The sequence below is a fragment of the Burkholderia ambifaria AMMD genome (assembly GCF_000203915.1).
Classification (GTDB): Bacteria; Pseudomonadota; Gammaproteobacteria; order Burkholderiales; family Burkholderiaceae; genus Burkholderia; species Burkholderia ambifaria.
Genome location: NC_008391.1, coordinates 56,300 through 284,476 on the forward strand (window position 1 = coordinate 56,300; position 228,177 = coordinate 284,476).

A 228,177-nucleotide genomic window follows, 5' to 3' on the forward strand; every position below is an offset into this window, starting at 1 on the left:
GTATCAGAAGACCTACAACGCCAGCGCCTCGCAACATGCGGAGACGGCGATGGGCGGGGCAACGTGGCAGCTCGGGCCGACCCGGATGTATTTGAGTTACAGCGCACTGAAGGTTTCCGCGGCGACCGCGGCCGGCGCGGAACGGCGCGATCATGTTCCGTCGATCGGGCTCGTCTATCGGGTAACGCCCACGCTGCAGTTCACTGGGGCGACCTATTACGACATCGCCACCAACCTGAAAAATGTCGCGGGCGCCGACGGCCGAAAAATGACGACGTATGCGATGGTCGAATATTTTCTGTCGAAGCGCTCAGAACTCTATGTTGAATTCGACCGAAACGGGTTTTCCGGTGCTTACAAGAAAGATCCCACGAACGTGTCGGCATTGAATCTTCGTCCGGACGGGCGCGCGGTGACCGGTGTTTCGATCGGGATGATCACGCAATTCTAGATACACATTCGATTGCAAGGTCGTGCTCGAACACGAAGCACGATCGGCGCATCGATTCGACGGGGAGGATGTATGCATGTTCGAGTGATGGTGTGCCGGGCAGCTGTGGCAACGGCACTGACGGTGCTGGCCGCGAGCGCGGCGGCGCAGGAGCGGCAGGCGGAACCAGCGCTTTCTTCAATGCCCGCGGCGGCGCCCACCAAGGCGCAAAAGGCGGCGGATCGCCAGTTGAGGAAGCGCGTTGCGCGTGCGCTCGGGCGAGCGAAGCGACTCGATGCGAGTCGCTTGCTGATCTTCGTGCGCGGCGATGTCGTGACGCTTTCCGGCGATGTAGCGGATTCGGAACAGAGCGCGTTGGCTATCGCTACCGCGCAGCGCGTGCCGGGCGTCGGCGAGGTGCGCAACCAGCTTCGTATCCGTACACGAAACTGATGAGCATTAATTCTGGAGTGAAATGAGCGAATCATGAAAGCAATTCTTGTGATGTACGACAGCCTCAATCGGCACATGCTCCCGCCTTATGGCAACGAGTGGGTCAAGGCGCCGAATTTCCAGCGGCTTGCCGAGCGGAGTGCGACGTTCGACAACTGCTATATCGGCAGCATGGCGTGCATCCCCGCCCGCAGGGAATTGCATACGGGGCGCTACAACTTCCTGCATCGAAGCTGGGGGCCGCTCGAGCCGTTCGACGATTCGATGCCGAACATGCTTCGACGCGAGGGCATCCACACGCATCTGGCCAGCGATCATCCGCACTATTGGGAAGATGGCGGTGCGACTTATCACACGCGGTACAGCAGTTGGGAGTTCTTTCGCGGGCAGGAGGGCGACCCGTGGAAGGGGCAAATCCGGCAGCCGCCGATTCCGGCACGGCTCAAGGGGGCGCTGAACGAGAAGGCCGCGCGACAAGACTTCGTCAACCGCCAGTACTATCCGACCGAAGATCTCCATCCGCAAACGCTGACGTTCGACGCAGGCGAGGCGTTCATCCGGGAAAATCACGATGCGGATTCGTGGTTGCTTCAGATCGAGACTTTCGATCCACATGAACCATTCACCAGTTATCCGAAGTATCGCGATCTCTATCCTCGAACGAATACGGACGCGCATTTCGACTGGCCACCATACGGTCCGGTATCCGGCAACGAAACCGACGACGACATTCGGCACGCGCGATCCGAATATGCCGCGCTTGTATCCATGTGCGATCACTCGTTGGGGCGGATTCTCGACCTGATGGATGAACTGAATCTGTGGCAGGACACGATGCTCATCGTATGCACGGATCATGGCTATATGCTCGGAGAACACGGTTGGTGGGCCAAGACGGCGCAACCCTGGTTCGACGAGCTCGCGCATACGCCGCTTTTCATCTGGGACCCGCGTTCCCGCCGTGCGGGCGTTCGGCGCCAGTCGCTCGTGCAGATGATCGACATCGCGCCGACGCTGCTCGATTTCTTCGGCGTGCAAGCGACGCCGCGCATGCAGGGCGTGGCGCTCGCGAAAACCGTCGACGAGGATCTGCCGGTTCGGGAGGCGGCGCTGTTCGGCATGCATGGCGAACACGTCAACGTGACGGACGGGCGTTACGTATATATGCGGTCAGGGCCCGACCCGGACCGCAACGTGCCGGTGTATGAATACACGTTGATGCCCACGCACATGCGCGAGATGTTCAGCGTCGACGAACTGCAGGATATCGAGTTGGCACCGCCGTTTCCGTTTTCACAGGGCGTGAGCATGATGAAGATCGCGAGCCGGCCCATTGGATATTCGTATCGTGCCGGAACGCTGCTGTTCGACTTGCAGACGGATCCCGGACAGGCGCAACCGTTGTACGACGCCGCCGTGGAGCAGCGCATGGCGACACTCGCCCGGGATCTGATGCGTGCCAGCGACGCACCGGCCGAGCAGTATGAACGTTTGGGTTTGCCGGCCGCGGGCCCGATCGACCACGATCAACTGCTTGCCCGTGCCCACGCGGATCGATCGGAGGCGCTACGTCTGCATCTGGCCACGCGTGCGCAAGCGATGCGCGCTGAAGTGGAGGGCCGGCGCGTTCGCGCCGAAGCATCGCCGGACCATTGAGCCGTATATAAAGGCTTTGCCGTCCGCAAGAAAGTGCGGCGGCAGCGCGCAACGCACGGTCGTCTGTCGCGGCCCGGCGTGGAATGGGAAAAACCCGCGAGGGCTTCACGGCCTTCGCGGGTTTTGTCTTTTCGCGGGGCAGCGCCAGGCTCCGCCGACAGGCGCGGAACCTCGCGCGTCATCCGGCCATCAGCGCGCGAAATCCGACGTGCTCTGGATGAACGTGTTCAGCTTCGAGATGTTCACGCTGCCGAAGCCCGTCGTCGCGTCCCAGCCGGCCTTTGCGTTGTAGCCGTACGTCCCGCTGCCGTTGTTGCCGGACGTCACGTCGTGGAGCACGGCCGCGTTGCTCGGAAAGTACTTGTAGATGCTCGACGCCGGGAAGCCGAGCGCGTTGTTGTTTGCCGATTGCAGCCGCGCCCAGATGCCGGTGAAGATCGGCGCGGCGAGGCTCGTGCCGCCTTCGTTGTTCAGGTAGCCCGAGCCCCACAGCGTGTCGGACGTCTGGCCGTTCACCACCAGGATCGCGCCGGTGCGCAGGTCGGCGTCGAAGCCGACGTCCGGCAGCGCGCGCTTGGTCGACCCGGTGACGCTCGACGATTGCCACGACGGCGCGGCTTCATACTTGCTGTAGCCGCCGCCCGTCGACCACACGGTGCCTGACTGCCAGCTCGGATCGTTCCACACGATTTCGCTGTTGTACGCGTTGGTCGACGTATTGGTGAACAGCGTCGTGCCGCCCACTGCGATCACGTAAGGCGACGTCGCGGGTTCGCTCACCGTGTAGGTCGAGCGCGATGGCTTGCCGCTCGCGCATTCGTATGCGCCGTGGTCGCCGGCCGACACCGAAAAGGTCTGCCCCTGCGCGACGGCCTGCTTGAAGATGGTGTCGTCGGTCGCCTGGGAGCCGGTGCTGTACGCGGACGATTCGCACACGCCGAGCGACACGTTGATGACCTTCGCGACGTTGTCGCTCACCGCCTTGTTGTACGCGGCGGTGATCGCCGTGAGCGTCATCGACGGCGCCACGTAGAACAAGACCTGTTTCACGCTGCCGCCGGCAGTGCCGACGATCGACTGGCTGTCGAGGTTCCATTCGACGGTGCCGGATGTATCGGTGTACGAACTGCCTGAGGGCCCTGTGTGAACGACGCTGCTACTGATCGTGCCGAGGCCGTTGTTCGCGGCGAACGTGTTGAGGTCGCTGACCGTCTGCGACAGGTCGCCTTCGGAGATGATGCCGACCGTGGTCTGCGAGGCCGTCGGCGTACCGTCGCCGCCATAAAGCGACGAGAATTCGGTCGGGTTGTGAGGCACCGCGGATGCGCCGGCGGGAATCGTCAGGTTGCTGGTGTTGCCTTGCGGCTTGCTGCCCGCGCCGGTATGCATGAGCTCGACGTTCTGGAGGCCAAGCACGGCGCCGACGATGCCGCCGATCGCGTTCGGCACCTGCGCCGCGTCGGTGTTCGCGTAGACGCTGCGGCCGTTGTGCGTGAAGCGCTTGAGCGTCGTGCGGAACGCCGACTTGATCGTTGCCGCGGTGCCGGATGCGGACACGAGCAGGCGGTTCGGCGCGACCACGACGTTGACGAAGCCGGCCTTGCGCAGGTGCTCGACGACGGAGGCGACTTGCTGGTCGGTCGGCGCGTACTGCGCGGCGAACTGCGCCGGCGTGAGGAACTGCTTGTAGTGCGGCGAGCCGGGCGTATGCAGGTCGCGCAGGTATTGATCGAGTTGTGCTTCGTTGCGCAGGTTCAGCCCGAGCACGATGTCCACCGATTCGCCGGGCGCCATCTCGGTGGCAGTTGCCGCAGCGGCGGCGGTGCTGGCCGCCGGTTCACCGGTGGTACTGCTGCTTTCACCCTGCTGGACGAGCGGCAGGAATCCCTTGGTGCGCGTTTCCGTCCAGCCGGCGGCCGGTGCGGCATGGACGGCCGTCATGCCGAACGAAGCGGCTGCCGCGGCGGCGAACGCGAGCTTGACGATGCGGATGTGCTTTTGTTTCTTGTCTGCAACCTGATTCATTTTGAATTACCCCTCCGGTTGAACATCGAACGGCATGAACAACAACAGTCGACGGCGGCTCGGATCGTGTGCCGCCGATATCCGCCGCGCTCGCGCGGATGGCGCGGACGCGACGGGGCCTTTCGCCCGAGCCGGAAAGGTGGTGACCTCCGGGAGCGAAATGCTTGAATGCCAGGTAGTGGTGGCGCTGCGCCGCGTTGCGCGTCGGCCGCGCGAGCAGGCTTGATGCAGGCGGGATGGCTAGAGCAACAGCTTCGGTGTTCTGCTCATTCGGTTCGGTCCTTCGGCCCGCTGCCGGACGGCAGCTGCCCAATGAATTGCATCGGGATGTTGCATGCGCCGACGGATGAGACGCGGTCGGCGGCGAGAACTTCGGTGCGGCGGAAGCGAAATGCGTCGAGCGGAATCGATTGCGTGGTTTGCAATGTGTCAGATTGCTTGCATCGGACGGTATCAAGAACGAAAGTTGGGTGTCAAACTTTTTCTGATTATATGAAACAAAATTAAATGAATTAAGCTGAAATGCTTTTGAAAAGATCGGGGGTATTTTGTAATTTTCGAAATCCGATTTGGTTGTAATCGCAACTTCATCGGCCCGATCATTCGCGGTTCGAATCGTAATGGGCGAACCGTTGTGGAAGAAACATTCGAATCGTCGATGCCGGCGCCATCAACGAACTTTGCCGGGCGAGCGCCCGGCGCATGTCACCCCGCGTTCGTCTGCCACCCGAGCCCGAGGCTCTTCTGCAGCGACACGTAATCCTTGACGAGTTCGGCCTTTCCAGCGATCACGTTCTGCTGCGCGGCGAGCGCCTCGCGCTGCGTATCGAGCAGATCGATCGTCGATGCGACGCCCGCGCGATAGCGCTGGTCCATCAACGTGGCCGAATGCGTGGCCGACGTCTGCACCTTGGCGAGCGCGATCACATGTTCGCGCTGGTGTCCGTAGCGCTGCAGCGCCGTGTTCGCGTCCTGCAATGCGCCGAGCACCGCTTTCTGGTAATTCGCCTCCGCTTCGTCGCGCGACGCTTCGGCCGCCCGTATCGCGCCGCGCGTGCGGCCGAAGTCGAGAATGTTCCATTGCAGGTACGGTGCGCCGATCCACGTGAAGTTCTGCTTGCGGAACAAATGGCCGGGGTCCGTCGCGCTGAAGCCGAGATCGCCGAGCAGCGTCACCTTCGGGAAATAGTCGGCGATGTGCTCGCCGACCTGCGCATTGCTCGACGCGAGCCGACGCTCGGCCGCGCGGATGTCGGGGCGCTGCTTGAGCAGCGCGGCCGGATCGCCGACCGGCACGCTGCCGGGTAGCGTCGGCAATGGCGTGCCCGATGCCGACAGCGCGGCATCGAGCGCACCGGGCGCGCGTCCGGTCAGGATCGCGAGCCGGTCGAGCGACTCCGTCACCTGCGCATCGAGCGGGATCAACGACGCGCGCGTGTTTTCGACCTGCGTCGTCAGGCGTTCGATGTCCACATCGGCCGCGACGCCGCGCGCGCGGCGCTGCTGCGTGAGTTCGAGCATCTGCTGTTGCAGTTCGGCCGTGCGCTGCGACAGCGCGAGCCGTTGCTGCTGGTCGCGCAGGTCGACGTACGCGGTCGCCACTTCGGCCGCGATCGACACCTGCGTGTCGGCGAGGTCGGCGTCGACGGCTTCCGCCTGCGCGGACGCGGCTTCGACCGCGCGACGCGTGCCGCCGAACAGGTCGATTTCCCAGGTCGCGTCGAAGCCGGCCGAATAGAGCTGCAGCGGGCCTGAGCCGCCCAGCGACGGCGATGAACCGCCCGACTGGTTCGAGTTGCCGGACGGCAGCATCGAGCCGAGCGCGCTGACGTCCGGTTCGCGCGCGCGGATCGCGGCGACTGTGGCCGACGATTTCGGCAGCTGCGCGGCGCGCTGTTGCGACAGCTGCGCGCGCGACGCGCGCAACCGGGCCTGCGCGGCTTGCAGATCGGGGTTGTGCGCGAGCGCGGCGGCGATCAGGTCGTCGAGCTGGCGATCGCCGAGCGCATGCCACCACGCACTCGGCGCGGGGGCGGTGGAGTCGACGCCGGTGGCGGGCGCACGCACGAAGGTCGGCGCGTCGGGGGCCGCGGGTGCGCCGCGGTAGTCGGGGCCGACGGTACAGCCGGCGAGCAGGCAAGCGGCTGCGCACAGCGTGAGCGCAGGGCGGCGGGGCAGGGAGAAGGGCTTCATCGTGTAAGACGGTTCAATGGCCGGACGACATCGGCTGCGGACCGCGCGGCGTCTTCAGCAGCAGCGCGAGCGGCACGCACGCGAGCAGCGCGAGACCCAGCAGGTAGAAGGTTTCGGAATAGGTCATCACGATGGCCTGGATCTGGATCTGCTGCGCGAGCTGACCGAGCGCGCGCAGATGCGAATACGCGAGGTCGCCGGTGTTCGCGAACCAGTTCGCCGCGTACGCCGACAACCGTTCCTGCCCGATCAGCGAATTGGCGCTGACCGATTCGCGCAGCGCGGCCGCATGGAAGGTCGTGCGCCGGTCGATCACGGTGCCGATGATCGCGAGCCCGATCGAGCCGCCGAGGTTGCGCGCCATGTTGTAGAGCCCGGCTGCGTCGCCCGAGTCCTCGCGCGCGACGGCGGCCATCGACGCCTGGTTCAGCGGCATCATCGCGAGCATCTGCGCGACGCCGCGAATCAGCTGCGACCACACGAAATCATGGCCGACGCTCTGCGCGGTCAGGCCGATGTCGAGCATGCAGCTCAGGCAGAACAGCAGCAGCCCCGAGATCACGAGAACGCGGAAGTCGACCTTGCCGAGCAGGCGCGGCAGGATCGGCATCACGAGAAACGCGGGCAGGCCCGACAGCAGCATGATCGCGCCCGCCTGCTCGGCGTTGTAGCCCGCGACGATCGCGAGGAACTGCGGCAGCAGGTACGACACGCCGTACAGCCCGGCGCCCACGGCGGACACGATCACGATCACGCTCGCATAGCGCGGATTGCGCATCAGCGACAGGCGCATGATCGGCCGCTGCGCGAACCGCTGCGACAACGCGATCAGGATCATGCCGGCAAGCGACACGCAGCTGAGCGTGACGATCATCTGCGACTCGAACCAGCGTTCGCGCTGGCCTTCCTCGAGCACGACGGTCAGCGAGCTCAGCCCGATCGCGAGGCCCGCGATCCCGAGCCAGTCGGCGTTGAAGAACGTGTTCCATTGCGGACGGTCGGAAGGCAGCCCGAACACCAGCAGCGCCATCAGCAGCAGGCACACCGGCAGGTTCAGGAAGAAGCACCAGCTCCAGCTGACGTTCTCCGCCAGCCAGCCGCCGAGCACGGGGCCGAACAGCGGGCCGAGCAGCACGATCAGCCCGAACAGCGTCATCCCGACCGGCAGCTGCGACAGCGGCAGCCGCGTGCGGATGATGGTTTGCGCGGTGGGGATCAGCGCACCGCCCGTGAAGCCCTGGCCGATGCGTCCGGCGATCATCATCGCGAGCGAATTCGACCAGCCGCACATCATCGAGAACGCGATGAACAGCGCGGCATTCGTCAGCAGGAAGTTGCGCAGCCCGAACACGCGCGTGAGCCATGCGGCGAGCGGGATCATCACGATTTCCGACATCAGGTAGCCGGTCGAGATCCACGTGCCCTCGGTGCCGGTCGCGCCGATTTCGCCCTGGATCTGCGGCAGCGCGGAGTTCGTGATCGAGATGTCGAGCGTCGCCATCAGCGCGCCCAGCGCGCCGGCGGCGACCGCGATCCAGTCGGTGACGCTCGCGCGGCCTTCGTGCGGCGGCGCGGGCGGGGTGGCGGCGGTATCAGCCATGGCGTTTCTCGTTGCCGTCCGGGCGGGTGTCGACGTCGACGGTCACGGACAGCCCCGGCACCAGCATGCGTGGCGCGCGCGCGTTCGCGGCGAGGCGGATGCGCACCGGCACGCGCTGCACGATCTTCGTGAAGTTGCCGGTCGCGTTTTCGGGCGGCAGCAGCGCGAATTGCGCGCCGGTGCCCGGTGCGAAGCTGTCGACGGTGCCGCTGAGCGTGTCGTCCGGCAGCGCGTCGACGTGCAGCTCGACGGGCTGGCCGATACGCATCCGGCCGATCTGCGTTTCCTTGAAGTTCGCGACGAGGTAGATCGCGTTCACCGGCACGACGGTCAGCAGGCGCGTGCCGGGCTGCACGTACTGGCCGACGCGCACCGTGCGGTCGCCGACGCGGCCGTCGAGCGTGCTGCGCACGATCGTGTTGTCGAGGTCGAGCCGTGCCTGCGCGGCGCTGGCCTGCGCGGCTTCGAGCTGCGCGCGCGCCTGCTGCAGCTGCGCGGTAAACGACGCGATCTGCGTGCGGGCGGCGGCGATCGACGCAGTGTTCGCGGCGAGCGTCGCGGCGGCCTGGTCGCGCGTGCTCTTCAGGTCGGCCACGCGCTCGTGCGTCTCGGCGCCGGTCGCCGCGAGCGGCGCGTAGCGTGCGTATTCGTCGCTCGAGTGCCGTGCGTTGATCTGCGATACCTTCGCCTGCGCTTCGGCCTGCTCGAGGTTCGCGCGCTGCTGGCTGATGTCGGCTTCCGCGCGCGCGATGTCGGCGCGGCGCGCGTCGACGGTCGCGGTCGACTGCGCGAGCGCCACCTGGTACTGGCGGACGTCGAGCCGCACGAGCGGGTCGCCGGCCTTGACCACCTGGTTGTCGCGCACGTAGACGTCGGTCACGTAACCGGCGACCTTCGGCGCGGCCGTCATGTTGTCGGCCTGCAGATAGGCGTCGTCGGTGCTTTCGATGAAGCGGCCGACCGTCCACCAGCGGCCCAGCGCCACGGCGCCGCCGATGGCCGCGACCACGGCGACGGCGGTCAGGATGCGCCGCCGCCTCGAACCGACGTTGCGTGGCGATGCGGTTCCCTGACGATTTTCTTTCAGTGACGGGGGGTGCGACGTCGACATGAGGTCATCCAATTTATTCCAGGCGGACGAATTATTCCAGTCGGTAAAAATCTGTCAAGTAGAATGTGGCTCGATCGAGTGACGAGGAAGGCATGAACGAAGCGAAGAAGCTGCGCCGTACGTCGACGGGCGGCTACGCGCGCGGCGACGAGACGCGTCGGCGAATCATCGATGCGGCGATCGAGCTGTTCGGCGAACACGGATTCGCGGGCGCGTCGACGCGCGACATCGCAGCGAAGGCCGGCGTGAACGCGCCGGCGCTCCAGTACTACTTCGAGAACAAGGAAGGCGTGTACCGCGCGTGCGTCGAGGCGATTGCCGAGATCGGCTGGAGCGTGCTCGGGCCGGCGGTCGAGCATGCGCGTGCGGCGCTCGACGCGGAGGCGGACGTCGACGCGCTGATCGACGCGTTCATCGTCATCCTGCGCACGCTGGCCGACCGGATCTTCACGGTGCCGAAGACGCTGGGGCAACGGATGTTCTTCGCGCGCGAGCAGGTCGGGCAGGAGCCGGCAGGCGCGACCGACATTCTGATGAAGCGCGTGCGCAAACCGTTGAACGACGTGAGCGCCGAACTGGTCGGCCGGATCTCCGGGCGGCCGGCCGACGACCCCGTCACGCGGTTGCGCACGATGAGCCTGTTCGGGCAGTTGACGGTGTTCCACCTCGTGCAGCGCTCGGCACTGCAGTTGCTCGACTGGGACGGGTTCGACGGTGAAGGCGGTGCGCTGCTGATGGGGACGATCGCCGATCAGACGCGCGTGCTGCTCGAACACTGGCATGCGCAGCGCGGTGCCATTGTCGACGAAGCGCCGGTCGCCTTACGGCGCGGTGCGGGCGTGAAACGCGCGGCGAAGCCTGCTGCATCGACCGCCGCCGCGAAGCGCGTGCCGCGCGCGAAGAAGCCGGCGGCACGCTGAACGGCACGCGCGATCAGTTCGGCTTGCGCTCCGGCGGCGGCGCGGGATGCGTGTCGGCGGCAGGCATGTCGGCGGCATCGCCATCGTATTCGGGGCCCACGGGTCGCGAACCTTCGTCATACGCGACGAGGCTGCGCTGCGGATTCGCGATCCGGATCCCGCGTTCGCGGAACATCACCGCGATCCGCCGGTTGAACTCGCGCTGCACGCCCCAGCGTGCCGAGTCCTTGCACTGGATCTGGCCTGCCAGCGCGATCATCGCGCCGTCGACCTGGTCGATGCCCCAGTAGCTGAAATCCGACAGGATGCCGTCCTTGTAGTTCGGGTCGTCGCGCAGCGCGGCGCCAATCTCTTTCAGCGTCGCGATCGCGAGATCGATGTCCTGGCCGTAGGCGATGCTGACCTTGACGGCCGCGTTGCCGAGGCCGCGGTTCGTGTTGTTGACGGTCGTCACCGAGCTGAACGGAATCGTGTACAGCGACCCGTCGCCCCCGCGCAGCCGCACGGTGCGGATCGACAGGTATTCGACCGTGCCCGACACGCCGGCGAGCGTGACCCAGTCGCCCACCTGCATCGCGTTCTCCATCAGCAGGAAGATCCCGGTGATGAAATCCTGCACGAGCTTCTGCGAGCCGAAGCCGAGCGCGACGCCGAAGATGCTGGCACCGGCGAGCAGCGGGCCGATGTTCACGCCGATTTCGCTGAGGCCCGTCAGCACGACGACAAGCGCGATCAGGATGAACAGCAGCGAGCGCAGCATCGGCAGCAGCGTGCGCAACCGCGCCGCGCGCACGAGGTTGCCTTCGCGCGTCCATAGCTGCAGGCGCCGCTCGATCGCGATGTTCGCGGCTTCCCATACGAGCAGCGCGACGACGGCCGCGATCGCGATCGTGATCAGCGCCGATGCGAGCCGATGGCCGATCGTGCCGGTCCCGAACGCATGGAAGATCGGCACGCCCCAGGTCTGCAGCAACAGCACGACGGTCACGACGGCGATCACCGCCGACACGATCTGGCGCATCAGCGGATAGTAGCGGTACGCGTGCAGGTGGACGAGCGTGCGATCGTCGTCGCGGCGCTGGAACAGCCGCGCGAGCGCGCCGAACACGACGATCGACACGATGCGCATGCCGACCATCACGGCGATCGAGCGGCCGCCGAGCGTGATCAGCACGCGGTAGCCGTTGTGGACGTCGAGCGCCCACACGAACCACAACGCCATCACGACGAACACCGACACGGGTGCCCACGCGTCGGCGAGCGCATTGCTGATCACCGCGAAGGCCGGCCGCTCGTCGCCGGCCGCGCGGATGCGCGCGGCGACCGGCTGGCGGCACCGCAGGATCAGCGCCGAGATCATCAGGTGGCCGACGAGCGCGACGGCTTTAAGCAGCGCGACGTGACCGGCGTCGCTGAGGCCGAAGCTTCCGGCGAGTTCGACCGCGGAGGTGCAGGCGCCGAGGACGATCGCGATCCGCGCGATCGAGCGCTGCGCGAACGCGGCCCAGGCATCGCTGATGTGCAGCAGCCGCAGCTGCGGCGCATCGGGCTGGAAGAACAGCCGGCTGACGATCGTCACGAGGCGGCAGATCACGTAGATGTCGATCAGCGATTCGAGTGCGATTTCGGTCGGCGTGCCGGCGTCGTCGAGCAGCGACATCGTCAGGCTCGCGACGCCGACGAACACCAGCAGCGGCACGACCCGCAGCGCGAGGCTGATCAGCGCGCGCGGCATCCGGCGCAGCAGCGTGGTGTTGCGCCGCGCATGGCCGCGGCCTTGCGACGACGTATCGGGCCTGCCGGTGCCGTCCGCCCGGGCGGCGGCGTCGATCGTCGAGGCTGGCGGTGTGTGGTCGTCCGGGCCGGGCGGCTCGGACCCGGCGGGTTCGGCTGGCCCGGCTGGCTCGTCTTCGGCCACGCGCGACGATTCGGCGCGACGCGCGCTCAGGGCCGCCAGCGCGCGCCGCAGCAGCCGCCTTGCGAACCATTCGATGACGAACGCCGGCACGAGCACGGCGAGGATGATCCCGATCGCGCGCGTGAGGTCCGCCCGTGCGTCGGGGCGGACCAGCCGCTCGTGCCACCAGTTACCCACCGAGCCAACGTCGAGCAGCGAGCTTAGCGATTCGCGCAGCGCGCCGCCGATTTGGGCGGCCCAGCGCGATCCCTGCCGGACGACCAGCGACGCGAGCCCGTTCGTCGTCAGCGCGGCGGGGGTGGCGGCAGCCGATGCCGCGCTGGCCGGCACGGCGCCGCTCGCCGGCAGCGCGGGCGTGCTCAGTACGCCGACAGCCGCGATCGCGCGCAACGTGGTTTCGACCTGTTCGCGCTCGCGCGGATTCTGCAGGACGGAGAGCGCCTGCTGCGCCTGTTGCGGCGTCAGCGCGGGCACGGCGCCGGAGGCGGCCGATGCGGCGGCATGGGCGGGAGCGGCCGCGTGGGCGGCCGAGACGACGGCGGCGAGCAGCCAGCCGAGCAGGAAATGTCGCATGAGTAGGCGTGCGGGCGCGCGTCGAAGCGTGGCCCGCCGGTCTGGACGATGGACGGAAGTTAACATGATCGCGCGCGCCGCCGAATAGTTCCGTCGATGAATATTCGATTCGGGCATACCGCATCGGGCATGCTGGATGCGGATTCCTGACGAATCAGCCTGGCTCATCGTGAAAGACCGGCAGCACGTACTCGGCGATTTCTTCGATGACCTCGCGCACGGGCCGGTCCGAGCCGGGATTCAGCGTGACATGGTGCGTGCCGGCCGCGCGCATGTCGCGGAGAATGCCGATCAGCGCGTTGCGTCCGGTTGCGTAACCGAGCGACAGCGCGATGGCCGGTGCATCGCGATTCGCATCGAGATCGAGCCGCATCGACACGCCGAACGCGCGAAAGGCCGGTTGGGCGAGCCGCTCGACCGCCGCGCGCCACATCGAATGGCGCGCCCGCTGCGTGTCCGGATCGCGGTGGTAGGTCATCCAGCCAATCGCGTTCCGTGCGATCCAGTCGACGCTTTGTCCGCCGGAGCCGACCGCGAGCATCGGCACCGCGTCGTCGCCGCGCGGCAGCAGCGTGAACTCGGGTGCGTCGGGCGGCGTTTCGTCGGGCACCACGCGGGACGGCACGGCGAGCGCGGCCGCGACGATGTCCCAATGCCGGCGATACCGGTCGCGCCGCGTTTGCGCGTCGACGCCGAACGCCGCATATTCCGGCGGCCGGTCGCCGGAGCCGAGACCGAGGATGAAGCGTCCGCCGGACAGCGTCGCGACCGACAGCGCGCCCTTCGCGACATGCAGCGGATGACGCAGCGGCAGCACGATCGCGCCGCTCGCCAGCACGATCCGGCGCGTGCGCGCCGCGAGCGCGCCGAGCAGCACCCACGGATCGAGATGCCCCACCGGGTCGGGATAGTCGGCGCTGTTCAGCGGCACGTCGCGAATCCACAGCGCGCGAAAGCCGAGCGAATCGGCGAGCGCCGCGAGTTCGAGCTGCTCGTTGAAATCCGCGACGGTGTGACCGCTGCGCAGCAGCGGCAACGTCAGGCCGATCGACAGTCGCTCGGCCGAGAAGACGCGATGCGCGACGTCGGCGCGGTCGAAGGCGGGCAGGGGCATGTCCATTCTTTGAAGACGGGGCGACGCGCTCGCGTGCCGTACGGTGTCCGAATGCTAACGTGTTCGCGATGTTCGCGACGCGTCGATCTGCAGCGTCGTGCCCTGCGGCGCGAGACCGAGGCGCTCCGCCACGTGCCGCGACGCCGGGTCCGGTGCCGGCGACCAACCGCCGCGCGATGAACGCGGCCAACGTCGGGCGATTGTAAGCAGACCGTCGGCATCGTGCGGGCGCGAGCGTACGGCAGGCGCATGCGTCCCCACCCCTGCAACTTCGCCGTCGCTCTCCCGGGCCGTTTCCCGTCGTTTCACTTTCGAAACATTCACGCATTGCCATTGCCGCGCGATTTGCATCGGGGTCATTTCATCGGCCCGCGCAGCCTTGCGCAGTGAAGCATGGTGCGCTCCTTGCATATCTGTATTTGCCGTGAGCGCGATCGCGGGTGCAGCAGGGGCCGGGCGATCGCTTCAGTGGGTCGGACGTACAGAAGACGGGGACAACAGAATGAAAACAGACCGAATCGCAACGCGCCGTGTTGCAAACATGAATCGCCGACCTGCCCGTGACTTCGCGTCGCCGTTGATTGCGGCGACGTGAGCGCGCGGCCTTCCATTCCATCCGAACCCACCGGATTCGTTCTGAACGACGACGTGCACGCGTGACGCGCGAGGCCGACGATTGCCGGTCGGTCGTCGGGGATGAACCGCCGGTGCATGCAGATGGCGACCATGACTTCCGGATCATCATGCCGACGCGCGAAACGCGGGCGCACCGCGCCCGACGCTTGCGCCTGCGTGCCGCATGCGGTCCAGCGCGGCGATCCGCGCACCAAACAGGAAATAGAAGGTGTAGTTCCGGGGGAAGGTCCGCCGGCCGTGCCGCGGCGGATCCGATGACATTGTGCTGTCAGTTGATCCACTACCCCGATGGATCAATTGTTGAAGCGCCCGTCACCATGTGGTCGATGGGCGTCTTTTTTTGCGCGCCGGTCTCGCGCGCGGACCGCCGGCCCGATCGCGCGGCGTTCTGTATCATGTGCTGGCGCGCTGGCCGCCCGTGCGGTGCACGATCTGCCGCCGCACCCGAACACGCGCCGCCAACATGAACGACACCACCTTGCACGACCCCTCATCCGCCAGCGTCGATCCGGCTGCGCTCGATGCGCTGCACACGTTCGTCGAGCGCCATCCGCGGCTGCTCGTGCTGACAGGTGCGGGCATCAGCACGGATTCCGGCATTCCCGGCTATCGCGACCACAACGGTCAATGGATGCGCTCCCCGCCGATCCAGCTGCACGAATTCCTCGGTTCCGACACGGCGCGCCGACGCTACTGGGCGCGCAGCATGATCGGCTGGCCGGTGGTCGGGCGCGCGCAGCCGAACCGCTCGCACGTCGCGCTCGCGCGGCTCGGCGGCGCGGGCCGGATCGAGCGCCTCGTCACGCAGAACGTCGACGGCTTGCACCAGCGCGCGGGCAGCGGCGACGTGATCGAACTGCACGGCGGCATCAACCATGTCACGTGCCTCGATTGCGGCGCGCATCACGCGCGCGCGACGATCCAGACCGTGCTCGAAACGGACAACCCGGAACTGCTGGGCGCGCAGGCGGAGCCCGCCGCCGACGGCGACGCGCACCTCGAATGGGCCGCGCTCGACACGTTCCGCATTCCGGCCTGCCCGGCCTGCGGCGGGTTGCTGAAGCCGGCGGTGGTGTTCTTCGGCGAGAACGTGCCGCGCGAGCGCGTCGCGCTGGCGTCGCAGGCGCTCGATGCGGCCGATGCGCTGCTCGTCGTCGGCTCGTCGCTGATGGTGTATTCCGGCTATCGGTTCTGCGTGTGGGCGCAGGCGCGGAACAAGCTCGTCGCCGCGCTGAACCTCGGCCGCACGCGCGCCGATCCGATGCTGACGCTGAAGGTCGAGGCGCGATGCGCGCCCGCGCTCGACGCGCTGAATGCGCGGCTGGGCGTGTGCGGCGGTGCACCGGAGCACGCATCGTGACCGGGCCGACGTCTTCGCCCGATCCGTCCGCGCGGCTGTCGGCGCCGGCCGCCGAGCGCAATCGCGGGCCGATCCTCGACGTGCTGCGCCGCGTGCTGCCGGCGAGCGGCAGTGTGCTCGAAATCGCGAGCGGCACCGGGCAGCATGCGGTCCATTTCGCGCAGGCGCTGCCGGGGTTGCGCTGGCAGCCGAGCGATCCCGACGCGCACGCGCGCCGCTCGATCGCCGCGTGGGTCGCGCATGCGGGCCTCGCGAACCTGGCCGAGCCGCTGGCGTTCGACGTGCGCGATGCGTCGTGGCCGGCCGCGGCGCTCGACGCGATCGTCTGCATCAACATGATTCATATCTCGCCGTGGGCGTGCACCGACGCGTTGTTCGACGGCGCGTCGCGCGCGCTGCGCCCCGGCGGCGTGCTGTTCCTGTACGGCCCGTATCGCCGCGAAGGCCGGCACACGGCGCCGTCCAACGCAGCCTTCGACCAACAGTTGCGCAGCCGCGACCCGTCGTGGGGCGTGCGCGATCTCGAGGCGGTCGTGGCGCTCGGCCTCGATCGCGGGCTCGACTGCACCGAGGTCATCGAGATGCCGGCGAACAACCTGAGTGTCGTGTTCCGCCGGCTGCCGCACGCGGAGCAATGACACGCCGGCGCGCATCGCGGCCGGGTTTCCACTATCCTTTCGCCTGTGCGCGCGGCCCGGTTCGGGTCGCGCCCCGTTTTTTCCGGAGAATTGAATAATGGGCAAACAAGCCATCGGTGTGATCGGACTCGCGGTGATGGGCCGCAATCTCGCACTCAATATCGAGAGCCGCGGTCATGCGGTGTCGGTGTACAACCGCAGCCGCGCGAAAACCGACGAACTGATCGCCGAATTCCCCGGTCGCAATCTGGTACCGACCTATACGCTCGAGGAGTTCGTCGCGTCGCTCGAAACGCCGCGCCGGATCCTGATGATGGTGAAGGCCGGCGAAGCGACCGATGCAACGATCGCCTCGCTCAAGCCGCTGCTCGAGAAGGGCGACGTGCTGATCGACGGCGGCAATACGCATTTCACCGACACGATCCGCCGCAACCAGGAACTCGCGCAATCGGGCCTGCACTTCATCGGCACCGGCGTGTCGGGCGGCGAAGAGGGCGCGCTGCGCGGCCCGTCGATCATGCCCGGCGGCCAGCGCGACGCTTACGACCTGGTCGAGCCGATCCTCAAGCAGATCGCCGCGAAGGCGCCGTCGGACGGCGAGCCGTGCGTCGCGTACATGGGCCCGGACGGTGCGGGCCACTACGTGAAGATGGTCCACAACGGGATCGAATACGGCGACATGCAGCTGATCGCCGAGAGCTATGCGGTGCTGAAGGACGTCGCGGGCCTGACCAACGACGAACTCGGCGCGGTGTACACCGAGTGGAACCAGGGCGAGCTCGACAGCTATCTGATCGAGATCACGTCGAAGATCTTCGGCAAGAAGGACGACGCAACCGGCAAGCACCTCGTCGACGTGATCCTCGATCGCGCCGCGCAGAAGGGCACCGGCAAGTGGACGAGCCAGAACGCGCTGGATCTGGGCGTGCCGCTGCCGCTCATCACCGAGTCGGTGTTCGCACGCGTGCTGTCGTCGCTGAAGACGGAGCGTGTCGCGGCCAGCAAGATCCTGTCGGGCCCGGCCGCAGCACCGTTCGACGGCGATCGTGCGGCGTTCATCGAAGCGGTGCGCCGCGCGCTGTACCTGAGCAAGGTGATCTCGTACGCGCAGGGCTTCGCGCAGCTGCGCACGGCGTCCGAAGAGTACGGCTGGAGCCTCGACCTCGGGACGATCGCGAAGATCTTCCGCGCGGGCTGCATCATCCGCGCGCGCTTCCTGCAGAAGATCACGGACGCGTACGCGAAGGATCCGGCGCTCGCGAACCTGCTGCTCGACCCGTACTTCAAGGACATCGCCGCGAACTACCAGGCGTCGCTGCGCGACGTCGTGGTGGCCGCGGTGAAGGCCGGCGTGCCGGTGCCGGCGTTCGCGTCGGCGGTCGCGTACTTCGACAGCTACCGCTCCGAGCGGCTGCCGGCGAACCTTGTGCAGGCGCAGCGAGACTTCTTCGGCGCGCACACGTTCGAGCGCACCGACAAGCCGGGCAGCTTCCACGCGAACTGGTCGTAACGGGCTGCGAGGACGGTATTGTTGCGAAATTCTATTCTTTGAGTAGGGTTTTTCGTTCCCGGATCCCGGAATTGTTGGCTCCGCGGAAACAGTGTTTTCGTTCTTTCATGGTTTTCCCTAGGTGATCTCCGGACTAAACTTTGATCAATCGCTGCAGACATGGTGTGTGCGGCGAAGCAAAAAATACCGGAGGTAATCATGAAATCGCTGATCGCAACGTTCGCTGCAGCTGCTGTCCTCGCCGTTCCCGCCGTGTCGTTTGCCCAACAGAACGCGCCCGTCACCCGTGCGCAGGTCAAGGCCGAGCTGGCCGAGCTGCAACAGGCCGGCTACAAGCTGGGCAGCGACCGTACCGACTACCCGGCAGGCATCCAGGCAGCTGAAGCCCGTCTGAGCCCGCAGCAAAACGTCGCCGCTGCCGATACGAGCGGCTACGGCGCGCAATCGGCCGCCCAGCAAGAGTCGGGCGCTCCGGCAGCCGCCAAGACCGGCTGGCAAGTAAAGCGCGTGTCGGATGGCGCACCGGTCTACAAGGGTCGTTAATCGCCTTCGATCACCGGCCGCATGCGCGGCCTGAGCTGATCCCGAGCAGTACACGCAGCCCGTCGTTCCGCATCACGGAACGACGGGCTGTTTTCATTGGCGTCCGCCGCGTCAGTGCAGCGGCCGCGGGCCGCGGCCGATGTCCCGGAACAGCGCCTCGGCCGGTTCGAGCGCCTGCAGCCACGCTTCGTCGTAGCCACTCAGCGTGTCGAGCGCCTCGCGCAGCCGCTCGATCGCGAGCACCGGCAGCTCGACGCTGTGCCGGGTCGCGCCGCTCAGGTGCGCGACGCTCGCCAGCTGGACGAGGGCGTCCGCGGCTTCGGCGACGTCCGTCGCGAACACCAGGTGCCGGTTGAGCAATTCGACGAGGCCGCTGGAACCGGCGAAATCCTCGGCGTTGAGCTGCACGGACAGAAACGTCGCATTGTTCATGTTGATCTCCTCTTTATTGGCGGATCGTGCGGTGCATCTCGGAGTATAGGAGGTGGCCGGCAACGGGGGCGGGGGCCGACCGGCCATCGCGGTCCAGCCGGCAGGAACCCGCCCGGACGCCCGCGCGGCGCGGCTTGCGGACCGCCGGCGCGTGGCCGTGGCGATGCAAGATTGTTGCCGGGTCGGGCGCCTGTCGCGGTCCTGAGCGCGACAAATGGTATCTTTCACGATCGGGACGACGTGCAAATGGCGCGAAAAGAGGGCCGGTGAGCCCCGTCGCGTCGGCGTCCCGCTGTGGAAACTGACGGCCGCGACAGCGGTCGGATACTGGTTGGTCCGGCCGTGCGGCCGGACATCGTGCGTCGCGTGCCGGAGGGCGGTGGGTGGCGCATCGACGCAAATCCGGGAGGACCCTTGAGAGAAACGATTCCGATCCACGAGGCGCTCGCGCGCTGGTTGCCGCAGGCGGCGCTCATCGTCGCGGCCGCCGCGCTGACGGGCTGTACGATGACGCCGTGGACCGACAGCTGGCAGCCGGTGCGGCCGTCGACGCCCATGTCGGCCGCCACGCCGGGCGTGATCGCCGGCTATTACCGCGTGAATCCGGGCGACACGCTCGCCGGCATCGCCGCCGCCTACGGGCAGCGCGTGCAGGACCTGGCCAGCTGGAACCGCATGTCGCCCAATGACGCCGTGTCGCCCGGCCAGGTGCTGCGCGTCGCGCCGCCGCCTGCCGCGACGTCGCTCGGGCAGCCGTCCACCGCGGCGCAACCGGGTTCGCTGGCATGGCCGGCGACGGGAAGCGTCGCCGCGCCGTTCTCGGCCGGCAGGACGCGCGGCATCACGATCGCCGCGTCGGGCCCCGACCATTCGGTGCGGGCCGCGGCAAACGGGCGGGTGGTCTACGCCGGCTCCGGCGTCAAGGCGTACGGCCCGCTCGTGATCCTGAAGCACGACAACGGGCTCATCACGGCCTATGGGCACAACGGCAGACTGCTCGTCAACGAAGGCGACGCGGTGCGCGTGGGCCAGCCGATCGCCGAGATGGGCACCGACGCGAGCGGCCGCTCGACGTTCGAGTTCGAGGTCCGGCAGAACGGCAAGGTCGTCGATCCGATGAACTTCCTGCCGCGCAACGGCGGCTGACGCGCCGCATCACGACGTGTGCGCCTAGCGGCGCACACGTTCCCGCCTTCATCCTTCCTTAAGCTCCGTGGCGTCAGACTGTCTCGCATGATTGCCGAGCCAGCGAATGCCCACCGCGAGCCCCGTCGCGCCGAGCGCGATCAGCGAACACTGGATCGCGACCGGCAGATAGCCGTGCGGCCGCGGATCGACGAACGGATAGGGATACCAGTTCTCCACCGAGCCGCGCACGAGCGTATAGCCGAGATAGACGATCGGAAAGGCGAGCCATGCGAGCGCGCTGCGCCACGGGATCGGCGAGCGCGGCTCCACGTACAGCCAGTCGCACAGCACCACGAGCGGCACGATCCGGTGCAGGACCCAGTTGTTCAGGGCTGGTGTGACGTGCAGCAGCGCATCGAGCCGGGCGAGCAGCAGCTCGTAGACGATCGCGGTGATCAGCATGTAGAGCACGGCGGCGCCGCGCATCGATTCGTAGCGGGCCGAGCCGGGGCGCGTGACGCGCGACAGCCCCGCGATCAGCATGACCGCCGCATACAGGCTGCTCAGTTGGGTGAAGTAGCTGAGGTAGTTGCCGAGATGAAAGGTCGGCATGGCCCAGTAGTCGGCGACGCTGTGCAGCGTGGTCGACACCGCGAGCAACGCGGCGATCAGCCGGTAGGCCGCAACGAAGAACGCTTTGCTCATGATGCCCGCGCAACGTCGCACGAAAGCTTCATCGTGCCACAGCCATCGGCGCGCGCGATGCGGATTTTCCATATGACGGCGCGGTGACGCGTGGCTGCGCGAATTCTTCGGATATTTGATCGGGCCGGGCAACAGCGGCCGCACGCGGGGCTACAATCGGTGCAGCCGCCGGGTACCGCCTGGCGCTGCATCTGCCTGCCCCACATACAAACGAGAAACACGAGACCAAGCATGAGAAACATCCTCGCGAAACAGACGCGCTACAGCTCGCCTGCGATCTTCTTTCACTGGATCATCTTCCTGCTGGTGGTGCTGGCCTACCTCGCCATCGAGATTCGCGGACCGAAAGGCAGCGACAGTCGCGCGTTCTGGATGAACGTGCACTTGCTCGCGGGTACGTCCGTGCTCGTGCTCTCGGTGCTGCGCGTGTTGTGGCGCGTGGTCAGCCGCGTGCCGGAGCCCATCGTGCAGGCGCCGCTGCTCAAGTGGCTGTCGAAGCTCGCGCATTTCGCGCTGTACCTGTTCATCATCGCCCAGCCGCTGCTCGGCATCATGATGATCAACATGGGCGGCAAGCCCGTGTCGCTCGACTGGATCGGCGTGTCGTTCACGCTGTTCGGCCCGGACAAGGCGCTGCGCCCGACGATCAAGGAGGTCCACGAACTGCTCGGCAATGCGTTCTACTTCGTGATCGGGCTGCATGCGCTGGCCGCGCTTTATCACCATTTCGTGCGGCGCGACGACGTGCTGCGACGCATGGCGCCGTGATCGCCGCGTGCTGAAGCCGCGCGGCAGCCGGGGGCACATGGTTGTGTTGACAACCATGTGCCCCCGGTTCGTTTACCGCGATGTGCGGCTGGCCTTCGCGGCGAACCTTCGGTAACATCTCGGCTGTTTTTACATTCCGCTTACGCGTCGCCGCGCATGCTGCATCGACATCGTCATCTGACCGCCTGGCTCGGCGTGTTCGCGATCTGGCTCGCGATCGCGGCGCCGCTGGTGTCGCAGTGGCGACTCGCACGGGTGGCAACACCCGACGCGATTGTCTGCGGTAGCGAGCATGGCGCGCACCGCGCGCCCGATGCAGGCCACGCGCACGATCCCGCGCGCCATCTCGATGCGTGCGGCTATTGCGGCTTCTTCGCGCACACTCCTGCGATCGGCGGCGCGGCCGCCGTATTGTTCGCTTTCGTCCCCACCCAGGTCGTTTCCGCCGTCGCGCCGCATGGCGTCGCGCCGCGTGCCGCCCCCTATCCGCGCGCGTATCCACGCGCACCGCCCGAGCGCGCCTGACGCGCTGTCTTCCGTTTCATTCATCGCCGACATCCGTGCGGTCCATCGAGGCCGCGTGGAGGGCGTCACTCGGGCTTTCGATCATGACCATTCCTTCCTTGCGCGCGCCGAGGGCGTCGCGCCATTGCCGCGCGCGATGCGTGCCGCGCATGCTGAAACTCACCATTCCCGCGCTGGCCGTCGGCGCGATGAGCGCGGCGGCCGCCGCTGAAGCCGCGCGCGCGGCCGGTGCGCCGACGGACGACGCGGCCGTACTGCTGCCCCCCGTCGAAGTCGTCGCGTCGCCGCTGACGACACCGCTCGTCATCGTCACGGATCCGAAGACGCCGCGCCAGCCGCTGCCGGCCAGCGACGGCGCCGACTACCTGAAGACGATTCCCGGTTTCACGTCGATCCGCAGCGGCGGGACGAACGGCGACCCCGTGCTGCGCGGGATGTTCGGTTCGCGGCTGAACATTCTGGCGAACGGGATGCCGACGCTCGGTGCGTGTCCGAACCGGATGGACGCGCCGACTTCGTATATCGCGCCGGAAAGCTATGACAAGGTCACGGTCGTGAAGGGGCCGCAGACCGTGCTGTACGGCCCCGGCGCATCGGCCGGCACCGTGCTGTTCGAACGCGTGACGCCGCGTTTCGAGCGCCCCGGCATGCGCTTCGACGGCAGCGTGGTCGGCGGCTCGTTCGGCCGCAACGACCAGAACGTCGACGTGACGGCCGGCACGCCGGACGTCTATGGCCGCGTGAGCGCGAACCACGCGCACGCGCAGGATTACCAGGACGGCAACGGCAACACCGTGCCGTCGCAATGGGACAAATGGAACGCGGATGCGGCGCTCGGCTGGACGCCCGACGATCACACGCGCGTCGAACTGACGGCCGGCACCGGTGACGGTTATGCGCGCTATGCGGGGCGCGGGATGGACGGCGCGCATTTCCGCCGCGAGACGTTCGGCCTGTCGTTCGACAAGCGGCATCTCGGCGACGTGCTCGAGCGCATCGAGGCGCGCGTGTACTACAACGAAGCCGACCATGTGATGGACAACACCACGCTGCGGCAGCCCGATCCGACCAGCAGCATGCCGATGCGGATGGCATCCGAAGTGCGGCGCCGCACGCTCGGCGCGCGGGCGGCGGCGACGTTTCGTTTCGGCGACGACTTCAAGCTTGTCACCGGCGTCGACGCGCAGTCGAACCGGCTCGACGCGCGCTCGGCGATGGGGCGGCAGAACTACGGCGACCAGCCGTGGGATGCGCAGGCGACGATGTGGAATGCGGGCGCGTTCGGCGAGCTGACGTGGTACGCGAGCGATGCGGCGCGCGTGATCGGCGGCGCGCGGGTCGACTACGCGAGCGCCCGCGACAAGCGTGCGACGACGAGCGGGATGATGGCGAGCAAGCCGAATCCCACCTTCGACGACGATCGCGCGCGCGTGCTGCCGAGCGGCTTCGTGCGCTACGAGCGCGATCTCGCGTCGCTGCCGGTCACGTGGTACGCGGGAGTCGGTCATGCGGAACGCTATCCGGACTACTGGGAGCTGTTCTCCGCGAAGCGCGGGCCGGCCGGTTCGGTCAACGCGTTCTCGGCGGTGCAGCCGGAGAAGACCACGCAGCTCGACATCGGCGCGCAGTACAAGAGCGAGCGGGTCGATGCGTGGGTGTCGGCCTACGCAGGCTATGTGCAGGACTACATCCTGTTCAATTACGCGGCCGGGATGATGGGCCCGACCACGCAGGCGACCAACGTCAACGCGCAGATCTTCGGTGGCGAAGCCGGCGTGTCGTGGCGGCCGGTCGCACCGCTGCGCGTCGAGACGTCGCTTGCTTATGCATGGGGGCGCAACGCGACGAGCGGCGATCCGTTGCCGCAGATGCCGCCGCTCGAGGCGCGCGTTGGGCTCGAATACACGCGCGGCGCATGGTCGGCCGGTGGCTTGTGGCGGATCGTTGCGCCGCAGCATCGCTATGCGCTGAACGAGGGCAACGTGGTCGGCAAGGACTTCGGTCCGAGCGCCGGATTCGGCGTGTTGTCGCTGCATGCGCAGTACAACGTCAGCAAGAAGGTGCAGATTTCGGTCGGCGTCGACAACGTGCTGGACAAGGCGTATGCGGAACACCTGAACCTCGCCGGCAATGCGGGCTTCGGCTATCCGGCGAATGCGCCGGTGATGGAGCCGGGGCGTACGGCATGGGTGCGCGTGAGCGCGAAGCTCTGACGCACGACGCGTGTGCGATGCAGCATGCGCGCGCATCGACGCGACCCCGCCCGAACGGGCGGGGCACGTCAAGCGATTAGAGAACCGTATCTAGTCAGGGCGCAAACGTTGGCGACTCGTGATTCACTCCCGCATTCGACGCACACGATGGCCGCGACTGTCGGCAACGTGCCGTGCGCGTCGATCCGATCTCATTCGCACCGGCAGCACAATAATCAGGAGAACAAGCATGGCCAGATCGATGCGTTCCAGGGTGGTGGCAGGGGCAGTGGCATGCGCGATGAGCGTCGCGCCGTTCGCGGGGACGGCCGCGATGATGACGCTCGCGACGACGCATGCGGCGATGGCGGCGACCGCGCCGTCGGACGACTACGCGACGACGCGTTATCCGATCATTCTCGTGCACGGGCTCACCGGCACCGACAAGTACGCGGGCGTGCTCGAGTACTGGTATGGCATTCAGGAGGACCTGCAGCAGCACGGCGCGACCGTCTACGTCGCCAACCTGTCCGGATTCCAGAATGACGACGGCCCGAACGGACGCGGCGAACAGCTGCTCGCTTACGTGAAGACGGTGCTCGCCGCGACTGGTGCGACGAAGGTCAACCTGGTCGGTCACAGCCAGGGCGGCCTCACGTCGCGCTATGTGGCGGCCGTCGCGCCCGATCTCGTTGCGTCGGTGACGACGATCGGCACGCCGCATCGCGGCTCCGAGTTCGCCGACTTCGTGCAGGGCGTGCTCGCCTATGATCCGACCGGGCTGTCGTCGTCGGTGATCGCCGCGTTCGTCAATGTGTTCGGAATCCTGACGAGCAGCAGCCACAACACGAACCAGGACGCGCTCGCCGCGCTGAAGACGCTGACGACCGCCCAGGCCGCCACGTACAACCAGAACTATCCGAGCGCGGGCCTCGGCGCGCCGGGCAGTTGCCAGACGGGTGCGCCGACGGAGAGCGTCGGCGGCAATACGCACCTGCTGTATTCGTGGGCCGGCACGGCGATCCAGCCGACTATTTCCGCGTTGGGCGTCACGGGCGCGGCCGACACCAGCACGATTCCGCTGGTCGACCCGGCGAACGCGCTCGACCTGTCGACGCTTGCGTTGCTCGGCACGGGCACGGTGATGATCAATCGCGCCTCGGGCCAGAACGACGGGCTCGTGTCGAAATGCAGCGCGCTGTACGGGAAGGTGCTGAGCACGAACTACAAGTGGAACCATGTCGACGAGATCAACCAGTTGCTCGGCGTGCGCGGTGCGTATGCGGAAGATCCGGTCGCGGTGATCCGCACGCATGCGAACCGGCTGAAGCTCGCGGGCGTGTGATCGATGACGGCACGTGAAGGACGCGCGCCGCGGGTGCGGCGCGTGGCGGTCTACGGTGCGGTCGGGCTGGCGGCGATCGCCGGCGTCGCGATCTGGAGCGGGGCGGCGTCGCATCGCGGCGCCGACACGGCGCGCCTGTCGGCCGATGCGGCGGCGCGCGACGGCGCGAGCGCCGCACCGCCGCCGCCCGCACGGCCGGCGAGCGCGGGCATGCCGTCGCCGCTCGCCGGTTCCAGCGCGCCGCGGCTGCCGCTCGATGCCGCCGGCCATCTCGCGAAGTCGCGCGCGGTCCGCGATTTCTTCGACTACTGCCTGAGCGCGCGCAGCGACCTGAGCGCGACCGCGCTCGATGCGCTCGTCGTGCGCGAGATCGCCGCGCAGCTCGACGGCACGATGGCGCAGCCCGAGGCGCTCGACGTCTGGCATCGATATCGCGCGTATCTCGACGCGCTCGCGAAGCTGCCGGACGCCGGCGCGGTCGACAAGTCGGATCTCGGTGCACTGCAGCTCGCGCTCGACCAGCGCGTGTCGATCGCGTACCGGACGCTCGGCGACTGGAGCCAGCCGTTCTTCGGCGCCGAGCAGTGGCGGCAGCGCTACGATCTCGCGCGGCTGAAGATTGCGCAGGACCGCACGCTGACGGAGGCGCAGAAGGCGGAGCGGCTCGCGGCGCTCGCGCAGCAGATGCCGGGGGACGAACGCGCGGCACGGCAGAAGGCCGACCGGCAGCAGGCCGCGATCGACCAGATCGCGCAATTGCAGAAGAGCGGGGCGACGCCCGACGCGATGCGCGCGCAACTGACGCAGACGCTCGGGCCTGACGCCGCCGCGCGCGTCGCGCAGATGCAGCAGGACGACGCGTCGTGGCAGAGCCGCTACGCCGACTATGCGGCGCAGCGCGCGCAGATCGAAGCGGCCGGGCTGTCGCCGCAGGATCGCGACGCCCAGATCGCCGCGCTAAGACAGCGCATGTTCACGAAGCCCGGCGAAGCGGTGCGAGCGGCATCGCTCGACCGCGGCGCGGCGGCTGCGCGATGACGAACGATAACGCGTGATCGCGCACGATGGCGCACGCCATCACGACGCGCGCGTGAAGTGCCGCGGCAGGTGCTGTTCGATGGTTGCCGCGAGCGTGTCGAACGCGGGGCCGATGCCTTCGTGCGCGACGCATGCATAGCCGAGCAGCAGGCCGCGGCGCGCGGTGTCCAGCCGGCTGTAGTAGCTGGTCAGCGGGCGCACGATCACGCCCGCGTCGAATGCGCTTTGCGTGACCGCGCGATCGTCGCATGCGTCGGGCAGGCCGAGCACCAGATGCAGGCCGGCTTCGTCGCCCATCACCGGCAGCGCGTCGCCGAAGCGCGCATGGATCGCATCGATCAGCAATTGCCGGCGCTCGCCGTACAGCGTGCGCATTCGTCTGACGTGCGAAGTCAGGTGCCCATCCATGATGAACTCGGCGAGCACGGCCTGCTGCATCAGCTGGCCCTCGCGATACAGCTCCGACAGCCCGGTGCGGAACGTGTCGACCAGATGCTCGGGCACGACCATGTAGCCCATCCGCAGGCCCGGGAACAGCATCTTGCCGAGGCTGCCGACGTAGATCACGCGGCCGCCGTCGTCGAGCCCCTGCAGCGACGCGAGCGGGCGGCTACCGTAGCGGAATTCGCTGTCGTAGTCGTCCTCGATGATCCAGCAGCGGTGCCGGCGCGCGTATTCGAGCAGCATCCGGCGCCGCGCGAGGCTCATCACCATCCCGAGCGGATACTGGTGCGACGGCGTGACGAGCACGAGCCGCGGCGGCTGCTGCATGTCGGCCGCGCTCGGATCGATGCCTTCCTGGTCGACCGGCACCGGCGTGAGCGTGAGGCCGGTCGCCTGCAGCACGCTGCGCACGCCCCAGTAGCACGGCTCCTCGACCCACGCGCGATCGCCGATGTCGGACAGCAGCCGCACCGCGAGGTCGATCGACTGGTGGATGCCGGTCGTGATGATCACCTGGTCCGGCGAGCATTTGACCGAGCGCGCGACGCGCAGGTAGTCGGCGAGCGCGCGTCGCAGCGGCCGGTAGCCGCCGCCCGGCGCATAGGTCAGTAGCTCGGGATTCGCTTCCTTCCACAGTCGCGCCTGCAGGCGGCTCCACGTGCGGCTCGGGAATTCCGATACGTCCGGCACGCCCGGCATGAACGCGCCCCATTGACGTCGCGATACGCCCGCGTGCTCGATCAGTTGCCGGCCGCGCATCGACAGGCCGCCGTGCGCGTCCGGCAACGGCGCTTCGTCGGCGGCTGACGGCGGCGGCGCGGCGCCCGGCGCGTGGATGACGGCGGCGTCCGGCCGCGTGTCGGCCACGTAGGTGCCGCTGCCGGTCGTCGTCAGCACGTAGCCTTCGGCGGTGAGCTGGTCGTACACGTGCAGCACGGTATTGCGCGCGATCGACAGGTCGGCCGCGAGCGTGCGCGAACTCGGCAGTTTTGTGCCCGGCCCCAATTCGCCGGTCAGGATAGCCTGCTGCATCAGCTGCAGCAACTGCCGGTACATCGGTTCGGGCGAGCTGCGGTCGATTCGGCCGGACAGCCAGTCGGCGACGATGACGGTGTCCAAAGTGGTCCCACGCGGAATATTGAAATGGTTCCCTATTGTAGGACCGTGCGCGCCGTATAGTGAATCTCATCTCATAATCAATTGTCGCGCAGCAAGGGGACAGCCACGATGAAGTCCGATGATGTGATCGTCAGCTTTCGCGGCGTGCGGAAGACCTACGACGGGGAGACGCTGGTCGTCAAATCGCTCGACCTCGATATCCACCGAGGGGAATTCCTGACGCTGCTCGGGCCGTCCGGCTCGGGCAAGACCACCTGCCTGATGATGCTGGCGGGCTTCGAGTTTCCGACGGGCGGTGAAATCTGGCTCGACGGCGAACTGCTGAATACCGTGCCGCCGCACAAGCGCAACATCGGCATGGTGTTCCAGAACTACGCGCTGTTCCCCCACCTGACCGTCGAGCAGAACGTCGCGTATCCGCTGACGGTGCGCAAGCTGTCGGCCGCCGAGCGCGCGGAGCGCGTCGCGCATGCGCTGAAGATGGTGCAGATGGAACGCTTCGCGAAGCGCTATCCGGCGCAGTTGTCGGGCGGCCAGCAGCAGCGCATCGCGCTCGCGCGTGCCCTCGTGTTCGAGCCGAAGCTGGTGCTGATGGACGAGCCGCTCGGCGCGCTCGACAAGCAGTTGCGCGAACACATGCAGTACGAACTGAAGGCGCTGCACGAGAAGCTCGGCGTGACCTTCGTCTACGTGACGCACGATCAGGGCGAGGCGCTGACGATGTCCGATCGCGTCGCCGTGTTCGACAAGGGCATCGTGCAGCAGCTCGATACCGTCGATTGCCTGTACGAATCGCCGTGCAACGAATTCGTCGCGAACTTCATCGGCGACAGCAACCGGCTGCGCGGCACCATCGCGCGCGTCGACGGCGACTTCTGCGAATTCCGGCTCGACGATGGCACGCAGCTCGTCGGGCGCCGCATCGGCGATGCGGCCGAAGGCGCGCCGGCCGTCGCCTGCATCCGCCCCGAACGCATGAGCCTTGCGGCCAACGGTCACGCGAATGGCGCCGCCAACCGCGTGACCGGCGAGGCGCGCAGTCTCATCTATTTCGGCGATCACGTGCGCATGCGCTGCGCGCTGCCGGGCCAGGAGGAATGCTTCGTGAAAGTGCCGCTCGGCACGGATGCGCTCCACGCGTTCGCGCCCGGCGCACCGGTCGCGCTCGCCTTCGCGCCCGAGCACCTGCGCGTGTTCGCGTGACACAGGGTTTCACCGTTTTTCCGTAGCACGTCGTCAACAACAAAGCCCATTTCCACCACGAGAGGAGAGGAACCATCATGAACGGAGCAAGCTCAACCGCACGTCGCACCGCGCTCGCACTGGCACTGGCTGTCGTCGGCGCATCGGCCACGGCGGCCGAACTCACGGTCGTCAACTTCGGCGGCGCGAACGGCGACGCGCAGAAAGCCGCATTCAACCAGCCGTTTGAGAAGGCGACCGGCAACAAGGTCACGGCCGTCGAGTACAACGGCGAGCAGGCTAAAGTGAAGGCGATGGTCGAGGCGAAGCACGTCAACTGGGACGTGGTCGAAGTCGAATCGGGCGACCTGAACCGCGGCTGCGACGAAGGGCTGTACGAGAAGCTCGACTGGTCGAAGATCGCGAAGAAGTCCGACCTGATTCCGGAAGCGCCGCAGGTGTGCGGCGTCGGCTTCTTCGTGTGGTCGACCGCGCTGTCCTATAACGCGGACAAGCTGAAGTCCGCGCCGACCGGCTGGGCCGATTTCTGGAACGTGAAGAAATTCCCCGGCAAGCGCGGGATGCGCAAGGGCGCGCGCTACAACCTCGAATTCGCGCTGATGGCTGACGGCGTCGCGACGAAGGACGTGTACAAGGTGCTCGGCACGAAGGCCGGCCAGGACCGCGCGTTCAAGAAGCTCGACGAGCTGAAGCCGTACATCCAGTGGTGGGAAGCCGGCGCGCAGCCGCCGCAGTTCCTGGTGGCCGGCGACGTCGTGATGTCGACCGCGTACAACGGCCGCATCGATGCCGCGCAGAAGGAAGGCAAGAACCTGAAGGTCGTGTGGAACGGCAGCATCTACGACCTCGACTACTGGGCGATTCCGAAGGGCTCGCCGAACAAGGCGCTGGCCGAGAAGTACATCGCGTACACGCTCACGCCGAAGCCGCAGCAAGCGTATGCGCAGCACATCGCGTACGGGCCGACGAACGTCGCGGCGATCAAGTCGCTCGACGCGAAGACGCTCGCGAACCTGCCGAACTCGCCGGCCAACGGCAAGAACGCGGTGCTGGAGGACATCGGCTTCTGGACCGACCACAGCGACGAGCTCGAGCAGCGCTTCAGCGCATGGGCCACGAAGTAAGCGTCTTCAGGCTGTCCTGATGCAACCTGCCGCGCGACGCGCCGAACGCGTCGCGCGGCATTCCGCCGGATCGAGCCCGGCCGGAGAGAACCGTTGAACACGATGACGATCGCTCCTTCCTCGCCGTCGACAGCCGCGCTCAAGCGCGAACTGAAGGCCGCCGAGGCCCGCAAGCGCACGATGGCGCTGCTGCTGGTCGCGCCGCTCGCGATCTTCCTGCTGCTCATCTTCGTCGTGCCGATCGGCACGCTGCTTACGCGCGCGGTGCAGAACCCCGAGATCGCGACCGCGCTGCCGAAGACGGTCGCCGCGCTGTCGGGCTGGGACCGCAAGGCGCCGCCCGCCGACGCCGCGTACGTCGCGCTCGCGGCCGACATGACGAAGGTCGCCGACAGCGAGGCGATGGGCGCGCTCGCGCGGCGCCTGAACACCGAGATTCCCGGCTACCGCTCGCTCGTCGCGAAGACGGCGCGTGCGATGCCGCTGAAGGGCGACAACGATGCCGTCGCGGCGCTGACGCCCGCGCAAACGCGCGCGAAACTGCTCGACCTCGATGCGCGCTGGGGCGACGCCGCGTACTGGCAGGCGATCGCGAAGAACGGCAGCCAGGTGTCGCCGTTCTACCTGCTCGCCGCACTCGACCACAAGCAGGACGGCTTCGGCCGGATCGTGCAGGCCGATCCCGACCAGTCGATCTATCTGTCGATCTTCGGCCGCACGTTCGTGATCGGCGTCGCGGTCACGCTGTTCGCGCTGCTGCTCGGCTATCCGCTCGCCTACTGGATCTCGACGCTGTCGGATCGGCGCGCGAACCTCGTGATGATCCTGGTGCTGATTCCGTTCTGGACGTCGGTGCTGGTGCGCGTGGCCGCGTGGATCGTGCTGCTGCAAAGCGAGGGGCTGATCAACACGGCGCTGATCGGCAGCGGGCTGATCTCGCATCCGCTGGCGCTGCTGTTCAATCGCGTCGGCGTGTACATCTCGATGACGCACATCCTGCTGCCGTTCATGATCCTGCCGCTCTACAGCGTGATGAAGTCGATCCCGCCGACCTACCAGCGCGCGGCCGTGTCGCTCGGCAGCCATCCGTTCGCGGCGTTCTGGCGCGTGTACGTGCCGCAGACCTATCCGGGCGTCGGCGCGGGCGCGCTGCTCGTGTTCATCCTCGCGATCGGCTACTACATCACGCCCGCGCTGCTCGGCGGGCCGAACGACCAGATGGTCAGCTACTACGTCGCGTACTTCACGAACGTGACGATCAACTGGGGCATGGCGTGCGCGCTCGGCGGGCTGCTGCTCGCGGCGACGCTGGTGCTGTATGCGGTGTACGGGCGCTTCACGCGCTCGAACGTGAGCCTCGGCTGAGCGCCGGGCACAGGGAAACAGGAAGGGGATGTCGACCATGAAACTCGCCAGGCCGCTGTTCGCGCCGCACATGTCGTTCGTCGAACGCGCGTGGTATGTCGCGCTGCGCGTACTCGTCGTGCTGACGCTGCTGTACCTGATCCTGCCGGTGCTCGCGATCGTGCCGCTGTCGTTCTCGTCGAGCACGTTCCTCGTCTATCCGATCCCCGGCTTCTCGACGCGCTGGTACGAGAACCTGATCGCGTCCGACGAGTGGCGGATGGCCGCGAAGAACAGCTTCATCGTCGCGCCGTCGGCGACCGTCGTCGCGACCGTGCTCGGCACGCTCGCCGCGATCGGCCTCACGAAGGCGGACTTCCGCGGCAAGGGGCTGCTGATGGCCGTGCTGCTGTCGCCGATGATCGTGCCCGTCGTCGTGGTCGGCGTCGGCATGTACCTGTTCTTCGCGCCGCTCGGGCTCGCGAATACCTACACGGGGCTGATCGCCGCGCACGCGGCGCTCGGCGTGCCGTTCGTCGTGACGACGGTCGCCGCGACCCTGCAGGGCTTCAACCAGAACCTGGTGCGCGCGAGCCTGTCGCTCGGCGCGAATCCCGTCACGACGTTCTTCCGCGTGACGCTGCCGGTGATCGCGCCGGGCGTGATGTCGGGCGCGCTGTTCGCATTCGCGACGTCGTTCGACGAAGTCGTCGTCACGCTGTTCCTCGCCGGCGCGGACCAGACGACGCTGCCGCGCCAGATGTTCACAGGCATTCGCGAGAACATCAGCCCGACGATCGCCGCGCTCGCGACGATCCTGATCATCTTCTCGACGAGCCTGCTGCTCGTGCTCGAATGGCTGCGCGGACGCAACGCGCGACGCGCGGTGTCGTAGCGCGATCGTTGCGTCCTCAACGATGCCGCGCACCCGACGCGGCATCCCGAAGCTTTCGTTTCGCTGACTGACGGCGCGCTTGCCTGCAGGTTCGATGCGGCTCTGTAACAATACGGGTCGCGACGGTACGTGAACCGGTTTCACCGCATGGCATGCGCCGCCGCGCCGCTCAATTCCGCGACGCCGCGCGTCGCTCGTCAGCCGAGCCTCATCTTGTCCGAATTCGCTTCCTCCGCCGGCGCCCGGGAGCCGGCCGTCAACTGGCGCGCGATGTCCGCCGTGCTGCTGGCCGTCGCGCTCGCGACGCTCGACACCGCGATCGCGAACACCGCGCTGCCCGCGATCGCCGCCGACCTGCATGCGTCGCCGGCCGCATCGGTGTGGATCATCAACGCCTACCAGCTCGCGATGGTCGCGACGCTGCTGCCGTTCGCGTCGCTCGGCGACATCGTCGGCCACAAGCGCGTGTATGTCGCGGGCCTCGCGGTGTTTACGCTCGCGTCGCTCGGCTGCTCGCTCGCGTCGACGCTGCCGCAGCTGACGGCGGCGCGGATCGTGCAGGGCTTCGGCGCGAGCGCGATCATGAGCGTGAACGTCGCGCTGATCCGCAACCTGTTTCCCGCGCACCGGCTCGGGCGCGGCGTCGGCTTCAACGCGCTCGTCGTCGGCGTGTCGTTCGCGGTGGGGCCGACGATCGCGTCGTTGATCCTGTCGGTGGCCGCCTGGCCGTGGCTGTTCGCGGTGAACGTGCCGCTCGGCGTGCTCGCGCTTGCCGTCGCGATTCCGTCGCTGCCGCAGTCGGCGCGCGGCAAGCATGTGTTCGATCCGCTCGCCGCGCTGTTCAATGTGATCACGTTCGCGTCGCTGATCTTCGCGCTCGGCGAATTCGCGCAGCGCGGGCCGCTGTCCGTCGTGCTCGCGGCGGCCGCGGTCGCGCTCACGTTCGGCTGGCTGCTAATCCGCCGCCAGGCCGGACACCCGGCGCCGATGCTGCCGGTCGACCTGTTCCGCCGGCCGGTGTTCACGCTGTCCGCGCTGACGGCCGTATGCGCGTTTGCCGCGCAGGGGCTTGCGTTCGTATCGCTGCCGTTCTACTTCGAAACCGTCCTGCATCGCAGCGCGGTGGAGACCGGCTTCCTGATGACACCGTGGTCGGCGGTCGTCGCGCTCGCCGCGCCGATCGCGGGCCGGCTGTCCGACCGTTATCCGCCCGGCTTGCTCGGCGCGATCGGCCTCGCCTTGCTGAGCGCGGGGATGGTCGCGCTCGCCGCGCTGCCGGCCGCGCCGAACGTCTTCGACATCGGCTGGCGGATGATGCTGTGCGGCGCGGGCTTCGGCTTCTTCCAGTCGCCGAACCTGAAGGCGCTGATGTCCAGCGCGCCGCCCGAGCGCAGTGGCGGCGCGAGCGGGATCATCGCGACCGCGCGGCTGATCGGGCAGGCGACCGGCGCGGCGCTCGTCGCGCTGTCGTTCGGCGTCGCCGGACGTCACGGGCCGACGCTCGCGCTGATGCTCGGTGCAGGCTTTGCCGGCGCCGCGAGCGTCGCGAGCGGATTGCGGCTCTTCGCGCCGTCGCATCGCGTCGGCGCGCCGGTGCCGGTGAAGGAGCGGGCGACGGAGTAGTACACCGAAGCCTGGAAATGCTTCGGCCGGCGCACGCCGAACTTCCGTCGCGCGCCGGCCCTCGCGTCACGCTCAGAAGCCGCCCGTCTGGATCAGCTTGTTGAGGTTCGCGATGTTCAGGCTGCCGAAGCCGGTCGTCAGATCCCGGCCGCTGCCTGCGCTGTAGCCATACCCCTGATAGCCGTTGTTGCCCGATACGACGTCATAGCGCACGAGCGACGGGTTCGACGGAATGTCCGCATAGAAGTTGCCGGCCGGGAAGCCCAGGCCCGTGCCGTTTGCCGCGAGCAGACGCGCCCAGAAGCCGGTGAAGATCGGCGCGGCGAGGCTCGTGCCGCCGATCTGCTGCAACTGGCCGTAGTTGTAGATGTATGCGCCCGTGCCTTGCGCGGCGTCGAACGATACATCGGGCAACTGACGGTTGCTGCCCGACTGCCACGACGGCGCCGGCAGGATCGAGCTGACGCCGCCGCCCGTCGCCCATAGCTTGCCGTTGCCGTCGAGCCCCTCGTTCCACACCGTCTCGTTCGAGAAGGCGCCCGCGGACGTCGTGTACAGCGTCGTGCCGCCGATCGCGAGCACGTGCGGCGACGCGGCCGGCCACGACACCGTGTAGTTCCCGCCGTCCGGATAGCCGCGGTTGTTGCACTCGTACACGCCTTCGTCGCCCGACGATACCGAGAACGTCTGCCCTTGCGCGGCGGCCGTCGTGAAGATCTGCTCTTCGGCGTCGAGCGTGCCGTCCGCGTTCGCATCGGTCTCGCACCAGCCGAGCGACACGTTGATCACCTTCGCGGTGTTGTCCGACACCGCGCGATTGAATGCCTGCGTGAGCCCCGTGTTGCCGGCGGCGTTCAGGTCCGCCATGTAGAACACGAGCTTGCCGACCTGGCCGCCGGCCGAGCCGACGATCGACTGGCTGTCGAGATCCCATTCGCCCTGGCCGTCCTGGTCGTCGCTGTAGCTGCCGCTCGTGCCGGTGCCGTTGGTCTTGACGGTCTGGGTCGTGACCGTGCCGTAACCGTTGCTCGACGTGAACTGCCTCAGGTCCTGCAGCGTCTGCGACACGCCGCCGATCGTGATGATGCCGACGGTCACGCCGGCCGCGGTCGGCACGCCGGTCGCGTTGTAAAGGCCCGGGAATTCCTTCGGATAATGGCCGGTGGCCGTGCCGGCCGCGAGCGCCTGTGGCTTCGCGACGTTGCCGATGCGCAGCATCGGCCGTGCGCGTGCGACGTTCTGCAGCCCGAGCACCGAGCCGACGACGTCGCCGAGCGCATGCGGCACCTGCGCGGTCGACGCGTTCGCGAAGCCGGAGCGGCCCGCGTACTCGAAATGCACGAGCGACGTGTTGAACGCGGTCTTCACCGTGCCGGCCGTGCCGTGCGCGGACACCAGCAGCCGGTTCGGCGCGACGTCGATGTTCACGAAGCCGCTCTTGCGCAGATAGTCGACGACCGATTTGACCTGCGCTTCGGTCGGCGCGTAGCCGGCGAGGAACTGTTCGTGCGTGAGGTACTGGCGGTAATGCGCGTTGCCGGGCCGGTTCACGTCGTGCGCGAGTTGCTTGAGCTGCGCGGCGTTGCGCAGCTTTAGGCTGACGACGATGTCCGTCGTCTCGCCGGCCGCGAGTTCGAGCGACGGCGCCGCGCTGCGCGCCATCAACTGCGGGCCGGTCAGAAAGGCTTTCGTATGGGTATCGACCCAATCCGTCGCCGCATGGGCTGCGGCGGCGGCGAACACGAGCGGGACCGCGCACGCGAGGTGGCGGGGCGACGGAAGGGGCAGCGCAAACCAGGTGTTCCTTTTCATCGGGAGTCCTTTTGAGGAGGGACGACGTTGCTGGAACCCCCGGCCCTTGTGGGGCCGCGAGCGGTCACGAGCGTAGGGCGTCGGTGCCGTTCAGGTAGCTGCCAGTTTCCATAGCTGTCAGATCTGACATCGGCTTGCTCGTGGGGCTGCGCCATGTCGTTCGTGCAGGCGGCCGCAGCCCCGATGAAGGGAACCGGTTCGCGGCGCGCCCGCGCGACGGTCGACGACGTTTGAACGCACGCGTCGTTCGTTGCCGTGCCGGAATGCGCGCGATTACGGAGCGCAGCGCCGCGCGAGCACATTGGCCGCGAGCGGGCCTGCGCGCGTCGTGCGTCGCACTATGTGGTCAAGTGCGGCCGCGGCATCCGTGCGACGACGTCCCGATGGGCGGATTCACGAAAACGGGGCCGGTCGATCGCGCGCCTTTCCCGAACTGTGGAACAGCGCGTTGCCGAGTCTTGCAGCGTGCTTTCGGTTCTCGGGCCGGGTGAGCCGATTAGAGGAAGGGCTCGAATTCATGCGGCGACGCGGGAGCGATGCGCGCGTGAGGTCCGTCGCGCGCCGGTAGGCCACCGTTCGGCTCGCCGCGACGAACACCCACGCGAACGGATCGCACGACGCCCCCCGCGAAATTCCTCCTTGACGCGCACCATTGCGCGGCTATCCTTCAATCCATAACCATCGAGTTATTGATTGAAACATGCAAAACACTCACGACACGCTGTTCAGGACGCTTGCCGATCCGACGCGCCGCGCGCTCTTCGAGCGGCTGTGCGAGGAGGGCGAGCTGACCGTGGCCGCGCTGACGGCCCATGCTGGCGTGTCGCAGCCGGCGGTATCGAAGCATCTGGGTGTACTGAAGCAGGCCGGGCTCGTCAGCGACCGTCACGCGGGCCGGCAGACGCACTACAGCGCGCAGCCGCAGGCGCTGACTCCGTTGATCGACTGGACCAGCCAGATGGCAGGCTTCTGGCAGAACCGGTTCGACGCTCTCGAAGATCTGCTCAACAGGATGGATCAATGAACCAGCCCACTTCCGAAACACGCACCGTCGTCGTCGAACGGGAACTGCCGCATTCGCCTGAGAAGATCTGGCGCGCGCTCACGCAACCGCACCTGATCGAGGCGTGGCTGATGAAGAGCGATTTCGAGCCCGTCGCGGGCCGCACGTTCAGCTTTCACGCGGACTGGGGTTCGGTCGACTGCACGTTGCTGACGATCGAACCGGAGCGCGTGCTGTCCTACACGTGGGCCGCTTATGGCCTGGAAAGCGTCGTCACATGGACGCTCACGCCGACGCCGGGCGGCACGCTGTTGCGCATGGAGCAGGCCGGCTTCCGCGCGGATCAGGAACAGGCATACCGCGGTGCGCAGCAAGGGTGGGTGCGGTTCTTCGACTCGCTCGAACAAGTGGTCGCGCGTGCCGATGAAGACGAGGAGGGCCGGGCATGAGCGCATCCGACCCGGGCCTGCCGCCGTCGGCCCGTATCGACGCGCTGATCGCGGGGATCGCCGACTGGCGCGGCAAGACGTTCGCCGAGGTGCGCGAGACGATCCTCGCCGTCGACGACGGCATCGTCGAGGAATGGAAATGGATGGGCAGCCCCGTGTGGGCGTGCGATGGGATGATCGCGGTCGCGAACGCGCACAAGGGCAAGGTGAAGCTGACCTTCATGCACGGCGCGCACCTGCCCGATCCCGACGGGCTGTTCAATGGGGGCCTCGACGGCAATGCGCGCCGCTCGATCGATTGGTTCGAAGGCGACAAGCTCGACAAGCGGGGGCTGAAGCGCCTCGTTCGCGCGGCGATCGACTACAACCGCGCGCACCTGAAGAAGAACGCGCGCACCGGCGCCGGCGCGAAGGCGCGAGCCGACAAGGCCGCCTGACGCACCGGCACACCGGGCGCACGGCCCGGCCGCCGCCTTCCCGCCGCCGGCGGGCAGGCGAAAAAAAGCCCGACACGAGGTCGGGCATTCAAATCGGCCGCAACCGCCGCGAGGCGGCTGCGGCACCTGCAAAAGCAGGACGCTTACGCTGCCAGCAGCGAGCGCAGCACGAACGGCAGGATACCGCCGTGCTTGTAGTAGTCGACTTCGATCGGCGTATCGATGCGCAGCAGCACCGGCACGCGCTGCGTTTCGCCATTCTTGCGGTGGATCACGAGCGTGACGTCCTGCTGCGGCTTGAAGTCGTCGCCGAGGCCTTCGATGTCGTAGGTCTCTTCGCCGGTGATGCCGAGCGACTGGACGCTGTCCGCACCCTTGAACTGCAGCGGCAGCACGCCCATGCCGACCAGGTTCGAGCGGTGGATCCGCTCGAAGCTGCGTGCGATCACGGCCTTCACGCCGAGCAGTTGCGTGCCCTTCGCGGCCCAGTCGCGCGACGAGCCCGTGCCGTACTCTTCGCCCGCGAACACGACGGTCGGCGTGTCGGCGTCGACATAGCGCATCGCGGCGTCGTAGATCGACAGCTGGTCGCCGCTCGGCTGGTGGATCGTCAGGCCGCCTTCGACGCGCGAGCCGTCTGCCTTCACCGGGATCATCAGGTTCTTGATCCGGACGTTCGCGAACGTGCCGCGCATCATCACGTCGTGGTTGCCGCGGCGCGAGCCGTAGCTGTTGAAGTCGGCCTTCTGCACGCCGTTCTCCTTCAGCCACTTGCCTGCCGGCGAGTCTTCCTTGATCGAGCCTGCCGGGCTGATGTGGTCGGTCGTGACCGAGTCACCGAAGATGCCCAGTGCGCGCGCGCCCTTGACCGTCGGGATCGAATCGGCCGGCTCCATCGAGAAGTCGTTGCCGAAGAACGGCGGCTCCGCGATGTAGGTCGACTTCGGCCAGTCGTAGACCTGGCCCGTTTCGCCCTCGATCTTGCTCCACAGGTCGCCCTTCTTGGTCAGCTTCGAGTAGTTGTCCTCGAACTTCTTCGGGTCGAGCGCGAACTTGAGCAGCGCGTGGATTTCCTCGCTCGTCGGCCAGATGTCGCCGAGGTAGATGTCGTAACCGTCCTTGCCCTTGCCGACCGGCTCGGTCATCAGGTCGCGCGTGATGTTGCCGGCGATCGCGTAGGCGACGACGAGCGGCGGCGACGCGAGGAAGTTCGCGCGGATGTTCGGGTGGATACGCGCTTCGAAGTTACGGTTGCCCGACAGCACGGCTGCCGCGACGATGTCGTTCTTCGTGATCGCTTCGTTCAGCTCCGGCGTCAGGTCGCCCGCGTTGCCGATACAGGTCGTGCAGCCATAGGCCGCGACTTCGAAGCCGAGCTTCGACAGGTAGGGCAGCAGGCCCGTCTTCGTCAGGTACTCGGTGACGATGCGCGATCCCGGCGCGAGCGAGGTCTTGATCTTCGGATCGACCGTGAGGCCGGCCTCGACCGCCTTCTTCGCGAGCAGGCCTGCAGCCAGCAGCACGCTCGGGTTCGACGTGTTCGTGCACGACGTGATCGCGGCGATCAGCACGTCGCCGTTCTTCACGTCGACGCCGTTGCTCGTCGTGTACTGCGTGTTCAGTTCGTCCGCCTTCTTCGCGAAGCCGTTTTCCGCGACCGGCTTCGAGAACAGGTCGGTGAACGTCGACTTGACGTTGCCGATCTCGATGCGGTCCTGCGGGCGCTTCGGGCCTGCCAGCGACGGCGCGACCGTCGCCAGGTCGAGCGTCACCGTCTTCGTGTAGTCGATGTCGCCGGCCTGCGGAATGCCGAACAGGTTCTGAGCCTTGAAGTAGTTCTCGAACGCGGCGATTTCCGCCTTCGTGCGGCCCGTGCCTTCGAAGTAGTCGATGGTCTTTTCGTCGACCGGGAAGAAGCCCATCGTCGCGCCGTATTCCGGCGCCATGTTGCCGATCGTCGCGCGGTCCGGCAGCGACAGCGACTTCGTGCCTTCGCCGAAGAACTCGACGAACTTGCCGACGACCTTCTCCTTGCGCAGCATTTCGGTGATCGTCAGCACCAGGTCGGTGGCCGTCACGCCTTCGCGCAGCTTGCCCTTCAGCTCGACGCCGACGACGTCCGGCGTCAGGAAGTACACCGGCTGGCCGAGCATGCCGGCTTCGGCCTCGATGCCGCCCACGCCCCAGCCGACCACGCCGATGCCGTTGATCATCGTCGTGTGGCTGTCCGTGCCGACGAGGGTGTCCGGGTAGTACACGGTGTCGCCGCCGTTCGCCTTCTTGTGGACGCCGCGCGCGAGATACTCGAGGTTCACCTGGTGGACGATGCCGACGCCCGGCGGCACGACCTTGAACGTGTCGAACGCCTGCATGCCCCACTTCATGAACTGGTAGCGTTCGTTGTTGCGCTGGAATTCCAGCTTCATGTTCAGGTCGAGCGCGTCCTTCTGGCGGAAGTAGTCGATCTGGACCGAGTGGTCGACGACGAGATCGACCGGCACCAGCGGCTCGATCTTCTTCGGGTTCTTGCCCGAACGCTCGGCGACGCCGCGCATGGCCGCGATGTCGGCGAGCAGCGGGACGCCCGTGAAGTCCTGCAGCACGACGCGCGACACCACGAACGGAATCTCGTCGACGCGCTTCGCGGTCGGCTTCCAGTTCGCCAGCTGCTCGATGTGTTCCTCGGTGATCTTCTTGCCGTCGTAGTTGCGCAGCACGGACTCGAGCACGATACGGATCGACACCGGCAGGCGCTCGATCTTCGTCTTCAGTTCCTTGCCGAGCTGCGGCAGCGAGTAGAACTTGCCTTTGCCGGAACCGCTGTCGAATTCCTGGAGGGTCTTGTGGAGATTGTGGGCCATGGTGATTTTCCTGGGTTTAAGGCTAGGAAACAAAGAGTCCTGTAGATGACGGCTATATCACATACAAGTCGACGTATTCATCGACCGGCATTGCTTCGAGCGTTGCCTGGTCCAGCGACACGTCGAGAATCGCTTGTTGCTGCCTGGCCGGGAAGCGACGGGCGAGGTTGGTCCTGAACTTCTCGACCAGCAGCGGGATGCCTTCCGCGCGGCGGCGCCGGTGGCCGAGCGGGTATTCGATCGCCACTTCGGCAAGCTTCGACCCGTCCGCGAATTCGATCGTCAGCGCATTCGCGATCGATCGCCTGGCCGGGTCATGGTAATCCTTCGTGAACTGCGGATCCTCGACGCACACGGTTTTCGCGCGCAGCGCGTCGATGCGCGGATCGGCGGCGACCGCGTCTTCGTAATCGGCGGCGGTCAGCCGGCCAAACAGCAACGGCACGGCGACCATGTACTGAATGCAGTGATCGCGATCGGCCGGATTGGCGAGCGGGCCCTGCTTGTCGATGATGCGCAGCGCGGCCGCGTGCGTGCGGATCGTGATCCGGCTGATGTCGTCGGTCGTGCGGCCCGCCGCGGCGAGCTGCGCGTGCAACTGCAGCGCGGCCTCGGCGGCCGTCTGCGCGTGGAATTCGGCCGGGAACGCGATCTTGAACAGCACGTTTTCCATCACGTACGTGCCGTACGGGCGCTGGAAGCGGAACGGCTGCCCGTCGAACAGCACGTCGTAGAAGCCCCACGTTTTTGCGGTGAGCGCCGACGGGTAGCCCATTTCACCCGTTTTCGCGATCAGCGCGAGGCGCACCGCGCGGGACGTCGCGTCGCCGGCCGCCCATGACTTGCGCGAACCGGTGTTCGGCGCGTGGCGGTAGGTGCGCAGCGCCTGACCGTCGACGAATGCGTTGGACACCGCGTTGATCAGCTCGTCGCGCGTAAGCCCGAGCAGGCGGCCGACGACGGCCGTCGACGCGACCTTCACGAGCAGCACGTGGTCGAGCCCCACGGCGTTGAACGAATTCTCGAGGGCGAGGCAGCCCTGGATCTCATGGGCCTGGATCATCGCGACGAGCACGTCGCGCATCGCAAGCGGCTGCCTGCCGGCCGCGACGGCCGTGCGGGACAGCCAGTCGGCCGTCGCCAGGATCCCGCCCAGATTGTCGGACGGATGACCCCATTCGGCGGCGAGCCAGGTGTCGTTGAAGTCCAGCCAGCGGATCATCGCGCCGATGTCGAACGCGGCCTGGACGGGATCGAGCTGGAAGGACGTGCCGGGCACCTTCGCGCCGTTCGGCACGATCGTGCCGGGCACGACGGGGCCGAGCAGCTTGGTGCAGGCGGGATAGGACAGCGCCTCGAGTCCGCATCCGAGCGTGTCGATCAGGCAATGACGCGCCGTCTCCAGCGCGAGCGCGCTGTCGATGCCGGTGTTCAGCACGTAGTCGACGATATCGACGAGTACCGTATCCGGAGCAGGGCGGACGTTGGAGACCGGGGCGGACATCGAGGGGCCGGGAGCGGAAAAACGCGCGCGCTTAGTTCGTTGCCGGCTTCAGCTCGTTCGACTGCGTCGGTGCCGCGGTGCCTTGCGTCATTTCCGGCGTCACGCATTCGTCCGCGAGGCGCTCGCCGCCGTTTGCGTCGGAGAACAGCATCGCCTTGGTCGGGATCACGACCAGCTTCAAGCCGGCTGCCGGATCGTAGAACGTGTCGGCGCCCGTCGTCGTGGCTTCGCGCGGCAGCTTGTAGTTCCGCTTCGCCCAGTGAACCGTGACGAGCTGGTCGCGCTTCATGTCGCCGGCGAGGTCGAACGACAGACCTTCCTTACAGGACCACTTGACCGCGCCTTCCGGTACCGTGTCGACCTTGGCAGCCGCGCGTGCCTGTGCCTTCTTGCTGCGCGGGATGATGCGCTTGGCCGGCGCCGGGCGCTTGGCCGTCTTCTTCGCGGTCGTCGCCGTACCCTGGGCGAACGCGCTCGGAGCCGACACCAGCATCGTGGCGGACAACGCGCCGATGGCGGTAGCGATCAGGAGTTTCTTCATGGAGTCAGAACCTTTCGATTATCAGTTGACAAGGGCCGGCAATCGAAACCGCCGGCCGGTTTGAAACTGCACGCGCCCCGGAAGCGCGCAGCGGCCGCTATTTTCACCTATTTGGCCGCGCAAATTTCAGGTTTTCGGGCTCCGTTACGTTTTTTGTCGTTTCGCAAACCTGTGTGGGGTTTACGCCCCGGCGATTCGATGAAATGCGTGTGCCGGCGCGGGCTCACCGCGCGTCTCCGGCGGCTGGGCCGAACAGCGGTGCGGCCTCGGCCGGCACCGGCTGGCCGGTCGCGCGCGCGCGGCGCAGCACCGACCAGTAATAGCGGTAGCTCGCGCGGTCGTGCAGCGTATCGCCGTGGCGCGTCGGGCCCCAGTCGGCGGCCTGCGCGGCCAGCAGGATCTCGGCGGCCAGTGCGACTTCATCGGTGCGCGGCGCGAATGCGTCGACGATCGGGCGGATCTGCGCGGGATGGATGCTCCACATCCGCGTGAATGCGAATTCGTCGCGTGCGCGGAGGGCGTCGCCGGCGACGATCGCCATGTCGCGCACCTCGGTTGTGACATTGTGTGACGGTGTCTTGCCGTGCGCGTGGCAGGCCGCGGCGATCTCCAGCTTCGCGCGGCGCACGAGCGGGTGGTCGAACTGGCCGGGCGAGCGCATCGCCGCATCGGGAATCGCGCCGTGATGGGCGGACACGAAGTCCATCAGCCCGAAGCTCAGCGTGCCGACGAGCGGCAGCGCGGCGAGGGCGGCCGCCTGCGCGAGCGCACCGTGCGTCTCGACCAGCACGTCGACGGGAATCGGCTGCGCGAGGCCGAGCTCGCGGCGTGTGCCTTCGATGAACGCGACCATCTCGGCCGCGTCGGCGGCGCTCGCGATCTTCGGCAGCGTGACGTAGGCCGGTGCGCGCGCGGCGCGCAGCACGATGCGCACGTCGTCGCGCCAATGGGGATGGGAAAAGTCGTGGATGCGGACGCCGACCCGCCCGAAGCGGTTCTCGGCGCTGCCGAGCAGCTCGGCGACGAGCTGCGCGTGCGCGGCTTCCTGGCCGACGGCCGCGCCGTCCTCGCAGTCGAGCGTGATGTCGAACACGGGGCCGAGTTCGGCCTGGAGCGCGAGCGACTTGCGCATCAGCTTCTCGCTGCCCGCGTAGTGATCGCAGCAGGGCAGGATCGCGGGCGGCGACGCCCCGTCGTACAGCACTTGTGCAGGAGTGAGCGCGGACATCTCTTCTACGTCAAGGAAGCGGGCAACGTGGAGAAAATCGGATTCGGGCACGTTCTGGGCCGGCGCGCGGGGCGCGTGAGCGGCAAAACGTGCGCGGATCGGATCGGGCGGCGGGACCGGCTGCCGGCCCGCCGCCCGTGCCGTGACCGGCCCGCCCGGAGGCGGCCCGGCCATCATGCAGCCTGCTTAGTTCTTCAGCAGATGGGCGACGCCGTCGCGCTCTTCGAGCAGCTCGGCCAGCGTGCCGTCCATCTTCTCGCGCGAGAACGCGTCGATTTCCAGGCCTTCGACGCGCTTGTACTCGCCGTTTTCGCACACGACCGGCACGCCGTAGATGATGTCTTCGGGGATGCCGTACGAGCCGTCCGACGGGATGCCCATCGTGACCCACTTGCCGTTCGTGCCGAGGACCCAGTCACGCACGTGGTCGATCGCCGCGTTGGCTGCCGACGCTGCCGACGACAGGCCGCGCGCTTCGATGATCGCCGCGCCGCGCTTGCCGACGGTCGGGATGAACGTGTCGCGGTTCCACACGTCGTCGTTGATCAGCTTCAGCAGCGACTCGCCTTCGGCGGTCGCGAAGCGGAAGTCGGGGTACATCGTCGGCGAGTGGTTGCCCCACACGGCGAGCTTCTCGATCGATGCGACCGGCTTGCCCGACTTCGCGGCGAGCTGCGACAGCGCGCGGTTGTGGTCGAGGCGCAGCATGGCCGTGAAGTTCTTCTTCGGCAGATCCGGTGCCGACTTCATGGCGATGTACGCGTTGGTGTTCGCCGGGTTGCCGACGACCAGCACCTTCACGTCGCGGCTCGCGACTTCGTTCAGCGCGGCGCCCTGGACCGTGAAGATCTCGGCGTTCGCCGACAGCAGGTCCTTGCGCTCCATGCCCTTCGAGCGCGGACGTGCGCCGACCAGCAGAGCGACGTCTGCATCCTTGAATGCAACCTTCGGATCGTCGGTGATCACGACGCCCGCGAGCAGCGGGAACGCGCAATCGTCGAGCTCCATCACGACGCCTTTGACGGCGGCTTGGGCTTGCGGGAGGTCGAGCAGTTGCAGGATGACCGGCTGGTCCTTGCCGAGCAGGTCGCCGTTCGCGATGCGGAACAGCAGGGAGTATGCGATTTGACCTGCGGCGCCGGTGACGGCAACGCGCTTTGCGGGCTTAGCCATTGAAAATCTCCAGGACGGGTGAAGCGGTGGACGCTAGGCAAAACGCCATTCTATGCGCGTTACGCGTAGCGTTGCATTGAAGCAGGGCGGAGGACTCGCGAATGGCACACGCGGTGAACCTGGAGACGGCCGTGGCACGTAGCCGGGGACGCATTTTGCACCCGCGAACCCTTGCTCGCCCCGGAGTGTAGGAGCCGGCTGGCCCAAAGTCAAACGGTATCATATGTCTTATATAAGACAGATGTTTTGCGGAATTTGAGTGGACGAAAAAGCGCGGTTTGTGATGAAATGCGCGCCATGACATCGAACCAGGCGAACAACGCGAATCCAACCGGCGCAGGCGGCCCAGGGCAGCCGGGCGCGGGTGATTCCGCGCCGGCGCCTGCCGCTTCGCCGTCCCCGACCTTCAGCCCGTTATACCAGCAGATCAAGTCATTGATCACGCAGAGTCTCGAATCCGGTGAATGGAAGCCGGGCGAGATCATCCCGAGCGAAGTGGAGCTCGCGGCCCGCTATAAGGTGAGCCAAGGCACCGTTCGCAAGGCGATCGACGAACTGGCCGCCGAAAACCTCGTGGTCCGGCGGCAGGGCAAGGGGACGTTTGTTGCAACGCACAACGAGGATCGCGCGCAGTTCCGCTTCCTGCGGCTGCTGGCCGACGACGGTGCCGAGCATCCGCACGTGAGCCGGCTGCTCGAGTGCCGGCGCCTGCGCGCGCCGGCCGAGATCGCGCGGCAGCTCGACCTGAAGCCGGCCGACCCGGTCGTGCAGGTGCGCCGCCTGCTGGAGTTCGATAGCGAAGTGACGGTGCTCGACGAGATCTGGCTGCCGGGCACGATGTTCCGCGGGCTCACGTTCGAGCGGTTGAGCGAGTACAAGGGGCCGCTCTACGCGATGTTCGAGACGGAGTTCGGCACGCGGATGATCCGCGCGACGGAGAAGATCCGCGCGGTCGCGGCGGAGCCGGCGGTGGCCGACCTGCTGCACGTGCCGGCGGGTTTTCCGTTGCTGTCGGTCGAGCGCGTGTCCTACACGTACGGTGACCGGCCGGTGGAAGTGCGGCGCGGCTGGTATGTCACAACCGGGTACTACTATCAGAATGACTTGAGTTGACGGTGTTCGGCTCGGGCCGGGTGCATTCGCGTTCCACACGCGCGCGAAGCACGTTTTGGGCCGCCTTTGTTCGTGTTCGCGCAACTATCCAGAGCAGACTTTCGCTGCAGCGCGATATAAAAAGGCGCTAAAATCGCGGATTAGTGTGACAACATAGTAGGGGTCTAGCATGACTGACGCAGTAAGAAAGCCGAGGCCGGAATACCGGAACATCGGAATCGGCGACATCACGTTGAAATACCGCATGCCTCTGGCTGCGATATTGTCGATTCTCCACCGAGTCAGCGGCGCGCTGCTGTTCCTGTTCCTGCCGTTCGTGCTGTTCCTCTTCGACCAGAGCCTCACCTCCGAGCTCAGCTTCGAAGTCTTCAAGGCTTTCCTCTCCAACATCGTCGTCAAGCTGATCGTCCTCGCGCTGTCGTGGGCGTTCCTCCACCATTTCTGCGCCGGCATTCGCCACCTGCTGATGGACGTCAACCACGACGCCGTCTCGAAGGAAGGCGGCAAGCGGACGGCCGTCGTCGTCTTTGTCGTCTCGATCGCGCTGACGATCGCCATGGCACTCAAACTGTTCGGAGCATTCTAAGAAAATGGCAGCCAATAACCGAATCGGCTCGAAGCGCCTCGTCGTCGGCGCTCACTACGGCCTGCGCGACTGGCTCGCGCAGCGCGTCACCGCCACGATCATGGCAGTCTACACGGTCATTCTGCTCGCGCTGTTCTTCGGCGCGCATGACTTCTCGTACGAAGGCTGGGCGTCGATCTTCTCCGCGCAATGGATGAAGCTCGCGACCTTCGTGACGCTGCTTTCCCTCTTCTACCACGCATGGGTCGGCGTGCGCGACATCTGGATGGACTACGTGAAGCCCGTCGGTGTGCGCCTGCTGCTGCAATCGCTGACCATCGTCTGGCTGCTCGCATGTGCGGGCTACGCCGCGCAGATTCTCTGGAGAGTGTAAAGAATGGCTGCAATCAAAACTTCCCTGCCGCGCCGCAAGTTCGACGTGGTGATCGTCGGCGCGGGCGGCTCGGGCTTGCGCGCAGCGCTGCAACTGTCGCGCGCGGGCCTGTCGGTCGGCGTGCTCTCGAAGGTGTTCCCGACCCGTTCGCACACGGTGGCCGCGCAGGGCGGCATCGGCGCGTCGCTCGGCAACATGAGCGAAGACAACTGGCACTTCCACTTCTACGACACGATCAAGGGTTCCGACTGGCTCGGCGACCAGGACGCGATCGAGTTCATGTGCCGCGAAGCACCGAACGTCGTGTACGAACTGGAACACTTCGGCATGCCGTTCGACCGTAACGCGGACGGCACGATCTACCAGCGTCCGTTCGGCGGCCATACGGCGAACTACGGCGAGAAGCCGGTCCAGCGCGCTTGCGCGGCCGCCGACCGTACCGGTCACGCGCTGCTGCACACGCTGTACCAGCAGAACGTCGAAGCGAAGACGCAGTTCTTCGTCGAATGGATGGCGCTCGACCTGATCCGCGATGCGGACGGCGACGTGCTCGGCGTGACGGCCCTCGAGATGGAGACGGGCGACGTCTACATCATGGAAGGCAAGACGACGCTGTTCGCGACGGGCGGCGCAGGCCGGATCTTCGCGGCATCGACCAACGCGTTCATCAACACCGGCGACGGCCTCGGCATGGCCGCGCGTTCGGGCATCGCGCTGCAGGACATGGAGTTCTGGCAGTTCCACCCGACCGGTGTGGCCGGCGCGGGCGTGCTGATCACCGAAGGCGTGCGCGGCGAAGGCGGTATCCTGCGCAACGCGAACGGCGAGCGCTTCATGGAACGCTACGCACCGACGCTGAAGGATCTGGCGCCGCGTGACTTCGTGTCGCGTTCGATGGACCAGGAAATCAAGGAAGGCCGCGGCGTCGGTCCGAACAAGGACCACGTGCTGCTCGACCTGTCGCACATCGGCGCCGAGACGATCATGAAGCGTCTGCCGTCGATCCGCGAAATCGCGCTGAAGTTCGCGAACGTCGACGCGATCAAGGAACCGATCCCGGTCGTCCCGACGATCCACTACCAGATGGGCGGCATCCCGACCAACATCCACGGTCAGGTCGTCGGCACGTCGCGCGATCACAAGGAACCGGTCAACGGCTTCTACGCAGTGGGCGAATGCTCGTGCGTGTCCGTGCACGGCGCGAACCGCCTCGGCACGAACTCGCTGCTGGACCTCGTGGTGTTCGGCCGTGCGGCCGGCAACCACATCGTCGAGCACGTGAAGAACCAGAAGGAACACAAGCCGCTGCCGGCCGATGCAGGCGAGTTCTCGCTGGCGCGTCTGAACAAGCTCGACAAGTCGTCGTCGGGCGAATACACGCAGGACGTCGCGAACGACATCCGCGCGACGATGCAGAAGCACGCGGGCGTGTTCCGCACGTCGGCGCTGCTGAAGGAAGGCGTCGAGCAGATGGCCGGCCTCGCGGCACGCGTGGAAAGCATCCACCTGAAGGACAAGTCGAAAGTGTTCAACACCGCGCGCGTCGAAGCGCTCGAGCTGGAGAACCTGATCGAAGTGGCCCGCGCGACGATGGTGTCGGCGGAAGCGCGCAAGGAAAGCCGTGGCGCACACGCGCACAGCGACTACGAACACCGCGACGACGACAACTGGCTGCGCCACACGCTGTGGTACAGCGAAGGCGATCGCCTCGACTACAAGCCGGTTCAAATGAAGCCGCTGACGGTCGAATCCGTGCCGCCGAAGCCGCGCACGTTCTAAGCCGAGTCAAAGGAATCCGAAATGGCAAAACGCATTTTTGAAGTCTACCGCTACGATCCGGACAAGGACGCGGCGCCGCGCATGCAGACGTACGAGCTCGAGATCCAGCATGAGCGCATGCTGCTCGACGCACTGGTCAAGCTGAAGGCAGTGGACGAGACGCTGTCGTTCCGCCGTTCGTGCCGTGAAGGCGTGTGCGGTTCGGACGCGATGAACATCAACGGCAAGAACGGTCTCGCGTGCCTGACGAACCTGAACGACCTGCCGCAGAAGATCGTGCTGCGCCCGCTGCCGGGCCTGCCCGTCGTGCGCGACCTGATCGTCGACATGACGCACTTCTTCAACCAGTATCACTCGATCAAGCCGTACCTGATCAACGACGCGCCGCCGCCGGAGAAGGAACGCCTCCAGTCGCCGGAAGAGCGCGACGAGCTCGACGGCGTGTACGAGTGCATTCTGTGCGCGAGCTGCTCGACGTCGTGCCCGAGCTTCTGGTGGAACCCGGACAAGTTCGTCGGCCCGGCCGGCCTGCTGCAGGCTTACCGCTTCATCGCGGATAGTCGCGACACCGCCACCGGCGAGCGTCTCGACAACCTGGAAGACCCGTACCGTCTGTTCCGTTGCCACACGATCATGAACTGCGTCGACGTTTGCCCGAAGGGCCTGAACCCGACGAAGGCGATCGGCAAGATCAAGGAACTGATGGTTCGCCGCGCGGTTTAAAGTTTGATGAGCGACGATTCGCATCAATCCGACCCGCACCGTCGCGCGCGCCTTCGCTGGCGCGCGCGGCGGGGTCTGCTGGAAAACGACATCATCTTCGAGCGTTTCTTCAGCAGATACGAGCATGACCTCACCGATGCAGACGTAGGCGCGTTGTCGCGCCTGCTCGATCTGAGCGACAACGACCTGATGGACTTGCTCCTCGCGCGCAAGGAACCAGAGGGCGACCTAGACAGCCCGGAAATTCACAGGCTGTTGGAGATGCTGCGCAACGTGTAACGCCAAGGTGTCACGCGTTGTGCCCGTTATCGAATCCCGTTTCTTTATTTCGATTGAGGATGTGCCATGACTCCGTCTGATGTTAAAGCCACGCTATCGTTCAGCGACAACTCGCCGAGCGTCGAAATGCCGATCTACAAGGGGACGATGGGCCCGGACGTGATCGACATCCGCAAGCTGTACGGCCAGACCGGCAAGTTCACTTACGACCCGGGCTTCATGTCGACGGCAGCTTGTAATTCGGCGATCACGTACATCGACGGCGACAAGGGCGAACTGCTGTACCGCGGCTACCCGATCGACAACCTCGCGCAGAACGCCGACTTCCTTGAGACCTGCTACCTGCTGCTGAAGGGCGAGCTGCCGAACGCCGCGCAAAAGAAGGAATTCGTCGACACCGTCACGAAGCACACGATGGTGCACGAGCAGATGCACTTCTTCTTCCGTGGCTTCCGTCGCGACGCGCACCCGATGGCGGTGCTGGTGGCGGCCGTCGGCGCGCTGTCGGCGTTCTACCACGACTCGCTCGACATCAACGATCCGCGTCACCGTGAAGTATCGGCGATCCGCATGATCGCGAAGCTGCCGACGCTCGTCGCGATGGCGTACAAGTTCAGCATCGGCCAGCCGTTCGTTTATCCGAAGAACGAACTGTCGTACAGCGCGAACTTCATGCACATGATGTTCTCGAACCCGTGCGAAGAGTACAAGGTCAACGACGTGCTCGTGCGCGCGCTCGACCGTATCCTGATCCTGCACGCCGATCACGAGCAGAACGCATCGACGTCGACGGTCCGCCTGGCCGGCTCGTCGGGCGCGAACCCGTTCGCGTGTATCGCTGCCGGTATCGCATGTCTGTGGGGCCCGGCGCACGGTGGTGCGAACGAAGCCGCGCTGAACATGCTCGAGCAAATCGGTTCGCCGGACAACATCCCCGAATTCATCAAGCAGGTGAAGGACAAGAATTCGGGCGTGAAGCTGATGGGTTTCGGCCACCGCGTGTACAAGAACTACGACCCGCGTGCGAAGCTGATGCGCGAGACGTGCTACGAAGTGCTGAACGAACTGGGCCTGCACGACGACCCGCTGTTCAAGCTCGCGATGCAGCTCGAGAAGATCGCGCTGGAAGACGAATACTTCGTGTCGCGCAAGCTGTACCCGAACGTCGACTTCTACTCGGGCATCGTTCAGCGCGCGCTGGGCATCCCGACGTCGATGTTCACGTGTATCTTCGCGATGGCACGTACGGTCGGCTGGATCGCACAGTGGAACGAAATGATTGCGGATCCGGAGCAGAAGATCGGCCGTCCGCGTCAGCTGTTCATCGGCGACGCGCCGCGCGAAGCGAAGCCGATCAACGCACGTTAAGTCGTGCGCGGCGCGAACGGCCGTCAGGCCGCTCGCGTCCGGCAATCGCAACGCCCCGCACCCCGGTGGGTCATCCCGCCGGGGTGTTTTCATTTGCGCGGCCGGCGTTGGCCATGGGCCGGTCCGGTCCCGCGTTCCAGCGACGGCGGCCGCGTGTCGAGCGGCGGCGCGTCGGCGTCGGGCGCGTGGCCGTGCTGCGCGAAGAACTGCCGGTAAGCGCCGGGCGTCATCCCGCGCGCGGCGAGGAACTGGCGGTTGAAGTTCGCGGCATTCGGAATGCCGCAGCGCGCGGCCACCGTCGCTATCGGCCAGTCGGTGCCGACCAGATGGCGGCACGCATGCGCGAGCCGCAGCCGCTGCACGTAGCGGCCGACGCTTTCGCCGAGGTGCCGCACGAACAGCCGCTGCAGCGTACGCTCGGACATGTGTGCGACCGCGGCCAGCGCGTCGATGCGCAGTGGCTCGTGGAAGTGCCGGTCGATCGCATCGAGCACGCGATCGAGGCGCTCGGCTTCGGGCGCGGCCGAGTCGGCCGATGGCGTCGCCGCGTCGGCCCGCTCGTAGGCCTGCGCGGTGGCGAGCGGCTCGCCGCCGGCTTCCGCAAGGTCGGCGAGCGTGTCGAGCGCGGCCGCGAGGCGCACGCGCGGCGACGGGTCGAGCAAGCGCGGCAGTCGCTCGCGCATCGCGCGGGCCGTCGCGGCGTCGAAAGCGAGGCCGGGCGCCGCGCGCCGCAGCAGCGAGCGCAGCGGCGCGTACTCGGGACAGCAGTCGGCCACGCGCCGCGCCCAGTCGCCGTCGAACCAGACGACGAGCGCGACTTCCGGCGCGTCGCGATCGATGCGCGCGTTCGATGACCACGTATGCGGCAGGTTGGGCGGCACGAGCACCAGGTCGTCGTCCGTGTAGCGGGCGACGTGATCGCCGACGAAGCGTCGGCCGCGGCTGTTCAGTGTCAGCGTCAGTTCGTACTCGGGATGGCGATGCCATTCGAACGGAATGCGTGCGAGCTGGCGGTGGTACACGCGGATCGAACAGCCGGGGGCGAACGCCACATGCTCGTACTGCGGTTTCATTGCGACCTCCGGTCGAGCGCGGCAGCGCGCCGTGGCATGATCGTGATCGATCACCACGACGGAGCGATGCCATGTTTTCACATGTTTGCGTGGGCGTGCGCGATACCGCGCGCGCGTACGACTTCTACGCGCCGCTGTTCGCGGAACTCGGCCTGCGTCTCAAATTCAGCGAACCGGACGGCTGGTCGGGCTGGATGCCGGCCGACGCCGATCGGCCGCTGTTCTTCTTCGGTAGGCCGCTCGACGGCCGCGCGCCGGAACCGGGCAATGGCCACACGATCGCGTTCGACGCGCAAACGCGGGCGCAGGTCGACCGCTGCCATGCGCTTGCACTGCAGCACGGCGGCACCTGCGAAGGGCCGCCGGGCCTGCGGCCGCACTATCACCGCGACTACTACGGCGCGTATTTCCGCGACCCGGACGGCAACAAGCTGTGCGTGGTCTGCCACCGTCCCGAGTAGCGCGCCGGTTGTCAGGATTGTATCGATTGTTGGCCGGATAGTGTCGATCGCGGCCGTGCGTCGGCCGTACGCTGAGCACTCGTCACGACACGATTCCACGAGGAGACAACGATGCACCTGACGATCGACGATTTGCCGGCCGCGATCCGCGCGGCGAAAAGGGCGCTGCGCGCCGACCTGCCCGGATACGCGGCCACATTCCGCGAGCTGGAGGGCGATATCGCGCGGCAGGTCGATGCGATCCGCCGGGCACACGCGCACGGCCATGACGTGATTCCGGTGCTGCGGTTCGCGGATATCGCGAACGGCACCGTCGATCCACAGACGATCGCCGCGATCCGCACGCACGGTGCGGCGGTGATCCGTGGCGTGTTCGACGCGGCGCAGGCGCGTGACTGGAATGACGAGATCGGCGCGTACCTGGACGCGAACCGCTTCGCCGAGCGGCTGCATGCGCGTGCCGAGGACCGCTACTTTGGCAACCTCGCGTCGGGCAAGCCGCAGATCTACGGCGTCTACTGGTCGAAGCCGCAGGTGGCCGCGCGCCAGTCGCCGGCGCTCACGCAGGCACGCGTGTTCATGAACCGCCTGTGGCGGCATGCGGACGGCCAGCGCACGCACTTCGATCCCGACCGGGTGCCGGCCTACGCGGACCGGATTCGCCGCCGGCCGCCGGGCTCCACGTCGCTCGGGCTGTCGCCGCATGTCGACGGCGGCTCGGTCGAACGCTGGCTCGGCGCGAATTTCCGGCAGGTCTATCGCCACGTACTGGGCGGCCAGTGGCGCGATTACGACCCGTTCGACGCCGCGTTTCGTCCCGATGTCGAGGAGATTCCGTCGCCGGCCGTATGCTCGATGTTCCGCACGTTCCAGGGCTGGACCGCGCTGACGCCGCAGGGGCCCGGCGACGGCACGCTGCAGCTGATTCCGGTGGCGAACGCGATGGCGTACGTCGTGCTGCGCGCGCTGCAGGACGACGTCGCCGACGACAACCTGTGCGGCGCGCGTCCGGGCCGCGCGCTGTCGATCCTGCCCGAATGGCATGCGCTGCTGCTCGACGCGCTGGTGCCGATTCCGCACATGGAGCCGGGCGATGCCGTGTTCTGGCACGGCGACGTCGTGCACGCGGTCGAGGATGCGCATCGCGGCAGCGGCGACAGCAACGTGATGTACATCGCGGCCGCGCCCGGCTGCGCGAAGAACGACGCGTACCTGCAGCGCCAGCGGCTCGCGTTCCTGCGTGGCGACAGCCCGCCGGATTTCCCGGCCGATCATTTCGAGGTGGAATTCGACGGACGGGGTGGCGAGGGCGACCTTACGGCGCTTGGCCGTGCGCAAATGGGGTTCGGGCCGCTCGCTGCATGACGGATGCGGCGGCAACATCGGCCGCCGCGGCCGCTGCGTTACGCGGAATCGGTCGATCGCGCTGCTTTCGTCTGCTATCTGCCGAATCCGCTGTGTCTCGGCTTCAATTCGACGCGATCGGCTGCGGGCGTGCCCGAAATCGACGCGAATTGCGCAAATTGGCTTCCGATAATGGTCCGGACACAACGCAGCCGCCCTGTGCACCGCACGGGGGCAGCGTAACCATGGAGGAGTCGATGCAATTCACGCAAGCGATCGTTCGCCGTCCCGCGCCGTCCTGTGGCGCGGGTCTTACCACCGCCACGCTCGGCGCGCCCGACTACGACAAGACGCTCACGCAGTTCCACGCATACTGCGACGCGCTCCGCGGGCTCGGCGTCGAGCTGACCGAACTGCCGCCGCTCGACGCATTCCCCGATGCGCATTTCGTCGAGGACGTCGCCGTCGTGACACCCGAATTCGCGGTGATCACGCGTCCCGGCGCGCCTGCGCGGCGCGGCGAGACGGTGCACATCGAAGCCGCGCTCGGCGCGCATCGCGACCTGCTGCCGATGCAGGCAGGCCGTCTCGATGGCGGCGACGTGATGCTGGTCGGCAAGCGCTTCTACATCGGCCTCACGGGCCGCACCGACGCCGAAGGCATCGCCGCGTTCGAAGCGCTGGTGTCGCGCTTTGGCTATTCGGTCGTCGCGGTGCCGGTCGCCGCGGGCCTGCATCTGAAGTCGGTCGTCAACGCGCTCGGCGACGACACGCTGCTCGTGACCGAGGCGCTGGCCGCACACCCGGCATTCGCCGACTATCGCCGGATCGCGATCTCGGCCGCCGACGAATACGCGGGCAACACGCTGCGCGTGAACGGCACGCTGATCACACCGGCCGGCTATCCGCGCGTGCACGACGCGATCGGCTCGCTCGGGCTGCCGCTGCACGTGATCGACACGAGCGAGTTCCGCAAGATGGACGGCGGCCTGACCTGCCTGTCGCTGAGGTTCTAGCCGATTGGCGCGCGGCCGCTTCGGCCCGATAATGTGGCCCCCGCGCGGAAACGGAGGAGACGCTCCGCGCACCAGCCACGACCCGACCGGAGCGAACGCGGATGACCGACAAGAAGATGCAGCTCGACAAGATCGATCTCCGGATCCTCGACATCCTGCGTACCGACGGACGGATTTCGTACCGCAAGCTGTCGGAGCTCGTGAACCTCACGCCGCGTCCGTGCCAGGCGCGCGTGGAGCGGCTCGAGGCGCTCGGCGTGATCGAAGGCTACCGCGCGGTGATCAAGGCGCTGCGCGCGACCAAGCCGATCGTCGTGATCGCGCAGATCGTGCTGGCCGATCACGGGCGTTCGCAGGCGCCGTTCGAGGAGGAAATGCGGACCAATCCGGCCGTGCTCGACTGCTGGCTCGTCAGCGGCACGTTCGATTTTCTCGTGAGGCTCGCGTGCGAGGATCTCGACGAATACCGGCGGATCGCGAACGTGTGGCTGGAAAGCCCGCGGTTCCGGATCGAGAAGATTGTGACGACCGCCGAGCTGCAGGCGATCAAGCGCAGCATCGTCTGACGCGGCAGTGCGCGTCGGGGGCCGCTGGCATCGGACGCGCGGCCCGGCAGGCAGAACCGGTTCTCGAAGCGAATAACCGGGCCGATCGATTGGTATTCCGAATCAATTCGGGCGGCCCGATTCCAACCAGGGTGAATGCTATGGATGCTTTGCAAGCGGCAGCGCAGACGGCCGCGCCGTCCGGGACGGCGCTCAAGCGTCGGCTGCAGGGCCGCCACATCGCGATGATCGCGATCGGCGGCTCGATCGGCACGGGGCTGTTCGTCGCGTCGGGCGCGTCGGTCGCGCAGGCGGGGCCGGGCGGCGCGATCGCCGCGTATGTCGCGATCGGTCTGATGGTCTATTTCGTCGTCACGGGGCTCGGCGAGATGGCCGCGCTGATGCCGGTGTCGGGCTCGTTCGCGATCTACGGCGAGAAATACGTCGACGAAGGCTTCGGCGTCGCGCTCGGCTGGACCTACTGGTACAGCTGGGCCGTGACGATCGCGATCGAGCTGGTCGCCGCGCAGATCGTGATGCGCTACTGGTTTCCCGCGATACCGGGCGTATGGTGGGGTGCGGGGTTCCTGGTGCTGATCTTCCTGCTGAACACGCTGTCCGTGCGCGGCTTTGGCGAATCGGAATACTGGTTCTCGCTGATCAAGGTCGTCACCGTGATCGCGTTCATCGCGGCGGGGTTGCTGATCGCGGCCGGGCTGCTCGGCAACGGGCAGCCGGTCGGCTGGCGCAACTTCAGGACCGGCGACGCGCCGTTCGTCGGCGGCGTGCACGCGATGATGAGCGTCGCGCTGATCGCGGGCTTCTCGTTTCTCGGCACCGAGCTGGTCGGCATCACGGCCGGCGAATCGGAAAACCCGCGCAAGACGATCCCGCGCGCGGTGAAGCAGATCTTCTGGCGGATCATGCTGTTCTACGTGTTCGCGATCTTCGTGATCGGCCTGCTGGTGCCGTACACCGATCCGAACCTGCTGAAGAGCGACGTGACCGATATCGGCGTGAGCCCGTTCACGCTCGTGTTCAGCCACGCGGGCTTTCCGCTCGCGGCTGGCGCGATGAACCTCGTGATCCTGACGGCCGTGCTGTCGGCCGGCAATTCCGGCACGTATGCGGCCACGCGAATGCTGTACAACCTCGCGGCGGAGGGCCGTGCGCCCGCGATGTTCGCGACGCTGTCGCCGGGCGGCGTGCCGCGCAACGCGCTGTACGCGACGATGGCGGTGGGCGGGCTGTGCTTTCTCACGTCGCTGACCAGCAACCAGAGCATCTATCTGTGGCTGCTCAATACGGTCGGCATCACCGGCTTCATCGCGTGGCTGGGCATCGCGGTCTGCCATTACCGGTTCCGCAAGGGCTTCGTGAAGCAGGGCTACCGGCTCGAGCAACTGCCGTACCGCGCGAAGTGGTTCCCGTTCGGGCCGCTGTTCGCGATCTGCATCGTGATCTCGCTCGGGCAGGATTACCAGGCGTTCTTCGCGGCCCGCATCAACTGGATGGAAGTGCTGTCGATCTATGTGTGGATCCCGCTGTTCGTCGCGATCTGGTGGGCGTATCGCCGCGTGCGCAAGAGCCGGCTCGTGCGGTACGAGGAGATGGATATCGGGCCGTGGCTCACGCGCTCGGTGGAGGCCGTCGATGCGGCGGTCACGCAACACGGGCAGCACGGGCAGTCGCGCTGAGCGGCGGGCGTGCGCCGCCGTTGCGCGAGCATGGCGCACGCGCCGGCCTCGCGATCGCGATCGACGAATGGTGCGAGACACGGACCGACGGTGAAGGGCGGCGCACGGTGCGACGCTCGACGGCCCTGTTCCGGCGTGAAACGAATGGTCTGACCGTGTGGTGTCATCGTCGCGAGACGCCGGTCCGCGCCTGCATCGACGCTATTTGTCGAGCTCCGGATAGTGCCGGAAGATCCCCATGTCGTTGAACGGGATGCGGCGCTTGGACTCGAGATAACGCACGATCGGCGGATGCTGCGCGACGCGATCGTGCAGGCCGACGAGCCCCTCGACCTTGCGCTCCGCGCGCTTCATCGCCTTCGGAAACGCGTAGCGCAGGCCTTCGATCAGCTGGAATATCGACAGGTCCGCGTAACTGAGCGCGCTGCCGGCGAGATAGCCGCCCTTGTGCGGATTCTGCGCGAGCACGCGATCGAAGTAGCCGAGGTATTTCGGCAGCCGGTGCTCGAGGAAGTCGGCCGCGCGCTCGGCGGCCTCGGCCTTCTGGTCTTCGTAGTACAAGCCGCTGCCGATCGGGTGATGTGTGTCGTGGATCTCGGTGACGAAATCGGCGACCGTCAGCTGGAGCTGATGCACCCACAGTCGCCCGGCTTCGTCATCGGGCGCGAGCCCGAGCCGCGCGCCGAGAAACAGCAGGATGTTCGCGACCTGCCCGACGACCACGTCGCCGGCCTTCAGGAACGGCGGCGCGAACGGCACGCATTCGTCCTTCGTGCTGTCCATCATGCGCATCATCGCCGACACGCCCATGCCGCGCCCCGATTCGCGCGCGACGTCGACATAGTCGGCCTCGGCCGCCTCGAGCGCGAGCCGCACGTATTCGCCGCGGCCCTGGATCTCGGGCCAGTAATAGAGTTCATATCGCATGCATTGCTCCTGTCCGGTCGATGCGGCGGGGGGGGCGCGCATCGTGGTTGCGGGGCGGGCGGCCGTGCGCCGCCCGTTGCGAATAGACAGTCTAGGAGATCGAGCGGGAAGTGCCGCGCGCGTCGCGTCAGGTGCTGCGCTCGCCGCTTTCGCCGCCTTCCGGGCCATGGAAGAACACCCAGGTCGAGAAGTCGTCGGAGAAGCCGGCGAAGCGATGCGCCGCGAACGCGGGCACGAACAGCACGTCGCCGGCCGCGACGCCGCATTCGCGTCCGTCGAGGACGAACCGCGACGTGCCCGCGGCAATCACGTAGACCTCGTCGCGCGTATGCGGCGTTTGCAGGTCCTCGCCGCGCGGCCGGTACAACTCGATGTCGAGCGTGCCGTGGCGAAACAGCGTCGTGAACAGCGTGCCTTCAGCGTCGAGGCGGGCGAGCGAGTCATTGATGCCGAGCTTCATCGTCGTGGGCTCCGGATCGTGGTCGTGGGGACGTTCACATGTGCGTCGTCCCATCGTATGCCGGAATCCGGTTTGGGGTGAGCGTCGCGATCGAGAGACGTCCGCATGTCCGGTGCGACCCTGCAAAACTGTAATAGGTCTGGATACAAGTCCCCGATCAGAAACGAATACAAAACAGGCAATTGTTTACAAAAAAGTTCCGATGCTGACAGTTTGACATTATCCAGCGGCCAATTTCTTGTAGATTCGGGCGATGCGGTGGAATGCCTCCTTGGGTTCCCATGGCGGCATCTGCCCGGACTCGCTTTGATCGTCGGGATAAGTCTTGACCAAAGAAAAGCTCATCATGTCGAGATCTCGCGCTCCCTCGCGATACCGATAGCTCGGAAACGAGAATACATAGATGAACACTCCGTCGATACCCGCTTCGTTCAGCAATTCGAGCTGTTCCTCGACGTAAGCGGCCTGCTCTTGCTCGCTGCGTGTCGGAATGATGCCGTCCATGAAAATACCTGTCCCGTCGGGATTCGTTCCCTGCAGGCGCATGAACCCGCCAGCGCCGAGCTTGCCCGCTCCTTCGTAGGCGCAGCAGCCGACTTCCATCACAACCAGCGGCTTGTCGAGACGATACCGATCCAGCGCGCCTACGTACTCCTTGGCCGACTCGTTGCTTCGGTAGTGGTCGATGCCGACGATGTCGAATGCGCGCCAGTCCACCATTTCCCACATGCCGGCTGAATAGGTGACCCGGCCGTTGAAAGCCCCGCGTACCACGGCGACGATTTTATCCAGCGTATCGTTAAGCAGGGTTGCTTTGGCCCGTAACAGTTCACCGTCCCCGGATTTAGCAGCGGCGCCGAGCCCTATCACGCCCTTCACGCGTTCCATCACGGTCGAGCCTTCAAGGATCCCTTCGTTGAACAGGGACATTTCGCACCCGGCGACAAACACGATGTCGGCGCCTTCGCCTCTCAACTGTTCAGCGGCGCGGGCAGCCTGCGCGAAATAGGCGGGCAGCTCAGCGATCGGCACGTTCATCTTCCACGGGTTGAAGAAGATGGACAGGCCGGCGGCATGAGCGATGCGCGATGCGGTCACCAGGCGCTCGATTTCCTCCCCTTCGATCCGAATGGCATTGGCGTGCAACGCGGTCGCGATGGCATTGATATCGTAGGAGACGAGCTCTGGATCGAAGCGATCCACGGAGTACGGATTGTCGGCGGTGAAGCGAAGACCCACGTCGTAGACCACGCCACGATATTTCATGTTCTTGGTTCCTTTCGTTGAAGCAAAACTCGGGAGGCTCGGACGTGCGACCAACGCAGCAATGCCGGCGCTGATTTTGAGTAGAGTCCTTCGCTGCCGCCACAACCTGGGCCTGGAGCTTCTCGCTACATCATCGGTGACACGGCCTCAGGACTGCCCGGACGTGTGGGCTTGGCGATATCGGCGGATTCAACGTCAGAAAAATTTCGCAGGACAGCGACTGAGGCTCGCCACGGATACCGCAGCGACGACGCTATGGGTGACGACACGATTCTGTGCATGGATGGGGAATGTCTACCCCTCGAGCCTCCGTTCCATGTCGCTCGATATTCGATGGCATTTGCTACCCGGGCCGTGTCCGCTTTGGGGCGCGAATCGGCACACGGGGGGTGTGTCGGGACCGACCGGTGCAGCCGATCGTCCCGACGAGGTTTATTAGTCAAACTGTCGAATCGTCGCTTGGTAGGCGCGTTTCGCCATCTCGTCGAGCGGAAGCTTGCGCTCGACCTCGGACAGAATTTCGACGCCCCACGGACCGTCAAAGCCCGTCGCCTGAACTGCCTTGATGAATCCCTTGACGTCGAGTACGCCTTCACCGGGGAGACGACGTTTGTGACAAGTGTCCATCCAGAGCGGTTCGATTGCGTAGCGATCTGCGTCGTCGAGTTCGATGCCTTTGATGAATTCCGGCTTGATCGTTGCGATTTCATCGAAGTTGATGTTGCCGCGCGAGAGATGCCAAATGTCGAGCAGAAGTCCTGCATTCGCCTTGTTGGCCCCCTCGACGATTGCTTTGCCCGTCTCGATGGTCCGTACGTTGCTGAACGGCATGATTTCGAGCATGACCTGGGTACCACGTTTCTCGGCATCTTCTGCCAGCTTGCCGAACTCTTCGACCATGAGCGGAACGATCGCGGTTTCCTCGCCGATGCCGGGGCCGACCTTGACGATGCGCGCGCGCAGCTCTTCGGCGGCCTTAAGGTAGTAATACCGCATGCTGTCGGATGCCCTGCGGCGCTCGCCGGTCTGATACCAGTCGACCAGGAACTCAAATTCGACGTGCTTGATGCCGTTGGCCTCAAGGATGCGACGCATTTCGGGGAAACCGATTTTGTCGGCGGTCGCGTAGATATCCGAATGAATCAGACCGATGCCATCCCAGCCTGCTTTGGCGGCAGCTTCGACGCGGTCTTTGAAGCTGAACGGGCTGATTTCGGTCGGGCCGAATGGATAGACGTCGCCGGACAGCGTGAAGTAGGCGGCAACGAGCTCGACTTTGGACTTGGACATTTGAACCCTCATGAAAGAAGCGGCGACGAGCCCGACGGGGCGAGTCGCATAGAGATGATGTCCGTCACTATCACGCAGAACCTGGACGAGATAAACGGCCCGCAAATCGTCTTTCAGTAGAGTGAAAGTCCACAATCTGGCAGCGCTCGTCAAATCTGCTTGCCGTCCAGATTGTTCGGGCTCCGGAGCCTTTCCATCGGCTGGCCGGGGTGATTTTTCCGCCAGGAGGAAATAGCTTTTCGTTGTGTTGCATTTTTCTTTCTTGCATCAAGCCTTAACGTGCCTCCACCACAACACGGAAACCTGGCTCGTCGATTCGACGCACCTTAAGGAGACACAGCATGAACCTGCGCAAATCCATCCTCTCTTGTCTTGCTCTCGGGACAATCTCCGGTGCGCTCAGCACCGGAGCCGATGCCGCGAATCAGCCGCACGTCGCCCTGCTCATGCCGACGCAGAGCGTTGAATACTGGGCGCTTTATATCAAGGGCTTCCAGAAGGAGGCCGCGGCGGACGGCCTCAAGGTGGATGTCAAGGTTACCAATTACGATGCGAACGAACAGGCGACGCAGGTCGAACAGACGCTCGCCCAGAAGCCTGACGTCATTGTCCTTGTGCCGGTGGACTCGAGCGCAATGGTGCCCTCGATCCGAAAGATCGACCAGGCCAGGATTCCGCTTGTCATCTCGAACTCCATGCCCGACCAGAAGTATTCGCGCTACTGGAAGGTCTTTACCGGCCCGAACGACATCAGCAACGGCGAAGCCGCAGCCAAGGCGATGATTCAGGGATTCAAGGAAAAGGGCTACGGCGACAAGGGAAAGGTCATCGTCATCAATGGGCCGATGGGCACGCCGCCTCAGGTGCAGCGCTATCAAGGTTTCGTTGATGGGCTCAAAAAGAACGCTCCCGGCATCGAGGTCGTTGGCGCGCAGCCAGCCGACTGGGACGCAGTGAAAGCGGAAGCTGCTGCGTCCGCGCTATTTACACAGTTCAAGGACGTGAAAGGCGTCTACACCGAGAATGATTCACAACTTCGCGGCGTGGTGACTGCCGCTCAACGACTGGGACTCGAACCTTCGAAGCTTGTGATTGTGGGACACGGGTGTGATGCCGGCGGCGTCGAAGCCATCTCGGCTGGGAAGGCATACGCGACAGTCGAGCAATCCCCCTTCGATGACGGCGCGTACGCTGCAAAGGCGGCGCTGGAGCTGGCTACCGGCAAGACGCCCCGGGCTGTGCAGTATCTGCCGAACCCTATCGCCACCAAAGCGACCACTAACGTCTGCTATTCGCAAAAGAAATAAGTGCACGTCAGGGCCGACACCATCAGCTAAGCGGTGTGGGACGTACTTGCGACCCTTCGGGGTCGCATTTGTCTGTACATGGAAAAAAGATGAGACAGGAAATCGGTGTGGCCGTCATTGGGACTGGCTTCATGGGTAAAGCGCATGCGCTAGCGTACCGCGCTGTCGCCAATGTCTTTCCGCGCTCCCTGAAGCCGCGTCTGGTGGCAGTTGCCGACGTGAGTGAGGCAGGTGCGCGGCAAGCCGCCGAGCAGTTTGGCTTCGAGCGCGCAACGAGTGACTGGCGGTCGCTGCTTGACGACCCCAGCGTACAGGTCGTCTCCATTACGACGCCGTGCAGCATGCATCGGGAAATGGCATTGGCCGCAATTGCAGCGGGGAAACATGTGCATTGCGAGAAGCCGATTGCGCCGTCTGCTCCCGACGCGCACGAGATGATGAAGGCGGCCGAAGCCGCGAACGTGGTCACGCAAGTCGGATACAACTACATCAAGAACCCAATCCTCAAATTGGCGCAAGCAATGATTGCGTCCGGAGAACTGGGCGAAATCACGAGCTTCCGCGGCATACATGCGGAAGACTATATGGCTGACCCGGAGATTCCCTACGGGTGGCGAGTCGACCCTCAGAACGGTGCCGGTGCGCTGGCTGAAATCGGCAACCATATCGTCGGTATGGCGCGCTTCCTTCTCGGCCCGATTACGCTGGTGAATGCTCAACTCGAGACTGTCAACAAGACGCGCCCCGTCGCTGCAGGGTCGGCCGAGCGACGGGAGGTCAAAGTCGATGACATCGCGCGATTGATGGTGACGTTCGACCGGGGATGCTCCGGCTCGATCGAAGCCAACTGGACCGCGACCGGGCGCAACATGCAACTTGAGTTCGAGGTCTACGGGACCAACGGTGCGCTGCTCTTCTCGCAGGAGCGCTTCAACGAGCTTCAATACTTCAAGGCCGGCGACGACCCGCGGACCACGGGATTTGCTCGAATCGAGGCCGGCCCTGTGCATCCTCCTTATGAACACTTCACTGTAGCCGGCGGGCACCAGCTCGGCTTCAACGACCTGAAAACCATCGAAATGGCGGAGTTTCTTGCGGCGATCGAGCACAGGTCGCCCACATTCCCCGACTTCCGCGAGGCCTGGGAAATCCAGCGGGTTGTCGATGCGGCAATTCGGTCGTCGACGGAGGGGCGGCGTATCCGCCTCTAAGCGACGAGCACACGGTGCGCGCGGTTTGTCGGACATCCAATCCTGACCTCGCGCGCTTTTTTGTGGTGCTAACGAGTGCCTCAGATATTTCCGGTCACCGGAAATATCATTTCGCGGCAGCGCATTTTTCTTTTGCGGGTGAACCAATAACCTTTGAGTCAACAATGGCGAAGCCGCCGAGGCGAGTTTCAGGAGACGACAGGCAATCCCGCCCACGCAGCGATTCTTCGCGAATTGCTCTCCTTGCAGACCAACAGCAGCATCACTGATGCGATAACGCCCAACGCTCGCTGAGCCAGAGGCGCCAACCGCCTCAGGTCGAACAAGGCTTCGTTGTTTCGAGAAGTATGCCGTCACCAAAGCGTGAGAAATCGCACGGGAACAACAACGTGTGACTGTGACAGGCATCAATCCGTGTCAGCGGATGACCGAAGAGAGTCCGCTTATGGAGGAAGACAATGCTGCAAGACGAAAAAAACGGCGCCGATATGCACGCCGCTCAGAGTCTGCTTTGCGCTCGCAATCTGACCAAACGCTATGGTGGCGTAAAGGCGCTCACTGGCGTGAGCCTCGAGCTGGCGCCTGGTGAGATTCACGCGCTGTGCGGGGAGAACGGAGCAGGAAAAAGCACGTTCATCAAGATTCTTGGGGGCCTCGTTCAGCCGGACGAGGGCGAAATCATCGTCGATGGATACCCACTGAAGCTTGGCCATCGCACCGACCCCAAACTCATCTCAATCGTTCACCAGGAGCTTGCTATCGTCCCGACGCTGTCGGTGCTCGACAATATCCTCCTGGGTGGCGCGGACCAGAGCGAAATCTACCGTCGCGGCCAGTACCGTGACGCCGTACGCGAACATCTGGATTCGGTCGGTCTGTCACATATCAAGCTCGAAGCGCCTGCGTCGCGTCTCAGTCTCGCCGAATGCCAACTGGTTGAAATTGCCCGCGGCATGTCGCGGCAAGCGAAGGTGCTGCTCCTCGACGAACCGACTGCAACGCTGTCGGACGCAGAGATTGTTCGCGTGTTCGAGGTCGCACGCCGATTGCGTGACCAAGGGACTGCGATGATTTTCGTGAGCCATAGGCTCGACGAAGTATTCGCGCTGACCGACCGCATTACGGTTTTCCGCAACGGCCAGCATGTTCTTACGCAACGCACGACTGACATGACGACCGCGGAAGTGGTCAAGGCGATGATTGGCCGCGAACTGGTGCATAGCAAGGTCAAACCGCCCGAGCGTCGCGCCAATGTCACGCCGCGTCTCTCGATTGACAATCTCTCCGTCACCGACAAGGTCAAGGACCTCTCGGTCTCGGTCGCGCCGGGAGAAATCCTCGCAGTGGTCGGGCAATTGGGTTCGGGCGCGGAAGTGCTCGTCGAGGCACTGGCAGGCCTGCGTGGCGACATCTCCGGCTCTGTGAAGCTCGATGGCCAGACGGTCAAGCTCGATAGCGTTCGCAACTCGCTGCGAGCGGGTATCGGATACGTCGCCGAAGACCGCGCTGACAAAGGCGTCTTTCTGGACGCGCCGATTGCCGTCAACATCACGTCCTCTGTGATGGCGAAATTCAGCCGGGCAGGTGTGATGCGACGAGCCGGGGAGCAAGAGGAGGCGCGACGTCTCGCGTCGATGTTCGCTATCGACCCGAAACGCCTTCCTCATGAAGTATCCACGCTCAGCGGCGGAAACCAACAAAAGGTTTCTCTGGCGAAAGCCGTCGCACTATCGCCACGCCTGCTGCTACTGAACGAGCCGACCCGGGGCGTCGACATTGGAGCGCGAAGCGAAATCTACGGGACGCTGCGCAGGATGGCGGATGACGGTCTTTCGATTGTCTTCTACTCGACTGACCTCGAAGAAATCCTCGAGCTTGCGGACTCCGTGCTGACCGTCTTCCGAGGCCGGATGGTCCGTCACAAGCCGAGATTTGAGATCGATGGCGACACGCTCCTGCATGACATCGTTGCGGGCGACGGGAGCACATCCCATGGGCATGTCTCATTCCGAAACCATTCTGTGGAGGTGGGCAATGCATAAGACCGCTCTTGAGCCCACTGTGCAAGTCCCTTCAACGGCGCTGAGGCGGTGGGCCGCAGCCTTGCTTGGAACAACCAGTATCCATGCCGCGTCGATTCGAATCGCAACCCTTCTTCTCATTGTCGTTGCCGCGGTCGTCGTTCCGCATTTCACCGAGTTCGGCAACGTTCAATCGTTGATGTACTCGGTCGCGGCGGTCGGCGTTGGGGCCATCGGGATGGCGCTCATCACACTCAGCGGGAATCTGTTCATGCTGTCGATGGGCGCGACGGCGGCCGTCTCGACCGTGATGTTCGCCGCGCTTATTCATCTGGGCCTGGGCGCAACACTGCTGCTCGTCGTGCTGAGTGGTCTTCTGATGGGCGCTATCCAGGGCGGAATCATCGCCATGGGCAAGGCGAACCCCATCATCACCACGATTGCCACTTCGTCAATCATCATCGGTGCGGGTGTCATTTTCACCGGGGGATTGACCGTTATCGGACGGGGCGACGCGACGTGGCTTGGGCAAGGCAAGTTGTTTGGATGGCTGCCGACCCAGATTGTGGTGTTGGCCGTCTTCGGGGCCATCGCGAGCTTCATCCTGCAGAAGTCGCGCATCGGCCGGGAAATTCGACTGATCGGGATGCGTGCCGAAGTTGCGCGCATCGCAGGTCTCCGGTTGATGGCGGCGACACTGGTCTGCTACGGGTTCGCCGGGGCCGCAGCCGCTCTCGCCGGGTCGTTGATTGCTTCGTCGTCGGCACAAGGCAACCTGACTTACGGCGTTGATCTGGACTTCAATGCAATCGCAGCCGTGCTGGTCGGCGGCATTTCGATTCGAGGCGGCCGCGGCCATATCTCGGACGCAGTGACGGGCGCAATCTTCCTCGCCGTCATCAGCAACATCCTCCTGGTCAGCGGAGTGAGCTATGAGTATCAATTGGTAGCCAAGGGCATCGTGGTCCTGGCGGCGGTCGTGTTCGGTGCACTGCTGGCCCGGCTCGGTCCCGGCCGGAAATGACAGGAGATTTGAAAATGGAACAGTCTCAGCGACTTCTCAATCTGGCCATTCGCCTCATACTGCTCGTAGGGATGCCAGTAATTTTCGGCCTTAGCGTCGACCATTATTTTTCGCAAGCGAACCTGTACGCAATCTTCCAGGCATTTGCCTTCCTGGGTATCGTGGCACTTGGTCTGTCGGTGACGATGGTCGCGGGCGAGTTCGACCTGAGTGTTGCCGCTACTGCGACGGTCGCCGGCCTGATTACCGTGAAGTTCGGTGGTGATAGTGCGTGGCTCGGCGTGCTGTCTGCGGTCATTTTCGGGGTGGTGGTCGGTATCGCGAATGCCGTGTTGCTGCCCTGGCTCGGTGTTTCCTCGTTGGTGACGACCGTGGGGTCCATGATGTTCCTCACCGGAGTCGGCTTCTGGCTCGCGGGTGGACGCGTGCTGAGTTATGGCAATCTCGATGTCAGCGACTTCCTCGACCAGAACGTCCTTGGAATCTTTTCGCTGCGTAGCCTCATCACGGTTCTCTGCTTCATCGTGGTAGCGCTCTTCTTGCGCTATACCACCCTTGGGCGGGATATCTACGCGTCGGGGGGCCATCGGAAGGCGGCGATTCAGAGCGGTGCACGGGTAGGCAAGGCACTGACGGTTGGCTTCATCATCTCCGGGGGGCTTGCGTCACTAGGCGGAAGCATGCTCTCCCTCAGCCTCGCGACAGCGTCGGCAACGATGGGAAGCAATATCCTCTTGCAGGCGGCCTCGGCGGCAATTGTCGGTGGCGTTGCGTTGGGCGGAGGCATTGGTTCGCCGCTTGGCGTTGCGATGGGCGTGCTGATTCTCACCGTGCTGAACAACGGACTCGGATTGCTGAATGCAACGTCAACGCAGATTCTTCTCGTCAATGGCCTGTTGCTCCTGATCGTCGTTCTGCTCGACGGGCGTCTTGGATCTGTTCTGGCTGCTCCGCTCGGACGACTCGCGCGACGAAAGGCAGCAGCGTAACCCTCAGGGTGCTCCATGACGGCCGACGCGCAAAGATCGCGTCGGCCGTTTTCTGTTTCTCTGATCGAAATCAGCTTGCTCGAAAGCAACGGCCGTAGCGGTAACGCCCGGCGCGCCTGGCTGGGTTTGCCGCTTGTGAGAGGGGCGAGAGCCATCGTGGTCGCTCGGCGGTGCGATGACTCTCGGGAGCATTACCGTCGATTTCAACAGGAGGATATCGATGCACTCAGCGATCTGGAACACTCGGTGCGTCAGGCCGCAAAGGTCATCCAGCGTTCTTCGAGATTGAGGTTCTTCACGCGCTCGATAAGGAAGTCAGTGAAAACTCGAATTTTCGCCGGCTGGTAACGCCGGCTTTGATACGCCAGGTTAATCGTCAGACGTGGCAGTTGCCAGTCTTCCAACACAGGAACGAGACGCCCCGACACGATATCGTCGTGGATGATGTAGAGCGGCTGCACGACAATTCCCAGTCCCGCACGTCCGGCCGCCACGATGACCTGGCCTTCATTCGAGTCCAGAGCACTGGCGATGGCGATATTGCGCTCCTCCTTTCCCCGACGCAGGTGTAGCAGATACGGGTCGACGGCAAGGTTGTACACGAGCATGTTGTGCTGCGCCAGGTCCTCTGGCTTCTGAGGCCGGCCATGGGTGGCGAGATAGGCGGGCGATGCGGCGAGCACGCGTCGCGTCTCGGCAAGCCTGCGGATCGTGATGCACGAATCACCCTCATGCTCCTTCGTGCGAATGGCGATATCTATCCCGGATTCGATGAAGTTCTGATATTGATTGGTTGCGGTGATCTGAACCGTCAGGTTGGGATAGCGCTTCAGGAATTCGGGAAGTGCTGGTGCGAGGTGCATCATTGCGAAAGATACAGAACTGGTCACCCGAAGTACGCCGCGTGGATTAACGACCTCCTCGGAAGCGATGGCGTCCGCTTCTGCCAGTTCCGCGATCACGGCGGTGCATCGGCGGTGATATTCGCGTCCTGCGTCTGTCAGCCACATTCGCCGCGTTGTCCGTTCTATCAATCTGGCACCGAGGCGCTCTTCCAACGAACTGAGCGTGCGGCTAGCTGCTGCATTTGACATATCGAGCTGCTCGGCGGCCTTTGACAAGCTGCCTAGGTCGGCAGTAAGCACAAACAACTGCAGCTGGGTCCAGCGGTCCATCGTTTTCCACTCCCTTCCTGTCGGAACAATCGAAGGTGATTCTTCCAACCCCTTCGTGGGCAAATATGCCGCAGGAAGTCGGGCAGATAAACCGACTGGATTTCGCAGATTCGTAGACTCAATTTCTACAATCGGCTGAGGCAGGTGCGTGTTTGCCGAGCCAGGCAACCGTGAACCGGCGAGGCCAATCTATTCTTCCGGCACGAGGAAATGTCATTTCACATGGAGGCATTTTATTTACCCAGGTGAAGCTTTACCTTTCGGGTTAAGACGCCTTGGCGCGCAAGGAGACATACACGATGCGCAACATCAACGAAGACACCATCACGCAAGCCGTTATCGCTTCGTTTTCCGACTGCAAGGACGCAAGACTGAGAACGGTGATGACGAGCCTTGTTCAACATCTTCATGCTTTTGCTCGCGACGTCCATCTCACCGAGGACGAGTGGTTCAAGGCAATCAGGTTTTTGACGGAGGTCGGCGATATCACCGACGACAAACGGCAGGAGTTCATTCTGCTGTCCGACACGCTCGGCCTTTCGATGTTGGTCATGTCGCAGAACAATCGGAAGCCATCCAACTGTACGGAAGCAACCGTGTTCGGGCCGTTCTATGTTGAGGGGGCGCCCTTTTACAACAATGGCGATGACATCTCCAACGGTGCAAAGGGGGCGCCCTGCTATGTGAGCGGGCAGGTGCGCGGCGCGGGCGGAGAAGTCATTCCCGACGCGCAAATCGACGTATGGCAATCGGACGAAGACGGCTTCTACGACGTCCAGAACCTGGACGAGGCGGGCAACGCTATCCATCGCGCTCGAGGTCGGCTGAAGGGCGATGCAGAAGGTTTCTTCAACTTTCGCTCGATTCTCGCCGAGGCGTACCCGATCCCGCACGATGGTCCCGTTGGTCGCATGTTGGCGGCCGTCGGCCGGCACCCGTGGCGGCCCGCACATCTGCATTTCATGATTGAAGCGCCGGGATACGAGACGCTCATCACTCATGTCTTCCGTGATGGCGACAAGTACCTCGATTCGGACGTGGTGTTCGGTGTGCGCTCGACGTTGATTGCCGAGTGGAAGCGTCACGAGCCGGGAGTGGCGCCGGACGGCCGGGAAATCGACGTTCCGTGGTACTCGCTCGAGTACGACTTCGTGCTTAACCCTTCGGAGGCGCACGCATGATTCGGCATATCGTGATGTGGCGAGTACGTGGAGATACGCCTGCGGAGCGCGAAACCGCGTCGAACCTTGTCAAGACGAAATTCGAGGCATTGCGTGGCCGCATTCCCGGAATGTTGCACCTGGAAGTCGGGCTTGATTACAGCCGGGTCGATTACGCGTGCGATGTGGTTCTCGTGACTGAGTTCGATTCTCGGGGAGCACTGGAAGCCTATGCGTGTCATCCCGAGCATCTGCGAGTGCGAAATGAACCTGGTGACCTGCGGATAGCAAGATTTCAGGTCGACTATCAGGCGGGTGCAGACTTGGGTTCAGACCATACAGCGGAGCCTCTTGATGCAAAAGCGTGAATTCGTTTACCAGGCACGGGCGGGTAGGGTCGTGTTCGGGCCGGGCAGTTTGCAGCACCTCGAGCGCGAAGTGCTTCAGTTGAACTCGGAGCGGGCACTCATTCTGTGCAGCCCGGAGCAGAAGGAAACTGGTGAAGCCGTTGCCGCGCGCCTCGGCAAGCGCGCCGCTGGGGTGTTCGACCGCGCAGTCATGCATGTGCCACTCGAGCTGGCCAAGGAAGCGCGCGCGCTGGCGCGGGAACTGCACGCTGATTGTGCCATTGCCGTGGGAGGTGGCTCGACTATCGGGCTCGGCAAGGCTATTGCGCTCGAATCGGACCTCCCGATTCTCGCTGTGCCGACGACATATGCCGGCAGCGAGATGACACCGATCTACGGCATCACCGATGCCGGTCTGAAAAAGACCGGTACCGACCTACGGGTATTGCCGAAGACCGTGATTTACGATGCCGACCTGACGATGTCCCTTCCGGTCGCGCTATCGGTTACGAGCGGCATCAACGCGATTGCGCACGCTGCGGAAGCCCTCTATTCGCGTGATGCGAACCCGGTCACCAGCCTGATGGCTGAAGAAGGAATTGCTGCGCTCGCGCGTGCACTGCCCGAAATCGTCGAGGATTCGCAAAACGTCGACGCCCGCTCTGATGCACTGTATGGCGCTTGGCTGTGCGGGACCGTCCTGGGCAGCGTTGGCATGGCGCTTCACCATAAGCTGTGTCATACGCTGGGCGGGAGCTTCAACCTCCCGCACGCGCAGACGCACACCGTCGTCTTGCCGCATGCGCTCGCCTATAACCGGGAGGCTGCGCCGGAGGCGATGCGGTGCATTGCACGCGCACTTGGCTCGGACGATGCTGCGTTGGGTGTCTTCCAACTCGCCAAGCGCTGCGGCGCACCACTTGCGCTCAAAGACATTGGCATGTCCGCCGGAGATGTGTCGAAGGCCGCCGATATCGCCAGTGCCAATCCTTACTGGAATCCGCGGCCAATTGAACGTGAAGCGCTCCTGGCGCTTTTGCAGGATGCTTTTGACGGTGTCGCGCCGCGCGCGGCGACGGCCTGACACCCGACGATTCGAATGCATCGAACCGATGCGCGGAGACAACCATGCACTTCACTGTCTACTGCCTTGACCACCCCGACATGGTCGAGCGTCGCCTTGAAAACTACGATGCTCACAAGGCTTATCTGCAGACTGCGCCTGTGAATACGCTCATTTCTGGTCCGCTGGCAAAGCCGGATGGCCAGACGATGATTGGCAGCTTCTTTCTCTACGAAGCTGATGACATCGGGGAAATAAAAGCATTCATCGAGGCCGACCCGTTCAACAAGGCGGGCATCTGGGCCACGGTCGATATCAGACCGTTCATCAAGCGGGTCGATAACCGCTAAATCCGTCGCCGCGCTGCGGTTTTGAATTTGCTGCTCGCCATGGCGAGCAGCGGGTCGCGCTCGTCCTCGAAAAACAGAGGGCTTCGGTGAAGGGAAGGACCCTTGGATTCCCCGGGCGCTTGCATCAGCACACAACACAAGATCGGAGACGTCATGGAAACAGGCCTTGAAGGGAGGATTGTGCTCATTACGGGCGCTGCGCAAGGCATCGGCCGCGCGACCGCGCTGGGATTTGCGCGGGAAGGCGCGCGTCTTTGTCTTGTCGACATCGACGCTGACGCCCTGGAAGAAGCACAGTCAGAGCTGCGCTCGCTTGGAACGAGCGTCACGATTGCGAAAGCGGACCTGTCCACGATCGGCGGAGTGAAGGGCGGCATTGACACGGTACTGAAGTCGTATAACGGCGAGGTGGACATTCTGGTCAACAACGTTGGTGCCGGGAAGGTCCGCGCGTTCGAAGAACTCTCGGACGAAGAGTGGGACTTCACGCTGAGTCTCAATTTCATGAGCTACGTCCGGACGTGTCGGTATCTGCTGCCGGTGCTGCGTACTCGTGAAAAGCCGGTGATCATCAACAACGCGTCGGACCTGGCGCGCCAGCCCGAACCTGTACCCATCGACTACTCCGCATCCAAGGCAGCAGTCCTCGCGCTCACGAAAGGCCTCGCGCGCGCCGAAGCGCCAAAGATTCGTGTGAACGCAGTGGCGCCTGGCCCGGTCTGGACGCCGTTCTGGACGAAGCAGGGTGGATTTGCAGACACGATGGGCAGGTTTCATGGAATGGCGCCAAAGGAAGCCGTCGAGCACGAACTGTCTCTGCGGCAGTTGCCGCTGAACCGATTGGGGCAGCCAGACGAGGTGGCAAATGTGATTGTCTTCCTCGCCTCCAACCTGGCGTCGTTCGTTACGTCGTCAGTGTGGGGCGTGGACGGAGGCAGCATTCGGAGTCTCATCTGAAGGTGGGCGAAAGCCGGGGCTGGGAGAAACCCGCATCGTTCACGGCCCATCGTTCCGAGGACCAGGATATGTCTGTCTCCGACCAGGTGATTCGCGCGAATGCGACGCAAAGAGAGCGCGCCTTGCTCGTTGAAGCGCTCGAGCTACTGATGCGTGAGCGCTCGAACGCACTTCGCATCGCAACTGCTGTCGCCAAGGCACGGGGAGAGCGAGTCCCTGAGGTGCATGACTTTGGTCTTGACGACATTCTGCGGCTCAGCCGCCGAATAGCTGAGGCTCCTTCTGCTGAAGCAACCGAAGGGCAGCCGAAGGTGATACGGCAGGACTCGAAAAGAACCGGGATGGGCAGACGAACTCTTTCCTGCCAAGTATCAAACCAAGAGTGAATAGCCGGCGCCGACTGATGTGCCGGCGGAATACAGGAGACTTACATGTTGCGTATTGCTGTGCTCGGTGCTGGGCGCATCGGAAGAATTCATGCGTCTAATGTCGCCTCTGACCGTCGAGTGAAACTTGTCGTCGTAGCCGACCCCAACAAGGAAGCGGCTCAGGCGCTTGCAACGGACCTTGAATGCGATGTATCCGTCGACTGCAAGGCGGTCGTCGATCGCGAAGACGTTGATGCCGTCGTCGTAGGCACGCCGACTGACACGCATATCGACCTGACGCTGCAGGCCGTTCGGCTGGGCAAGCCGGTTCTTTGCGAGAAGCCCATCGACCTCGATATCGACCGTGCACTTGCTGCGGTCGAGGAAATCGAGCGTCTGCAGGGGCGAGTGATGCTCGCTTTCAATCGGCGGTTCGACCCGGACGCGATGCGGCTCAAACAGGCCATCGAAGACGGCGAGGTCGGTGATGTTCGACAGGTCATTATCACGAGCCGTGACCCCGGGTTGGCGCCGCGCGAGTATCTTTGGCATTCGGGCGGAATCTTCCGCGACATGACCATTCACGATTTCGACACCGCTCGCTGGCTGCTTGGCGAGGATCCTGTTGAAGTGATGGCGATAGGCAACCGCCTGGTAGATCCGACGCTTGATGAGCTTCCGGACTACGACAGCGTGATGGTGTTGCTGCGTACGGCGTCCGGCAAGCAATGCCATATCAACGGTTCGCGCCAGGCGGTATATGGCTTCGATCAGCGTGTCGAAGTGTTCGGTTCGAAAGGCATGGTGCTCAACGAGAATCATCGCCCGTCGACTCTTCGCCGCTGGACCCGCGATAGCACCGAGGCGCGTGAGCCGCTTCTCAATTTTTTCCTCGAGCGACATGCGGACTCGTACAAGGTCGAGCTGGACCGCTTTCTGACGGCGCTTGAGACCGGCGCGCCCATGCCCGCGACGCCCCGCGACGGCATTCGCGCGCTGCGAATCGCGAACTGCGCCCTTGAAGCGGCTTACACGGGTTGCGCCGTCAAGATTTAAGCGCTGACGGTTGCGGCGGTCGAACCACTTCCGGCCCTTGGCTGGTTGACAATCCCTGATTTTCCGCCCTATATGGAGAATAAAATTCTTCAATAGGGCGGAGGCGACATGGCCCAAGTCGACACATTCAGCGGCGTCGTGATTTTCGTCACCGCCGCAAAATCGCGCAGCTTCACCGATGCCGCGGAGCAACTTGGATTGACCAAATCCGCAGTCGGGAAGGCCATCGCAAAGCTGGAAGACCGCCTCGGCGCGCAACTGTTTCACCGCACGACCCGCAGCATTTCACTCACGGCGGACGGGGAAGCGTATTTTGCCGCCTGCACGTCGGCACTCGACGAAATCGCCACGGCTGAAACTGCAATCGGCCCGGGCAACCAGCGGCCAGTAGGTCGATTGCGTATCGATATGCCAGCTGCGTTCGGGCGACGGATTCTTGTACCCATTTTGCTGGACATTGGTCGCAAGCATCCGGACCTGCAATTCACGATGACTTTCTCGGACCATCTGATTGACCCGATAGAAGAGGGTGTGGACCTTGTCATCCGCTTCGGCGAGCTTCAAAGTTCGGCTGGCCTGATAGCGCGTCGCCTGACCCGCCAGCGCATGTTGATCGCCGCCTCACCTGACTATCTGTCGCGGCGTGGAACGCCAGGTAACCTTGAAGCGCTGGAGCATCACTCGTGCGTCGTCGGCTATCGGCGCGGGCTTCCACTTTCATGGCGCGTGAAGATTAACGGGCAGGCCCAACGCATTTCGCCGCCTGGCACGCATCAAATCAGCGACGGCGACTCGATCGTGCAGGCAGCACTTGCCGGGATGGGGCTATGCCAGATGCCGATGTCGCTGTTGCGACCATACCTGGACTCCGGAGCATTGCTCCCAGTGCTTGAGGACGTTTCGAGCGAGCTGATTGATGTACACGCCGTCTGGCCGAAGGTGGCTCACTTACGACCGAAGGTGCGCCATGTGGTCGACACCTTGGTCGAAATTGCTGAGCAGGGGGGATTGGACTGATCCCTCGGCCGAGAAATTGCGCCGCGCGAGCCAACCATGGGCTTCGAAACGAATCGACCGGGACACGCCGTTTGCCGGGTAATGCCGATACAGGTATTGGCACTACCAGCCAAACCACTGTTTTTAATGGGTTTTTTCGCGTCGCGCCTGCGCCGCGGCGCGTTCTGCGTGGCATAATCGACCGCATCCGCAAGGCTTGTAGTCACAACGACCCCGCATACCCATGGCACAGACTCTCTACGACAAACTGTGGAATACCCACGTCGTCCACACCGAGGACGACGGCACGGCATTGCTCTATATCGACCGTCAGCTGCTGCACGAAGTCACGAGCCCGCAGGCATTCGAAGGGCTGAACGTCGCGCATCGCCCGGTGTGGCGCATCAGCGCAAACCTGGCCGTGTCGGACCACAACGTCCCCACCACCGATCGCAGCCACGGCATCGCCGATCCGGTCTCGAAGCTGCAGGTCGACACGCTCGATGCGAACTGCGATGCGTTCGGCATTACGCAGTTCAAGATGAACGACGTACGCCAGGGCATCGTGCACATCATCGGGCCGGAGCAGGGCGCGACGCTGCCGGGCATGACGATCGTCTGCGGCGATTCGCACACGTCGACGCACGGCGCGTTCGGCGCGCTCGCGCACGGCATCGGCACGTCGGAAGTCGAGCACGTGCTCGCGACGCAAACGCTGCTGCAGAAAAAGAGCAAGAACATGCTCGTGAAGGTCGAGGGCGCACTGCCGCGCGGCTGTACCGCGAAGGACATCGTGCTCGCGATCATCGGCAGGATCGGCACGGCCGGCGGCACGGGCTACGCGATCGAATTCGGCGGCTCGACGATCCGCGCGCTGACGATGGAAGGCCGGATGACCGTCTGCAACATGGCGATCGAAGCCGGCGCGCGCGCGGGCATGGTCGCCGTCGACGACACGACGATCGACTACCTGAAGGGCCGTCCGTTCGTGCCGACCGGCGCGGAATGGGACCAGGCCGTCGAGTACTGGCGCGAATTCAAGTCCGACGAAGGCGCGCAGTTCGACCGCGTCGTCGAGCTGAACGCGGCCGAGATCGTCCCGCAGGTCACGTGGGGCACGTCGCCGGAGATGGTCACGTCGATCGACGGTCGCGTGCCCGATCCCGAGCGCGAGAAGGATCCGGTCAAGCGCGACGCGATGGAACGCGCGCTGGCCTACATGGCGCTCGAGCCGAACACGCCGATGGAGTCGATCAAGGTCGACAAGATCTTCATCGGTTCGTGCACGAACGCGCGCATCGAGGACATCCGCGCGGCCGCGTATGTCGTGAAGAAGCTGAACCGTCGCATCGCATCGAACGTGCGGCTCGCGATGGTCGTGCCGGGCTCGGGCCTCGTGAAGGCGCAGGCCGAGCGCGAAGGGCTCGACAAGGTGTTCACCGATGCGGGCTTCGAATGGCGCGAGCCGGGCTGCTCGATGTGCCTCGCGATGAACGCCGACCGGCTCGATCCGGGCGAGCGCTGCGCATCGACGTCGAACCGCAACTTCGAAGGCCGGCAGGGCGCGGGCGGTCGCACGCACCTCGTGAGCCCCGCGATGGCGGCGGCGGCGGCGATCGAAGGCCACTTCGTCGACATTCGCCAGCTGGGGTAACGCGTGACGGCATCGAAGCTCATCGCGCGGCTGGTTGCCGCGCTGGCGCTCGCGGGGCTGGGCTTCGGCCTTGCGGGCTGCAATACCGTCCGAGGCTTCGGCCAGGACGTCAATGCCGCCGGCAACGCGCTGCAGCGCGCCGCGGACTGACGCCCGCCAGGAATTTGTCGATGTGCGCCGGCTGACTGCCGGCCCTTCAACCGGATAGACGGATCATGGAAAAATTCACAGTGCATACCGGCGTCGTGGCGCCGCTCGATCGCGAGAACGTCGACACCGACGCGATCATCCCGAAGCAGTTCCTGAAGTCGATCAAGCGTACGGGCTTCGGTCCGAACGCGTTCGACGAATGGCGTTACCTCGACCACGGCGAGCCGGGCCAGGACAACTCGAAGCGCCCGCTGAACCCGGACTTCGTGCTGAACCAGCCGCGCTACCAGGGCGCATCGGTGCTGCTCGCACGCAAGAACTTCGGCTGCGGCAGCTCGCGCGAGCACGCGCCGTGGGCGCTGCAGCAGTACGGCTTCCGCGCGATCATCGCGCCGAGCTTCGCCGACATCTTCTTCAACAACTGCTACAAGAACGGGCTGCTGCCGATCGTGCTGACCGAGCAGCAGGTCGATCACCTGTTCAACGACACGTATGCGTTCAACGGCTATCAGCTGACGGTCGACCTCGACGCACAGGTCGTGCGCACGGGCGACGGTCGCGAGTATCCGTTCGAGATCGCCGCGTTCCGCAAGTACTGCCTGCTGAACGGCTTCGACGACATCGGCCTGACGCTGCGTCACGCGGACAAGATCCGCCAGTTCGAAGCCGAGCGGCTCGCGAAGCAGCCGTGGCTCAACAACAAGCTGGTCGGCTGAGATTGCCTTCGGGCGGGCGCGCATGACGCGCGCTCGCCGACCCGCCACCACCACCTACCCAGTCAGGAATAACGCATGAAGATTGCAGTGCTGCCCGGCGACGGCATCGGTCCGGAAATCGTCAACGAAGCCGTCAAGGTGCTGAACGCCCTCGACGAACAGTTCGAACTCGAGCAGGCGCCGGTCGGCGGCGCGGGCTACGAGGCGAGCGGTCATCCGCTGCCGGACGCGACGCTGAAACTCGCGAAGGAAGCGGACGCAATCCTGTTCGGTGCGGTCGGCGACTGGAAGTACGACTCGCTCGAGCGCGCGCTGCGCCCCGAGCAGGCGATCCTCGGGCTGCGCAAGCACCTCGAGCTGTTCGCAAACTTCCGCCCGGCGATCTGCTATCCGCAGCTTGTCGATGCGTCGCCGCTGAAGCCGGAACTGGTCGCGGGCCTCGACATCCTGATCGTGCGCGAACTGAACGGCGACATCTACTTCGGCCAGCCGCGCGGCGTGCGCGCGGCGCCGGACGGCCCGTTCGCCGGCGCGCGCGAAGGCTTCGACACGATGCGCTACTCGGAGCCGGAAGTGCGCCGCATCGCGCACGTCGCGTTCCAGGCCGCGCAAAAGCGCGCGAAGAAGCTGCTGTCGGTCGACAAGTCGAACGTGCTTGAAACGTCGCAGTTCTGGCGCGACGTCATGATCGACGTGTCGAAGGAATACGCGGACGTCGAGCTGTCGCACATGTACGTCGACAACGCGGCGATGCAGCTCGCGAAGGCGCCGAAGCAGTTCGACGTGATCGTGACCGGCAACATGTTCGGCGACATCCTGTCGGATGAAGCGTCGATGCTGACGGGCTCGATCGGCATGCTGCCGTCGGCGTCGCTCGACAAGAACAACAAGGGTCTGTACGAGCCGTCGCACGGTTCGGCGCCGGACATCGCGGGCAAGGGCATCGCGAACCCGCTGGCGACGATCCTGTCGGCCGCGATGATGCTGCGCTACTCGCTGAATCGCGCCGAGCAGGCCGATCGCATCGAGCGCGCGGTGAAAACGGTGCTCGAACAAGGCTATCGCACCGGTGACGTCGCGACGCCGGGCTGCAAGCAGGTCGGCACGGCGGCGATGGGCGATGCGGTCGTCGCCGCGCTGTAACGCGCAGGGCGATGACGTACGGCAATTAATGTAGAAAGGGTGCGAACGGGCCGTGAAATCGGCCGGTTCGCGCAGGGTTGGCCGTTGTGCGGCCAACCGGCTTTGTGTAGACTCGAACGATGGCGCTGATTTCCCTGATCTCCCCGGTCCTGAAACTCCACGGCAACATTGCCCGTGTGGGTACGCGCGCCATCGTCATCACGAAAACCATTACCACGAAAACGATCATTAAACGCTGATCGTCCGTCGTGCCCGCCTGTTTCCCCGCGCGGTCACGCCGGGGGCGGAAATGGCGGGGAAGCTCCATTCAAAGGGTTAGTCATGAACGTAGGTCTCGTAGGTTGGCGCGGCATGGTCGGCAGCGTGCTGATGCAACGCATGCAGGAAGAAGGTGATTTCGACCTGATCGAACCGGTGTTTTTCAGCACCAGCAATACGGGCGGCAAGGCGCCGTCGTTCGCGAAAAACGAGACTACGCTCAAGGACGCGACCAACGTCGACGAGCTGAAGAAGTGCGACGTGATCATCACGTGCCAAGGCGGCGACTACACGAACGACGTGTTCCCGAAGCTGCGCGCGGCCGGCTGGAACGGCTACTGGATCGACGCGGCGTCGTCGCTGCGGATGAAGGACGACGCGGTCATCATCCTCGATCCGGTCAACCTCGACGTGATCAAGGACGCGCTCGTCAAGGGCACGAAGAACTTCGTCGGCGGTAACTGCACGGTCAGCCTGATGCTGATGGCGCTCGGCGGCCTGTTCCGCGAGAACCTCGTCGACTGGATGACGGCGATGACCTACCAGGCCGCATCGGGCGCGGGCGCGCAGAACATGCGCGAACTGCTGTCGCAAATGGGCGCGCTGCACGGCGCGGTGCAGGAACAGCTCGCCGATCCCGCTTCCGCGATTCTCGACATCGATCGCCGCGTGCTCGCGACGATGAACAGCGATGCGATGCCGACGAGCCACTTCGGCGTGCCGCTCGCCGGTTCGCTGATTCCGTGGATCGACAAGGATCTCGGCAACGGGATGTCGAAGGAAGAGTGGAAGGGCGGCGCGGAAACCAACAAGATCCTCGGCAAGCCGGCCATGGGCGAGCCGGGCTCGATCCCGGTCGACGGCCTGTGCGTGCGGATCGGCGCGATGCGCTGCCACTCGCAGGCGCTGACGATCAAGCTGAAGAAGGATGTCCCGCTCGACGAAATCAACGGCATCCTCGCGTCGGCGAACGACTGGGTGAAGGTCGTGCCGAACGAGCGTGAAGCGTCGATGCGCGACCTGTCGCCGGCGAAGATCACCGGCACGCTGACGGTGCCGGTCGGTCGCCTGCGCAAGCTCGCGATGGGTGGCGAATACCTGTCGGCGTTCACGGTCGGCGATCAGCTGCTGTGGGGCGCGGCCGAGCCGCTGCGCCGCATGCTGCGTATCCTGCTCGACAAGTAAGGATTCGCGCGTGAAGCGAGACGCCTGCCAGCCCCTTGCGGGGCGGCAGGCGTTTTTCATTGGGCCGCGCCGGGCAGGGGCGGCCGCATTCGTCGGCGACGAATTCGGCCGGAACGCGATCGTGTGAAGTAAACTATGCGGTTACGACGCGCAGAGTCGCCGAAAGCGTCGCGTTCTGCGCGACGCTTTTGCATTTCTGCGGCGACTTTATTGACGCTTCCCTACGCGAATCCGAGCCGCGCCCGCGCGCGGCGATTGAGCCTACGATGTCCCGAATTTCCTTGTTTCCGCGTCAGTCCCGTCTGTCGCGCGCCGTGCGTGGCGCGCTGGCGATCCTGGCGCTCGGCACGGCCGTGTCGGCCTGGGCGGCCGACACCGGCGAGCTGGCGGCGTCCGCCGCCGGCGGCCCCGCGCCGCTCAATGTGACGGTCCAGCCGGGCCAGTCGTTGAACGACCTCGCGAAAGCGGCCACGCAGTCGCACGACCCGGCCGTGCTCGCGCGCGCCGGCCGTGCGCTGTTCGACGCCAATCCGCAGGCGTTCATGAAGCGCGACCCGAGCCGCCTGAAAGTCGGCGCGACGCTGACGGTGCCGGCGCTCGACGCGACGGGCGCGGCGCTCGTGCCGGCCGGTGCGTCGAGCGCGTCCGGTGCATCGGCGGTGTCGGCGCCAGCGTCGGCGGTGGTAGCCGCGTCAGGCACGGCTGCGGCCGCAGTCGCGCAGCATGGCGCGTCCGCGCCGCACCCAGGCTCGGCGGTGCAAAGCGCGCCGGCCGCATCGGCTGCGCATGCGGCGCCGGTCAGCGGTGCAAGCGTCGCGGTGGCGGCAGGGGCGTCGGCGCCGATCGGCGCATCCGCCGCGCATGGCGCGTCGACGGTCGAGCCCATTCAGCCGGCAGCGCCTGCGGCTGGCGCAAGCGGGCCGCACGTGTGGAGCGGCGCAATCCAGTCCGCACCGTCGTCCGCGAGCGACGCCGCTGCCCAGGTCACACCGGGCGGCGCGGCGCAAGGCATGCACGAACCGTCCGCGGCGGCACCCGTCGCGGGCGCGTCGCAGCCTCGGCCGTCGAGCCTTCAGCAACTGCTCGCCCTGAAGAACCGCGTGCTGATGGAGCTGCAGAAGCACGGGATCGGCAAGCCGGCCGACACGAACAACGTTGCACCGGCGCGCGCGCCGGCTCCGGCGCCCGCTGCGCCGCGCCCCGCCGCGAATGACGCAGGTGCATCGGCTGCCGCGCCTGCATCGGCCGCAAGTGAGGCGTCTGGTGTGGTCGCCAGCGCGGTGCAGCCGGCATCGGCGCCCGTGCAGCCGGCCGTGCCGGTCACGACCGCCGCGCCCGCGCGCGGTGCGGCAAAGATCGACTGGCGTCCGACAGCAATGGCCGGTGGGGCCGTGCTCGTTCTCGCGGCCTGGTTCGCGTGGCGCAAGCGCCGGAAAGCGCGGCCTGCCGATGCGATCGCCCCGGAATCCGGCGGAGCGGCTGCCGTCGATGCCGGCGCATCGTCGTCGCCCGTCGAACCCTTGCCGCCGATCCTTCCCGAGACGCCGCTCGCACGCGACGCGGCGGCCGATGTGAACCTGATCGCGGCTACCGCGGCAGCGGCGGGGGCCGCCGACACGCATGAAGCCGAGGTCGCGTCGCCGCCGGAAACCGCGAAGCCGCACGACGATCAACCGGAAGTACCGCCCGCGCACACCGAGCTCGAGCGCGACGCAGCGCCGGCCTCGCACGACGTGAAGCCCGTTGCGGAAACGGCCGCGGACGAGCCGCTGCAAACGCCTGCGGCGCCGTCGACGAACGACGCGCAGCACGCGGCGCTGATGCAGAACGCGATCAGCGCGCTCAACAGCCTCGACATGCCGTTGCCGCCGCGTCAGGCGGACGAGCCGGCCGCACGGGAAGGGCGAGCCGAAAGCGAAAGCGAGCAAATCGCAACTAACGGTCAATCCGCGTCACACCCGCCAGTTGGCGCGAGCGATCTGTCACCGGAACACCCGGCCGAGCAGGACGACGAGTTCGATTGGGATCCGGATGCGGCGACGCCCGCACCGCACGCGGGCGGTGCATCCGCGCCGTCGTCGCTGCCGCCGCTCGGCGGCGCGCAGTTCGGCGCGTTGAAACTGGATTTCGATCTCGACCTGCCATCCGCGCCGGGCGCCGCGTTGCCCGCGCTGACGCCGGAAGAGCTCGCGCGCATCGCGCGCAACAAGCTGGATCTGGCGTCGGAGTACGTCGAACTGGGTGACCTGTCCGGCGCGCGCACGCTGCTGCAGGAGGTAATCGACGCGAACGATGCCGCGACGCGCGACGATGCGCGTGCGCTGCTCGCGAAACTGGCGGACGAGGCGTAATGAGGATCGCGCTGGGAGTCCAGTACGACGGCGCGGCGTTCTGCGGCTGGCAGGCGCAGCCGCACGGCAAGACCGTGCAGGACGCGCTCGAGCGCGCGCTCGGCGAATTCGCGTGCGTGCCATTGCACACGACGGTCGCGGGGCGCACCGACACGGGCGTGCACGGGCTCGGGCAGGTCGTGCACTTCGACACGGACCTCGACCGCACGGATTTCTCGTGGGTGCGCGGCACCAACGCGTTCCTGCCGTCGACCGTTTCCGTGCAGTGGGCGAAACCGATGCCGGAAACGTTCCACGCGCGTTTCGCGGCATTCGAACGCACCTATTACTACGTGCTGTACGTGCATCCCGTGCGCTCGCCGATGCTGGCCGGCCGTGCCGGATGGATCCACACGCCGCTCGACGACGACGCGATGCGCGCCGCCGCCGCGCACCTGATCGGCGAGCATGACTTCTCGTCGTTCCGGTCGTCGGAATGCCAGTCGAAGACGCCGGTCAAACACCTGTACCAGATCGACGTGCGGCGCTCGGGCCACTTCATTCATTTCCGCTTCCGCGCGAACGCGTTCCTGCACCACATGGTGCGCAACCTGATGGGCTGCCTCGTCGCGGTCGGGCGCGGCCGCTATCCGGCGGACTGGCTCGCCGACGTGCTGGCCGGGCGCGACCGCACGCTCGCCGCGCCCACGTTCATGGCCGACGGGCTGTATCTTGCCCATGTCGGCTACCCGGCGGAATTCGCCGTCCCGCCCGCGCAACTCGGCAGCGTGCCGTGGAGCAGCGTCTGGGCCGATCTGGACCTACCATCATGACGGATCACGCCGTGCCTTCTCCGACCTCCGCCGCGACCGGCCTCGCGCCGCGCACGCGCATCAAGCTGTGCGGCCTGTCGCGCCCCGAGGACGTGCTGCACGCCGCGGCACTCGGCGCCGACGCGATCGGCCTCGTGTTCTACCCGAAGAGCCCGCGCGCGGTGTCGATCGCGCAGGCGGCCGAACTGGCGCGCCTCGCGCCGCCGCTCGTGTCGGTGGTCGGGCTGTTCGTGAACGCGACCGAAGCCGAGATCGACGCAGTCGTGCGCGAGGTGCCGCTCACGGTGCTGCAATTCCACGGCGACGAGACGCCCGAGCAGTGCGACGCGCTCGGCCGCGCGGCCCGCCTGCCGTGGTTGCGCGCGGTGCGCGTCGGCCCCTCGACTCAGCCGTCTGATTTGGTAGAATCGGCACTTCATTATTCGAAAGCGCGCGGCCTCCTGTTCGACACCCTGGTGCCGGACTACGGCGGTAGCGGCAAGGTCTTCGATTGGTCTCTTATTCCCGCAGAGCTCGCGCATCGGGCCGTTTTGAGTGGTGGCTTGAGCGCGCAAAACGTCGGTGATGCGATCCGCCAGTTGCGCCCGTTTGCTGTCGATGTCTCGAGTGGCATCGAAGTGGAGGGCGCGAAGGGCGTGAAGGATCACGCCCGGATGGCGGCGTTCGTACGCGCGGTGCGCGAAGCGGACGCCCGGTGATGCAAGAAGGTGCGCCCCCCGAACGCGGGGCGCGCCGACCAATCGAGAGTGACACCATGTACAACCTTCCTGATGATCACGGCCATTTCGGCCCGTATGGCGGCGTGTTCGTTGCCGAAACGCTGATTCACGCGCTGGACGAACTGCGCGCCGCGTATGAAAAATTCCGGAACGACCCCGATTTCGTCGCCGAATACGAGCGCGAACTGAAGCACTTCGTCGGCCGTCCGTCGCCGATCTATCACGCGCAGCGCTGGAGCGAGACGCTCGGCGGCGCGCAGATCTACCTGAAGCGAGAGGACCTGAACCACACCGGCGCGCACAAGATCAACAACGTGATCGGCCAGGCGCTGCTCGCGAAGCGCATGGGCAAGAAGCGCGTGATCGCCGAGACGGGCGCCGGCCAGCACGGCGTCGCGACGGCGACGATCTGCGCGCGCTTCGGGATGGAGTGCATCGTCTACATGGGCGCCGAGGACGTGCGCCGCCAGGCCGCGAACGTCTACCGCATGAAGCTGCTCGGCGCGACGGTCGTGCCGGTCGAATCGGGTTCGCGCACGCTGAAGGACGCGCTGAACGAAGCGATGCGCGACTGGGTCACGAACATCGAAAGCACGTTCTACATCATCGGCACGGTCGCGGGCCCGCACCCGTATCCGGCGATGGTGCGCGACTTCCAGCGCGTGATCGGCGACGAGTGCAAGGTGCAGATGCCGGAACTCGCCGGCCGGCAGCCGGACGCGGTGATTGCGTGCGTCGGCGGCGGCTCGAACGCGATGGGCATCTTCTATCCGTATATCGACGACACGTCGGTGCAGCTGATCGGCGTCGAAGCGGCCGGCGACGGCCTCGACACCGGCCGTCACGCGGCGTCGCTGATCGCCGGCAGCCCCGGCGTGCTGCACGGCAACCGCACGTACCTGCTGCAGGACGACGACGGCCAGATCATCGAGACGCATTCGGTGTCGGCCGGCCTCGACTATCCGGGTGTCGGCCCCGAGCACGCATGGCTGAAGGACAGCGGCCGCGCGCAATATGTGCCGATCACCGACGAAGAGGCGCTGAAGGCGTTCCACGACTGCTGCCGGATCGAGGGGATCATCCCCGCGCTCGAGTCGAGCCACGCGATCGCGTATGGCGTGAAGCTCGCGCCGACGTTGCCGAAGGACAAGATCCTGCTCGTCAACCTGTCGGGCCGCGGCGACAAGGACATGCACACGGTCGCCGAGCGATCGGGCATCGCGCTCTGACCGACCGATGCGTGACCTGATCGAAGAACCGGGCGGCGGCGCCGCGAGCGAAGCGGAGGCGGGGCAGCCCGCCGTCGCCGTGCCGTGCGCACTGCCGTCCGGGATCGAACTGCACAACCGCGATTTCATGACCGAAGCCGCGCGCCTGCCGGATGCGTCGATCGACCTGATCGTTGCCGATCCGCCGTACGGGCTCGGCAAGGACTACGGCAACGACTCGGACAAGCGTTCGGGCGACGACTTTCTCGCGTGGACGCGCGAGTGGCTCGAGCTCGCGATTCCGAAGCTCAAGCCGAGCGGGTCGATGTACATCTTCTGCACGTGGCAGTACGCGCCGGAAATCTTCAGCTTCCTGAAGACGCAACTCACGATGGTCAACGAGATCATCTGGGACCGGCGCGTGCCGAGCATGGGCGGCACGACGCGCCGTTTCACGTCGGTGCACGACAACATCGGCTTTTTCGCGGTTTCCAAAGCGTATTACTTCGATCTCGATCCGGTCCGCATCCCGTACGACGCCGACACGAAGAAGGCCCGCTCGCGCAAGCTGTTCGAAGGCAGCAAGTGGCTGGAGATGGGCTACAACCCGAAGGACGTCTGGTCGGTCTCGCGCCTGCATCGGCAGCACGCGGAGCGCGTCGATCATCCGACCCAGAAGCCGCTGGAAATCATCGAGCGGATGGTGCTCGCGAGCTGCCCGCCGGGCGGCCGCGTGCTCGATCCGTTCATGGGCAGCGGCACGACCGCGGTGGCCTGCGCACGGCAGGGGCGCGACTTCGTCGGCTACGAGATCAATGAAAGTTATTGCGCGATCGCGCACGAGCGCGTGAACGCGCTCGCCGCGCAGGCGTGCGCGTGAGTCGCGCCGCCGCAATGCCGATCGCAACTAGGAAAATTGCCATGTCCACCCGTATCCAGCAGACCTTCGCCGCACTCGCCGAACAAGGCCGCAAGGGCCTGATCCCGTTCATCACGGCCGGCGACCCCGATCCCGCGAAGACGGTCGAGTTCATGCACGCGCTCGCCGAAGGCGGCGCCGACGTGATCGAGCTCGGCGTGCCGTTCTCGGACCCGATGGCCGACGGCCCGGTGATCCAGCGCTCGTCGGAGCGCGCGCTCGCGCGCGGCGTCACGCTCAAGAGCGTGCTCGCCGACGTGAAGTGCTTCCGCGAGACCAACCAGACGACCCCCGTCGTGCTGATGGGCTATGCGAACCCGATCGAGCGGATGGGCGTCGACGCGTTCGCCACCGAAGCGCAGGCAGCCGGCGTCGACGGCGTGCTCGTCGTCGACTATCCGCCCGAGGAAGCCGGCGTGTTTGCCGAGAAAATGCGTGCCGCGCAGATCGATCCGATCTTCCTGCTCGCCCCGACGTCGACCGACGAGCGCATCGCCGACGTGGGCAAGATCGCGAGCGGCTACGTGTACTACGTGTCGCTCAAGGGCGTGACCGGCGCCGGAAATCTGGATGTTTCGAGCATTGCGGGTAAAATCCCGGCCATCAAGTCGCGCGTGCCGGTTCCGGTGGGCGTCGGCTTCGGCATCCGCGACGCCGAAACGGCGCGCGCGGTGGCCGAAGTGTCGGACGCCGTCGTGATCGGCAGCCGCCTGGTGCAGCTGCTCGAGAGCGCCGCGCCGGAAGGCGCCGCCGCCGCGCTGAAGACATTCATCGCCGAGCTGCGCGCCGCCCTGGACGGCGCCGGCAAGACGGCGCGATAAACACAACACAGGAGGCGGGAACGGGCCGGTCGGCCCGCCCCGCCACGGAACAGGAAACCATACACGATGAGCTGGCTCGACAAACTGTTGCCGCCGAAGATCAAGCAGACCGACCCGAAAAGCCGCAAGGGCATTCCGGAAGGCCTGTGGGTCAAATGCCCGTCCTGCGAGGCCGTGCTGTACCGCAACGACGTGGACGCGAACCTGCATGTGTGCCCGAAGTGCGATCACCACATGCGCATCGGCGCGCGCGAGCGCCTCGACGGGCTGCTCGATCCGGAAGGCCGCTATGAAATCGGCCAGGAAATCGTGCCGGTCGACTCGCTGAAGTTCAAGGACAGCCGCAAGTACCCCGATCGTCTGAAGGAAGCGATGGACGAGACGGGCGAGACCGACGCGATGGTCGTGATGGGCGGGGCGATCCACACGCTGCCCGTGGTCGCGGCCTGTTTCGAGTTCTCGTTCATGGGCGGCTCGATGGGTTCGGTCGTCGGCGAGCGTTTCGCGCGCGGCGCGCAGAACGCGCTGGAACAGCACGTGCCGTTCATCTGCTTCACGGCGTCGGGCGGCGCACGGATGCAGGAAAGCCTGCTGTCGCTGATGCAGATGGCGAAGACCACCGCGATGCTGACCAAGCTGGCCGAAGCCAAGCTGCCGTTCATCTCGGTGCTGACCGATCCGACGATGGGCGGTGTGTCGGCGAGCTTCGCGTTCCTCGGCGACGTCGTGATCGCGGAGCCGAAGGCGCTGATCGGCTTCGCCGGCCCGCGCGTGATCGAGCAGACGGTTCGCGAGAAGCTGCCGGAAGGCTTCCAGCGCGCGGAATTCCTGCTGACGACGGGCGCGATCGACATGATCGTCGACCGCCGCAAGATGCGCGACGAGATCGCGCAGCTGCTCGCGCTGCTGCAGCGACAGCCGGCCGACGCGCTGGCCTGATCGGCGCGGCGTTGTGACCTGCGCGCGTCGCCCGGCTGAACCGCCGGGCGGCGCGTTTCGTTTTTTGGCGTAGTGGCGGTACCGATTCAGATTTGATCCGATGAGCACTTTTCCCACTCTCGACGCGTGGCTTTCGCATCTCGAACGCGCGCACCCGGTCGGCATCGACATGGGCCTCACCCGCATCGGGCAGGTCAAGGCGGCGCTGCAGCTCGAATTCGCGTGCCCCGTGATCACGGTCGGCGGCACGAACGGCAAGGGCTCGACCTGCGCGTTCCTCGAGGCGATCCTCGTTCACGCGGGCTACAAGGTCGGTTGCCACACGTCGCCGCACCTGCTCGAATTCGCCGAGCGCGCGCGTGTGAACGGGCAGCAGGTCAGCGATGCCGACCTGCTGCCGCACTTCGAAGCCGTCGAAGCGGCGCGCACGTCGCTGCCCGAGCCGGTGTCGCTCACGTACTTCGAATTCACGACGCTCGCGATCCTGCACCTGTTCGCGTCGCGCGGGCTCGACGTCGTGATCCTCGAAGTCGGCCTCGGCGGCCGGCTCGACGCGGTCAACATCATCGATACCGACTGCGCGATCGTCACGAGCATCGACATCGACCACACCGAATACCTCGGCGACACGCGCGAGAAGATCGCGTTCGAGAAGGCGGGCATCTTCCGTGCGGGCAAGCCGGCGATCTGCGGCGATCCCGCCGTGCCGAACACGCTGATCGACCATGCCGCGGCGATCGGCGCGGACCTGTGGCTGGTCGGTCGCGATTTTCGCTATGAAGCGCAGCCGGGCGCGGAGCGCCAGCAATGGAGCTACCTCGGCCGCGACAAGCGCTATCCGGCGCTCGCGTACCCGGCGCTGCGCGGCGCGAATCAGCTGATCAATGCGTCGGCCGCGCTGGCCGCGCTCGAGGCGCTGCGCCCGGTGCTGCCTGTGTCCGCGCAGGACATCCGGCTCGGGCTCGCGAACGTCGAGCTGCCGGGGCGCTTCCAGGTGCTGCCCGGCAAGCCGGCGATCGTGCTGGACGTCGCGCACAACCCGCATGCGGCGGCCGTGCTCGAGCAGAACCTCGGCAACATGGGCTTCTTCCCGTACACGTACGCGGTGTTCGGCGCGATGCACGACAAGGACATCGACGGCGTGCTGCGGCACCTGGCGGGGGAGGTCGACCACTGGTGCGTGACCGACCTGCCGCTGCCGCGTGCGGCGAGCGCGGAGCAGCTCGAAGCCGCGCTGCGCAAGGCCGGCGTGGAAGACGGGCCCGATTCGAGCGTCACGCGGTTCGCGTCGCCGGCGGAAGCATTTCGAGATGCACTAAAAAGAGCATCCGAGAATGATAGAATCGTGGTTTTCGGCAGTTTCCATACGGTGGCCGGTGTGATGGCCTACCGGAAATCGCAGCAACACTGACTGTCGGGCAGTTTCGGACTCAGCCATTCATGGGAATTTTCTCGTTCGGCAAGAAAGACGACGACGCGCCCACCCGGCGCGGCGGTCGTACCGGGGCCTCCCGGAACGTGCGCACGGAGCGCACTGAACGCGTCGAGCGACGCACGCGCCGCACCGAGCGTCCGGAATCGGACGCACTGCTTCTCGATCCGACCCTTCCTGAAAAGCAACGCGCCCGCCGGCGTCTCGTCGGCGCGATCGCGCTCGTCGTCGGCGCGGTGATCGTGCTGCCGATGGTGCTTGATTCGCACCCGAAGCCGGTGACGGACGACATCGCGATCGATATTCCGAACCGGCCTGCGCATCAGGCGGTCGCGCCGCGTGACGACGACGTGGCCGACGTGCAGGCGGGCGTCGCGCACGACGAGCCGCCGGCCTCCGATGTCGCGGTGGCGGCCGCGCCCGCACCGGCGCCGAAGGATACGGCCAAGCCGGCCGCGAAACCCGCTGCCACGACCTCGACGACCCCGACGACCACCGCGAGCGTGACGCCGCCGAAGCCCGCTGCGAAGCCGGCCGCCCCTGCGGCGAAGCCGGTCGCGCCGAAGCCGGCGCCGGCCCCCGCGACGGTCGCGAACGCCGACGCCGCGACCGACAGCGGCGACGCGTCGTCGCCCGCATCGCCGGCCGGCGCGCGCTTCGCGGTGCAGCTCGGTTCGTTCAAGGACGACACGACGGCCCGTTCGTGGGCCACCAAGTTGAAATCCGCGGGTGTGCCCGCATATGTCGAGCATCGCAAGCAGGCGGACGGCAGCACGGCTACACTGCTGCGTGCCGGCCCGTTTGCGGATCGCGCGGCGGCGTCAGCCGCGATCGCGAAGGTGCGCGAAGCCGGACTGACGCAGTAACGTGCGATGCTGACGGCTTTCGACTACGCTGTATTGGCGGTAATCGCGTTGTCTGCGCTGCGTGGCGCATGGCGCGGTTTCGTCTCGGAGATTTTCGGGTTGATCGGCTGGATCGTGGCGGTCGTGATCGCCGCACGCTATGTCGGGCTGGTGGTGCCGTATATTCCGGCGAACTGGCCGGGCGGCGCGCTCACCCAGTGGGTGCTCGCGTTCGCGCTGATCGTGATCGGCGTCGTGTTCGTCGCGGGTGTCGCGAACGCGCTGTTGTCGCGGATCGCGCAGGCGACGGGCCTCGGTGGAGTCGATCGCTCGCTGGGCATGATGTTCGGGCTCGTCCGCGGCTGCGTGCTGGTGGTGCTGCTGGTCGCGGCGGCCGGGCTGACCGAATTGCCCAAACAGGATTTCTGGCGCAATGCGCTCTTGCGTCCTTTCGCCGAACAGGGCGTGCACGAGCTGAAGCAGCTCCTGCCCGACGGCATGGCCCAGTACGTGCGCGTGTGACGCCGCGGCCGGGCAGGACGGAACCGATTTTGTCATCTTGAAGGACATGCCATGTGCGGCATCGTAGGTGTTATCTCCCAATCCCCCGTCAATCAGCTGATCTATGACAGCCTGCTGCTGCTGCAGCATCGCGGTCAGGACGCAGCGGGCATCGCGACGGCGGACGGCAGCAATTTCCACATGTACAAGGCGAACGGCATGGTGCGCGACGTGTTCCGCACGCGCAACATGCGCAGCCTGCCCGGCACCTTCGGCATCGGCCAGGTCCGCTATCCGACGGCCGGCTCGGCGTCGAGCGAAGCCGAGGCGCAGCCGTTCTACGTGAACGCGCCGTTCGGGATCATCCTCGCGCACAACGGCAACCTGACGAACTGGGAACAGCTGAAGGACGAGATGTTCCGGATCGATCGCCGGCACATCAACACCAATTCCGACAGCGAAGTGCTGCTCAACGTGTTCGCGCACGAGCTGCAACTGTCGACGACGGGCCTCGAGCTCGATCCGGCCGCCGTGTTCAAGGCGGTCGCGGGCGTGCATCGCCGCCTGGAGGGTTCGTACGCGATCGTGTCGCTGATCGCCGGCTACGGCCTGCTCGCGTTCCGCGATCCGTTCGGCATCCGCCCGCTGTGCCTCGGCAAGCTCGAAACCGAACACGGCACCGAATGGATGGTCGCGTCGGAGTCGGTGGCGGTCGAAGGCATCGGTTTCGAATTCGTGCGCGACGTGCAGCCGGGCGAAGCGATCTTCATCGACAAGGCCGGCAACTTCCACAGCCAGCAATGCGCGGAGCAGCCGACGCTGAATCCGTGCATGTTCGAGTACGTGTATCTCGCCCGTCCGGATTCGTGCCTCGACGGCGTGCCCGTCTACAACGTGCGCCTGCGCATGGGCGACTACCTCGCCGAGAAGATCAAGCGCGAGCTGCCGAACGTGCCGATCGACGTCGTGATGCCGATTCCCGATTCGTCGCGTCCGGCTGCGATGCAGGTCGCCGCGAAGCTCGGCGTCGAGTATCGCGAAGGCTTCTTCAAGAACCGCTACGTCGGCCGTACCTTCATCATGCCGGGCCAGGCCGTGCGCAAGAAGTCGGTGCGCCAGAAGCTCAATGCGATGAGCATCGAGTTCAAGGACAAGAACGTGCTGATCGTCGACGATTCGATCGTGCGCGGCACGACCTCGCACGAGATCGTGCAGATGGCGCGCGATGCGGGCGCGAAGTCGGTGATCTTCGCGTCGGCGGCGCCGCCGGTGAAATTCCCGAACGTGTACGGCATCGACATGCCGACGCGCGGCGAGCTGGTCGCACACGGCCGCACCGACGAAGAAGTCGCGAAGATCATCGGCGCCGACCACCTGATCTACCAGGACGTCGACGACCTGCGCCGCGCGGTGCGCGACATCAACCCGAAGCTCGAACGCTTCGAGGCGTCGTGCTTCGACGGCAACTACATCACCGGCGCCGTGACGCCCGAGTACCTCGATGCAATCGAGCGCGCACGTCTCGCCCCGGCGTCGCAGGCCGATCGCGACACGGCCGGCGACACCGCGCGTTCGCAGATGAACCTGCAGCTGTCGGTCGAGTGATGCCGGCGCACGCTTCCGACGAAGCGTGCTAGGATGTGGCCTTGCGTCGATTTGATTCAGCTTGCGGACGCGGGGCGACTTCCCAAAACAGCTAAAGCGAAGGCCGGCGAGCGCCGGCCCGAGTCGATCGCTGTCGTACCGCACCGAAGCCCGCTGATGCCGACGCATAGCGGGCTTTTTGTTTTGGCCTGGTTTTTGGCTGGGTTCGCGCCCGATGCATGATCCGCGGCGCGCCCTTCGAATACGGAAAACGGAACATGGACGACTCCCTCAATTTCGACACGCTCGCCGTGCGCGCGGGCACGCTGCGCAGCAGCGACTTCAACGAGCACTCGGAAGCGCTGTTCCTCACGTCGAGCTTCTGCTTCAAGAGCGCGGCCGAGGCCGCCGAGCGCTTCGCGAATTCGGAAGACTATTTCACCTATTCGCGCTTCACGAACCCGACCGTCACCATGTTCCAGGATCGTCTCGCCGCGCTCGAAGGCGGCGAGGCCTGCATTGCGACGGCGTCGGGCATGGCCGCGATCATGTCGGTCGTGATGTCGGCACTCCAGGCAGGCGATCACCTCGTCAGCTCGCGCAGCCTGTTCGGCTCGACGCTCGGGATGTTCTCGCAGATCTTCAGTAAGTTCGGCATCACGACGACCTTCGTCGACCCGACCGACCTGAACGCGTGGCAGGAAGCGGTGCGGCCCGAAACGAAGATGTTCTTCCTCGAAACGCCGTCGAACCCGCTGACCGAGCTCGCCGACATCGAGGCGATCGGCAAGATCGCGAAGGCGGCGAACGCGCTGTTCGTCGTCGACAACTGTTTCTGCAGCCCGGTGCTGCAGCAGCCGCTGAAGCTCGGCGCGGACGTCGTGATGCACTCGGCGACGAAGTTCCTCGACGGGCAGGGCCGCGTGCTCGGCGGCGCGCTGGTCGGCTCGAAGGCATTCATCATGGGCAAGGTGTTCCCGTTCGTGCGCAGCGCGGGCCCGACGTTGTCGGCGTTCAACGCGTGGGTGCTGCTGAAGGGGATGGAGACGCTGTCGCTGCGCGTCGAGAAGCAGTCGGCGAACGCGCTGGAAATCGCGCGCTGGCTCGATTCGCATCCGGCCGTCGCGCGCGTCTTCTATCCGGGGCTCGAGTCGCACCCGCAGCATGAGCTCGCGAAGCGCCAGCAGAAGGCGGGCGGCGCGATCGTCTCGTTCGAGCTGAAGGGCGACACGCCGGAGCAGCAGCGCGCGAACGCGTGGCGCGTGATCGACAGCACGAAGCTGATCTCGATCACCGGCAACCTCGGCGACACGCGCACGACGATCACGCATCCGGCGACGACGACGCACGCGCGCATCACGCCGGAAGCGCGAGCGGCCGCGGACATCACCGAAGGGCTGCTCCGCCTCGCGGTCGGCCTGGAGGATGCGGGCGACCTGCGCCGCGATCTCACGCGCGGCCTCGAGGGCTGAGCGCGGCGGCAGGTTTTTTCACGGCCGACATGACAACGGGCCGCTCGACAGAGCGGCCCGTTGTCTTTTGTCCGGCGACGCGCGCGTTGCCGGAATCAGCCGGCCTGCGCGGGCTGCCCCGGCACGTCGCGCATCGCTTCCATCATCCAGCGCAGCGTGTCGTCGAGCGGCGTCACGGGCAGTTCGCCCACCGCGCGCCGCAGCTTGTCGCGCGAGCCGCTCAGGCGCTTGACTTCGTTGTGCCGCACGAAACGCGGGTCGATCGTCACGTCGATCACGTAGCCGGCGATCCGTGACAGCATCGCCAGCACTTCCTTCAGCGAATACGCGCGCTCCGAGCAGACGTTGAACGTCTCGCCGGCCGGGGCCGCGTCGAGCAGCTTCAGGTAGGCGGCCGTCACGTCGCGCACGTCGGAGAAATCGCGGCTCACGTCGAGATTGCCGAGCGAGATGCGCGGCGCATTGCGCGCATAGTGCGACACGAGCTTCGGCAGCAGATAGGCGTCGTCCTGGCCGACGCCGGTGTAGTTGAACGGCCGCGCGATCACGATCGGCAACTGGTCGGCCCACAGCTTCGCCGCGTATTCCATCGCGAGCTTGCTGACCGCGTAGTCGTTCGCGGGCGCGGGCGGGGTCGCTTCGTCGAGCACGCCGGCCGTCGAATTGCCGTAGACGTTCGCGCTGCTGGCGAGCAGGACCGCCGACGGACGGTGGTCGAGGCCCGCGAGCGCGGCCAGCAGGTTGCGCGTGCCGACGATGTTGACCGCGTAGGTTTGCGACGGCTCGTCCTGCGCGACATGCGCACGCGCGGCGAGGTGCACGACCGCATCGGGCCGCGCGTCGGCCGCCGCCGCGCGCATCGCGTTCGCGTCGAGCAGGTCGACCGGCAGCAGCGTGCAGTTCGCGAACGCCGGATCGTCCGGCCGCGCCGCGCCGGGCGCCACGGTGCCCCACACGTCGTAGCCGGCGGCTTCGAGCCGCTGCGCCATGTAACGGCCGGTGAAGCCCGTCAGGCCCGTGACGAACGCACGGCGCGACGGGCGGCCGGCTTCAGTACGTGTCATGGTGACGATTCCGCGTCAGATCGGCTTCGACCATCATCTGGCAGAGCTGCTCGAGCGTCGTCTCCGGCGCCCAGCCCAGCTTGCTTTTTGCCTTGTCCGCGCAGCCGATCAGCAGGTCGACTTCGGCGGGGCGGTAGAACTTCGGGTTCACTTCGACGAGTACGTTGCCGTTCGACGCGTCGATGCCGCGTTCCTGCTCGCCCTTGCCGGTCCATTCGAGCTGGTAACCGGCGGCAGCGAACGCCATCCGCACGAAGTCGCGCACGGTCTCGGTGCGATTGGTCGCGAGCACGTAGGTGTCGGGTTCGTCGACCTGCAGCATCCGCCACATCCCTTCGACGTACTCGAGCGCGAAGCCCCAGTCGCGCTTCGCGTCGAGGTTGCCGAGCTCGAGCTTGGTCGCCTTGCCGAGCTGGATCTTCGCGACGGTGTCGGTGATCTTGCGCGTGACGAACTCGCGGCCGCGCAGCGGCGATTCGTGGTTGAACAGGATGCCGCTGCAGCCGAACAGATCGTAGGACTCGCGGTAGTTCACGGTCATCCAGTGCGCGTACAGCTTCGCGACGCCGTACGGGCTGCGCGGGTAGAACGCGGTCGTTTCCGTCTGCGGGATCGCCTGCACCTTGCCGAACATCTCGGACGTCGACGCCTGGTAGAAGCGCGTCTTCGGGCTCACCACGCGGATCGCCTCGAGCAGGTTCAGCGGGCCGATGCCCGTGACTTCGGCGGTCGTCGCGGGCTGGTCGAACGACACGCCGACGAAGCTCTGCGCGGCCAGGTTGTACAGCTCGTCGGGTTGCGTGCGTTCGAGCAGCCGCAGGCTCGAGCCGGCATCGGTCAGGTCGTGCTCGACGAGCGACAGGTTCGGGTGCGTGTCGACGCCGAGTTCGGCGATGCGCCAGAAGTTCACCGAGCTGGTGCGGCGGTAGGTGCCCGTGACCTCGTAGCCCTTGTCGAGCAGCAGCTTGGTCAGATAGGCGCCGTCCTGCCCCGTGATCCCCGTGATGATGGCCTTCTTGCGGTTTTGGCTCATGGCAATGTCCTGGTCGAAACGATGGATTGAGAAAGTCAGGCGGTCGTGCGCGCGGCGGCGGGCAGCGTGTTGCGCGCCGGGCCGCGTGTCAGGCGTCGCTCGAAGCCGTACCAGCAGAGGGTGGCGTAGGCGAGCGTGATCGCGAGGGCGAGCGCGGCCGTGACGAAGCGGTTCAGGTGCAGCGGCCAGAGCGCATACAGCACGCTCAGGTGAATCAGGTAGACGGTGTAGCTGACGGTGCCGACGTACACGAGCAGCGGGTTGGTCAGTACGCGCTGCACGAGGCCGCGTCCGCGCAGCGCGATCACGACGATCGACGTGCACAGCAGCAGCGAGATGCTGTAGAGCGCGGCGTTCGACATCGGCGTGTTCGCCGCGCGGAAACGCGGGAACGACAGGTGCAGCCAGCCGAGGATCGCGAGCGACACGAGCGCGCCGACGATCGCGAGCGGATAGAACGGGTCCAGCGCGCGCCGGTCGCGGCGCAGCACGATCGCGAGCAGCGCGCCCGCGGCGAGCAGGTCCATCCGGAATGGCGTCAGGTAGTAGATCGGCCAGAACGAATCGAACCACGGCGTCGCGATCGCGCGCAGCACGGGCGCCGCGACGATCAGCGCGGCGGCGATCCACAGCAGCGCGCGCTCCGAACACCACAGCACGACGAACGGCCAGAAGATGTAGAACTGCTCCTCGACGGCGAGCGACCACAGCACGTTCAGGCTGTCGTGCCCGATGCTGCCGAGCGACAGCCCGATGTTGGTCGAGAAGAACGCGAACCACGGCCAGTGCGGCAGCCAGCTCGCGCCGAACAGCAGCGTCGACACGACGAGCAGCAGCACGTACGGCGGCAGGATCCGGCGCACGCGGCGCGCGTAGAAGTGGCTGAAGTAAGACTGCCCGCGCGCCTTGCGATCGAGCAGGATGCCCGTGATCAGCAGGCCGCTCAGCACGAAGAACAGGTCGACGCCCATCCACAGCGGCGCCTTCAGCGCGTGTTGCAGGAACACGGCGCCGACGGCGATCGCGCGCAGCCCGTCGAGCTGCACGATGCGGCCGTGTTGCGGCGGGGCGAGGTCGGCGGTGCGCGAGATGCCCGTCATCGCGCCGCTCCTTCGCGACGCGCGGCCGGTGCCGTGGCGCGTCGTGCATCCGATGCGTGAACGTAATCCATGCGTTTGAATGAAATATTGAATCGAAATCGATTCTAGGGAAAAGAAATCGGCAAAAAAACGCATGTCATTTATCCGGCCGAAAACCTTCAAATACCGGTCGTTTCAATCGCGGCATGAAAGGTTTGCAGGCCGGGCGCTCCGACGGGCGGGCCGCAGCGGCATTTTCTACGGATCGGCGCGTGAAAGGCGGTCGTTATTTCCGCTTTGTGGCGGCTATTTCGCGCTGTTCCGGTGCGATATTTCACGCGGAAACATCCCCAAATATTTCCAAATTTCTTGTGATTATTTTTGCTTGTAACCTGCATCGCGACGTTTGAAACCCATTTAGTGACAGGGCATCCGGGCACGCAGTCCGCCGTGGTGCCCCGTTGCTGTTGCATCGAGTCTGGAGAGCGCATTGCGACGTCTGATTCTGGTTGGCATGACGGTATGCGCGGCGCTGTCCGTGAGCGCCGCCCCGGCTGAAACCGTGTTGCCCGCGACCACGTCGTGGATCGGCAACACGTTCGGCTATGGCGACGGCAGCTGGACGCAGATCGACATCCGCGCGATCGCGGTGACGCCCGACGGCAAGGTGTATACGAACGCGCCGTGGGACGAGAGCGGCGCCGAGGCGAGCGTCTACCAGGACGGCAAGATGCTCGGCTTCGCCGGCGGCACGCACGGCTGGGGCAACCTCGGCGGCAACGCGGTCGCGGTGAACGGCAAGTACGCGTACGTCGCGATCGGCGTCGGCAACGAGCGCGGCCATCTGCAGTCGCCCGGCATCTGGCCGGACAAGGGCAAGCAGTGGTTCGGCATTTCGCGGCGCACGATCGGCGACATGAAGCAGCCGGCGCCGTTTCGCGCGGCGCCGCAGGTCGCACCGGGCGGGCGCGCCGATGCCGGCCGCGCGCGGATGGCCGCGAGCTTCATGGTGATGAATGAGGTGGCGGCCCCCGCACGCTCGGAGGTGGGCGAGGCGAAGGCCGAAGTGGGCGGCCTCGCGGCGGATGACAAGACACTGTTCGCGACGAACCCGTCGCATGACGAAGTCGATGTATTCGACGCCGAGACGATGCAGAAGAAGGGCACGTGGAGCGCGCACGAGCCGGGCCGCATCGCGCTGGCCGGCGACGGCACGCTGTGGCTGCTCACCGACACCATCAGCGGGCCCGCGCGCCTCGTGCACGTGCGCGCGGACGGCCGCAAGCTCGACGACGCGCCCGCGCTGCCCGAAGGCACCGAAGCGGTGGACGTGGCGGTCGATGTGAAAGGGCGCGTGCTGGTGGCGGACAACGGTGCGCGCCAGCAGGTGCTGATCTTCTCGAAAGGCGGCAAGGGCTATGCGCCGTCCGGCACGCTCGGCGAGCGCGGCGGGATTTTCGCGGGCCCGGTGCCGGGACGCCCGGGGCCGCAGCGCTTCAACGGGCTGACGGGCGTGGGCGTCGATCGCGCGGGCAACGTGTACGTGTCGATGAACGGCATCGGGCCGCGTCACGACACGATCGGCGCAGGGCTCGGCGCGGTGCTCGAGAGCTACACGCCGGACGGCAAGCTGCGCTGGCAGGTGCAGGGGCTGCTGTTCGTCGACGGCGCGTGGATCGATCCCGCCCGGCCGAACAGCGTATACACGGGCAACAAGCGCTTCGAGCTCGACCTGTCGAAGCCGCCGGGCCAGGACTGGAAATACGCCGGATTCCTGTCGAACCGCTTCAAGTACCCGGACGATCCCGTGTTCCACACGGATCAATATCCCGGCATGCCGTTCGCGCGGCGCGTGGACGGACGCACGTTCCTGTACCTGACCGACATGTATGCCGACCACCTGAAGATCTACCGCTTCGACGCGAAGCGCGACGGCGAGGTCGCGATTCCGTCGGGCCTGATCGCGGGCCGCGCGCGGCCGGTCGACAAGGTGCCGAACAAGCCGCCGGGCGGCGACTGGCTGTGGCGCGACGCGAACGGCAACGGCCGGCTCGACGCCGACGAATTCACGATCAACACGACCGGCAAGGCAAAGGCGGGCGGCTGGGGCTGGTGGGTCGACACGAAGGGCGACATCTGGCGCACGAGCGACGTGCGCGGTATCCATCGCTTCGGCTACGGCGGCGTCGACAAGGCCGGCAACCCGATCTACTCGTACGACAAGGTCACGACCTATCCGATGCCGCAGCCGTTCACGCAGCTGCGCCGTTCGATCTACGAGCCGCAGACGGACACGCTGTACGTGACGGGCTACACGGCCGACGCCCCGCCGCAGCCGGGCATCAACAAGGAAGTCGGCCGCGTGCTGGTGCGCTTCGACAAGTGGTCGACCGGCTCGCCGGTCGTGCGCTACACGGTCGCGCTGCCGTGGCAGCTCGATGCGAAGCCGATCCTCGACCTGATCGGAATCACCGTCGAGGGGCGCTACATCTTCACGGTGGAGCCGGTCGGCAAGATCCACGTGTATGACAAGGAAACCGGCAAGGAAGTCGGCGTGATGAGCCCGGGCGCCGAGGTCGGCAAGGCGTCGGGCTGGGTCGACGTGCCGTTCGGCATCAGTGCGTTCCGGCGCGAGAACGGCGAATACCTGGTGTTCGTCGAGGAAGACGCGCGCGGCAAGGTGCTGATGTATCGCTGGAAACCGTGACGCGACGCACCGTCGTCGTCGCCGTCACACAAGGTAGAAGCATGGACAAAGGCATACTCAAGAACGTTTCGATCAACTTCATCGGGCTGATCCTGCCGACCTTCGTGTCGCTGGTGACGGTGCCCGCCTATATCCACGCGCTGGGGGTCGAACGCTACGGCGTCGTCAGCCTCGTGTGGACGCTGATCGGCTATTTCGGGATCCTCGATCTCGGGATGAGCATGGCCGCGCAGAACCACATTTCGAAGGCGCTCGCGAGCGGCAACGCGGACGAAAGCGCGCGGGTCTTCTGGAGCGCGTTCTGGCTGAACCTCGGCACCGGCATCGTGGGCGGCCTGCTGATCTATTTCGGCGCGTTCGTCTACACCGCGTATTTCACGAAGGTGTCGGCGGCGATGCAGCACGAGGTGTATCTCGCGCTGCCGTGGCTCGCGCTCGCGATTCCGCTCGCGAACGTGTCGTGGGTGTTCGCCGGCGCGATCAACGGCGCCGAACGGTTCGGCGTGTTCAACACGAACCAGACGATCGGCACGTTCCTGTTCCAGCTGCTGCCGCTCGGCGCCGCATGGTGGATCGCGCCGAACCTGCAGACGGTGCTGGCCGCCGCGGTCGTCGCGCGGCTCGTCGCGGCGGTGATGCTCGGTCACGCGAGCATCAAGGTGCTCGGGATCCGGCGCATCGACCCGCCGCAATGGGGTACCGCGAAAGGGCTGTTCAACTTCGGCGGCTGGATGCTGATCGCGAGCACGACGAGCATGATCGCCGACACGCTCGATCGCGTGATGCTCGGCGCCGGCATGGGCGCGAAGTTCGTCACCTATTACACGGTGCCGCAGAACCTCGTCACGCGCCTGAACATGCTGCCGAACGCGCTGGTGCGCACGCTGTTTCCGCGCCTGTCGGCGGTCGGCCGCGATCACGCCGACACGCTCGCGCGCCAGTCGCTCGAATTCCTGAACGGCGTGTTCACGCCGGTCGGCATCGTCGCGATCTTCGCACTCGCGCCGTTCCTCACGCTGTGGGTCGGCGCCGATCTCGCCGCACATTCCGCGCCGGTCGGCCGCGTGCTGGTGATCAGCGTGTGGCTCGTCGGCCAGGCGAGCGTCACGCGCATCCTGATCCAGTCGCAGGTCAACCCGGCCCGCGCGGCGTTCGCCGGGCTCGTCGAGATGCCGTTCTTCGTCGGCGGCCTGTGGTTCGGCATTCATCACTTCGGGCTGATCGGCGCGGCGGTGGTCGTTGCCGCCCGCGCGCTGGTCGACTACGGCGTGCTGCTTTATCTGTCCGCAATCCGGATGCGCGCGATCTTGCTCGACATGCTCGCGCATCTCGCCTTCCTGCTCGCGAGCCTGTTTCTCGCGCAAGCGTGGTCGGGGCTCGGCGAGTCGATCGGCCTGTGCGCGGTCGTGCTGCTGCTGAACCTTGCGTGGTCGCTCACGATGACGCCGGGGCTGCGCGCGCTCGTGCGCGACCTGTTCGTCCGTCTCAATGCGAGGAAAACCATTTGACGTCCTCTACCGCCTAAAGGCAGCGGATTCCCACAACCGGCGATGCACGTCCGCATCGGAGAATGTTCAGCGCAGCGTTGATATCACGATCATGCACGACACCACAGCCATCGCAGGCCCACTCTCTTATTCGCAGTCCCGCGATACCTTTCGGCCGCGTCGTGCTGGCTTTCGACCCGCACGCCGAACAGGACTGGGTAGAACCGCTTTCGTCCACCTGCTCGAACATGGCTCCGTGCGCGATCGCTTTGTAACGGAGCTTGCTTCGGAAGGACGACCAGGCTGCGTCGTAGACGCTTTTCGCCATCCTGGTTCTGGCGAGTTTGGCGGCCGATACGTTGCCGACCGCGATGTAATCGAACCGCCGCACCAGATCGAGCGCGAGCTTGTGCTGGAAATCGGCGCGGGCATTCGTCACCTTGGCGTGCAGCTTCGCGATATGGCGTTTGTGCTTGCGCGCCCGTTGCGCTTTCGCGAGCTTCTCGGCCGCGCGTCGGCCGAATTGGTCATTAGGCAGCTTCTCGCCGGTCGAAAGTGTGGCGAAGTCTTTCAGGCCGAGATCGATACCGACACCCGAACGGATCGGGCGAGCCTGAACATCGGGCATCTCGATCACGATGTTGAGAAACCAGTTGCCACGTGCGTCCTGCGCAAAGTTGGTTCCGTCCTTGATCTTGCCGTCGGGAAGCGGTCGGCTATTGAATACGCGAAAGGTATTGCCGGCAAAGCGAAACGCATCGCCCTCGCGCTTCAGGTCACGACCCTTCAGCGGCACCCAGCCCAGCGATTTTCTGCCGCGATAGCGCAGGTAAGGGCGCCGGTGCTGGTTGCGCGACTTCGCGTATTGCTCGCACGTAGCGTTGACCGTACCGGAGTGGATGCCGAGCTCCTTGCTGCTGCCGGTCGTCAGCACGTTCAGATCGAATCCCGTCGGCCATTTCTTGCGCCACTTGAGCGCGTGCTTCTGTGTGTCATTGCAGAAATTCCAGACGTAGTTCACCGCTCGGCTCTGCTTGTTGAGCAGTCCGTTGAGCGACTTCACCCGGTAGCGGTAGACAAGAATCATGCCGGTGATCCTAACCCGTGGAAGAAGCTGCCTGTCAACAGCACTCCTTTCCTTCCCGTCATCCGCCCCGAAGGAAGTCCCCTTGGGGGAAATGGCGGCGTTTCATGGAGCGACTGATGAATCGCGATCTGGCGGAACACGCCATCCTGAACGTGGCCACGGCGGATGCCGCCGTGGCCGAAGCCGGCGCCACCGCGCTGCGCCGGACCGAAACGGCCGCGCCGGCGGGCGCACGCGATGCGTCGCGTCCGCTACGCGTGGCGATCGTCCACGACTGGCTCGTCACGTACGCGGGCGCCGAGCGCGTGCTCGAACAGATCGTCGCGTGCTTTCCCGACGCGGACCTGTTCAGCCTCGTCGATTTTCTCGACGATCGCGCGTTCGTGCGCGGCAAGCCGGTGACGACCTCGTTCATCCAGAAACTGCCGTTCGCACGCACCAAGTACCGCAGCTACCTGCCGCTGATGCCGCTCGCGATCGAGCAGCTCGACGTGTCGGACTACGACCTCGTGATCTCCAGCAGCCATGCGGTCGCGAAGGGCGTGCTGACCGGGCCGGACCAGATGCACATCAGCTACGTGCACTCGCCGATCCGCTATGCGTGGGACCTGCAGCACCAGTATCTGGAACAGTCGAACCTCACGCACGGGCCGAAATCGCTGCTCGCGCGGATGATCCTGCATTACATCCGCAACTGGGACACGCGCACCGCGAACGCGGTGGACGGGTTCGTCGCGAACTCCGCGTTCATCGCGCGACGCATCCGCAAGGTGTATCACCGCGACGCGGCGGTGATCTTCCCGCCGGTCGACGTCGACGGCTTCTCGCTGAACGAGGTGAAGGACGATTTCTACCTGACCGCGTCGCGGATGGTGCCGTACAAGAAGATCGACCTGATCGTCGAGGCCTTCTCGCGCACGCCGGAGCGCAAGCTCGTCGTGATCGGCGACGGCCCGGAGATGCAGAAGATCCGCGCGAAGGCCGGCCCGAACGTCGAGATCATGGGCTACCAGCCGTTCGCGGTGCTGCACGACCGGATGCGCCGCGCGAAGGCGTTCGTGTTCGCGGCCGAGGAGGATTTCGGGATTTCGGTGGTCGAGGCGCAGGCGTGCGGCACGCCCGTGATCGCGTACGGCAAGGGCGGGGCGCTCGAAACCGTGCTCGAGCCGCGCTCGCACGCGAACCCGACCGGCCTGTTCTTCGACGAGCAGACGCCGCACGCGATCGTCGCGGCGGTCGACGATTTCGAGCGCGCGCCGCAGCGTTTCACGCCGCACGCGTGCCGCGCGAACGCGGAGCGCTTCTCCGCCGACACGTTCCGCCGGCGTTTTCTCGACTATGTGGAGGCCGCGCTGCCCGGCGCGACCGCGCAGCGCGGCAGCGCCGCGCCGATGCCGGCCGCGCACGGCCCGGCGACGCTGGTGCTGGACCAGAGCGGCGTGCTCGGCGGCGCGGAGCTGTCGCTGCTGGAGATCATGAAGCACATGCGCGCGAACGCCGACGTGCTGCTGTTCGACGACGGCCCGTTCCGTGCGGCGCTCGACGAGATCGGCGCGCGCGTCGACGTGCTCGACCAGGGCGCGCTCGCCGGGGTGCGCAAGCAGGGTGGCGTGTCGGTGGGCGCGTTGAAGCGACTCGCCGGGCTGGTGCGCGACGTCGCACGGCGCGCACGGCGCGCCGAGGTGATCTACGCGAACACGCAGCGCGCGATGGTGGTCGCGGCGCTGGCCGGGCGGCTCGCGCGCAAGCCGGTGGTGTGGCACCTGCGCGACATCGTCAGCGGCGACCATTTCGGCAGCAAGCAGCTGATGGCGATCAAGTACTGCGCGCGGTTCGGCGTCACGCGGGTGATCGCGAACTCGGACGCGTCCGCGCAGGCGTTCCGCGCGCTGACGGGCTTCACGCCGCAGCACGTCGACGTCGTGTTCAACGGCATTTCGGCCGAACCGTTCGATGCGCTGGACCATGCCAGCCAGGCCGCGCTGCGCGCGCGCTTCGGGCTGCCCGAGCACGCATGGCTGGTCGGCTCGTTCAGCCGCCTCGCGCACTGGAAAGGGCAGCATCTGCTGCTGGAGGCCGCCGCACGCCATCCCGACATGCACGTGGTGCTGGTCGGCGCGCCGCTGTTCGGCGAGGACGAATACGCGGCGCAGCTGCACGAGATCGTCGCGCGTCACGGGATGGGCGACCGCGTCCACTTCCTCGGGTTCCAGCGCGACGTGGCCGCGTGCATGAAGGCGGTCGACGTGGTCGCGCATACGTCGATCACGCCCGAGCCGTTCGGGCGCGTGATCGTCGAGGGGATGCTCGCGCGGCGGCCGGTGGTCGCGGCCCGCGCGGGCGGGGTCGTCGAGATCATCGAGGACGAGGAAAACGGGCTGCTCTGCGAGCCGGGCAACGCGGCCGCGCTGGCCGATGCGCTGGGCCGGCTGAAGCACGACACCGCGCTGCGCGAGCGGCTCGTCGCGAGCGGGCGGGCGACCGCGGTGCGCCGGTTCGGCACCGAAACCTATGTGGAGCGGGTCGAGAAGATTCTCGCGGATACGGCGAAGGCCGCGAAGGCCGCGAAGGCGAAGAAGCGGTAGGCGCGGTGCGCTCCGACGCGCGATGCGTCGGGAAACGAGCCCTCATGCGGTGTCGTGCTGCATGGGGGCTTTGCTTTTGGGCGCGTGTCGCGCGGTTGGGCGATGGGGGTCTCGATGGGCCGATGCGGCGTTCGCGCACGGATCACCCGAACGCAGCTGTCGCCCGCGCCGTGATCGCTTGACGGAACGCCCTGAGGGGCGCCGTGCGGTCATGGTGTGGAGCTGATGAGGGGTTGCGCGACGCGACCGTAGTGCAGCCGCCCTGACGGCCGTCTGGCTCGATTGGGATGCTTGCGTACCGGGTACCCTTGCCGCGACCGCGCGGGTGAAGGGATCTCTGCGCCCGTCCCGCCCATGAAAAAGCCCCCGCGCAGCCTGAGGCCGGGCGGGGGCAGGGAGCGCGAGAGTGGCGCCGCTCAGACGGCCCGTTCGGGAGCCGGCGCGACGACGCGAGCGGTGCGCGTCGGCTTCAGGCTCGCCGCCCACATCATCGCCGGGCGTTCGAACAGCCGGTAGAACACGTAGGCGACCGGAATCGCGGCGGCCATGAACGCGAACGACGGCCAGATCGACAGTTGCAGTTCGGAATGGAACAGCACCGAGCCGAGGCACACGAACAGCGGCAGGTGGATGAGGTACAGCGAATAGCTGAAGTCGCCGAACCAGCCGAGCACGCGCAGCAGCGGCGTCGGGCGCGGCGGGCACGCGAGCGCGCGGTACAGGAAGCACGCGAAGCCGGCCGCCCACAGCTGGAATGCGCCGTACTGGCCGATATGGAACGCGCCGCAGCCCGCCGCCAGCAGCACGGCAGCTGCCAGGTACCACGCCCGCGACGGCACCGCAGCCGGCCCGTGTGCCGGCTGCGCGCGCACGTCGGCGATCCACGCGCCGATCGTCCAGGACAGCCAGTACGACGTGAAGAACTGCAGGTCGTGCCGTTCGAGCAGCCATGCCGACGCGACGTTGACGAGCGCGACGGTCGCGACGATGGCCGGCATCCCGATGCGCCGGCGCAACGCGAACAGCAGCGGGTAGATCGCATAGAACTGCACTTCGAGCGACAGCGTCCACAGTGCGCCGTTCGACCCGTACGTATAGCCGGCGACGCCCTGCAGCGAGAACAGGTTCACGAGGAACGCGGTGAGGCCGACGTCGCGGATCTTGTGGCTGACAGGCGCGATCTGCAGGCTGACCGCATCCATCGCGAGCGTGAACAGCAGCGCGGCGAGCAGCACCGGGTAGATCCGCGCGAAGCGGCGCGCCCAGAAGTTCGGGGCGTCGAGCCGGTACGCGGGATTGGCCGCGAGCTTGAGCGCCGCGTTGCGGTGGATGCAATAGCCGCTGATCACGAAGAAGATCGGCACGCCGGCGGATCCCCACGCGAACGGGAAGGTCAGGTAGCCGACGATCACGCTCGGGTCGAGCGCATGACCGTAAGCGCGATGGAAGCTCTGCATGCCGACCCAGACGACCTGGCGGCAATGGAAATAGGCGACGAGCAACGCCGCGAACCCGCGCATCGCGTCGATCACGTGTTCCTTGTGGTCGGCGACGGGCGGCGCGGTCAAAGGCGATCCGCTGGAAGCTTGCATGCGATTCGAGTCCTTGCGACGGATGAAGGGGATGGTCCAATCGTAATGCGCAAGAATTCGATCGAATCAATAAAAAAATCCGGCCGCGAAATAATGGTATTTCAGATAGTGGTTTTAGCCGCCTCTGAAAGCGGTTTGGCAGCCGCTACAATTATTTGCGGATTTTTTTCTGATAGTTTGAAGCTCCAGTTGATTGAAGCAAGGAGCGGCAAGATGGACATGCATTGGATCGCTAGCGCGGCTGTACTGCTGGTCATGGCCGTGCTGTCGGCGTACCGCGAGGCGCTGCAGAACGAGCCGATTCGCCCCGGTCTCGAGCGGGGCGGCGTCCCGTTTATCGAGGAATTCGATTCGTAAGAATTTGTATCCGGAAAATCGGTAATTTGTTTCTGCTTCGGCAATCGGGTCGGCAATATCGACCGAATCAGCGGATTATCTATTATTCCGGAAACATGGGCAATCGTTCCATATCGAAAATGAGCGGAGTGGAATTGGCCGTACCGTCGATTCTCGATATGCCGTTCGGAAAACAATCGCGCCGGGTCGCAGGGCGACGCGGCGCAGTCAACGCAATCAGGATGCGAACATGTTGAAAGTCACCAGGGCCGTGTTTCCCGTTGCCGGTCTCGGCACGCGGTTCCTCCCGGCAACGAAGGCGAGCCCGAAGGAAATGCTGCCCGTCGTCGACAAGCCGCTGATCCAGTACGCGGTCGAGGAAGCGATCAACGCCGGTATCACCGAGATGATCTTCGTGACGGGGCGCAGCAAGCGCGCGATCGAGGATCACTTCGACAAGTCCTACGAGATCGAGGCCGAACTCGAGGCGCGCGGCAAGGAAAAGCTGCTCGAGCTCGTGCGCGGCATCAAGCCGAGCCACGTGAACTGCTTCTACGTGCGCCAGCCGGAAGCGCTCGGCCTCGGCCATGCGGTGCTGTGCGCGGAAAAGCTCGTGCACGGCGAGCCGTTCGCGGTGATCCTCGCGGACGACCTGCTGCACGGCGAACAGCCGGTGCTCAAGCAGCTCGTCGACGTGTTCGACCACTATCACAGCTCGGTGATCGGGGTCGAGACGATCCCGCGCGAGGACAGCCGCTCGTACGGCGTCGTCGAAGGCCGCGAGTGGGAAGAGGACATCATCAAGCTGTCGGGCATCATCGAGAAGCCGGCGCCGGAAGACGCGCCGTCGAACCTCGGCGTGGTCGGCCGCTACGTATTCATGCCGACGATCTTCGATCATCTGCGCAAGCTCAAGCCGGGCGCCGGCGGCGAACTGCAGCTGACCGACGCGGTTCAGTCGCTGCTCGCCAACGAACAGGTGCTCGCGTATCGCTACTTCGGCACGCGTTTCGATTGCGGCAGCAAGATCGGTTATCTCAAGGCGACTGTCGAGCTCGCGCTCCAGCATCCGGAAGTGAGCCGCGAATTCGAGGCGTACCTGCGTACCTGCCTGCCCGCGCTGGCTGCTGTCGCATAAGCAGCCACGCTGCTCCGCTGTTTCAGGTGGTGGTTGTTCCGTTGGCCCCGGCTGCCTTGTGCGCCGGGGCTTTTTTGCGTGTGGGCGAGGTGGGGAGGTGCGGTGCTGCGTAGTTGGCGCGGTCGAATTCGGCGGGATCGAACCGGGGCGCGCGTGGCGATTCCGGTGTGCCGTAACGCGCGAGCCGGTTTTCGCGTGCGCGGTGCGCAGTGCGTTGGCTGCCGGACGCAGTGGCGATGAAACCGGCGCTGACGTGCCGCTTGTGCGCGGCTTCAGGGACGAAGATTGCGCGGGCGATAGCCGTCGTTGATGCTGGGTCGGTGATGTCGACGAAGCGCCACGTTAGCGCAGCGGCGCTTTCATCCGCCGACGAAATGCGTGTTCCCGACGGACGAACGGGGCCGCCGGCCGCACCGTTTCGGTGCCCGGCGTCGTGGGCCCCCAACGCATGTTTTCCGCTTGCGTCGCGCGCGGACGACTGTTCCGCTCAGCGCGGCGACGTGCTCGGCCGCGCGACGAAGTAGCGGGCCAGCATCGCAGCGATCGGCTTCTTGAAGTCGAGCAGACGTCTTTCCAGATAGCGCCACGACAGATGGGCAAGCAGCACGGCGAGCGCGAACTGCAGCAGTTCGGGCAGCGCTTCCCGGACGATGCCGGGCATCGGCACGTGTGCGAACAGCGCGGGCATCTCGCCGAAACGTGTCGGAATCAGGTTGTGGAACAGGTAGAAGCCATAGCTGATCGTGCCGAGATAGACGAGCGGCGCCCGGTCGAGCAGCGCCACGGCCGGATGGTCGGGCTCGGTGACGATCCACAGCATCAGCGCGCCGAGCGACACGGACAGCCCGAGATCCACGAGCCCCGAGACGATGTCCGGCAGCGCCGTGAACGCGGGCAGCGTGAGGAAGAACACGACGCCGACGGCTGCGAGCCAGCCGGGCGGAATGCGGCGGACGACGGTCGGGCCGCGATCGGCAAGCGCCATCGCCCCGACGCCGCCGAGCGCGATCAGCGCGAAATTCCACGGGGAAAACGCGTAGATCAGCACCGGCGACGCGTCGAACGCGTACAGCGCGAGATGCGCGAGCGCGCACAGCGCGACGGCCGCGATGCCGAGCGCGACGTGGCGCGCGGCCGGCACCGCGAGCAGCGTGAGCGGCGCGATCAGATAGAACTGCTGTTCGACCGCGAGGCTCCAGAAGTGCGACGTGGAGCCCGGCCAGCCGTCCTTGACGACGCCGATCCAGTAGTTCGACAGGAACGCGGCGTGCCACGGGAGCCCGAGATTGACGCCGCGCTGGTAGAACAGCGCGTGCGCGATCGCGAGCGCGGCGAGCAGCAGGTAGTAGACGGGAAAGATCCGCAGCGCGCGCTTCGCGAGGAACAGCGCGAGCGCGTGGCGGCGACCCATCGTGCCGCATTCGATCGCCTGACGGTTGCGATGCAGTTCGCCGACGATCAGGAATCCGCTGATGAAGAAAAACGTCCACACACCGAGCTTGCCCACGTCGACAGCGAGGACGTGGCCCTTGTGGGACAGGAAAACGAGGATGACGGCGATGGCTCGCAGGCCGTCGAGTCCTTTGACGTATCTGACTTCGCGCATGAAGACATCCGGGGCACTGAGCGAGGTCAGTATAGGTGTGCAAATATCGAACGTAATTCGCGTTCGGGCGTATACGTAGAGCTGTTTTTCGCTGTTCGAGCGTCGATGAAGTCGGTCGCGCGCAACAAAACCTGCGGGAAACCCCGCGAAAACGCATAAAAGTACTGCACGAAGCGTCGAGGCGCTTGTAGAATCCGGCGTTGAAGCGCGCGCGTTGCACGCTTCGTGTATCCAACGACCACACCTGGTAGGAGAAACATGGCGACTTCCGCAAAAAAGGTGGCCAAGAAGGCTGCCGCACCGGCCACCAAGAAAGTGGCTGCAAAAAAGGCTGCGCCCGCGAAGAAAGTAGTGGCCAAGAAGGCTGTCGCGAAGGCAGCACCGGCTGCTCCGACGCCGCTGAAGGACAAGTTCACGAAGGCATCGCTCGCAACGCACATCGCTGAGCGTGCAGCTGTCGAAGTGAAGGCGGTCAAGGCAGTGCTCACCGCACTCGAGAACGTCGTGCTGGGCTCGGTTCACAAGAAGGGCGCAGGCGAGTTCACGCTGCCGGGTCTGCTGAAGATCACGGCACAAGTCGTGCCGGCGAAGAAGAAGCGCTTCGGCAAGGATCCGTTCACGGGCGAAGAGCGCTGGTTCCCGGCAAAGCCGGCCAGCGTGCGCGTGAAGGCACGTGCGCTGAAGAAGCTGAAGGACGCGGCTGCGTAATGCCGCGTAACGGCCGCCGAATGCAAGTCGGCGACCGTTACGATGTCCGACGGTCCCCGTACGCGAAAGCGTGCGGGGATTTTTATTGCGCTGCGCAACGCGCGCGGGGTGAGGTCGCGCTGTGCGGATGCGGCGTGACATTGGTGCGTATCCCGTGCTGCGGGCCGTTCATGCGGACGGCAGGATCGCTCCGTGCGTCCATGCGTCCATGCGTGCGCGCGGCGCACAGCTTTGCAGCGTTGCGCCTCGCGCAAGTCTCGCGTCATGAACGCGGCGAATCGTTCCCGTCGAGTTGCCGGCCAGATGGCTGCCGCGTGCGCCGCGCTCAAACGGCATTTCGGCGCGACACTGCTGGCGATACATCTGTTGGGCCCGGCGCTCGACGGCGGGTGAAACCGCGCAGCGAGATCGACCTGCTGATGACGATTGCCGCATCGCCGGGCGAAGCGTCGCGGTGTGGTGCGCGCTGATGGTCGACTTGCTCGATGTGTCGGCGTTGCCGGGGAGCACTGCGCACATGCGCCCGCTGGAAGCGACGATCGTCGTGCGCGGTGACGTGGTGTCATGGCGTCATCCGGCCCGCCGCGCGCTGCAGTTGGATGAGTGGCTCCGCCGCGATCTACGCGCGGGCATCGTTGAGTCGCCATCCGTCGGTCGCGATCTCGCGATCCTGTTGACGAAGATCCGGAAGCACGACGTAGCGCTGCTCGGGTCGCGCGCGGCCGCATGGTTCGAGCCGGTGCCCGCGCACGACTTCGTCGCCGCGTCCTGTCCACCGTCGTGCAGTGGCATGCCGAACGGGACTGGCGCGGCGACGAATACGGCGTCGTGCTTGCGCACGCACGCATCCAGTAAAGCGCCGTGACCGGCAAGATCGCGCCGAAGGACTTCGCCGCGGTGCAGGTACTGGCGCCCTTGCCCGACGCGCGCCGACCGGGTCCTGTCGGCGGCACGCAACGTCTATCTGCACGGCGGCGGCGCCGATGAGCCGCCGTCATGCGAACCGGTCGCCACCTTTGCGCTATGCGCGAGGATCATCGAAGCGATGCTGTCGACGTAGCGGTGTGCGCACGGCCGCGGCCTTGCGATTGCGTCGCGGCGCGATGCAATCCGTCGCAGGACGCGATCATTGCGCGCGCCGCACGCGCGCGACGAACGCACGCCACGAGCGCACGCCACGAACGCACACCCCGGAACGCACACCCCGAAGCACACCCCGAAGCACACCCCGAAGCACACCCCGAAGCACACCCCGAAGCACACCCCGAAGCACACCCCGACGCCCCCGCGAACACCGGCGCGACACCCGTACCTTCGTCAGCCCGCCGTGCCCGCGTACGCGGCCTTCAGCGCGGCGACGTCGAACTTCGTCATCTGCATCATGGCCGCGGCCACACGTGCCGCCTTGACCTCGTCGCGGTCGGTCATCATCGGGATCAGCGCGTCGGGCACGATCTGCCATGACACGCCGAAGCGATCCCGCAACCAGCCGCAGCCGTCGGCCGTGCCGCCGTTGTCGAGCAGCGCGCTCCAGTACCGGTCGAGTTCGGCCTGGTCGGCGCAACTGACCATCAGCGAGATCGCGTGATTGAACGTCTCGGTGCGCGGGTGGCTCATCGCGGTGAACGGCTGTCCGAACAGTTCGAACTCGACCATCCGGGTGCCGCTGGTGCCGGGCACCGCCGTGACGCGCACGACGCGCGAGTTCGGGAAAATGTCCGTGTAGAAGGCCGCGGCTTCTTCGGCTTCCGTCGCGTACCAGAGGAACGGCGTGATCTTCTGAATCGTCATGGAGCGTCTCCTGTCTGCTGTCGGTGAGGGACGGCCAATCTGCATGCCGTCATCGATACGACGAATGAAGCGTGTCGAAATCGACATGTCGAAGCATACGTGCTTCACATCGGAGGATCAGGGAATCGGGAAGTCGGGAAAGCGGCGCATCCGAGTCGACAGCGCGAGGCGTCCGGCATGCATCCAAAGGGGGCTTCCCGCGCGCGACAGGGGCTCCAGGTGCCGCTCGCGACCGGTTGCCGTATCCGAGGGCCCGGCAGCGGTCGCAGCCCGTCACGACGCCGCCGGCAACGGACGAAAAAAAACCAGCCAGGGCCGAAGCCGATGACTGGTTTTGCAGTTCGGCGGCATGGCGTCGAAGACGCCATGCACACCGGAAACGTACTTCTTAGAACTTGTGACGAATGCCGAGCGCGACGAGTTCGGCCGAGCTCTTGCCGGCGAAACCGTACGAAGCGATCGACGCTTGCGCGCTTTGCTGCACGCCGTCGACGAGCTGCGTACCGCTCGCGTGCTGGTATGCGCCAACCAGGTAGATGTCCGTGCGCTTCGACAGCGAGTAGTCCGCGCCGACACCGACTTGGTGGTACTTCGCCTTCGTGTCGCCGCTGGCTCGCGTGTACGAGTAGCCGAGGCCCAGCAGCAGCGGCGGCGTGACCTGGTACGTCACGAACGCGCGGCCCGTGTTGTACTTTTCGGTCGAACCGAAGCCCGAGAATGCATCCGGCTTGTACTGTGCGTTGCTGTAGCCGAGGCCGAACGTCACCGGGCCCAGTGCGTACTGACCTGCGACTTGCGCGATGGCGATCGACTTCGCCGTTGCGTAACCCGAGTTGATCGGGCCGTCGAAGATCGCGTCGGACGTCGTCGAACCCCAGCCTGCGCGGCCGACAGCCGTCGTCGGCGACGGGTTGGCTGCGTAGAAGTAGCCTGCTGCAACGCCGACCGGGCCGTTGTTGTAGGCAGCCGCGACCGACCACGTCTGGCCCGAACCCGTCTTGCCTGCAACGCCGCCGAGGGCGTACATGCCTTCGACCTGGAAGCCGCCCCAGACCGGCGACGTGTACTTGATTGCGTTGCTGACGCGCAGCGAGTTGTCGTTGTTGTCGACGTCGCCCGGCGTTGCCATCACGCTGCCGAAGTAGTTGTCAGCCGTCACTGCCTGGACCAGGTCGACCAGCGGGTCGTACTGGCGGCCGAGCGTCAGCGTACCGTACTGGTCGCTCTGGAGGCCGACGAACGCCTGACGACCGAACATGCGACTGCCCTGGTTCAGGTGGCCCGTGCCCGGATCAAAACCGTTTTCCAACTGGAAGATCGCCTTCAGGCCGCCGCCGAGGTCTTCAGCGCCTTTCAGGCCCCAACGGCTGCCTTGCAGGTTGCCCGACAGCATTTGCCACGAGTTGTTGGCTTGACCGTTGTTGCCGTGAACCCATGCGATCGACGTGTCGATCACGCCGTACAGCGTCACGCTCGACTGAGCATGAGCAGCGCCGGCGGCGCCCAGCAGGGCGAGCGAGAGGGTCGAGAGAGCGAGTTTCTTCATCGTTGAGTATCTCCACGCAAATGATTCGTCATTCGTTATTTGTTGCGGATTGGAGAATAGCTCAGTGCCAACCATGCAAGAAAGCTTAAAAAATAAAGTGTCTCGAAAAGGTAACAGCGTGAAAAAGTCTATATATATCAAGCACATCAACGACCGTTCCTCTTTTTGAAACAGTTGACATTTGTTGCGGCGCGATTGTTGCAGTGGGCGATGCGCTCGGCAGCGGAAGGGCGAATTTCGTGGGGTGGCACGCAGAAATCGAGGCGAGCAAACGTTTGCCGTTGCAGCGGCCAAACCGGGCCGATGCAAAAATCGCATCAACACGCATGAACGCGCGGCAGGGCCTGGTGATTGCGAAAACGAACGCGGTCGCGTAGGGAGTCGATGGGACACCCGGCAGCGCGCGCGAGGCGCGCCGCCGCCTGCGAGGCAAGGCGTGGAGAATCAGTCGTCGCGTGTGCGATCCGCGGTGGGATCCATCGGCGCGGGCACGCCGGCAGCATTGCGTGCGCCGCGATGCGCATCACCGCGTGCGGCCGCGAATTCCGCGCCGAGCAGCAGCACGGCTGCCGAGAAGTACAGCCACATCAGCAGGACCGCGAACGATCCGGCCGCGCCGAATGCACTGGCCGTCCCGGCCCGCGCGAGATACAGCGCGAACAGCTTCTTGCCGCCGGAGAACAGGATCGCGGAGACGATCCCGCCGATCACCGCGTCGTGCCATGCGACGTGCGCGTCGGGCAGGAACTTCATCAGCACGGCGAACGCGCCCGCGAGCACCGCGACGCCGACGACGAGCTGCAGCACGTTGGTGATCGCGACGTATGGAGAATCGCCGAGCAGCCATGTGCCGATGAACGTGATCACGGTATCGAGCACGAGCGACACGATCAGCAGGAAGGCGACGCCCAGCACGAGCCCGAACGAGATGAGCCGCACCCGCACGAGCCCCAGCATGCTCGACCAGCGGTTTTCCGAGTTCGGCCAGATCACGCTCAGCGCCGTGTTCAGCGATGCGAAGGTCGCCGATGCGCCGATCGCGAGCGCCGCGAACGAGATCAGCGTCGCGATGCCGCCGCGCTCGCCCGCGCGATGCGCGTTCTGCACGATCGTCTGGATGCTGGCCGCCGCATCGTCGCCGATCAACTGGTGGGCCTGCTCGAACACCTGGCCGCGCGCGGCCTCGTCGCCGTAGAACCAGCCGGCCACGGCGATCACCATCACGAGCGTCGGCGCGAGCGAGAACGCGGAAAAGAACGCGATGCTCGCGGCCATTGCCGAGCAGCGGTGGGAAGAGAAACGCTTGAATGCGTTGAGCGCCCAGTTGGCCTGCTGTTGCGCGAGGCGGGTCGCTTCGGACGTGATCTGTCGTTTCATGACGGTTCGGTTGCGCGCTGATCGCCGGACATCGGTGGATCAGACAAATCGGTATTGATCCGAGGATTGCATCATAGTTGCGCTCAATGTCTATAATCCTTTCAGTTTCTCCTTACCCCACAAAGACGCCGAGACCATCATGCTACAAATGTCACGGCGCCAGTTCCTGAAGGTGACGGCCACGTCGCTTGCCGGTTCGAGTCTTGCCCTGCTGGGCTTTTCTCCGACCGAAGCGCTTGCCGAAGTCCGACAGTACAAGCTGGCGCGCACCGTCGAAACCCGCAACACGTGTCCTTATTGTTCAGTGGGTTGCGGCATCCTGATGTATAGCCTCGGTGACGGCGCGAAGAACGCGCAGCCGAGCATCATTCATATCGAAGGCGATCCCGACCATCCCGTCAACCGCGGCACGCTGTGCCCGAAGGGTGCGAGCCTGATCGATTTTATCCACAGCCCGAGCCGCCTGACGCATCCCGAATACCGGGCGCCGGGCTCGGACAAGTGGGAGCGCATTTCGTGGGGCGATGCGCTCGACCGGATCGCGAAGCTGATGAAGGCCGATCGCGACGCGAACTTCGTCGAGACGGCGGAAGACGGCGCGAAGGTCAACCGCTGGCTGACCACCGGCATGCTGGCCGCGTCGGCGGGCAGCAACGAAGTCGGTTACCTGACGCACAAGGCTGTCCGCAGCCTCGGGATGCTCGTATTCGACAATCAGGCGCGTGTCTGACATGGCCCGACGGTGGCAGGTCTTGCCCCGACGTTTGGCCGTGGAGCGATGACGAACCATTGGGTCGACATCAAGAACGCGGACGTGATTCTCGTGATGGGCGGCAATGCAGCCGAGGCCCATCCGTGCGGTTTCAAGTGGGTAACGGAGGCGAAGGCGCACCGCAAGGCGCGGCTGATCGTCGTCGACCCGCGCTTTACGCGTACGGCCTCGGTGGCCGACTACTACGCGCCGATTCGCACCGGCACCGACATCGTCTTCCTGGGCGGCGTCATCAACTATCTGCTGACGAACGACAAGATTCAGCATGAGTACGTGAAGAACTACACGGACTTCTCGTTCATCGTGCGCGAGGATTTCGCGTTCAACGACGGCATCTATTCCGGCTATGACGCCGAGAAGCACGCGTATCCGGACAAATCGAGCTGGGACTACGAGCGCGGCGACGACGGCTTCGTGAAGGTCGACCCGACGCTGCAGCATCCGCGCTGCGTGTACAACCTGATGAAGCAGCATTACGCGCGCTATACGCCGGACATGGTCCAGCAGACGTGCGGCACGCCGAAGGAGAAATTCCTGAAGGTGTGCGAGATGCTCGCGACCACGGCCGTTCCCGGCCGCGCCGGCACGGTGCTGTACGCGCTCGGCTGGACCCATCACTCGATCGGCTCCCAGATGATCCGCACCGGCGCGATGGTGCAACTGCTGCTCGGCAACATCGGCATCGCCGGCGGCGGGATGAACGCGCTGCGCGGCCACTCGAACATCCAGGGCTTGACCGACCTCGGGCTGATGTCGAACCTGCTGCCGGGCTACATGACACTGCCGATGCAGGCCGAACAGGATTTCGACGGCTACCTCAAGAAGCGCACGCAGCAGCCGCTGCGGCCCAACCAGCTGAGCTACTGGAAGAACTACAAGGCCTTCCACGTGAGCTTCATGAAGTCGTGGTGGGGCGATGCGGCGACCGCCGAGAACAACTGGGGCTACGACTACCTGCCGAAGCTCGACAAGCAGTACGACCTGCTGCAGGCGATCGAGCTGATGAATGAAGGCAAGATGACCGGCTACATCTGCCAGGGCTTCAACCCGCTCGCGGCGGCGCCGTCTAAGGTGAAGACGGCCGCCGGGCTCGCGAAGCTGAAGTGGCTCGTCATCATGGATCCGCTCGCGACCGAGACGTCCGAGTTCTGGAAGCATCACGGCGACTACAACGACGTCGACGCGTCGAAGATCCAGACCGAGGTGTTCCGTCTGCCGACCACCTGCTTCGCGGAGGAAGACGGCTCGCTCGTGAGTTCGAGCCGCGTGCTGCAATGGCACTGGAAGGGCGCGGAGCCGCCAGGCGAGGCGAAGAGCGATCTCGAGATCATGTCGGGGCTGTTCCTGCGCATGCGCAAGATGTACCAGAAGGACGGCGGCAAGTATCCGGACCCGATCGTGAACCTGACCTGGCCGTATGCGAACCCGGAAAGCCCGACGCCTGCCGAGCTCGCAATGGAGTTCAACGGGCGTGCGCTTGCCGATCTGCCGGATCCTAAGGATCCGACGAAGACGCTCGTGAAGAAGGGCGAGCAACTCGCGGCGTTCGCGCAACTGAAGGACGACGGCACGACCGCGAGCGGCTGCTGGATCTTCTGCGGTGCATGGACGCAGGCCGGCAACCAGATGGGGCGGCGCGACAACTCCGACCCGACCGGCATCGGCCAGACGCTGAACTGGGCGTGGGCATGGCCCGCGAACCGGCGGATCCTGTACAACCGCGCATCGTGCGACGTGAGCGGCAAGCCGTTCGATCCGACCCGCACGCTGATCGGCTGGAACGGCAGCGCGTGGAAGGGCCCCGACGTACCGGACTTCAAGGCGGATGAACCACCTGAAAACGGGATGGGGCCGTTCATCATGAATCCGGAAGGCGTCGCGCGCTTCTTCGCGCGCGCGGGGATGAACGAAGGTCCGTTCCCCGAGCACTACGAGCCGTTCGAGACGCCGCTTGCCGCGAACCCGCTGCACCCGAACAACCCGCAGGCGCTGAACAATCCGGCCGCCCGCGTGTTCCCGGGTGACCGCGCGTCGTTCGGCAAGGTGTCCGAGTTCCCGCACGTCGCGACGACGTACCGGCTGACCGAGCATTTCCACTACTGGACCAAGCATGCGCGGCTGAACTCGATCATCCAGCCCGAGCAATTCGTCGAGATCGGCGAGGACCTCGCGAAGGAAGTCGGCGTCGCGCACGGCGATCGCGTGAAGGTGTCGTCCAAGCGAGGCTACATCGTCGCGGTCGCACTCGTCACGAAGCGGATCAAGCCACTGACGATCGAGGGCAAGAAGGTCCAGACGGTCGGCGTCCCGTTGCACTGGGGCTTCAAGGGTCTGACGAAGCCCGGCTATCTCGCCAATACCCTGACTCCGTCCGTAGGCGACGGCAACTCGTACACACCGGAATTCAAGTCGTTCCTGGTGAAGGTCGAAAAGGCGTAAGGGGAAAGAGATGGCATTGCAATCGCTGGATATCAAGCGCGTCTCGGCCACCACGACGCCGCCGCCCACGGCGCGCGAACCGGTGACCGGGAGCGTCGCGAAGCTGATCGACGTATCGAAGTGCATCGGCTGCAAGGCGTGCCAGACGGCATGCATGGAGTGGAACGACCTGCGCGACGAGGTCGGCACCAACGTCGGCGTGTACGACAACCCGGCCGACCTGACCGAGCACTCGTGGACGGTGATGCGGTTCTCCGAATACGAGAACCCGGCCGGCGACCTCGAATGGCTGATCCGCAAGGACGGCTGCATGCACTGCGAGGATCCGGGCTGCCTGAAGGCATGCCCGTCGCCGGGCGCGATCGTGCAGTACAACAACGGGATCGTCGATTTCCACGAGGAGAACTGCATCGGTTGCGGCTATTGCGTGACCGGCTGCCCGTTCAATGTTCCGAGGATTTCGAAGAAGGATCATCGCGCGTACAAGTGCACGCTCTGTTCCGACCGCGTCGCGGTCGGCCAGGAACCGGCCTGCGTGAAGACCTGCCCGACCGGCGCGATCGTGTTCGGCACCAAGGAGGACATGAAGCAGCACGCGGCCGAGCGGATCGAGGACCTGAAGGAGCGCGGCTTCGAGCATGCGGGGCTGTACGACCCGCAGGGCGTCGGCGGCACGCACGTGATGTACGTGCTGCACCACGCGGATAAACCGTCGCTGTACCACGGGCTGCCCGACGATCCGTCGATCAGCCCGATGGTGAGGCTGTGGAAGGGGATCGCGAAGCCGCTCGCGGTCGCCGGCATCGCGCTGACCGCGCTCGCCGGATTCTTCCACTACATCCGCGTCGGTCCGAACGAGGTCACCGCGGAAGACGAGGCCGCCGCCCGCGACGAGGCGCGACGCATCGAGGAGGACGCAAAATGAAGCACGACGACCCCAACCTGATCGTCCGCTACACGGCGAACGAGCGCACGAACCACTGGATCACCGCGATCACCTTCGTGCTGCTCGCGTTGTCCGGGCTCGCGCTGTTCCATCCGTCGATGTTCTGGCTCACCGCGCTGTTCGGCGGCGGCCAGTGGACGCGGATCCTGCATCCGTTCATCGGCCTCGTGATGTTCGTGTCGTTCGCGATTCTCGTGGTGCGCTTCTGGCACCACAACGTGCTCGACGCGGACGATCGGCAGTGGCTGAGGCAGATCGACGACGTGGTGACCAACCGGGAAGACAGGCTGCCGCCCGTCGGGCGCTATAACGCCGGACAGAAGCTGCTATTCTTCACGTTGGTGGCGTGCCTGCTGCTGCTCCTGCTGTCGGGGATCGTGATCTGGCGGCGCTACTTCTCGTTCTACTTCCCGATCGGGGTGATCCGCGCGGCCGCTGTCGTGCATGCCGTGGCGGCTTTCGTGCTGATCGTGAGCATCATCGTGCACATTTACGCGGCGTTGTGGGTGAAGGGTTCGATCGGCGCGATGGTGCGCGGCACCGTCACGCTGGGCTGGGCCCGCAAGCATCACCCGAAGTGGTTCCGTGAAAGCGTGAAATAACGCACCGGAGCGGAACGGTTCGCCGATTGCGGCGTACCGTTCCGCCACCCGCCGGAATCGCCAGAAGCGCCGATTCGTCGGCGCTTACTTATTTGGAAGACATATTTGTGACACAACGCATTCTCGAACCGACCGAGATCTCGGCGCTCGATCATTCGGCCATTCCGCGCTTTCGCCTGCCGGAGCGCGCCACCGTGTTTTCGGCGCGCGCCGCGCGCCTGCGCAAGCTGGCCGACCTGAACCCGATCAGCGGCTACCTGCGGCTGATGGCCACGGTCGCCGATGCCCAGCATGCGACGCTGCAGACGCTCGAGCTGCCGCTGCCGTCGAAGGAAGCGATCGCTCGTGCGCAGCAGCATTCGATGCCGCTCGTGCCGGCGCTCGGCGGCGAGCGCGATCCGCGCTGGCGCGCGGTGCTGTATGAGCTGCTCGACCGCGTCGAAGGCGCCGGGCTCGTCAACCCGCAGCTCGCGAAGCTGCTCGACCGGCTGCGCCTGATGTCGCCCGCCGAACTCGATGCGCAGGCCGAGGCGATCCTCGCGCTGCGCTTCGCCGAGGTCGACCCGGCCACCGCGCCGTTCCTGATGGCCGCGCTGCAGGTCGTCTGGACCGATCTCGCGAGCCGCATCGCGCCGGCCGAGATCCCGTATCTCGACCAGCCGGGGCTGTGCCCCGTGTGCGGCACGCATCCGGTCGCGAGCGTCGTGCGCGTCGGCGGCCAGTTCCAGGGCTACCGTTTCCTGCAGTGCGGGCTGTGCACGACCGAGTGGCACATGGTGCGTACGAAATGCTCGCACTGCGACTCGACCAAGGGCATCGCTTACCACGGGATCGAGGGCGGCAGCGAAGCCATCAAGGCCGAATCGTGCGACGAATGCAAGACTTATCGCAAGATCGGCTACCAGGAGAAGGACTACGAGTTCGAGCCGCTCGCGGACGATCTCGCGAGCCTCACGCTCGACCTGCTGATGAACGAAGCCGGCTACCAGCGCAGTTCGCCGAACCCGCTGCTGTGGCCGGACATGTCGCGCGAAACGGATTGACGGCAGGCAGCCGGGGCGGGCGCGCGAGCACCGGCGCCGGCGGCCGCCCCCCTCATGGAAATGGAGCCACCCCTACGTGAGCGAACCGGGTTTGAATGAACTGAATGCCGTCCTCGCGCGCGTACCGTCGGTCGAGCGCGTGCTGTCGTCGGCGCCACTGCAGCCGCTGCTCGCCGACTATGGCCGCACGCGCGTGCTGAACGCGGTGCGCGCCGAACTCGAACGCTGGCGTACCGCCGCGCAGCAGGATCCGGCGGCGGCCGAGCCGCTCGACGAGCCGCGCATCGCGGCAGCGGTCGCCCGCACGCTGGCGGCGCGGAGCGCGGGCGCCGTGCGCGCGGTGTACAACCTGACGGGCACCGTGCTGCACACCAATCTCGGGCGCGCGCTGTTGCCCGACGACGCGGTGCGCGCGGTGGTCGACGCGCTTACGCAGCCTGTGAATCTCGAATTCGATCTCGCCACCGGCCGCCGCGGCGACCGCGACGATCTGATCGACGATCTGCTGTGCGAACTGACCGGCGCGCAAGCCGCGACCGTCGTCAACAACAATGCCGCGGCCGTGCTGCTCACGCTGTCGGCGCTGGCAACGAAGAAGGAAGTCGTCGTGTCGCGCGGCGAACTGGTCGAGATCGGCGGCGCATTCCGCATTCCGGACATCATGAGCCGCGCCGGTGCGAAGCTGCATGAAGTCGGCACGACCAACCGCACCCATCTGCGCGACTACGCCGAGGCCATCGGCCCGCGCACGGCGATGCTGATGAAGGTGCACTGCAGCAATTACGCGATCAGCGGCTTCACGAAGGAAGTGACGCTGGCCGAACTCGCGCCGCTTGCGCGCGAGCACGGGCTGCCGGTGGCGGTCGATCTCGGCAGCGGCACGCTCGCCGATCTGTCGCAATGGGGCCTGCCGCACGAGACGACCGTGCAGGAAACCATCGCGGCCGGCGCGGACCTCGTCACGTTCAGCGGCGACAAGCTGCTCGGCGGGCCGCAAGCCGGCCTGATCGTCGGCGATCGCGCGCTCGTTGCGAAGATCAAGAAACACCCGCTCAAGCGCGCGCTGCGCGTCGGCAAGCTGACGCTCGCCGCGCTCGAACCCGTGCTCCGGCTCTACCAGGCGCCGGAATTTCTGTGCGAGCGGCTCACGACGCTGCGGCTGCTGACGCGGCCGCAACGCGACATCACCGAGGCCGCCCAGCGCGTGCGTCCGGCGTTGCAGGCCGCTCTCGGCAGCGGCTTCGACGTGCGCGTCGAGCCGATGTTCAGCCAGATCGGCAGCGGTGCGCTGCCGCTCGATCAGTTGCCGAGCGCCGGGCTCGTCGTGCGCACGCCGGACGGCAAGCGCGGCGGCCGTGCGCTCGCGCAGCTCGAGAAGCGGCTGCGCGAATGGCCGCGTCCGGTGATCGGCCGCGTGGCCGACAATGCGCTGCGACTCGATCTGCGTTGCCTCGAAGCGGCCGACGAAGCGACATTCGTCGCGCAATGCGTGCGGATCGAAAAGGCCCACTGAATGATCGTCGGGACTGCAGGACATATCGATCACGGCAAGACGACGCTCGTGCGGGCGCTGACGGGCGTCGACACCGACCGCTTGAAGGAAGAGAAGGCGCGCGGCATCTCGATCGAGCTCGGCTATGCGTATACGCCGCTCGAGAACGGCGACGTGCTCGGCCTGATCGACGTGCCCGGCCACGAGAAGCTGGTTCATACGATGGCGGCCGGTGCTTGCGGAATCGACTTCGCGCTGCTCGTGATCGCCGCCGACGACGGCGTGATGCCGCAGACCCGCGAGCATCTCGCGATCCTGCAACTGCTCGGTGTGACGCATGGCGCGGTCGCGCTGACGAAGTGCGATCGCGTCGACCCCGCGCGCGTGGCGGCGGTGCGCGACGAGATCACCGCGTGGCTGCACGGCTCGACGCTCGATGGCGCGCCGCTCTTCGAAACCTGCGCGACGCGCGACGACGATCCGGGCGTCGCCGCATTGAAGCGTTTCCTCGCGGATGCGGCGCTCGCATGGCGCGCGCGCCGCGACGACGGCCTGTTCCGGCTCGCGGTCGATCGCGTGTTTACGCTCGCCGGGCAGGGCACCGTCGTGACGGGCACCGCGTTCGCGGGCCGCGTCGCGACCGGCGGCACGCTCGCGGTCGTGCGCACCGGCGGCGCGGCGCGCGTGCGCAGCATCCATGCGCAGAACCGACCGGTCGACGCGGGCCGCGCGGGCGAGCGCTGCGCGCTGAACCTGGCAGGCGTCGACAAGGCGGACGTCGAACGTGGCGATACCGTCGCGGATGCACGGCTCGTCGCGACGTCGCCGCGGCTTGACGTCGAACTGACGCTGCTGGCCGACGCGGGGCTCACGCTGACGCACTGGGCGCCGCTGCACGTGCATCTCGGCACGCTGCATCGCGTCGCGCATGTCGCGCTGCTCGACGGCGATACGCTCGCGGCCGGCCAGAAGATGCGCGTGCAACTGGTGTTCGACGAACCCGTGTTCGCGCTGCCGAGCGATCACTTCATCGTTCGCAATCCGCAAGCGACGCGCACCGTCGGCGGCGGCCGCGTGCTCGACCCGTTCGGTCCCGCGCGCAAGCGCCGCACGCCTGCGCGCCGCGCATGGCTCGACGCACTGGCGGCGTGGCTCGACGAAGGGCGGCTCGATGCGCTGCTCGCGCAGGCGCCGCTCGGTATCGCCCGAACGATGCTCACGCACCTCACCGGGTTTGCGCCCGACGTGCTCGCGTTGCCGGACGACGCGCTCGCGATCGGCCAGCGCGACGCCGCGTCGAACGACGGCACGGTGATGGCGCGGGCGCACTGGCTGGCGCTGCAGGCGCGCACGATCGACACGTTGCGCGCGTATCACGAGCGCGTGCCGGACGAGCAGGGGCTCGACGCGGCACGTCTGCGGCGGATGGTGGCGCCGCTCGTCGGCGATGCGCTGTGGCGTGCGCTCGTCGATGCGCTGGTGGACGGCGGGGAGGTCGCGCGTAGCGGGCCCTGGCTGCATCTGCCGTCGCATTCGGTGAGTTTCGATGCGCGCGAGGAAGCGCTGGCGCGGCAACTGCTGCCGCTGATCCACGCCGGGCGCTTCGATCCGCCGTGGGTGCGCGATCTGGCGCGCGACACGGGCACGGCGGAGGAGGCCGTGCGGTCGCTGCTGCGCAAGCTCGCGCGGCGCGGCGACGTGCAGCAGGTCGTGCGTGACCTGTTCTATCACGCGGATATCGTGCGCGAGCTGGCCGGGCTCGTTGCGGATCTCGCGCCGACGCGCGGCGGCGGGCTCGATGCGGCGACGTTTCGCGATGCGACGGGGCTTGGCCGCAAGCGTGCGATCCAGATTCTCGAGTTCTTCGATCGGGTTGGGTATACTCGCTTCCACCGCGATCTCCACTTCCTGCGGCCTGACAGCGGTTGGGCGAGTATTCAGGCGTAACGCGCTCGGCGTTCTTCTCGTTCTTGTGGTTCTTCTCTCGTCGGAAGGCATTCGTATCCGGTGGTACGGCTGGACTTCAAATCCAGTTGGGGGTGTCAGACACTCCCGGGTCGGTTCGACTCCGGCTGCCTTCCGCCATTTGGTTTGCCAGTGGCCGACTTTCCGGCGATTGTGTAGGCATCCATAAAACTTCCGCCTGGAAGTCAATTGGTTTGCCGGGGAAAAGCGGAGCCGGCCGTGAGCCGGCGCGTTCCGTACGGTTCGCCGTTTCATGAGGGTCGTGCTTTCGGCCGGGCGTTACACGTACCAATCCAGCGTCTTCACGATCCCCGTTTCGAAGCTCTCCGCCGGCCGCCATTGCAGTTCGCGCGCGAGCTTCCCAGCATCGATCGCATACCGCCGATCGTGACCAGGGCGATCGGTGACGAACCGGACGAGGCGCGCATGCGGTGCACGTTCGGGCCGCCGCTCGTCGAGCAGCACACAGATCAGCGCGACGATGTCGACGTTGCGCCATTCGTTCCAGCCGCCGACGTTGTAGGTCTCGCCGACCGTCCCGCGCCGGATGACCGCGTCGATCGCGCGGCAATGGTCATCGACGTACAGCCAGTCGCGCACGTTTGCGCCGTCCCCGTACACGGGGATGTCGGTGCCGTCGACGCAATGACGGATCACGGTCGGAATGAACTTCTCGCCGTGCTGACGCGGCCCATAATTGTTCGAGCAGTTCGTCGTGGTGACGGGCAATCCGTACGTATGGAAATACGCCCGTACGAGATGGTCCGAGCTTGCCTTGGTGGCCGAGTACGGAGAATTCGGCGCATAAGGCGTCGTTTCTGAAAACGGTGGATCGTCGGGGCCCAGCGAACCGTACACCTCGTCGGTGCCGATATGGTGAAAGCGGCGCCGCGCGTGGGCGTCGGTCCTGCCCAGTTTTTGATCGTTCAACCAAAGCTCGCGGCACGCATCGAGCAGCGTCCAGGTACCGAGCACGTTCGTGCGGACGAATTCGCCGGGACCGTCGATCGAGCGGTCGACGTGGCTTTCGGCCGCGAAGTGGACGACGGTGTCGATCGCGTGGTCGCGCAACAGCGACTCGACGAGCGGTCGGTCGCAGATGTCGCCGCGGACGAACCGATGACGATCGGCCCCCGGCATGTCGTCGCCAAGATTGTCGAGGCTGCCCGCATAGGTCAGAAGATCCAGCGTGACGACGCTGACCTGCGGATCGCTGTCGAGCAGATGACGCACGAAATTGGCGCCGATGAAACCGGCGCCGCCCGTAACCAGCACGTGTTTCGGTCGATAGCTCATGACGTTCGCTTCCAGGTGGCAAGCACTTCGGTGAGGCCCGCGAGCCACGATGGCGATTCGATGCCGAAGTGTTCTCGCAGGCGGCTGCAGTCGAGCGCGGAATTCGCCGGTCTCGGCGCAGGCAACGGATAGGCGTCGGTTCGGATCGGCCGTACGACAGGCACGCGATCGATGAGGCCCGTGCGCCGCGCCTCGGTGAAGATCGTCTCTGCGAAGCCGTGCCACGTCGTCACCGGCGTGCCGCACAGGTGATAGGTGCCCCAGCGCAGCGTTTCACCGGCCCGGTATCGCGCCGCGATCGTCAGCAGCGTGTCGGCGATCGCACCGGCATGCGTCGGGCCGCCGTACTGATCGGCGACGACGCCGACGACGTCGCGCTCGCGCCCGACGCGCAGCATGGTTCGCACGAAATTGTTGCCGTGCGCGCCGAATACCCATGCGACGCGCAGAATCAGATGACGGTCGGGCAGTCGCTCGCGCACCGCTTCCTCGCCCGCGAGCTTGCTGCAGCCGTACACGCCGAGCGGCGCGACGGCGGCGGTTTCCGCATACGCGCCTGGCATGCGGCCGTCGAACACATAGTCGGTCGATAGATGGATCAACGGAATGCCGAGCGCCGCGCAGGCGTTGGCCAGCACGGCCGGCCCGTCGCGGTTCGCCTGCCAGGCGGCATCGGGCTCGGTCTCCGCCCGGTCGACGGCGGTCCATCCCGCGGCGTTGATCACGAGCGCGGCGCGGTGTTCCTCAAGCGCGCGGCGCACCGCGTCCGCATCGGCGATGTCGAGCGCGGCACGCGACAGTCCGACGAGCGGCTGCTCGCCCGCGCGCAGCACCAGTTCGCGGCCCACCTGGCCGAGTGCGCCGGTCACCACGATCGTCATCGCGCACTCCCGTATGCCGGCAGCATCGCCGGCGCGCCGGCGGCCAGTTCGGCGAGCGGAGGCTGTCGCCGGTCCTTGTCCGACAACTGATACGGCGCGCCGGATGCCGGCCAGTCGATGCCGATCGCCGGATCGTCCCAGCGCACGCCCGCGTCCGAATCGGGATCGTAGTACTGCGTGCACTTGTACGCGAAGTCGGCCTCGTCGGACAACACGCAGAAGCCGTGTGCGAAACCGGGCGGAATCCATAGCATCCGGTGCGATATGTCGTCGAGCTGCGCGCCGAACCAGCGGCCGAAGGACGGCGAGCCGCGCCGGATGTCGACGGCGACGTCGTAGACCGTGCCGCGGGCCGCGTGGACCAGCTTGCCTTGCGGATTCACCCGCTGGTAGTGCAGCCCGCGCAGCACGCCGCGACGCGAGCGCGACTGGTTGTCCTGGACGAAGGTGGCGTCGACGCCCGCGTCGCGCAGCCAGCTTTCTCGGAAGCTTTCGACGAAAAAACCGCGTGCATCGCCGAACACGCCGGGCTCGATCACCAGCACGCCGGGCAGCGGCGTTTCGATCACCCGTGTCATGCTGCGACCTCCTTGCTCAGCAGATCGAGCAGATAGCGGCCGTAACCGCTTTTCGCGAGCTTGTGCGCGAGCGTTTCGAGCTGCTCCGCATCGATCCAGCCGAGCCGGTACGCGATTTCCTCGGGACACGCGATTTGCAGGCCCTGCCGCGCCTGCATTACCTGGATGAAATTGGCCGCGTCGAGCAACGATTCGTGCGTGCCGGTGTCGAGCCATGCGTAGCCGCGCCCGAGTATCTCGACATTCAGCGCGCCGCGCGCGAGATACGCGAGATTCAGGTCGGTAATTTCCAGTTCGCCGCGCGCGGACGGTCGCACGGCCTTCGCCAATTCGACGACGTCGTTGTCGTAGAAATAGAGGCCGGTGACCGCATAGTGCGACTTCGGCTCGCGCGGTTTTTCCTCGAGGTCGATCGCCCGGCCATGCGCGTCGAACGACACGACGCCGTAGCGCTCCGGATCGCGCACGTAGTAGCCGAACACGGTCGCGCCGGCGGTCCGTGCGGCGGCTTGTTGCAGCAGCGACGACAGCGCGGGCCCGTGATAGATGTTGTCGCCGAGCACGAGCGTCGCCGCGTCGCGACCGATGAACGGCGCGCCGATCACGAACGCCTGGGCAAGACCGTCGGGGCTCGGCTGCGCCGCATACGAAAAGTTCATGCCCCACTGGCTGCCGTCGCCGAGCAGTTGCTGGAAGGCATCGAGATCGCGCGGCGTCGAGATGACCAGCACGTCGCGGATGCCCGACAGCATGATCGTGCTGAGCGGGTAATAGATCATCGGTTTGTCGTACACCGGCATCAATTGCTTCGACACCGAGTGCGTGAGCGGATGGAGCCGGGTGCCCGAGCCGCCCGCCAGAATCAGTCCTTTACGGCCAATCGCTGTTTGCATGAAGTCCCTCGCTGCAAGAGGAAAAATACGTGCGTGATACGCGGAATACACCGAATGCTTCGATTGCGCCGATTGCCGTCGATATCCGTGCGCGCCCGGCTACGGCTGCTCGGTGCCCCCGGCGTGAATCGCGCGAAATACGATCGCGAAGCCGAGCGCGTACAACGCAGCGATCACCGCGAAGCCGACAGCCGTCGCTCGGTCCGGGTCGTCGACCACGTGCAGGATCACCGATGCGATCGCGATGCCGACGAGCGAACCGATCTGCCGGCTTGCGTTCAGCGATGCGGCGGCGAGGTTCGCGTCCGCAGCATCGGCCGACTGCATCACGACGAGATTCATCGCCGGAATGGCTTGTCCGGCACCGAAGTTGGCGAGGCCGACCGCGATGGCCAATGCCGGATACGGCATCGCCGCGACGCCGACGAGCGCCACACTGCCGAGCGTGGCAAGCGCGAGCCCGGTGAGCAGCGTGCGGCGCGGGCCGAGCAGCGCGCTGACCTTCGCGGACGCGAGATTGCCGATGCCGAACATCGCCATCAGTGGAAACAACTCGAATCCGACGACGAGTGCGCTCGCGCCGCGGACGTTCTGCAAATAGAGGCTCAATAAAAAGATTTCGGCGAGGATGCCGAAGTTGATCGCGAGGCCCAGCGTGCTGCCCGCAACGAAACGTCGGTTCGCGAGCAGCGCAAGCGACACGATGCGCGAGCTCGCGTAGCGCTCGCGTAATGCGAATGCCACGGTTGCGGCCAACGTCGCGGCCGCGCCGGCGATGATGGACGGCGAGCGCCAGCCGGCGCTGGGCCCTTCGATCAGCGTGAAGCTCAGCGCGGCGAGCGCGAGCGCGCCGAACAGATGGCCGAGCGCATTCAACGGGCCGGGATGGCGCGGGGCCCGCGCGATATGCCGGTACGTGAGCCACAGGCCGGCGGCGCCGACCGGCAGGTTCACCCAGAAGATGCCGCGCCAGCCGATCGCCTCGACCAGCACGCCGCCGACGCAGGGGCCGAGCGCCATCGCGGCCGACACCAGCGCACCCCAGATGCCGATCATCCGCGTGCGCACCGGTCCCGGCGGGAACGCAAGCGTGAGCAGGCTCAGCGAACTCGGCATGAAGAGCGCCGCGCCGACACCCTGTGCGAGGCGCGCCGCGACAAGTGCGGCGCTGGACTGCGCGGCCGCGCACAGCACCGACGCGCCGACGAATAGCACGAGCCCGGCGACGTAGACGGATTTCGACCCGTAGCGGTTCGCGAGTGCGCCGCCGAGCAGCAGCAGCGCGGCGAAGCTGAGCGTATAGGCATCGACGACCCACACCAGCGCGGTCAGCGACATCGACAGGCTGGTTTCCATGGCCTTCAGCGCGACGTTGACGATCGTCACATCGAGCATGGCCATCACGAAGCCGCACGCGAGCGCGACCATCACGAGCACGGGGCGCGCGGCCGCGGATGCGTACGCGCCGGTGGCCGGCGTGGCGCTCCCGCCGTTCATGCGGCCCTCCCGCCGAGGTACAGGCGCCGCATCTCAGCGCTGTCGAGCAGCTCGGCCGCGGGACCGTCGAGCGCAACGCGCCCCATCGTCAGCACGATGCCGCGGTCCGCGATGCGCAGCGCCTCGATCGCATTCTGCTCGACCATCAGCACGCCGATATGCTCGGTGTCGCGCATCCGGACGATCGCGTCGAACACCTCGTCGACCATCTTCGGCGACAGGCCCGCCGACGGCTCGTCGAGCAGCAACAATACCGGGCGCGGCATCAGCGCGCGCGCGAGCGACACGATTTGCCGCTCGCCGCCGGACAAGGCGCCCGCCAGCGACCGGTAGCGACGCCGGAGGACCGGATACTGCTCGCACAGCTCGTCGATCCGCGCCTCGCGCGGAAACGCGGACATCGACTGGCCGCCGAGCATCAGGTTTTCCCGCACGGTCAGCGACGCGAACACGTTGTCGGTCTGCGGCACGAAGCCGATGCCGTACTCGCGGATCTTCCGATGGACCGGCACGCGCGCCACGTCGGTGCCCTGGATCGTCACGCTGCCCGCACGCGGCAGCAGGAAGCCGGCGATCGATTTCAGCAGCGTCGATTTTCCGCAGCCGTTCGGGCCGAGGATCGTCACGATGTCGGTGGCGCCGACCGTGAGCGACACGCGATGCAGGATGTCGACTTCGGGTGTGTAGCCGGCGACGAGTTCGCGCACGTCGATCATGATGCCTCCAGCGGGCGACCGGCGGCATGCGCGCGGCCGAGATAGGCGTCGAGTACGCGGCGGTCGCGTTCCAGCTCGGTCGGACGGCAGTTCGCGATCGCCACGCCGCGGTCCAGTACGACGCAGCGGTCGCATAGCTCGCGGATGAAATGCATGTCGTGTTCGATGACGACCAGCGTGACGCCCTGCTTGCGAATCCGTTGCAGCGCGTCGATCAATTCGCCGCGCAGGTTCGGGTGCACGCCGGCGGTTGGCTCGTCGAGCAGCAGCAGTTTGGGCTCGGTCATCATCGCGCACGCAATGCCCAGCAGCTTCTTCTGGCCGCCGGAGATCGACGCGGCTGCAAGGTGCGCGACGCCGGACAGTTTCAGTTCGTCCAGCAGCTCGGCGGCGCGCGCACGGGTATCGGCATCGAGCGCGCGCGTCGCGCGGCCGCGCCAGAGCGCGGCGCCGATTCCGTGGCGCGCGGACGAAGCCGCCATCGCGAGTTCGAGCACCGACATTCGCGCGGGCATCGACGGCAACTGGAATGTGCGGCGTATGCCCAGTCGGGCGATCCTGTGCGGCGAGAGCGCGTCGATCCGCTGACCGTCGAAGCGGATGGCGCCCGCCGCGAGCGGCGCGAAGCCGGTGACCGCGTTGAGCGCGGTGCTCTTGCCGGAGCCGTTCGGGCCGAGCAGTCCGACGATCTCGCCGCCGTCGACCGACAGCGTGACCCCGGACAGGACGACGTTCTCGCCGTAGCGGATCGTCACGCCATCGAGATCGAGCAGCGCACTCATGGCCGCACCTCCAGGCGCTCGGGCACGAGCCCGTGCGGGCGCCAGATCACGCATGCGAGCAGCATCAGGCCGACCAGGCCGAGCCGCACCGCGCCGGTCAGGTCGCTGCCGACCCCGAGCCAGTCCTTGAGAAACGGCGCCAGCGCGTAGACGGCCTGCACGATCAGTGTGCCCACCAGCACGCCTGCGTGGCTGCCGAGGCCGCCGACCATCACGACGGTCCAGAGCGCGAAGGTCTCGGACGCGATCATCGCGTCCGGCCCGACATAGCCGATGTACCAGGTGGCGAGCGCCCCGGCGACCGCCGCAGGGAGCGCGCCGGCGATGCACGCACGCGTTTTCAGCGCGAGCGGATCGTAGCCGAAGCAGACCGCGAGCGCGGGTTCCTCGCGCATCACCTTCAGCGCGCGGCCGAAGCGGCTTGCGGTCAGGCGCCGGTACGTCGCGTAGGTGAGCGCGAGGCAGCCGGCCGTGACCGCGAGGAAGGCGAGGTCGGCCCACGGCGCCCGCAGCCCGGGGAACAGCGGCGCGATGCCGCCGATTCCTTGCGCGCCGCCGGTGAGCCAGCTTTCGTTGAGCGCGGTCGTGCGCAGGATCTCCGCGATTGCGAGCGTCGCGATCCCCCAATAGTCGGCGGCGAGCTGCCGTCCCAACCGTGCGACGACGAGCGCCAGCGCACCGGCCGCGGCCACGGCGAGCGCCAGCGCCGACAACAACGGCCAGCCGAGCTGCGACGCGATGCCGGCCGCGTACGCGCCGAGCCCGGCGAACGCGATGAAGCCGAAGTTGACGAGCCCCGCATAGCCGGCCTGCAGGTTCAGCCCGAGCGCCATCGTCGCGTACAGGCAGCCGATGGTCAGCAGATGGATGACGAAGCTAGACACGCCGCACCTCCCGATCGAAGATTCCGTAGGGCCGGAAGATCAGCGCGACGAGCAGGATCGCGAACGACACTGCGCCGACATACTCGACCGGAAAGAACTGCATCGGCCGATCGACGAGCGTGCCGAAATCGACGTTCAACGCGACGGTTTCGGCGAGCGCGATCAGCAGCGCGCCCGCCGCGGCGCCGAGCGGGTTGCCGAGACCACCCAGGATCGCCGCGGAGAACACCGGAATCAGCAGCCCGTAGCCGAGATTCACGTGCACGCTCTCGGTGGCGCCGAGCATCGTGCCGCCGAGCGCCGCCAGCACGCCGCTCGCGAACGTGATCACGTTCGTCACGCGCGTCGCGTCGATACCGGTCGCGAGCGCCAGTGCGCGATTCGATGCGAGCGCACGCATCGCCCGCCCAAGGCCGGTGCGGTACAGCAGCGCCGCGAACAGGGCGAGCGCGCCGGCGCCGCATGCGATCGAGCCCAACTGCGGCACGGACAGCGCGACGCCGGCGATCACCATCGGCGGATGCACGTCCTGCGCATACTGCTGCGGCCGCGAGCCGGCGATGCCGAGCACCAGCGCGACCGCCAGCATCGAGATCGCGAGCGAGCCGATCATCGCCACCGCGCTGCCGGAGCGCAGCAGCCGCGCAAACACGAACAGGTTCAGAAGCGTCGCGACGGTGCCGATCAGCACGCAGGACACGGCCGTCGCGAGCGCGAACGGCAGCCCCGCGCGTTCCAGCCAGAGCGTCGCGAATGCGCCGAGCATCGCGTACTGGACGTGCGCGATGTTGGGAAAGCGGATCAGCGAATAGAGCGTCGACAGGCCGACCGACACAAGCATCAGATCGGCGGTGCGGATCAGTACGTCGACAATGAATGACAGCATGGCGATGTCCTCGGTTCATCCAGGCGGGCGGTCGCTCACTGCTGCGCGACGACCGATTGGCGGTAGACCACCTTCTCGTAGGGCTGGACTTCCCGCTGGCCGTCGGCATCGAACGCGATCGCGCCGGTCACGCCGGTATACGACTTGCCCAATGCCGCGAGCGCCGTACGAATCTTCGCCGGGTCGATGGATTGCGCGCGGCCGATCGCCGCGGCGGACAACAGCGTCGCGTCGTACGCATAGCTGCCGAACGCCGATCGCGGGGCCTCGTTGTACGCGGCTTGATAGGCGCTCGCATACGCTTTCGCGCCCGCGCCGAGCGCGGCGACCTCCAGGCCGATCTGGCCTTGCGCGATCTGCGCAGGCGTGTCGCTCGTGCACATCGTCAGATAGATGCCGTACCACGGATGCTGGTTGAGCCGCATCTCGAATGCCTGCCGGTTCAGCGTCGCGGCCTCCTGGCCGTATGCGCTGTAGACATACGCGTCGGGCTGCGCGCGCGACGCCTGCTCCAGTTCGCGGCGATAGGTCGATTGTCCTTCCGTGTAGAGCACCGTCGACACCACCGTGCCGCCGAGCGCCTCGAAACGCTTCCTGAACTCGCCCGCGATGCCCTGGCCATAGCCGTTGTTCGGCGCGATCAGCGCGATGCGGCGCAGCTTGCGGGCGTACACGTCCTGAGCGGCGAAGCGCGCGGACAGGTCGTCCAGCCCGATCACGCTGAACGAGCCTGCGCCGATCTTGCGCACTTGCTGACTCGACGAGCCGATGTTGATGTGCACGTCGCCCTGGCGTACCAGGAACTGTCCGACGGGAATCGTCACCGACGACGAGAATTCGCCGAGCACGACCGGCACGTGCTCGACGGTCGCGAGCTTGCGCGCCGCGTCGAGGGCGGTGTTGGCCGAGCCGCCCGAATCCTCGATTCGCACGGCGAGCTTCTGGCCCAGCACGCCGCCTTTCGCATTGATCTGCGCGACGGCGAGCTCGATGCCGCGGCGCTGGTCTTCGCCGATCGACGCACTCGCGCCGGTCAGCGGCAGCACCGCGCCCACGCTGACGTCGGCCTGCGTAGCGCCAGAGGCAACCGCCCCGAGCGCGATCCAGATACCGACACTCCATTGACTTGCCTTCATCTTCGTTCTCCCGTCGCATGGTCGGCCGCGTGAAAGGCGGCGTGGTTTGATATACAGAAGTGTCGACAGAATCACAGATCAAAAATCGTTTGCAAATAAATTTTCGAGTCGCTGTGAAGAATCGAGAAAGCCTCGGAGATGATAGAAAAATCGCCCTGTTTTCATGCATTTATGCACGCAGATAAAGATCGTGGATAGCCGTGGTGCACACTCGCGCCACGATTGGGCAATGGAGAATATTTCTGAAAAAAGTGTATACAGAGGTGAATTGCAGTGCTTAAATCTGCCCAACTCGACACGACATCGGAGGGTAGTCAGATGCTGGAGATCAAGCGATATGGCGTGGGTGAACGGATGAGCCAGCTGGTCGTCGCGGGCGGGCTGGCATTCGTCTCTGGGCAGGTGGCGGACGACACGTCGCTCGACGTTGCCGGGCAGACCCGTCAGATTCTCGACAAGATCGATCAACTGCTCGACAGCGCGGGGCTCGACAAGCGCCGGATCGTGTCCGCGAGCATCTGGCTTGCCGACTATCGCAGCTTCGCCGAGATGAACAGCGTATGGGACGCGTGGGTACCGCAGGGCGAAGCGCCGGCACGCGCGTGCGTCGAATCGAAGCTCGCGTTTCCCCAGTACACGGTCGAGATCGCGGCGATTGCCGCGAGCTAGGGTCTGTTCATGAACTTTTTAATTCGTGGCAACGCATGCGCGTTCCATATGTAAACAGACCCTGGGAGAACCGAACGATGAAGACGATCGTGCTCGGCGGCGGCATCGTCGGCGTGACAACCGCGTATTTTCTCGCGAAGGCGGGCGACGAGGTGACGGTGATCGAACGTCGCGGCGGCGTCGCGCTCGAGACGAGCTTCGCGAACGCGGGGTTGATCGCCCCCGGTCATTCGTACACGTGGGCGTCGCCGCGCGCGCCGAAGATTCTCTTCAAGTCGCTGTTTGCCGACGGCCAGGCGCTGCGGCTCAAATGGACGCCCGACTGGCGAATGTGGGCATGGTGCGGGCTGTTCCTGCAGAACTGCACGGCCGAGCGCTCGCGACGAAACACGTCGATCAAGGTGCGGCTGTGTCGTTATTCGCAGCAGCGGCTTCAGCAGGCGACGCACGACGAACTGCTCGAGTACGACCGGACGAGTGGAGGACTGTTGTACCTGTATCGGGATCCGGCGTCGTTCGACCGCGGCGTCGCGAACATGCGGATTCTGACCGACAACGGTCTGCCGCTCGATATCCTGGACGCGCGGGCCACCGTCGAACGCGAGCCCGCGCTGCGCCATGCGGCGGGCGGGATCGCGGGTGCGATTCATTGCCCGACCGACGAGAGCGGCGACGCGCATCTCTTCACGCGCGCACTCGCCGAGCGCTGCCGTGCGCTCGGTGTCGAATTCCGCTTCGACACGTCGATCGACGGCGTGCGCGCAAGCGCCGATGCGATCGACTACGTCGAGACGTCGCACGGCCGCGTGACCGGCGATAGATACGTGCTCGCGCTCGGCTCGTATTCGCCGATCGTCGCTCGCGCGCTCGGTTACCGGTTGCCGATCTATCCGGTCAAGGGGTACTCGGTCACGCTGCCGATCCACGACACGCACGAGCCGCCCGCGCTCGGTGGCGTCGAAGAGAACCAATTGGTTGCATGGGCCCGCTTCGGCGACCGGCTGCGCCTGACCGCGACGGCCGAGTTCAGCGGCTACGACACCACGCATTCGCCGGGCGATTTCGCGCACATGCTGGCGACCGCACAGGCACTGTTCCCGAACGGCGCCGACTACTCGACACCGTCGTACTGGGCCGGGCTGCGGCCGATGACGCCGGAGGGCACGCCGATCATCGGCGCATCCCGGCACCGCAACCTGTTTTTCAACACCGGCCACGGCCATATGGGCTGGACCATGTCGTGCGGCACCGCGCAGATCGTGGCGGATCTGATCCACGGCAAGCGGCCCGATATCGACATCACCGGGATGACACTGCAATGAGCGAACTTCTCTCTTCCTCCCAGGCGCTCGGTCCGGGCGTCGGAGCCGGCGCGGTGCGCGACGCCTACGCCCGCTTCGATTTCTCGCTCGACGCCGGCATCGCGCGGCGTGCGGCGATCGGCCTCGTCGTGCTTGCGACCGATCACACGATCGAATACGAGTGGCGGCGTCTGCTCGCCATCGATGGGGTCGCTTTCTACGAAAGCCGGATCGCGAATTCGGCCGAGATCACGGCCGAGACGCTCGCGCAGATGGACGGCGGGATTTGCGCTGCGGTCGAATTGATCCGGCCGGGCGAGCGCCTCGACGTCGTCGCGTTCGGCTGCACGTCGGCGTCGATGGTGCTCGGCGAAGAGCGTGTATTCGAGCGCATCCGCGAGGCGCGGCCCGGCGTCGCGTGCACCACGCCGATTACCGCGGCACGCGTCGCGCTCGCGGCGCTCGGCGCGCGTGGCGTCGCGCTGCTGACGCCGTACGAGCGCGCGATCAACGATGCGATGGCCACGTATCTGCGCGCGCGCGGCGTCGATATCGTGCGGGTGGGATCGTTCGAGCACCGCGACGACAACGAGGTCGCCCGGATCGAGCGCGCGTCGATCGAGCATGCGGTGCTGACGCTCGCCGCCGATCCGGCCGTCGATGCGGTATTCGTGTCGTGCACGAGCCTTCGCATCGTCGACGCGCTGGCCGAAATCGAAGCGCGTGCGGGCAAGCCCGTGCTGTCGAGCAATCATGCGCTTGCGTGGCACGCGCTGCGGCTCGCGGGTATCGACGATCCCGTGCCGGGCTTTGGCAGCCTGCTGATGCGATGACGCGTGGCGTGTTCATGTAAAAAGACGCGTGCCGGCGGATCGCCGATGGATAATGACGCGCGTGACAACAGGTGGAACCAGGAGACGAGATGTCGACTTCCGTTATGGCCGGCCGGGAGACCGCGGCGCCGATGCGCACGGGCCTCACGGTCAACGAGATTTACGAGCAGCTGAAACAGATGGCTGTGCTCTACAAGATTCGACCGGGCGAGCGGTTCAACGAGCTGGAACTCGCCGAGCGCTTCAACGTGAGTCGCACGCCGATTCGCGAGGCACTGAACCGGCTCGTGGCCGAAAACCTGCTGGTGTTCGTGCCGAACCGCGGTTTCTTCATTCGGCAACTGGAGGGGAAGGATGTGTTCGATCTGTTCGAATTGCGCCGCTCGATCGAGTCGACCGCGGTGACGCTCGCATGCGAGCGCGCGTCGGACAACGACATCAAGGCGCTGCGGCGCTTCTGGAAGCAGGTGATGAAGAATGCCGCGCGAATGCCGTCGTCCGAGCTGGTCGTCAAGGACGAGCAGTTTCATCTGGAGCTTGCCGCGTTGTCGGGCAATGCCGAGATCGGCCGGGTGCTTCAAGGGATCAACGCGCGGATTCACTACGTGCGGTGGGTCGATGTCGATCAGCGGCGCAACGAGGCGTTCACCGAGCATCTCGAGATTCTCGACGCGCTTGCCGAACGCGATGCGGCGCGTTGCGCGGCGCTGACCGACACGCATATCCGCTGGCGGATGGAGGAGATCACGCGCGTCGTTCAGGCGAGCGTCGTCAAGCTGTACGCAAAATAGAGAAAGACCGGCTGCAGCGCGTGAGATGACCGCGTGCGGCACGAGAACGGGCAGGAACGGCCGGTCGACGAGACAAGCAGTCGTGCAAAGGAGGACGGGCCGCCCGGATCGACCGGCGCGGCGCATCGCTACTTGATCGTCACGAGGTGCCGTCATGACACACGGTACGTTGGTCACGCTGTACAAGCCGTCCGCGGCGCAGATCGCGCATTTGCTGACCTTGCCCGCGAAAAGCCCCGTCGTCGTCGCGGTCGATAATTCGCCCGTTGCCGATCGCGCGCTGTACGCACGGCTCGCCGAAGGCGGCGTCGACGTGATCGCGAATCACAATCGCGGCGGAATCGCCGGTGCGTTCAACGCCGGCGTCGAATTCCTGATCGGCCGCGGCTGCGACGTCTTCTTCATCTTCGATCAGGATTCGCACGTTCCGGACGACTATTTCGATCGAATGCTGTCCGGCTGCGCGCGGGTGGGCGACAGCCGCTTCCTGGTCGGCCCGCGGATCTTCAACCGCAATTTTCAGCGCGATCTGCCGTTGTTCACGGTGCGCCGCTGGTCGGCGCAGATCACGCCGATCCACGGCGGCGCGCATGGCCTGCTGTCGTGCTCGGTCATCATCTCGTCGGGCACCGCGATTTCGCTCGACGCGTATCGCGCGCTTGGCCGCTTCCGCGAGGACTTCTTCATCGACCACGTCGACGCGGAATACTGCATGCGCGCGCAGGCGCACGGCGTGCCGGTGCGCGTCAACGCCGACGTGTCGCTGCCTCACGAGCTCGGCAGTCCGTCCGCGCAGCAGCACTGGCCGCGCGTCGAGATATTCGATCAGAGCGCGCTGCGCCACTACTATGCGGCGCGCAACTGCATCCTGGTTGCCCGCGACTACTGGCGGCGCTATCCGGCCATGCTGCTGATCAATCTCATTACGCTCAAGCACGTCGCGTTCGTGCTGCTGCATGCGCGCAACAAGCGCGTGAAGCTGAAGGCGATCTATTGCGGCGTGACGGACGGGCTGCGGGGCCGGTACGGCCGGGTGTGACGTGTGCTTTATAGCGGTATCGGCGCACGAGCGCCGCGCCATACAGTTTGGATAACTTATCATAAACAGGAATTCGAGATGAGCCTGCCTACGCCGATTCACCGCCGTTATACGGGCGCGTTTTCCGTCGCGCCGACGATCTTCACCGAGTCGGGCGAGATCGATATGCCGGGCCAGAAGCGCTGTATCGACTTCATCATCGATGCGGGAGCGGACGGCCTTTGCATCCTGGCGAACTACTCGGAGCAGTTTTCGTTGACCGACGAAGAGCGCGAGCGGCTCATCGCGGCGATCCTCGAACACGTGGCGGGACGCGTACCGGTGATCGTGACGACCACGCATTTCAATCCGACAATCTGCGCGGCGCGCAGTCGCGCCGCGCAGGCGGCCGGTGCGGCGATGGTGATGGTGATGCCGCCGTACCACGGCGCGACGATTCGTTGCGGCGAAGCCGCGATCGAGCAGTTCTACGCGGAGCTCTCGGACGCGATCGCGATCCCGATCATGTATCAGGACGCGCCGATGAGCGGCACGCAGGTATCGGCCGCGTTTCTGGCACGCATCGCTCACACGATTCCGAATCTGCGCTATTTCAAGATAGAGGTGCCGCAGTCGGCGTCGAAGCTGCGCGAGCTGATCGCGCTCGGCGGCGACGCGATCGAGGGGCCATTCGACGGCGAGGAAGCGATCACGCTGCTCGCCGATCTCGATGCGGGGGCGACCGGCAGCATCCTCGGCGGCGGTTATCCGGACGGGCTGCGGCCGATTCTCGCCGCGTATCTTGCCGGGCGGCGCGACGAGGCGGTCGCCGGGTACGAGCGATGGCTGCCGTTGATCAATTACGAGAACCGTCAGGCCGGCCTGCTGGCGGCGAAGGCGCTGATGAAGGAGGGCGGCGTGATCGCGTCGGACGCGCCGCGCCGTCCGCTCGCGCCGCTGCATCCGGCGACGCGCGCGGGCCTGATCGAAATTGCGCGACGGCTCGATGCGCTGGTGCTGCGCTGGGCACGCTGACGCTACCACCGCGCGGAACGACGTTGCGATTTTCCGCCGCCATCCGTGCGCATGACGCGCACGAGCGGCCTCCGCACTCGATGACCCAACCAAGGAACCCGAAGAATGAGCATGCCGACGATACGCGCAGTCCGCGCGCTGACGGTGCGTGGTGGCGGTGCCGACTACCACGATCAGGATGCCGGTCACTGGATCGACGACCACATTGCGACGCCGATGTCGCGCTATCCCGAATACCGGCAGAGCCGCCAGTCGTTCGGCATCAACGTGCTCGGCACGCTCGTGATCGAAATCGAGGCCAGTGATGGAACGGTCGGCTTTGCCGTGACGACCGGCGGCGAGATCGGCGCGTTCATCGTCGAGCGGCATCTCGCGCGCTTCATCGAAGGGCAGCGCGTGACCGATATCGAAAAGATGTGGGATCAGATGTTCTACGCGACGCTGTACTACGGGCGCAAGGGTGTCGTGCTCAATGCGATTTCCGGCGTCGATCTTGCGCTGTGGGATCTGCTCGGCAAAGTGCGGCAAGAGCCCGTGCACCAGTTGCTCGGCGGCAAGGTGCGCGATGAGCTCGAGTTTTACGCAACCGGCGCACGGCCGGATCTCGCGAAGGAAATGGGCTTCATCGGCGGCAAGCTGCCGCTGCATCACGGCCCTGCCGAGGGGGACGCCGGTCTGCGCCGCAATCTCGATGCGCTCGCCGACATGCGCTCGCGCGTCGGCGACGATTTCTGGCTGATGCTCGACTGCTGGATGAGTCTCGACGTGCCGTATGCGACACGGCTCGCGCACGGTGCGCACGCGCTCGGTCTGAAATGGATCGAGGAATGCCTGCCGCCGGACGACTACTGGGGCTATGCGAAGCTGCGCCGCGATGTGCCGCGCGGCATGCTCGTCACGACCGGCGAGCACGAGGCGACCCGCTGGGGCTTCCGGATGCTGCTGGAGATGGAGTGCTGCGACATCATTCAGCCGGACGTGGGCTGGTGCGGCGGGCTCACCGAGCTAATGCGCATCTCGGCGCTCGCCGACGCGCGCGGCGTGCTGGTGATTCCGCACGGGTCGTCGGTCTACAGCTATCACTTCGTCGCGACGCGGCACAACAGCCCGTTCGCCGAATTCCTGATGATGGCGCCGCAGGCGGACCGCGTCGTGCCGATGTTCGATCCGCTGCTGCTCGACGAACCGGTGCCGGTCGGCGGGCGGATGAAGGTGCCGGACACCGCCGGCTTCGGCGTGCGCCTGAACCCGGACGTGCGCATGCAACGCCCGTATGAACACTGAGCGTACGGAGGGGGCGTAATGACGAAGTTGCTTGAAGACAGGATCGTCGTCGTGACGGGCGGATCGCGCGGGATCGGCCGCGCGATCGCGCTGGCGTCTGCGCGGCATGGCGCCGACATCGTGATCAACTACTGGACGAACCCGCTGCTGCCCGCGCAGGCCGATCACGAGATCGACGCGCTCGTCGACGCGATCCGCGCGACGGGGCGCGACGCGCTCGCCGTGTCGGGCGACATCGCGCAGCCGGACACGGCGCACGCACTGGTCGCGGCGGCGGTGGAACGATTCGGCCGGATCGACGTGCTGGCGAGCAACGCCGGAATCTGTCCGTTCCACGGATTCCTGGACTTGCCGCCCGATCTGCTGCAAAGAACGATGGAAGTGAACCTGCACGGCACGTTCTACATGACGCAGGCCGCCGCACGACAAATGGCCGCGCAAGGGCACGGCGGTGCGATCGTCGCGACCAGCTCGATCAGCGCGCTGGTCGGCGGCGGCATGCAGACGCACTACACGCCGACCAAGGCCGGCGTCCATGCGCTGATGCAATCGTGCGCGGTCGCGCTCGCTCCGCATCGGATCCGCTGCAATTCGGTGCTGCCGGGCACGATCCGGACCGAGATCAACGACAGCGATCTCGCGGCGCCCGGCAAGACCGAGTATTTCGAGCGCCGGATTCCGCTCGGTCGCCTGGGCGAGCCTGACGACGTCGCCGACTGTGTCGTGTTTCTCGCGTCCGACATGGCGCGCTACGTGAATGGCGCCGCGCTGCTCGTCGACGGCGGCATGTACGTGAACCTGCAGTGAAACAACAAGGCATGGTCATGGAAACGATCGCCTTCAGGATGCGCCTGCACCCGGGCAAGCGAGACGAATATCGGCGCCGGCACGATGCGATCTGGCCGGAACTGGCCGACGCGCTTCGTGCAGCGGGCATATCGGACTACTGGATCTTTCTCGACGAAGACACCCATCATCTGTTCGCCGTGCTCAAGCGACCGATAGGTCATCGGATTGCGCAACTGGCCGAAACGGACGTGATGCGTCGCTGGTGGGCGTACATGGCCGACCTGATGGCGACCGGGCCGGACGGGCGTCCGGTCGAGAAATCGCTGGAGCCGATGTTTCATCTGGAATGAGCCCGGCGCTTTTTGGGGCGCAGCGCGCACTATGCCGAGCGACGTCGATCGACGAACGCGCGGCGTGCGGCCGACCGTTGCGGCCCATCACCGATTCGCATGAACTCACGGAGCCACCATGCAGATTGTCGATCCCCACGTCCATTTCTGGGATGCGGACATGCTCAGCTACAGCTGGCTCGATCGTGCACAGCCGGCGTTCTCCGGCGCGGTCGCGGATTTGCCGCGGCGGTACGGGCCTGCGGAGTTGCGCGCCGACGCCGGTGCGGATATCGACGTGCTGAAGGTCGTGCACGTGGAGGCGATCCACGATGCCTGGACGACACCGAGCGAAGTCGAGTGGCTACAGGCGCTTGCCGATGCGCCGGCGAGCGGCGGGATGCCGGACGGCATCGTGGCGGGCGTCGACCTGTTTGCGCCGGACGCGCGCATCCGGCTCGCCGGCGCGGCGGCACATCGGAACGTGCGCGGCATCCGGCAGGTATTGAACCGGCATCCGGACCCCTGGTACAACTACGTCGACGTCGACTATCTAGCCGAACCGCGCTGGCGCGAAAACTTCGGAATGCTGGACGAATTCCGGTTGTCGTTCGACCTGCAACTGTACCCGGCTCAGGTCGGTGCGGCGCTCGCCGTGATCGATGCGCATCCGGACACGCCCGTGATCGTCAATCACACGGGCATGTTCGTCGATCGAACCAGCGTGCACGGCTGGCGCGAATGGCGCGACGGACTGCGCGGGCTCGCGCGGCGTGCGAACGTGACGATGAAGCTCTCCGGACTCGCGATGTTCGACCATCGCTGGACGGTCGAAAGCTTCCGTCCGTACGTGCTGGAGGCGATCGACGTATTCGGCGCGACACGCTGCATGTTCGCATCCAATTTCCCGGTCGACCGGCTCCATGCCGACTACGGGGCGCTCTGGCGCGCGTATGCGGCGATCGTCGCCGGCGCCGGCGAGGACGAGCGCGACGCGCTTTTCGCCGGCACTGCGATGCGGGTTTATCGGTTGTGAGCCGTGTGGCCTGACCGGCGTCAACACCACGAAAAAGGCCCGCTTTCCGCGGGCCTCATACACTCAGCAATTGCCTTTCTTCGCCTGTCCGGGCGGGCAGAACCCGTTGCCCGGGCCGCCCTGCGGTGCGACGACGACCGGCGGACCCGGAACGTATGCGACGCATCCACCGAGTGCGCCCACCACGCTCGCCGCGGCGAGCAGTGCGATCACCCCTTTCTTCACTTCGTTCTCCCGTTATTAAGGAAAGGGCCGCGAGGCCCTTTCGTTGAATGCTGCCGACGTGTGCGTCAGAAGCTGAAGTTGATGTTCGGCTGGCTCGTCGTGGCGTTCACGTTCGTCGATTGCGTTGCGCCCGATGCCGCGTCCGCCTCGATCGTATATTGTGCCGCGGCAGCCGGCGACGCAGCCAGCGCGACCGGCAGCGAGCCCGAGTACGTACCGACGATCGGTGCGGCCGTGGGCACGTTCAGCGCATAGGCGCCCGTGTCCATGTTCGCGTTGATCGACGTGATCTCGTACGCGCGGGCATCGACCGTCTGCAATGCACGCACCAACGCGTCGGCGCTTGCCGTCACCGTGCCGCTGACCGAGCTCATCGTCGAGGCCGGCAGCGTGATCGGCGCGTTCGACGCCGACACGGCGGTGGTCGTGTTCACCACGACCGGCACCGTGCGCACGATGCCCGACGCGAAGTTGTTCTGCACGATCACGACGTCGTAGTTACCTTGCGTCGAACTCTGGATCAACGGCGACAGCACGAACTTCCCGGTGCTGTCGGCAACGGTGCCCCTGACCACCTTGCCACCCTGTTCCGCATACACGGTCGCGCCAGCTTCGGCCGGTGCGACATAGCCGGAGATCGCGCCGCTCACGACGGTCGGGATCGCGGTGACGACCGGCTTCAGCGCATACGTGCCGTTGCCGCGCTGAACGATCGACTTGCACGCGTTGAAGTCGAGCACGAGGTCGACGAGCGTGTTCGCTTGCACCGTGAATGGCTGGATGATCTTGTAGCCGCTTTGCGTCGCGCTCGGCGTTGCAAGCGCCTGCTCGGTGCCGCCGGTCGGAACGACCGAGTTCGCGAGGCTGTTGCCCTGGTTCGGCGCGAGAACGAGGCGGATCTGCTGATACTGGCCGGCCGGCAGCGCGGTCTGGCCGATATCGGCGAGCACGCCATTGGTCAGCGACAGCAGGTCGATCTTGCGCGGTGTCGCCAGCGTGATCGTCGACCAGCCGGCATCGTTATCGGAAGCATTCGTATTCGCATTGACGCGAACCTGCGAGACGGTCACGTAGACGTGGTCGAATCCGCATGAAGGTGCATCGGTCATCGCGACATGCAGCGTGCCGGTCTGCGCGCCGCCATCGTCGCCGCCGCCGCAACCTGCCAGCGCGAACGGCACCATGGCCGCACACAGTGCGGCCTTCCAGAAATGGTTGTTCATGATTTTGCCCCCTCCAATCTGATTGTGGATGCAACGAAGCATAGCGGCCGGGAATGCCCAAAGTGTGGACAGGTTTGAAACGAACCGTAAATTGTGCGTCGGAGCGTAAGGAGTGCTGCCGGCCGGTTGCGAATGGCGATGCAACGGGCGGAAAGCCCTTCGAGAGCGGCCGAATTTTCGCTATTCATCTGACGAACCGGAGCGAGCCGCGACGCCGCGCGACGCCGCCCGAATGCCTCCGCGAAAAACTTGATGGGGAAAAGCACCGAACCCGTTTGAATTTTTTCCTCGCTATAGTCTAGGCACGGACGGTAGGCGCACGTGCGATGCGCCGACACCGTTCAGGCAATAACCGTAGACGGGTGCTGTATGAAAAACACAATCGAAAAAACCACCGGACCGGTGTGGGGTGTGGCGGCAGGGGTGCTCCTGGCGGCCGCGGGACTGAGTCTCGGCATCTTCCCGAAATCGCTGAACAGCGCGGGAACCGCAAACGACTTCGTTGCATCCGGCGTCGCGATGCTGGGTATCTTCCTCGTCGTCTATTCCACGCACGAACTGCGAAGAAAGCGCCTGCACTGAGCGCCGGCACGCCGGCCGACCCACCCGGCACGTTCGAGGCCGATCACCGGCTTAGGAACGCGCGCGCCCGTCGGCAGGGCCGCAATCGACCAACAGATCGTCGACGATGATTTCGCCGGCCGCCCGGCCTGCGCGCAACGCATTGAGCGTGTTGTCGAACAGGCGGCCGCCATCGTCCGCGAGGCGGACCGGCGCGAGCAGACGCGGCGCGCGGCCGGCCGTGCGCACCTGCACGACCGCGACGAACCCGAACCGGAGCGTGTCGGGCGGTGGCGCGTGGTCGCGCGGTTCGTCGAGCCGGAATTCGCAGCGGACGTCGATGGTGTATCCGCGATAGGTGTACGCACTGTTCATCTGCAGCTGGCTCGGAAGGGAACGCGACGACGGACCGTGGGCGCATCATATCGGCTCGTGCGAGCCGTTGGGGGTGGGGTGTCTACCTACTTGAGGAGTTCGTGCCGGTAGACGAGCTCGACGATGCGCTTCGTCGGGATGCTCGCGCGCACGCCGTCGACGCTGTCGATGCGAAACCACTTGCACTTCCGAATCTCGTTGCTCGCTTGCGGCGTCTGGTCCGGGCCGACTTCGGCGAAGAACACGTGATGGACCTTCGCGAGCCCGGTGAACTGCATCGAGTAGACGAGATCCTGGCCGGTGATGCCGGTCTCTTCCTGCAGTTCCCGATGCGCGGCTTCGAGCGGCGTTTCTCCGCGCTTGATGGTGCCGCCCGGCAGCGCCCAGCGCGACGTCGCGCGCGCCACGAGCAGGACCTGTTCATCGCGATAGCAGACGATCGTCGCCCGTTCCTTGATCGGGACGGCACTGCCTTCCGGCGGCTTCGTGGAGAGGGGAGCTTGGGGCATGGACCGATTCTAGCGAGTGTCTAGCGCCCGGCCAAGCCGGAGCGTCGAGCGCGACGCGGCCCGCCCGCCGGGTCGCGTCTTCATGGAGCCGCCAGCGTTACTTCTGTTCCGGCAGGAACCAGTTCATCACGAGCGCACAGATGCCGCCCGTGGCGACGCCCGATTCCAGCACGTTCTTCAGTGCATGCGGCAGGCTGTTCAGAATGTCCGGCACTTGAGATACGCCGAGGCCGAGCGCGAGCGACACCGCGATGATCAGCAGCGCGCGGCGATCGAGGTGGATGCCGGACAGGATGTTGATGCCCGACGCGGCCACCGCGCCGAACATCACCATCGCCGCACCGCCGAGCACGGGCTCCGGCACGGCCTGCAGCGCGCCCGCGACGACCGGGAACAGGCCGAGCACCACGAGCATGCCGGCGATCCAGATGCCGACGTGGCGGCTCGCGACGCCGGTGATCTGGATCACGCCGTTGTTCTGCGCGAACACGGAGCTCGGGAACGTGTTGAACACGCCGGCCAGCAGCGAGTTCGCGCCGTTCACGAGCACGCCGCCCTTGATCCGGCGCATCCACACCGGCCCTTCGACTGGCTCCTTCGAAATCTTGCTGGTGGCGGTGACGTCCCCGATCGCTTCGAGCGACGTGACGAGGTAGATGATCAGCATCGGCACGAACAGCGACCACGAGAAGCCGATGCCGAAGTGCAGCGGCGTCGGGACCTGGAACAGCGCAGCCTGATGCACGCCGGTGAAGTCGAGGCGGCCGAGCACGGCGGCCGCGGCATAGCCGATCACGAGTGCGATCACGAGCGCGGTGCTGCGCACCCACACGATCGGCACGCGGTTCAGCAGGATGATCGTGCCGAGCACGACGCACGACAGCGTCAGGTTCTGCGCGCTCGCGAACGTGCCGTTGGCCATCGCGCCGTAGCCGCCGCCCATGCTGATGAGGCCGACCTTGATCAGCGTGAGGCCGATCAGCAGCACGACGATGCCGGTGACGAGCGGCGTGATCAGGCGCTTCACGAACGGCAGGATGCGCGACACGGCCATCTCGACGAACGAACCGGCGATCACGACGCCGAAGATCGCGGCCATCACGGTCTCGACCGGCGTGCCCTGCTTGACCATCACGCTGCCGCCGGCGATCAGCGGGCCGACGAAGTTGAAACTGGTGCCCTGCACGATCAGCAGGCCGGCGCCCAGCGGGCCGAAGCGCTTGCACTGCACGAAGGTGGCGATGCCGGAAATCACGAGCGACATCGACACGATGAGCGTGGTGTCCCGGCTCGATACGCCGAGCGCCTGGCAGATCAGCAGGCCGGGCGTGACGATCGGCACGATGATCGCCAGCAGGTGCTGCAGCGCGGCGACGAAGGCGACCATCGGCGCGGGCCGGTCATTGGGGCCATAGACGAGGTCGTGCGACGGATCGGTGTCGGCGGCGCCGTGGGCGGCGGATCGGGCGGGGGAAGCGGGTTGCATGGCGAGCGGGCCGGACAAGGTGGAAAGTGCGGCATTTTAGCCGATGGGCCCTGCGGCGCGGCCCGCGCGCGATGCAGGGGCGGGAGGCCGGGAACGCGGCGCCGGATGCGTGCCGCCGAGTGCGCGGCGGCGAGCTTGTGGATCGTCGGCTGGCCGCTGCCTGCGTCGCGAGCGTTTCGCGCGGCTCGCGACGCTTCAGCCGGCGGTGCGAGGCTTCGTGCCGCGCGCCGGCGCGCGTGGTGCGCGGGCCGCCGGATACGCGCGCCGGCACACGTCGATGACGGCATCGCGCAGACGGCGATGGACGGGGTCGCCGTGCATGCGCGGATGCCATAGCGCGGAGATCAGAATTTCGGGCAGCCGGACCGGTATCGCGAAGCTGCGCAGCCCGAGCGCGTCCACGAGCCCCGGCGTGAACGCGTTGCCGAGGCTCGAGCGCGGCACGAGCGCAATCAGGTCGGTGCCGGCCGCGACGCGCATCGCATCGGGATAGCCGGGCACCACGACCTGCACGGTATGGGTGACGGCGGGCGTGTCGGCCGTATCGTTGGTCGGGCCGCCGAAGTCGCCGAGTTGCGCTGCGATCACATGACGGCAGGCCGCGTAGCGCGCGGGCGTGATTCTGGCCGCCGCGAACAGCGGATGCCCGGCGCGCGCCACCGCGACGTGCCCGTCGTGAAAGAGCTCGCGCGTGTGCAGTTCGGGCGCGTCGTCGCCGCGCTTGCCGATTTCCAGGTCGACCGTGCCGTCGCGCAGCGGCCCCGGATCGCGGTCAGGCTTGGAGACGAAACGCACGCGCACGCCGGGGGCGATGTCGCCGATCGCGGCGACCACCGGGCCGGCGAGCATGTCCATGAACGATGCGGCCGCGCGGATGGTGAACGTGGACGACAGCGTCGTCATGTCGATGTCGGCCGTCGCCGGCCGCAGCACGGCACGCGCATCGACCGCGATGGCATGCACGCGATCGCGCAGTGCCGCCGCGTGCGGCGTCGGCACGAGCTTGCGTCCGGCGCGCACGAGCAGTGGATCGCCGGTCGCGGTGCGCAGGCGCGTGAGCGTGCGGCTCATCGCGGAGGTGCTCAGTCCGAGCCGGCGCGCGGCGCCGGTCACGCTCCCTTCGGTGAGCAGCACGTCGAGCGCGGTGACGAGGTTCAGGTCGATGTCTTCCATCCGGACAGCATACGACATCGCGCGCGGTAACATGGCGTTCGATGCAACTATCGATTGAATTCGGTGCGTCTGGTGCATGCGAGAGTGCGCGCCTATAGTGGCCGGATCACGAACTTCGGCAAAGGTGGAACCATGCAATCGACTGTATCGAACGCCAGCACACCCTCGATCCTGCTCATCGCGGCCTCGCGCGGCCTCGGGCTCGCGATGGCGGAGCACTTCCTGAACAAGGGCTGGCATGTCACCGGCACCGTCCGCGCCGGGTCGGGGCGCACGAAGCTGCATGAACTCGCCGAGCGCTTCGGCGAACGGCTCGAAATCGACACGCTCGACATCTGCGCGCCGGACCAACTGGCTGCGTTGCGCGCACGCCTGTCGGGCCGGCGCTTCGACATGCTGTTCGTGAATGCCGGCACGACCAACGATCCGAACGAAACGATCGGCGAAGTCACGACGGACGAGTTCGTGCGCGTGATGATCACGAACGCGCTGGCGCCGATGCGCGTGATCGAGGCGTTGCACGATCTCGTGCCCGAAGGCGGCCTGATCGGCGCGATGTCGTCGGGGCAGGGCAGTGTCGCGAACAACGTGAGCGGCATGCGCGAGGTCTACCGCGGCAGCAAGGCCGCGCTGAACCAGTTCATGCGCAGCTTCGCGGCGCGCCAGGCCGCTACGCCGCGCGCGATGGTGCTGATGGCGCCGGGCTGGGTTCGGACGGAACTCGGCGGCCCCGATGCGCGACTGACGATCGACGAAAGCGTGCCGAGCCTCGTGAACGTGCTGATCGGCAAGCAGCGGCGCGCGGGGCTCGAATACCTCGATTACCAGGGGCGCACGGTGCCGTGGTAGTGGCCGGGGCAGCGGGGCGCGTGACGACGCGCTGCGCATGCCGCGCCGATTCAATACAATGCGACGTCGAGGTGCTGGCGCCGTGTCGGGCAGCCGGGCGCCCCGTTCGATGAGCGGTATCGACCGGCGACCGCGCATCGTGGAATGACGTCCCGCCCTGACGGGCCGCTGGCGAATACGGAGCGCAGCATGAACGAACCCTACCTGCAGGTCATCGCCCATTTCTTCGCGAAACCCGGCAACGGCGACCGCGTGATCGAACTGCTCGCGGAACTCGCGCCGCTCACGCGCGCCGAGCCGCAAAACCTCGACTACGCGTACTTCCGCTCGCCGGTCGAGCCTGACCACATCGTGATCCTCGAGCGTTACCGCGAAGCCGACGGCCTCGACGTGCATCGGGAAACGCCGCATTTCCAGCGGATCGGTGTCGGCGCGATCATTCCGTTGCTCGATCGCCGCGACGTGACGTGCTACATGGTGCAGCCGGACACCGGCACGGCGACGCCACCGGGAGGCACCCGATGAACCCGTTTCAATTCCGTACCGTTCCGACGCAGATCGTCGAATTCGGCGCCGCGCGCCGGCTCGGCGCGTTGTTGCGCGAACGCTTTCCGACGCTCGCGCGACTGTGCGTCGTCACCGACGCGTTCCTGCATCGCAGCGGCGTGCTCGCGCCCGCGCTGGCGAGCCTCGCCGCGCACGGCTGGCAGGTGACGGTGATCGACGACGTGATCGCCGATCCGCCCGAACACGTGGTGCTGGACGCGACCGCGCGGGCGGTGGCGGCCGACGCCGAGATCGTGCTCGGCCTCGGCGGCGGTTCGTCGATGGACGTCGCGAAGCTGATCGCCGCGCTCGCGCCGGGGCGGCAGGCGCTGGCCGACATGTACGGCGTCGACAAGGTCGCAACGTCGCGGCTGCCGCTCGTGCAGATGCCGACCACGGCCGGCACCGGCTCCGAAGTGACGGCCGTGTCGATCGTCACGGTCGGCGAGGCGCGCAAGATGGGCGTCGTGTCGCCGCACCTGTTCGCGGACGTCGCGATCCTCGACGCCGAGCTGACGCTCGGGCTGCCGCGCGCGGCAACGGCCGCGACGGGCATCGACGCGATGGTGCATGCGATCGAGGCCTATACGTCGTCGCGGCTGAAGAATCCGGTGTCCGACATGCTGGCCGTGCAGGCGTTGACGCTGCTGTCGCGCAACCTGCTGAAGGCGTGCGACGACGGCGGCGATCGCCACGCGCGCGAGGCGATGCTGGTCGGCGCGATGTTCGCCGGCCAGGCCTTCGCGAACGCGCCGGTCGCGGCCGTGCATGCGCTGGCCTATCCGGTCGGCGGCATTTTTCATGTGCCGCACGGGTTGTCGAACGCGCTCGTGCTGCCGCATGTGCTGCGCTTCAACGCATCGGCCGCCGCGCCGCTGTATGCGCAGCTCGCGGCGATCGTCGCGCCGTCGGCGACGGGCAGCGACGAAGCGAGGACGCACGCGCTGATCGACGAGATCGATCGGCTGATCGTCGCGACGGGCATCCCGCGCACGCTGCGCGAGGTCGGCATCGGCGAGAGCGACCTGCCGCGCATGGCGTCGGATGCGATGTTGCAGACGCGCCTGCTCGTGAACAATCCGCGCGAGGTGACGGAAGCCGATGCGCTGACGATCTATCGGCACGCGTGGTGATGCGGCGCGCGTGATTGGGCGACGGTCGGCGGCGTAACGCCGCCGGCCGCTGCTGTTTCTGATCGCGATCCTTGCAGGTCGATTCGAGTTCGCCGTCGGGCTTGCGAGGTGGCACGTGCGCGCATCGGCGGCATGAATGGAAATCGCCTTCGCTCGCTCGACAGGAGACGACATGACGCAACGGGACGAAGCGGCGCGCACGCGATGCGTCGCATGGCAGATCGCGCAGACCTGGCAGGCGGGCGAATGGTGCCGGCTCGTCGAGACGCGTGACGGCGTCGATCTGTCAGGGGCGGTCGCGGGCGCGATCGACGGCACGCCGTTTCGCGTCGACTATGCGATCGCGTGCGGCGCCGACTGGCTGACGCGTTCCGTGCGCGTGACGCACTGGCTCGGCGCGGCGCCGCCAACGCAGCTCGAGATCGAATGCGACGCGGGGCGCTGGACGATCAACGGCGCCGACGTGCCGGCACTCGCGGGCGCGACCGACATCGATCTCGGCTTCAGTCCATCGACCAATACGCTGCCGATCCGGCGTCTGGGGCTGGCGGTCGGCGCGTCGGCCGTCATCCACACCGCATGGCTGCGCTTCCCGGCGTTCGAGCTCGTGCGCGGCGAGCAGCGCTATGCGCGCACGGCGGAACGCGTGTACCGCTACGAGAGCGGCACGTATGCGGCCGACATCGCGGTGGACGAGGCGGGCCTCGTCACCGATTACGACGAATGGCGGCGGATCGGCGCGACGCGTTCGCCGTAACGCGTCGCAGCGGCGGGGCGTCAGCGCGCGTTGGCGACCGTCACCTTGCCGGGAATCAGCTTCAGCGTGCTGAACGCATCGGCGATCTTCTGCTGATACGCGAGCGTCGCATCGGTGATGGGCTGCACGCCGTAGCCGGCCCGCTTGAGCGCGATTTCGAGCGTCGGCGCGTCGAGGCCGACGAGCGGCGACAATTGCGCGGCGACTTCCGGAACATTGTCGCGTCCCCAGCGGTCGACCGCGTCGACTTCGTCGAGCAGCGTGCGCAGCACCTGCGGTTGCGCGGCCGCATACTTGCGCGCGGCGAGGTAGTACTGCGTGTTGCGCACGAGCCCGTCGCCGTTCGCGACCACGCGCGCGCCGAGCTGCCGCTCAGCGGCCGCCAGATACGGATCCCAGATCACCCACGCGTCGACGCTGCGCTGCACGAACGCGGCGCGGGCATCGGCGGGCGTCAGATAGACCGGCTGGATGTCGGCATACGTGAGGCCCGCGTGTTCGAGCGCCTTCACGAGCAGGTAGTGGACGTTCGAACCCTTGTTGAACGCGACCTTCTTGCCGCGCAGCTGCGCGACGCCGCGGATCGGGGAATCGGGCAGCACGACGATCGCCTCGCCGTGCGGCGCGGGCGGTTCGTTGCCGATATAGACGAAATCGACCCCGGCGGCCTGCGCGAAGATCGGCGGCGTCTCGCCGACGGTGCCGACGTCGATCGCGCCGGCGTTCAGCCCCTCGAGCAATTGCGGGCCGGCCGGGAATTCGAGCCACTGCACCGCCACGCCCTGGCTCGCGAGCCGTTTCTCGAGCGTGCCGCGCGCCTTGAGCACGACGAAGTTGCCGTATTTCTGGAAGCCGATGCGCAGCCGCTTGTCGCTGCCCTGGGCCCGTGCGGGCAGGCCCGCGAGCGGGCCGAGCGCCAGTCCGGCCAGCCCGGCGGCCGCGCCGTGCAGCCAGTGGCGGCGGCGCGGATTGGCCGGGGCAGTTTCAAGTTCTGCGTGCGGTGTGTCGTTCATCGAGGCGTCCTGATGGCGGGTTCACGGGGCGCGCGGGCGGGCGGCGCGATCGGCACGGGAGCACGGGACGCAGCCGTTTGCGGGCGATGCGCACGGCCGACCCGCGCCGGATTCAGGACGATACGGCCGCGCGGGCCGGCGGCCAACCAACGAATCCGCATATGCAAATCAGCGGCCGGACGATACGTGAACGACGGGGCGGCAGCACGCCGCCGCGCTCAATCGGTGCCGAGCGGGCTTTCCTCGATCGCGTCGACGCGGTCCGGATAGAACGCGAGGTGCGCGCGAATCGATTCGACGGCCGGATTCGGATGCTCGTACGTCCACACCGCGTTGGTCGCGCGTTCGCCGCCGGCGGGGATCGAGTAGTACGCACAATCGCCCTTGTATGGGCAGTACGTCGCATGGTCGGTCCGTTGCAGCAGCGACATGTCGGCATCCTCGCGCGGAATGTAGAGCACGGCCGGATAGCTGGCCTCGCGCAGCGCCAGCGCGCGGCGCGTGTCGGCGACGGTCTTGCCGGCCACCCTGACCACGACGCGCGACGGATGCGGCTCGATCGTGATCGGATGATCGGGGCCCGGCGACTTCACGGGACGAGAGGGCGTATCGGGGCTGATCGACATCGTGGGTCCTCCAGGAAGGGGCGGCGCGCCGGCAGCGCGCCGTGCCGGAGCGTGCGCGCCGGGCGGATCCCCGCGCGCCGGTGCCGGCGTCGGCCAACCGATACGATGCGCCAATTCCGCAGAACCTGCACGGGGCCGGAAGGCGGCGCGCGGCGGTGCAGGAACTGTGGTGACGCACGGCGTGGCGTGGGCCGTCGCTGCGAGGTTCGCTGAAACGTGCGCGGCGCTCGCATGGACGATCCGATGCAGCGGCAGCGGGATGCATCAGCCGCGATAAGCAACGCGGAATTAATTGGTAAGCGATCGGCGGGCGGCGCGCGAAGATCGGCGGTCGTCATTCGCATGACCGTCCTGTCCGAGCCACCATGAAGATTCCATTCGCCTCATCCGCCGCGCGTCGTGCGCGGCATCCATCCGTTGCCGTCGTGACGTTGCGCGCCATGGCCGCGTCACTGCTGCTCGCCGGCGGATTCACGCACGCGTTCGCCGCGCCGGCCGGCAAGACGCTCGTGTACTGCAGCGAAGGCAGCCCGGCCGGCTTCGATCCGGGCCAGCACACGACCAGCACCGATTTCGACGCGAGCACGTACACGATCTACAACGGGCTCGTGCAGTTCAAGCGCGGCACGCTCGATCTCGTCCCGTCGCTCGCGACGAGCTGGGACGTGTCGTCCGACCAGCGCGTCTACACGTTCCATCTGCGGCGCGGCGTGAAGTTCCAGACGACCGCGTGGTTCAAGCCGACGCGTCCGTTCCAGGCCGACGACGTCGTGTTCACGTTTGGCCGGATGCTCGACGCCGACAGTCCGTTTCGCAAGGCCTATCCGGTCAGCTTCCCGTACTTCAGCGATCTCGGTTTCGACCGCAACATCGAGCGCATCGAAAAGGTCGACGACGACACGGTGCGCTTCGTGCTGAAGTCGCCCGACGTCGTGTTCGTGCGCAATCTCGCGATGGCGTTCGCGTCGATCCTGTCAGCCGAATATGCGTCGCAGCTGGCCGCACGCCACCGCGAGGCCGACATCAACCAGCTTCCGGTCGGCACCGGGCCGTTCCAGCTGCGTGCGTACCAGAAGGACGCGGTGATCCGCTACGACGCGAACCCCGACTACTGGAAGCCGGACGACGTGAAGCTCGCGCATCTCGTGTTCGCGATCACGCCCGACCCGGCCGCGCGCCTGCAGAAGCTCACGGCCGGCGAGTGCCAGGTGTCGGTGTTCCCGCGGCCGGCCGATCTGGAGACGGTGCGGCGCGATCCGAAGCTGACGCTGTTTTCGGGGACCGGTTTCAACGTCGGCTTCGTCGCATACAACACGCAGCATCCGCCGCTCGATCGCGTCGACGTGCGGCGCGCGCTCGACATCGCGATCGACAAGACGGCGATCATCAAGACTGTGTTCAACGGCGACGCGACGATCGCGACGAACCCGATGCCGCCCGCGCAATGGTCGTACAACCCGCGGCTGAAGGACGCGCCGCGCGATCCGGCGGCCGCGAAGGCGCTTCTCGCGCAGGCGGGATTCCCGAACGGCTTCGACCTGACGCTGTGGGCGATGCCGGTGCAGCGGCCGTACAACCCGAACGCGCAGCTGATGGCGCAACTGATCCAGCAGGACTGGGCGAAGATCGGCGTGCGCGCGAAGATCGTCAGCTACGAATGGGGCGAATACAACCGCCGCGCGAAACGCGACGGGCAGCACGACGCGATCCTGTACGGCTGGTCGGGCGACAACGGCGACCCCGACAACTGGCTCGGCACGCTGCTCGGTTGCGACGCGGTGCACGGCAGCAATCTCGCGAAGTGGTGCAATGCGGATTTCGAGCGGCTCGTCGGCGCGGCGCGCACGAACGCGGACGTCGCGAAACGCACGTCGCTTTACGAGCAGGCGCAGGTCGTGTTCAAGGATCAGGTGCCGTTCACGCCGATCGCGACGTCGATCGTGTCGCTGCCGATTTCGAAGCGCGTGCACGGGGTGACGTTCTCGCCGCTCGGTGGGCATCGGTTCGATGGGGTGTGGCTGGAGTGAAGCGGGGGAGCCGGCGCGTGTGGGGCGCGTCGGCCCGTGGCGGGAGGCGCGTAGCCGGATTGTCCTGTCAGAAATGCAGGAATGCCGAAAGCCGCGCCAGACACCGCAGGCCGCGCACGGCGCGCAGCGCCCGTCACTGCAACGCCACCCCCGGCCCCTTCAGCAAGACGCTGCGGCGGCCGTCGATGCCCACCGGCACATCGCCGTGAACCGTCGCGCGGCGCACGACGCGACGCGCATCGCCGTAATCGTTGATCGCATAGTGCTGCGTCGCGCGGTTGTCCCAGATCGCGACGTCGCCTTGCTGCCAGCGCCAGCGCACGGTGTTCTCGAGGCGCGTCACGTGTTCGTGCAGCACCTGCAGCAGATGCGCGGAATCCTGCGACGACAGCCCCTTGATCTTCTGCACGAAATGCCCGAGCACGAGCGTGCGCTCGCCGGTCTCCGGATGCACGCGCACGACGGGGTGTTCTGTTTCGTAGACGGTCGACGTGAACACTTCGCGGTAGCGTTTCAGTTGCGTGTCGTCGGCGTGCACATGGGTCGACGCGTAGTCGTAGGCGTTCGTGTGCAGCGCCCACAGCGTGTCGGCGAGTGCGCGCAGCGGCTCCGGCAGGTGCGCATACGCGGTCGCCGTGTTGGCCCACACCGTGTCGCCGCCGAACGGCGGAATCACGACCGCGCGCAGGATCGACACCTTCGGGTACGCGTCGACGAACGTCACGTCGGTGTGCCACGAGTTGGCGCGCGCGCCATGCGCGGAATCGAGTTCGAGCAGCTGCGCGCTGCCGTCCGCCGGCGGCACGGTCGGATGCGCGACGGTGTCGCCGAAGCGACGCGCGAATGCTTCCTGCGCGGCGTCGTCGAGATGCTCCTGGTTGCGGAAGAACAGCACCTTGTGGCGCAGCAGCGCGGCCTGGATCGCGTCGAACGTCGCGTCGTCGAGCGTGTTCGATAGCCGGACGCCGGCGATCTCGGCGCCGATCCGGCCGGCGACCTGGCGCAGCTGAAGCGGGGCGGCGGCCGTGTGCGGCGCAACGGCGTGCGAAGCATGCGATGACGGGTGAGCGGCATGCTGGACGTCGGACATCGGGAGTCTCCTGGGTCGGGTCGGTCGGGTCTCCATTCAAGCAGGGGCCGCGCAAAACCGGAACCGATGAATCGTCACAACCTTAGTGCGCATCATGACGATCGATATGTGTCGTCGTGCTGAGCGACTCCTCCGCGGTATCCGGCAATCCGATCGGCACGCGAAATACGGAATATTTTCCCTGTTAAATCGACGGACACGAAAAGATTGCCGAAAAGCGAGCGTGAATGGCCGTTTTAAAATTTGCCGAGGCGACTGCCGTGAATTTGGAAAAAATGGCAAAAAAATATCGAATCATCCGCCAACGCAATGATGCCCGCCATCGTTGACATTCTTACGCCGCGCCCCGATAGGCCTTGCTTGGCGGGCGGGAAAGCGGTAAGCGGTGTGCCTGAATTTCATTGTTGAAGGGTGCTGTCCATAAATACACTCCGACGCTAAATAATTTGAAATCCGCGAAAAAATTGTCTATACCCTAGACGAATCGGTGTGATCCGCATCATCTCAAATGCGGCTACGCAACAAAACGCGCGAAATGCGGCAAATCAGTTGCCATACACGCGCGTTGCAGCGATCGAAAGGATTCCGGGGGATGCGGGCGGCCCGACGCACGGGCCGCCGCATGAATCGTGAATGGGCGAACGCCATGCGCCGCCACCGAAGCAACGCAGCGTCTTTACATTCAAGGTCGATCACCGGCCCCGTCACACGGAGGGAGTCATGCTGCAATACGTCAAGTCCTTGTTGCGCGATGAACGGGGCGTCAGTTCGCTCGAATACGCGGTGCTGGCCGGCATCATCGTCGTCGCACTCGCGGCGGTCGGCACGTACCTGAGCGGTACATCAGGCCTGCAGGCCATCTTCACATCGCTGATCAACAAGGTCAGCTCACTGATCTGATCTCCTGAACCCGCGCGCCGCCGACGAATACACGGATCCGCAGCGGTACGACGTATCCAGCCGGGGCGCATCGACGGACGGCTCTCCGATGCTCTATCTCGTACAGCTGACGGCCACGCTCGTGCTGGTGTCGATCGCGATGCAGGACCTGCGCGAGCGGCGCGTGTCCAATCGCGCGGTGCTGGCGTTCGCGATGCTGTACTTGATCGCGGCGGCGCTCGTGCGCGAAGGGCTTGCGCCATTCGCCGGCCACGTCGCGACCGCCGCGGCGATGCTGGTGGTGTTCGGCGCGCTGCGTCACGCGGGCTGGCTCGGCGGCGGCGACGTGAAGCTGGCCGCGGCTGTGTTCCTGTGGGCCGGCCCGCCGCTCGCGTTGCCGGTGCTCACGATCGTCGGCGCGAGCGGCGCCGCGTGCGGCCTTGCGATGCTCGCTGGCCTCGCACGGCAGCGTCGCGTCGCGCCTGCGCACCCGATGGCGACGCGCGGCGTGCCGTACGGCGTCGCGCTGGCGTTCGGCGGCGCGCTGGCCGTCTGGGCGCCGTTTCCTCACGCACTTTCGCTTACCTAGCCAGGGGGACGCGCGCCGCCATGCCCAAACCCCTGAGAATGGCCGTGCTGATCATCGCTGCCGGCATCGGTGCGTTCATCCTGCGCCAACTGTATGTTTCCGCGTCGACACCGCCGCCGCCCGGTAACACGGCCGACGTACGCGTGCGGGTCGCCGCGGCGGACCTTCCTGAAGGGCTGCTGCTGCGCGACAACGATCTCGCGTGGAAGCCCATGGCGCGCGCGCAGGTGCCGGCCGGCGCGTTCGTCGAATCGCAACCGGGCGCGGACCTGAAGGGCGCGCTGCTGCGCAGCCGCGTCGAAGCGGGCGCGCCGATCCGCGCGGACAACGTGATTTCGGCGGGCGCGCCGGATTTTCTCGCCGCCGCGCTGCAGCCCGGCATGCGCGCGATCTCGGTGCCGGTCGACGACGTGTCGGGCAACGCGGGGCTGATCCAGCCGGGCGACTTCGTCGACGTGGTGCTCACGCAGCAGATCGGCGGCTCCGCGACGACGCCCGGCACGTTCGAAGCGGAGACGGTCGTGCGGCGCGCGCGCGTGCTCGCGGTCGGCTCGGAATTCCAGCGCGCGAAGGGGCCGGCGAGCGCGCCGGACGCGCCGGTCCGCGCGCGCACGGTCACGCTCGAGGTCGCGCCGCGCACCGCGCAGGTCGTGCTGGTCGCGACGCGCCTCGGTTCGCTGTCGCTCGCGCTGCGCAGCTTCGCGACGAGCGACCGCCGCCAGGCGGCCGGCGGCGACGAACAGGAGCCCGATACGCCGCCGGTATGGGCCGGCGACGTATCGCGCGCGGCCCGCGAAGCGGCGCGTGCGCCGGCTGCGCGCACGGATACTGGCACGCGCCCGTCGCAAGGCAACACGGTCGTGATCTATCGCGGCTCGTCGGTCGACGATGGATCGCGCGCCGGCGGCACCGGCACGCCGGGCGTGCCGCCGCTGCCGGCCGGTTGGCCGGGCACGCCTGTTGCACCGGTTGCGCCGGCCGCACCCGTGGGCGGCAATGCGACGGCGGACGCGGCGACGCAAGCGCCGCGGACCACGACGGTGCAGTGATGCAGTGAAGAATCGGGCCGGCCGCCCGGCGGCCGGCAACTGACGGGAAAACGCATGGTGCGCATGGTTCGTTGGATCGCTTTCTGGTGTCTGGCCTGCATCGTCGCGCCGGGCGTCGCGCTCGCGCAGCGCGCGCACGCGGTCGAAGCCGGCGCGACGTTGTCGATCGCGACCGGCAAGGGCGAGATGCTGTCGCTGTCCGAACCAGCGACCGCGATGTTCGTCGCGGATCCGAGCATCGCCGACATCCAGGTGCCGTCGCCGCGCACCGTGTTCGTGTTCGGCAAGAAGGCCGGCACCACCACGCTGATCGCGCTCGGCGCGAACCATCGTCCGATCCTGCGCAAGACGGTGATCGTGCAGGTCGACACCGTATCGCTGCAGGCGGTGCTCGACAGCCGCTTTCCGCAATTGAAGCTGTCGGTGTCCGGCGCGCCGGGCTCGCTGATGGTGTCGGGCAAGGTGCCGAGCGCGGCCGACGCGGACGCCGTGATGCAGTCGCTCGCGCCCTACCTGAACGACAAGGAAAGGATCGTCAACCGGCTCACCCTGTCGCGCCCGATCCAGGTGAACCTGCGCGTGCGCGTGACCGAAGTGAGCCGCAACGTCACGCAGCAGCTCGGCATCAACTGGAGCTCGCTCGGCGCGGCCGGCAACTTCATCGGCGGGCTGTTCAACGGGCGCACGCTGATGGATCCGACGAACAGGCTGTTCAACCTGTCGCCGACCGGCGCGTACTCGGTGCTCGGCGGCTTCCACACAGGGCGCTGGTCGATCGACGTCGTGCTCGACGCGCTCGACCAGGAAGGGCTGATCACGATGCTCGCGGAGCCGAACCTCACCGCGATGTCCGGCCAGACCGCGAGCTTCCTCGCGGGTGGCGAGATTCCGATTCCGGTCGCGCAGGCCGGCAACACGACCGGCGCGATCACGGTCGAGTTCAAGCCGTTCGGCGTGTCGCTCGATTTCACGCCGACCGTGCTCGCCGACAACCGGATCAGCCTGAAGGTGCGTCCGGAAGTGAGCGAGGTCGACGCGAACAACAGCGTGACGACCGGCGGCGTGACGGTGCCGGGGCTCACCGTGCGGCGCGTCGAGACGACGGTCGAACTGTCCAGCGGGCAGAGCTTCGCGATCGGCGGGCTGCTGCAGAGCCAGACGGCCAATACCGTGTCGCAGATTCCGGGGCTCGGCCGGCTGCCGATCATCGGCCGGCTGTTTTCGTCGAAGAACTTCCAGGACAACAAGACCGAGGTCGTCGTGATCGTGACGCCGTACATCGTGCAGCCGACCGGCCCCGGCCAGCTCGAACAGGCGCTCGACACCGTCGCCCGGCCGAGCAGCGATCTCGAGTTCGCGGTGCAGCGCAATCTCGGGCTCGATCTGATGTCGGGCGAAACGCCGCGCCCCGTCGGCGCCGCGGGCTTCGTGTATTGACCGGAGGAGCGCGCATGCGGGTTCGAACCATCGTCTTCGCTCTGCTGGCGCCCGCGCTTGCAGGCTGCCTGTCGGCGCCGCCGCCGATCAACCTGCCGGATGCACGCGCGATCGGCTTCGACGGCGTGCGCGCGGTGCCGCCCGACTGCGCGGCGCTGATGCAGCCGTCGCATCTCGTCGACGCGGGCTTCGGGCGGCCCGGCGTGCCGTTCGGCTGCGCGACCTACACGAATCTCGCGACGATGCTCGCGCGGCCGGAAGACCTCGTCGCGCCCATCCCGTACGGCGGCGCGGACGCGCAAGTCGCGGCCGACGCGGTGCGCCGCTACGTGGAGGATCGCGTGAAGCAGCCGACCCCCGGCAAGACGCTGACGACGACCGGCTCGCCCGGCCATTGACCCGCTCCGGATGACATCGCGATGCCGACCATGAACGTCCTCGATCGCCAGAACGCCAAGCGCGCCGCCTCCGCCGGGGCGGCGGATCTCATCGCGGTCGTGTCGGACGCGGGCAGCGAAGACGTGATCCGCCGCGTCGCGCAGGATCTGTCGATCACGCGCGCCCACGTGCAGGCGGGCAACTGCGACGACGCGATCCGCCTGCTGCAGCAGCACGAGCGTTCGCCGCGCCAGCTGATCGTCGACGTGTCGGATTCGGTGCTGCCGGTGTCCGACCTGATGCGGCTCGCCGAGATGTGCGATCCGTCCGTGCGGGTCATCGCGATCGGCACGCAGAACGACGTCGGGCTGTTCCGCAACCTGCTCGGCATCGGCGTGCAGGACTACATCGTGAAGCCGCTGACCGTCGAGCTGATGCGGCGCGCGCTGACCGCGACGGAATCGATCGTGCAGGCGCGCACCGGCAAGATCGTCAGCTTCGTCGGCGCCCGCGGCGGCGTCGGCGCGACGACGGTCGCGGTGAGTCTCGCGCGCTGTCTGGCGGGCGAGAAGCGCCGCCGTGTCGCGTATGCCGATCTGAACCTTCATGGCGGCGGCGCGAACTCGATGCTCGGGCTGTCGAGCAACAACGGGCTGATCGAATTGCTGAACATGGAGCAGCGCCCCGACGATGCGTTGTTCGATCGCATGTTCGTCACGAAGGGCGACCGCCTGCACGTGCTGTCGGCCGAGCTGGCGTACGGCGAGGACGCGCCGCTGCGCGACGATGCGATCGCGCAGCTCGTCGACATGCTGAGGGACCGCTTCCATTACGTGCTGTTCGACGTGGGCAACCGTGCCGGCAAACTGTTCGAGGACGCGCTGGCGGCGTCCGATCTCGTCTATATCGTCGCCGACCGCTCAGTGCACGCCGCATACGAAGCCGCGCGGCTCGCGCGCTTCGTGAAGGAGCTGCCCGGCGAGCGGCTGCTGTCGATGGTGCTGAACAATCCGCTCGAGCCGGTCAAGGGGCGCGTCGCGCAGACCGATTTCGAGGATGCGTTCGGCGGCGTGAAGCTGCGCGAGCTGCCGCACGAGCCGCAGCCGCTCGCGGTCGCCGAGAACCTCGGCGAGCCGATCGAAGGCGGGAAGCGTCATGGCTTCCTGGACGAGATCCGGCGGCTCGCGAACGGCATCACCGGCGAATCGATGGCCGTCGCCGAGCCGTGGTACGCGCGCTTCGTCAAGTGGAGGAAAGGATCGTGACGTTCGGTACCCGCAAACGGTCGACGCCGGAGCCTGCACCGGCAGTGGCCCCGGCCGCGCCGCGCGACGACGCGCCCGCGCCGGCGCCGGCACCGATCGCGAGCCACGCGCCGCCGCCGCTGCGCGGGGCCGCGGCGGCCGACACGCAGGAGTCGCTGATCCGCTCCGGCAAGTTCGATGCGATTCGCACCGCGGTGTTCTCGTCGATGAACATGTCGGCGGCATTGATGAAGACGCGCGACGAAGTGCGCGCGGGCATCGAGCAGGTGGCCGCGCACACCGTCGAGCGCGAGCGCCTGAAGATCACGGCGGGCGAGCAGGTGCTGATCGTCGACGCGATCCTGAATGACATGTTCGGCGTCGGGCCGATCGAGCCGCTGCTCGCCGACGACACCGTGTCCGACATCCTCGTGAACGGCCCCGACCAGGTGTACGTCGAGCGCGCGGGGCGGCTTGAACTCACGTCGCTGAAGTTTCGCGACAACGCGCACGTGACGAGCGTCGCGCAGCGGATCGCGGCGGCGGTCGGGCGCCGTGTCGACGAGAGCAGCCCGATGGTCGACGCGCGCCTGGCCGACGGCAGCCGCGTGAACGTGGTGCTGCCGCCGATCGCGATGCGCGGCGCGTCGATCTCGATCCGCAAGTTCGCGAAGCGCGACATTACGCTCGCGCGGATGGCGCACCAGGGCAACATCTCGCACGGGATGCTGCAAGTGCTGAAGATCGCCTGCGCGTGCCGGCTGAACATCGTGATCTCGGGCGGTACCGGCTCGGGCAAGACGACGCTGCTGAACGCGCTGTCGCAGCACATCGAGGAGCACGAGCGGATCGTGACGATCGAGGATGCGGCCGAGCTGCAACTGCTGCAGCCGCATGTCGTGAGTCTCGAGACGCGCCCGGAGAATACCGAAGGGCTCGGCGGAATCTCGCAGCGCGACCTCGTGCGCAATGCGCTGCGGATGCGGCCCGATCGCATCATCCTCGGCGAAATCCGCGGCGCGGAGGCATTCGACGTGCTGCAGGCGATGAATACGGGCCACGACGGCTCGATGACGACGATCCATGCGAACACGCCGCGCGACGCGATCAGCCGGCTCGAAAGCATGGTGATGATGGCGAACGCGAACCTGCAGCTGCTGTCGATCCGGCGCCAGATCGCGAGCGCCGTGCACCTGTTCGTGCAGATCGAGCGAATGCGCGACGGCGTGCGTCGCGTGACGCGGATCACCGAGATCGTCGGGATGGAAGGCGAGGTCGTGATCACGCAGGATCTGTTCACGTTCCGCCAGGACAGCGACACGACGCGCGACGTGGTGAAAGGGGTGTTCGAGGCGTCGTCGCTGCGCCCCGCGTTCGCCCCGCGTGCCGCGTACTACGGCATGGAGGACGCGCTCTCCGAGGTATTCCGGCAATGAGGCCCGCCGACCTGTTCGCGCTCGGCGCGTTCGTCGTGATCCTCGTGATCGGCCTCATGCTGTCCGCGCTGCTCGATCGCGCGCGGCAGGCGCCGGAGCAGCGCATTCGCGAGCGGATGCGGCGCCTCGCGCCGTCGCTGGCGGGCCGCGAGGCCGGTGCCAACGCCACGCCCGGCGTCGCGCTGTTCAACCTGCCGCGCCGGCAGGGCCGCGTGCGTGCGTGGCTGCAGCGCTACGTGACGCGCGTGCGCGCGGTCGGCGGCGAGCGCGGGATGCGGATCGTCATCGCCAGCGCGATCGTCGGCGAGATCGCGGCGATCGTCGCGATGAAGCTCGTCGCGCTGCCGAGCGTCCTGCATCCACTGATCTACGTCGGGTTGCCGCTGCTGGCGATGCGCACCAGCTATCGCGCGCTGGTCGAGCGCTTCCGGCTGCGCTTTCTCGAAGCGTTCCCCGACGCGATCGACCTGATCGTGCGTGCGGTGCGCGCGGGCATTCCGGTCACGCAGGCGATCAGCACGGTCGGCGACAGCGCGGCGGAGCCGGTGCGCTCGACCTTCCGCACGATGGGCGACAGCCTGCGCGTGGGCGTGGATCTGAAGGACGTGCTGACGCAGGCGTCTGACCGGCTGATGATCGCGGACTTCTCGTTCTTCACCGTCTACCTGCTGCTGCAGCGCGAGACCGGCGGCAGCCTCGGCGAAACGCTCGACGAGTTGTCGAGCATCATCCGCACGCGCCGCGACATCCGCCTGAAAACGCGTGCGTTGACCGCCGAAGGGCGGATCACGACGAAGATCATTTCGGCCGTGCCGTTCGTGATGATCGGCGCGCTGTTCCTCGTGAACCGCTCGTACGTGATGCTGCTGTTCGACACGCACGCGGGCCACGTGATGCTGACGATCGCCGCCGTGCTGCTGACGATCGGACTGCTGACGATCAACAAGATCTCGAAACTGGATACCGCGCGATGACGATGTCGATGCTGGCCGCCCGCGGCCTCGAACTGCTGCTGTTGATCGCGTGCGTCGCCGCGGCGCTCGCGACGCCCGGCGGCGGCACGCGCCGGCGCATCGCCGCGCGCGTGCAGCAGGCGGCCGGACAGCGCTCGCTGTCGCTGGCGGCGGGGCGGCTGCAGCCGGGCGAGGTGCGCCAGGACCTGACGCGGCGGCTCGCGCAGCTCGGCGAGCGGCTGCCAGTGCTCGACCCGATGCAGCGTGTGAAGCTCGGGCTGCAGCTCACGCGCGCCGGCTTTCGCGAGCGCCGCGCGGTGTCGGCGATGATCGGCATCAAGCTGAGCTGCGGCGTGCTGTTCGCGGGCTTCGCGATCGTGTTCAGCCCGTACATTCCGCGGCTCGGCGAATTCTTCGTGATCCGTGCGGTGGCGATGGTCGGCGCGTTCGTGATCGGCGTGATCGTGCCCGAGTACGTGCTCGGCGCGATGATCCGGCGGCGCCGGCGCACCATCGCCGCGTGCTTTCCGGATGCGCTCGACCTGCTCGTGATCTGCACGATGGCCGGCAACAGTCTCGCATCGGGCGTGCGGCGCGTCGCCCGCGAACTCCAGCGCATCTGCCCGCCGCTCGCCGACGAGCTGACCGTGTGCGCGGACGAGCTGACGCTGAGCGGCAATGTCTCGGAGGCGCTCGCGCATTTCGCGCTGCGCGTCAATTTTTCGTCGGCGCGCTCGCTCGCCACGACGCTCACGCAATCGCAGCGATTCGGCACGCCGATCACGCAGGCACTGCGCACGCTGTCGCGCAGCGAGCGCACCGAGCAGGTCGTCGCGCTCGAGGAAAAGGCCGCGAAGCTCGCGCCGAAGATCACCGTGCCGATGATGCTGTTCATCCTGCCGACGGTCGGCCTGATCGCGGCGGGCCCGGCGGCGATCCGCCTGATCGAGGTATTCAAATGACACGATCCGTCATCCGCGCGCTGGCGTTCGCGGCCGTGCTGCCCGTGCTGGCCGGCGGCTGCGCGCCGGGCATCCAGACGAGAGCAGCGCTGTCGCACAAGAGCGACGACCCGCAGGCCGAATTGCGCATTGCCGACAGCGCGCTCTCCGGCGGCAACGTCGAGCTTGCGTCGACGCTGTACGGAAAGGTGCTCGCGCGGCATCCAGATTCGCTCGCGGCGCAGCTGGGCCTCGGCGACGTCAACTACCGGGCCGGCGATCTGGAGCGCGCGCGAATTCTCTATGAGCAGGCACGGCAACAGGCGCCGGCGGATCTCGGGCCGCAGCTGGGGCTCGCGCGCGTCGCGTTGCGCCAGCGCCGGCTCGACGAGGCCGCGCAGCGCTACCGCGACCTGCTGGCCGCGCAGCCGAACCTGCCGCTCGCGGCGCAAGGGCTCGGCACGGTGCTCGACCTGCAAGGCCGCCATGCCGACGCGCAAGCCGTGTATCGCGACGCGCTCAACGCGCATCCGGACGCGCAGGGGCTGCGCATCGACCTCGGGCTGTCGCTCGTGCTGAGCAACCGGCCGCGCGAAGGCGTGAACGTGCTGCTCGACGTGGCCGGCTTGCCCGACGCGCCGTGGCAGGCGCGCCAGAACCTCGCGTTCGCGTACGGCGTGCTCGGCAACACGGATTCGGCGAAAAAGCTGTTGTCTGCCGACCTGCCTGCGTCGGCGGTGGCCGACAACCTGCGCTTCTACCAGGCGGTGCGCGCGCAGCTCGCGGCGCGCCCGGCGGCGGCCGCCGCGCGGCCGTTGACGGGCGCGGCGCTCGAGCGGAGCGTCGTGCCTCCCGCTGCGGGGACCACAAAATGACACGCGGGGCGAGGGGCGCGCGCCACGCGCGCGGCGTCGTATCCCTCGAGTTCGCGCTGATGCTGCCGTTCCTGTTGATGGTGCTGATCGGCATCATCGACGTGAGCCTGCTGCTGTGCGACAAGGCCGTCATCACGAACGCGAGCCGCGAAGCCGCGCGGGCCGGCGTCGTGCTGCGCGTGCCGATGCTGACCCCGACGCAGATCGCCAACGTCGCGTTGAGCTACACGCAGAACAGCCTGGTCAGCGGCGGCACCGGGACGGTCCCGACCGTGGCCGTGACGCAGGCGAACGGCACGACGGCGGGCACCGCGCTGACGGTGACGGTGACCTACACGTATTCCGGGCTGGTGCTGGGTACGGCGTTGAGCGTGCTTACCGGCCCGATTACGATCTCGGCCAGCTCGGTGATGCTCTATGAATGACGCAGCCGACACGCGATGCACCGGCCCCGCGTCCGAGCGAGGCTCCGTCGCGCTGTTCTTCCTGATGTTCCTGATTCCGCTGCTGTCGTTCGGCGCGCTGGCGATCGACATCGCGTGGGTCGCCACCGTGCGCAACCAGCTTCAGAACGCCGCCGACGCGGCCGCGCTCGCGGCGGCCGATGCGATGATGTCGCCGACCGGCGGCCCGCTGAACTGGTCGCAGGCCGCGCCGGCGGCGAACGGCGTGATCGCGCGGAATTCGGCGGCGGGCGCGGCGCTGGCGACGGGCACGGTGACGACCGGGTACTGGAACGTGACGCGCAACCCGGCGTCGATGCAGCCGACCACGATCACGCCCGGCGCGTACGACGTGCCGGCGGTGCAGGTCACGGTGTCGCGCGCGCCGGGCGTCAACGGCGGCTCGATCCCGTTGCTGCTCGGCGGGCTGCTCGGTGTGCCCGGCACATCCGGCAGCGCGACCGCGATCGCGGTGCTGGCCGCGCCCGGCGGGGTGGCGGCGGGCGGCCTCTTTCCGATCGCGATCGACCAGTGCGTGTACAACCAGTACTGGAATGCGGCGACCAACCAGCCGCTGATCAATCCGCTGACGGGCCAGCCGTACGAGTTCTCGATCACCAACGGCCAGACCTATGGCGCGCTGTGCATGGGCGGTCAGTGGACGTCGTTCCAGTCGACCGCGACCGACACGACGACGATGGGCGGGCTGATGGTGACCGGCAACCCGACGACGCTCAATATCGGCGACACCATCAATCTCGCCACCGGCGTGAAGGCGACGCTCTACACGTCGGTGCCGGTCGGCGCGACGGTCGTGCTGCCGGTCGTCACGCAGACCTCGAGCAGCACCTCCGTGCCGATCGTCGCGTTCGCCGCGTTCCACATCGACGTGTCGCTCGGCGGCACGTACAAGTACATCCAGGGCCACTTCGTTGCCGGCGTGAAGCTCACGGGTGTCGCGACCGGCGTCGGGCCGTACTACGGCGTGTACGTGCCGCCGCGGCTCGCGTTGTGAGCGTCGTGAACGTGGTGAACGTCGTGCCGCGCGCGCCGCAGCAGCACGAGCAGCGCGAAGAGGGTCACGGCCGGGCCGATCTGCGGCCACTCCAGCCACGGGTTCAGGTATTCGACGATCGGCAGCGCCCACAGCAGCGCGATCGCGGTCTGTTCGCCACGCAGCCAACCGTCGCGCCAGCCGATCGCCAGCATGCACGCGATCGCGACCGCGAGCCACGCGAGTTCGTAGTGCCAAACGTACGGGTTGGCCGCGAGCGTCGCGACCGTCAGCACGGCCGCACGCACGCGGGTATCGCGTGACCGTGCCCACGCGACGCAGGCGGCTGCGATCGCGATCACGGCGATACACGCGTGTGCGGCATAGGCGGCGGCGAGCGGGACGCCCGCGAGGCGGAACGTCGCGAACGGCGTCGGCGACACGAGCCAGAACACGACACCGTGTTCGAGGACGATCGAGCGCGCGAGCCCCGTGCTGGCGACGAACAGGCGCAGCGACTCGACCCCGCAGACCAGGATGCTCAACGCGACGAACGTGCCCGTGGCGAGCGCGGCCCATGCGATCGTGCGCCACGCGCGCGCCGCGATCAGCACGAACGGGAACAGCAACGCCATCTGCGGCTTGACCGACAGCAGGCCGATGCAGAGGCCGGCCCACATCGGCCTGCGGGCGGCCCAGTGGACGGCCAGCGCCGCGCAGGAGGCGGTCAGGAATGCGTTCTGCCCGAGCGTCGCGGTGACGAACACGCACGGTGCGGCGGCCAGTGCGAGCGTCGCGGCGCGCCCTGCGGCGGCCATCGAGCCGAGGCCGGATACGCGCGATGCCGCGAGGCCGAGCACGACCACGCCGAACGCGACGAACAGCGGATAGCCGAGCGCAAAGGGCAGCAGCGCCAGCGGCGTCACGAGCAGCAGATAGGTGGGCGGGTACAGCCACGGCGCGAAGCTGTCACGACGAAAGTGGGTGAACAGCTCGGCCGTCAGCCGCGAGAACGACGAGAAATCGTAAGCCTGCGCAGGCGTACCGTGCAGCATCACGTACGACGCGGACCAGAACACCGAGAAGTCGGCGCCGGGGCGCGCCACGGCGCCGCCGTGCCGAACGACGGTCGTCCAGACCGCGATGAACAGCGCGTAGAACACCAGCATCATTGCGCTGTACAGGACGAGGCGCCGCGGCGTGAGCCACTCGCCGACGGCGCGCGGCGCCGAGCGTAGCGATTGGCTGGAAATGTCCAATGCCGCGGCCCGGCTTACTTGAACGACGCCTTGCGGGCGGCGAGGCCGGCGGCGGCCGGTATCGTCGTCCGGCGGCGGGCCGCGTGCGTGCGCTTGAGCGGGAACTGCAGCAGCTTCGATGCGGGCTGCGCGGCGGCGTCCCGCTCGGCCCGATAGCGCCGTCTGACGAGATAGACGGGACGCTGCTTCGACTCGTGATAGATCCGGCCGAGGTATTCGCCGATCACGCCGATGCCGATCAGCTGGATGCCGCCGACGAACAGCACGACGGAAATCAGCGACGGGTAGCCGTGCACCGGATTGCCGAACAACAGCGTGCGCACGACGATGAACGCGCCGTACACGAGCGACAGCATCGCGAACGTGATGCCGACGTAGGTCCACACGCGCAGCGGCACCGTGCTGAAGCTCGTGATGCCTTCCAGCGCGAAATTCCAGCGCCGCCACCCGGAGAACTTCGAGCGGCCGCCGCTGCGCGGCGCACGCGTGTATTCGATGATCTCGGTGCGAAAGCCGACCCACGCGAACAGCCCCTTCATGAACCGCCGCCGCTCAGGCAGCGCGCGCAACGCGTCGACGACCTCGCGATCCATCAGGCGGAAATCGCCGACGTTTTCCGGCATCTCCACCTCGGACAGCGCGTTGTGCACGCGATAGTAGAGCGCCGCCGCCGCGCGCTGCAGGTAGGGATCGCACAGCCGGTCGGTGCGTTTCGCGGCGACGACCTCGGCGCCGCCGCGCCAGCGTTCGATCATCGCGGGAATCAGCGCGGGCGGGTCCTGCAGGTCGGCGTCGATCAGGATCACCGCGGCGCCGGCCGCCTCGTCGAGGCCCGCGGTGAGCGCCGCTTCCTTGCCGAAGCGGCGCGTGAGATCCACGACGTGCACGCGCGCGTCGCCGGCGGCGATCGCGAGCAGCCGGTCGAGCGTGCGATCGCGGCTGCCGTCGTTGATGCAGACGATCTCGAAGCGCACCACGGCGACCGACTCCAGAATGGGCAGCGTTTCGGCAAAGAACGCGTCGATCGTTTCCTCTTCGTCATGAAACGGCACGACGAGCGAGATCAGCGGCTTCCTGGCTTGCGTGGACATGCTGCGGGCTCCCGAGAGATCCGGCCTGCGCTGCACCGTGTGATTCCGGTTGTTTTCCGCCGAACGGGCGTGGCCGGGTTCGGCGCGATGTCGGTTCCGGCCTGCTTGTCCACCGCGGACCGGACATAGGTGTTGTGTCCATTGTATGCAGGGAATCGCCGATTCGTAACACGTATCGGCGGATTTGCATGGCATGGCGAAGGGCTTGCCGGGGAAACACCGGGCGGCGCCTGGCGGCGAAGCGTACGCGGCGGCGCTAGGATGGCGTTTTCAATGCCGAAGGAGCGCGCGGTGCAAGTTCACGATCTGACAGGTGCGCCGCTCGATTTCTGGGTGGCGATGGCGGAAGACCTCGGCGCGCCGCGCGTCGACGCCGGTGGCTGCACGATCATTCGCGAGCCGGACGGCACGCCGGTGCCGTACGCGCCGTCGTCTTCATGGGCAGACGGCGGCCCGCTCGTCGAGCGTGTGCCGTTCGGCGCGTTCGAACGCGACGGCGGGCACGGCGCATGGCGCGCGGTGCTGCATCGCGCGGTGCCGGCGGCGGGCGAGCGCTGCACGTTCAACCAGTCGGGGCCGACGCTGCTGATCGCCGCGATGCGCACGCTGGTCGCGTCGACGTTCGGCGACGACGTGCCCGATCTCGACATGTCGAAGCCGCGCTGAGTGTGCGCGCAACCGGTTACGCGGCCGACAGGTTGCGTACCGCGATCGACGCGACGTCGACGCGCTTCGGCAGGATCGTATCCGCGGCCGCGCGATCGGCGACGCGTTGCAGCACGTCGATGTCCGCGGCGGTGACGCCGCGCTGCGCGAGCGCCGCCCGGCGCGCGATATCGGCGGCCGCGTCGCGCGGCAGGCGCGTGAGCGATGCGTAGACGGTCGCGTAGTCAGCCGGATGCGCGAGCGCCCACTGGCCGGCACGCGTGAGCCGCGCGAGCACGTCCGATAGCGCCGCGCGCTTCGATCGATCGTCGAGCGTGTCGACCGGCGACGTGAGGAACGCGAGCCCCGAATTGATCCCGCTGCCGTCGCGAACGATGCGCGCGCCGCGTCGCACGACGTTGCCGTAGTAAGGATCGAAGGTCGCCCAGATGCCGATCTGCTTCGCCTCGAATGCGGCGAACGCGTCGACCGGCAGCACGAAGCGCACGTCAACATCGCCCGGTGCGAGGCCGTGTTCGCGCAGCGCGCCGTACAGCTGATATTGCGAGATGCTGCCGCGCGCCGACGACACGACGACGGTGCGCCCCTTCAGGTCGGCGACCGTGCGCACCGGCGAATCGGGCTGCACGACGATGCCGAGCGACGTGGGTGAGCCCACGCGCGTCGCGACGATCCGCAGCGCCGGATCGCCGAGCGCGGCCGTCAGCACGGGCAGGTCGCCGGCCGGCGCGAGATCGATCGCGCCCGCGCGCTGCGCTTCGAACAGCGGCGCGGCACCCTGGAAATTCGCCCAGCGAAACCGGTACGGCACGCCGTCGAGCACACGCGCGGCCTCGGCCAGCGCACGCAGGCCGCCGGCCTGATCGCCGAGCACCAGCGTGACGTTCGACAGGTCGGGGCCGGCCGCGCGGGCGGGCAGGGCGGCGGCGCCCGCAAGCGGTGCGGCGGCGAGGGCGGCCACACGCAGCAACGCGCGGCGGCGGGCAGGGGCGGAGGGCGAAGTCATCGATGGCGGTCCTCGGTGATCCGCGCGCGGGCCGCGCGGCTGCCCGGCAGATTACGGAATCGGTTTCGCGCCGGCAAACATCGAATCGCGCAATGCTTATTCGCGTGAGAGTGGAATGGCGGCTGGGGAAGATACGGGCGCTAGGCTCGCGCGGGGACGGTGCGCAGGAACGCGCGTACCGCGGGCGCCTTCTCGAAGCGCCGGTGCGCGAGCGCGAGTTCGGACGTGATCGGCTTGCCGGCGATCGGCCGGTACACGACGCCCGGCAACGACACGCAGCCGGCGAGCGCATCCGGAATCACGGCGACCCAGCCGTTGACCGACACGCACGCGAGCACCGCGAGCAAGCCGCCCGGCCGCGCGGCGATCACGGGCGCGAAGCGGCCGCGGCGTGCGACTTCGAGCGTGCCGCGCTCCTGCTCGGGCACCGCGAAGCGTGCGTCGGCGAGATCGGCGGCGCGCACGGCAGTCATCGACGCGTAGCGCGAATCGGCCGGCACGGCCGCGACGAACACGTCGCGCTGCAGCGTGACGATCCGCAGCGCGCCCGGCAGCGGCAACGGCGGGCGCACGTATGCGAGATCGAGCCGGCCCGCGTCGAGCTGCTTCGCGACGTCGTCCATCGGCACTTCCCGCAGGTTCAGGTCGATGCGCGGATGCGCGGCGCGAAACGCACCGACCGTGCGTTGCAGCGCGCCCGAATAGACGGCCGACGACACATAGCCGATTTCGATCCGGCCGAGTTCGCCGCGCTCGGCCAGCATCGCGAGTTCGCGGCCGCGCTGCAGATGCTCGAACGCGGCGCTCGCCTCCGCGAGAAACGCAACGCCTGCCGCCGTCAGCGTGACCGCGCGGCGCGAGCGCTGGAACAGCCGCACGCCGAGCAGCCGCTCGGCCTCCTGGATCTGCCGCGTGAGCGCAGGCGGCGCCATGTCGAGCGCGTCGGCCGCGCGAGCGAAATGCAGATGCTGCGCGACGCTCAGGAACGCGCGCACATGACGGAATTCGAGCGGATTCATCAGAATTTGCTCCGAGAAACCCCGCCATTTCCCCCAATGGGACTTCCTTCGGGGCGGATGGCGGGAAGGAAAGGCGTGCTGTTGACAGGCAGCTTCTTCCACGGGTTAGGATCACCGGCATGATTCTTGTCTACCGCTACCGGGTGAAGTCGTTCAACGGACTGCTCAACAAGCAGAGCCGTGCGGTGAACTACGTCTGGAACTTCTGCAATGACACGCAGAAGCACGCGCTCAAGTGGAGCAAAAAGTGGCCGACCGGCTTTGATCTGAACGTGCTGACGACGGGGAGCAGCAAGGAACTCGGCATCCACTCCGGCACGATCAACGCGACGTGCGAGCAATACGCGAAGTCGCGCAGTCAGCATCGTCGGCCCTACCTGCGCTATCGGGGCAAAAAGTCTCTTGGCTGGGTGCCGCTGAAGGGGCGTGACCTGAAGCGCGAAGGTGATGCGTTTCGCTTCGCTGGCAACACCTTTCGCGTGTTCAACAGCCGCCCACTTCCCGAAGGCAAGATCAAGGATGGGAGCAACTTTGCGCAGGATGCGCGTGGCAACTGGTTTCTCAACATCGTGATCGAGATGCCCGATGTGCAGGCCCGCCCAATCCGTTCCGGCGTCGGCATCGATCTCGGCCTGAAAGACTTCGCCACACTTTCGACCGGCGAGAAGCTGCCCAATGACCGATTCGGTCGACGAGCGGCGGAAAAGCTGGCGAAAGCGCAACGGGCGCGCAAGCACAAGCGGCATATCGCGAAGTTGCACGCCAAGGTCGCGAATGCCCGTGCCGATTTCCAGCATAAGCTCGCGCTCGATCTGGTGCGGCGTTTCGATTACATCGCGGTCGGCAACGTGTCGGCCGTAAAACTCGCCAGAACCAGGATGGCGAAGAGCGTCTACGACGCATCCTGGTCGTCCTTCCGAAACAAGCTCCGTTACAAAGCGATCGCGCACGGGGCCACGTTCGAGGAAGTGGACGAAAGCGGTTCTACCCAGTCCTGTTCGTCGTGCGGATCGAAAGACAGCACGACGCGGCCGAAAGGTATCGCGGGACTGCGAATAAGAGAATGGGCCTGCAGTGATTGTGGTGTCGAGCATGATCGTGATACCAACGCTGCGCTGAACATTCTCCGATGCGGACGTGCATCGCCAGGTGTGGGAATCACCTGCCTTTAGGCGGGTGAGGACGTCAAGATTGCAATTTTCGTCAATAAAACTGCATAGACGTATCAATGACAGGCAATACGGCTCGAGCCTAGCATACGGCTCGTTCCTCCTGCTCCGGAGCTGTCGATGTCCCTGCCTTCCCCCGCCTCGCGCGCCGCCGCGCCCGCGAACCCGCGCCTGCCGGCCGCCGCGACGCTCGCGGTCGCGTCGGCGACGTGCTCGCTGATCGTGCTCGACACGAACGTCGTCGCGGTGTCGCTGCCGAGCATCGCGCGCGGCTTCCATGCGAGCTTCGCCGACATCGAATGGGTCGTGAGCGCCTACATGACCGCGTTCGCCGCGTGCTTGCTGCCGGCCGGCGGGCTCGCCGACCGTTTCGGCCGCAAGCGCATGCTCGGCGCGGGGCTCGCGCTGTTTTCGCTTGCGTCGCTCGGTTGCGGACTCGCGCCGTCGGCCGGCTGGCTGATCGCCGCGCGCGCGGTGAAGGGCGGCGGGGCCGCGCTGCTGCTGACGGCCGCGCTCGCGGTCATCGCGAACCGCTTTCCGGACGGGCGCGAACGGGCCCGCGCGTGGGCGATCTGGGGGATGTGCATGGGGATCGCGACGGCCGTCGCGCCGCTCGTTGGCGGCGCGATCACGCATTGGATCGGCTGGCGCTGGGTGTTCCTGCTGAATCTGCCGGTGTGTGCGCTGCTCGCGGCCGGCGCTCGCGTCGCGATCGACGAGTCGCGCGATCCGCACGCGAAACGGGTGGACGCCGCCGGCAGCCTGCTGTTCGGCGCGGCGCTCGCGTGCGCGATCGCGGCGCTGATCGGTGCGCCGTCGCACGGCTGGCTGTCGGGCGCGACGCTCGGCCGGTTTGCGTTCGCCGCCGCGCTGCTGGCCGCGTTCGTCGGCGCGGAGCGCTGGCAGGCGCGGCCGATGATCGATCTCGCGCTGTTTCGCCAGCCGCGCTTCGTCGGCGCGGTGCTCGCGATGTTCGGCTATGCGGCGTGCGCGCAGGTGATGATGACGTTTCTGCCGCTGTACCTGCAGAACGCGTTCGGGATGTCGGCGATCGACGCGGGGCTCGGGATGCTGCCGTTCGCGGTCGCGATGATCGGCGGGCCGTCGCTCGGTGGCATGCTCGCCGCGCGCGTGTCGCCCGGCGGCGTGCTGGCGGGCGGGCTCGCACTGATCGGCGCGGGCAATCTCGCGACCGCCGCGCTGACGGCCGGCGGCGACTACCGGCTCGTCGCGCTCGGCATGTTCGTGACGGGGTGCGGCGCCGGCATCATGAACGGCGACACGCAGAAGGCGATCATGGCGTGCGTGCCGCCGAACCGCACCGGGATGGCGTCTGGCATCAGCACGACGACCCGCTTCTCGGCGATCGTGACGGCCGTCGGCGTGCTCGGCGCGGTGCTGGCCGCCAGTACGCACGCGCAGCTCGACCGGCTGCTGTCGGCCGCACCGGGCGTGCGGGCATTCGTCGATGCGCCGTTCATGTCGAGCCTGCTGGCCGGCGATCTCGCGCAGGCGCTCGCGCACGTGCCGCCGTCGTCCGCGCGCACGCTCGCGGAAGCGGCGCCCGCGGCGTTCGCGAGTGGATTCGCCGACGCGTTGACGGTGAGCGGTGTGCTTGCGCTTGCTGCCGCCGTCGTTGCGTACAAGTTGCTTGCGCAACCGATGCGTGACGCGTGAGGTGGGTGGTGGTGCTGGCGACACCGCGCCCTGCGCAGCGCGCGCGATTTCAGCGGGACTCAGTGCGACTTCGTCGCGATGCGATGGATGCGCGCCGCGCGCGCGGGGTGCGGCCGCTGCGAGCTGCCGCAATGCGTCGCCTGCCGCCGGCGGGTGCGTCGCGCGGGTTCGGGCGGCTCGTCGGCCACCGGCGCAGCCGTTCGCGCGTCCGCGCCCACGTTCGCGGCCACCGCCGTGACGTCCGGCAGCGCAGCCTCCGCATCGAGCCAGCCGTGCGTCGCTTCGGCAATCAGCGCGCGCAGCCACCGCACGCCGTCGACGCACGGCCCCGACTCGTTCCACGTCATCCGGTACACGATGTCGGGCGGCTCGGCCGGCAGCGCGACCGCGCCGAGCGGCAGCAGCTTCGCGTAGTGGCGCGCGAGTCGATACGTGGTGGTCAGGATCAGATCGGAGCGCACGAGCGCATGCGCGGCGAGCTCGAAATGCGGAAGCGTGACGACGATCCGCCGCTGCAGGCCGACGCGTTCGAGCTGCAGATCGATCGCGCCGGACGCTTCGAGCCACGACGGCGTCGGGCACAGCTGCGCCGCCTGCGCGAATTCGGCGGCCGTCATCGCGCCGCGCCGCGCGAGCGGATGCGTCGCGCGCATCAGGCACACGATGCGATCGTCGAACAGATCGTCCTGCCGGAACCGCGACGAACGGGCAGGGCGATTGTCGATCACGATGTCGAGCTCGCCATCAGCGAGCGCACGTTCGTCGTCGTAGCCGTCGCCGAGCGGATGGAACACGAGCTGCGCATTCGGCGCGCGTGCGCGGAACAGCGCGACGAGCTTCGGCACGAACAGCACGTTCAGATAATCGGGGCAGCCGATCCGGTAGGTGCGCACGGAGGTGCGCGCGTCGAAGGTCGGTTGCTGGATGCGGATGAAGTCGATCACGCGCAGCGCATTGCGCAGCGGGTCGATCAGCCGCGCGCCGAACTCGGTCGGCACCATGCCGTAGCGGCTGCGCACCAGCAGCGGATCGCCGAGCAGCGTGCGCAGCCGCTTGAGCGCCGCGCTCGTCGCCGGCTGCGACATGTTCAGCCGCACGGCCGCGCGCGACACGGTGCGCTCGGTGAGCAGCACGAGCAGGATGCGCATCAGCCGCGCGTCCAGTACGTCGAGCGCGCCCGTGGCGTCGGGCGCGTCGACGGGCAGGCCGTGCGGCTCCGGTGCGTCCCGCATGTCGCTACGCGCGCCCGCGGCCCGTCATTTGACGAAGGTGCCCGACGATCCGTCTCGGACGCGGCGGGCCTCCGCGCCGATCGATCCCAGGCCGATGGATGGCTTCCAGTCGCACGCGTTGTCTCCTTCCATGTTCGGCGGCGCGAACCGGCAGCGTGTGCACGCAGCGCAGGCCCGGCTACCGTGGGCGTTATGTGTCGGATTTGCTGGCGAGTATGGGTCGGCGCCGCGACGATGGGAAATTAAATATTCGGCTGGGCGTCAGTTGGAAAATGAATGGGGCGGGACGAGTATCGGCGCGCCGGCGCCCGGCACGCGGATTGCGCGCCCCCCGCTTCCATTCAATCGACATCAGCGGAGGTGTCATGCAGCGATATTCCATTCGTTACGTATCGCGAGCCGTCTTCGCCGGCATCCTGATCGCCGGCCTGGCGGCAGGTGCGGGCTGTCAGAAGAAGAGCGAGACCGACACCGGCACCGGTGCGAGTTCGAGCGCCACGGGCGGCATGGCGCCGGCGCCGTCCACCGCGCCGTCGGGCATGCCGAGCAGCGGCACGGCCGGCAGCGGCGTCGACGCGGCGAGCATGCCGGGCGCGGCATCCGCGCCGGCGGGCGCGAGCGGCGGCTGACACGCGACAGCGGGCGTCGTCCGGCCCTGCCGCGGCGACGTGCCGGCTCGGCACGTGCGCCGCACGGCGCACGCGTGCGACGCCCTGCGCGTGAAAGATTTGCAAGGACCGTTGTAGTGATTCCCGGACCGGCGCCGCTCGTATCACGCCGGCGCACGCCGTCCGGAACAGGAGGTGCGATGCAGAACGCGGAATCGAATTCAACCCCCGAAAAGCAGCGCGAACAGATCGCGAAGAGCCCCGTGAAGACGCCGGCGGCCGGCGACATGCCCGATGCGTCGACCCAGGCTGCGGAAGTGGCGAAGCGGCCGCTGACGCCCGAGACGGTCGCGGCGAAAATGCCGACCGGCCTGCCGCCGATCGACGTCGATGCCCATGCGGTCGACAGCGGCGACCCGGTGCGGCGCGCCGCCGGCCGGATCGTCACGCTCGACAACGCGAACATGGCGAGGACGGACAACACGGTCGACGTGGACGGCAAGGGCCAGGAGGCCGCCGCCGGCGCGACCGAGTGGCACGACAACGTGATTTACTCGAATGCGTCGCTCGACGACGCTGTCATGACGCCCGATGAAGGGCTCGGCGGCATCGAGAGCCGGCCGGGCGGCAATGTGCCGCTGATCGGGACGCGGCCGGGTTGGCGCGTCCGGTATGTCGGCGACGTGGAGGTGGAGGTCCAGCATGGCGTCGGCGCGCGGGCCGAACATGTGATCTGTTTCGAGCGGATCGGCTGACGTCGCGATCGTTGCTTCGGCGGACCGCCAGGAGGCGGTCCGCCGTGAGCTTACCGCATGCCCTTACTGCGGGCCGAGTTCCTGCGCGGACGTGTCCGCATCGTTGCCTTGCGCAACGAGCACGTGAACGTCGTTGGGTATCACGTCGCTAATACCGCCGGCCGGAATCGTCAGCAGCAGCCAGTCGGCGTTGTTGTTGAGCGCGACGGGCGGGGTCTTCAGGATCGGCGTCTTGCTGCCTGCCGTCGTGACGATCACCTGGTACGTGCCGCCGTTCAGGTAGACGGAATCCTGTCCGGATGCCGGCACCGCATTCTGGTAGGCCGCACCGGCCAGCGTCGGGCTTTGTGCCGTGATGTCGGTGCCCGGAGGGACCACGTAGACGTCGACGTTCTGCGCGTTCGGCGACGCGTTGAAGCTACGCACGCGCGCCTTGTCGGACAGCAGCTTCTTGTCGAAGGGATCGTCGATCACCGAAATCGCCGACGACGTGCTCGGCAATGCAATGGTCGTGTAGTGATGACCGTTCGCCGCGCTGAACGACTGCGACGCGATGGTCCTGGTCGTTCCCGATACGTCGTAGCTGGCGGTCTGCGTGCCGGAGTCGATGTCGTGATAGCGGGTCACGCCCTTGTAGGCGATGCCTGACGCGTCGACTTTCGCGTTCAGGTAGTAGTCGAGATTCGGGCCGGCCGGCACTGCGTTGATGAAACGTGCCTGCGGTTTGGAGATGCCGAGTTCGGTGCCGACGTCGTCGCCGCCGCCGCATGCCGCGAGTACGGAAATGACCGAGCACAGGGCCACTATCGTTCGAATGGATTTCATTATCGTCCTCTCGTTCAGGGAATCTGCTTGCGATGCGGCGCCGCCGCACGAAGAGAGTCGTGCGGGGCGCAGCGCCGATTGAGCAAGGATTGCCGTCCGCCGGGGCGGCGGGCGCCTTGATGTCGCAAGGGATGTGCCTGCACGGTTTTGGAGCGCGGTGGCGTCGGTGCGGCGGTTGTTGTGCGGCGGTTGCGCGGCGCGCGGATGCAGTTGCATGCCGGGCGTGATTGCCGAGGCGGGCGGCGCCGTGCTTGTAAAAAACGGCAGCTTGGTGGCGCAACGTGCGGATGCTGGCGTCGACGCGTGTTTGCTGGAAAAGCGTTTGGCGCGCCGTGGCCCGAAACCGAGGGCGGCGATCGGGAAAAGCGACACACCGGCCAACGCCGAGCGCCCCAGGCGCCGTAAAACTTGCCGCCAGCGGCACATAGTTTAACCATTCGAAACAATGTGTTCACTGAAAAGGGCATGATCTCCGGCGATCGGGCAGGCATACTGTCGGCTATGTTGCTCAATGCCGTCGAACCGACGTGCGCTTGCCCCCCATGCCCATTCCCGTACCTTTTCGATCCCTCCGATGGTTGACCATCGCGGCTGCTTCATGCTTGCTCGCCGCGTGTTCGACCGCTTCCGACGTGACCACGACGTCGAACCCGAATGTCTTCACCGTGACGACCCGCACGCTCGGCGTGTCGACGACGTGGGCCGACGCCCATGAAAAAGCGGTCAGCGAAGCGACCAACTACTGCACGCAGCGCGGCATGCGCGCGAGCCTGCGGCAAGAGCAGCTGACCGCCGGCCGCCGCGTCGACGCGCGCTCCGAACTCGCGTTCGAGTGCCATCCGACCTTCGAGACCGCGTCGAACCCGCGCGGGTAAGCGCCACAACGCCAGCGTTGCTCCCAATGTGAAACGACCCGCGATGCCGTTGACGGGCATCGCGGGTCGACGCACGTCCGTCGGTCGCGTTACGCGGGTTTTGCCTCGTACAGCTTCACGCACGCGGAGAAGTCGAGCGCGCCGAGCCCCTGCTGGCTCATCGACTGATAGAGCTGCTGCGCGAGCGCGCCCATCCACACCGGCTGCCGTGCGCTGCGCGCGGCTTCGGTCGCGAGCCCGAGATCCTTCAGCATCAGGTTCGCGGCGAAACCGCCGGCATAGCCGCGCGCGGCGGGCGCCGCGTCGTTCACGCCCGGGTACGGGTTGTACGTATCCGAGCTCCAGCAGCGGCCGGTCGACGTGTTGATGATGCCGGCCAGCACGGCCGGATCGATGCCGAGCGCGGCGCCGAGCGCCATCGCTTCGGACACGCCCATCATCGAGATCCCGAGCAGCAGGTTGTTGCAGATCTTCGCGATCTGCCCGGTGCCCGTGCCGCCGCAGTGCACGACGTTCTTGCCCATGTCGAGCAGCACCGGACGGATGCGCTCGAACAGCGCGGCCGGCGCGCCGACCATGAAGGTCAGCGTGCCGGCCTGCGCGCCGCCGGTGCCGCCCGACACCGGTGCGTCGGCGAGCGGAAAGTCGCGCTGCGCGGCGGCGTCGGCCACCGCGCGCACGGTGTCCGGGTCGATCGTGCTGCAGTCGACGAAGGTTGCGCCGGCGCGCGCGCCGGCCAGCACGCCGTCGTCGCCGAGATAGACCGCGCGCACGTGCTGCGCGGCCGGCAGCATCGTGATGACCAGCGACGCGCGTGCGGCCGCGTCACGCGGCGACGCGGCCGCCGTCGCGCCCGCGCGCACCGCGGCGTCGACCCCGTGCGCGTCGAGGTCGAACACCGTCAGCGCGTGGCCGGCCTTGAGCAGGTTGGCGGCCATCGGGCCGCCCATGTTGCCGAGTCCGATGAATGCGATTTCCATGTGCGGGCTCCTGCTCAGCGCAGCGCGATGGTCGTGTTCACGCCACCGGCCGTCGCGTCGTCGTCGAACCAGCGCGCGGTGACCGTCTTCGTCTGCGTGTAGAACTGCACGACCTGCTTGCCGTACGGGCCGAGATCGCCGAGCTTCGAGCCGCGCGAGCCGGTGAAGCTGAAGTAGGGCACCGGCACCGGGATCGGAATGTTGATGCCGACCTGGCCGACGTCGATCTCGCTCTGGAACTTGCGCGCGGCCGCGCCGCTCTGCGTGAACAGGCCGACGCCATTGCCCATCGGGTTCGCGTTGACGAGCGCGATCGCGTCGTCGAGCGTGTCGGCTTCGAGCACGACCACCACCGGCCCGAAGATTTCCTCCTGATAGATCGACATGTCGGTCGTCACGCCCGAGAAGATCGTCGGGCCGACGAAGTTGCCCTGCTCGTAGCCCGGCACCTTCACGTCGCGGCCGTCGAGCAACAACGTCGCGCCTTCCTTCACGCCGGCGTCGATCAGCGACAGGACGCGCGCCTTCGCCGCCTTCGACACGACCGGCCCGACGTCCGTGCCGGCTTCGGCGCCCGCGTTCACCTTCAGCGCCTTCGCCTTTTCGACCAGATCGGGTAGCCAGTCGCGCGCGCGGCCGACCAGCACGACGACCGAGGTCGCCATGCAGCGCTGGCCCGCCGCGCCGAAGCCCGCGCCGACCAGCGCGTTGATCGCCTGCTCGCGGTGCGCATCGGGCAGCACGACCGCGTGGTTCTTCGCGCCCATCATCGACTGCACGCGCTTGCCGTGCTGGCTGCCGAGGTTGTACACGTGCGTGCCGACGCGCGTCGAGCCGACGAACGAGATCGCCTTGATGTCCCGGTGCGTGCAGAGACGGTCGACCACCGTCTTGCCGCCGTGCACGACGTTCAGCACGCCCTGCGGCACGCCGGCCTCGATCGCGAGTTCGACGAGCTGCATCGTCGACAGCGGGTCCTGTTCGGACGGCTTCAGCACGAACGTGTTGCCGCATACGATCGCCATCGGGAACATCCACAGCGGGATCATTGCGGGAAAGTTGAACGGCGTGATGCCCGCGCACACGCCGATCGGCTGGCGCAGCGTGTAGGTGTCGACGCCGCCCGCGACGTTTTCCGCGAATTCGCCTTGCTGCAGCGTGCCGATCGAGCATGCGTGCTCGACCACTTCGAGGCCGCGGAAAATGTCGCCCTGCGCGTCGGGCAGCGTCTTGCCTTGCTCGGCCGTCAGCGTGTGCGCGATCCGTTCGAGATTGCGGCGCACCAGGTCCTGGAATTTCAGCATGATGCGCAGCCGCGCGCCGATCGGCGTGGTCTTCCACGTCTGGAACGCGCGCTGCGCGGACGCGATCGCGGCGTCGACCTCGTCGAGCGTCGCGTACGGCACGCGGCCGATCACTTCCTGCGTCGCGGGGTTGACGATGTCGCCCCATTCGGCGCTTTGCGAATCGACGAACGCGCCGTCGATCAGCAGCTTGGCGGTGGGCAGGGCGAGGGTGGTCTGGGGAACTGCGGCGTTCATGGAATTCTCCGGGAAACGATGATGCGAGGAAAAAGGGTGGCTCGCGTCCGTCGCGCGTGCAGCCGCGGCGGACGACAGGTCGAACAGGAATCGGGTCAATGCGGGCGGTGTTTCGATGAACTCACGCGCGTGCCGGACGCATCAGCGCGGTACACGCGAGGGCGAACACGCCGAAGCCGACGAGGTAGGCGATCACGTAGTGCGGCTGGCCGCCGCCGGCCTTCAGCAGCGACGTCGCGATCATCGGCGCGAAGCCGCCGCCGATCACGCCGGCGAGCTGCACCGACAGCGAGATGCCGCTGTAGCGGATTTCCGCCGGGAACTGCTGCGCGAACAGCAGCGCCTCCGGCGCATAAAGAATCGGGAACACGACGCCGAGGCCGAGCACGATCGCCCACCATGCGGTCGACGTCTGCTGCGTGCCGAGCATCATGAAGAACGGCGCGGCGAACGCACACATCAGCACGAGGCCGATCGCGAACATCCGGCGCTGGCCGATGCGGTCGCTGAGATGCCCGCACAGCGGCATCGTGACGAGCGACAGCGCCGCGCCGGCCGTGATCGCGTGCAGCATCTCGGCCTTCGGCAGATGCAGCTGCTGCGTCGCATACGCGAGCGCGAACGTGACGACCATGTAGAACCAGGTGTTCTCGGCGGCGCGCGCGCCGACGATCGTCAGCACTTCGCGCGGATGGCGGCGCAGCGCGGCCGTCACCGGCGACTTCTCGGCCTTGCCCTGGCGCTGGATCTTCTCGAAGTCCGGCGACTCCGGCACCTTCGCGCGGATGAACCAGCCGAGGCCGACCAGTGCGATGCTCGCGAGGAACGGCACGCGCCAGCCCCACGACAGCATGTCGGCGTCCGGCAGCGCGGCCACCGCGGCCATCGCGACCGACGACAGGATCAGCCCGAGCCCGACGCCCGTCTGCGGCAGGCTGCCGAACAGCCCCTTGCGGCCCTTCGGCGCATGCTCGACGGCCATCAGCACCGCGCCGCCCCATTCGCCGCCGACCGCCATCCCCTGCAGGAAGCGCATTGCGATCAGCAGCGCGGCGGCCCAGTAGCCGATGCTGTCGTACGACGGGATCAGCCCGATGATCATGCTCGGCACGCCCATCAGCAGCAGCGTGATCATCAGCATCGACTTGCGCCCGATGCGGTCGCCGAAGTGGCCGAACACGATGCCGCCCATCGGCCGGCCGATGAAGCCGACCGCGAACGTGCCGAACGCGGCGAGCGTGCCGACGACGGGGTCCAGCGACGGAAAGAAGATGCGGTTGAATACCAGCGCGGCGGCGGTGCCGTAGAGGAAGAAGTCGTACCACTCGATCGTCGTGCCGGCCATGCTGGCCCAGCCGGCCAGCAGGTAATGCCGCGCGGTGCGGGCGGGCGCCGGCGTCGCGACGCTTGCATGCTCATCGAGGGTGGATCGGGTCTGCATGGTGTCTCCGTATTGGATGCCCGCGGCTCATGGTCCGCAGGTCACGGTCGAGTATAGTTATGCGCTGATCCATGATGTACCGACAAGAAAACCGGTTGGATATGCATTTCTGCATATCGACGGCCGGCCTGGAGACGCCTGCCGATGCGACACACCCCCGAGCCGGTTTCCGGCAACCTGAACTGGGACGACCTGCGCTTCTTCCTCGAGGTCGCGCGCACGCAGCGTGCGAGCGGCGCGGCGAAGCGGCTCGGCGTCGACTACACGACCGTCGCGCGGCGCATTCGCGCGCTCGAGGCCGCGATGGGCACGCTGCTGTTCGACAAGTCGCGCTCCGGCGGCTTCACGCTGACGGCCGAGGGGCAGCGACTCGTCGCGTATGCGGACGCGATGGAGACGACCGTGCAATCCGCGTGCGACCAGGTCGCGAACACCGGCGGCGCGCTGTCGGGCCACGTGCGGATCGGGTCGACCGAAGGGTTCGGCTGCTTCTTTCTTGCGCCGCAGCTCGCGCGGTTTCGCGTTGCGCATCCGCATGTGACGGTCGACCTGCTGCCCGTCCCGCATTTCGTCAATCTGCCGAAGCGCGAGGCCGATCTGGCGATCACGCTCGAGCGGCCCGAACGCGGGCCTTACGTGGTCACGAAGCTGTGCGACTACCAGTTGCGGCTCTACGCGACGCGCGACTATCTGGCGAACCATGCGCCGATCACCTGCACCGACGATCTCGCGCGGCATGCGTTCGTCAGCTACGTCGACGATCTCGCGTTCAGCAGCGAGCTGCTGTATCTGGAGCGGGCGGTGCCCGGCGCGACGGCCGGGTTGCGCACGACGAGCGTGATCGCGCAGGTGTTCGCCGCGCTGCAGGGCGGCGCGCTCGCGATCCTGCCGTGCTTCATGGCGGCCACGCAGCCGGCGCTGGTGCCGGTGCTGCCGGACGACGTGGTGGTCACGCGCTGTTTCTGGCTGACCTGTCGCGAGGATCTGCGCAAGCTGCGGCGGGTGACGGCGCTATGGGATTACCTGCGCGCGGCGGCGGATGCGAATCGGGCGTTGCTGATGGGGGAGTCGGGGGTGTTGCGGTTTGTCGGGGAACGCGCGGACGGCACGCCGTAAGCGAATCGATGCGTCACGGGCGTTTCGTCCTGTGTCGATCGATGGATTTCGCGCCGCGTACCGGTTTGACATAGTGGCTTCGCGGGGCGGGCGCGCATCTGGCGTCCCGGCGTCCCGCATGTCCTGTCATCCGGAGGTGTGCAATGAAGAAGAAAACAGCAATCCTGATCGTCGCGGCGAACGCCGATCCGACGGGGCTCGCGGTCGGGCAGATCATCACCGGCAGCGGCAGCATGGGCCGCGTCAGCATGAAGATCACGAGCGTCAAGCAACAGACCGCGTTTGCCGACCAGCCCTTCGTGCTCGAAGTCGCGACACGCGAACCGACGTGGTTCGACGACGCCAATCCGATCACGACGATCAGCTACAACAACGAACGCAACCGGGCCGAAGTGACGACCTGCACGTTCACGTCGTGACTGCCCGTTCGGGCGCGCGTGGGCGTCAACCAGGGCACCCGAGCCGGTCCGCGAGTTCGTTCAGGTCCCTGACGTCGAAGTCCCACGCGTCGTCCGCTTGCAGGTCGGTCGTCTGGTTCGGCCCGTGTTCGGCCGGCCGCAGCACGAACGCGGTCGCCAGCCCCAGTTGCCGCGCGGCGGCGAGATCGCCGTTGTGCGCGGCGACCAGGCACACCTCGGCCGGCGCGACGCCGAGGATCTCGACCGCATCGGTATAGACCTTCGGCGACGGCTTGTACGCGTGCGCGACTTCCGCGCCGAGAATCGCGTCCCACGGCAGGCCGCCGTGCTTCGCGACGTCGATCATCAGCCGGATGTTGCCGTTCGACAGCGGCGCGATCACGTAGCGCTGCTTCAGCCGCTGCAGCGCCGCGACCGAATCGGGCCACGGATCGAGCCGGTGCCACGCGAGGTTCAGCGCGTCGATCTCGTCATCGGGCGCGCCGTCGATGCCGTAGCGGTCGAGGGTGCGCACGAGGTTCTCGCGATGCAGCACGTCGAGCCGCACGTAGCGGCGGCGGCCGCTGCGGATTTCCTCCATCGACGGTGAATATTCGGCGCGCCACGCGTCGGCGAATTCGAACGGGTCGAGATCCGCCGCATGGCGCGCCAGGAACGCCGCGGCTTCGCGCGCGACGCCGCTTCTCCAGTCGACGATCGTTCCGAACACGTCGAAAACGAGCGCCTTGATGTCGGCAGGGTTCGTCATGGTGATCCAGTGAAGGTCGATCGATGAGAGGGCGCATCTCCGTGCCGCCGGATTGCGCGGCGCCGGTTCGATCGACATTGAATCACGGATACGGAAAGGCGGTTGGGCATGGCCTCATGCGGAACCGCCCGGCAGCGTGGCGCGCGATTTGCTTGCCGCCATCAATGCCACTTCCTGATCCGCACCTGCACCTTCCCGTCGCGAATCGGCATCACGTCCGGGCTGTGGTCGCCGACTTCGCTTGCAATCAGGACGTTCCGGCGGCTGATCATCGCGACCAGCAGTTCGCAGTGTGACCGTTCGTTGTCAAAGCAACCGAGCGTATCCTTCATGCGCTGCAGCAACCTTTCGGCGAACCGGTGGCCAACCGAGCGTAACCCCTGATGAAAGGGGTGCGCCGATTGTCACGGATTGGTGTTAAATGTACTTTGGTGCGCGTTCCGGCGCGCGCCCATGGGGACGCCCCGGGTTCACGTAAACCCGGAGCGATAAACGGCACGAAGGACCGCTAACGAATCGGGCGCATCAGAACCCGATCGAACTGACGGCAGGATTCACTTGAATACCGAACCGCAAAGTTCTCGATACAGTCTCGGCCTCGCGGCGGAAGTCCTCGCGTCCGAGCAAAGCGTGCTGAGGCTGATCACGCGCAACACACCGCTGCCGGAACTGCTCGTCGAGGTCTGCCGGCGCGCCGAGGCGCTGCTCGGCGAAGGCGCGTCGTGCACGATCCTGCTGCTCGACGCGGACGGCGTGCATGTGCACGTCGGCGCCGCGCCGTCGCTGCCGGCCCAGTACAGCGCCGCGATCGAAGGCGCAACCATTGGGCCCGCCGCGGGCTCGTGCGGCACCGCGATGTACGAGCGCCGGATGATCGCCGTCGAAGACATCGAAACCGATCCGTTGTGGGCCGACTATCGGGCGTTCGCGCTGCCGCTCGGCCTGCGCGCGTGCTGGTCGGTGCCGTTCCTGGACGAGACGGGCACCGTGCTCGGCGCGTTCGCCGTCTATCACCGCGCGCCGCGGCGGCCGAGCGACACGGAAACCGACCTGCTGCGCGATATCGGCAACAGCGTCGGTCTCGCGGTGCACCAGGACTCGATCGCTCGTCAGCTCGTGCACAGCGAGGAGCAACACCGTCTCGTCGTCAACAGCCTGAACGAAGGGATTCTCATGTTGTCGCCCGACGGCGTGGTGATCGCGAGCAATCCGAGCGCGAACCGGATGATGCGCGTGAAGGGCGAGCTCGTCGGGCGCCGGCTGTCGAGCGTGATCCTGTACAAGCTGCGCGAGGACGGCACGCCGATCGCGCCCGACGATTGGCCGAGCCGGCTCGCGTTCACCACGGCCACGCCGCTGCTCGACTATTCGGTCGGCTTCGGGCTCGCGGACGGCGACATCATCTGGGTGCGCGGCAACGCGGTGCCGATCGTGAAGCCGGGCGAGACGCGGCCCGAGTCGGTGCTCGTGTCGTTTCACGACATCGGCCCCGTGCGCGAAGCGCAGCAGCAACTGCGCTACCTGGCGACGCGCGACGCGCTCACGGGCCTCTACAACCGGCGCTGGCTCTCCGAGCGGATGCGCGAGCTGTTCGGCACGCACGATGCGGCGGCCGGGCCCGCGCGCGTCGCGATCCTGTTCATCGATCTCGTCGGGTTCAAGAAGGTCAACGACACGGCCGGCCACGACGCCGGCGACGCGCTGCTGCGCAGCGTCGCGGCGCGCCTCGCGGCCTGCGCGGGCGGGCGCCACGCGCTCACGCGCGTCGGCGGCGACGAGTTCGTGATCCTCGTCGACCAATGCGACGATCCCGACGAACTGTCCGCGCTCGCGCGCGAGGTGATCGACACGATCGCGAAGCCGTTCGCGATCGCGAACAACGAGTACTGGCTCGGCGTGTCGATCGGGATCAGCGTCGCGCCGCGCGACGGCGACGATGCGGTCACGCTGATGCGCAACGCCGATTCCGCGATGTACGACGCGAAGCAGCGCGGCCGCAATCATTTCACGTTCTTCACCGCGCAACTGAATCTGCGCCTGCAGCGCCGCTTCGCGATCGAGCAGTCGCTGCGCCGCGCGATTTTGTCGGACGCGCTGCGGCTCGCCTACCAGCCGGTCGTCGACGCGCGCAGCGGCCGCACCGTCGGCGCCGAAGCGCTGCTGCGCTGGACGAGCCCCGAGCTCGGGCCGATGTCGCCGACGGAATTCATCCCGGTCGCGGAAGATACGGGGCTGATCGTGGCGATCGGCCAGTGGGTGCTCGAAACGGCCTGCCGGCAGGCCGCCGAATGGCGGCGCACGATCGCGCCCGACCTGATGCTGGCGGTCAACCTGTCGCCGCGGCAGTTCCACGAGGGCCTCGTCGAGTCCGTCGGCCGCTGCCTCGCGCAGACGCAGCTCGACCCGGGCGCGCTCGAGCTGGAGATTACCGAAGGACTGCTGATGAACGACACGGACACCGTGCTGCCGATGCTCGAGGCGCTCACGGACATGAACGTGCGGATCTCGGTCGACGATTTCGGCACCGGCTATTCGTCGCTCGCGTACCTGAAGCGGTTTCCGCTGCATAACCTGAAGGTCGACCGTTCGTTCGTGTCGGGCGTGCCCGATCATCGCGACTCGGTCGCGATCACGCAGGCCGTCGTCGCGATGGCGCATTCGCTCGGGATGAAGGTCACCGCGGAAGGTGTCGAGACTGAGGCGCAGTCGTGGTTCCTGCAGCAGATCGGCTGCGACATGCAGCAGGGCTACCTGTTCGGCCGGCCGCTCGATCCGGCCGACTACGCACGCCGGCTCGTCACCGTATAGGCGTTCAAGCGACACCGCCGCCGGGCGGACGCGCAGGCGGCGCATCGATCTCGACGCGATTCTTGCCGTCGTGCTTCGCGCGATACAGCGCGCGATCGGCCGCCTCGATCAGCGACGTCGTCGGCACGCCGGCGGCCGGCACGATGCTCGCGCCGCCGATGCTGATCGTCACGTAGCGGCCCGTCGACGAGTGCGCGTGTTCGAGCCGCAGCCCTTCGATCGCGAGGCGGATCTTCTCGCCGAGCAGCCGCGCGGCGCCCGGCGACGTGGCCGGCATCACGACCGCGAACTCCTCGCCGCCGAAGCGCGCGGCGAGATCGCCGGACTGCCCGAGACAGCGCTCGATGGTCGACGCGACCTGCTTGAGCACGCTGTCGCCCGATACGTGGCCGTACGTGTCGTTGTACAGCTTGAAGTTGTCGACGTCGATCATCAGCAGTGACAGCTCGCTGCGCTCGCGCGCGCCGCGCCGCCATTCGGCCGCCAGATATTCGTCGAGATAGCGCCGGTTCGACAGCCCGGTCAGGCCGTCCGAATGCGTGAGGCGCCGCAGTTCGAGATTGGCCTCGAGCAGTTGCTGCTGCGATTGCCGCAGCGCGCGATAGGCCTCGTCGCGCTGCAGCAGGCTCATGTACGAACGCGAGTGATAGCGGATCCGCGCGACCAGCTCGATGCGGTCGGGCAGTTTCACGAGGTAGTCGTTCGCGCCGGCCGCGAACGCGGCGCTCTTCACCACCGGCTCTTCCTGCGTCGACAGCACGATGATCGGCACGTCGCGCATCGCCGGATTCGCACGGTATGCCTTCACGAGGGTCAGCCCGTCGGTGCCGGGCATCACGAGATCCTGCAGGATCACCGTCGGCCGCGTCTCGAGCGCGGTCGCCAGCGCGTCGTCCGAGCGCGGGCAGTAGTGGAAGTCGATGCCGTCCTCGTCGACGAGCGCGCGGCGGATGGCTTCCGCGACGATCGTCTGGTCGTCGACCAGCAGGACCATCGCGGGAGCGTCGGCGTGCGGCGTGGGGCCGGCGTCGAACGCCGCGTGCAGGCCGCCGGGCGGGCGGGAGAGGTCGCTGGTCATGATGGATGCCGGGTTGCGCCCTGGCCGCGTGGGGTGTGACGGGAGTTCATCGGGCTCAGATCCGCGCGAGTGCCGCCAGCTCGCCCGCGATGCGCTCGAGCGGCAGGATCGCGCGTGCCGCGCCGAGCGTCGCGGCCGCTTTCGGCATCCCGTAGACGGCGCTGGTCGCCTCGTCCTGCGCGATCGTGTGGTAGCCCTTCATGCGCAGTGCCTTCAGGCCGATCGCGCCGTCGCGTCCCATGCCGGTCAGCAGCACGCCGATCACGCGGCCCGGCCAGTGCTCGGTCAGGCTGTTGAAGAACACGTCGACCGACGGCCGGTACGGCGTGGCGGCCGGTTCGCGCGTGTATTCCAGCGTGCCGGCGCGCGTGATGCGCAGGTGATCGTCGGTCGCCGCGAGCAGCGCGACGCCCGGCTGCGGGCGGTCGCCTTCGCGCGCGACGCGCACGGTCAGCGGCGTCTGGCCGTCGAGCCATTGCGCCATCCCTTCGGCGAACGCGCGATCGACGTGCTGGACGATCACGATCGGCGCGCTGAAGTTGGCCGGCAAGCCGCCGAGGATCGACGCGAGCGCGCCGGGGCCGCCGGCGGACGCGCCGATCGCGATCAGCGGGCCGCCGCTCGCTCGCGTGGTCGTGCCGGCCGTGCGGACGCCGCCGGGCGCGTCGAGCAGCCGGCCGATCTGGTCGATTTTTGCGAGCAGGAGCCGGGCGGTGTCGCCGGCCGCGCCTTCGCCGAGGCGGGGCGTGTCGACCGCGTCGAGCGCGCCGGCGCCCATCGCTTCGAACACGCGCCACGCGTTCGCGCCGATGCAGCTCGTCACGATCAGGATCGCGCATGGGCGGTCGGAGCGCATGATCCGCCGCGTCGCCTCGATCCCGTCGAACTTCGGCATGATCAGGTCCATCAGCACCACGTCGGGCGGTTGCGCGGCGCACATGTCGACGGCCTGCGCGCCGTCGGTCGCGACCCACAGCACGCGATGCTCGGGCCGGCGCGCGAGCGCACGGCGCATCGCCTCGACGGCAAGCGGGAGGTCGTTGACGATGCCGATGTTCACAAGCGGGATACTCCGGTCGGTTCGTAGTGTTGGAGATGGGCCGGGTTCATGGAAGGCAGTGTCGGGTCGGCGCCGCCGAACGGTATCGGCGGGCGAACGGCACGGAATTCTTTTCGATTGGCAACGCCCCGCATGCTGTCATGCGGCGCGAGCGGCGGCAATCGAAAAAATTGCGCATTGCGTCGTTCTGACCCTTTCCTCTAGGGCGGGAGGCCATTTTTTGGCGTCTGTGCGGCGGAAAGACGACGGGGCGCGAGGGCTGGGTGCGGACCGGATCGACGGCTCGAGAGCGGGCGCGCGTTGTCTACCGCAAGTTTGCAGCTGGTACCGATGCCGACGCAGTGCGCATGCGGCGCGACGCCGCCACGCGCCGAAGACGCGGCTGCCCCGTCAATGGCTGCGCGCGTACCCCTGGATCAGCGCGCGCATCATCCCTTCGACGGTCGCGTCGAGCAGGTCGGCTTCCTGCTCGGATTCTTCCACGAGCGCGGCATAGGCGGTCGCGAGCGTCACACGGTCGACTTCATGGCGTTGTTCCATCAGCGTCACCATCCCGTCCTTCGCCAGATGAGCGGAGAACTCACGGCTGCCGATGGTCTGGAATACGTCAATCATGGCGGCTCTCCCAACGTTGCCAATGCCTTCCAGTGTAGTCGGCGTGCCGGCGCTCCGCTATGCGCGACGGGAGCGCGGCGCGCGGCGCGGGCCGTTCCGAGTCGACATCGCCGTGACCCCGCCGATACATGGCCGCCCCACCGTCGTACCGGTTTCAACGTTTACCCGAAGCGCCAAATTGTCGACTTTTTATCGATAAAGTCTCGTGCTAGATTTTGCGACCTGAAACCGGTCGAAACCGGGCGGGGCGGCGCATCTTCACGGCGTCGCGCATTCATCACAAGGAGGAGCAATGCTGGTGCTGATTGGGGTGCCGATCGTCGTGATCGGTTTCGCGCTGCGCTTCAACGCGCTGCTGGTGGTCACGATCGCGGGCCTCGCGACGGGGCTGGCGGGCGGGATGAATCTTGTCGACATCGTCAGTGCATTCGGCAAGGCGTTCACGGACAACCGCTACATGGGGCTGATCTGGCTGACGCTGCCGGTGATCGCGCTGCTCGAGCGCAATGGCCTGAAGGAGCAGGCGAAGCGAATGATCTCGCGCGTGCAGGCGGCCACCACCGGCCGCGTGCTGATGCTGTATTTCGTGCTGCGCCAGGCGACCGCCGCGCTCGGCCTCACGTCGCTCGGCGGGCACGCGCAGATGGTGCGGCCGCTGATCGCGCCGATGGCCGAGGCCGCCGCCGTCAGCCAGCACGGTGAGCTGCCCGAGTCGGTGCGCCAGCAGATCCGCGCGCACGCATCGGCCGCCGACAACGTCGCCGTGTTCTTCGGCGAGGACATCTTCATCGCGATCCAGTCGATCCTGCTGATCAAGGGCTTTCTCGAACAGAACGGCATCGCGATCGAGCCGCTGCACCTGTCGGTCTGGGCGATCCCGACCGCGATCGCCGCGCTGCTGATCCACTGCACGCGGCTCGCGCTGCTCGACCGCCGGCTGTCGCGCAGCTTCGGCGCGTTCGGGCGGGAGGGCGCGCGATGATCGGCCTCGAACCACTCTATACGCTCGCCGGGCTGATGTTCGCCGCGTTCGCGTGCTTCAATTTGATGGACCGCACGAACCCGCGTCGCGTGTTCAATTTCGCGTTCTGGGCGATCTACGCGCTCACGTTCCTGTTCGGCGCGCTGCTGCCGCACTTCGTGATGGGCTGCCTCGCGATCGCGCTCGCGCTGATCGCGGGCTCGGGCAAGCTCGGACGCGGCAAGTCGGACGAAGCCGGCGACGCGGCGGCCGCGCGGCGCGACGCGAAGGCGCTGCGCTTCGGCAACAGGCTGTTCCTGCCGGCGCTGCTGATTCCCGTCGTCACGCTGATCGGCACGTTCGCGCTGAAGCTCGTACCGTTCGTCGATCCGAAGAGCGTGACGCTGATCTCGCTCGTGCTCGGCACGCTCGTCGCGTTCGCCGTCGCGCTCGCGATGCTGCGCGATTCGCCGGTGCACGCGCTGAAGGAGGCGCGCCACACAATGGACGCGGTCGGCTGGGCCGCGATCCTGCCGCAGATGCTCGCAGCGCTCGGCGCGCTGTTCGCGGTCGCGGGCGTCGGCGGCGTGGTGTCCGGGCTCGTGAAGGACTGGGTGCCGATCGACTCGCCGTTCGCCGTGGTCGCCGCCTACACGGTCGGCATGGCGCTGTTCACGATGATCATGGGCAACGGGTTCGCCGCGTTCCCCGTGATGACGGCCGGCATCGGCCTGCCGCTGATCGTCCATCAATTTCACGGCAACCCGGCGATCCTCGGCGCGATCGGGATGCTGAGCGGCTTCTGCGGTACGCTGATGACGCCGATGGCCGCGAACTTCAACATCGTGCCCGCGGCGCTGCTCGAACTGAAGGACAAGAACGGCGTGATCAAGGCGCAGTGGCCGACCGCCGTGCTGCTGCTGGCCGTGAATACGCTGCTGATGTACGCGTTCGTATTCCGCTTCTGACGAGGTGCCCATGACCGACCGATTGACTCCCGAACTCGCATCGAAATTCGCGTCGCTCGCGCTCGCGCACCTGACCCGCGAATATCCGAACAAGCTCACGCATGCGCTCGAAGGCCCGCACGACGTGCAGGGGCCGCGCGCGCTGCACCCGATCTTCTACGGCAGCTACGACTGGCATTCGTGCGTGCACGGCTACTGGCTCCTGCTGCGCGTGCTCGAACGCTATCCGGCGCTGCCGGAGGCCGAGCGGATCATCGCCGTCGTCGATGCGCATTTCACCGACGCGAACGTCGCCGGCGAACGCGCGTACCTCGCGCTGCCGCACAACAGCGGCTTCGAGCGGCCTTACGGATGGGCGTGGCTGCTGGCGCTCTCAGCGCAGCTGGAGCGGCTCGCGCTGAAGGGCGTGGTGCCGCAGGCCGCACGCTGGGCGAAGACGATGGCGCCGCTCACGGACCTGTTCGTCGCGCGCTTCGAGACCTTCCTGCCGAAGGCGACCTATCCGCTGCGCGTCGGCACGCACTTCAACACCGCGTTCGCGCTCGCGCTCACGCTCGACTTCGCGCGCGCGACGCAGCGCGACGGGCTCGCGGCGCTGATCGTCGATACGGCGAAACGCTGGCACCTGGGCGATGTCGCATGCCAGGCATGGGAGCCGTCGGGCGACGAGTTCCTGTCGCCCGCGCTGATGGAGGCGGAGCTGATGCGGCGCGTGCTGCCGGCCGGCGAATTCGATGGCTGGTTCGCGCGTTTCCTGCCTGATCTCGCGCGCGGCGAGCCGGCGACGCTGTTCGTGCCGGCGACGGTCAGCGACCGCAGCGACGGCAAGATCGCGCATCTGGACGGGTTGAACCTGAGCCGTGCGTGGTGCCAGCGCTCGCTTGCCGGCGCGCTGCCGGAAGGCGATGCGCGGCGCGCGAAGCTGCTCGATGCGGCCGAGCGGCATCTCGCGAGCGCGCTCGCGCACGTGGCCGGCGACTACATGGGCGAGCACTGGCTCGCGACGTTCGCGCTGCTGGCGCTCGACGCGTAGTCGCTTCGACCGGGATTGCTGCGCCGGCTTTGCATCCGGCGCAACACCACTTTCCATCGGCCGAGCGGCGCAACCCGGCGACGAATCGATACACTGCCGCACCGGTTGCACGGGCCCCGGCAATCAGGCCCGCCGAAGGAGACAGCACAAGATGGACACCCAACGAGCAGCGGTCGTCACGTACCGCGGCAATGCGATCGAGAACACGCACGTCGCCGATGTGGCGGTGGTGGATGCCGGCGGCAAGCTGCTGTTCAGGCTCGGCGATCCGTTCCGGATGACGCTCGCGCGCTCGGCGGCGAAGCCGGCGCAGGCGCTGTCCGTGATCGAGACGGGCGCGCCGGAGCGGTTCGGTTTCGACGACGCGGACATCGCGCTGATGTGCGCGTCGCACAGCAGCGAGGAGCAGCACATCGCGCGCACGCGGGCGATGCTGGCGAAGGTCGACGCGCACGAGTCGGATCTGCGCTGCGGCGGCCATGCGCCGCTGTCGGACGCGGTGTACCGGTCGTGGATCAAGCGCGACTACACGCCGACCGGCGTGTGCAGCAACTGCTCGGGCAAGCACGTCGGGATGCTGGGCGGCGCGCGGGCGATCGGCGCCGCGATCGCCGACTACCATCTGCCGGAGCATCCGATGCAGGTGCGCGTGAAGCAGGTGGTCGCCAACGCGTGCGGGCTGCGCGACGACGAGGTCGACTGGGCGATCGACGGCTGCAACCTGCCGACGCCGGCGTTCCCGCTCGACCGCCTCGCGCGTCTTTACGCGTCGCTGGCCGACGGTGCGGATACGGTGGAAGCACGCGGTGCGGCGACGACCGATCGCGTGCGCGCGCTGGCGCGCATTCATCATGCGATGACGGCCCATCCGGAGCTGGTCGCCGGCGAAGGGCGCTACTGCACGGTGTTGATGGAAGCGTTCGAAGGGCAGGTCGTCGGCAAGCTCGGCGCGGATGCGTGCTACGGGATCGGCGTACGCGCATCGGCGCGCACGCGGGAGCTCGGCGCCGACGGTGCGCTCGGCATCTCGGTGAAGATCGAGGACGGCAACATCGACGTGCTGTACATGATGGTCAGCGAACTGCTCGAACGGTTGCGCATCGGCACGGACGCGCAGCGCGCGCGGCTCGCCGCGTTCCATCGGCCGCGGATGCTGAACACGCAAGGCGTCGAGATCGGGCACGCGACGTTCCCGTTCGAATTGCAGGCTGCGTGAAGGTAGGTAACGCGTCGATACGTCGAGGCCGCATGCGTGCGATGCGTGTTGCCTCCGCGCCGGCCTGCTGACCGGCGCGGCCGCGGGTCGCCACACTAAGCGCCCGCGTCGCGAATCTTCATCAGTTCGACTTCCGACAGCTCGCCGATATGCGCGAGCTGGTCCGCGAGAAAGTCCTTCAGCACGCGCAGCTTCGCCGAGCTGCGCCGGTTCGCCAGATACGCGATGTAGATGTGCTCGCCCGTCAGCTTGTTGTGCAGCCGATAGCGCGGCAGCACGGCTTCGAGCCGGCCGCTCGCGAGCAGGTCGCGCACCAGCCAGATTTCGAACTCGGCGATGCCGAGCCCCGCGCAGGTCGCCTCCAGCAGCAGCTCCGAATGATCGGTGACGAGGTTGCCGGCCGGCAGCACGCTGTGCCGCGCGTCGCCGCGCACGAGTTCCCAGCGCGGATCGCCTTCGGGATGCACGTAGCGCAGGCAGTTGTGATGCAGCAGGTCGTCGGGCGTCGCGGGCCGCCCGCAGCGGTCGAGATAGCCGGGCGTCGCGCACAGGATGCTGTCGTTGCGCGACAGGCGGTGGACGACCAGGTTGTCCAGATAGTTCTCGCCTTCGTGGATGTCGAGATCGTAACCGCCGGCCACGAGGTCGTTGTGGTTGTCGGTGAGCCGCACGTCGAGCTGGATCGTCGGGTAACGCGCGAGAAACGGCGCGATGAGCGGCGCGAGATGGCGGCGGCCGAACGCGACCGGCGCGGTGAGCTTCAGCGGGCCGCTCGGCTGCGCATTGAGCTCGGCGACGACGCGCAGCGTGTCGTCGAGATCGGCGATCAGCGTGACCGCGCGTTCCAGATAGATATGGCCGGCTTCGGTCAGCGTCACGCTGTGCGTCGAGCGATGTAGCAGCGCGACGCCCAACGCCTCTTCGATCGCCGTGATCTTGCGCGCGACGGTGGACGTCGACACGTGCATCTCCTTCGCGACCGCGGAAAAACTCCCCATTTCGACCACACGCACGAACGCGCGCATCGCGCCCAGGTGATCGAGGCCGGTGTCTCTCGCCATGGCTTTCATTCGTCTCTCATTGTTGCGTCCCACGCAAAACCGCTTTCGATAATACATAAGCGAGCTTCTTTATGCAAAGGCATAGAATGCGATCCCGTCGTCCCGGGAAGCGGCGAGCGCAGCCGGTTTCCGATGGCGGCACGGGACAATTCTGGAGGGGACACCATGACGGCAAACGGCTTTCGCGTCGAAGCAGATCTTTTAGGGAAACGAAGCATTCCGAACGAGGTGTACTACGGCGTCCACACGCTGCGCGCCAAGGAGAACTTCGACATTTCGGGGCGCACGATCGCGTCGCTGCCGTACTTCGTCATGGCGCTCGCGGCCGTGAAGGAAGCCGCCGCCGACGCGAACTGCGAGCTCGGGCTGCTGCCAGCCGCGTATCGCGACGCGATCACCGCGGCGTGCGTCGAGATCCGCGAAGGCCGGCTGCACGACCAGTTCGTGGTCGACATCATCCAGGGCGGCGCCGGCACGTCGACCAACATGAACGCGAACGAGGTGATCTGCAATCGCGCGCTCGAAATCATGGGGCATGCGCGCGGTCAGTACGAATACCTGCATCCGAACGAGCACGTCAATCTCGCGCAGAGCACCAACGACGTCTATCCGACCGCGATCCGGGTCGCGACCTGCTTCGCGGTCGAGCATCTGCTCGAGGCGATGGCGCGCCTGCGCGATGCGTTCGCGGAGAAGGCCGACGCGTTCTCGGATCTCCTGAAGCTCGGCCGCACGCAGTTGCAGGACGCCGTGCCGATGACGCTCGGCCAGGAGTTCTCGACCTACGCGGTGATGGTGACGGAAGACATCGCGCGCCTGCAGGAAGCCGGCTGGCTGATGCGCGAAATCAATCTCGGCGCGACCGCGATCGGCACCGGCATCACCGCGCATCCGCAGTACGCGGAGAAGGCGCTGGCCGCGCTGCGCCGTATCACCGGCCTGGACCTCAGCACCGCGCCGAACCTGATCGAAGCGACGCAGGACTGCGGCGCGTTCGTGCAGATTTCCGGCGTGCTCAAGCGCATCGCGGTCAAGCTGTCGAAAATCTGCAACGACCTGCGGCTGCTGTCGAGCGGCCCGCGCGCCGGATTCGGCGAGATCAACCTGCCGCCGGTGCAGGCCGGCTCGTCGATCATGCCGGGCAAGGTGAACCCGGTGATTCCGGAGGTCGTGAACCAGGTCGCGTTCGAAGTGTTCGGCAACGACCTGACGGTGACCTTCGCCGCCGAGGCCGGCCAGCTTCAGCTCAACGCGTTCGAGCCGGTGATCGCGAGCGCGCTGTTCCGCAGCTTCAGCCACCTGACGGCCGCCTGCACGACGCTCGCGGGCCGCTGCGTGAGCGGGATCACCGCGAACCCCGAGCGGCTGCGCGACACGATGGAGCGGTCCGTCGCGCTCGCGACCGCGCTGAACCCGTACATCGGCTACAAGCGCGCGACCGCCGTGGCCGCCGAAGCGCATGCGAGCGGCAAGTCGATCCGCGAAGTCGTGCTCGAACGCGCGCTGATGACCGCCGCGCAACTGGACGAAGCGCTGCAGCCCGAAGCGCTGATCCGTCCGCGCGCGTACTGATTCCGGCCGCGCGGCGCCGGCGCATGCCGCCGCCGGCCCGCGCGCGCCCGTTACCGCAGCGTCCCGTCGACGGGCGCCACACATCAAGAAACGGAGACACACCATGAAGCACGTCAGCGAGCGCCCGGCCGACACGGCCGGCGGCGCGGATCCCCGTCATGCCGAGCGCGATGCGATGTTCGCGTCGCACGAAGCCGGCTATGCGAAACAGTTGAAGCCGCGCCACGTGCAGATGATCGCGATGGGCGGTGCGATCGGCACCGGCCTCTTTCTCGGCGCGGGCGGCCGCCTGCAGAGCGCGGGACCCGCGCTGGCGGTCGTGTATCTCGTGTGCGGCGTATTCGCATTCCTGATCATGCGCGCGCTCGGCGAGCTGGTGATGCACCGGCCGACCAGCGGCGCGTTCGTGTCGTACGCACGGGAGTTCATGGGCGAGCGCGCGTCGTTCGTCGCGGGCTGGATGTACTACCTGAACTGGGCGACCACCGGCATCGTCGACATCACCGCGGTCGCGATCTACATGAAGTACTGGGCCGCGTTCTCGGACGTGCCGCAGTGGGTGTTCGCGCTCGGCGCGCTCGGCATCGTGTCGGTGATGAACATGATCGGCGTGAAGGTGTTCGGCGAGATGGAGTTCTGGTTCTCGATCGTGAAGGTGGGCACGCTCGCGCTGTTCCTCGGGGTCGGCGCCGTGTTCCTCGCGAGCGGCCATCCGGTCGCCGGCCAGATGCCGGGGCTGCACCTGATCGCGGATCACGGCGGGATCTTTCCGCACGGCATCCTGCCGGCGGTGCTGATCGTGCAGGGCGTCGTGTTCGCGTATGCGAGCATCGAGCTCGTCGGCGTCGCGGCGGGCGAGACCGCCGATGCGCGCAAGGTGCTGCCGAAGGCGATCAACAGCGTGATGTGGCGCATCGCGCTGTTCTACGTGGGCTCGGTCGTGCTGCTGACGATGCTGCTGCCGTGGACCGCGTACAGCGCGCACGAAAGCCCGTTCGTGACGTTCTTCAGCAAGCTCGGCGTGCCGTACGTCGGCACGGTGATGAACGTCGTGGTGCTGACCGCCGCGCTGTCGAGCCTGAACTCCGGCCTCTATTCGACCGGGCGCGTGCTGCGTTCGCTCGCGATGGGCGGCTCGGCGCCGCGCTTCGTGTCGCGGATGAACGCGCGCGGCGTGCCGTACGGCGGGATCCTCGTCACGGTCGCGGTCAACGCGATCGGCGTGCCGCTGAACTACATCGTGCCGGCGCAGGCATTCGAGATCGTGCTGAACATGGCGTCGCTCGGGATCATCACGACCTGGGGCTTCATCGTGATGTGCCAGATCCTGTTCCGCCGCGCGGTCAATCGCGGCGAGTTGAGCCCCGTGTCGTTCCGGATGCCTGGCGCACCGTTCACGTCGTGGCTCACGCTCGGGTTTCTCGTCAGCGTGCTGGTGTTGATGGCGTTCGATTACCCGGGCGGCACGTGGACCGTCGGGATGATTCCGGTGGTCGTGCTCGCGCTGGTGATCGGCTGGAAGCTCGCGAAGCGCGGTACCGCGCGACAGCAGGCAAGCGCCGCGCCGGCCATCGCCGATCCGGCCAGCAACGTCTGACGATGTCTGATGATGCGCACGGGCGGGTCGACCGCCCGTGCGCTCAGTTCAATCCGACGCGTGCGCCGACCCAGCGGCTGAAGTCGCCGGCCATCGGCGCGGTGAGTTCGTGGCCGGTGTCGTAGAGGCGCGTGTCGTGCGCGACGCCGAGCGCCGTCAGCTTTGCGTCGGCCGTATTGGCCCACGCGAGCGGCAGCTTGTCGTCGAAGCGGCCGTGCATCACCAGCGCGTGCAGTCGGCTCAATGCGTCGCGCGACGCGATCAGCGGATCGATCTCGGGCAGGATGCGCCCGCACAGCACCGCGAATGCGGTGACGTCGGCCGGCGACGTGAGCGCGACGCTCGCGCTCATGATGCCGCCCTGGCTGAACCCGGCGATCACGGCGGGCAAGTCGGGAGCGTCGGTGGCGGCGTCCGGCGCGCACAACGCACGCAGCAGCGCGATCAGCTGCACGCGGCTCGCCTCCGCGCGGGCCGCATCGATTTCCGGGCCGTTCGGGCCGAAGCGCACTGGAAACCATGCATACTGGTTGGGGCCGAATGTCAGCGGGCCGCGCACGAAGGCGATTTCGATACGCGGATCGATCGTGTCGGCCAGGTTCAGCAGGTTGGTTTCATTGCCGCCGACGCCGTGCAGCAGCAACAGGCGGCCCGCGGGGCGGCCGGCGGCCGGGCGCAGCCGGTACTGGAGGCCGGATTCGGCGTCGGTGGTCAGCGGCAGGACGTCGGTCATCGCGTGGGTCCGGTAGGGGGAATGAACCGACAGTCTAGAACGCGCGGACGGCAAGGTGAATCGCCGGATGGCGATTGATTGTTTCCTGTCTTGAATGAATGCGGGGCCCGCGGTGTCGGATATTGGGGGCAGCTACTTGTGTCATGGACGAGGAAATTTGCCGGGTAAGCGACTGGTTAGGGTCAATATGCCGGCCGGGTGACTCGTCATCGCAACCCATAGTTGATAAAATAGATACGTTTTGTAGATACATGGGGTTGGGAGATGGAGACTGCCAAGATTTTCAAGCATGGTGGATCGCAGGCCGTCCGCTTGCCGAAGGATTTCCGCTTCGATACCACGGAGGTCCGGATTCGTCGGCACGGCGCGTCTGTCATTCTCGAACCGGTGCCGCAAGACTGGGCATGGCTGACACCGTTGATCGGCCCGGTTGACGCCGATTTTGAGGCCGCCGCGGCAACCGAGCCTGCCGCTCAAGAGCGTCCGGGGCTGGACGTGTTTGAATGAAGTTTCTGCTGGATACCCATGCGGTAATCGCCATTCTGAAAGGCGAACAGGCCATGCTGGCCCGATTGCGTAGACATCAACCTGCGGATTTCGGAATTCCCGCGATCGTCGCGCATGAACTCTATTACGGGGCGTACAAGAGTCAGAGAGCGGCAGCGAATCTGGCACGCGTCGAGGGGCTTCAGTTCGAGGTCGTGTCGTTCGATGCGGAAGATGCGCAGCATGCCGGTGAAATCGGTGCGCAACTGGCCGCGGTGGGAACACCGATCGGGCCATACGATGCATTGATCGCAGGACAGGCGCGAGCGCGACGCCTGGTGCTTGTCACGCACAACACGCGCGAGTTTGAGCGGGTCCCGGAACTGCAGGTCGAGGATTGGCTCGCGGCGGCGCGCGAAAACTGACCGCAGTGCAAGTCATGTGGCAATCGGCGCGGATCCGTGAGCGGCGATGACCGGGCCGGTGAGACGTCGCGCGTCATTGAATTCGCTATCGTGCGTAAAAGATTGCATGAGGGCTGCATGACCGATCCGCTTCGCAAGATAATGCGCAAACGTTTTACCGGTATTCGACCGGATTGAATTGCCGGATCGTGAATAGAAGAATAAATATCCGGATTCGTTTGTTGTACGCTGCCGGGCAGCCCAGGCGGGCCAGACAGGCTGGAGATTAACGGCCGATCCAGGAAAAACTTTAGGATTTTCCTGCCGCAATTAACCATTGCGATTTCCTCAATGACCGATTGATTTTCAGTCATCGGACAGTCATACACCATCCCCGATAATTCGGCGCTCATATTCTTTCAATAGACCAAAGGGCGATCGAGGCCGGATCGCTGCGGGGAGCTGTACTCATGACCATCCGTCATCGCATTACGCTGCTAGTCGTCCTGACGTTTTTCGCGCTGTCCGCGATCGGCGTGTACGCCGTGTACCAGACGCGCAAGAGCGCGTCCGAGGTGCGTCAGGTTACCCAGGGAATCGTGCCGAGCGCGCTCGCGTCGGCGGATCTCGTCGCCGACGTGAAGAACATCCAGATCGCGACGATGACGCTGGTATACGCGCCCGACGCGAACACCGCCGCGCAGGCGCGCGACGAGCTGAAGGCAAAACAGGCCGCACTGCGCGCGGCGCTCGACGCGCAGGCGAAGTCGGCGGTCGGGCAGGCGCAGCAAGGCCTCGTCGCGCAGGCGAAGGACAGCGCCACGAACTACTTCGCGGCGATCGACGATACCGTGAAGATGAAGGCCGACGGCAAGCCGGAGATGGCCCAGGCGTACCTGTTCGCGAACGTCGCGCAGTATCGCGACGAGCTCGAAAGCATCGTCGACACGCTGCGCGTCGAGAAGAACCGCCAGAAGGACGATGCGATTCGCGCGCTGAACGGCATGCTGTCGACCACGGCGACCGCGATCGCGGCGGTCGCGGGCACGGTCGTCGTGCTGCTGACCGCGCTCGGCTTCGTGCTGTACCGCCAGATCGCGCGCCCGCTGATCGGGATGCAGACGGCGATGAGCGAGATCGCGACGAGCCAGGACTTCACGCGCCGCGTGCCGGTGGGCCGGATGGACGAGATCGGCCATTCGATCGTCGCGTTCAACGGGATGATCGAGAAGATCCAGGAGAACGCCGCGCAACTGAAGCAGAAGACGGCCGACATCCAGGCAATGCTGCAGAACATGCAGCAAGGGATCCTGACCGTCGTCGAAGGCGGCGTCGTGCATGCCGAGTATTCGGCGTACCTCGAGACCATCTTCGAGACGAGCGACATCGCCGGACGCGACCTGATGGCGCTCGTGTTCGACGCTTCGAGCATCGGCGCCGATGCGCGCTCGCAGGTCGAGGCGGCCGTGCACGCGTGTCTCGGCGAGGACAGCATGAACTTCGCGTTCAACGAGCACCTGCTCGTCAACGAAGTCGCGAAGCGGATGCCGGACGGCCGCGAGAAGTGGCTCGACCTGAGCTGGTCGGCGATCACCGACGAGACCGACACGGTCGTGCGGCTGATGCTGTGCGTGCGCGACGTGACCGAGATCCGTGAGCTGACCGCGCAGGCCGGCGAGCAGCAACGCCGCCTCGAGATGATCGGCGAGATCCTGTCGATCAGCCAGGACAAGTTCCATGACTTCGTGCACAGCGCGAAGGGCTTCCTCAGCGAGAACGAGCGAATGATTCGCCAGCACGAACGCGCGGATCACTCGATCGTCGCGGCGCTGTTCCGCAACATGCACACGATCAAGGGCAATGCGCGCACCTACAGTCTTCAGCACCTGACCAACATCGTGCATGAAGCGGAGCAGGCATACGAATCGCTGCGCCGCGCGGACAGCGGCCCCGAGTGGAACCGCGATGCGCTGATGGACGACCTGGCTCGCGTGCGCGAGGCGGTCGACCACTACGCGACGATCAACGCGGTCACGCTCGGCCGCCACGGCGAGCCGACGGGGCCCGGCGGCGGCGGCTACCTGATGGTCGAGCGCGCGCATATCCGCGAGAGCCTGCGCATGCTCGATGGCGCCGATCCGGCGAACGCGGGCGACTGGCTCGCGGCGCGCGATTCGGTGCGCCGCCTGTTGAGCCAGTTCGGCACGCAGGGCATCGGCGACGCGCTGGGCGGCGTGATCGAATCGCTGCCGTCGCTCGCGGCCGAACTCGGCAAGCCGGCGCCCGTCGTGCATATCGACAGCAACGGCCATCGCGTGCGCAGCGAGATCGGCGCGACGCTGAAGAACGTGTTCATGCACCTGCTGCGCAACGCGATCGACCACGGGATCGAAACGTCCGACGAGCGTCGCGCGGCCGGCAAGGCGCCGGCCGGCAAGATCGACATCGCGGTCGACGTCGAGGACGGCGCGCTGCGTTTCGTGCTCGGCGACGACGGCCGCGGCCTCGCGCTCGACCGGATTCGCGGGATCGCGCGCGAACGCGGGTGGATCGACGCCGGCAACGAAGCCGCGCTGACCGAAGAAGCGGTGGCCGAACTGATCTTCCGTCCGGGCTTCTCGACCGCGCGTGCCGTGACCGAAGTGTCCGGGCGCGGCGTCGGGATGGACGCGGTGCGCAACTTCCTGAAGCGCGACGGCGGCGACATTGCGCTGCGCTTCACCGACGATCGTGTCGGCTCGCCGTATCGCGCGTTCGAGACGATCGTGTCGCTGCCGGCGCGCTTCGCGGCGGACGGCGCCGCACACCACGCCGAGCCGCATGCGCGCGCCGGCATCGCGAACGTCGACGTGGCGGAGTGATCGTGCAAGCGTGGATGATCCCGATCGGCGCCGCGCTGGCGGGCGGCCTGGTGGTCGCGGCAATCGCCGCGATCGTGTGTCGCGTCATGCGAGCGCGGCTCGTTGCCGCGTTCACGCGTGAAGCGGATGCGTTGCGCGATGCGCTCGGCGCGGCCGACGCGCGTGCCGACGCAGCCGTCGCCGCGCAGACGGAAGCGGCGCAGGCGTGGACGCGCCGCGAAGCGGAACTCGAGGAAACGCTCGCCCGCGACGCGGCGGGCGCCGGCGAGCAGCGCGATGCGCTGCAGGCGCTCGCGGCCGAGCGCGCGGCACTGGCGCAGCAGGCGACGAAGCTCGCCGACGAAGCGGCGCGGCTGCGCGGGCTGGCCGGCACGTTCGAGCGCTGGCACGAGCAGATGATCTCGCTGACCACGCAGAACCAGGACATGCGCGCGAAGAACCAGGAACTGTCGGCGATCGTCGCGCACGTGTCGATCGTGTCGCTGAACGCGTCGATCGAGGCTGCGCGCGCGGGCGCGGCCGGACGCGGCTTCTCGATCGTCGCGAGCGAGGTGCGCGGGCTCGCCGCGCGCTCGCAGCAACTGTCGAACAGCTATCGCGACAGCTTGAACCGCAACGATCTCGTGACGGCCGCGACGTTCCAGGACATTCAGGCCGGCGGCAAGATGATCACGGCCGCGCTGGCGACGCTCGAGACGCTCGCCGGGCAACTGCATGCGCGGCTCGAAGGAGCGGCGGCGTGATCAGCGCGCAGGCCCGGGCCGGTTTCGAGCGGATCTTCTTCGATGCCGCGCGCACGCGGCTCGCGTCCTGCGGCGCCTGCGAGATCCGGCCGGCCGCGGGCGATACGCACGACGCGTCGCACGATCCGTCGCGCATGAAGTCGCGCATGACGCCGACGGTGTCCGAGCACGTCGTTGTCCTGACGATCTCGGCGCTGCATTTCAGGCTGCTGCTCGCGCTGCGCTTTCGCGACGATGCGCCGACGCGCCGTCATTTCGCCGCAGCCGCGTCTGGTGCGAGCGCGCAGCGGCCGCTGCCCGAAGCGTTCATGGAAGTCGCGAACCTGTGTTGCGGCGCGCTCAACCAGGCGCTGACCGCGCCGTTCCCTGATCTCGGGATGTCGACGCCTTACCTGCTGAGCGGCGCGAGCATCGACTACCTGCCGGCGCTGCATCCCGATCACGTGGCCGCGTACGACGTGACGCTCGACGGCGACGTGCGGATCGGCGCGACGCTGTGCGTGTGCGCGAACGCGCCGGTCGATTTCCACGTGCCGGAAGGGGCGAGCGTGGACACGGGCGGCGAGCTCGAACTCTTTTGACCGATTCAGAGGGCTTCACGAGATGACCGTAGACCAACCCGTCAGCAAGGTGCTCGTGCTCGACGACAGCCCCGCGCATGCGGCCACGATCAAGCGCTTCTGCGACGCACAACCTCGTCGGCCTGACCGTGCGGCGCAACCGGTTGCTGAAGGTGCTGCGCTCGAACATCGATCTCGGCGCGATCCTGCTCGCCGAGGACTACGGCGGTTCGCCGGCCGAGAGCGCGATCGTCGCGACGCAGATCGACGCGTTGCGGCCCGAGCTGCCGATCATCCTGCGCCGTGCGTCGGACGCGTCGCGCGACGGGCTGCCCGAAGCGCTCGCGCGTGTCGCGTGCGCCGCCTACGTCGCGGACGACATGACGCCGCTCGCGCGCGCGATCGGCGAATACCTGTTCGGCCGCGACTATCCGAACGCGCTCGTGCGCGGTATCTCGGAGATCACCGAGGCGCGACTCGACAGTCTGTTCCCGGGCATGACGATCGAGCGCGACACGCCGTGCATCGTGCGCGACCAGATCATCTTCGGCGAAGTGTTCAGCCTGATCGCGCTCGAAAGCGCGTGGTGCCGCGGCTACATGCTGCTGCAGACGAGCGAGCAGCCGCTGCTCGACATGATCGGCGGTACGCGCGACGACGGCCGCGCGCCCGATTTCCGCGACGTGAACAGCCTGCTCGGCGAGCTGACCAACCTCGTGTGGGGAGCGTTCAAGAACCGCTATCTCGGCGACGCGGAGGCGCTCGCGCGCCATCCGGTGCAGGTGCCGCTCGTCGTCAATCACAAGCAGAAGTTCATTTCGTTCGGCGGCGACTGTCCGCAGCTCTGTTTCAAGTACCGGATGACCGACCGCGCATCGGGGCGGTCGGTGCAGCTCGATCAGCGTTTCGTGTTCAGCCTGAGCTGGTCGCGGGAGGATTTTCGCGAATCGGTGCAGGACGTGGGGCCGATGGTCGAATCGGGCGAACTCGAACTGTTTTGAATGTTGAAGTAGTCACAACGAAAGGGGAGCACGGCATGGCAAAGATTCTGGTGGTCGATGATTCGGGCACGGTGCGCGATGAAGTCGCGGGTTTCCTGCGCAATCACGGGCTCGACGTCGCGACGGCGGTGGACGGCAAGGACGGGCTCGCGAAGCTCAAGGCGACGCCCGGCGTGCGCCTAGTGATCAGCGACGTGAACATGCCGAACATGGACGGCCTGACGATGGTCGAGAAGATCCGCGGCGAACTGGCGAACGCGTCGGTCAACATCGTGATGCTGACGACCGAAAGCAGCCCGGCGATGAAGGAGCGCGGCAAGGCGGCCGGCGTGAAGGGCTGGATCGTGAAGCCGTTCAAGGGCGATGCGGTGCTCGACGCGCTGAAGAAGCTCGCGGGCTGAAGCGCGGCCGGAGAGTGCGGCGACTATGAGGTTGTATCGAGAGAATCGTCAGGGCCGGTGTACATTCGATGAATTGTATTTACATCGTGTCTTTCGCGCGTGCCGGCCAAGACGAGTCGGACGTTGTTGGGTGCCGAGGCATAGGTACGAATCGAGTTCGTATTACCGGGCAAGGGCTGCGCACCTGTGTATCCACACGTGCCAGGCCGCAAGATGTCCATTGCTATCAACCACTCTCGGTTTCTTCCCACTGCGCGAGAAGCTCGGCAGGAATTGCCGTGACGACCTCGGCGTAAGGCTTGCCGACGAACTGCTCCGCACGTTTGAGCAACACAGGAATCGGGCTGCTGGGTTCGTGGGTCTCGAACCACGTTCGCGCCGTACGAATCAGAGCGAGCGCGGCCTGACGGTCCGTCGGTGCGGATCCCGGTGGGGCCGTCATGCGCTCGGTGGCGCTAACCGGTCCGTCATTCGGCGGTTCGAGCGGCGCTGACGCATCACGGCCTGATGATTCGCTGGCGGCGGATGGGGGATCATAGGATTCTTCCAACTGCTCGATCGCGTTCGCCGACGCGGGCGCCTTCAACCTGCCGAGGAGCCGCGTGAGCGACGACAGTTCCGGCAGGTAGCCGTCGAGATGCACGGCGCACCATGCATCGATTGCAGCGAGATGCGTAATCGCATCGTCGAAACCTGCCATCACTTCGGGCTGTTGCGCGCGCACATCCTGCAACTGCTGCGTAACGGACTCGGGCGCGAGAGCATCGGCGGGGCGGGGGTGCGCAAACGCACGCTCGACATCGCGCACCTGCAGTCGCGCGAGCGTCGACTTCGAAAGCACGATCTCGCGCACGTCGGCGAGCAGTCCGGCCGGATCGGCAAGCGCCTGTATCGCATTCATCCGCATTTCACGTGCGGCGTCGCGCCCACCGTCGACATCGGGCTGTGGATGCACCTGTTCGGCAAACGCATCGAGCCAGGCGGCCAGCAATCCTGTGCCATCTGCAAGACCTGCGGCACCGGCGAGCCGCGTGCGGCTTCGCGTGTACAACACAGCGACTCGAATATCCTTCGTGCGGAGCATGAGCCGCTGGCAGTCGCGTTCGATCTCGCTCCAGTTGACCGGATCGGGGGCACCGACGAATGCGCCGTACTGCACGTCCTGCCTGGGCGCCGCACTCGTGAACAGCACCACGAAATCGTGGTCATATTCGAGGTCGGGGCCGCAGGGCATGGCGTTGCTCACGGGCGCGAGCCAGTCGTGATGCGGGGTGTCCTTCGCGGTAGCTTTACCGGATATGGACTGTCGGGGTGACGGCTTTTTGCTCATGGTCGATTGTCGGATTCAGTCGTGTGCTGTTCGAAATGTCGCACGTAACGCTCGGGCTCGAACCGCATGCCGGTAATCGGCCGGTCGGGGTTCGGACGGCCCAGCCATCCGGACCACCCCATGCGCTGCCGGCCGCCCATGACGGCTGGTGGCGCACTTTCGGGTTTGATGCGCAGTTCCAGCTCCCATTCCAGTTCATAGCCAACGAACGCACGTACCCATTCGACGAGACGCGGCAGATCCTGGCCCTGTGGCGTGAAGCGCAGATATGCGTCGAGATCGACCGGGCCGATCACGATGCGGAATCGGTGCTGACGGTCCGGCGCAACGCGCCCGAGCATTGCCGCCTGCCCCATCGTCGCGGCCGGACCAGGGCGCCCCATGCGTCCTTGATCGATTGGATCGATAGCGATCCAGTGGAACACGTTCTCCTCGATCGCTATCGGCACGCCGAAGTAGTGATCGAGTGTGGCGCGAAGTCCATCCGAGTTGCGCGATTCGCGTACGAGATGGGCTGATGCGGCAAGTCGCGCGTGGGACGGCAGGGGGCGCCGGCCGATTTCGGCGGTATCGAGGCCCGTGAGGCTCGCGATGTAAAACGAAAACTGCTCGTCGTCTTTCCGGTCGAGGCCGGCCGTCGACTGTGCCGATGCCCATGCGCGATAGAACAGCGTCAGGAACCGGTGATGGAAGATGTCGAGGAAGTCGACCGTCGTCGTGTCGCGACGGCCCTCTTCGCGTTCGCGTGCCCATTCGGTTACATGGATTGGCAATGGCCCGTTCGGCCCGAGCATGCCGAGACCGAAGAGCCGCACCTTGAGTCGTCCCGCCGCTTCCTGGACGCTGGCGATTTCGCGCGGCGCGAAGGCGAGACTGGGTTGCTGACCGAGGCGGAACGGCTCCGCCTGCGGCCGGCGCGCGGTACCGACCCGATCGACGGTGGGGTTCGCACCGACGCGTCGCAACAGCGACAGGAACCCGAAGCGCCACGGCTCCATTTGAAGACTTTCCAGCAGGTCGGGCGAGAGTGTGCTGTCGCGCACGAGCGCCGGCAGGGTGGCACGTTTCATCACAGCACTCCGCGTGTCCCGGTGCGCACGGGCCAGCGTGCGATACGGCCGCGCTGCATCGAATGCAATTCGGTCTGCGTGAAGCTGTTGATCGACACGTGCCGTGCCAGCCAGTGCTCGAGAATCGTACCGAATAGATAGGGGCTGACGCCGGAGAAGCCTGCCTCGTCGACTGTCACTGCACACTCGATGCCACGCCCGAACGTCATCGGACCCGTGCCCGGCAGCTTGCGTGTTACCGGGCGAGTGTTGACGCCGACGAGGCTTTCGACTTGCCGCGAATGTTCGTTGTTGTCGTTCGAAAGGTATAGGCGCAGCAGGTCGCGTAGTCCCTGACCGCCGTCACGGTGATCGAGACCTTCGAGCGGCAGGTAGTTGAAGTTGAGCTGGCGGATCAGGCGCCATGCCATCTCTCGCTCCGCATACGGGGCTTTGGGCGGACTCGGCGGGCGAATGAGACCGATGCTTTCGACGGGTGCGGACTCCTCCATTGCCAAGTCACGCACGCCGTCGCGCGGCACGAGCGTGGCGAGATCCCGGTTCGTCAGCAGCGCATCGACTGACAGGAAACGGATGTCTTCACCGTAGGGAGCCTCGTTCTGGTCAACCAGCGAGAGAAACACTTCGGTGCCGACATAAGGAGTTCGCGTGCCGTAACGGCGAGCCGAATCGGACGCGAGCCGCCGTTCGCGCCGTGTCGAGAAGTACCGCCCGTGGTTACCTTCGTCGTTGTTCAGCGTTTGATACAGCGGACGGAATTCCAGTTCGTCCGAGGTCGCTGCGACCTGCCCGTACACCGTCTCTACCGAAAACACTTCATAGTCCAGCGGTGCGAGTCGCGCGGGTACCAGATGAAATTCGGTCTCGCGGGGAGAAATCTCGATGCGATCCGTGTGCCGTTTGAAGAGGTTGATGACGGGCGTGCAGAACAGCGCGAAGCGCGACGCGTCGACAAGGTTCGCGAGCTGGCCGGGCGCCCGGTCGAGCAGCACGACGATTTCGACCTCGCGACCGTTCACGCGGGACAGGCCTTCGGCAAGGCCGTTGAGTGCGAAGAACCAGAACCTTGCCGGGCACGCGAAGTATTCGTGCAGCAGGTTGTGTCCGTGGAACTTCGTCCAGGTGAGTGGCAGCAAGTTCTGATCGGTGCCCAAGCCCTCGTGTTCGACCGCACCGTGAATCACGGCGGCGGGAGAGCGGCCCGGTACGCCGAATTCTCCGGGCGCGGCAATCACGGATGCGACGCCGGCGACGTGCAGCAGCTCAAACAGGTGCGAGGCGACCTGTTCGTCACCGGCCAGATACACGGGCAACCGGTCGAGCCCCTTCAGATCGGCGATGCGCACGTCGCCGGTCGTCGCCAGCCGCAGCCGCAATGCACCGCGCACCTGTCGGTCGGGCGGAACATGGCGGTCGAGCGCCGGAATGTCAGGCGGAATACCCGTCAGCCGTGCATCGGTGATCGTGAGCGGCCAGAGCGTGACGTCCTGTCCGCTCGTAAACTGGCAAGCGGTTTTTTCGCCATCCGGAACCCGCGCCTTGAACGACGTGCCGCGCGCGATACGATAGCCGGCGGCCAGATTGCCTTCGGCCTGACCGGGATACAGGCGCGCGACCGCGATCGACGGCGTGGGCGCGACGTAATTCGGGTAGATCACTTCCAGCAGCCGCCCCGTGAAGCGTGGAAACTCGGCATCGAGCTTGAGCTGCAGGCGCGCGGCCATGAAGCAGAACGACTCGATCAGGCGTTCGACGTAGGGGTCCGCCACTTCACCGGCCTGCATGCCGAGCCGGCGCGCGATTTTCGGGTGCGCCTGTGCGAACTCGGTGGCGAGCTCGCGCATGTAGATGAGTTCCTGGTTGTAATAGTCGAGTAGTCGCGGGTCCATCGGAAAGGTCTCGTTTTGTCGTTATGCCGTGCCTACCCGGAGCGCATGCCGGTGATCTGGATTTCGCTCGTCTCGAGATCGAGCGAGCTCTGCACCATGAATTCGAGCGGATATGGGTCCATGTGAACCAGGCCGCGCACCTCGAACGCGAGCACATTGTGATGGCCGCTGGCGTCGTCGCCGTGACGGGGCGACACCGCCAGCGAACCGGGGATCAGCCGCGGTTCGAAATCGGTGATGGCCTGCCGGATCATCCGCTCGATGTCGTTCCACTGGCGCGACGCGAGAAAGGTGCCCGCGAGCGGCGGCACGCCGAAATTGACGGTCGATGCGGCCGCCTGTGGGTGGCGTTCGCGCTCGATCCGATCTTCAATGCTTGTCGTGTTGAGCAGATAGGCGAGATCGCGCTGGACGATGTCGCGCATCTGCTTGCGTGTGACGGCATATTCCTCGGGTGCCTCGATGAGCCGATGCGGTGCGTCGTCCCGTAGCCGGTCGAGCAGGGTCGGCATCAGATGCGCGTTTGCCCGCCGCGGCGGGCGCGCGACGAGCGAGTTGCCCCGCGTGAGAGGTCGCTTGTGCTCAGTCATCGACCGGCTCTCCGGTGGTGGCGCCGTCCGCAACACGCGAGCCGAACTGCGCGTGGGCCAGTTCGAATAGACCGAAATCGCCCCGATCCGTTGTCCAGGTTTTTTGTCCGTGCGCGATGACGGCGGTACGTCCAGCCTCATGCCAGGCCGTTTCGCGCCCCAGACGCAGTGCATCGGTCGCGGCCTCCGAGCCGGGGTAGCGGGCAGGCATGAAGCCGTGCACGGTACTGCCGTCGGTCAGTGTCAGCACACACGACGCCCAGACGAGATCGATGAGGTTCGCAGGCGGGGCCATGCGCCACGCGGCGAGATCGGCGAACGGTACCCAGCGGTAGTGTCCGGCCGTCATGACTTCGCACACCGGTCCGAAACGCGAATCGCTGTCGGCGATCCAGCTCGCGCCCCCCCGGGGCGTGTGCGCTGCGATGAGCGGCGCCGCGTCGAGTGCTTTTTCTCGCGCTTCGTCGGCGTGTCCGCGTTGCCCGTCGCGAGCAAGTCGCAGTGCGAATGCCAGTTCCATGACCCACGGAGCCGGTTCGAGGACGAACCCAGGGCGTTCGAATCCCGCGACAACCTTCTGTCGCCAGCGCTCGGCCCGGACCAGGTCACGATAAACCTGGGCGGCCTGCGTTTGTTGCGGCTCAAGCTTTGCCCACGTCTGCAGTTGAATCACGGCGCGTGCCCAGTCGCCTGTTACGCACAGCCACTGGAACAGCGCCCACCGATGGGCGGCGAAGGTCGGCTGCGCACGAATATGCGACTCGATCCGCTCGATCTGCGCGGCGATCGGCACATCGTCACGGCCGTGGCCAGACGGTTCTTCGGCTGCAAATGGCATCTTCATGCGTCGTCCTTGCATACAAGCGCGGCGGCCAGCGGGCTATCGACCGACAGCATGTGATGCTCGCGCCGGGTGAGCGTAGGCGGCAGCGCTGATGCGCGGTGGGCTTCGGCCGCATGGAATTCGGGGGGCGCAAACAGGCGCAGGACTTCCGGCACGGGTTCGATCTCCAACTCGGGAGTGAAACCAGTGTCCAGGTGGCCGAACGCGTCCTCGAGGCTGCGTTTGCCTGACAGCATCACTTCGATCGAACCGAAGGCGGCTGCGTTTGCCGGTGTTGGCCGGACATCGTGCGAATCGGGTGTAACTGACGCAACAGGTGTCTCAGGCGAATCCAGCTGTTCGCCCCATGAGCCGGGAAGAGCGGTGTGCGGGTCCGTCAACGCACCCCAGTATTGCGCATGAAGCGTTTCGACGAGGTCGTCGGTGTGATCAGGAAACGGCATCGTCTGCAACCCGGTGCCGCGCATTCCACGAGCGGCATTCGCAGTCCCGCCGTGGCTGCCGATCAGATCGAGGATCGACTGATTGCCGCCCACGCGATCTGATGATTCGAACAGGATAGGGGCCGCGCTGTCCCCCTGTTGCGCGGGACCGCACGGCTCGTGACGTAGTTCGGGCTCGGTAAGCGAGGTGTCGGGTTGGCGGTGCCACGGCAAGCGGAATGAGCGCATGGAAGAGGCAGGGATGACGGAATGCGCATTTTACCCACGGGAGTATGTAATTCGTCCATTTGAAATGGGGTATCGCCATTTGAAAATATTATTGAGATTAAATCTCGAAATAATCAATTAATTGGAGTGGCGTGGCTGTAGTAATTTATGGATATCAAGATATTGGCTTGTCAATGTGGGAAATTGTTAAAAATTTGTTCGCATCTACGGCGTAATTGATCAATTGCAACAAAGGCTTGCGTATCGTGCTTGCGCGTCGTAATGTTTGCGTAATACGTACGGTTGCGCAACGCAGTTGGTAATTGCTGGGTTATTGGTTAGAGCGAGGTGGCAAGGCGTTATTCGGTGCGGATTTTCTCATTCGCATGGGTTGACGGCGCCGCAAATTACTTGAAATAATGCGCGACCCGAGAGGATTTCACTTTCTTAATGTATGAAATGCGGCAGTAGTACAATGCCGGCTGAATAGGATTCCTGATCGCTACGGCCAGAGCCAGGAACATACCGAATAAACAACAAGAAGGTTCGCATGACGATTTCACGCCAGGCTCTGTTCGGCAAGCTCGGGGTTCAGCTCTACCGCAGCATCGAATCGGCGACACAGTTCTGCAAGTTGCGCGGCAATCCGTACGTGGAGCTCATTCACTGGTTGCATCAGCTCCTGCAGCAACCCGATAGCGACCTGCATCGCATCCTGCGGCACGCGGGCATCGAGCGCGACGTGCTCGATCGCGACTTCGCGCGGGCGTTGGCGGTGCTGCCGGCCGGTGCCAGTTCAATCAGCGACTTTTCCTGGCACATCGAGACAGCGATCGAACGCGCGTGGGTTCTCGCGACGCTAAGTCATGGCGATCGCCGTGTGCGCGGCGCGTGGCTCGTTGCTGCGCTTGTCTCGACGCCCGAGTTGAGGCGTGTTCTGCTGTCGATCTCTCCCGCGTTCGGCAAGATCCCTGTCGACGGGCTGGGCGATGAGCTGCCGGCATGGATCGACGGATCGCCTGAAGCCGCCGATGCGCCGTACGACCACAGCGACCTTTCGGCGGCAACACCGGGCGAGGCGTCCGGCGCGATTCCAGTCGCATCGAAGCGTGGTTCGCTCGACCAGTATTGCGCTGACCTGACAGCGCTCGCTCGCATGGGCGAGATCGATCCGGTCATCGGCCGCGAACTCGAGATTCGCACGATGATCGACGTGCTGCTGCGCCGTCGGCAGAACAACCCGTTGGTGACGGGTGAGGCCGGTGTTGGCAAGACGGCCGTCGTGGAAGGGTTGGCGCGCGCGATCGCATCGGGCAATGTGCCGCCGAAGCTTGCCGATGTGCGGCTGCTGTCGCTCGACGTCGGCGCATTGCTCGCCGGCGCGAGCATGAAGGGGGAGTTCGAAGCGCGTCTGAAAGGGCTGCTCGAAGCCGCTGGAAAATCGCCGACGCCGGTGATCCTCTTCATCGACGAGATTCACACCCTGATCGGCGCGGGCGGCCAGGCGGGCACGGGCGATGCCGCCAATCTGCTGAAACCCGCGCTTGCGCGGGGGACGATCCGTACGATCGGCGCGACGACCTGGGCCGAGTACAAGCGTCACATCGAGAAGGATCCGGCGCTCACGCGACGCTTCCAGGTGCTGCAGATCGCCGAGCCGTCCGAGGCTGCTGCCATCGATATGGTGCGCGGGCTTGTGCAAACGTTTTCTCGACATCACGGCGTCGTGGTGCTCGACGAAGCGATCCGTGCGGCGGTGACGCTGTCACACCGGTATATCCCATCGCGTCAGTTGCCGGACAAGGCCATCAGCCTGCTCGACACCGCCTGTGCACGTGTGGCGCTGTCGCAGCATGCCACGCCGCGTGAACTGGACGACGTGCGTCAGCGTCTTGCGGCCGCGCGTGCCGAGGAGGCGTTGCTCGTGCAGGAAGCCCGTATCGGCCTGGATACCGACAGGGCGTTGACGGGCGTGCGAGCGCGCATCGATACATTGGGGGCCGAAGCGGCTGCGGTCGAGCATCGCTGGCGCGCTCAGGCCGCCGCCGCGCAGGCGTTGCTGGCCGCGCGCGAGGCCATTGGACCCGACGACGGCAAAACCCCGCGGGACGAGGTGGCGGCGCTTCCGAAGCTGCGCGAACTCGAACACGCGCTCGTTGCGCTGCAAGGCGATGCGCCGCTCGTATTCCCCGAGGTCGACGAGGCGATCGTCGCGGAAATCGTATCCGATTGGACCGGCATCCCTGTTGGCCGGATGGTGACTGATGAGGTCGCCGCGGTGCGCAAGTTGCCCGAGACGCTCGAGGCACGCGTGATTGGCCAGACCAACGCGCTACGTCAAATTGGCGAACGTGTGCAGACCGCACGCGCAGGCCTCACGGACCCGAGGAAACCGGTCGGCGTGTTCCTGCTCGCCGGTCCGTCGGGCGTCGGCAAGACTGAAACCGCGCTGGCGCTGGCCGAAGCGCTGTACGGCGGTGAACAGAACCTGATCACGATCAACATGAGCGAGTATCAGGAGGCACACACCGTTTCGGGCCTGAAAGGGGCTCCGCCGGGGTATGTCGGCTACGGCGAGGGCGGGGTGCTGACCGAGGCGGTGCGCCGCCGTCCGTATTCGGTCGTACTGCTCGACGAGATCGAGAAGGCCCACCGCGACGTGCACGAGATGTTCTTCCAGGTATTCGACAAGGGCTACATGGAGGACGGCGACGGCCGCTACATTGATTTCCGCAATACGACGATCCTGCTCACGAGCAACGTCGGTTCCGAACTGAGTACGAGTCTCTGCGCCGATCCGTCGCTCGCGCCGAATCAGGATGGCCTGCGGGAAGCACTGACGCCCGAACTACTCAAGGTTTTCCCGGCGGCATTCCTCGGGCGCGTGACCGTCGTGCCCTACCGGCCACTTGCCGACAGCGTACTCGCCAGCATCGTCCGCCTGTATCTGGAGCGCATCGTCAAGCGTATGGCCGACGGCCACGGCATCGCGCTGACGTATGACGACGCGGTCGTCAATTACATCATCGGCCGCTGTCTCGTGCAGGAGACCGGTGCGCGCGTGCTGATCGGATTTATCGAGCAGCACGTATTGCCGCGACTGTCCGCACTATGGCTCGACGCCTTCGCTTCGAAACGGACACTGTCGCACATCGTGATCGGCGTGGCGGATCCGTCCTGCATGCCGGCGCAGGCACTCTCGTTTGACGCGATCGCCTTCCATTCAGACGAGCCGGTTCTCTGAGCTCGCCGCCCAACCACCACCGTTCAGGAGCCTCATTTATGTCCGCTTCCAGCAGTTCGCAGAAATTCATTGCGCGCAACCGTGCGCCGCGTGTGCAGATCGAGTACGACGTCGAGGTCTACGGCTCGGAGAAGAAAGTCGAGCTGCCGTTCGTGATGGGGGTGCTCGCCGATCTGTCGGGGAAGCATCCGGTCGAGCCGCTACCGGCGGTGTCGGACCGGCGCTTCCTCGAGATCGACATCGACAATTTCGATGAGCGCATGAAGGCGATCCGGCCGCGCGTCGCGTTCGCCGTATCGAATACGCTGACGGGCGACGGCCAGATGATGGTCGACATGACCTTCGAGAGCATGGAGGACTTTTCACCGGCTGCGATTGCCCGCAAGGTCGAGCCGCTGCGCCAACTGCTGGAAGCGCGTACGCAACTCGCCAATCTGCAGACCTACATGGATGGCAAGTCGGGTGCAGAGGCGCTCGTCACGCAGTTGCTGCATGACCCGGCGCTGCTCAAATCGCTGGCTGCCGCGCCGAAGCCCGAGCGGCAAGCGGACGAAACTGCCGATCAAGACGACACGAACTGACCGACGAACCGATAAAGGATGAGCATCATGGCGAAACAGGAAGTACGGCCCGCAGTTGCGCAGACGGCCACCCCGTCCGATTTCACTCAACTGCTGGAACGCGAGTTCCGTCCCAAGACCGACGACGCGCGCGAAGCCGTTGAACTGGCCGTTCAGACGCTCGCCGAGCAGGCGCTGGCACAAACGGCGACCATCAGTGACGACGCCTACAAGAGCATCGCGGCGATCATTGCGCAGATTGATCACAAGCTCTCCGAGCAGATCAACCTGATCCTGCATCACGCGGATTACCAGGCGCTCGAATCCGCTTGGCGCGGCTTGAATCACCTCGTGTCGAACACCGAAACCGATGAACACCTGAAGATCCGCTTCATGGATGTCTCGAAGGCCGAACTGCATCGTACGATGCGTCGCTACAAGGGCCTTGCCTGGGATCAGAGCCCGCTCTTCAAGCAGATCTACGAACAGGAGTATGGCCAGCTCGGTGGCGAACCGTACGGGTGCCTCGTTGCAGACTACTACTTCGACCATACGCCGCCGGATGTCGATCTGCTCGGCTCGATCGCGAAGGTCTCGGCTGCTGCGCACACACCGTTTATCACCGGTGCAGCACCGTCGGTGCTGCAGATGGAATCGTGGCAGGAGCTGGCGAATCCGCGCGACCTGACGAAGATCTTCACGCAGAATCTCGAATACACCGCGTGGAACTCGATGCGCAGCACCGAGGACGCGCGCTACGTAGGGCTCGCGATGCCGCGATTCCTCGCGCGCCTGCCATATGGCGCGAAGACCAATCCGGTCGACGAATTCGATTTCGAGGAAGACACGAACGGTTCGGACCATGGCCGCTATGGCTGGGCGAACGCGGCGTACGCGATGGGCGTCAACGTCAACCGCTCGTTCAAGCAGTACGGCTGGTGTTCGCTGATTCGCGGCGTCGAGTCGGGTGGCACGGTCGAGAACCTGCCGACCCACACCTTCCCGACCGACGATGGCGGCGTCGACATGAAGTGCCCGACCGAAATCGCGATCTCGGACCGCCGCGAGGCCGAACTGTCGAAGAACGGCTTCATTCCGCTCGTGCACCGCAAGAACACCGATCACGCGACCTTCATCGGCGCGCAGTCGCTGCAGAAGCCTGCCGAGTATCACGATCCCGATGCGACGGCCAACGCGAACCTGTCCGCACGCCTGCCGTACCTGTTCGCGTGCTCACGCTTCGCGCATTACCTGAAGTGCATCGTGCGCGACAAGATCGGCGCGTTCAAGGAACGCGAAGACATGCAGCGGTGGCTGAACGAATGGATCATGCATTACGTCGATGCCGATCCGACCAACTCGTCGCAGGAGACGAAGGCACGCCGGCCGCTTGCGGCCGCTGAAGTGGTCGTCGAGGAGGTCGAAGGTAATCCCGGCTACTACAACTCGAAATTCTTCCTGCGCCCGCACTTCCAGCTCGAGGGGCTGACCGTCTCGCTGCGGCTCGTGACGAAGCTGCCGTCGATCAAGGAAGCGGCTTAACCATCCGATAGATCCCGCAGGGTCGGACATCGAATTGCTTCGGTGGACGATGATGCCAATTTTCCAATCATTTAATAGAAGGAGTACTACGCATGGCACAAGATATTTTCCTGAAGATCGACGGCATCAACGGCGAGTCGCTTGACGAAAAGCACAAGGACGAAATCGAGGTTCTGACCTGGGAGTGGGACATCCAGCAGGAATCGACGATGCACGCCGGCAGCGGCGGCGGTGCCGGCAAGGCGACCGTCAAGGATCTGACGTTCGAACACAACATCGACCGCGCGAGCCCGAACCTGATGAAGTACGCGCTCACGGGCAAGCACATCGACCAGGCAACGCTGGTCATGCGCAAGGCCGGCGGCAACCCGCTTGAATACCTGAAGCTCACGATGAGCGACGTGATCGTCACGCGCGTGAAGCCGTCGGGCAGCAAGAACGATGCGGAAAAGAGCCGCGAATCGGTGTCGCTGTCGTTCGCGAAGGTCAAGCAGGAATACGTCGTGCAGAACGCGCAGGGCGGCAGTGGTGGCGCCGTGACCGCGAGCTTCGACATCAAGGGCAACAAGGAAGCGTAATCGCGTGGATTCCTCGCGACCGGCGCAGGCGCATCGCCTCCGCCGGTCGCCGGGCGTCCCGCACAGTGAATAAGGTTCATAGCCGCATGCGTTCGATACCGACCGTCGCCACGCTCGCCTGCGCGCTCGCGCTTTCCGCCTGTGCGAGCAGTGGCGAACCGAAGCCGAAGGAGCCGATCCGGCTCGACATGCGCGTGAACGCGCGGCCCGACGTCAATCCGGACGACCGGGGATGGGCTGCGCCGATCGTCGTGCGCATTTACGAACTGAAGAACGACGGCGCCTTCAACGCGGCCGACTTCTTCACGCTGCAGACCCGGGACAAAACGGCGTTGGCCGACGACGTTGTGAAACGCGACGAGCTGCAGTTGCGCCCCGGTGAGCACCAGACGCTCGTTCGCCGGCCCGATCCGGTCACGACCACCATCGGCGTGATCGCGGCTTATCGTGATTTGCCGAACGCGGTTTGGCGCGCGGTCTACACGATGCCGGCCGCACCGGACAAGGCGTGGTACCGCTTGTTCACGTCGAAGCTGAAACTGACCATCGATCTCGAGGCCAAGGCCGTCAAGATCACGGAAGCCAAGAAATGAAACACGTCGCGCAACAAAACGGACGGCCCGCATGAGCTGGTACGCCAAGGTCGCCTGGCAGGAGGGGCTGTTCTTCCGTCCGCAGCTGTTCCAACAGCAGGATCGCTATTTCGAGAAATACGCGCATCAGCGCGCGGCGCCGCTGTCGCCGTTCTTTTTCGGTTTCACGCACTTCGCGCTCGACCACGAGGCGCTTGCGCTCGGCAAGGTGGTTGTCAAGGCGGCCGCGGGCGTGTTTGCCGACGGCACGCCGTTCGATGCGCCGGGCAACACGCCGTTGCCGCCGCCGCTGACGATCCGGCCCGAACATCTGGACCAGGTGATCTATCTGGCCGTACCCGTCCGGTTGCCGAATTGTGAGGAGACCACCTTCGACGAAACCCCGGATTCGCTCGCACGCTATCAGGTGTTCGACACCGAATTGCGTGACACGAATTCGATGGGTCTTGCCCCCGAATCGGTGCAGTTGTCGAACCTGCGCGTGCGTCTGCTGCCGGAAAAGGAGCTGGGCGATGCCTGGATCGGTCTCGCGCTCACGCGTGTGACGACGATTCGCGCGGATGGCAGCATCGCGCTCGACGACACGCTCGTGCCGCCGGTATCCGGTTACGGCGCAAGCGACCTGCTGACAAGCTGGGTCACGAAAATTCATGATCTCGCGCGCCTGCGCGCGAATGCGCTTGCGCAGCGGCTCGCCGGTACCGACGACACGACCGCAAGCGCGGCGACAGTTACCGATTACCTGCTGCTGCAGATCCTGAACCGCTACGAGCCGCTTCTGCAGCATCTGCTGCGTGTGCCGGCGACGTCGCCGGCTGACGTGTATGCGCTGCTGATCGGCATGGCGGGGGAGTTGTCGACGCATTTGCGCACCAACACGCGCCGGCCACTCGATACGCACCCGCCGTATCAGCATACGACGCCGCACGTGTGCCTGAAGCCGGTCGTCGACGACACGCATCGCCTGCTCAACGCCGTGCTGGTGCGCAGCGCGCAGAGCATCGTGCTCGAGGATCGCGGTCACGGCATGCGTAACGCGGTGGTCGATCCGGTCGATATGCAAGGGTTCGCCGCACTGGTGCTGGCCGTGCATGCGGCGATGCCGCAGGATGTACTGCAACAGCAGTTTCTTGCGCAGGCGAAGGCGGGGCCTTCGGACAAGCTGCCTAGCCTGGTGCGCAGTCACTTGCCGGGCATCGGCCTGCAGGCGCTGCCGGTGCCGCCGCGGCAGATTCCGTTCAACGCGGGCTACATCTATTACGAGCTGACCCAGGGTGGACTGCTTTGGGAGGAAGTCGTGCGGCATGGTGGCATCGCATTGCATGTGTCGGGAGAGTTCCCGTCATTGAGGCTTGAGTTATGGGGCGTGCGCTGAACAATGCGGCAATTATGAAGGCGTTAGATAGCGCAGCACATAAAACAGTGGGTTTTACTGATTCTAATTTTGAAAATGAAAAAATCAACTGAAGAACAGCTATCCGAAATATTTCACGGTCTTGTCGCCATCGTTGGCACATTGATTGTGGCGGCAATTATTTTTATTGTCGTTTTTTTTAGTGAGTCGCATTCATTTGTTAACGGGTGGAAATAAAGGGGCATAGGCGTCACAGGCATAACACGAAACAGATGCTCAGTGATTCGATCGATTCAAGGAGATGTCGGGATGGCTTTGTTTGACGCACCACGGACGCTGTCGGTTTCCGGCGCGGCTCTGCCGATGTACGGTGATCGTCCGATTCTCACGCCGGTCAAGCTTACCGGTGGCGAGACGATCGGCGAGTTGTTCGAGTACACGCTCGAACTGAAAACGCCGGATGCGCTCGGGTTTTCGCAGAGCATCGCGGCGAATGTCAAACTCGACAAGCTGATCGGCACGGAAGTGACCGTGTCGATTCAGCTCGAGGGCAAGGGCCGCTTCATCCCCGGCTTGGTCGGGAGTGCCGGAATGGCCAATCTTGGTGCGGGCGCACGCGAGATCACCGGTATCGTCAGCCATGCGACGATCGTGCGTGAAGACGGTCGTTCGATCGTCTATGCACTCACGCTGCGGCCGTGGCTCTGGCATGCGACCAAGAATTGTGACTGCCGAATCTTTCAGGATATGTCCGTTGTCGAGATCACCGATGCGGTGCTCTCGTCCTATCCGTTCCCGGTCGAAAAACGCCTTACCACCCCTCGGCCGAACAAGGGATGGCCGAAGCGGGACATTCAGCGTCAGCACTTCGAGAGCGACTGGGCGTTCCTGCAGCGTTTGTGGGAAGAGTGGGGCATCTACTACTTCTTCGAGCATAGCGAAGGCAAGCATCGCCTTGTGCTGTGCGACTCAATGGGTGCGCTCAAACCGCTAGGTGAAGCTTATGCAGCGCTTCGCTACGAGCCGCCGACCGGTCGACGGCTTGACGAGGAACACATTCAGGACTTCTCGGTCTCCCATGCGCTGACAACGGGCGCGGTGACGAGCGTCGACTACGACTATACGTTGCCGCGCGCGGACCTGAAGGTGATGCGCGAAGATCCTCGTGACACCGGGCTCGCTCATCAGGAGCATTACACATGGGGCGATTACGCGCAGCCGCAAGCTGGCGCGGCTGGGCTCTCGGGCGATCACAACGAGCCGCGCACGGAAGCGGAGTACCTGACTCTCGTGCAGATGGAGGCTTGGCGTTGTCAGGGGCTGAGGGCCTATGGCAAAGGCAACCTGCGGGGCGTGGTGACCGGGCAGTCGTTCGTGCTGTCGCATTATCCGCAGGATGCGGCGAATCGCGAGTATGCGGTGATCGCCTGCAAGCTGACAATCGAGGAGATTGGCGAAGCGTCGGGATCCGGCCAGCGATACCGTTGCGAAGCGGATTTTACGGTGCAGCCGACCAATGAGCCGTTCCGGCTGCTGCGTACGATTGCAAAGCCACGTATGAACGGCGTCGAATATGCCGTCGTGACGTGTCCGGAGAATCAGGAAATCTGGACCGATGCACAGGGTCGGGTAAAGCTCCAGTTTCTGTGGGATCGGCTGGGCAAGAACGATGAGCGATCGAGTTGCTGGGTACGTGTGGCCGGTGCCTGGCATGGCGATCAGTTCGGTGGAGTTTTCCTGCCGCGACGGGGGCATGAAGTCGAGGTCGCGTTCGTCAATGGTGATCCGGATTTGCCGATCATCGTGGGCAGCGCGACCAATGCGTTCAACATGCCACCGTTCGACTTGCCGAAGAACCAGGCGCTCGCCGGCTATCGTAGCCGCGAGATCGGCGGTCGGCGCGCGAATACGCTCGCCTTCGACGATACGAACGGGAAAATCCAGGCGCATCTGTCGAGCGACGAAGGCGCCTCGCAGTTGAATCTTGGGTATATCACACGTATTGCCGGGAGTGCGGGGCGTCAGAATGAGCGTGGTCGGGGCTTCGAGTTAGTAACGAGCCTGTGGGGCGTGGTGCGCTCGGCGATGGGAATGCTGATTACGACTGAGGCACGGCCGGATACGCAGGGACATGCCAAGGATATGGGTGAGACGGTCCGGCGACTCACGGACGCGCGCGACACCCACGAACGTTTGGCCGAGCTGGCTCAGCAAAACTTGGCGCAGGACGCGAACGTCGATCAAAGTGAGGTCACGGCCGCGTTGAGGGCCCAGAACGATGCGATACGAGGTGGAGCAATGTCAGACGATGCCCCGTTTCCGGAGTTTGTCGAGCCACACCTGACGCTTGCCAGTCCAGTTGGCATCCAGACAACAACAGCGGGTAGCACGCACGTCGCAAGCGGTGAGCACTTGGCGTTGACGACGGGCGAGCATTTTGGCATTGCGACTGGACGATCACTGTTTGCAACCGTCAAGGAAAAATTGCGGATCTTTGTCTACGAGGCGGGGATCAAGCTTATTGCCGGCGCTGGCTCAATCGACATCGAAGCCCTCAAGGACGCCATTAACCTGATGGCGAAAATCAGGATCCGGCAGACTGCGACACGGATTGAAATCTGGGCCGAAGAGGAACTATCGCTACGTGGCGGGAAGAGTTTCATCACGCTCAATCATTCCGGTATTACCAACGGCACGCCGGGACAGTGGCAGTCCTATGCCGCAACTCACCAGATGCCGGGACCGAAAAGTTCGCCGGGAGATGTGCCGGCCGCCGAACTAAAGGTCTGTGAGTTGAGTACGGTCAAAGCGGCGGCTCAGCATGCGGCGATCGTGCCGCTTTCGTGAGGGACGCATGCAAAGTTACTCACTTTCCGATGCAATGTCGGTCACTACGCATCTGCTCGCTGATCGTCTCCTCATTCAGGATTGGGCGGACGATTTGCCTTGGCATGATGTCGTGCCTGAATGGCTTTCAAATGAACACCATTTGCTTCCGGTAGTGCTTCGCCTTGATGACCTTGACGATACCCAGCGTGAAAGGGTCGAGCAGTATCTGACAGAAGACTCTGCAGAGGTCGCGTCGGCGATGTTGATCTGCAGCGAATTGAGTGCCGAGGCCCAAGCGCGTCAATTGGCTCGCCACGTCGTCATCACATTGGACGATGACTCGCGTGCGCTGCTGCGCTTTGCAGACCCTGCCGTGTTCGTTCATTTGCTGCGGGTGCTGCCACTTCCACATCTTGCGTCGCTTTGCGACGGTGCGAGTCGCTGGTGGGTGCCCTTCCAGGGCCTCTGGTATGAGCTCGAGTTCAGTGGCAGACCGGAAGCCCGGTGGAGCAAGCTCGACGAGTTCCAATCGATTGCGTTGACCAACGTGGGACTGGTCAATGACGTGCTTGCGACGATGCCGGAACCGCACGACATAAAGCAAATGTGGCGCTGCAGTCAGGAGATAAATCAATGGCTGGGCGCAGCTCAGAGCGAGTTCGGTTTGGTGAATGCGCACGACTGCGTGGCTTTTGCTCGGCACGGCTGCCTTCTCGGCCGCGGTTTCAGCAACCACCCGAAGCTGGTGCCTCATCTCCGAGATGCGGTCGAAACGCCCGGACTCTACGCACAAGCGACGGCATTGTTCTCGGAGAAAGAATGGAACAACTTAATCGCAGACATCGAACGGATTAACCAGAAGCAGGAGGCACCGTGACCAACGCAAGTTCTTCATCGACATCATTGGCTAAGGCAAAAGAGACTGCGTTGGGCGACTGCGAGTTTTGCCGAAAATCAGGTCTTGCAATTCTCCCGATTCGCGCAGCAGTCATGCATCCCGATTCTGGCGCACCAGATCTGCCTGACAATCTGCATCCTGTCGATAGTGATGGGGGAAAGAATCTTCCATTGAAAGGAGCGGCCGCCTATACGGGCCGGACATTGCGCAGTGGCTTCCTATACGTGTACGACGAACGCGGGGTGTGGGAGAAGTACTGGATTACCAAGCATGGCTATCTGATGAAGGTGCCGGTAGGCGTGCCGTTGAATGGTGCTTATGCCGTGGGCCGTGAACCTTGCGACAAGACGGGGCATCGGGAAATCGCGGCCTGCATTACGGTAAAAAACCCGACTAGCGCGAGGCGAATCTGGGTTGGCTATTCCGATGCGGAATGGACGATGCGCGTGCTTCAACTCCATCAGGACGAGGGGTATCGTAGTCGCCACATGCGCGTATTCGATGTGAAAAAGTGGATGGGAGCCCGTAATGCATCTCATGCCGCGACCTTGAACGACGTGGCATCCGTTGTGGCGGAGTATTCGCCGAAAGCGAAGGTCGAAACCTTTGCTTTTTCACCCTACGGGTTCAACTCCCGGGCATCGACAACAGACGGCCTGTTGCGCGCCGCCTGGTCACTGGGGCCTCAACCTGCGGCCATGCTGGTCATCGATGATCCGGCAAGCGTGGCTGCAGAGATCGGCGCTCGAACCATCGAGCTTCATGACAGCTTTATGGCCGTGGCCGAGCGATCGAGAAAACTGAGCGTCTCTACCGCAATTCTTAGCCTTCAGGGTGCGGTCGCCGATCGGGCGGAGATGAATGAGATTGTGGCGGGCGACGAACTTGAGCAAGACGGACATTACGTTCCGGATGGGCTTGGGCGTATCACTTACGTGGCCAATCCACCGAAACTTCCCGATACCACGGTGGCGGATCTACGCAAAATTTCATCGAAATCGTGGGCGAAGTATGCGCTCGACTACGACGAAGATGCGCGTGGTAAATGGCAGGGTGAGTTCAACCAAGAGTATGGTCGGTTCCGCGACGAGACGCTGCATCCGTTGGCAGCGTCTCACGTTCAGTGGATGACAAGCAACCAGATGCGGAACTATCTGGAGTGCACACACGACGACACTTCGGCCGAAGTTGGGCTCGTCTACGCTCGCATTCTCACCGCGTGCATCCAAGGCACGGAGCAATTCAAGCCTTGCGCGCAATTGTATGCGCGCTGGCTTAACGGCGTGATTTCCGATGACAAGAATATCGTGTTGCGCGGCATCGTTCTGAATCTTGAAATCAACAAGAAGAAATTTTCGGAAAGCCTCAAGCCTGAGGTCACGTGGCAGGCTGTCGGCTGGGACGGCCTGATGCTGGCGTTCAACAATTCCATCGACGGCGTGGCCAAGCAGGCGCCGGAGGTGCTGGGTAAATTGCTGGCATCGCTCGGTGGGTCGATCACCCAGGTGTTGCAAAGTGCAGCGGATGGGCCGGTTCGTCATGCCCTGGTCGCGTGCGGCGTGGTTAGCGGCCGAGCGGTCGTGCCGGTCGAGTTGACTGGCTCGTACAAGACATATCGCACGTCGCTTATCCGCCAACTCTTGCAATCATCGGGCATCAAGAATATTGGCAAAAATGCTCTCCAGAGAGAGGTGTCGCTCGCCTTGCGCCGTCTCCAGATTCGGGGGGAGCCGATGAGTACGGTTGTCTCGTCGAAGTTCCTGGTGATGATCGACGAGGAGTCGATCAAAGGCATGCCAAAAGGACTGAGCAAGACCGAACAGGCCAAATGGCTTGCGAACTCGATTCGTTCCGCCGAGGAGATCGAGAGACTGAATCTGTCGGTTTGGCGGGAGCGGATCAATCTGTCGCAGAGGGTAGCAACCGCGGGTAAAGCGATACCGTTTCTCGGCAACATGCTAGCGGGACTCTTTCAGTGGGCGGCATATCAAAAGGTGTCGAAAGATCTGGCGGGTTCGATGAAAGGCGACATGCTGGAGAGTCAGTACAGGTTGGGTAGTGCAGTGATTGCGTTGGGTTCCACGGTGGCCGACACCATAGCGAGGGCTGCTGGCAGTTTGGCCGAGACGACTTTGCTGAGAGGGCGGGCCGTGCTGTTGGAGGTGGTTGGGAGTC

The 228,177-nt window shown here is 66.2% G+C and carries 209 protein-coding genes, 1 tRNA gene and 1 pseudogene (2 of these 211 only partly in view); 139 read left to right on the forward strand and 72 right to left on the reverse strand.

Going from position 1 to position 228,177, the window contains the following annotated elements:
• The 3 genes from BAMB_RS16500 to BAMB_RS16510 all read left to right on the forward strand — a co-directional run.
• On the forward strand, window positions 1–451 hold the 3' portion of the coding sequence (locus BAMB_RS16500) for a porin (RefSeq protein ID WP_041491417.1). It extends 620 nt beyond the left edge of the window; 451 of the gene's 1,071 nt are visible here — the last part of the coding sequence; its start codon lies beyond the left edge, outside the window; it ends in the stop codon at window positions 449–451.
• Window positions 452–523: 72 nt separating this feature from the next.
• Window positions 524–883, forward strand: a complete 360-nt coding sequence (locus BAMB_RS16505; RefSeq protein WP_045554954.1) for a BON domain-containing protein — start codon at window positions 524–526, stop codon at window positions 881–883.
• A 33-nt stretch (window positions 884–916) separates the two neighbouring features.
• Window positions 917–2,539 carry a sulfatase gene (locus BAMB_RS16510; protein ID WP_011658314.1) on the forward strand — a complete coding sequence of 541 codons (1,623 nt, stop codon included), beginning with the start codon at window positions 917–919 and terminating at the stop codon, window positions 2,537–2,539.
• Between the two features lie 189 nt (window positions 2,540–2,728).
• Here BAMB_RS16510 and BAMB_RS16515 read toward each other — a convergent pair whose 3' ends face one another.
• From BAMB_RS16515 to BAMB_RS16530, 4 genes are all read right to left on the reverse strand, one after another.
• Window positions 2,729–4,564: a S53 family peptidase gene (locus tag BAMB_RS16515; RefSeq protein WP_041491419.1), complete on the reverse strand. Its 1,836-nt coding sequence runs from the start codon at window positions 4,562–4,564 to the stop codon at window positions 2,729–2,731.
• A gap of 705 nt (window positions 4,565–5,269) precedes the next feature.
• Window positions 5,270–6,757: an efflux transporter outer membrane subunit gene (locus BAMB_RS16520; RefSeq protein WP_011658317.1), complete on the reverse strand. Its 1,488-nt coding sequence runs from the start codon at window positions 6,755–6,757 to the stop codon at window positions 5,270–5,272.
• Window positions 6,758–6,770: 13 nt separating this feature from the next.
• On the reverse strand, window positions 6,771–8,357 hold the full coding sequence (locus tag BAMB_RS16525) for a DHA2 family efflux MFS transporter permease subunit (RefSeq protein WP_011658318.1): 1,587 nt from the start codon (window positions 8,355–8,357) through the stop codon (window positions 6,771–6,773).
• Complete coding sequence (locus BAMB_RS16530; protein ID WP_011658319.1) at window positions 8,350–9,468, reverse strand: HlyD family secretion protein; 1,119 nt, start codon at window positions 9,466–9,468, stop codon at window positions 8,350–8,352. Before BAMB_RS16530 ends, BAMB_RS16525 begins: the two co-directional genes overlap by 8 nt.
• A 92-nt stretch (window positions 9,469–9,560) precedes the next feature.
• On the opposite strand from BAMB_RS16530, the gene BAMB_RS16535 reads away from it, so the two are divergent.
• A complete protein-coding gene (locus BAMB_RS16535; protein ID WP_011658320.1) occupies window positions 9,561–10,388 on the forward strand; it encodes a CerR family C-terminal domain-containing protein in 828 nt (275 codons plus the stop codon).
• Window positions 10,389–10,401: 13 nt separating this feature from the next.
• On the opposite strand, the gene BAMB_RS16540 is transcribed toward BAMB_RS16535, so the two are convergent.
• Window positions 10,402–12,879 carry a mechanosensitive ion channel domain-containing protein gene (locus BAMB_RS16540; RefSeq protein ID WP_041491420.1) on the reverse strand — a complete coding sequence of 826 codons (2,478 nt, stop codon included), beginning with the start codon at window positions 12,877–12,879 and terminating at the stop codon, window positions 10,402–10,404.
• Window positions 12,880–13,033: 154 nt separating this feature from the next.
• Window positions 13,034–13,993 carry an LLM class oxidoreductase gene (locus BAMB_RS16545; protein ID WP_041491621.1) on the reverse strand — a complete coding sequence of 320 codons (960 nt, stop codon included), beginning with the start codon at window positions 13,991–13,993 and terminating at the stop codon, window positions 13,034–13,036.
• A 1,099-nt stretch (window positions 13,994–15,092) separates the two neighbouring features.
• Here BAMB_RS16545 and BAMB_RS16550 point away from each other — a divergent pair.
• The 4 genes from BAMB_RS16550 (at window position 15,093) to BAMB_RS16565 (ending at window position 18,680) form a co-directional block, all read left to right on the forward strand.
• Complete coding sequence (locus BAMB_RS16550) at window positions 15,093–15,989, forward strand: NAD-dependent protein deacetylase (protein ID WP_011658326.1); 897 nt, start codon at window positions 15,093–15,095, stop codon at window positions 15,987–15,989.
• Window positions 15,986–16,627: a DUF938 domain-containing protein gene (locus BAMB_RS16555; RefSeq protein ID WP_011658327.1), complete on the forward strand. Its 642-nt coding sequence runs from the start codon at window positions 15,986–15,988 to the stop codon at window positions 16,625–16,627. Before BAMB_RS16550 ends, BAMB_RS16555 begins: the two co-directional genes overlap by 4 nt.
• Window positions 16,628–16,724: 97 nt before the next feature.
• A complete protein-coding gene (gndA, locus tag BAMB_RS16560; RefSeq protein ID WP_006760524.1) occupies window positions 16,725–18,137 on the forward strand; it encodes an NADP-dependent phosphogluconate dehydrogenase in 1,413 nt (470 codons plus the stop codon).
• A 198-nt stretch (window positions 18,138–18,335) separates the two neighbouring features.
• The gene (locus tag BAMB_RS16565) at window positions 18,336–18,680 is read left to right on the forward strand and encodes a DUF4148 domain-containing protein (protein WP_006754857.1); all 345 of its coding nucleotides are present in this window, start codon (window positions 18,336–18,338) and stop codon (window positions 18,678–18,680) included.
• 111 nt (window positions 18,681–18,791) lie between these two features.
• Here the strand turns inward: BAMB_RS16565 and BAMB_RS16570 are convergent, their stop codons facing one another.
• The gene (locus BAMB_RS16570) at window positions 18,792–19,112 is read right to left on the reverse strand and encodes a hypothetical protein (RefSeq protein WP_011658328.1); all 321 of its coding nucleotides are present in this window, start codon (window positions 19,110–19,112) and stop codon (window positions 18,792–18,794) included.
• A 414-nt stretch (window positions 19,113–19,526) separates the two neighbouring features.
• Between BAMB_RS16570 and BAMB_RS16575 the strand changes: the two genes are divergently transcribed.
• Window positions 19,527–20,258 (forward strand): peptidoglycan DD-metalloendopeptidase family protein, encoded by a 732-nt coding sequence (locus BAMB_RS16575; RefSeq protein ID WP_011658329.1) that lies wholly within the window; start codon window positions 19,527–19,529, stop codon window positions 20,256–20,258.
• A 48-nt stretch (window positions 20,259–20,306) separates the two neighbouring features.
• On the opposite strand, the gene BAMB_RS16580 is transcribed toward BAMB_RS16575, so the two are convergent.
• Complete coding sequence (locus BAMB_RS16580) at window positions 20,307–20,945, reverse strand: Pr6Pr family membrane protein (protein ID WP_041491622.1); 639 nt, start codon at window positions 20,943–20,945, stop codon at window positions 20,307–20,309.
• A 231-nt stretch (window positions 20,946–21,176) separates the two neighbouring features.
• Here BAMB_RS16580 and BAMB_RS16585 point away from each other — a divergent pair, with 231 nt between their 5' ends.
• Both BAMB_RS16585 and BAMB_RS16590 read left to right on the forward strand, forming a co-directional pair.
• Window positions 21,177–21,713, forward strand: coding sequence for a cytochrome b (locus BAMB_RS16585; RefSeq protein ID WP_011658331.1), 537 nt, complete (start codon window positions 21,177–21,179; stop codon window positions 21,711–21,713).
• A 156-nt stretch (window positions 21,714–21,869) separates the two neighbouring features.
• Window positions 21,870–22,238, forward strand: a complete 369-nt coding sequence (locus BAMB_RS16590) for a DUF2946 domain-containing protein (protein WP_011658332.1) — start codon at window positions 21,870–21,872, stop codon at window positions 22,236–22,238.
• Between the two features lie 16 nt (window positions 22,239–22,254).
• Here BAMB_RS16590 and BAMB_RS36110 read toward each other — a convergent pair whose 3' ends face one another.
• Window positions 22,255–22,389: a hypothetical protein gene (locus BAMB_RS36110; RefSeq protein WP_265332559.1), complete on the reverse strand. Its 135-nt coding sequence runs from the start codon at window positions 22,387–22,389 to the stop codon at window positions 22,255–22,257.
• Here BAMB_RS36110 and BAMB_RS16600 point away from each other — a divergent pair.
• From BAMB_RS16600 to BAMB_RS16610, 3 genes are all read left to right on the forward strand, one after another.
• The gene (locus tag BAMB_RS16600) at window positions 22,388–24,451 is read left to right on the forward strand and encodes a TonB-dependent copper receptor (RefSeq protein WP_227739366.1); all 2,064 of its coding nucleotides are present in this window, start codon (window positions 22,388–22,390) and stop codon (window positions 24,449–24,451) included. The two genes, BAMB_RS36110 and BAMB_RS16600, sit on opposite strands and share 2 nt — an antisense overlap.
• A 229-nt stretch (window positions 24,452–24,680) precedes the next feature.
• Window positions 24,681–25,775, forward strand: a complete 1,095-nt coding sequence (locus tag BAMB_RS16605) for an esterase/lipase family protein (RefSeq protein ID WP_011658334.1) — start codon at window positions 24,681–24,683, stop codon at window positions 25,773–25,775.
• 3 nt (window positions 25,776–25,778) lie between these two features.
• Window positions 25,779–26,813, forward strand: a complete 1,035-nt coding sequence (locus BAMB_RS16610) for a lipase secretion chaperone (RefSeq protein ID WP_011658335.1) — start codon at window positions 25,779–25,781, stop codon at window positions 26,811–26,813.
• Window positions 26,814–26,852: 39 nt separating this feature from the next.
• Here BAMB_RS16610 and pdxR read toward each other — a convergent pair whose 3' ends face one another.
• Window positions 26,853–28,376, reverse strand: a complete 1,524-nt coding sequence (gene pdxR / locus BAMB_RS16615) for a MocR-like pyridoxine biosynthesis transcription factor PdxR (RefSeq protein ID WP_011658336.1) — start codon at window positions 28,374–28,376, stop codon at window positions 26,853–26,855.
• Window positions 28,377–28,484: 108 nt separating this feature from the next.
• Here pdxR and BAMB_RS16620 point away from each other — a divergent pair, with 108 nt between their 5' ends.
• The 5 genes from BAMB_RS16620 to BAMB_RS16640 all read left to right on the forward strand — a co-directional run bounded on the left by BAMB_RS16620 (window position 28,485) and on the right by BAMB_RS16640 (window position 34,565).
• A complete protein-coding gene (locus tag BAMB_RS16620; RefSeq protein ID WP_011658337.1) occupies window positions 28,485–29,579 on the forward strand; it encodes an ABC transporter ATP-binding protein in 1,095 nt (364 codons plus the stop codon).
• Window positions 29,580–29,656: 77 nt separating this feature from the next.
• A complete protein-coding gene (locus BAMB_RS16625; protein WP_011658338.1) occupies window positions 29,657–30,703 on the forward strand; it encodes an ABC transporter substrate-binding protein in 1,047 nt (348 codons plus the stop codon).
• Between the two features lie 102 nt (window positions 30,704–30,805).
• On the forward strand, window positions 30,806–32,068 hold the full coding sequence (locus BAMB_RS16630; RefSeq protein ID WP_011658339.1) for an ABC transporter permease: 1,263 nt from the start codon (window positions 30,806–30,808) through the stop codon (window positions 32,066–32,068).
• A gap of 37 nt (window positions 32,069–32,105) precedes the next feature.
• The gene (locus BAMB_RS16635) at window positions 32,106–32,942 is read left to right on the forward strand and encodes an ABC transporter permease (protein ID WP_011658340.1); all 837 of its coding nucleotides are present in this window, start codon (window positions 32,106–32,108) and stop codon (window positions 32,940–32,942) included.
• Window positions 32,943–33,155: 213 nt separating this feature from the next.
• Entirely contained in the window at window positions 33,156–34,565 is a 1,410-nt protein-coding gene (locus tag BAMB_RS16640) for an MFS transporter (RefSeq protein ID WP_041491623.1), read from the forward strand.
• Window positions 34,566–34,637: 72 nt separating this feature from the next.
• Here BAMB_RS16640 and BAMB_RS16645 read toward each other — a convergent pair whose 3' ends face one another.
• On the reverse strand, window positions 34,638–36,377 hold the full coding sequence (locus BAMB_RS16645; RefSeq protein ID WP_011658342.1) for a S53 family peptidase: 1,740 nt from the start codon (window positions 36,375–36,377) through the stop codon (window positions 34,638–34,640).
• A 700-nt stretch (window positions 36,378–37,077) separates the two neighbouring features.
• Between BAMB_RS16645 and BAMB_RS16650 the strand changes: the two genes are divergently transcribed.
• From BAMB_RS16650 to BAMB_RS16660, 3 genes are read left to right on the forward strand one after another with little or no spacing between them, the layout of a single operon-like run.
• On the forward strand, window positions 37,078–37,401 hold the full coding sequence (locus BAMB_RS16650; protein ID WP_011658343.1) for an ArsR/SmtB family transcription factor: 324 nt from the start codon (window positions 37,078–37,080) through the stop codon (window positions 37,399–37,401).
• Window positions 37,398–37,829, forward strand: coding sequence for an SRPBCC family protein (locus tag BAMB_RS16655; RefSeq protein WP_011658344.1), 432 nt, complete (start codon window positions 37,398–37,400; stop codon window positions 37,827–37,829). The genes BAMB_RS16650 and BAMB_RS16655 overlap by 4 nt, the downstream gene beginning before the upstream one ends.
• Window positions 37,826–38,266, forward strand: coding sequence for a DUF1801 domain-containing protein (locus BAMB_RS16660; protein WP_011658345.1), 441 nt, complete (start codon window positions 37,826–37,828; stop codon window positions 38,264–38,266). The genes BAMB_RS16655 and BAMB_RS16660 overlap by 4 nt, the downstream gene beginning before the upstream one ends.
• Before the next feature lie 143 nt (window positions 38,267–38,409).
• Here the strand turns inward: BAMB_RS16660 and acnA are convergent, their stop codons facing one another.
• The 5 genes from acnA to BAMB_RS16685 form a co-directional block, all read right to left on the reverse strand.
• Entirely contained in the window at window positions 38,410–41,127 is a 2,718-nt protein-coding gene (acnA, locus tag BAMB_RS16665) for an aconitate hydratase AcnA (RefSeq protein ID WP_011658346.1), read from the reverse strand.
• 52 nt (window positions 41,128–41,179) lie between these two features.
• On the reverse strand, window positions 41,180–42,631 hold the full coding sequence (locus tag BAMB_RS16670; protein WP_011658347.1) for a bifunctional 2-methylcitrate dehydratase/aconitate hydratase: 1,452 nt from the start codon (window positions 42,629–42,631) through the stop codon (window positions 41,180–41,182).
• A gap of 31 nt (window positions 42,632–42,662) precedes the next feature.
• Window positions 42,663–43,172 carry a hypothetical protein gene (locus BAMB_RS16675; protein WP_011658348.1) on the reverse strand — a complete coding sequence of 170 codons (510 nt, stop codon included), beginning with the start codon at window positions 43,170–43,172 and terminating at the stop codon, window positions 42,663–42,665.
• Between the two features lie 223 nt (window positions 43,173–43,395).
• Window positions 43,396–44,400, reverse strand: coding sequence for an HpcH/HpaI aldolase/citrate lyase family protein (locus BAMB_RS16680; protein ID WP_011658349.1), 1,005 nt, complete (start codon window positions 44,398–44,400; stop codon window positions 43,396–43,398).
• 186 nt (window positions 44,401–44,586) lie between these two features.
• Window positions 44,587–45,573 (reverse strand): malate dehydrogenase, encoded by a 987-nt coding sequence (locus BAMB_RS16685; protein ID WP_006754984.1) that lies wholly within the window; start codon window positions 45,571–45,573, stop codon window positions 44,587–44,589.
• Between the two features lie 288 nt (window positions 45,574–45,861).
• On the opposite strand from BAMB_RS16685, the gene BAMB_RS16690 reads away from it, so the two are divergent.
• The 7 genes from BAMB_RS16690 (at window position 45,862) to gltA (ending at window position 51,794) form a co-directional block, all read left to right on the forward strand.
• Window positions 45,862–46,686: a GntR family transcriptional regulator gene (locus tag BAMB_RS16690; RefSeq protein WP_011658350.1), complete on the forward strand. Its 825-nt coding sequence runs from the start codon at window positions 45,862–45,864 to the stop codon at window positions 46,684–46,686.
• A gap of 169 nt (window positions 46,687–46,855) precedes the next feature.
• The gene (gene sdhC, locus BAMB_RS16695) at window positions 46,856–47,272 is read left to right on the forward strand and encodes a succinate dehydrogenase, cytochrome b556 subunit (RefSeq protein WP_011658351.1); all 417 of its coding nucleotides are present in this window, start codon (window positions 46,856–46,858) and stop codon (window positions 47,270–47,272) included.
• Between the two features lie 4 nt (window positions 47,273–47,276).
• Entirely contained in the window at window positions 47,277–47,645 is a 369-nt protein-coding gene (gene sdhD / locus BAMB_RS16700; RefSeq protein ID WP_006756688.1) for a succinate dehydrogenase, hydrophobic membrane anchor protein, read from the forward strand.
• 3 nt (window positions 47,646–47,648) lie between these two features.
• A complete protein-coding gene (gene sdhA / locus BAMB_RS16705; protein WP_006754980.1) occupies window positions 47,649–49,424 on the forward strand; it encodes a succinate dehydrogenase flavoprotein subunit in 1,776 nt (591 codons plus the stop codon).
• 21 nt (window positions 49,425–49,445) lie between these two features.
• Complete coding sequence (locus BAMB_RS16710; protein ID WP_011658352.1) at window positions 49,446–50,147, forward strand: succinate dehydrogenase iron-sulfur subunit; 702 nt, start codon at window positions 49,446–49,448, stop codon at window positions 50,145–50,147.
• Between the two features lie 6 nt (window positions 50,148–50,153).
• A complete protein-coding gene (locus BAMB_RS16715; protein WP_011658353.1) occupies window positions 50,154–50,426 on the forward strand; it encodes an FAD assembly factor SdhE in 273 nt (90 codons plus the stop codon).
• Window positions 50,427–50,492: 66 nt separating this feature from the next.
• Window positions 50,493–51,794, forward strand: coding sequence for a citrate synthase (gltA, locus tag BAMB_RS16720; protein ID WP_011658354.1), 1,302 nt, complete (start codon window positions 50,493–50,495; stop codon window positions 51,792–51,794).
• Between the two features lie 89 nt (window positions 51,795–51,883).
• Here gltA and BAMB_RS16725 read toward each other — a convergent pair whose 3' ends face one another.
• Window positions 51,884–52,867, reverse strand: coding sequence for a helix-turn-helix domain-containing protein (locus BAMB_RS16725; protein WP_011658355.1), 984 nt, complete (start codon window positions 52,865–52,867; stop codon window positions 51,884–51,886).
• A gap of 71 nt (window positions 52,868–52,938) precedes the next feature.
• On the opposite strand from BAMB_RS16725, the gene BAMB_RS16730 reads away from it, so the two are divergent.
• From BAMB_RS16730 to BAMB_RS16755, 5 genes are all read left to right on the forward strand, one after another.
• Window positions 52,939–53,328 carry a VOC family protein gene (locus BAMB_RS16730; protein ID WP_011658356.1) on the forward strand — a complete coding sequence of 130 codons (390 nt, stop codon included), beginning with the start codon at window positions 52,939–52,941 and terminating at the stop codon, window positions 53,326–53,328.
• A gap of 111 nt (window positions 53,329–53,439) precedes the next feature.
• The gene (locus tag BAMB_RS16735) at window positions 53,440–54,693 is read left to right on the forward strand and encodes a DUF1479 domain-containing protein (RefSeq protein ID WP_011658357.1); all 1,254 of its coding nucleotides are present in this window, start codon (window positions 53,440–53,442) and stop codon (window positions 54,691–54,693) included.
• 236 nt (window positions 54,694–54,929) lie between these two features.
• Window positions 54,930–55,688: a dimethylarginine dimethylaminohydrolase family protein gene (locus BAMB_RS16745; protein WP_041491624.1), complete on the forward strand. Its 759-nt coding sequence runs from the start codon at window positions 54,930–54,932 to the stop codon at window positions 55,686–55,688.
• 101 nt (window positions 55,689–55,789) lie between these two features.
• The gene (locus BAMB_RS16750; RefSeq protein ID WP_011658359.1) at window positions 55,790–56,254 is read left to right on the forward strand and encodes an Lrp/AsnC family transcriptional regulator; all 465 of its coding nucleotides are present in this window, start codon (window positions 55,790–55,792) and stop codon (window positions 56,252–56,254) included.
• Window positions 56,255–56,394: 140 nt separating this feature from the next.
• Window positions 56,395–57,930, forward strand: coding sequence for an amino acid permease (locus tag BAMB_RS16755; protein ID WP_011658360.1), 1,536 nt, complete (start codon window positions 56,395–56,397; stop codon window positions 57,928–57,930).
• A 201-nt stretch (window positions 57,931–58,131) separates the two neighbouring features.
• Here BAMB_RS16755 and BAMB_RS16760 read toward each other — a convergent pair whose 3' ends face one another.
• The 4 genes from BAMB_RS16760 to BAMB_RS16775 all read right to left on the reverse strand — a co-directional run bounded on the left by BAMB_RS16760 (window position 58,132) and on the right by BAMB_RS16775 (window position 61,873).
• Window positions 58,132–58,857, reverse strand: a complete 726-nt coding sequence (locus BAMB_RS16760) for a glutathione S-transferase (RefSeq protein ID WP_011658361.1) — start codon at window positions 58,855–58,857, stop codon at window positions 58,132–58,134.
• A 127-nt stretch (window positions 58,858–58,984) separates the two neighbouring features.
• Window positions 58,985–59,317: a cupin domain-containing protein gene (locus BAMB_RS16765; RefSeq protein WP_011658362.1), complete on the reverse strand. Its 333-nt coding sequence runs from the start codon at window positions 59,315–59,317 to the stop codon at window positions 58,985–58,987.
• A 219-nt stretch (window positions 59,318–59,536) separates the two neighbouring features.
• Window positions 59,537–60,583, reverse strand: coding sequence for a hypothetical protein (locus BAMB_RS16770; RefSeq protein WP_011658363.1), 1,047 nt, complete (start codon window positions 60,581–60,583; stop codon window positions 59,537–59,539).
• A gap of 435 nt (window positions 60,584–61,018) precedes the next feature.
• Entirely contained in the window at window positions 61,019–61,873 is an 855-nt protein-coding gene (locus BAMB_RS16775) for a sugar phosphate isomerase/epimerase family protein (RefSeq protein WP_011658364.1), read from the reverse strand.
• Window positions 61,874–62,214: 341 nt separating this feature from the next.
• On the opposite strand from BAMB_RS16775, the gene BAMB_RS16780 reads away from it, so the two are divergent.
• The 5 genes from BAMB_RS16780 to BAMB_RS16800 all read left to right on the forward strand — a co-directional run bounded on the left by BAMB_RS16780 (window position 62,215) and on the right by BAMB_RS16800 (window position 68,425).
• Window positions 62,215–63,180 carry a sugar ABC transporter substrate-binding protein gene (locus tag BAMB_RS16780; RefSeq protein ID WP_011658365.1) on the forward strand — a complete coding sequence of 322 codons (966 nt, stop codon included), beginning with the start codon at window positions 62,215–62,217 and terminating at the stop codon, window positions 63,178–63,180.
• 89 nt (window positions 63,181–63,269) lie between these two features.
• Window positions 63,270–64,391, forward strand: coding sequence for a Gfo/Idh/MocA family protein (locus BAMB_RS16785; protein WP_041491422.1), 1,122 nt, complete (start codon window positions 63,270–63,272; stop codon window positions 64,389–64,391).
• A 458-nt stretch (window positions 64,392–64,849) separates the two neighbouring features.
• On the forward strand, window positions 64,850–66,433 hold the full coding sequence (locus BAMB_RS16790) for a sugar ABC transporter ATP-binding protein (RefSeq protein WP_011658367.1): 1,584 nt from the start codon (window positions 64,850–64,852) through the stop codon (window positions 66,431–66,433).
• Window positions 66,426–67,436, forward strand: a complete 1,011-nt coding sequence (locus BAMB_RS16795; protein ID WP_011658368.1) for an ABC transporter permease — start codon at window positions 66,426–66,428, stop codon at window positions 67,434–67,436. The genes BAMB_RS16790 and BAMB_RS16795 overlap by 8 nt, the downstream gene beginning before the upstream one ends.
• A gap of 14 nt (window positions 67,437–67,450) precedes the next feature.
• On the forward strand, window positions 67,451–68,425 hold the full coding sequence (locus BAMB_RS16800) for an ABC transporter permease (protein WP_011658369.1): 975 nt from the start codon (window positions 67,451–67,453) through the stop codon (window positions 68,423–68,425).
• Between the two features lie 251 nt (window positions 68,426–68,676).
• Here the strand turns inward: BAMB_RS16800 and BAMB_RS16805 are convergent, their stop codons facing one another.
• Entirely contained in the window at window positions 68,677–69,600 is a 924-nt protein-coding gene (locus BAMB_RS16805) for a LysR family transcriptional regulator (protein ID WP_011658370.1), read from the reverse strand.
• Window positions 69,601–69,899: 299 nt separating this feature from the next.
• Between BAMB_RS16805 and BAMB_RS16810 the strand changes: the two genes are divergently transcribed.
• The 26 genes from BAMB_RS16810 to BAMB_RS16925 all read left to right on the forward strand — a co-directional run bounded on the left by BAMB_RS16810 (window position 69,900) and on the right by BAMB_RS16925 (window position 94,606).
• On the forward strand, window positions 69,900–70,781 hold the full coding sequence (locus BAMB_RS16810) for an intradiol ring-cleavage dioxygenase (RefSeq protein WP_011658371.1): 882 nt from the start codon (window positions 69,900–69,902) through the stop codon (window positions 70,779–70,781).
• A complete protein-coding gene (locus tag BAMB_RS33940; RefSeq protein WP_011658372.1) occupies window positions 70,778–71,128 on the forward strand; it encodes a Dabb family protein in 351 nt (116 codons plus the stop codon). Before BAMB_RS16810 ends, BAMB_RS33940 begins: the two co-directional genes overlap by 4 nt.
• Window positions 71,115–72,191: a maleylacetate reductase gene (locus tag BAMB_RS16815; protein ID WP_011658373.1), complete on the forward strand. Its 1,077-nt coding sequence runs from the start codon at window positions 71,115–71,117 to the stop codon at window positions 72,189–72,191. The genes BAMB_RS33940 and BAMB_RS16815 overlap by 14 nt, the downstream gene beginning before the upstream one ends.
• A 44-nt stretch (window positions 72,192–72,235) precedes the next feature.
• Window positions 72,236–72,520 carry a YciI family protein gene (locus BAMB_RS16820; RefSeq protein ID WP_011658374.1) on the forward strand — a complete coding sequence of 95 codons (285 nt, stop codon included), beginning with the start codon at window positions 72,236–72,238 and terminating at the stop codon, window positions 72,518–72,520.
• A gap of 153 nt (window positions 72,521–72,673) precedes the next feature.
• Window positions 72,674–73,477 (forward strand): SDR family NAD(P)-dependent oxidoreductase, encoded by an 804-nt coding sequence (locus tag BAMB_RS16825; RefSeq protein WP_011658375.1) that lies wholly within the window; start codon window positions 72,674–72,676, stop codon window positions 73,475–73,477.
• A gap of 68 nt (window positions 73,478–73,545) precedes the next feature.
• A complete protein-coding gene (locus BAMB_RS35900) occupies window positions 73,546–73,863 on the forward strand; it encodes a hypothetical protein (RefSeq protein ID WP_175705525.1) in 318 nt (105 codons plus the stop codon).
• Between the two features lie 45 nt (window positions 73,864–73,908).
• On the forward strand, window positions 73,909–74,901 hold the full coding sequence (gene iolG, locus BAMB_RS16830; protein WP_011658376.1) for an inositol 2-dehydrogenase: 993 nt from the start codon (window positions 73,909–73,911) through the stop codon (window positions 74,899–74,901).
• Window positions 74,902–75,009: 108 nt separating this feature from the next.
• A complete protein-coding gene (locus BAMB_RS16835; RefSeq protein WP_011658377.1) occupies window positions 75,010–75,918 on the forward strand; it encodes a LysR family transcriptional regulator in 909 nt (302 codons plus the stop codon).
• A gap of 223 nt (window positions 75,919–76,141) precedes the next feature.
• Complete coding sequence (leuC, locus tag BAMB_RS16840) at window positions 76,142–77,551, forward strand: 3-isopropylmalate dehydratase large subunit (protein WP_011658378.1); 1,410 nt, start codon at window positions 76,142–76,144, stop codon at window positions 77,549–77,551.
• A gap of 3 nt (window positions 77,552–77,554) precedes the next feature.
• Window positions 77,555–77,701, forward strand: a complete 147-nt coding sequence (locus BAMB_RS16845; RefSeq protein WP_011658379.1) for an entericidin A/B family lipoprotein — start codon at window positions 77,555–77,557, stop codon at window positions 77,699–77,701.
• Window positions 77,702–77,766: 65 nt separating this feature from the next.
• Window positions 77,767–78,417, forward strand: coding sequence for a 3-isopropylmalate dehydratase small subunit (leuD, locus tag BAMB_RS16850; RefSeq protein ID WP_006754088.1), 651 nt, complete (start codon window positions 77,767–77,769; stop codon window positions 78,415–78,417).
• 75 nt (window positions 78,418–78,492) lie between these two features.
• Window positions 78,493–79,560, forward strand: a complete 1,068-nt coding sequence (leuB, locus tag BAMB_RS16855; protein WP_011658380.1) for a 3-isopropylmalate dehydrogenase — start codon at window positions 78,493–78,495, stop codon at window positions 79,558–79,560.
• Window positions 79,561–79,679: 119 nt separating this feature from the next.
• Entirely contained in the window at window positions 79,680–79,799 is a 120-nt protein-coding gene (locus BAMB_RS33950; RefSeq protein ID WP_082089636.1) for a 3-isopropylmalate dehydrogenase, read from the forward strand.
• Between the two features lie 82 nt (window positions 79,800–79,881).
• Window positions 79,882–81,003 carry an aspartate-semialdehyde dehydrogenase gene (gene asd / locus BAMB_RS16865; RefSeq protein ID WP_006756674.1) on the forward strand — a complete coding sequence of 374 codons (1,122 nt, stop codon included), beginning with the start codon at window positions 79,882–79,884 and terminating at the stop codon, window positions 81,001–81,003.
• Window positions 81,004–81,269: 266 nt separating this feature from the next.
• The gene (locus BAMB_RS16870) at window positions 81,270–83,354 is read left to right on the forward strand and encodes a FimV/HubP family polar landmark protein (protein WP_011658381.1); all 2,085 of its coding nucleotides are present in this window, start codon (window positions 81,270–81,272) and stop codon (window positions 83,352–83,354) included.
• Window positions 83,354–84,166 carry a tRNA pseudouridine(38-40) synthase TruA gene (gene truA, locus BAMB_RS16875; RefSeq protein WP_011658382.1) on the forward strand — a complete coding sequence of 271 codons (813 nt, stop codon included), beginning with the start codon at window positions 83,354–83,356 and terminating at the stop codon, window positions 84,164–84,166. Before BAMB_RS16870 ends, truA begins: the two co-directional genes overlap by 1 nt.
• Window positions 84,163–84,864: a phosphoribosylanthranilate isomerase gene (locus BAMB_RS16880; RefSeq protein ID WP_011658383.1), complete on the forward strand. Its 702-nt coding sequence runs from the start codon at window positions 84,163–84,165 to the stop codon at window positions 84,862–84,864. The genes truA and BAMB_RS16880 overlap by 4 nt, the downstream gene beginning before the upstream one ends.
• Window positions 84,865–84,920: 56 nt before the next feature.
• Complete coding sequence (gene trpB / locus BAMB_RS16885; RefSeq protein ID WP_011658384.1) at window positions 84,921–86,114, forward strand: tryptophan synthase subunit beta; 1,194 nt, start codon at window positions 84,921–84,923, stop codon at window positions 86,112–86,114.
• 7 nt (window positions 86,115–86,121) lie between these two features.
• Window positions 86,122–86,973: a DNA-methyltransferase gene (locus BAMB_RS16890; RefSeq protein ID WP_011658385.1), complete on the forward strand. Its 852-nt coding sequence runs from the start codon at window positions 86,122–86,124 to the stop codon at window positions 86,971–86,973.
• A 41-nt stretch (window positions 86,974–87,014) separates the two neighbouring features.
• Window positions 87,015–87,833 carry a tryptophan synthase subunit alpha gene (gene trpA / locus BAMB_RS16895; RefSeq protein ID WP_011658386.1) on the forward strand — a complete coding sequence of 273 codons (819 nt, stop codon included), beginning with the start codon at window positions 87,015–87,017 and terminating at the stop codon, window positions 87,831–87,833.
• Between the two features lie 66 nt (window positions 87,834–87,899).
• Window positions 87,900–88,772 (forward strand): acetyl-CoA carboxylase, carboxyltransferase subunit beta, encoded by an 873-nt coding sequence (accD, locus tag BAMB_RS16900; RefSeq protein WP_006755101.1) that lies wholly within the window; start codon window positions 87,900–87,902, stop codon window positions 88,770–88,772.
• Between the two features lie 100 nt (window positions 88,773–88,872).
• The gene (gene folC / locus BAMB_RS16905) at window positions 88,873–90,183 is read left to right on the forward strand and encodes a bifunctional tetrahydrofolate synthase/dihydrofolate synthase (RefSeq protein ID WP_011658387.1); all 1,311 of its coding nucleotides are present in this window, start codon (window positions 88,873–88,875) and stop codon (window positions 90,181–90,183) included.
• Window positions 90,184–90,212: 29 nt separating this feature from the next.
• Window positions 90,213–91,070 (forward strand): SPOR domain-containing protein, encoded by an 858-nt coding sequence (locus BAMB_RS16910; protein ID WP_011658388.1) that lies wholly within the window; start codon window positions 90,213–90,215, stop codon window positions 91,068–91,070.
• Between the two features lie 6 nt (window positions 91,071–91,076).
• Window positions 91,077–91,571, forward strand: a complete 495-nt coding sequence (locus tag BAMB_RS16915; protein WP_006755189.1) for a CvpA family protein — start codon at window positions 91,077–91,079, stop codon at window positions 91,569–91,571.
• Between the two features lie 51 nt (window positions 91,572–91,622).
• Window positions 91,623–93,155, forward strand: coding sequence for an amidophosphoribosyltransferase (gene purF, locus BAMB_RS16920; RefSeq protein WP_011658389.1), 1,533 nt, complete (start codon window positions 91,623–91,625; stop codon window positions 93,153–93,155).
• A gap of 257 nt (window positions 93,156–93,412) precedes the next feature.
• Window positions 93,413–94,606: an O-succinylhomoserine sulfhydrylase gene (locus BAMB_RS16925; protein ID WP_041491626.1), complete on the forward strand. Its 1,194-nt coding sequence runs from the start codon at window positions 93,413–93,415 to the stop codon at window positions 94,604–94,606.
• A gap of 95 nt (window positions 94,607–94,701) precedes the next feature.
• Here the strand turns inward: BAMB_RS16925 and BAMB_RS16930 are convergent, their stop codons facing one another.
• From BAMB_RS16930 to BAMB_RS16940, 3 genes are read right to left on the reverse strand one after another with little or no spacing between them, the layout of a single operon-like run.
• A complete protein-coding gene (locus BAMB_RS16930; RefSeq protein WP_011658391.1) occupies window positions 94,702–95,670 on the reverse strand; it encodes an NAD-dependent epimerase/dehydratase family protein in 969 nt (322 codons plus the stop codon).
• Window positions 95,657–96,703: a GDP-mannose 4,6-dehydratase gene (gene gmd, locus BAMB_RS16935; RefSeq protein ID WP_011658392.1), complete on the reverse strand. Its 1,047-nt coding sequence runs from the start codon at window positions 96,701–96,703 to the stop codon at window positions 95,657–95,659. Before gmd ends, BAMB_RS16930 begins: the two co-directional genes overlap by 14 nt.
• A gap of 35 nt (window positions 96,704–96,738) precedes the next feature.
• Window positions 96,739–97,803 carry an acyltransferase family protein gene (locus BAMB_RS16940; protein ID WP_011658393.1) on the reverse strand — a complete coding sequence of 355 codons (1,065 nt, stop codon included), beginning with the start codon at window positions 97,801–97,803 and terminating at the stop codon, window positions 96,739–96,741.
• 185 nt (window positions 97,804–97,988) lie between these two features.
• Between BAMB_RS16940 and BAMB_RS35365 the strand changes: the two genes are divergently transcribed.
• The 3 genes from BAMB_RS35365 to BAMB_RS16950 all read left to right on the forward strand — a co-directional run bounded on the left by BAMB_RS35365 (window position 97,989) and on the right by BAMB_RS16950 (window position 101,997).
• Window positions 97,989–98,192 (forward strand): hypothetical protein, encoded by a 204-nt coding sequence (locus BAMB_RS35365; RefSeq protein ID WP_158380534.1) that lies wholly within the window; start codon window positions 97,989–97,991, stop codon window positions 98,190–98,192.
• A 104-nt stretch (window positions 98,193–98,296) separates the two neighbouring features.
• Window positions 98,297–100,489, forward strand: coding sequence for an NHL repeat-containing protein (locus BAMB_RS16945; RefSeq protein ID WP_041491423.1), 2,193 nt, complete (start codon window positions 98,297–98,299; stop codon window positions 100,487–100,489).
• 41 nt (window positions 100,490–100,530) lie between these two features.
• Window positions 100,531–101,997 (forward strand): oligosaccharide flippase family protein, encoded by a 1,467-nt coding sequence (locus BAMB_RS16950; protein ID WP_011658395.1) that lies wholly within the window; start codon window positions 100,531–100,533, stop codon window positions 101,995–101,997.
• 13 nt (window positions 101,998–102,010) lie between these two features.
• Here BAMB_RS16950 and BAMB_RS16955 read toward each other — a convergent pair whose 3' ends face one another.
• The gene (locus BAMB_RS16955; protein WP_011658396.1) at window positions 102,011–103,063 is read right to left on the reverse strand and encodes an RNA-guided endonuclease InsQ/TnpB family protein; all 1,053 of its coding nucleotides are present in this window, start codon (window positions 103,061–103,063) and stop codon (window positions 102,011–102,013) included.
• Between the two features lie 116 nt (window positions 103,064–103,179).
• Between BAMB_RS16955 and BAMB_RS16960 the strand changes: the two genes are divergently transcribed.
• Window positions 103,180–105,648: a glycosyltransferase family 4 protein gene (locus BAMB_RS16960; protein WP_011658397.1), complete on the forward strand. Its 2,469-nt coding sequence runs from the start codon at window positions 103,180–103,182 to the stop codon at window positions 105,646–105,648.
• Between the two features lie 416 nt (window positions 105,649–106,064).
• Here the strand turns inward: BAMB_RS16960 and BAMB_RS16965 are convergent, their stop codons facing one another.
• Window positions 106,065–107,240 carry an acyltransferase family protein gene (locus tag BAMB_RS16965; protein WP_011658398.1) on the reverse strand — a complete coding sequence of 392 codons (1,176 nt, stop codon included), beginning with the start codon at window positions 107,238–107,240 and terminating at the stop codon, window positions 106,065–106,067.
• 45 nt (window positions 107,241–107,285) lie between these two features.
• Here BAMB_RS16965 and BAMB_RS16970 point away from each other — a divergent pair, with 45 nt between their 5' ends.
• Entirely contained in the window at window positions 107,286–107,597 is a 312-nt protein-coding gene (locus BAMB_RS16970) for a hypothetical protein (RefSeq protein WP_127456254.1), read from the forward strand.
• A 229-nt stretch (window positions 107,598–107,826) separates the two neighbouring features.
• On the forward strand, window positions 107,827–108,714 hold the full coding sequence (gene galU, locus BAMB_RS16975) for a UTP--glucose-1-phosphate uridylyltransferase GalU (RefSeq protein ID WP_006754479.1): 888 nt from the start codon (window positions 107,827–107,829) through the stop codon (window positions 108,712–108,714).
• A gap of 22 nt (window positions 108,715–108,736) precedes the next feature.
• Here galU and BAMB_RS35370 read toward each other — a convergent pair whose 3' ends face one another.
• Window positions 108,737–109,159 (reverse strand): hypothetical protein, encoded by a 423-nt coding sequence (locus tag BAMB_RS35370; protein ID WP_127456256.1) that lies wholly within the window; start codon window positions 109,157–109,159, stop codon window positions 108,737–108,739.
• A 42-nt stretch (window positions 109,160–109,201) separates the two neighbouring features.
• The gene (locus tag BAMB_RS16980; RefSeq protein WP_011658400.1) at window positions 109,202–110,320 is read right to left on the reverse strand and encodes an acyltransferase family protein; all 1,119 of its coding nucleotides are present in this window, start codon (window positions 110,318–110,320) and stop codon (window positions 109,202–109,204) included.
• Between the two features lie 258 nt (window positions 110,321–110,578).
• On the opposite strand from BAMB_RS16980, the gene BAMB_RS16985 reads away from it, so the two are divergent.
• Window positions 110,579–111,028 (forward strand): HU family DNA-binding protein, encoded by a 450-nt coding sequence (locus BAMB_RS16985; protein WP_006754477.1) that lies wholly within the window; start codon window positions 110,579–110,581, stop codon window positions 111,026–111,028.
• A gap of 469 nt (window positions 111,029–111,497) precedes the next feature.
• Window positions 111,498–111,893: a hypothetical protein gene (locus BAMB_RS35905; protein ID WP_011658403.1), complete on the forward strand. Its 396-nt coding sequence runs from the start codon at window positions 111,498–111,500 to the stop codon at window positions 111,891–111,893.
• Window positions 111,894–112,345: 452 nt separating this feature from the next.
• Here BAMB_RS35905 and BAMB_RS16995 read toward each other — a convergent pair whose 3' ends face one another.
• The 3 genes from BAMB_RS16995 to BAMB_RS17005 form a co-directional block, all read right to left on the reverse strand.
• Entirely contained in the window at window positions 112,346–112,819 is a 474-nt protein-coding gene (locus tag BAMB_RS16995; RefSeq protein WP_011658404.1) for a VOC family protein, read from the reverse strand.
• A gap of 388 nt (window positions 112,820–113,207) precedes the next feature.
• Window positions 113,208–114,365, reverse strand: coding sequence for a porin (locus tag BAMB_RS17000; protein WP_011658405.1), 1,158 nt, complete (start codon window positions 114,363–114,365; stop codon window positions 113,208–113,210).
• A 444-nt stretch (window positions 114,366–114,809) separates the two neighbouring features.
• Entirely contained in the window at window positions 114,810–115,742 is a 933-nt protein-coding gene (locus BAMB_RS17005) for a YihY/virulence factor BrkB family protein (RefSeq protein WP_011658406.1), read from the reverse strand.
• A gap of 139 nt (window positions 115,743–115,881) precedes the next feature.
• On the opposite strand from BAMB_RS17005, the gene fdnG reads away from it, so the two are divergent.
• The 7 genes from fdnG to BAMB_RS17045 all read left to right on the forward strand — a co-directional run bounded on the left by fdnG (window position 115,882) and on the right by BAMB_RS17045 (window position 125,121).
• Window positions 115,882–118,953 carry a formate dehydrogenase-N subunit alpha gene (gene fdnG / locus BAMB_RS17015; RefSeq protein WP_144435014.1) on the forward strand — a complete coding sequence of 1,024 codons (3,072 nt, stop codon included), beginning with the start codon at window positions 115,882–115,884 and terminating at the stop codon, window positions 118,951–118,953.
• A gap of 10 nt (window positions 118,954–118,963) precedes the next feature.
• Window positions 118,964–119,878, forward strand: coding sequence for a formate dehydrogenase subunit beta (gene fdxH, locus BAMB_RS17020; protein ID WP_011658409.1), 915 nt, complete (start codon window positions 118,964–118,966; stop codon window positions 119,876–119,878).
• Window positions 119,875–120,501 (forward strand): formate dehydrogenase subunit gamma, encoded by a 627-nt coding sequence (locus BAMB_RS17025; RefSeq protein WP_006754871.1) that lies wholly within the window; start codon window positions 119,875–119,877, stop codon window positions 120,499–120,501. The genes fdxH and BAMB_RS17025 overlap by 4 nt, the downstream gene beginning before the upstream one ends.
• 107 nt (window positions 120,502–120,608) lie before the next feature.
• Window positions 120,609–121,544: a formate dehydrogenase accessory protein FdhE gene (gene fdhE / locus BAMB_RS17030; RefSeq protein ID WP_175783418.1), complete on the forward strand. Its 936-nt coding sequence runs from the start codon at window positions 120,609–120,611 to the stop codon at window positions 121,542–121,544.
• Window positions 121,545–121,620: 76 nt separating this feature from the next.
• Window positions 121,621–123,057 carry an L-seryl-tRNA(Sec) selenium transferase gene (gene selA / locus BAMB_RS17035; protein WP_011658411.1) on the forward strand — a complete coding sequence of 479 codons (1,437 nt, stop codon included), beginning with the start codon at window positions 121,621–121,623 and terminating at the stop codon, window positions 123,055–123,057.
• Window positions 123,058–124,983, forward strand: a complete 1,926-nt coding sequence (gene selB / locus BAMB_RS17040) for a selenocysteine-specific translation elongation factor (protein ID WP_011658412.1) — start codon at window positions 123,058–123,060, stop codon at window positions 124,981–124,983.
• A gap of 42 nt (window positions 124,984–125,025) precedes the next feature.
• Window positions 125,026–125,121, forward strand: a tRNA-Sec gene (locus BAMB_RS17045).
• 159 nt (window positions 125,122–125,280) lie between these two features.
• Here the strand turns inward: BAMB_RS17045 and rfbB are convergent.
• The 10 genes from rfbB to BAMB_RS17095 form a co-directional block, all read right to left on the reverse strand.
• Window positions 125,281–126,297, reverse strand: coding sequence for a dTDP-glucose 4,6-dehydratase (rfbB, locus tag BAMB_RS17050; protein ID WP_011658413.1), 1,017 nt, complete (start codon window positions 126,295–126,297; stop codon window positions 125,281–125,283).
• A complete protein-coding gene (gene rfbD, locus BAMB_RS17055; RefSeq protein ID WP_011658414.1) occupies window positions 126,294–127,178 on the reverse strand; it encodes a dTDP-4-dehydrorhamnose reductase in 885 nt (294 codons plus the stop codon). Before rfbD ends, rfbB begins: the two co-directional genes overlap by 4 nt.
• Window positions 127,175–127,756, reverse strand: coding sequence for a dTDP-4-dehydrorhamnose 3,5-epimerase (gene rfbC / locus BAMB_RS17060; RefSeq protein ID WP_011658415.1), 582 nt, complete (start codon window positions 127,754–127,756; stop codon window positions 127,175–127,177). The genes rfbD and rfbC overlap by 4 nt, the downstream gene beginning before the upstream one ends.
• Window positions 127,753–128,649 (reverse strand): glucose-1-phosphate thymidylyltransferase RfbA, encoded by an 897-nt coding sequence (rfbA, locus tag BAMB_RS17065; RefSeq protein WP_011658416.1) that lies wholly within the window; start codon window positions 128,647–128,649, stop codon window positions 127,753–127,755. The genes rfbC and rfbA overlap by 4 nt, the downstream gene beginning before the upstream one ends.
• Window positions 128,650–128,748: 99 nt before the next feature.
• The gene (locus BAMB_RS17070) at window positions 128,749–130,146 is read right to left on the reverse strand and encodes an MFS transporter (protein ID WP_011658417.1); all 1,398 of its coding nucleotides are present in this window, start codon (window positions 130,144–130,146) and stop codon (window positions 128,749–128,751) included.
• Window positions 130,143–130,862, reverse strand: coding sequence for an ABC transporter ATP-binding protein (locus tag BAMB_RS17075; protein WP_011658418.1), 720 nt, complete (start codon window positions 130,860–130,862; stop codon window positions 130,143–130,145). The genes BAMB_RS17070 and BAMB_RS17075 overlap by 4 nt, the downstream gene beginning before the upstream one ends.
• Window positions 130,859–131,644 carry an ABC transporter ATP-binding protein gene (locus BAMB_RS17080; protein WP_011658419.1) on the reverse strand — a complete coding sequence of 262 codons (786 nt, stop codon included), beginning with the start codon at window positions 131,642–131,644 and terminating at the stop codon, window positions 130,859–130,861. The genes BAMB_RS17075 and BAMB_RS17080 overlap by 4 nt, the downstream gene beginning before the upstream one ends.
• Window positions 131,641–132,528 (reverse strand): branched-chain amino acid ABC transporter permease, encoded by an 888-nt coding sequence (locus BAMB_RS17085; RefSeq protein ID WP_011658420.1) that lies wholly within the window; start codon window positions 132,526–132,528, stop codon window positions 131,641–131,643. The genes BAMB_RS17080 and BAMB_RS17085 overlap by 4 nt, the downstream gene beginning before the upstream one ends.
• Window positions 132,521–133,414 (reverse strand): branched-chain amino acid ABC transporter permease, encoded by an 894-nt coding sequence (locus BAMB_RS17090; RefSeq protein WP_011658421.1) that lies wholly within the window; start codon window positions 133,412–133,414, stop codon window positions 132,521–132,523. Before BAMB_RS17090 ends, BAMB_RS17085 begins: the two co-directional genes overlap by 8 nt.
• Window positions 133,415–133,449: 35 nt before the next feature.
• Window positions 133,450–134,550, reverse strand: coding sequence for an ABC transporter substrate-binding protein (locus BAMB_RS17095; RefSeq protein ID WP_011658422.1), 1,101 nt, complete (start codon window positions 134,548–134,550; stop codon window positions 133,450–133,452).
• A gap of 318 nt (window positions 134,551–134,868) precedes the next feature.
• Here BAMB_RS17095 and BAMB_RS17100 point away from each other — a divergent pair, with 318 nt between their 5' ends.
• The 10 genes from BAMB_RS17100 (at window position 134,869) to BAMB_RS17145 (ending at window position 143,635) form a co-directional block, all read left to right on the forward strand.
• Window positions 134,869–135,219 (forward strand): RidA family protein, encoded by a 351-nt coding sequence (locus BAMB_RS17100; RefSeq protein WP_011658423.1) that lies wholly within the window; start codon window positions 134,869–134,871, stop codon window positions 135,217–135,219.
• Window positions 135,111–136,541, forward strand: coding sequence for a D-amino acid dehydrogenase (locus BAMB_RS17105; RefSeq protein WP_331253330.1), 1,431 nt, complete (start codon window positions 135,111–135,113; stop codon window positions 136,539–136,541). Before BAMB_RS17100 ends, BAMB_RS17105 begins: the two co-directional genes overlap by 109 nt.
• Window positions 136,538–137,353: a maleate cis-trans isomerase family protein gene (locus BAMB_RS17110; RefSeq protein ID WP_011658424.1), complete on the forward strand. Its 816-nt coding sequence runs from the start codon at window positions 136,538–136,540 to the stop codon at window positions 137,351–137,353. Before BAMB_RS17105 ends, BAMB_RS17110 begins: the two co-directional genes overlap by 4 nt.
• A gap of 89 nt (window positions 137,354–137,442) precedes the next feature.
• Window positions 137,443–138,144, forward strand: coding sequence for a GntR family transcriptional regulator (locus BAMB_RS17115; protein WP_011658425.1), 702 nt, complete (start codon window positions 137,443–137,445; stop codon window positions 138,142–138,144).
• Window positions 138,145–138,298: 154 nt separating this feature from the next.
• Entirely contained in the window at window positions 138,299–139,183 is an 885-nt protein-coding gene (locus tag BAMB_RS17120; RefSeq protein WP_011658426.1) for a glycosyltransferase family 2 protein, read from the forward strand.
• 78 nt (window positions 139,184–139,261) lie between these two features.
• Window positions 139,262–140,197 carry a dihydrodipicolinate synthase family protein gene (locus tag BAMB_RS17125; protein ID WP_011658427.1) on the forward strand — a complete coding sequence of 312 codons (936 nt, stop codon included), beginning with the start codon at window positions 139,262–139,264 and terminating at the stop codon, window positions 140,195–140,197.
• 105 nt (window positions 140,198–140,302) lie between these two features.
• A complete protein-coding gene (gene rhmD, locus BAMB_RS17130) occupies window positions 140,303–141,481 on the forward strand; it encodes an L-rhamnonate dehydratase (RefSeq protein ID WP_011658428.1) in 1,179 nt (392 codons plus the stop codon).
• A gap of 18 nt (window positions 141,482–141,499) precedes the next feature.
• Window positions 141,500–142,288 (forward strand): L-rhamnose 1-dehydrogenase Lra1, encoded by a 789-nt coding sequence (locus BAMB_RS17135; protein ID WP_011658429.1) that lies wholly within the window; start codon window positions 141,500–141,502, stop codon window positions 142,286–142,288.
• A gap of 17 nt (window positions 142,289–142,305) precedes the next feature.
• Window positions 142,306–142,620 carry an L-rhamnose mutarotase gene (gene rhaM, locus BAMB_RS17140; protein WP_041491427.1) on the forward strand — a complete coding sequence of 105 codons (315 nt, stop codon included), beginning with the start codon at window positions 142,306–142,308 and terminating at the stop codon, window positions 142,618–142,620.
• A gap of 118 nt (window positions 142,621–142,738) precedes the next feature.
• A complete protein-coding gene (locus BAMB_RS17145; protein WP_011658431.1) occupies window positions 142,739–143,635 on the forward strand; it encodes an amidohydrolase family protein in 897 nt (298 codons plus the stop codon).
• Window positions 143,636–143,925: 290 nt separating this feature from the next.
• On the opposite strand, the gene BAMB_RS17155 is transcribed toward BAMB_RS17145, so the two are convergent.
• Window positions 143,926–145,083 carry a DUF4382 domain-containing protein gene (locus BAMB_RS17155; protein ID WP_011658432.1) on the reverse strand — a complete coding sequence of 386 codons (1,158 nt, stop codon included), beginning with the start codon at window positions 145,081–145,083 and terminating at the stop codon, window positions 143,926–143,928.
• Between the two features lie 369 nt (window positions 145,084–145,452).
• Here BAMB_RS17155 and BAMB_RS17160 point away from each other — a divergent pair, with 369 nt between their 5' ends.
• Complete coding sequence (locus BAMB_RS17160; RefSeq protein ID WP_006758227.1) at window positions 145,453–145,665, forward strand: hypothetical protein; 213 nt, start codon at window positions 145,453–145,455, stop codon at window positions 145,663–145,665.
• Window positions 145,666–145,716: 51 nt separating this feature from the next.
• Here BAMB_RS17160 and BAMB_RS17165 read toward each other — a convergent pair whose 3' ends face one another.
• The 4 genes from BAMB_RS17165 to BAMB_RS17180 all read right to left on the reverse strand — a co-directional run bounded on the left by BAMB_RS17165 (window position 145,717) and on the right by BAMB_RS17180 (window position 149,187).
• Entirely contained in the window at window positions 145,717–146,019 is a 303-nt protein-coding gene (locus BAMB_RS17165; RefSeq protein ID WP_011658433.1) for a hypothetical protein, read from the reverse strand.
• Between the two features lie 86 nt (window positions 146,020–146,105).
• A complete protein-coding gene (locus BAMB_RS17170) occupies window positions 146,106–146,528 on the reverse strand; it encodes an NUDIX hydrolase (RefSeq protein ID WP_011658434.1) in 423 nt (140 codons plus the stop codon).
• Window positions 146,529–146,625: 97 nt separating this feature from the next.
• Complete coding sequence (locus BAMB_RS17175) at window positions 146,626–148,014, reverse strand: nucleobase:cation symporter-2 family protein (RefSeq protein WP_011658435.1); 1,389 nt, start codon at window positions 148,012–148,014, stop codon at window positions 146,626–146,628.
• A 195-nt stretch (window positions 148,015–148,209) separates the two neighbouring features.
• Window positions 148,210–149,187, reverse strand: coding sequence for a LysR family transcriptional regulator (locus BAMB_RS17180; RefSeq protein WP_011658436.1), 978 nt, complete (start codon window positions 149,185–149,187; stop codon window positions 148,210–148,212).
• Window positions 149,188–149,319: 132 nt separating this feature from the next.
• Between BAMB_RS17180 and BAMB_RS17185 the strand changes: the two genes are divergently transcribed.
• The 4 genes from BAMB_RS17185 (at window position 149,320) to BAMB_RS17200 (ending at window position 152,472) form a co-directional block, all read left to right on the forward strand.
• The gene (locus tag BAMB_RS17185; protein WP_011658437.1) at window positions 149,320–150,036 is read left to right on the forward strand and encodes an SDR family oxidoreductase; all 717 of its coding nucleotides are present in this window, start codon (window positions 149,320–149,322) and stop codon (window positions 150,034–150,036) included.
• Between the two features lie 189 nt (window positions 150,037–150,225).
• Window positions 150,226–150,561, forward strand: coding sequence for a putative quinol monooxygenase (locus BAMB_RS17190; protein WP_011658438.1), 336 nt, complete (start codon window positions 150,226–150,228; stop codon window positions 150,559–150,561).
• Window positions 150,558–151,715, forward strand: a complete 1,158-nt coding sequence (locus BAMB_RS17195; RefSeq protein ID WP_011658439.1) for an iron-containing alcohol dehydrogenase — start codon at window positions 150,558–150,560, stop codon at window positions 151,713–151,715. Before BAMB_RS17190 ends, BAMB_RS17195 begins: the two co-directional genes overlap by 4 nt.
• A 172-nt stretch (window positions 151,716–151,887) precedes the next feature.
• Window positions 151,888–152,472, forward strand: a complete 585-nt coding sequence (locus BAMB_RS17200; protein WP_011658440.1) for a putative glycolipid-binding domain-containing protein — start codon at window positions 151,888–151,890, stop codon at window positions 152,470–152,472.
• A gap of 20 nt (window positions 152,473–152,492) precedes the next feature.
• Here the strand turns inward: BAMB_RS17200 and BAMB_RS17205 are convergent, their stop codons facing one another.
• Complete coding sequence (locus BAMB_RS17205) at window positions 152,493–153,485, reverse strand: sulfonate ABC transporter substrate-binding protein (protein WP_011658441.1); 993 nt, start codon at window positions 153,483–153,485, stop codon at window positions 152,493–152,495.
• Window positions 153,486–153,703: 218 nt separating this feature from the next.
• Window positions 153,704–154,111 (reverse strand): DUF427 domain-containing protein, encoded by a 408-nt coding sequence (locus BAMB_RS17210; protein ID WP_011658442.1) that lies wholly within the window; start codon window positions 154,109–154,111, stop codon window positions 153,704–153,706.
• 365 nt (window positions 154,112–154,476) lie between these two features.
• Here BAMB_RS17210 and BAMB_RS17215 point away from each other — a divergent pair, with 365 nt between their 5' ends.
• Entirely contained in the window at window positions 154,477–156,138 is a 1,662-nt protein-coding gene (locus BAMB_RS17215; RefSeq protein WP_082089638.1) for an ABC transporter substrate-binding protein, read from the forward strand.
• 133 nt (window positions 156,139–156,271) lie between these two features.
• Here BAMB_RS17215 and BAMB_RS17220 read toward each other — a convergent pair whose 3' ends face one another.
• Complete coding sequence (locus BAMB_RS17220) at window positions 156,272–157,228, reverse strand: TauD/TfdA dioxygenase family protein (RefSeq protein WP_011658444.1); 957 nt, start codon at window positions 157,226–157,228, stop codon at window positions 156,272–156,274.
• 720 nt (window positions 157,229–157,948) lie between these two features.
• Here BAMB_RS17220 and BAMB_RS17225 point away from each other — a divergent pair.
• From BAMB_RS17225 to BAMB_RS17280, 12 genes are all read left to right on the forward strand, one after another.
• Window positions 157,949–158,128 carry a Flp family type IVb pilin gene (locus tag BAMB_RS17225; RefSeq protein ID WP_011658445.1) on the forward strand — a complete coding sequence of 60 codons (180 nt, stop codon included), beginning with the start codon at window positions 157,949–157,951 and terminating at the stop codon, window positions 158,126–158,128.
• A gap of 88 nt (window positions 158,129–158,216) precedes the next feature.
• On the forward strand, window positions 158,217–158,696 hold the full coding sequence (locus BAMB_RS17230; protein ID WP_011658446.1) for an A24 family peptidase: 480 nt from the start codon (window positions 158,217–158,219) through the stop codon (window positions 158,694–158,696).
• 20 nt (window positions 158,697–158,716) lie between these two features.
• Window positions 158,717–159,745, forward strand: coding sequence for a Flp pilus assembly protein CpaB (gene cpaB / locus BAMB_RS17235; protein ID WP_011658447.1), 1,029 nt, complete (start codon window positions 158,717–158,719; stop codon window positions 159,743–159,745).
• 54 nt (window positions 159,746–159,799) lie between these two features.
• Window positions 159,800–161,182, forward strand: coding sequence for a type II and III secretion system protein family protein (locus tag BAMB_RS17240; RefSeq protein WP_011658448.1), 1,383 nt, complete (start codon window positions 159,800–159,802; stop codon window positions 161,180–161,182).
• Between the two features lie 14 nt (window positions 161,183–161,196).
• Complete coding sequence (locus BAMB_RS17245) at window positions 161,197–161,580, forward strand: CpaD family pilus assembly lipoprotein (protein ID WP_011658449.1); 384 nt, start codon at window positions 161,197–161,199, stop codon at window positions 161,578–161,580.
• A 21-nt stretch (window positions 161,581–161,601) separates the two neighbouring features.
• Window positions 161,602–162,825: a CpaE/TadZ family protein gene (locus BAMB_RS17250; RefSeq protein ID WP_011658450.1), complete on the forward strand. Its 1,224-nt coding sequence runs from the start codon at window positions 161,602–161,604 to the stop codon at window positions 162,823–162,825.
• Window positions 162,822–164,240 (forward strand): TadA family conjugal transfer-associated ATPase, encoded by a 1,419-nt coding sequence (locus BAMB_RS17255; RefSeq protein ID WP_011658451.1) that lies wholly within the window; start codon window positions 162,822–162,824, stop codon window positions 164,238–164,240. Before BAMB_RS17250 ends, BAMB_RS17255 begins: the two co-directional genes overlap by 4 nt.
• Window positions 164,237–165,214 carry a type II secretion system F family protein gene (locus BAMB_RS17260; RefSeq protein ID WP_011658452.1) on the forward strand — a complete coding sequence of 326 codons (978 nt, stop codon included), beginning with the start codon at window positions 164,237–164,239 and terminating at the stop codon, window positions 165,212–165,214. Before BAMB_RS17255 ends, BAMB_RS17260 begins: the two co-directional genes overlap by 4 nt.
• On the forward strand, window positions 165,211–166,155 hold the full coding sequence (locus tag BAMB_RS17265) for a type II secretion system F family protein (protein ID WP_011658453.1): 945 nt from the start codon (window positions 165,211–165,213) through the stop codon (window positions 166,153–166,155). The genes BAMB_RS17260 and BAMB_RS17265 overlap by 4 nt, the downstream gene beginning before the upstream one ends.
• Window positions 166,152–167,009: a tetratricopeptide repeat protein gene (locus BAMB_RS17270; protein WP_011658454.1), complete on the forward strand. Its 858-nt coding sequence runs from the start codon at window positions 166,152–166,154 to the stop codon at window positions 167,007–167,009. The genes BAMB_RS17265 and BAMB_RS17270 overlap by 4 nt, the downstream gene beginning before the upstream one ends.
• Window positions 167,006–167,434 carry a TadE/TadG family type IV pilus assembly protein gene (locus BAMB_RS17275; RefSeq protein ID WP_006755604.1) on the forward strand — a complete coding sequence of 143 codons (429 nt, stop codon included), beginning with the start codon at window positions 167,006–167,008 and terminating at the stop codon, window positions 167,432–167,434. Before BAMB_RS17270 ends, BAMB_RS17275 begins: the two co-directional genes overlap by 4 nt.
• Entirely contained in the window at window positions 167,427–168,467 is a 1,041-nt protein-coding gene (locus BAMB_RS17280) for a TadG family pilus assembly protein (RefSeq protein ID WP_011658455.1), read from the forward strand. Before BAMB_RS17275 ends, BAMB_RS17280 begins: the two co-directional genes overlap by 8 nt.
• On the opposite strand, the gene BAMB_RS17285 is transcribed toward BAMB_RS17280, so the two are convergent.
• Both BAMB_RS17285 and BAMB_RS17290 read right to left on the reverse strand, forming a co-directional pair.
• The gene (locus BAMB_RS17285) at window positions 168,431–169,705 is read right to left on the reverse strand and encodes a glycosyltransferase family 87 protein (protein ID WP_011658456.1); all 1,275 of its coding nucleotides are present in this window, start codon (window positions 169,703–169,705) and stop codon (window positions 168,431–168,433) included. The genes BAMB_RS17280 and BAMB_RS17285 overlap by 37 nt on opposite strands.
• Window positions 169,706–169,719: 14 nt before the next feature.
• The gene (locus BAMB_RS17290) at window positions 169,720–170,796 is read right to left on the reverse strand and encodes a glycosyltransferase family 2 protein (protein ID WP_011658457.1); all 1,077 of its coding nucleotides are present in this window, start codon (window positions 170,794–170,796) and stop codon (window positions 169,720–169,722) included.
• A 291-nt stretch (window positions 170,797–171,087) separates the two neighbouring features.
• Between BAMB_RS17290 and BAMB_RS17295 the strand changes: the two genes are divergently transcribed.
• Entirely contained in the window at window positions 171,088–171,462 is a 375-nt protein-coding gene (locus BAMB_RS17295; protein WP_041491631.1) for a phage protein NinX family protein, read from the forward strand.
• Between the two features lie 16 nt (window positions 171,463–171,478).
• On the opposite strand, the gene BAMB_RS17300 is transcribed toward BAMB_RS17295, so the two are convergent.
• Both BAMB_RS17300 and BAMB_RS17305 read right to left on the reverse strand, forming a co-directional pair.
• Window positions 171,479–172,468, reverse strand: coding sequence for an ABC transporter substrate-binding protein (locus tag BAMB_RS17300; RefSeq protein ID WP_011658459.1), 990 nt, complete (start codon window positions 172,466–172,468; stop codon window positions 171,479–171,481).
• A 140-nt stretch (window positions 172,469–172,608) separates the two neighbouring features.
• Window positions 172,609–173,487 carry a LysR family transcriptional regulator gene (locus BAMB_RS17305; RefSeq protein ID WP_011658460.1) on the reverse strand — a complete coding sequence of 293 codons (879 nt, stop codon included), beginning with the start codon at window positions 173,485–173,487 and terminating at the stop codon, window positions 172,609–172,611.
• A 119-nt stretch (window positions 173,488–173,606) separates the two neighbouring features.
• Between BAMB_RS17305 and BAMB_RS17310 the strand changes: the two genes are divergently transcribed.
• Both BAMB_RS17310 and BAMB_RS17315 read left to right on the forward strand, forming a co-directional pair.
• Window positions 173,607–174,659 (forward strand): RNA-guided endonuclease InsQ/TnpB family protein, encoded by a 1,053-nt coding sequence (locus BAMB_RS17310; protein WP_011658461.1) that lies wholly within the window; start codon window positions 173,607–173,609, stop codon window positions 174,657–174,659.
• Window positions 174,660–174,776: 117 nt separating this feature from the next.
• Window positions 174,777–176,333: an MFS transporter gene (locus BAMB_RS17315; protein ID WP_011658462.1), complete on the forward strand. Its 1,557-nt coding sequence runs from the start codon at window positions 174,777–174,779 to the stop codon at window positions 176,331–176,333.
• Between the two features lie 59 nt (window positions 176,334–176,392).
• Here the strand turns inward: BAMB_RS17315 and BAMB_RS17320 are convergent, their stop codons facing one another.
• Entirely contained in the window at window positions 176,393–177,565 is a 1,173-nt protein-coding gene (locus BAMB_RS17320; RefSeq protein ID WP_011658463.1) for a LysR family transcriptional regulator, read from the reverse strand.
• A gap of 365 nt (window positions 177,566–177,930) precedes the next feature.
• Between BAMB_RS17320 and BAMB_RS33975 the strand changes: the two genes are divergently transcribed.
• Both BAMB_RS33975 and BAMB_RS17330 read left to right on the forward strand, forming a co-directional pair.
• Window positions 177,931–178,194: a hypothetical protein gene (locus BAMB_RS33975; RefSeq protein WP_082089639.1), complete on the forward strand. Its 264-nt coding sequence runs from the start codon at window positions 177,931–177,933 to the stop codon at window positions 178,192–178,194.
• A gap of 179 nt (window positions 178,195–178,373) precedes the next feature.
• Window positions 178,374–178,928 carry a DUF3005 domain-containing protein gene (locus BAMB_RS17330; RefSeq protein ID WP_041491428.1) on the forward strand — a complete coding sequence of 185 codons (555 nt, stop codon included), beginning with the start codon at window positions 178,374–178,376 and terminating at the stop codon, window positions 178,926–178,928.
• A gap of 63 nt (window positions 178,929–178,991) precedes the next feature.
• On the opposite strand, the gene BAMB_RS17335 is transcribed toward BAMB_RS17330, so the two are convergent.
• On the reverse strand, window positions 178,992–179,753 hold the full coding sequence (locus BAMB_RS17335) for a DUF4397 domain-containing protein (RefSeq protein WP_011658465.1): 762 nt from the start codon (window positions 179,751–179,753) through the stop codon (window positions 178,992–178,994).
• A gap of 542 nt (window positions 179,754–180,295) precedes the next feature.
• Here BAMB_RS17335 and BAMB_RS17340 point away from each other — a divergent pair.
• Window positions 180,296–180,628 (forward strand): hypothetical protein, encoded by a 333-nt coding sequence (locus BAMB_RS17340; RefSeq protein WP_011658466.1) that lies wholly within the window; start codon window positions 180,296–180,298, stop codon window positions 180,626–180,628.
• Window positions 180,629–180,717: 89 nt separating this feature from the next.
• On the opposite strand, the gene mmsB is transcribed toward BAMB_RS17340, so the two are convergent.
• The 3 genes from mmsB to BAMB_RS17355 form a co-directional block, all read right to left on the reverse strand.
• The gene (gene mmsB, locus BAMB_RS17345) at window positions 180,718–181,608 is read right to left on the reverse strand and encodes a 3-hydroxyisobutyrate dehydrogenase (RefSeq protein ID WP_011658467.1); all 891 of its coding nucleotides are present in this window, start codon (window positions 181,606–181,608) and stop codon (window positions 180,718–180,720) included.
• A gap of 14 nt (window positions 181,609–181,622) precedes the next feature.
• Window positions 181,623–183,149 (reverse strand): CoA-acylating methylmalonate-semialdehyde dehydrogenase, encoded by a 1,527-nt coding sequence (locus tag BAMB_RS17350; RefSeq protein WP_011658468.1) that lies wholly within the window; start codon window positions 183,147–183,149, stop codon window positions 181,623–181,625.
• A gap of 121 nt (window positions 183,150–183,270) precedes the next feature.
• Window positions 183,271–184,590 carry an MFS transporter gene (locus BAMB_RS17355; protein ID WP_011658469.1) on the reverse strand — a complete coding sequence of 440 codons (1,320 nt, stop codon included), beginning with the start codon at window positions 184,588–184,590 and terminating at the stop codon, window positions 183,271–183,273.
• 144 nt (window positions 184,591–184,734) lie between these two features.
• On the opposite strand from BAMB_RS17355, the gene BAMB_RS17360 reads away from it, so the two are divergent.
• Both BAMB_RS17360 and BAMB_RS17365 read left to right on the forward strand, forming a co-directional pair.
• Window positions 184,735–185,706: a LysR family transcriptional regulator gene (locus BAMB_RS17360; RefSeq protein WP_011658470.1), complete on the forward strand. Its 972-nt coding sequence runs from the start codon at window positions 184,735–184,737 to the stop codon at window positions 185,704–185,706.
• Window positions 185,707–185,849: 143 nt separating this feature from the next.
• Entirely contained in the window at window positions 185,850–186,125 is a 276-nt protein-coding gene (locus BAMB_RS17365; protein WP_006754370.1) for a hypothetical protein, read from the forward strand.
• A 25-nt stretch (window positions 186,126–186,150) separates the two neighbouring features.
• On the opposite strand, the gene BAMB_RS17370 is transcribed toward BAMB_RS17365, so the two are convergent.
• Window positions 186,151–186,873, reverse strand: coding sequence for a haloacid dehalogenase type II (locus BAMB_RS17370; RefSeq protein ID WP_041491632.1), 723 nt, complete (start codon window positions 186,871–186,873; stop codon window positions 186,151–186,153).
• A gap of 161 nt (window positions 186,874–187,034) precedes the next feature.
• A complete protein-coding gene (locus BAMB_RS35015; RefSeq protein WP_158380535.1) occupies window positions 187,035–187,205 on the reverse strand; it encodes a hypothetical protein in 171 nt (56 codons plus the stop codon).
• A 226-nt stretch (window positions 187,206–187,431) separates the two neighbouring features.
• Here BAMB_RS35015 and BAMB_RS17380 point away from each other — a divergent pair, with 226 nt between their 5' ends.
• The gene (locus tag BAMB_RS17380) at window positions 187,432–189,681 is read left to right on the forward strand and encodes a putative bifunctional diguanylate cyclase/phosphodiesterase (RefSeq protein ID WP_011658473.1); all 2,250 of its coding nucleotides are present in this window, start codon (window positions 187,432–187,434) and stop codon (window positions 189,679–189,681) included.
• Between the two features lie 4 nt (window positions 189,682–189,685).
• On the opposite strand, the gene BAMB_RS17385 is transcribed toward BAMB_RS17380, so the two are convergent.
• The 3 genes from BAMB_RS17385 to BAMB_RS17395 all read right to left on the reverse strand — a co-directional run bounded on the left by BAMB_RS17385 (window position 189,686) and on the right by BAMB_RS17395 (window position 192,434).
• Window positions 189,686–190,759, reverse strand: a complete 1,074-nt coding sequence (locus BAMB_RS17385; protein ID WP_011658474.1) for a diguanylate cyclase domain-containing protein — start codon at window positions 190,757–190,759, stop codon at window positions 189,686–189,688.
• A 55-nt stretch (window positions 190,760–190,814) separates the two neighbouring features.
• The gene (gene cheB / locus BAMB_RS17390) at window positions 190,815–191,819 is read right to left on the reverse strand and encodes a chemotaxis response regulator protein-glutamate methylesterase (RefSeq protein ID WP_011658475.1); all 1,005 of its coding nucleotides are present in this window, start codon (window positions 191,817–191,819) and stop codon (window positions 190,815–190,817) included.
• A 390-nt stretch (window positions 191,820–192,209) separates the two neighbouring features.
• Entirely contained in the window at window positions 192,210–192,434 is a 225-nt protein-coding gene (locus tag BAMB_RS17395; protein ID WP_011658476.1) for a hypothetical protein, read from the reverse strand.
• 292 nt (window positions 192,435–192,726) lie between these two features.
• Between BAMB_RS17395 and BAMB_RS17400 the strand changes: the two genes are divergently transcribed.
• The 4 genes from BAMB_RS17400 to BAMB_RS17415 all read left to right on the forward strand — a co-directional run bounded on the left by BAMB_RS17400 (window position 192,727) and on the right by BAMB_RS17415 (window position 196,612).
• The gene (locus BAMB_RS17400) at window positions 192,727–193,416 is read left to right on the forward strand and encodes a DUF969 domain-containing protein (protein ID WP_011658477.1); all 690 of its coding nucleotides are present in this window, start codon (window positions 192,727–192,729) and stop codon (window positions 193,414–193,416) included.
• Window positions 193,413–194,363: a DUF979 domain-containing protein gene (locus BAMB_RS17405; protein WP_011658478.1), complete on the forward strand. Its 951-nt coding sequence runs from the start codon at window positions 193,413–193,415 to the stop codon at window positions 194,361–194,363. The genes BAMB_RS17400 and BAMB_RS17405 overlap by 4 nt, the downstream gene beginning before the upstream one ends.
• A 10-nt stretch (window positions 194,364–194,373) precedes the next feature.
• Complete coding sequence (locus BAMB_RS17410) at window positions 194,374–195,396, forward strand: DUF2891 domain-containing protein (RefSeq protein WP_011658479.1); 1,023 nt, start codon at window positions 194,374–194,376, stop codon at window positions 195,394–195,396.
• 151 nt (window positions 195,397–195,547) lie between these two features.
• The gene (locus tag BAMB_RS17415; protein ID WP_011658480.1) at window positions 195,548–196,612 is read left to right on the forward strand and encodes an asparaginase; all 1,065 of its coding nucleotides are present in this window, start codon (window positions 195,548–195,550) and stop codon (window positions 196,610–196,612) included.
• Window positions 196,613–196,707: 95 nt separating this feature from the next.
• Here the strand turns inward: BAMB_RS17415 and BAMB_RS17420 are convergent, their stop codons facing one another.
• A complete protein-coding gene (locus tag BAMB_RS17420; protein WP_041491429.1) occupies window positions 196,708–197,682 on the reverse strand; it encodes a LysR family transcriptional regulator in 975 nt (324 codons plus the stop codon).
• Between the two features lie 156 nt (window positions 197,683–197,838).
• Between BAMB_RS17420 and aspA the strand changes: the two genes are divergently transcribed.
• Window positions 197,839–199,245: an aspartate ammonia-lyase gene (gene aspA / locus BAMB_RS17425; RefSeq protein ID WP_011658482.1), complete on the forward strand. Its 1,407-nt coding sequence runs from the start codon at window positions 197,839–197,841 to the stop codon at window positions 199,243–199,245.
• A gap of 103 nt (window positions 199,246–199,348) precedes the next feature.
• Window positions 199,349–200,842: an amino acid permease gene (locus tag BAMB_RS17430; protein ID WP_011658483.1), complete on the forward strand. Its 1,494-nt coding sequence runs from the start codon at window positions 199,349–199,351 to the stop codon at window positions 200,840–200,842.
• A 43-nt stretch (window positions 200,843–200,885) separates the two neighbouring features.
• Here BAMB_RS17430 and BAMB_RS17435 read toward each other — a convergent pair whose 3' ends face one another.
• Window positions 200,886–201,575, reverse strand: coding sequence for an alpha/beta hydrolase (locus BAMB_RS17435; protein ID WP_041491430.1), 690 nt, complete (start codon window positions 201,573–201,575; stop codon window positions 200,886–200,888).
• A gap of 264 nt (window positions 201,576–201,839) precedes the next feature.
• Here BAMB_RS17435 and BAMB_RS17440 point away from each other — a divergent pair, with 264 nt between their 5' ends.
• From BAMB_RS17440 to BAMB_RS17470, 7 genes and pseudogenes are all read left to right on the forward strand, one after another.
• Window positions 201,840–202,082: an antitoxin gene (locus BAMB_RS17440; RefSeq protein WP_011658485.1), complete on the forward strand. Its 243-nt coding sequence runs from the start codon at window positions 201,840–201,842 to the stop codon at window positions 202,080–202,082.
• Complete coding sequence (locus BAMB_RS17445; RefSeq protein ID WP_011658486.1) at window positions 202,079–202,486, forward strand: type II toxin-antitoxin system VapC family toxin; 408 nt, start codon at window positions 202,079–202,081, stop codon at window positions 202,484–202,486. The genes BAMB_RS17440 and BAMB_RS17445 overlap by 4 nt, the downstream gene beginning before the upstream one ends.
• A gap of 449 nt (window positions 202,487–202,935) precedes the next feature.
• Window positions 202,936–205,326 (forward strand): MCP four helix bundle domain-containing protein, encoded by a 2,391-nt coding sequence (locus BAMB_RS17450; RefSeq protein WP_011658487.1) that lies wholly within the window; start codon window positions 202,936–202,938, stop codon window positions 205,324–205,326.
• A 2-nt stretch (window positions 205,327–205,328) separates the two neighbouring features.
• On the forward strand, window positions 205,329–206,069 hold the full coding sequence (locus tag BAMB_RS17455; RefSeq protein ID WP_011658488.1) for a methyl-accepting chemotaxis protein: 741 nt from the start codon (window positions 205,329–205,331) through the stop codon (window positions 206,067–206,069).
• Window positions 206,066–206,650, forward strand: coding sequence for a hypothetical protein (locus tag BAMB_RS17460; RefSeq protein WP_011658489.1), 585 nt, complete (start codon window positions 206,066–206,068; stop codon window positions 206,648–206,650). The genes BAMB_RS17455 and BAMB_RS17460 overlap by 4 nt, the downstream gene beginning before the upstream one ends.
• Before the next feature lie 22 nt (window positions 206,651–206,672).
• Window positions 206,673–207,630, forward strand: a pseudogene (locus BAMB_RS17465) (chemotaxis protein CheX).
• Window positions 207,631–207,665: 35 nt separating this feature from the next.
• The gene (locus BAMB_RS17470) at window positions 207,666–208,031 is read left to right on the forward strand and encodes a response regulator (protein WP_006759394.1); all 366 of its coding nucleotides are present in this window, start codon (window positions 207,666–207,668) and stop codon (window positions 208,029–208,031) included.
• Window positions 208,032–208,257: 226 nt separating this feature from the next.
• On the opposite strand, the gene BAMB_RS17475 is transcribed toward BAMB_RS17470, so the two are convergent.
• From BAMB_RS17475 to BAMB_RS17500, 6 genes are read right to left on the reverse strand one after another with little or no spacing between them, the layout of a single operon-like run.
• Window positions 208,258–209,361, reverse strand: coding sequence for a type VI secretion system protein TssA (locus tag BAMB_RS17475; protein WP_011658491.1), 1,104 nt, complete (start codon window positions 209,359–209,361; stop codon window positions 208,258–208,260).
• Window positions 209,358–210,431, reverse strand: a complete 1,074-nt coding sequence (tssG, locus tag BAMB_RS17480) for a type VI secretion system baseplate subunit TssG (RefSeq protein ID WP_011658492.1) — start codon at window positions 210,429–210,431, stop codon at window positions 209,358–209,360. The genes BAMB_RS17475 and tssG overlap by 4 nt, the downstream gene beginning before the upstream one ends.
• A complete protein-coding gene (tssF, locus tag BAMB_RS17485; RefSeq protein WP_011658493.1) occupies window positions 210,431–212,320 on the reverse strand; it encodes a type VI secretion system baseplate subunit TssF in 1,890 nt (629 codons plus the stop codon). Before tssF ends, tssG begins: the two co-directional genes overlap by 1 nt.
• Window positions 212,321–212,352: 32 nt before the next feature.
• Window positions 212,353–212,910, reverse strand: a complete 558-nt coding sequence (gene tssE, locus BAMB_RS17490) for a type VI secretion system baseplate subunit TssE (RefSeq protein WP_011658494.1) — start codon at window positions 212,908–212,910, stop codon at window positions 212,353–212,355.
• Window positions 212,903–213,754: a type VI secretion system accessory protein TagJ gene (locus BAMB_RS17495; RefSeq protein ID WP_011658495.1), complete on the reverse strand. Its 852-nt coding sequence runs from the start codon at window positions 213,752–213,754 to the stop codon at window positions 212,903–212,905. Before BAMB_RS17495 ends, tssE begins: the two co-directional genes overlap by 8 nt.
• Window positions 213,751–214,290 (reverse strand): TagK domain-containing protein, encoded by a 540-nt coding sequence (locus tag BAMB_RS17500; protein ID WP_227739368.1) that lies wholly within the window; start codon window positions 214,288–214,290, stop codon window positions 213,751–213,753. Before BAMB_RS17500 ends, BAMB_RS17495 begins: the two co-directional genes overlap by 4 nt.
• A 664-nt stretch (window positions 214,291–214,954) precedes the next feature.
• On the opposite strand from BAMB_RS17500, the gene tssH reads away from it, so the two are divergent.
• From tssH to BAMB_RS17545, 9 genes are all read left to right on the forward strand, one after another.
• Entirely contained in the window at window positions 214,955–217,648 is a 2,694-nt protein-coding gene (gene tssH / locus BAMB_RS17505; protein ID WP_011658497.1) for a type VI secretion system ATPase TssH, read from the forward strand.
• A 38-nt stretch (window positions 217,649–217,686) separates the two neighbouring features.
• The gene (gene tssB / locus BAMB_RS17510; RefSeq protein WP_011658498.1) at window positions 217,687–218,229 is read left to right on the forward strand and encodes a type VI secretion system contractile sheath small subunit; all 543 of its coding nucleotides are present in this window, start codon (window positions 217,687–217,689) and stop codon (window positions 218,227–218,229) included.
• Window positions 218,230–218,256: 27 nt separating this feature from the next.
• Window positions 218,257–219,750: a type VI secretion system contractile sheath large subunit gene (tssC, locus tag BAMB_RS17515; RefSeq protein ID WP_011658499.1), complete on the forward strand. Its 1,494-nt coding sequence runs from the start codon at window positions 218,257–218,259 to the stop codon at window positions 219,748–219,750.
• 92 nt (window positions 219,751–219,842) lie between these two features.
• Window positions 219,843–220,328 carry an Hcp family type VI secretion system effector gene (locus BAMB_RS17520; RefSeq protein ID WP_011658500.1) on the forward strand — a complete coding sequence of 162 codons (486 nt, stop codon included), beginning with the start codon at window positions 219,843–219,845 and terminating at the stop codon, window positions 220,326–220,328.
• 86 nt (window positions 220,329–220,414) lie between these two features.
• Window positions 220,415–220,921: a type VI secretion system lipoprotein TssJ gene (gene tssJ, locus BAMB_RS17525; protein WP_011658501.1), complete on the forward strand. Its 507-nt coding sequence runs from the start codon at window positions 220,415–220,417 to the stop codon at window positions 220,919–220,921.
• 31 nt (window positions 220,922–220,952) lie between these two features.
• Window positions 220,953–222,296, forward strand: coding sequence for a type VI secretion system baseplate subunit TssK (gene tssK, locus BAMB_RS17530; RefSeq protein WP_011658502.1), 1,344 nt, complete (start codon window positions 220,953–220,955; stop codon window positions 222,294–222,296).
• A 288-nt stretch (window positions 222,297–222,584) separates the two neighbouring features.
• The gene (locus tag BAMB_RS17535) at window positions 222,585–225,122 is read left to right on the forward strand and encodes a type VI secretion system Vgr family protein (protein ID WP_011658503.1); all 2,538 of its coding nucleotides are present in this window, start codon (window positions 222,585–222,587) and stop codon (window positions 225,120–225,122) included.
• Window positions 225,123–225,129: 7 nt separating this feature from the next.
• On the forward strand, window positions 225,130–225,981 hold the full coding sequence (locus tag BAMB_RS17540; protein WP_041491432.1) for a DUF4123 domain-containing protein: 852 nt from the start codon (window positions 225,130–225,132) through the stop codon (window positions 225,979–225,981).
• Window positions 225,978–228,177, forward strand: the 5' portion of a protein-coding gene (locus tag BAMB_RS17545) for a T6SS effector BTH_I2691 family protein (RefSeq protein ID WP_041491433.1). 356 nt of this gene lie beyond the right edge of the window; the window shows 2,200 of its 2,556 coding nt (coding positions 1–2,200); its start codon is at window positions 225,978–225,980; its stop codon lies beyond the right edge, outside the window. The genes BAMB_RS17540 and BAMB_RS17545 overlap by 4 nt, the downstream gene beginning before the upstream one ends.

Coding starts and splice junctions, on each gene's coding strand:
- BAMB_RS17520 (WP_011658500.1), top strand. CDS start 219,843: ATGGCACAAGATATTTTCCTGAAGATCGACGGCATCAACGGCGAGTCG.
- BAMB_RS17185 (WP_011658437.1), top strand. CDS start 149,320: ATGCAATCGACTGTATCGAACGCCAGCACACCCTCGATCCTGCTCATC.
- BAMB_RS16680 (WP_011658349.1), bottom strand. CDS start 44,400: ATGTCCGCGCTCACTCCTGCACAAGTGCTGTACGACGGGGCGTCGCCG.
- BAMB_RS17430 (WP_011658483.1), top strand. CDS start 199,349: ATGAAGCACGTCAGCGAGCGCCCGGCCGACACGGCCGGCGGCGCGGAT.
- BAMB_RS16985 (WP_006754477.1), top strand. CDS start 110,579: ATGGCGACTTCCGCAAAAAAGGTGGCCAAGAAGGCTGCCGCACCGGCC.
- tssK (WP_011658502.1), top strand. CDS start 220,953: ATGAGCTGGTACGCCAAGGTCGCCTGGCAGGAGGGGCTGTTCTTCCGT.
- BAMB_RS17155 (WP_011658432.1), bottom strand. CDS start 145,083: ATGAACAACCATTTCTGGAAGGCCGCACTGTGTGCGGCCATGGTGCCG.
- BAMB_RS17210 (WP_011658442.1), bottom strand. CDS start 154,111: ATGTCGATCAGCCCCGATACGCCCTCTCGTCCCGTGAAGTCGCCGGGC.
- BAMB_RS17415 (WP_011658480.1), top strand. CDS start 195,548: ATGGACACCCAACGAGCAGCGGTCGTCACGTACCGCGGCAATGCGATC.
- BAMB_RS36110 (WP_265332559.1), bottom strand. CDS start 22,389: ATGCGCGGCACGCATCGCGCGCGGCAATGGCGCGACGCCCTCGGCGCG.
- gndA (WP_006760524.1), top strand. CDS start 16,725: ATGGGCAAACAAGCCATCGGTGTGATCGGACTCGCGGTGATGGGCCGC.
- BAMB_RS17165 (WP_011658433.1), bottom strand. CDS start 146,019: ATGAACAGTGCGTACACCTATCGCGGATACACCATCGACGTCCGCTGC.
- BAMB_RS16590 (WP_011658332.1), top strand. CDS start 21,870: ATGCTGCATCGACATCGTCATCTGACCGCCTGGCTCGGCGTGTTCGCG.
- BAMB_RS16585 (WP_011658331.1), top strand. CDS start 21,177: ATGAGAAACATCCTCGCGAAACAGACGCGCTACAGCTCGCCTGCGATC.
- BAMB_RS16810 (WP_011658371.1), top strand. CDS start 69,900: ATGCGCAACATCAACGAAGACACCATCACGCAAGCCGTTATCGCTTCG.
- truA (WP_011658382.1), top strand. CDS start 83,354: ATGAGGATCGCGCTGGGAGTCCAGTACGACGGCGCGGCGTTCTGCGGC.
- BAMB_RS17075 (WP_011658418.1), bottom strand. CDS start 130,862: ATGATCGACGTGCGCGAACTCGTCGCCGGCTACACACCCGAAGTCGAC.
- BAMB_RS16710 (WP_011658352.1), top strand. CDS start 49,446: ATGGCAAAACGCATTTTTGAAGTCTACCGCTACGATCCGGACAAGGAC.
- BAMB_RS16645 (WP_011658342.1), bottom strand. CDS start 36,377: ATGAAAAGGAACACCTGGTTTGCGCTGCCCCTTCCGTCGCCCCGCCAC.
- BAMB_RS33950 (WP_082089636.1), top strand. CDS start 79,680: ATGGCGCTGATTTCCCTGATCTCCCCGGTCCTGAAACTCCACGGCAAC.
- BAMB_RS17170 (WP_011658434.1), bottom strand. CDS start 146,528: ATGCCCCAAGCTCCCCTCTCCACGAAGCCGCCGGAAGGCAGTGCCGTC.
- BAMB_RS17350 (WP_011658468.1), bottom strand. CDS start 183,149: ATGAACGCCGCAGTTCCCCAGACCACCCTCGCCCTGCCCACCGCCAAG.
- BAMB_RS16630 (WP_011658339.1), top strand. CDS start 30,806: ATGACGATCGCTCCTTCCTCGCCGTCGACAGCCGCGCTCAAGCGCGAA.
- BAMB_RS17535 (WP_011658503.1), top strand. CDS start 222,585: ATGGCTTTGTTTGACGCACCACGGACGCTGTCGGTTTCCGGCGCGGCT.
- BAMB_RS17340 (WP_011658466.1), top strand. CDS start 180,296: ATGCCCATTCCCGTACCTTTTCGATCCCTCCGATGGTTGACCATCGCG.
- acnA (WP_011658346.1), bottom strand. CDS start 41,127: ATGGCCCACAATCTCCACAAGACCCTCCAGGAATTCGACAGCGGTTCC.
- BAMB_RS16980 (WP_011658400.1), bottom strand. CDS start 110,320: ATGCGCGAAGTCAGATACGTCAAAGGACTCGACGGCCTGCGAGCCATC.
- BAMB_RS16960 (WP_011658397.1), top strand. CDS start 103,180: ATGAATCGCGATCTGGCGGAACACGCCATCCTGAACGTGGCCACGGCG.
- rfbD (WP_011658414.1), bottom strand. CDS start 127,178: ATGACGATCGTGGTGACCGGCGCACTCGGCCAGGTGGGCCGCGAACTG.
- BAMB_RS17200 (WP_011658440.1), top strand. CDS start 151,888: ATGACGCAACGGGACGAAGCGGCGCGCACGCGATGCGTCGCATGGCAG.
- BAMB_RS16625 (WP_011658338.1), top strand. CDS start 29,657: ATGAACGGAGCAAGCTCAACCGCACGTCGCACCGCGCTCGCACTGGCA.
- tssB (WP_011658498.1), top strand. CDS start 217,687: ATGTCCGCTTCCAGCAGTTCGCAGAAATTCATTGCGCGCAACCGTGCG.
- BAMB_RS17125 (WP_011658427.1), top strand. CDS start 139,262: ATGAGCCTGCCTACGCCGATTCACCGCCGTTATACGGGCGCGTTTTCC.
- rfbC (WP_011658415.1), bottom strand. CDS start 127,756: ATGACACGGGTGATCGAAACGCCGCTGCCCGGCGTGCTGGTGATCGAG.
- BAMB_RS16565 (WP_006754857.1), top strand. CDS start 18,336: ATGAAATCGCTGATCGCAACGTTCGCTGCAGCTGCTGTCCTCGCCGTT.
- accD (WP_006755101.1), top strand. CDS start 87,900: ATGAGCTGGCTCGACAAACTGTTGCCGCCGAAGATCAAGCAGACCGAC.
- BAMB_RS16815 (WP_011658373.1), top strand. CDS start 71,115: ATGCAAAAGCGTGAATTCGTTTACCAGGCACGGGCGGGTAGGGTCGTG.
- BAMB_RS16805 (WP_011658370.1), bottom strand. CDS start 69,600: ATGGACCGCTGGACCCAGCTGCAGTTGTTTGTGCTTACTGCCGACCTA.
- tssG (WP_011658492.1), bottom strand. CDS start 210,431: ATGAAACGTGCCACCCTGCCGGCGCTCGTGCGCGACAGCACACTCTCG.
- BAMB_RS17445 (WP_011658486.1), top strand. CDS start 202,079: ATGAAGTTTCTGCTGGATACCCATGCGGTAATCGCCATTCTGAAAGGC.
- BAMB_RS16540 (WP_041491420.1), bottom strand. CDS start 12,879: ATGCGACATTTCCTGCTCGGCTGGCTGCTCGCCGCCGTCGTCTCGGCC.
- BAMB_RS17385 (WP_011658474.1), bottom strand. CDS start 190,759: ATGACCAGCGACCTCTCCCGCCCGCCCGGCGGCCTGCACGCGGCGTTC.
- tssE (WP_011658494.1), bottom strand. CDS start 212,910: ATGACTGAGCACAAGCGACCTCTCACGCGGGGCAACTCGCTCGTCGCG.
- BAMB_RS16550 (WP_011658326.1), top strand. CDS start 15,093: ATGAACGACACCACCTTGCACGACCCCTCATCCGCCAGCGTCGATCCG.
- BAMB_RS35365 (WP_158380534.1), top strand. CDS start 97,989: ATGAAAGGTTTGCAGGCCGGGCGCTCCGACGGGCGGGCCGCAGCGGCA.
- BAMB_RS16910 (WP_011658388.1), top strand. CDS start 90,213: ATGGGAATTTTCTCGTTCGGCAAGAAAGACGACGACGCGCCCACCCGG.
- BAMB_RS16690 (WP_011658350.1), top strand. CDS start 45,862: ATGCGCGCCATGACATCGAACCAGGCGAACAACGCGAATCCAACCGGC.
- BAMB_RS16650 (WP_011658343.1), top strand. CDS start 37,078: ATGCAAAACACTCACGACACGCTGTTCAGGACGCTTGCCGATCCGACG.
- BAMB_RS17205 (WP_011658441.1), bottom strand. CDS start 153,485: ATGAACGACACACCGCACGCAGAACTTGAAACTGCCCCGGCCAATCCG.
- BAMB_RS16605 (WP_011658334.1), top strand. CDS start 24,681: ATGGCCAGATCGATGCGTTCCAGGGTGGTGGCAGGGGCAGTGGCATGC.
- BAMB_RS16930 (WP_011658391.1), bottom strand. CDS start 95,670: ATGACACGTACTGAAGCCGGCCGCCCGTCGCGCCGTGCGTTCGTCACG.
- iolG (WP_011658376.1), top strand. CDS start 73,909: ATGTTGCGTATTGCTGTGCTCGGTGCTGGGCGCATCGGAAGAATTCAT.
- BAMB_RS17135 (WP_011658429.1), top strand. CDS start 141,500: ATGACGAAGTTGCTTGAAGACAGGATCGTCGTCGTGACGGGCGGATCG.
- BAMB_RS16545 (WP_041491621.1), bottom strand. CDS start 13,993: ATGCCCCTGCCCGCCTTCGACCGCGCCGACGTCGCGCATCGCGTCTTC.
- BAMB_RS17315 (WP_011658462.1), top strand. CDS start 174,777: ATGTCCCTGCCTTCCCCCGCCTCGCGCGCCGCCGCGCCCGCGAACCCG.
- selB (WP_011658412.1), top strand. CDS start 123,058: ATGATCGTCGGGACTGCAGGACATATCGATCACGGCAAGACGACGCTC.
- BAMB_RS16825 (WP_011658375.1), top strand. CDS start 72,674: ATGGAAACAGGCCTTGAAGGGAGGATTGTGCTCATTACGGGCGCTGCG.
- tssH (WP_011658497.1), top strand. CDS start 214,955: ATGACGATTTCACGCCAGGCTCTGTTCGGCAAGCTCGGGGTTCAGCTC.
- BAMB_RS17260 (WP_011658452.1), top strand. CDS start 164,237: ATGAGGCCCGCCGACCTGTTCGCGCTCGGCGCGTTCGTCGTGATCCTC.
- BAMB_RS16525 (WP_011658318.1), bottom strand. CDS start 8,357: ATGGCTGATACCGCCGCCACCCCGCCCGCGCCGCCGCACGAAGGCCGC.
- gltA (WP_011658354.1), top strand. CDS start 50,493: ATGACTCCGTCTGATGTTAAAGCCACGCTATCGTTCAGCGACAACTCG.
- BAMB_RS16715 (WP_011658353.1), top strand. CDS start 50,154: ATGAGCGACGATTCGCATCAATCCGACCCGCACCGTCGCGCGCGCCTT.
- BAMB_RS16955 (WP_011658396.1), bottom strand. CDS start 103,063: ATGATTCTTGTCTACCGCTACCGGGTGAAGTCGCTCAACGGACTGCTC.
- BAMB_RS16760 (WP_011658361.1), bottom strand. CDS start 58,857: ATGCGATATGAACTCTATTACTGGCCCGAGATCCAGGGCCGCGGCGAA.
- BAMB_RS17180 (WP_011658436.1), bottom strand. CDS start 149,187: ATGGAAGACATCGACCTGAACCTCGTCACCGCGCTCGACGTGCTGCTC.
- fdxH (WP_011658409.1), top strand. CDS start 118,964: ATGGCATTGCAATCGCTGGATATCAAGCGCGTCTCGGCCACCACGACG.
- BAMB_RS16725 (WP_011658355.1), bottom strand. CDS start 52,867: ATGAAACCGCAGTACGAGCATGTGGCGTTCGCCCCCGGCTGTTCGATC.
- cpaB (WP_011658447.1), top strand. CDS start 158,717: ATGCCCAAACCCCTGAGAATGGCCGTGCTGATCATCGCTGCCGGCATC.
- BAMB_RS17280 (WP_011658455.1), top strand. CDS start 167,427: ATGAATGACGCAGCCGACACGCGATGCACCGGCCCCGCGTCCGAGCGA.
- BAMB_RS17240 (WP_011658448.1), top strand. CDS start 159,800: ATGGTGCGCATGGTTCGTTGGATCGCTTTCTGGTGTCTGGCCTGCATC.
- BAMB_RS17540 (WP_041491432.1), top strand. CDS start 225,130: ATGCAAAGTTACTCACTTTCCGATGCAATGTCGGTCACTACGCATCTG.
- BAMB_RS17335 (WP_011658465.1), bottom strand. CDS start 179,753: ATGAAATCCATTCGAACGATAGTGGCCCTGTGCTCGGTCATTTCCGTA.
- mmsB (WP_011658467.1), bottom strand. CDS start 181,608: ATGGAAATCGCATTCATCGGACTCGGCAACATGGGCGGCCCGATGGCC.
- trpB (WP_011658384.1), top strand. CDS start 84,921: ATGTACAACCTTCCTGATGATCACGGCCATTTCGGCCCGTATGGCGGC.
- BAMB_RS17450 (WP_011658487.1), top strand. CDS start 202,936: ATGACCATCCGTCATCGCATTACGCTGCTAGTCGTCCTGACGTTTTTC.
- BAMB_RS17400 (WP_011658477.1), top strand. CDS start 192,727: ATGCTGGTGCTGATTGGGGTGCCGATCGTCGTGATCGGTTTCGCGCTG.
- rhmD (WP_011658428.1), top strand. CDS start 140,303: ATGAGCATGCCGACGATACGCGCAGTCCGCGCGCTGACGGTGCGTGGT.
- BAMB_RS16730 (WP_011658356.1), top strand. CDS start 52,939: ATGTTTTCACATGTTTGCGTGGGCGTGCGCGATACCGCGCGCGCGTAC.
- BAMB_RS16790 (WP_011658367.1), top strand. CDS start 64,850: ATGCTGCAAGACGAAAAAAACGGCGCCGATATGCACGCCGCTCAGAGT.
- BAMB_RS16835 (WP_011658377.1), top strand. CDS start 75,010: ATGGCCCAAGTCGACACATTCAGCGGCGTCGTGATTTTCGTCACCGCC.
- BAMB_RS16635 (WP_011658340.1), top strand. CDS start 32,106: ATGAAACTCGCCAGGCCGCTGTTCGCGCCGCACATGTCGTTCGTCGAA.
- BAMB_RS16765 (WP_011658362.1), bottom strand. CDS start 59,317: ATGAAGCTCGGCATCAATGACTCGCTCGCCCGCCTCGACGCTGAAGGC.
- BAMB_RS16880 (WP_011658383.1), top strand. CDS start 84,163: ATGACGGATCACGCCGTGCCTTCTCCGACCTCCGCCGCGACCGGCCTC.
- BAMB_RS17115 (WP_011658425.1), top strand. CDS start 137,443: ATGTCGACTTCCGTTATGGCCGGCCGGGAGACCGCGGCGCCGATGCGC.
- sdhC (WP_011658351.1), top strand. CDS start 46,856: ATGACTGACGCAGTAAGAAAGCCGAGGCCGGAATACCGGAACATCGGA.
- BAMB_RS16600 (WP_227739366.1), top strand. CDS start 22,388: ATGCTGAAACTCACCATTCCCGCGCTGGCCGTCGGCGCGATGAGCGCG.
- leuC (WP_011658378.1), top strand. CDS start 76,142: ATGGCACAGACTCTCTACGACAAACTGTGGAATACCCACGTCGTCCAC.
- BAMB_RS16870 (WP_011658381.1), top strand. CDS start 81,270: ATGTCCCGAATTTCCTTGTTTCCGCGTCAGTCCCGTCTGTCGCGCGCC.
- BAMB_RS17105 (WP_331253330.1), top strand. CDS start 135,111: ATGGGACGCGTGGGTACCGCAGGGCGAAGCGCCGGCACGCGCGTGCGT.
- BAMB_RS17360 (WP_011658470.1), top strand. CDS start 184,735: ATGCGACACACCCCCGAGCCGGTTTCCGGCAACCTGAACTGGGACGAC.
- BAMB_RS17195 (WP_011658439.1), top strand. CDS start 150,558: ATGAACCCGTTTCAATTCCGTACCGTTCCGACGCAGATCGTCGAATTC.
- leuD (WP_006754088.1), top strand. CDS start 77,767: ATGGAAAAATTCACAGTGCATACCGGCGTCGTGGCGCCGCTCGATCGC.
- BAMB_RS16950 (WP_011658395.1), top strand. CDS start 100,531: ATGGACAAAGGCATACTCAAGAACGTTTCGATCAACTTCATCGGGCTG.
- BAMB_RS17275 (WP_006755604.1), top strand. CDS start 167,006: ATGACACGCGGGGCGAGGGGCGCGCGCCACGCGCGCGGCGTCGTATCC.
- BAMB_RS17120 (WP_011658426.1), top strand. CDS start 138,299: ATGACACACGGTACGTTGGTCACGCTGTACAAGCCGTCCGCGGCGCAG.
- BAMB_RS16800 (WP_011658369.1), top strand. CDS start 67,451: ATGGAACAGTCTCAGCGACTTCTCAATCTGGCCATTCGCCTCATACTG.
- BAMB_RS16780 (WP_011658365.1), top strand. CDS start 62,215: ATGAACCTGCGCAAATCCATCCTCTCTTGTCTTGCTCTCGGGACAATC.
- BAMB_RS17265 (WP_011658453.1), top strand. CDS start 165,211: ATGACGATGTCGATGCTGGCCGCCCGCGGCCTCGAACTGCTGCTGTTG.
- BAMB_RS17080 (WP_011658419.1), bottom strand. CDS start 131,644: ATGAGTGCGCTGCTCGATCTCGATGGCGTGACGATCCGCTACGGCGAG.
- BAMB_RS17215 (WP_082089638.1), top strand. CDS start 154,477: ATGAAGATTCCATTCGCCTCATCCGCCGCGCGTCGTGCGCGGCATCCA.
- BAMB_RS17470 (WP_006759394.1), top strand. CDS start 207,666: ATGGCAAAGATTCTGGTGGTCGATGATTCGGGCACGGTGCGCGATGAA.
- BAMB_RS16655 (WP_011658344.1), top strand. CDS start 37,398: ATGAACCAGCCCACTTCCGAAACACGCACCGTCGTCGTCGAACGGGAA.
- BAMB_RS35905 (WP_011658403.1), top strand. CDS start 111,498: ATGGTCGACTTGCTCGATGTGTCGGCGTTGCCGGGGAGCACTGCGCAC.
- BAMB_RS16660 (WP_011658345.1), top strand. CDS start 37,826: ATGAGCGCATCCGACCCGGGCCTGCCGCCGTCGGCCCGTATCGACGCG.
- BAMB_RS17365 (WP_006754370.1), top strand. CDS start 185,850: ATGAAGAAGAAAACAGCAATCCTGATCGTCGCGGCGAACGCCGATCCG.
- BAMB_RS17090 (WP_011658421.1), bottom strand. CDS start 133,414: ATGCTGTCATTCATTGTCGACGTACTGATCCGCACCGCCGATCTGATG.
- BAMB_RS16520 (WP_011658317.1), bottom strand. CDS start 6,757: ATGAAGCCCTTCTCCCTGCCCCGCCGCCCTGCGCTCACGCTGTGCGCA.
- BAMB_RS17160 (WP_006758227.1), top strand. CDS start 145,453: ATGAAAAACACAATCGAAAAAACCACCGGACCGGTGTGGGGTGTGGCG.
- BAMB_RS16610 (WP_011658335.1), top strand. CDS start 25,779: ATGACGGCACGTGAAGGACGCGCGCCGCGGGTGCGGCGCGTGGCGGTC.
- BAMB_RS16795 (WP_011658368.1), top strand. CDS start 66,426: ATGCATAAGACCGCTCTTGAGCCCACTGTGCAAGTCCCTTCAACGGCG.
- BAMB_RS16530 (WP_011658319.1), bottom strand. CDS start 9,468: ATGTCGACGTCGCACCCCCCGTCACTGAAAGAAAATCGTCAGGGAACC.
- BAMB_RS16505 (WP_045554954.1), top strand. CDS start 524: ATGCATGTTCGAGTGATGGTGTGCCGGGCAGCTGTGGCAACGGCACTG.
- BAMB_RS17290 (WP_011658457.1), bottom strand. CDS start 170,796: ATGTCCACGCAAGCCAGGAAGCCGCTGATCTCGCTCGTCGTGCCGTTT.
- BAMB_RS16945 (WP_041491423.1), top strand. CDS start 98,297: ATGACGGTATGCGCGGCGCTGTCCGTGAGCGCCGCCCCGGCTGAAACC.
- BAMB_RS17220 (WP_011658444.1), bottom strand. CDS start 157,228: ATGTCCGACGTCCAGCATGCCGCTCACCCGTCATCGCATGCTTCGCAC.
- leuB (WP_011658380.1), top strand. CDS start 78,493: ATGAAGATTGCAGTGCTGCCCGGCGACGGCATCGGTCCGGAAATCGTC.
- BAMB_RS17475 (WP_011658491.1), bottom strand. CDS start 209,361: ATGAGCAAAAAGCCGTCACCCCGACAGTCCATATCCGGTAAAGCTACC.
- BAMB_RS16620 (WP_011658337.1), top strand. CDS start 28,485: ATGAAGTCCGATGATGTGATCGTCAGCTTTCGCGGCGTGCGGAAGACC.
- BAMB_RS17305 (WP_011658460.1), bottom strand. CDS start 173,487: ATGAATCCGCTCGAATTCCGTCATGTGCGCGCGTTCCTGAGCGTCGCG.
- BAMB_RS17495 (WP_011658495.1), bottom strand. CDS start 213,754: ATGAAGATGCCATTTGCAGCCGAAGAACCGTCTGGCCACGGCCGTGAC.
- BAMB_RS17410 (WP_011658479.1), top strand. CDS start 194,374: ATGACCGACCGATTGACTCCCGAACTCGCATCGAAATTCGCGTCGCTC.
- BAMB_RS17095 (WP_011658422.1), bottom strand. CDS start 134,550: ATGAAGGCAAGTCAATGGAGTGTCGGTATCTGGATCGCGCTCGGGGCG.
- BAMB_RS17225 (WP_011658445.1), top strand. CDS start 157,949: ATGCTGCAATACGTCAAGTCCTTGTTGCGCGATGAACGGGGCGTCAGT.
- BAMB_RS16745 (WP_041491624.1), top strand. CDS start 54,930: ATGCAATTCACGCAAGCGATCGTTCGCCGTCCCGCGCCGTCCTGTGGC.
- rfbA (WP_011658416.1), bottom strand. CDS start 128,649: ATGCAAACAGCGATTGGCCGTAAAGGACTGATTCTGGCGGGCGGCTCG.
- BAMB_RS17175 (WP_011658435.1), bottom strand. CDS start 148,014: ATGCAACCCGCTTCCCCCGCCCGATCCGCCGCCCACGGCGCCGCCGAC.
- trpA (WP_011658386.1), top strand. CDS start 87,015: ATGTCCACCCGTATCCAGCAGACCTTCGCCGCACTCGCCGAACAAGGC.
- BAMB_RS16925 (WP_041491626.1), top strand. CDS start 93,413: ATGGACGACTCCCTCAATTTCGACACGCTCGCCGTGCGCGCGGGCACG.
- BAMB_RS16785 (WP_041491422.1), top strand. CDS start 63,270: ATGAGACAGGAAATCGGTGTGGCCGTCATTGGGACTGGCTTCATGGGT.
- BAMB_RS17395 (WP_011658476.1), bottom strand. CDS start 192,434: ATGATTGACGTATTCCAGACCATCGGCAGCCGTGAGTTCTCCGCTCAT.
- tssJ (WP_011658501.1), top strand. CDS start 220,415: ATGCGTTCGATACCGACCGTCGCCACGCTCGCCTGCGCGCTCGCGCTT.
- BAMB_RS16820 (WP_011658374.1), top strand. CDS start 72,236: ATGCACTTCACTGTCTACTGCCTTGACCACCCCGACATGGTCGAGCGT.
- galU (WP_006754479.1), top strand. CDS start 107,827: ATGTTGAAAGTCACCAGGGCCGTGTTTCCCGTTGCCGGTCTCGGCACG.
- sdhD (WP_006756688.1), top strand. CDS start 47,277: ATGGCAGCCAATAACCGAATCGGCTCGAAGCGCCTCGTCGTCGGCGCT.
- BAMB_RS16535 (WP_011658320.1), top strand. CDS start 9,561: ATGAACGAAGCGAAGAAGCTGCGCCGTACGTCGACGGGCGGCTACGCG.
- BAMB_RS16570 (WP_011658328.1), bottom strand. CDS start 19,112: ATGAACAATGCGACGTTTCTGTCCGTGCAGCTCAACGCCGAGGATTTC.
- sdhA (WP_006754980.1), top strand. CDS start 47,649: ATGGCTGCAATCAAAACTTCCCTGCCGCGCCGCAAGTTCGACGTGGTG.
- BAMB_RS17310 (WP_011658461.1), top strand. CDS start 173,607: ATGATTCTTGTCTACCGCTACCGGGTGAAGTCGTTCAACGGACTGCTC.
- BAMB_RS16915 (WP_006755189.1), top strand. CDS start 91,077: ATGCTGACGGCTTTCGACTACGCTGTATTGGCGGTAATCGCGTTGTCT.
- BAMB_RS17270 (WP_011658454.1), top strand. CDS start 166,152: ATGACACGATCCGTCATCCGCGCGCTGGCGTTCGCGGCCGTGCTGCCC.
- BAMB_RS16890 (WP_011658385.1), top strand. CDS start 86,122: ATGCGTGACCTGATCGAAGAACCGGGCGGCGGCGCCGCGAGCGAAGCG.
- BAMB_RS16685 (WP_006754984.1), bottom strand. CDS start 45,573: ATGGCTAAGCCCGCAAAGCGCGTTGCCGTCACCGGCGCCGCAGGTCAA.
- BAMB_RS16770 (WP_011658363.1), bottom strand. CDS start 60,583: ATGAAATATCGTGGCGTGGTCTACGACGTGGGTCTTCGCTTCACCGCC.
- BAMB_RS16995 (WP_011658404.1), bottom strand. CDS start 112,819: ATGACGATTCAGAAGATCACGCCGTTCCTCTGGTACGCGACGGAAGCC.
- BAMB_RS17005 (WP_011658406.1), bottom strand. CDS start 115,742: ATGAAACGACAGATCACGTCCGAAGCGACCCGCCTCGCGCAACAGCAG.
- BAMB_RS17025 (WP_006754871.1), top strand. CDS start 119,875: ATGAAGCACGACGACCCCAACCTGATCGTCCGCTACACGGCGAACGAG.
- BAMB_RS16970 (WP_127456254.1), top strand. CDS start 107,286: ATGCGCAAGAATTCGATCGAATCAATAAAAAAATCCGGCCGCGAAATA.
- BAMB_RS17435 (WP_041491430.1), bottom strand. CDS start 201,575: ATGACCGACGTCCTGCCGCTGACCACCGACGCCGAATCCGGCCTCCAG.
- BAMB_RS17230 (WP_011658446.1), top strand. CDS start 158,217: ATGCTCTATCTCGTACAGCTGACGGCCACGCTCGTGCTGGTGTCGATC.
- BAMB_RS17440 (WP_011658485.1), top strand. CDS start 201,840: ATGGAGACTGCCAAGATTTTCAAGCATGGTGGATCGCAGGCCGTCCGC.
- BAMB_RS16510 (WP_011658314.1), top strand. CDS start 917: ATGAAAGCAATTCTTGTGATGTACGACAGCCTCAATCGGCACATGCTC.
- BAMB_RS17245 (WP_011658449.1), top strand. CDS start 161,197: ATGCGGGTTCGAACCATCGTCTTCGCTCTGCTGGCGCCCGCGCTTGCA.
- BAMB_RS16750 (WP_011658359.1), top strand. CDS start 55,790: ATGACCGACAAGAAGATGCAGCTCGACAAGATCGATCTCCGGATCCTC.
- BAMB_RS17370 (WP_041491632.1), bottom strand. CDS start 186,873: ATGACGAACCCTGCCGACATCAAGGCGCTCGTTTTCGACGTGTTCGGA.
- BAMB_RS33940 (WP_011658372.1), top strand. CDS start 70,778: ATGATTCGGCATATCGTGATGTGGCGAGTACGTGGAGATACGCCTGCG.
- BAMB_RS35015 (WP_158380535.1), bottom strand. CDS start 187,205: ATGAAGGATACGCTCGGTTGCTTTGACAACGAACGGTCACACTGCGAA.
- BAMB_RS16670 (WP_011658347.1), bottom strand. CDS start 42,631: ATGTCCGCCCCGGTCTCCAACGTCCGCCCTGCTCCGGATACGGTACTC.
- BAMB_RS16515 (WP_041491419.1), bottom strand. CDS start 4,564: ATGAATCAGGTTGCAGACAAGAAACAAAAGCACATCCGCATCGTCAAG.
- BAMB_RS17110 (WP_011658424.1), top strand. CDS start 136,538: ATGAGCGAACTTCTCTCTTCCTCCCAGGCGCTCGGTCCGGGCGTCGGA.
- BAMB_RS16755 (WP_011658360.1), top strand. CDS start 56,395: ATGGATGCTTTGCAAGCGGCAGCGCAGACGGCCGCGCCGTCCGGGACG.
- BAMB_RS33975 (WP_082089639.1), top strand. CDS start 177,931: ATGCAGCGATATTCCATTCGTTACGTATCGCGAGCCGTCTTCGCCGGC.
- BAMB_RS17070 (WP_011658417.1), bottom strand. CDS start 130,146: ATGAACGGCGGGAGCGCCACGCCGGCCACCGGCGCGTACGCATCCGCG.
- BAMB_RS17320 (WP_011658463.1), bottom strand. CDS start 177,565: ATGCGGGACGCACCGGAGCCGCACGGCCTGCCCGTCGACGCGCCCGAC.
- BAMB_RS16675 (WP_011658348.1), bottom strand. CDS start 43,172: ATGAAGAAACTCCTGATCGCTACCGCCATCGGCGCGTTGTCCGCCACG.
- BAMB_RS16580 (WP_041491622.1), bottom strand. CDS start 20,945: ATGAGCAAAGCGTTCTTCGTTGCGGCCTACCGGCTGATCGCCGCGTTG.
- BAMB_RS17300 (WP_011658459.1), bottom strand. CDS start 172,468: ATGACTTCGCCCTCCGCCCCTGCCCGCCGCCGCGCGTTGCTGCGTGTG.
- BAMB_RS16775 (WP_011658364.1), bottom strand. CDS start 61,873: ATGTCCAAGTCCAAAGTCGAGCTCGTTGCCGCCTACTTCACGCTGTCC.
- BAMB_RS16965 (WP_011658398.1), bottom strand. CDS start 107,240: ATGCAAGCTTCCAGCGGATCGCCTTTGACCGCGCCGCCCGTCGCCGAC.
- rhaM (WP_041491427.1), top strand. CDS start 142,306: ATGGAAACGATCGCCTTCAGGATGCGCCTGCACCCGGGCAAGCGAGAC.
- BAMB_RS16735 (WP_011658357.1), top strand. CDS start 53,440: ATGCACCTGACGATCGACGATTTGCCGGCCGCGATCCGCGCGGCGAAA.
- tssC (WP_011658499.1), top strand. CDS start 218,257: ATGGCGAAACAGGAAGTACGGCCCGCAGTTGCGCAGACGGCCACCCCG.
- BAMB_RS17420 (WP_041491429.1), bottom strand. CDS start 197,682: ATGAAAGCCATGGCGAGAGACACCGGCCTCGATCACCTGGGCGCGATG.
- BAMB_RS17145 (WP_011658431.1), top strand. CDS start 142,739: ATGCAGATTGTCGATCCCCACGTCCATTTCTGGGATGCGGACATGCTC.
- BAMB_RS17190 (WP_011658438.1), top strand. CDS start 150,226: ATGAACGAACCCTACCTGCAGGTCATCGCCCATTTCTTCGCGAAACCC.
- tssF (WP_011658493.1), bottom strand. CDS start 212,320: ATGGACCCGCGACTACTCGACTATTACAACCAGGAACTCATCTACATG.
- folC (WP_011658387.1), top strand. CDS start 88,873: ATGAGCACTTTTCCCACTCTCGACGCGTGGCTTTCGCATCTCGAACGC.
- BAMB_RS17100 (WP_011658423.1), top strand. CDS start 134,869: ATGCTGGAGATCAAGCGATATGGCGTGGGTGAACGGATGAGCCAGCTG.
- asd (WP_006756674.1), top strand. CDS start 79,882: ATGAACGTAGGTCTCGTAGGTTGGCGCGGCATGGTCGGCAGCGTGCTG.
- BAMB_RS17355 (WP_011658469.1), bottom strand. CDS start 184,590: ATGCAGACCCGATCCACCCTCGATGAGCATGCAAGCGTCGCGACGCCG.
- BAMB_RS35900 (WP_175705525.1), top strand. CDS start 73,546: ATGTCTGTCTCCGACCAGGTGATTCGCGCGAATGCGACGCAAAGAGAG.
- BAMB_RS17250 (WP_011658450.1), top strand. CDS start 161,602: ATGCCGACCATGAACGTCCTCGATCGCCAGAACGCCAAGCGCGCCGCC.
- rfbB (WP_011658413.1), bottom strand. CDS start 126,297: ATGAGCTATCGACCGAAACACGTGCTGGTTACGGGCGGCGCCGGTTTC.
- gmd (WP_011658392.1), bottom strand. CDS start 96,703: ATGAGCCAAAACCGCAAGAAGGCCATCATCACGGGGATCACGGGGCAG.
- purF (WP_011658389.1), top strand. CDS start 91,623: ATGTGCGGCATCGTAGGTGTTATCTCCCAATCCCCCGTCAATCAGCTG.
- BAMB_RS17330 (WP_041491428.1), top strand. CDS start 178,374: ATGCAGAACGCGGAATCGAATTCAACCCCCGAAAAGCAGCGCGAACAG.
- BAMB_RS17000 (WP_011658405.1), bottom strand. CDS start 114,365: ATGAAGAAACTCGCTCTCTCGACCCTCTCGCTCGCCCTGCTGGGCGCC.
- BAMB_RS17405 (WP_011658478.1), top strand. CDS start 193,413: ATGATCGGCCTCGAACCACTCTATACGCTCGCCGGGCTGATGTTCGCC.
- aspA (WP_011658482.1), top strand. CDS start 197,839: ATGACGGCAAACGGCTTTCGCGTCGAAGCAGATCTTTTAGGGAAACGA.
- BAMB_RS16940 (WP_011658393.1), bottom strand. CDS start 97,803: ATGACGGGCATCTCGCGCACCGCCGACCTCGCCCCGCCGCAACACGGC.